General features: G+C 32.8%; 194 protein-coding genes, 6 tRNA genes and 1 pseudogene (1 of these 201 running past the window's edge). 112 read left to right on the top strand and 89 right to left on the bottom strand.

The features are described 5' to 3' along the window. Positions 1-2,545 carry the 5' portion of a translocation and assembly module lipoprotein TamL gene (gene tamL, locus PBN93_RS03250; RefSeq protein WP_271081418.1) on the bottom strand. 32 nt of this gene lie to the left of the window's left edge, so the window shows 2,545 of its 2,577 coding nt (coding positions 1-2,545); it begins with the start codon at positions 2,543-2,545; its stop codon lies beyond the left edge, outside the window. A 24-nt stretch (positions 2,546-2,569) separates the two neighbouring features. On the opposite strand from tamL, the gene PBN93_RS03245 reads away from it, so the two are divergent. Next, positions 2,570-3,295, top strand: a complete 726-nt coding sequence (locus tag PBN93_RS03245; protein ID WP_077403531.1) for a TrmH family RNA methyltransferase — start codon at positions 2,570-2,572, stop codon at positions 3,293-3,295. A gap of 3 nt (positions 3,296-3,298) precedes the next feature. Here PBN93_RS03245 and porT read toward each other — a convergent pair whose 3' ends face one another. Together porT and ubiE are read right to left on the bottom strand one after the other, a co-directional pair. Next, positions 3,299-3,994 carry a type IX secretion/gliding motility protein PorT/SprT gene (gene porT / locus PBN93_RS03240; protein WP_077403534.1) on the bottom strand — a complete coding sequence of 232 codons (696 nt, stop codon included), beginning with the start codon at positions 3,992-3,994 and terminating at the stop codon, positions 3,299-3,301. Between the two features lie 14 nt (positions 3,995-4,008). Continuing rightward, on the bottom strand, positions 4,009-4,737 hold the full coding sequence (gene ubiE, locus PBN93_RS03235) for a bifunctional demethylmenaquinone methyltransferase/2-methoxy-6-polyprenyl-1,4-benzoquinol methylase UbiE (RefSeq protein ID WP_077403759.1): 729 nt from the start codon (positions 4,735-4,737) through the stop codon (positions 4,009-4,011). Between the two features lie 287 nt (positions 4,738-5,024). Between ubiE and trkA the strand changes: the two genes are divergently transcribed. Both trkA and PBN93_RS03225 read left to right on the top strand, forming a co-directional pair. Next, positions 5,025-6,374, top strand: a complete 1,350-nt coding sequence (trkA, locus tag PBN93_RS03230; protein WP_075694409.1) for a Trk system potassium transporter TrkA — start codon at positions 5,025-5,027, stop codon at positions 6,372-6,374. Between the two features lies 1 nt (position 6,375). After that, on the top strand, positions 6,376-7,866 hold the full coding sequence (locus PBN93_RS03225; RefSeq protein ID WP_271081417.1) for a TrkH family potassium uptake protein: 1,491 nt from the start codon (positions 6,376-6,378) through the stop codon (positions 7,864-7,866). Here the strand turns inward: PBN93_RS03225 and PBN93_RS03220 are convergent. The 6 genes from PBN93_RS03220 to PBN93_RS03195 all read right to left on the bottom strand — a co-directional run bounded on the left by PBN93_RS03220 (position 7,832) and on the right by PBN93_RS03195 (position 13,658). Continuing rightward, entirely contained in the window at positions 7,832-8,317 is a 486-nt protein-coding gene (locus tag PBN93_RS03220) for a nuclear transport factor 2 family protein (protein WP_077403540.1), read from the bottom strand. The genes PBN93_RS03225 and PBN93_RS03220 overlap by 35 nt on opposite strands. Before the next feature lie 11 nt (positions 8,318-8,328). Continuing rightward, positions 8,329-9,177 carry a ChaN family lipoprotein gene (locus PBN93_RS03215; RefSeq protein ID WP_271081416.1) on the bottom strand — a complete coding sequence of 283 codons (849 nt, stop codon included), beginning with the start codon at positions 9,175-9,177 and terminating at the stop codon, positions 8,329-8,331. A 101-nt stretch (positions 9,178-9,278) separates the two neighbouring features. After that, complete coding sequence (locus tag PBN93_RS03210; RefSeq protein ID WP_077403543.1) at positions 9,279-10,352, bottom strand: DUF3667 domain-containing protein; 1,074 nt, start codon at positions 10,350-10,352, stop codon at positions 9,279-9,281. Positions 10,353-10,386: 34 nt separating this feature from the next. Beyond that, the gene (locus PBN93_RS03205) at positions 10,387-10,995 is read right to left on the bottom strand and encodes an RluA family pseudouridine synthase (protein WP_333780849.1); all 609 of its coding nucleotides are present in this window, start codon (positions 10,993-10,995) and stop codon (positions 10,387-10,389) included. A 362-nt stretch (positions 10,996-11,357) separates the two neighbouring features. After that, entirely contained in the window at positions 11,358-12,542 is a 1,185-nt protein-coding gene (locus tag PBN93_RS03200) for a pyridoxal phosphate-dependent aminotransferase (RefSeq protein ID WP_077403549.1), read from the bottom strand. Positions 12,543-12,557: 15 nt separating this feature from the next. After that, a complete protein-coding gene (locus tag PBN93_RS03195) occupies positions 12,558-13,658 on the bottom strand; it encodes a fatty acid desaturase family protein (RefSeq protein WP_077403552.1) in 1,101 nt (366 codons plus the stop codon). Between the two features lie 233 nt (positions 13,659-13,891). Here PBN93_RS03195 and rsmG point away from each other — a divergent pair, with 233 nt between their 5' ends. Next, positions 13,892-14,527 carry a 16S rRNA (guanine(527)-N(7))-methyltransferase RsmG gene (gene rsmG / locus PBN93_RS03190; RefSeq protein ID WP_077403764.1) on the top strand — a complete coding sequence of 212 codons (636 nt, stop codon included), beginning with the start codon at positions 13,892-13,894 and terminating at the stop codon, positions 14,525-14,527. A 319-nt stretch (positions 14,528-14,846) separates the two neighbouring features. On the opposite strand, the gene pruA is transcribed toward rsmG, so the two are convergent. From pruA to PBN93_RS03175, 3 genes are all read right to left on the bottom strand, one after another. After that, positions 14,847-16,475, bottom strand: coding sequence for an L-glutamate gamma-semialdehyde dehydrogenase (gene pruA / locus PBN93_RS03185; RefSeq protein WP_077403555.1), 1,629 nt, complete (start codon positions 16,473-16,475; stop codon positions 14,847-14,849). 92 nt (positions 16,476-16,567) lie between these two features. After that, entirely contained in the window at positions 16,568-16,954 is a 387-nt protein-coding gene (gene apaG, locus PBN93_RS03180) for a Co2+/Mg2+ efflux protein ApaG (RefSeq protein WP_077403558.1), read from the bottom strand. Between the two features lie 254 nt (positions 16,955-17,208). Beyond that, the gene (locus PBN93_RS03175) at positions 17,209-18,453 is read right to left on the bottom strand and encodes a type IX secretion system plug protein (RefSeq protein WP_271081415.1); all 1,245 of its coding nucleotides are present in this window, start codon (positions 18,451-18,453) and stop codon (positions 17,209-17,211) included. 183 nt (positions 18,454-18,636) lie between these two features. Here PBN93_RS03175 and PBN93_RS03170 point away from each other — a divergent pair, with 183 nt between their 5' ends. From PBN93_RS03170 to PBN93_RS03125, 10 genes are all read left to right on the top strand, one after another. Further along, on the top strand, positions 18,637-19,986 hold the full coding sequence (locus PBN93_RS03170) for a Na(+)-translocating NADH-quinone reductase subunit A (protein WP_271081414.1): 1,350 nt from the start codon (positions 18,637-18,639) through the stop codon (positions 19,984-19,986). Between the two features lie 3 nt (positions 19,987-19,989). Beyond that, positions 19,990-21,192 (top strand): NADH:ubiquinone reductase (Na(+)-transporting) subunit B, encoded by a 1,203-nt coding sequence (locus tag PBN93_RS03165; RefSeq protein ID WP_077403566.1) that lies wholly within the window; start codon positions 19,990-19,992, stop codon positions 21,190-21,192. A 20-nt stretch (positions 21,193-21,212) separates the two neighbouring features. Further along, positions 21,213-21,962, top strand: a complete 750-nt coding sequence (locus PBN93_RS03160; protein ID WP_077403569.1) for a Na(+)-translocating NADH-quinone reductase subunit C — start codon at positions 21,213-21,215, stop codon at positions 21,960-21,962. Between the two features lie 3 nt (positions 21,963-21,965). Next, complete coding sequence (locus PBN93_RS03155) at positions 21,966-22,613, top strand: NADH:ubiquinone reductase (Na(+)-transporting) subunit D (protein WP_013620212.1); 648 nt, start codon at positions 21,966-21,968, stop codon at positions 22,611-22,613. 27 nt (positions 22,614-22,640) lie between these two features. Then, positions 22,641-23,375: an NADH:ubiquinone reductase (Na(+)-transporting) subunit E gene (gene nqrE / locus PBN93_RS03150; RefSeq protein ID WP_077403576.1), complete on the top strand. Its 735-nt coding sequence runs from the start codon at positions 22,641-22,643 to the stop codon at positions 23,373-23,375. Positions 23,376-23,377: 2 nt separating this feature from the next. After that, complete coding sequence (gene nqrF / locus PBN93_RS03145) at positions 23,378-24,685, top strand: NADH:ubiquinone reductase (Na(+)-transporting) subunit F (protein WP_077403579.1); 1,308 nt, start codon at positions 23,378-23,380, stop codon at positions 24,683-24,685. A gap of 221 nt (positions 24,686-24,906) precedes the next feature. Then, positions 24,907-25,290, top strand: a complete 384-nt coding sequence (locus PBN93_RS03140) for an ankyrin repeat domain-containing protein (protein WP_271081413.1) — start codon at positions 24,907-24,909, stop codon at positions 25,288-25,290. Between the two features lie 190 nt (positions 25,291-25,480). Beyond that, positions 25,481-25,879 carry an ankyrin repeat domain-containing protein gene (locus PBN93_RS03135; protein WP_077403585.1) on the top strand — a complete coding sequence of 133 codons (399 nt, stop codon included), beginning with the start codon at positions 25,481-25,483 and terminating at the stop codon, positions 25,877-25,879. Positions 25,880-25,966: 87 nt separating this feature from the next. Continuing rightward, complete coding sequence (locus PBN93_RS03130) at positions 25,967-26,326, top strand: Na(+)-translocating NADH-quinone reductase subunit F (protein ID WP_077403588.1); 360 nt, start codon at positions 25,967-25,969, stop codon at positions 26,324-26,326. After that, the gene (locus PBN93_RS03125; RefSeq protein ID WP_077403591.1) at positions 26,304-27,338 is read left to right on the top strand and encodes an FAD:protein FMN transferase; all 1,035 of its coding nucleotides are present in this window, start codon (positions 26,304-26,306) and stop codon (positions 27,336-27,338) included. Before PBN93_RS03130 ends, PBN93_RS03125 begins: the two co-directional genes overlap by 23 nt. Before the next feature lie 2 nt (positions 27,339-27,340). Here the strand turns inward: PBN93_RS03125 and PBN93_RS03120 are convergent, their stop codons facing one another. The 4 genes from PBN93_RS03120 to gpmI all read right to left on the bottom strand — a co-directional run bounded on the left by PBN93_RS03120 (position 27,341) and on the right by gpmI (position 31,377). Then, positions 27,341-28,105, bottom strand: coding sequence for a class I SAM-dependent methyltransferase (locus PBN93_RS03120; RefSeq protein ID WP_271081412.1), 765 nt, complete (start codon positions 28,103-28,105; stop codon positions 27,341-27,343). A 79-nt stretch (positions 28,106-28,184) separates the two neighbouring features. Further along, on the bottom strand, positions 28,185-28,976 hold the full coding sequence (locus PBN93_RS03115; RefSeq protein WP_271081411.1) for a DUF3667 domain-containing protein: 792 nt from the start codon (positions 28,974-28,976) through the stop codon (positions 28,185-28,187). A 23-nt stretch (positions 28,977-28,999) separates the two neighbouring features. After that, a complete protein-coding gene (gene map / locus PBN93_RS03110; protein ID WP_271081410.1) occupies positions 29,000-29,806 on the bottom strand; it encodes a type I methionyl aminopeptidase in 807 nt (268 codons plus the stop codon). A gap of 53 nt (positions 29,807-29,859) precedes the next feature. Continuing rightward, positions 29,860-31,377 carry a 2,3-bisphosphoglycerate-independent phosphoglycerate mutase gene (gene gpmI / locus PBN93_RS03105; protein WP_271081409.1) on the bottom strand — a complete coding sequence of 506 codons (1,518 nt, stop codon included), beginning with the start codon at positions 31,375-31,377 and terminating at the stop codon, positions 29,860-29,862. 238 nt (positions 31,378-31,615) lie between these two features. Here gpmI and PBN93_RS03100 point away from each other — a divergent pair, with 238 nt between their 5' ends. After that, the gene (locus PBN93_RS03100; RefSeq protein WP_077403606.1) at positions 31,616-32,044 is read left to right on the top strand and encodes an ankyrin repeat domain-containing protein; all 429 of its coding nucleotides are present in this window, start codon (positions 31,616-31,618) and stop codon (positions 32,042-32,044) included. Positions 32,045-32,145: 101 nt separating this feature from the next. Here the strand turns inward: PBN93_RS03100 and PBN93_RS03095 are convergent, their stop codons facing one another. The 10 genes from PBN93_RS03095 to pepE form a co-directional block, all read right to left on the bottom strand. Further along, the gene (locus PBN93_RS03095) at positions 32,146-32,313 is read right to left on the bottom strand and encodes a DUF6747 family protein (protein ID WP_271081408.1); all 168 of its coding nucleotides are present in this window, start codon (positions 32,311-32,313) and stop codon (positions 32,146-32,148) included. 120 nt (positions 32,314-32,433) lie between these two features. Next, a complete protein-coding gene (locus tag PBN93_RS03090) occupies positions 32,434-33,201 on the bottom strand; it encodes a M48 family metalloprotease (RefSeq protein ID WP_077403609.1) in 768 nt (255 codons plus the stop codon). Between the two features lie 46 nt (positions 33,202-33,247). Then, entirely contained in the window at positions 33,248-33,994 is a 747-nt protein-coding gene (locus PBN93_RS03085) for a M15 family metallopeptidase (protein WP_271081407.1), read from the bottom strand. Between the two features lie 5 nt (positions 33,995-33,999). Beyond that, positions 34,000-34,455 carry a GNAT family N-acetyltransferase gene (locus PBN93_RS03080; RefSeq protein ID WP_271081406.1) on the bottom strand — a complete coding sequence of 152 codons (456 nt, stop codon included), beginning with the start codon at positions 34,453-34,455 and terminating at the stop codon, positions 34,000-34,002. 34 nt (positions 34,456-34,489) lie between these two features. Beyond that, positions 34,490-35,638 carry a gliding motility-associated C-terminal domain-containing protein gene (locus PBN93_RS03075; protein ID WP_271081405.1) on the bottom strand — a complete coding sequence of 383 codons (1,149 nt, stop codon included), beginning with the start codon at positions 35,636-35,638 and terminating at the stop codon, positions 34,490-34,492. Positions 35,639-35,640: 2 nt separating this feature from the next. Continuing rightward, positions 35,641-36,561 carry a hypothetical protein gene (locus PBN93_RS03070; RefSeq protein ID WP_271081404.1) on the bottom strand — a complete coding sequence of 307 codons (921 nt, stop codon included), beginning with the start codon at positions 36,559-36,561 and terminating at the stop codon, positions 35,641-35,643. A gap of 204 nt (positions 36,562-36,765) precedes the next feature. Further along, positions 36,766-43,047, bottom strand: coding sequence for a beta strand repeat-containing protein (locus PBN93_RS03065; RefSeq protein WP_271081403.1), 6,282 nt, complete (start codon positions 43,045-43,047; stop codon positions 36,766-36,768). 367 nt (positions 43,048-43,414) lie between these two features. Further along, positions 43,415-44,572, bottom strand: coding sequence for a gliding motility-associated C-terminal domain-containing protein (locus PBN93_RS03060; RefSeq protein ID WP_271081402.1), 1,158 nt, complete (start codon positions 44,570-44,572; stop codon positions 43,415-43,417). 1 nt (position 44,573) lies between these two features. Then, the gene (locus PBN93_RS03055; RefSeq protein ID WP_271081401.1) at positions 44,574-47,492 is read right to left on the bottom strand and encodes a beta strand repeat-containing protein; all 2,919 of its coding nucleotides are present in this window, start codon (positions 47,490-47,492) and stop codon (positions 44,574-44,576) included. Positions 47,493-47,621: 129 nt separating this feature from the next. Further along, positions 47,622-48,314: a dipeptidase PepE gene (gene pepE, locus PBN93_RS03050; RefSeq protein ID WP_077403633.1), complete on the bottom strand. Its 693-nt coding sequence runs from the start codon at positions 48,312-48,314 to the stop codon at positions 47,622-47,624. 149 nt (positions 48,315-48,463) lie between these two features. Between pepE and PBN93_RS03045 the strand changes: the two genes are divergently transcribed. The 9 genes from PBN93_RS03045 to PBN93_RS03005 all read left to right on the top strand — a co-directional run bounded on the left by PBN93_RS03045 (position 48,464) and on the right by PBN93_RS03005 (position 56,109). After that, entirely contained in the window at positions 48,464-49,201 is a 738-nt protein-coding gene (locus tag PBN93_RS03045) for a hypothetical protein (RefSeq protein ID WP_077403636.1), read from the top strand. Between the two features lie 39 nt (positions 49,202-49,240). Beyond that, the gene (locus tag PBN93_RS03040; protein ID WP_245799619.1) at positions 49,241-49,972 is read left to right on the top strand and encodes a carboxypeptidase-like regulatory domain-containing protein; all 732 of its coding nucleotides are present in this window, start codon (positions 49,241-49,243) and stop codon (positions 49,970-49,972) included. Positions 49,973-49,988: 16 nt separating this feature from the next. After that, on the top strand, positions 49,989-50,708 hold the full coding sequence (locus PBN93_RS03035; protein ID WP_077403641.1) for a carboxypeptidase-like regulatory domain-containing protein: 720 nt from the start codon (positions 49,989-49,991) through the stop codon (positions 50,706-50,708). Between the two features lie 7 nt (positions 50,709-50,715). Beyond that, complete coding sequence (locus PBN93_RS03030; RefSeq protein ID WP_077403643.1) at positions 50,716-51,456, top strand: peptidase associated/transthyretin-like domain-containing protein; 741 nt, start codon at positions 50,716-50,718, stop codon at positions 51,454-51,456. Beyond that, the gene (locus PBN93_RS03025; RefSeq protein ID WP_077403646.1) at positions 51,453-52,211 is read left to right on the top strand and encodes a carboxypeptidase-like regulatory domain-containing protein; all 759 of its coding nucleotides are present in this window, start codon (positions 51,453-51,455) and stop codon (positions 52,209-52,211) included. The genes PBN93_RS03030 and PBN93_RS03025 overlap by 4 nt, the downstream gene beginning before the upstream one ends. A gap of 83 nt (positions 52,212-52,294) precedes the next feature. Continuing rightward, positions 52,295-52,795 carry a DUF6702 family protein gene (locus PBN93_RS03020; protein WP_245799620.1) on the top strand — a complete coding sequence of 167 codons (501 nt, stop codon included), beginning with the start codon at positions 52,295-52,297 and terminating at the stop codon, positions 52,793-52,795. 59 nt (positions 52,796-52,854) lie between these two features. Further along, on the top strand, positions 52,855-55,164 hold the full coding sequence (locus tag PBN93_RS03015) for a M1 family metallopeptidase (protein WP_077403653.1): 2,310 nt from the start codon (positions 52,855-52,857) through the stop codon (positions 55,162-55,164). Between the two features lie 99 nt (positions 55,165-55,263). Beyond that, the gene (locus PBN93_RS03010; protein WP_034646275.1) at positions 55,264-55,545 is read left to right on the top strand and encodes a Sec-independent protein translocase subunit TatA/TatB; all 282 of its coding nucleotides are present in this window, start codon (positions 55,264-55,266) and stop codon (positions 55,543-55,545) included. Between the two features lie 3 nt (positions 55,546-55,548). Beyond that, positions 55,549-56,109: a phosphatase PAP2 family protein gene (locus PBN93_RS03005; RefSeq protein WP_077403656.1), complete on the top strand. Its 561-nt coding sequence runs from the start codon at positions 55,549-55,551 to the stop codon at positions 56,107-56,109. Here PBN93_RS03005 and PBN93_RS03000 read toward each other — a convergent pair. Further along, complete coding sequence (locus PBN93_RS03000) at positions 56,087-56,728, bottom strand: O-methyltransferase (RefSeq protein WP_077403659.1); 642 nt, start codon at positions 56,726-56,728, stop codon at positions 56,087-56,089. The genes PBN93_RS03005 and PBN93_RS03000 overlap by 23 nt on opposite strands. Before the next feature lie 60 nt (positions 56,729-56,788). Here PBN93_RS03000 and kynU point away from each other — a divergent pair, with 60 nt between their 5' ends. After that, entirely contained in the window at positions 56,789-58,063 is a 1,275-nt protein-coding gene (gene kynU, locus PBN93_RS02995) for a kynureninase (RefSeq protein ID WP_271081400.1), read from the top strand. On the opposite strand, the gene PBN93_RS02990 is transcribed toward kynU, so the two are convergent. After that, positions 58,064-58,762 (bottom strand): hypothetical protein, encoded by a 699-nt coding sequence (locus PBN93_RS02990; RefSeq protein ID WP_271081399.1) that lies wholly within the window; start codon positions 58,760-58,762, stop codon positions 58,064-58,066. A gap of 119 nt (positions 58,763-58,881) precedes the next feature. On the opposite strand from PBN93_RS02990, the gene PBN93_RS02985 reads away from it, so the two are divergent. Together PBN93_RS02985 and PBN93_RS02980 are read left to right on the top strand one after the other, a co-directional pair. After that, positions 58,882-59,442 (top strand): ClpP family protease, encoded by a 561-nt coding sequence (locus PBN93_RS02985; protein WP_271081398.1) that lies wholly within the window; start codon positions 58,882-58,884, stop codon positions 59,440-59,442. 163 nt (positions 59,443-59,605) lie between these two features. Beyond that, positions 59,606-60,948: pseudogene (locus PBN93_RS02980) on the top strand (FAD-dependent oxidoreductase). A gap of 50 nt (positions 60,949-60,998) precedes the next feature. On the opposite strand, the gene PBN93_RS02975 reads toward PBN93_RS02980, so the two are convergent. Both PBN93_RS02975 and PBN93_RS02970 read right to left on the bottom strand, forming a co-directional pair. After that, entirely contained in the window at positions 60,999-61,778 is a 780-nt protein-coding gene (locus tag PBN93_RS02975) for a zinc ribbon domain-containing protein (RefSeq protein ID WP_013620176.1), read from the bottom strand. 4 nt (positions 61,779-61,782) lie between these two features. Beyond that, a complete protein-coding gene (locus tag PBN93_RS02970; RefSeq protein ID WP_077403673.1) occupies positions 61,783-62,877 on the bottom strand; it encodes a Nif3-like dinuclear metal center hexameric protein in 1,095 nt (364 codons plus the stop codon). 50 nt (positions 62,878-62,927) lie between these two features. Here PBN93_RS02970 and lpxK point away from each other — a divergent pair, with 50 nt between their 5' ends. After that, entirely contained in the window at positions 62,928-63,926 is a 999-nt protein-coding gene (gene lpxK, locus PBN93_RS02965) for a tetraacyldisaccharide 4'-kinase (RefSeq protein WP_077403676.1), read from the top strand. Here the strand turns inward: lpxK and PBN93_RS02960 are convergent. From PBN93_RS02960 to PBN93_RS02920, 9 genes are all read right to left on the bottom strand, one after another. After that, the gene (locus PBN93_RS02960) at positions 63,919-66,126 is read right to left on the bottom strand and encodes a response regulator (protein WP_077403679.1); all 2,208 of its coding nucleotides are present in this window, start codon (positions 66,124-66,126) and stop codon (positions 63,919-63,921) included. The two genes, lpxK and PBN93_RS02960, sit on opposite strands and share 8 nt — an antisense overlap. After that, entirely contained in the window at positions 66,123-67,133 is a 1,011-nt protein-coding gene (gene gap / locus PBN93_RS02955; protein ID WP_271081397.1) for a type I glyceraldehyde-3-phosphate dehydrogenase, read from the bottom strand. The genes PBN93_RS02960 and gap overlap by 4 nt, the downstream gene beginning before the upstream one ends. Positions 67,134-67,196: 63 nt before the next feature. Next, on the bottom strand, positions 67,197-68,072 hold the full coding sequence (gene lipA, locus PBN93_RS02950; RefSeq protein ID WP_077403685.1) for a lipoyl synthase: 876 nt from the start codon (positions 68,070-68,072) through the stop codon (positions 67,197-67,199). 57 nt (positions 68,073-68,129) lie between these two features. Further along, on the bottom strand, positions 68,130-68,699 hold the full coding sequence (locus PBN93_RS02945) for an RNA polymerase sigma factor (RefSeq protein ID WP_077403688.1): 570 nt from the start codon (positions 68,697-68,699) through the stop codon (positions 68,130-68,132). Between the two features lie 24 nt (positions 68,700-68,723). Next, complete coding sequence (locus PBN93_RS02940; RefSeq protein WP_013620169.1) at positions 68,724-68,933, bottom strand: hypothetical protein; 210 nt, start codon at positions 68,931-68,933, stop codon at positions 68,724-68,726. 56 nt (positions 68,934-68,989) lie between these two features. Then, positions 68,990-69,754 (bottom strand): anti-sigma factor, encoded by a 765-nt coding sequence (locus tag PBN93_RS02935; RefSeq protein WP_077403691.1) that lies wholly within the window; start codon positions 69,752-69,754, stop codon positions 68,990-68,992. Then, a complete protein-coding gene (locus tag PBN93_RS02930; RefSeq protein ID WP_077403694.1) occupies positions 69,751-70,314 on the bottom strand; it encodes an RNA polymerase sigma factor in 564 nt (187 codons plus the stop codon). Before PBN93_RS02930 ends, PBN93_RS02935 begins: the two co-directional genes overlap by 4 nt. Before the next feature lie 206 nt (positions 70,315-70,520). Next, positions 70,521-71,537, bottom strand: coding sequence for a UDP-N-acetylmuramate dehydrogenase (gene murB, locus PBN93_RS02925; protein ID WP_271081396.1), 1,017 nt, complete (start codon positions 71,535-71,537; stop codon positions 70,521-70,523). Continuing rightward, a complete protein-coding gene (locus PBN93_RS02920) occupies positions 71,537-72,727 on the bottom strand; it encodes a pyridoxal phosphate-dependent aminotransferase (protein ID WP_271081395.1) in 1,191 nt (396 codons plus the stop codon). Before PBN93_RS02920 ends, murB begins: the two co-directional genes overlap by 1 nt. Before the next feature lie 146 nt (positions 72,728-72,873). On the opposite strand from PBN93_RS02920, the gene PBN93_RS02915 reads away from it, so the two are divergent. Beyond that, a complete protein-coding gene (locus PBN93_RS02915; protein ID WP_271081394.1) occupies positions 72,874-74,202 on the top strand; it encodes an aspartyl protease family protein in 1,329 nt (442 codons plus the stop codon). Positions 74,203-74,251: 49 nt separating this feature from the next. On the opposite strand, the gene PBN93_RS02910 is transcribed toward PBN93_RS02915, so the two are convergent. Further along, positions 74,252-74,650 carry a DUF1573 domain-containing protein gene (locus PBN93_RS02910; RefSeq protein WP_013620163.1) on the bottom strand — a complete coding sequence of 133 codons (399 nt, stop codon included), beginning with the start codon at positions 74,648-74,650 and terminating at the stop codon, positions 74,252-74,254. A 194-nt stretch (positions 74,651-74,844) separates the two neighbouring features. On the opposite strand from PBN93_RS02910, the gene PBN93_RS02905 reads away from it, so the two are divergent. Both PBN93_RS02905 and PBN93_RS02900 read left to right on the top strand, forming a co-directional pair. Beyond that, positions 74,845-77,478 carry a valine--tRNA ligase gene (locus PBN93_RS02905; RefSeq protein WP_271081393.1) on the top strand — a complete coding sequence of 878 codons (2,634 nt, stop codon included), beginning with the start codon at positions 74,845-74,847 and terminating at the stop codon, positions 77,476-77,478. A 116-nt stretch (positions 77,479-77,594) separates the two neighbouring features. Then, positions 77,595-78,863 (top strand): sterol desaturase family protein, encoded by a 1,269-nt coding sequence (locus PBN93_RS02900; protein WP_271081392.1) that lies wholly within the window; start codon positions 77,595-77,597, stop codon positions 78,861-78,863. On the opposite strand, the gene PBN93_RS02895 is transcribed toward PBN93_RS02900, so the two are convergent. From PBN93_RS02895 to rsfS, 6 genes are read right to left on the bottom strand one after another with little or no spacing between them, the layout of a single operon-like run. Then, complete coding sequence (locus PBN93_RS02895; protein WP_077403711.1) at positions 78,864-79,130, bottom strand: acyl-CoA-binding protein; 267 nt, start codon at positions 79,128-79,130, stop codon at positions 78,864-78,866. Further along, entirely contained in the window at positions 79,123-79,788 is a 666-nt protein-coding gene (locus tag PBN93_RS02890) for a phosphatidylserine decarboxylase family protein (protein ID WP_077403714.1), read from the bottom strand. The genes PBN93_RS02895 and PBN93_RS02890 overlap by 8 nt, the downstream gene beginning before the upstream one ends. Beyond that, positions 79,778-80,581: a phosphatidate cytidylyltransferase gene (locus tag PBN93_RS02885; protein ID WP_271081391.1), complete on the bottom strand. Its 804-nt coding sequence runs from the start codon at positions 80,579-80,581 to the stop codon at positions 79,778-79,780. Before PBN93_RS02885 ends, PBN93_RS02890 begins: the two co-directional genes overlap by 11 nt. A 2-nt stretch (positions 80,582-80,583) precedes the next feature. Then, positions 80,584-81,195 (bottom strand): LUD domain-containing protein, encoded by a 612-nt coding sequence (locus PBN93_RS02880; RefSeq protein ID WP_271081390.1) that lies wholly within the window; start codon positions 81,193-81,195, stop codon positions 80,584-80,586. A gap of 31 nt (positions 81,196-81,226) precedes the next feature. Then, the gene (gene ftsH, locus PBN93_RS02875; protein WP_077403723.1) at positions 81,227-83,209 is read right to left on the bottom strand and encodes an ATP-dependent zinc metalloprotease FtsH; all 1,983 of its coding nucleotides are present in this window, start codon (positions 83,207-83,209) and stop codon (positions 81,227-81,229) included. 9 nt (positions 83,210-83,218) lie between these two features. Then, positions 83,219-83,596, bottom strand: a complete 378-nt coding sequence (rsfS, locus tag PBN93_RS02870) for a ribosome silencing factor (protein WP_077403726.1) — start codon at positions 83,594-83,596, stop codon at positions 83,219-83,221. A 93-nt stretch (positions 83,597-83,689) separates the two neighbouring features. On the opposite strand from rsfS, the gene PBN93_RS02865 reads away from it, so the two are divergent. Beyond that, the gene (locus PBN93_RS02865; RefSeq protein WP_271081389.1) at positions 83,690-84,421 is read left to right on the top strand and encodes a biotin--[acetyl-CoA-carboxylase] ligase; all 732 of its coding nucleotides are present in this window, start codon (positions 83,690-83,692) and stop codon (positions 84,419-84,421) included. Here the strand turns inward: PBN93_RS02865 and PBN93_RS02860 are convergent. Beyond that, positions 84,418-84,810, bottom strand: a complete 393-nt coding sequence (locus PBN93_RS02860; RefSeq protein WP_077403732.1) for an orotate phosphoribosyltransferase — start codon at positions 84,808-84,810, stop codon at positions 84,418-84,420. The genes PBN93_RS02865 and PBN93_RS02860 overlap by 4 nt on opposite strands. A 4-nt stretch (positions 84,811-84,814) precedes the next feature. Further along, on the bottom strand, positions 84,815-85,456 hold the full coding sequence (gene pyrE / locus PBN93_RS02855; protein ID WP_271081388.1) for an orotate phosphoribosyltransferase: 642 nt from the start codon (positions 85,454-85,456) through the stop codon (positions 84,815-84,817). A gap of 7 nt (positions 85,457-85,463) precedes the next feature. Between pyrE and PBN93_RS02850 the strand changes: the two genes are divergently transcribed. Then, positions 85,464-86,051, top strand: a complete 588-nt coding sequence (locus PBN93_RS02850) for an NUDIX hydrolase (RefSeq protein WP_077403767.1) — start codon at positions 85,464-85,466, stop codon at positions 86,049-86,051. Between the two features lies 1 nt (position 86,052). Here PBN93_RS02850 and PBN93_RS02845 read toward each other — a convergent pair whose 3' ends face one another. The 3 genes from PBN93_RS02845 to PBN93_RS02835 all read right to left on the bottom strand — a co-directional run bounded on the left by PBN93_RS02845 (position 86,053) and on the right by PBN93_RS02835 (position 89,339). Further along, complete coding sequence (locus PBN93_RS02845) at positions 86,053-87,798, bottom strand: M14 family metallopeptidase (RefSeq protein ID WP_077403738.1); 1,746 nt, start codon at positions 87,796-87,798, stop codon at positions 86,053-86,055. A gap of 37 nt (positions 87,799-87,835) precedes the next feature. Further along, positions 87,836-88,291: a pantetheine-phosphate adenylyltransferase gene (gene coaD / locus PBN93_RS02840; RefSeq protein ID WP_077403741.1), complete on the bottom strand. Its 456-nt coding sequence runs from the start codon at positions 88,289-88,291 to the stop codon at positions 87,836-87,838. Positions 88,292-88,364: 73 nt separating this feature from the next. After that, on the bottom strand, positions 88,365-89,339 hold the full coding sequence (locus tag PBN93_RS02835; protein ID WP_077403744.1) for a D-alanine--D-alanine ligase: 975 nt from the start codon (positions 89,337-89,339) through the stop codon (positions 88,365-88,367). 102 nt (positions 89,340-89,441) lie between these two features. Between PBN93_RS02835 and PBN93_RS02830 the strand changes: the two genes are divergently transcribed. The 4 genes from PBN93_RS02830 (at position 89,442) to PBN93_RS02815 (ending at position 92,340) form a co-directional block, all read left to right on the top strand. Continuing rightward, entirely contained in the window at positions 89,442-89,996 is a 555-nt protein-coding gene (locus PBN93_RS02830) for a PASTA domain-containing protein (RefSeq protein ID WP_077403770.1), read from the top strand. Between the two features lie 27 nt (positions 89,997-90,023). Beyond that, the gene (locus PBN93_RS02825) at positions 90,024-91,058 is read left to right on the top strand and encodes an RluA family pseudouridine synthase (protein ID WP_271081387.1); all 1,035 of its coding nucleotides are present in this window, start codon (positions 90,024-90,026) and stop codon (positions 91,056-91,058) included. Between the two features lie 90 nt (positions 91,059-91,148). Continuing rightward, on the top strand, positions 91,149-91,910 hold the full coding sequence (gene yaaA, locus PBN93_RS02820; RefSeq protein ID WP_077403750.1) for a peroxide stress protein YaaA: 762 nt from the start codon (positions 91,149-91,151) through the stop codon (positions 91,908-91,910). Between the two features lie 52 nt (positions 91,911-91,962). Further along, the gene (locus PBN93_RS02815) at positions 91,963-92,340 is read left to right on the top strand and encodes a hypothetical protein (protein WP_139344231.1); all 378 of its coding nucleotides are present in this window, start codon (positions 91,963-91,965) and stop codon (positions 92,338-92,340) included. Position 92,341: 1 nt separating this feature from the next. Here the strand turns inward: PBN93_RS02815 and PBN93_RS02810 are convergent, their stop codons facing one another. Both PBN93_RS02810 and PBN93_RS02805 read right to left on the bottom strand, forming a co-directional pair. After that, positions 92,342-92,890: a hypothetical protein gene (locus tag PBN93_RS02810; protein WP_271081386.1), complete on the bottom strand. Its 549-nt coding sequence runs from the start codon at positions 92,888-92,890 to the stop codon at positions 92,342-92,344. 164 nt (positions 92,891-93,054) lie between these two features. Then, positions 93,055-93,183 carry a 30S ribosomal protein THX gene (locus tag PBN93_RS02805; RefSeq protein WP_075695785.1) on the bottom strand — a complete coding sequence of 43 codons (129 nt, stop codon included), beginning with the start codon at positions 93,181-93,183 and terminating at the stop codon, positions 93,055-93,057. A gap of 317 nt (positions 93,184-93,500) precedes the next feature. Between PBN93_RS02805 and PBN93_RS02800 the strand changes: the two genes are divergently transcribed. After that, complete coding sequence (locus PBN93_RS02800) at positions 93,501-96,953, top strand: pyruvate carboxylase (RefSeq protein ID WP_077400495.1); 3,453 nt, start codon at positions 93,501-93,503, stop codon at positions 96,951-96,953. Between the two features lie 77 nt (positions 96,954-97,030). Here PBN93_RS02800 and PBN93_RS02795 read toward each other — a convergent pair whose 3' ends face one another. Both PBN93_RS02795 and PBN93_RS02790 read right to left on the bottom strand, forming a co-directional pair. Continuing rightward, on the bottom strand, positions 97,031-97,822 hold the full coding sequence (locus PBN93_RS02795; RefSeq protein ID WP_271081385.1) for a DUF3575 domain-containing protein: 792 nt from the start codon (positions 97,820-97,822) through the stop codon (positions 97,031-97,033). Between the two features lie 173 nt (positions 97,823-97,995). Next, positions 97,996-98,136: a hypothetical protein gene (locus PBN93_RS02790; protein ID WP_171974465.1), complete on the bottom strand. Its 141-nt coding sequence runs from the start codon at positions 98,134-98,136 to the stop codon at positions 97,996-97,998. A 180-nt stretch (positions 98,137-98,316) separates the two neighbouring features. Between PBN93_RS02790 and PBN93_RS02785 the strand changes: the two genes are divergently transcribed. The 4 genes from PBN93_RS02785 (at position 98,317) to PBN93_RS02770 (ending at position 104,661) form a co-directional block, all read left to right on the top strand. Further along, positions 98,317-99,954, top strand: coding sequence for an ABC-F family ATP-binding cassette domain-containing protein (locus PBN93_RS02785; RefSeq protein ID WP_271081384.1), 1,638 nt, complete (start codon positions 98,317-98,319; stop codon positions 99,952-99,954). Positions 99,955-100,249: 295 nt separating this feature from the next. Next, positions 100,250-102,751, top strand: a complete 2,502-nt coding sequence (locus PBN93_RS02780; protein ID WP_271081383.1) for a TonB-dependent receptor — start codon at positions 100,250-100,252, stop codon at positions 102,749-102,751. Positions 102,752-102,775: 24 nt separating this feature from the next. Continuing rightward, positions 102,776-103,729: an alpha/beta hydrolase gene (locus tag PBN93_RS02775; protein ID WP_077400507.1), complete on the top strand. Its 954-nt coding sequence runs from the start codon at positions 102,776-102,778 to the stop codon at positions 103,727-103,729. After that, positions 103,726-104,661, top strand: a complete 936-nt coding sequence (locus tag PBN93_RS02770) for a glycerophosphodiester phosphodiesterase family protein (RefSeq protein WP_271081382.1) — start codon at positions 103,726-103,728, stop codon at positions 104,659-104,661. The genes PBN93_RS02775 and PBN93_RS02770 overlap by 4 nt, the downstream gene beginning before the upstream one ends. A 77-nt stretch (positions 104,662-104,738) precedes the next feature. On the opposite strand, the gene trpA is transcribed toward PBN93_RS02770, so the two are convergent. From trpA to PBN93_RS02725, 9 genes are all read right to left on the bottom strand, one after another. Next, positions 104,739-105,500 carry a tryptophan synthase subunit alpha gene (gene trpA / locus PBN93_RS02765; RefSeq protein ID WP_271081381.1) on the bottom strand — a complete coding sequence of 254 codons (762 nt, stop codon included), beginning with the start codon at positions 105,498-105,500 and terminating at the stop codon, positions 104,739-104,741. Positions 105,501-105,509: 9 nt separating this feature from the next. Further along, positions 105,510-106,691 carry a tryptophan synthase subunit beta gene (trpB, locus tag PBN93_RS02760; RefSeq protein ID WP_271081380.1) on the bottom strand — a complete coding sequence of 394 codons (1,182 nt, stop codon included), beginning with the start codon at positions 106,689-106,691 and terminating at the stop codon, positions 105,510-105,512. A gap of 31 nt (positions 106,692-106,722) precedes the next feature. Next, positions 106,723-107,364, bottom strand: a complete 642-nt coding sequence (locus PBN93_RS02755; RefSeq protein ID WP_077400519.1) for a phosphoribosylanthranilate isomerase — start codon at positions 107,362-107,364, stop codon at positions 106,723-106,725. Next, positions 107,364-108,146, bottom strand: a complete 783-nt coding sequence (gene trpC, locus PBN93_RS02750) for an indole-3-glycerol phosphate synthase TrpC (RefSeq protein ID WP_271081379.1) — start codon at positions 108,144-108,146, stop codon at positions 107,364-107,366. Before trpC ends, PBN93_RS02755 begins: the two co-directional genes overlap by 1 nt. Beyond that, a complete protein-coding gene (trpD, locus tag PBN93_RS02745) occupies positions 108,147-109,139 on the bottom strand; it encodes an anthranilate phosphoribosyltransferase (protein WP_271081378.1) in 993 nt (330 codons plus the stop codon). A 46-nt stretch (positions 109,140-109,185) separates the two neighbouring features. After that, a complete protein-coding gene (locus PBN93_RS02740; protein ID WP_077400528.1) occupies positions 109,186-109,749 on the bottom strand; it encodes an anthranilate synthase component II in 564 nt (187 codons plus the stop codon). A 4-nt stretch (positions 109,750-109,753) separates the two neighbouring features. Beyond that, positions 109,754-111,151: an anthranilate synthase component I family protein gene (locus PBN93_RS02735; RefSeq protein WP_077400531.1), complete on the bottom strand. Its 1,398-nt coding sequence runs from the start codon at positions 111,149-111,151 to the stop codon at positions 109,754-109,756. A gap of 241 nt (positions 111,152-111,392) precedes the next feature. Beyond that, positions 111,393-111,953, bottom strand: coding sequence for a YceI family protein (locus PBN93_RS02730; RefSeq protein ID WP_077400534.1), 561 nt, complete (start codon positions 111,951-111,953; stop codon positions 111,393-111,395). Between the two features lie 20 nt (positions 111,954-111,973). Then, positions 111,974-112,432 carry a MarR family winged helix-turn-helix transcriptional regulator gene (locus tag PBN93_RS02725; RefSeq protein WP_077400537.1) on the bottom strand — a complete coding sequence of 153 codons (459 nt, stop codon included), beginning with the start codon at positions 112,430-112,432 and terminating at the stop codon, positions 111,974-111,976. A gap of 71 nt (positions 112,433-112,503) precedes the next feature. Between PBN93_RS02725 and PBN93_RS02720 the strand changes: the two genes are divergently transcribed. The 25 genes from PBN93_RS02720 to PBN93_RS02600 all read left to right on the top strand — a co-directional run bounded on the left by PBN93_RS02720 (position 112,504) and on the right by PBN93_RS02600 (position 135,181). Then, positions 112,504-112,815, top strand: a complete 312-nt coding sequence (locus tag PBN93_RS02720; RefSeq protein WP_077400540.1) for a rhodanese-like domain-containing protein — start codon at positions 112,504-112,506, stop codon at positions 112,813-112,815. Between the two features lie 53 nt (positions 112,816-112,868). Beyond that, positions 112,869-114,152 carry a DUF2851 family protein gene (locus tag PBN93_RS02715; RefSeq protein WP_271081377.1) on the top strand — a complete coding sequence of 428 codons (1,284 nt, stop codon included), beginning with the start codon at positions 112,869-112,871 and terminating at the stop codon, positions 114,150-114,152. A 9-nt stretch (positions 114,153-114,161) separates the two neighbouring features. Then, the gene (locus PBN93_RS02710) at positions 114,162-114,389 is read left to right on the top strand and encodes a PspC domain-containing protein (protein WP_077400546.1); all 228 of its coding nucleotides are present in this window, start codon (positions 114,162-114,164) and stop codon (positions 114,387-114,389) included. A 68-nt stretch (positions 114,390-114,457) separates the two neighbouring features. After that, positions 114,458-115,471 carry a potassium channel family protein gene (locus tag PBN93_RS02705; RefSeq protein ID WP_077400550.1) on the top strand — a complete coding sequence of 338 codons (1,014 nt, stop codon included), beginning with the start codon at positions 114,458-114,460 and terminating at the stop codon, positions 115,469-115,471. Between the two features lie 81 nt (positions 115,472-115,552). Beyond that, positions 115,553-117,625, top strand: a complete 2,073-nt coding sequence (locus PBN93_RS02700; RefSeq protein WP_077400553.1) for an amino acid carrier protein — start codon at positions 115,553-115,555, stop codon at positions 117,623-117,625. Between the two features lie 10 nt (positions 117,626-117,635). Then, positions 117,636-118,508, top strand: a complete 873-nt coding sequence (locus PBN93_RS02695) for a ComEA family DNA-binding protein (RefSeq protein ID WP_077400555.1) — start codon at positions 117,636-117,638, stop codon at positions 118,506-118,508. 12 nt (positions 118,509-118,520) lie between these two features. Then, a complete protein-coding gene (locus PBN93_RS02690) occupies positions 118,521-119,690 on the top strand; it encodes an acyl-CoA dehydrogenase family protein (protein WP_077400558.1) in 1,170 nt (389 codons plus the stop codon). A 178-nt stretch (positions 119,691-119,868) separates the two neighbouring features. Further along, entirely contained in the window at positions 119,869-120,063 is a 195-nt protein-coding gene (gene rpsU, locus PBN93_RS02685) for a 30S ribosomal protein S21 (protein WP_013620117.1), read from the top strand. Positions 120,064-120,176: 113 nt separating this feature from the next. After that, complete coding sequence (locus PBN93_RS02680) at positions 120,177-121,067, top strand: tyrosine-type recombinase/integrase (protein ID WP_271081376.1); 891 nt, start codon at positions 120,177-120,179, stop codon at positions 121,065-121,067. Between the two features lie 49 nt (positions 121,068-121,116). Beyond that, positions 121,117-121,413 carry a ribosome hibernation-promoting factor, HPF/YfiA family gene (hpf, locus tag PBN93_RS02675; protein ID WP_077400564.1) on the top strand — a complete coding sequence of 99 codons (297 nt, stop codon included), beginning with the start codon at positions 121,117-121,119 and terminating at the stop codon, positions 121,411-121,413. 110 nt (positions 121,414-121,523) lie between these two features. After that, a tRNA-Thr gene (locus tag PBN93_RS02670) sits at positions 121,524-121,597 on the top strand. Positions 121,598-121,680: 83 nt separating this feature from the next. Beyond that, a tRNA-Tyr gene (locus PBN93_RS02665) sits at positions 121,681-121,762 on the top strand. Between the two features lie 99 nt (positions 121,763-121,861). Next, positions 121,862-121,934 (top strand) — tRNA-Gly (locus PBN93_RS02660). Between the two features lie 176 nt (positions 121,935-122,110). Continuing rightward, positions 122,111-122,182 (top strand) — tRNA-Thr (locus PBN93_RS02655). A 53-nt stretch (positions 122,183-122,235) separates the two neighbouring features. Further along, positions 122,236-123,423, top strand: coding sequence for an elongation factor Tu (gene tuf, locus PBN93_RS02650; RefSeq protein ID WP_077400567.1), 1,188 nt, complete (start codon positions 122,236-122,238; stop codon positions 123,421-123,423). A gap of 67 nt (positions 123,424-123,490) precedes the next feature. Beyond that, positions 123,491-123,563, top strand: a tRNA-Trp gene (locus PBN93_RS02645). A 56-nt stretch (positions 123,564-123,619) separates the two neighbouring features. Next, complete coding sequence (secE, locus tag PBN93_RS02640; protein WP_013620113.1) at positions 123,620-123,808, top strand: preprotein translocase subunit SecE; 189 nt, start codon at positions 123,620-123,622, stop codon at positions 123,806-123,808. Between the two features lie 13 nt (positions 123,809-123,821). After that, positions 123,822-124,373 carry a transcription termination/antitermination protein NusG gene (gene nusG / locus PBN93_RS02635; protein WP_013620112.1) on the top strand — a complete coding sequence of 184 codons (552 nt, stop codon included), beginning with the start codon at positions 123,822-123,824 and terminating at the stop codon, positions 124,371-124,373. A gap of 73 nt (positions 124,374-124,446) precedes the next feature. Further along, a complete protein-coding gene (rplK, locus tag PBN93_RS02630) occupies positions 124,447-124,884 on the top strand; it encodes a 50S ribosomal protein L11 (protein WP_013620111.1) in 438 nt (145 codons plus the stop codon). Positions 124,885-124,904: 20 nt separating this feature from the next. Beyond that, on the top strand, positions 124,905-125,597 hold the full coding sequence (gene rplA / locus PBN93_RS02625; RefSeq protein ID WP_077400570.1) for a 50S ribosomal protein L1: 693 nt from the start codon (positions 124,905-124,907) through the stop codon (positions 125,595-125,597). A gap of 22 nt (positions 125,598-125,619) precedes the next feature. Further along, positions 125,620-126,135, top strand: coding sequence for a 50S ribosomal protein L10 (gene rplJ, locus PBN93_RS02620; protein WP_013620109.1), 516 nt, complete (start codon positions 125,620-125,622; stop codon positions 126,133-126,135). Between the two features lie 49 nt (positions 126,136-126,184). Then, positions 126,185-126,562: a 50S ribosomal protein L7/L12 gene (gene rplL / locus PBN93_RS02615; RefSeq protein ID WP_077400573.1), complete on the top strand. Its 378-nt coding sequence runs from the start codon at positions 126,185-126,187 to the stop codon at positions 126,560-126,562. A 132-nt stretch (positions 126,563-126,694) separates the two neighbouring features. Then, a complete protein-coding gene (gene rpoB / locus PBN93_RS02610; RefSeq protein ID WP_077400576.1) occupies positions 126,695-130,504 on the top strand; it encodes a DNA-directed RNA polymerase subunit beta in 3,810 nt (1,269 codons plus the stop codon). A 61-nt stretch (positions 130,505-130,565) separates the two neighbouring features. Continuing rightward, entirely contained in the window at positions 130,566-134,864 is a 4,299-nt protein-coding gene (gene rpoC / locus PBN93_RS02605) for a DNA-directed RNA polymerase subunit beta' (protein ID WP_077400579.1), read from the top strand. 5 nt (positions 134,865-134,869) lie between these two features. Next, the gene (locus PBN93_RS02600; RefSeq protein ID WP_034646236.1) at positions 134,870-135,181 is read left to right on the top strand and encodes a DUF3467 domain-containing protein; all 312 of its coding nucleotides are present in this window, start codon (positions 134,870-134,872) and stop codon (positions 135,179-135,181) included. Positions 135,182-135,288: 107 nt separating this feature from the next. Here PBN93_RS02600 and PBN93_RS02595 read toward each other — a convergent pair whose 3' ends face one another. Beyond that, positions 135,289-136,878: a peptide chain release factor 3 gene (locus tag PBN93_RS02595; RefSeq protein ID WP_271081375.1), complete on the bottom strand. Its 1,590-nt coding sequence runs from the start codon at positions 136,876-136,878 to the stop codon at positions 135,289-135,291. Between the two features lie 378 nt (positions 136,879-137,256). Between PBN93_RS02595 and PBN93_RS02590 the strand changes: the two genes are divergently transcribed. From PBN93_RS02590 to PBN93_RS02540, 11 genes are all read left to right on the top strand, one after another. Continuing rightward, positions 137,257-141,852, top strand: coding sequence for a T9SS type B sorting domain-containing protein (locus PBN93_RS02590; protein ID WP_271081374.1), 4,596 nt, complete (start codon positions 137,257-137,259; stop codon positions 141,850-141,852). A 16-nt stretch (positions 141,853-141,868) separates the two neighbouring features. Then, complete coding sequence (locus tag PBN93_RS02585; RefSeq protein ID WP_271081373.1) at positions 141,869-142,819, top strand: PorP/SprF family type IX secretion system membrane protein; 951 nt, start codon at positions 141,869-141,871, stop codon at positions 142,817-142,819. A gap of 18 nt (positions 142,820-142,837) precedes the next feature. Beyond that, positions 142,838-144,775 carry an OmpA family protein gene (locus PBN93_RS02580; RefSeq protein ID WP_271081372.1) on the top strand — a complete coding sequence of 646 codons (1,938 nt, stop codon included), beginning with the start codon at positions 142,838-142,840 and terminating at the stop codon, positions 144,773-144,775. A 214-nt stretch (positions 144,776-144,989) separates the two neighbouring features. Next, positions 144,990-149,465, top strand: a complete 4,476-nt coding sequence (locus PBN93_RS02575; RefSeq protein ID WP_271081371.1) for a beta strand repeat-containing protein — start codon at positions 144,990-144,992, stop codon at positions 149,463-149,465. A gap of 352 nt (positions 149,466-149,817) precedes the next feature. Further along, positions 149,818-157,794, top strand: coding sequence for a hypothetical protein (locus PBN93_RS02570; RefSeq protein ID WP_271081370.1), 7,977 nt, complete (start codon positions 149,818-149,820; stop codon positions 157,792-157,794). Between the two features lie 31 nt (positions 157,795-157,825). Continuing rightward, positions 157,826-159,844, top strand: a complete 2,019-nt coding sequence (locus tag PBN93_RS02565; RefSeq protein ID WP_077406603.1) for a T9SS type B sorting domain-containing protein — start codon at positions 157,826-157,828, stop codon at positions 159,842-159,844. Positions 159,845-159,854: 10 nt separating this feature from the next. Continuing rightward, a complete protein-coding gene (locus PBN93_RS02560) occupies positions 159,855-160,808 on the top strand; it encodes a PorP/SprF family type IX secretion system membrane protein (RefSeq protein WP_271081369.1) in 954 nt (317 codons plus the stop codon). Positions 160,809-160,916: 108 nt separating this feature from the next. Next, the gene (gene idi, locus PBN93_RS02555; RefSeq protein ID WP_077406597.1) at positions 160,917-161,444 is read left to right on the top strand and encodes an isopentenyl-diphosphate Delta-isomerase; all 528 of its coding nucleotides are present in this window, start codon (positions 160,917-160,919) and stop codon (positions 161,442-161,444) included. Position 161,445: 1 nt separating this feature from the next. Continuing rightward, complete coding sequence (locus PBN93_RS02550) at positions 161,446-161,853, top strand: 6-pyruvoyl trahydropterin synthase family protein (RefSeq protein ID WP_077406594.1); 408 nt, start codon at positions 161,446-161,448, stop codon at positions 161,851-161,853. Between the two features lie 30 nt (positions 161,854-161,883). Then, the gene (locus tag PBN93_RS02545) at positions 161,884-162,846 is read left to right on the top strand and encodes a type I phosphomannose isomerase catalytic subunit (protein ID WP_077406591.1); all 963 of its coding nucleotides are present in this window, start codon (positions 161,884-161,886) and stop codon (positions 162,844-162,846) included. A gap of 86 nt (positions 162,847-162,932) precedes the next feature. After that, the gene (locus tag PBN93_RS02540; RefSeq protein WP_077406588.1) at positions 162,933-163,202 is read left to right on the top strand and encodes a hypothetical protein; all 270 of its coding nucleotides are present in this window, start codon (positions 162,933-162,935) and stop codon (positions 163,200-163,202) included. 56 nt (positions 163,203-163,258) lie between these two features. On the opposite strand, the gene PBN93_RS02535 is transcribed toward PBN93_RS02540, so the two are convergent. From PBN93_RS02535 to PBN93_RS02510, 6 genes are all read right to left on the bottom strand, one after another. Next, entirely contained in the window at positions 163,259-163,969 is a 711-nt protein-coding gene (locus PBN93_RS02535; protein ID WP_077406585.1) for a DUF4369 domain-containing protein, read from the bottom strand. Positions 163,970-164,053: 84 nt separating this feature from the next. Continuing rightward, on the bottom strand, positions 164,054-165,355 hold the full coding sequence (locus tag PBN93_RS02530; protein ID WP_077406582.1) for a DUF819 family protein: 1,302 nt from the start codon (positions 165,353-165,355) through the stop codon (positions 164,054-164,056). A 40-nt stretch (positions 165,356-165,395) separates the two neighbouring features. Further along, entirely contained in the window at positions 165,396-166,196 is an 801-nt protein-coding gene (locus PBN93_RS02525) for a Cof-type HAD-IIB family hydrolase (RefSeq protein WP_271081368.1), read from the bottom strand. A gap of 20 nt (positions 166,197-166,216) precedes the next feature. Continuing rightward, entirely contained in the window at positions 166,217-167,155 is a 939-nt protein-coding gene (locus tag PBN93_RS02520) for an alpha/beta hydrolase (RefSeq protein WP_271081367.1), read from the bottom strand. Between the two features lie 2 nt (positions 167,156-167,157). Then, positions 167,158-167,328, bottom strand: a complete 171-nt coding sequence (locus tag PBN93_RS02515) for a DUF4177 domain-containing protein (RefSeq protein WP_271081366.1) — start codon at positions 167,326-167,328, stop codon at positions 167,158-167,160. Between the two features lie 48 nt (positions 167,329-167,376). Continuing rightward, positions 167,377-169,623, bottom strand: a complete 2,247-nt coding sequence (locus tag PBN93_RS02510) for a transglycosylase domain-containing protein (RefSeq protein ID WP_271081365.1) — start codon at positions 169,621-169,623, stop codon at positions 167,377-167,379. 106 nt (positions 169,624-169,729) lie between these two features. Between PBN93_RS02510 and PBN93_RS02505 the strand changes: the two genes are divergently transcribed. Next, the gene (locus PBN93_RS02505) at positions 169,730-170,503 is read left to right on the top strand and encodes a S1/P1 nuclease (RefSeq protein ID WP_077406566.1); all 774 of its coding nucleotides are present in this window, start codon (positions 169,730-169,732) and stop codon (positions 170,501-170,503) included. Between the two features lie 230 nt (positions 170,504-170,733). Here PBN93_RS02505 and PBN93_RS02500 read toward each other — a convergent pair whose 3' ends face one another. Continuing rightward, on the bottom strand, positions 170,734-171,606 hold the full coding sequence (locus tag PBN93_RS02500) for an AraC family transcriptional regulator (protein WP_271081364.1): 873 nt from the start codon (positions 171,604-171,606) through the stop codon (positions 170,734-170,736). Positions 171,607-171,846: 240 nt separating this feature from the next. Between PBN93_RS02500 and PBN93_RS02495 the strand changes: the two genes are divergently transcribed. Beyond that, on the top strand, positions 171,847-172,437 hold the full coding sequence (locus tag PBN93_RS02495; protein WP_077406560.1) for a hypothetical protein: 591 nt from the start codon (positions 171,847-171,849) through the stop codon (positions 172,435-172,437). A gap of 62 nt (positions 172,438-172,499) precedes the next feature. Here PBN93_RS02495 and PBN93_RS02490 read toward each other — a convergent pair whose 3' ends face one another. From PBN93_RS02490 to htpG, 3 genes are all read right to left on the bottom strand, one after another. After that, positions 172,500-172,859 carry a DoxX family protein gene (locus tag PBN93_RS02490; protein ID WP_271081363.1) on the bottom strand — a complete coding sequence of 120 codons (360 nt, stop codon included), beginning with the start codon at positions 172,857-172,859 and terminating at the stop codon, positions 172,500-172,502. A 4-nt stretch (positions 172,860-172,863) separates the two neighbouring features. Next, on the bottom strand, positions 172,864-173,496 hold the full coding sequence (locus PBN93_RS02485; RefSeq protein ID WP_271081362.1) for an MOSC domain-containing protein: 633 nt from the start codon (positions 173,494-173,496) through the stop codon (positions 172,864-172,866). Between the two features lie 405 nt (positions 173,497-173,901). After that, positions 173,902-175,791 carry a molecular chaperone HtpG gene (gene htpG, locus PBN93_RS02480; protein ID WP_271081361.1) on the bottom strand — a complete coding sequence of 630 codons (1,890 nt, stop codon included), beginning with the start codon at positions 175,789-175,791 and terminating at the stop codon, positions 173,902-173,904. A gap of 237 nt (positions 175,792-176,028) precedes the next feature. Here htpG and PBN93_RS02475 point away from each other — a divergent pair, with 237 nt between their 5' ends. Next, complete coding sequence (locus PBN93_RS02475) at positions 176,029-177,039, top strand: 3-oxoacyl-ACP synthase III family protein (RefSeq protein WP_077406540.1); 1,011 nt, start codon at positions 176,029-176,031, stop codon at positions 177,037-177,039. Positions 177,040-177,263: 224 nt separating this feature from the next. Continuing rightward, positions 177,264-177,623, top strand: coding sequence for a CoA-binding protein (locus tag PBN93_RS02470; RefSeq protein ID WP_077406537.1), 360 nt, complete (start codon positions 177,264-177,266; stop codon positions 177,621-177,623). An 83-nt stretch (positions 177,624-177,706) separates the two neighbouring features. Here PBN93_RS02470 and PBN93_RS02465 read toward each other — a convergent pair whose 3' ends face one another. Further along, positions 177,707-179,170, bottom strand: coding sequence for a sodium:solute symporter (locus tag PBN93_RS02465; protein WP_271081360.1), 1,464 nt, complete (start codon positions 179,168-179,170; stop codon positions 177,707-177,709). A 108-nt stretch (positions 179,171-179,278) separates the two neighbouring features. Here PBN93_RS02465 and recR point away from each other — a divergent pair, with 108 nt between their 5' ends. The 12 genes from recR (at position 179,279) to PBN93_RS02405 (ending at position 188,893) form a co-directional block, all read left to right on the top strand. Next, complete coding sequence (gene recR / locus PBN93_RS02460) at positions 179,279-179,899, top strand: recombination mediator RecR (RefSeq protein ID WP_271081359.1); 621 nt, start codon at positions 179,279-179,281, stop codon at positions 179,897-179,899. Between the two features lie 95 nt (positions 179,900-179,994). Beyond that, entirely contained in the window at positions 179,995-181,338 is a 1,344-nt protein-coding gene (locus PBN93_RS02455) for a dihydrolipoamide acetyltransferase family protein (protein ID WP_271081358.1), read from the top strand. 119 nt (positions 181,339-181,457) lie between these two features. Continuing rightward, positions 181,458-182,234 (top strand): 3'-5' exonuclease, encoded by a 777-nt coding sequence (locus tag PBN93_RS02450; protein ID WP_271081357.1) that lies wholly within the window; start codon positions 181,458-181,460, stop codon positions 182,232-182,234. Between the two features lie 3 nt (positions 182,235-182,237). Continuing rightward, on the top strand, positions 182,238-183,152 hold the full coding sequence (locus tag PBN93_RS02445; RefSeq protein ID WP_271081356.1) for a carboxypeptidase-like regulatory domain-containing protein: 915 nt from the start codon (positions 182,238-182,240) through the stop codon (positions 183,150-183,152). A gap of 16 nt (positions 183,153-183,168) precedes the next feature. Further along, the gene (locus PBN93_RS02440; RefSeq protein WP_077400136.1) at positions 183,169-183,780 is read left to right on the top strand and encodes a fumarylacetoacetate hydrolase family protein; all 612 of its coding nucleotides are present in this window, start codon (positions 183,169-183,171) and stop codon (positions 183,778-183,780) included. Next, positions 183,781-184,119 carry an Hpt domain-containing protein gene (locus PBN93_RS02435; RefSeq protein WP_271081355.1) on the top strand — a complete coding sequence of 113 codons (339 nt, stop codon included), beginning with the start codon at positions 183,781-183,783 and terminating at the stop codon, positions 184,117-184,119. Further along, positions 184,119-185,366: a competence/damage-inducible protein A gene (locus PBN93_RS02430; protein ID WP_077400142.1), complete on the top strand. Its 1,248-nt coding sequence runs from the start codon at positions 184,119-184,121 to the stop codon at positions 185,364-185,366. The genes PBN93_RS02435 and PBN93_RS02430 overlap by 1 nt, the downstream gene beginning before the upstream one ends. Before the next feature lie 118 nt (positions 185,367-185,484). Beyond that, the gene (gene rpmB, locus PBN93_RS02425; RefSeq protein WP_077400145.1) at positions 185,485-185,721 is read left to right on the top strand and encodes a 50S ribosomal protein L28; all 237 of its coding nucleotides are present in this window, start codon (positions 185,485-185,487) and stop codon (positions 185,719-185,721) included. A 21-nt stretch (positions 185,722-185,742) separates the two neighbouring features. Next, positions 185,743-185,925, top strand: coding sequence for a 50S ribosomal protein L33 (rpmG, locus tag PBN93_RS02420; RefSeq protein ID WP_024481505.1), 183 nt, complete (start codon positions 185,743-185,745; stop codon positions 185,923-185,925). A 42-nt stretch (positions 185,926-185,967) separates the two neighbouring features. Beyond that, the gene (locus PBN93_RS02415; protein ID WP_077400148.1) at positions 185,968-186,120 is read left to right on the top strand and encodes a DUF4295 domain-containing protein; all 153 of its coding nucleotides are present in this window, start codon (positions 185,968-185,970) and stop codon (positions 186,118-186,120) included. Positions 186,121-186,210: 90 nt separating this feature from the next. Continuing rightward, on the top strand, positions 186,211-187,173 hold the full coding sequence (gene ftsY, locus PBN93_RS02410; protein WP_077400151.1) for a signal recognition particle-docking protein FtsY: 963 nt from the start codon (positions 186,211-186,213) through the stop codon (positions 187,171-187,173). Between the two features lie 49 nt (positions 187,174-187,222). Next, positions 187,223-188,893, top strand: coding sequence for an amidase family protein (locus PBN93_RS02405; RefSeq protein ID WP_077400154.1), 1,671 nt, complete (start codon positions 187,223-187,225; stop codon positions 188,891-188,893). Here the strand turns inward: PBN93_RS02405 and PBN93_RS02400 are convergent. Beyond that, positions 188,890-189,978: a serine hydrolase domain-containing protein gene (locus tag PBN93_RS02400; RefSeq protein ID WP_077400468.1), complete on the bottom strand. Its 1,089-nt coding sequence runs from the start codon at positions 189,976-189,978 to the stop codon at positions 188,890-188,892. The two genes, PBN93_RS02405 and PBN93_RS02400, sit on opposite strands and share 4 nt — an antisense overlap. A 124-nt stretch (positions 189,979-190,102) precedes the next feature. On the opposite strand from PBN93_RS02400, the gene rimO reads away from it, so the two are divergent. Beyond that, on the top strand, positions 190,103-191,404 hold the full coding sequence (gene rimO, locus PBN93_RS02395) for a 30S ribosomal protein S12 methylthiotransferase RimO (RefSeq protein ID WP_077400157.1): 1,302 nt from the start codon (positions 190,103-190,105) through the stop codon (positions 191,402-191,404). 49 nt (positions 191,405-191,453) lie between these two features. Here the strand turns inward: rimO and PBN93_RS02390 are convergent, their stop codons facing one another. The 4 genes from PBN93_RS02390 to PBN93_RS02375 form a co-directional block, all read right to left on the bottom strand. Continuing rightward, positions 191,454-192,701 (bottom strand): DUF3999 family protein, encoded by a 1,248-nt coding sequence (locus PBN93_RS02390; RefSeq protein ID WP_077400160.1) that lies wholly within the window; start codon positions 192,699-192,701, stop codon positions 191,454-191,456. Continuing rightward, on the bottom strand, positions 192,682-195,060 hold the full coding sequence (locus tag PBN93_RS02385) for a DUF2339 domain-containing protein (protein WP_077400163.1): 2,379 nt from the start codon (positions 195,058-195,060) through the stop codon (positions 192,682-192,684). The genes PBN93_RS02390 and PBN93_RS02385 overlap by 20 nt, the downstream gene beginning before the upstream one ends. Before the next feature lie 162 nt (positions 195,061-195,222). Then, positions 195,223-196,341 (bottom strand): serine hydrolase, encoded by a 1,119-nt coding sequence (locus tag PBN93_RS02380; RefSeq protein WP_077400166.1) that lies wholly within the window; start codon positions 196,339-196,341, stop codon positions 195,223-195,225. Then, positions 196,338-196,580, bottom strand: a complete 243-nt coding sequence (locus PBN93_RS02375; RefSeq protein ID WP_077400471.1) for a hypothetical protein — start codon at positions 196,578-196,580, stop codon at positions 196,338-196,340. The genes PBN93_RS02380 and PBN93_RS02375 overlap by 4 nt, the downstream gene beginning before the upstream one ends. 224 nt (positions 196,581-196,804) lie before the next feature. Here PBN93_RS02375 and PBN93_RS02370 point away from each other — a divergent pair, with 224 nt between their 5' ends. From PBN93_RS02370 to PBN93_RS02345, 6 genes are all read left to right on the top strand, one after another. Further along, entirely contained in the window at positions 196,805-197,686 is an 882-nt protein-coding gene (locus PBN93_RS02370) for a peptidyl-prolyl cis-trans isomerase (protein ID WP_245799582.1), read from the top strand. Further along, the gene (locus PBN93_RS02365; protein WP_077400173.1) at positions 197,670-199,097 is read left to right on the top strand and encodes a peptidylprolyl isomerase; all 1,428 of its coding nucleotides are present in this window, start codon (positions 197,670-197,672) and stop codon (positions 199,095-199,097) included. The genes PBN93_RS02370 and PBN93_RS02365 overlap by 17 nt, the downstream gene beginning before the upstream one ends. A gap of 9 nt (positions 199,098-199,106) precedes the next feature. Beyond that, entirely contained in the window at positions 199,107-200,060 is a 954-nt protein-coding gene (locus PBN93_RS02360) for an AAA family ATPase (protein WP_077400176.1), read from the top strand. Positions 200,061-200,260: 200 nt separating this feature from the next. Beyond that, entirely contained in the window at positions 200,261-202,528 is a 2,268-nt protein-coding gene (locus PBN93_RS02355) for an aconitate hydratase (RefSeq protein ID WP_077400179.1), read from the top strand. A 102-nt stretch (positions 202,529-202,630) separates the two neighbouring features. Then, on the top strand, positions 202,631-203,185 hold the full coding sequence (locus PBN93_RS02350; protein WP_245799583.1) for a TlpA family protein disulfide reductase: 555 nt from the start codon (positions 202,631-202,633) through the stop codon (positions 203,183-203,185). Between the two features lies 1 nt (position 203,186). Further along, positions 203,187-203,747, top strand: a complete 561-nt coding sequence (locus PBN93_RS02345; protein ID WP_271081354.1) for a TlpA family protein disulfide reductase — start codon at positions 203,187-203,189, stop codon at positions 203,745-203,747. 50 nt (positions 203,748-203,797) lie between these two features. On the opposite strand, the gene PBN93_RS02340 is transcribed toward PBN93_RS02345, so the two are convergent. Continuing rightward, positions 203,798-203,881 (bottom strand) — tRNA-Leu (locus tag PBN93_RS02340). 160 nt (positions 203,882-204,041) lie between these two features. Between PBN93_RS02340 and PBN93_RS02335 the strand changes: the two genes are divergently transcribed. Continuing rightward, positions 204,042-205,331 carry a cryptochrome/photolyase family protein gene (locus PBN93_RS02335; RefSeq protein ID WP_271081353.1) on the top strand — a complete coding sequence of 430 codons (1,290 nt, stop codon included), beginning with the start codon at positions 204,042-204,044 and terminating at the stop codon, positions 205,329-205,331. Here the strand turns inward: PBN93_RS02335 and PBN93_RS02330 are convergent, their stop codons facing one another. The 6 genes from PBN93_RS02330 to PBN93_RS02305 form a co-directional block, all read right to left on the bottom strand. Beyond that, positions 205,332-206,015, bottom strand: coding sequence for a lycopene cyclase domain-containing protein (locus tag PBN93_RS02330; RefSeq protein ID WP_271081352.1), 684 nt, complete (start codon positions 206,013-206,015; stop codon positions 205,332-205,334). It abuts the gene before it with no gap. Then, positions 206,015-206,473, bottom strand: a complete 459-nt coding sequence (locus PBN93_RS02325) for a sterol desaturase family protein (RefSeq protein WP_271081351.1) — start codon at positions 206,471-206,473, stop codon at positions 206,015-206,017. The genes PBN93_RS02330 and PBN93_RS02325 overlap by 1 nt, the downstream gene beginning before the upstream one ends. Next, the gene (locus PBN93_RS02320) at positions 206,473-206,931 is read right to left on the bottom strand and encodes a hypothetical protein (RefSeq protein WP_077400192.1); all 459 of its coding nucleotides are present in this window, start codon (positions 206,929-206,931) and stop codon (positions 206,473-206,475) included. The genes PBN93_RS02325 and PBN93_RS02320 overlap by 1 nt, the downstream gene beginning before the upstream one ends. Positions 206,932-206,984: 53 nt before the next feature. Next, the gene (locus tag PBN93_RS02315; protein WP_077400195.1) at positions 206,985-207,821 is read right to left on the bottom strand and encodes a phytoene/squalene synthase family protein; all 837 of its coding nucleotides are present in this window, start codon (positions 207,819-207,821) and stop codon (positions 206,985-206,987) included. After that, on the bottom strand, positions 207,821-209,281 hold the full coding sequence (locus PBN93_RS02310; RefSeq protein WP_271081350.1) for a phytoene desaturase family protein: 1,461 nt from the start codon (positions 209,279-209,281) through the stop codon (positions 207,821-207,823). Before PBN93_RS02310 ends, PBN93_RS02315 begins: the two co-directional genes overlap by 1 nt. A 126-nt stretch (positions 209,282-209,407) precedes the next feature. Beyond that, entirely contained in the window at positions 209,408-211,369 is a 1,962-nt protein-coding gene (locus tag PBN93_RS02305) for a fasciclin domain-containing protein (RefSeq protein ID WP_271081349.1), read from the bottom strand. A 141-nt stretch (positions 211,370-211,510) separates the two neighbouring features. Between PBN93_RS02305 and PBN93_RS02300 the strand changes: the two genes are divergently transcribed. Both PBN93_RS02300 and PBN93_RS02295 read left to right on the top strand, forming a co-directional pair. Beyond that, the gene (locus PBN93_RS02300) at positions 211,511-212,383 is read left to right on the top strand and encodes a MerR family transcriptional regulator (RefSeq protein ID WP_271081348.1); all 873 of its coding nucleotides are present in this window, start codon (positions 211,511-211,513) and stop codon (positions 212,381-212,383) included. Between the two features lie 197 nt (positions 212,384-212,580). Further along, positions 212,581-213,903 (top strand): Gfo/Idh/MocA family protein, encoded by a 1,323-nt coding sequence (locus PBN93_RS02295; RefSeq protein ID WP_271081347.1) that lies wholly within the window; start codon positions 212,581-212,583, stop codon positions 213,901-213,903. A 21-nt stretch (positions 213,904-213,924) separates the two neighbouring features. On the opposite strand, the gene PBN93_RS02290 is transcribed toward PBN93_RS02295, so the two are convergent. Then, the gene (locus tag PBN93_RS02290; RefSeq protein WP_271081346.1) at positions 213,925-214,794 is read right to left on the bottom strand and encodes an AraC family transcriptional regulator; all 870 of its coding nucleotides are present in this window, start codon (positions 214,792-214,794) and stop codon (positions 213,925-213,927) included. Between the two features lie 223 nt (positions 214,795-215,017). On the opposite strand from PBN93_RS02290, the gene PBN93_RS02285 reads away from it, so the two are divergent. The 8 genes from PBN93_RS02285 to PBN93_RS02250 all read left to right on the top strand — a co-directional run bounded on the left by PBN93_RS02285 (position 215,018) and on the right by PBN93_RS02250 (position 230,664). After that, positions 215,018-218,272 carry a DUF1553 domain-containing protein gene (locus PBN93_RS02285; RefSeq protein WP_271081345.1) on the top strand — a complete coding sequence of 1,085 codons (3,255 nt, stop codon included), beginning with the start codon at positions 215,018-215,020 and terminating at the stop codon, positions 218,270-218,272. Between the two features lie 25 nt (positions 218,273-218,297). Next, complete coding sequence (locus PBN93_RS02280) at positions 218,298-219,812, top strand: DUF1501 domain-containing protein (RefSeq protein ID WP_077400216.1); 1,515 nt, start codon at positions 218,298-218,300, stop codon at positions 219,810-219,812. Positions 219,813-219,824: 12 nt separating this feature from the next. Then, a complete protein-coding gene (locus PBN93_RS02275) occupies positions 219,825-220,931 on the top strand; it encodes a twin-arginine translocation signal domain-containing protein (RefSeq protein ID WP_271081344.1) in 1,107 nt (368 codons plus the stop codon). A gap of 15 nt (positions 220,932-220,946) precedes the next feature. Next, positions 220,947-222,332: a DUF2231 domain-containing protein gene (locus PBN93_RS02270; protein WP_271081343.1), complete on the top strand. Its 1,386-nt coding sequence runs from the start codon at positions 220,947-220,949 to the stop codon at positions 222,330-222,332. A gap of 22 nt (positions 222,333-222,354) precedes the next feature. Then, entirely contained in the window at positions 222,355-223,842 is a 1,488-nt protein-coding gene (locus PBN93_RS02265; RefSeq protein WP_077400225.1) for an alpha-L-fucosidase, read from the top strand. Between the two features lie 299 nt (positions 223,843-224,141). After that, the gene (locus PBN93_RS02260) at positions 224,142-227,276 is read left to right on the top strand and encodes a SusC/RagA family TonB-linked outer membrane protein (protein WP_245799584.1); all 3,135 of its coding nucleotides are present in this window, start codon (positions 224,142-224,144) and stop codon (positions 227,274-227,276) included. Positions 227,277-227,293: 17 nt separating this feature from the next. Then, the gene (locus PBN93_RS02255; protein ID WP_271081342.1) at positions 227,294-229,096 is read left to right on the top strand and encodes a RagB/SusD family nutrient uptake outer membrane protein; all 1,803 of its coding nucleotides are present in this window, start codon (positions 227,294-227,296) and stop codon (positions 229,094-229,096) included. A gap of 11 nt (positions 229,097-229,107) precedes the next feature. Then, positions 229,108-230,664, top strand: coding sequence for a hypothetical protein (locus PBN93_RS02250; protein WP_271081341.1), 1,557 nt, complete (start codon positions 229,108-229,110; stop codon positions 230,662-230,664). Positions 230,665-230,686 lie beyond the last annotated feature (22 nt).

Genomic DNA, 230,686 nt, shown 5'->3' with positions numbered 1-230,686 from the left:
TTGCGTTCCTAAAATTGTAGTCATTAAACCATCTTTTTGACGCTTCTAACTCTGGATTGTAGGTTTTAAAACCTGTGTCTAAACGAAGTACAAAGTAAGAGAAATCATACCTTAAACCAAAACCTGTACCTAATGCAATTTCTTCTAAAGAGTTAAAGTCTTTAAAGATGGCATCTTCGTTTTCTTCATTGTCAAAAACGTTCCAAATATTACCTGCATCTGCAAATATTGCCCCTTTTATACTGCCAGCAATTGGAAATCTAAATTCTAAGTTTGCTGCAATTTTTAAGTTTGCTTCATTAAAGTCGTTAAGAGATTGTGTGCTACCTGGACCTAATGAATAGGCGTTCCAGGCACGGTTGTCGTTAGAGCCACCAGCAAAGTAGCTTTTTGCAAATGGTATGCTATTACTGTTTCCGTAAGGTACTGCTATGCCTAAAAATCCTCTAAACGCTAAAACATTTTGAGACGGAAAACTCCAGTGCTTAATATAGTCAAAATCTGTTTTTATATATTGAGAAAAAGGAACGCCAAAAATTTCTTTATGCCCATCTTCATTTTCCTTAAAATCTGTAACTCCGGATAGTAAGGATAGTAAGTTACCTGCACTTTCTACCTTTATTTTGAATTGATGAAAATCATTGTCGTTAACACCTTTTCTGCTGTCTTTTGTATATGAGAAGCTTGTAGAGAAAATAAGGTTATTTTCTGTTAATCTTTTTTCTCTTTCATCTATACTTCTAACCTCTTTGTAATTGTCTGATGAAGTAGGAATTAAACCTTGGTTTAAAACTTGGTCTATAAATCCACTTGTGCCAGCAGGAATTATTAGTTTTGGGTCAGAATCGTTCTCAGATGTTTCAAAAAGCTCACTTAATGCGGGATCATCTTGGTAATCATCAGCAACATCATCTAACCTTTTGTAAGTACTTTGGTATACATTGTAAAACCTATTTGGGTTAAGGTTTCTAATAAATTGTATATTAATTAACTCTAAAGAGTTCTTTTTAAATTGTGTAGGAGACCAGTTATAGCCTAAAATAGTATTAAAGTTTTGTTTGTCTAGGCCAATGTTTTTCTGAAAATTTGTACCAATTACCATCCTAGTTTGCGGTAACATATATGGCGGTATAATTTTTTTTGTTTTAAATGGCATCCAAATTCTTGGTACTGTTAAATTAACGTCTGCGCCAATTTCAGATACCGAATTCTCTGTAGGGTTGTTAACTTCACTTAAAACGCCTACAGAACCACGTGCAGATATGCTAAGTGTTTCTGCTCCGCCAAAAACGTTTTTTATGTTTAAAGATGTACTTAATGCAGCGCCTAACCTTTGTATGTTAGAGTGGGTACCTTCTATATTAGTTTCTAAAGTATATTTTTTTAAAGGAGATAAATAAATATTAGTATTAAGTCTATTACTTAAAGTGTCAAAAGTAATGTTAGGGTACTTAAAAGTATTTAAGTTATTTATTTGCTTATAAGTTCTAGACTTGTTTATTTCTTTATAAACACTATCTTTTTTTATAAAAATTGCATTTGTAATAGCTTTAGGTTTGTACTTTAGTTTGTCTTTATAAAAAAGAGTGTAGTTGTCATAGGTAATAGATTTCATTTTGGAAACATCATCTCCAAAAAAATAATCAGTGTAAATATTTATGGTATCAAACTTGTAAATTTTGTATTCAGTTAGTTTATTTTGTCCTCTTTGTTTTAGGTTGCTAATTTGTAGTTCAACCTCCATTTTTTTAGAAATAGGTTTTTTAGTACTATCACTTGGAATAAAATATTCTATAGAGCTTTCTTGAAAATTAAATATGCCAGAGTTTCTAAATAAATTAGTTAATCGTTCTCGTTCTTTATAAAAATTAGAAGAATTGTATTGCTCTTTTTCTTTTAAAAATGAATTTTCTGCGTTTAACTTGTAAATAGAGTCTAATGTTTTTGATGTAATGTTTTTTGTGATACTATCTATAATGTAAGGGTCTCCAAGCTCTAATTTATAGTTTATTTGTGCACGTTGTTTGCGGTTGCTAGAATCTATTTGATAAAATGATTTTGTATCAAAATACCCCTTGCTGTCGTAATAAGATTTTAAAAGCTTGGCAGATTTAGATGTTTTAGTTGTGTCTATAATTGCTGGTGATTCTCCAATATTTTTTAGCCATTGGCTAGCTCCTTTTACAATAAAAGATTCTCCTAAACCGTTTACCTGTTTTTTAGAGAGTAATTTATTTAAGCGCTCTAAACGCTTTGGCTTTTTATGGAGCCAAACTTGGTATAATGAATCTGGATTATCTTTAGCTAAATTATAAAGGTTTAAGCGTAAAGGATACCCTAATAAGTTGCTATTTGGTTTTTGAGAAATTAAGGTGTAGGCTTCTTCGTTTTTCACTTTTTTACCATCTGCCGTAATGGTATTTTTAGTAAGTAAAAGTTCATCTTCTTCTACTTTTTTTAACGCATTACAAGATGTTATTGCTATAACTAGCAATAATAAACTTATTTTAGCAAAATGTTTTGTGTTACGTAAGCACATTTTCATAGAGTTCAAAAATACATTATTTGTATGGTTAGTAAAAGCCAAATAAAATTTATAAAAAATCTACAGCAAAAAAAATACCGAGCAGAACATAAACTGTTTGTAGTAGAAGGTATAAAAACTGTAAAAGAGTTGGTAAATGCTAACGTAAAACCATATGCAATTTACACAACAAGTAAAACTATTTTAGAAAATAACACCTTTAAAAGTGAGTTAATTTCTGAAGCGGATTTAAAAAAAATTAGCGCCTTAAAAACGCCTAATAATATTTTAGCTGTTTTTTACAAGCCTTTAGCCAAAAAGGTAAAAACAAATAATTGGATTGTTGCCTTAGATGATGTGCGTGATCCAGGTAATTTAGGTACAATAATAAGGTTGTGTGATTGGTTTGGCATTACAGACCTTTTTTGTTCTGGCCAAACTGTAGATTGTTATAATCCTAAAACAATACAGGCTACAATGGGATCATTGGCAAGGGTTAATATAGTTTATGGTGATTTAGAAACGTTTTTAAAATTAACAAAAATGCCAGTTTATGGTGCTTTTATGGATGGTAAAAATGTCTATAAAGAGAACTTTGTAGAAGAAAACGGCATATTGGTAATGGGTAATGAAGCCAACGGTGTATCTAAAACAGTAGAAAAATTAATTACTAAAAAAATAAGTATTCCTCAATTTGGTAATAAAACAACAGAAAGTTTAAATGTAGCTACAGCAACTGCAATTTTGCTAAATGAAATAAGAAGAGGATAAAAACTATTCAAACGTAAAGTTTATAAAAATTCCTCTTGTTTTCATAGAATTAATATTACCTGTCCAAGGGCTATTAGGGTCCGCATCTGGTACTAACTCGTTATTAATAGCGAAAACACCTCTTATAGACGGTGAAAATTTAAAATACTCTAAATAAAAATCTATACCAAACCCCATTTCATAGTAATAGGTATTTTTTTTCATTCTAAATGTAGCACTGCTATTATCTTCTACACTATCTTCATTACTACTTAGGTTCATAGATGTAGATGCGCCTCCAATAATATAAGGTTTCCAGTTTCCAATTCTTCTTGTGCTTACTTTAAGTAAAAGCGGAAAATTAATGTAGGTACTTTTTATTTCTCTAATTGCATCATTAGCATCTGTAAACCCCCTAAACCCTAATGTTCTTTTTGTGTAGTGCAGTCCAGGTTCAAAACGTAAATCTAAAAATTCGTTTAAGCGTAGTTCACCAATTAAACCTACATTAAACCCAAGAGATTTGTCAACTAAAACATCACCTAAGTCATCTTTGTAATCAAATTTAAAATCATATTGGTTAAAACCTAAAAAATATCCCCAGTTTAAAGGACGTAAATCTTCCGACTCTAAATTTATAATAGGATCTTCATTAAACTGAGCATTTGCAGTGTTGCCAGCAATAAAAAGGCACAAAAAAAGAAACAGAATTTTTTTCATTAGATTTTCATATCTTATTTAGATGCAACGTAAATGGATGCAACTCCAAAAGTTTGCGGCTTATTCTCTATAGATATAAACCCATTTTTTTGTAAAATATTGTTGAACTCTTCTCCGTGAGGAAAAATAGATGCAGATTCAGACAAATAAGAGTATGCAGTACGGTCTTTAGAAAATAGTTTACCTATAGTAGGTAGTATATATTTGGTGTAAAATTTATAGCCTTGTTTAAAAGGAGTTTTTGTAGGTACAGATGTTTCTAAAACTACAAAAGTTCCTTTGGGTTTTAATACTCGTAAAATTTCTGTTAACCCTTTGTCTAAGTTTTCAAAATTACGCACACCAAAAGCAACAGTAATAGCATCAAAAGTGTTGTCATTAAAAGGTAAGTTTTCACTATCACCAATAATCATATCTATAGTGTTACTTAAATTTTTTGCAGCTACTTTTTGTTTGCCTACTTCTAACATTCCAGGAGAAATGTCTAAGCCAGTAATTTTTGTAGCACCTGTTTTTGTTAAGTTAATAGCAAGGTCACCTGTACCAGTAGCAATATCTAAAATGGTTTCTGGCTTTTTGCTTTTTATAAGATTTACAACTCTTTTACGCCATTTAACATCTATGCCAAAAGAAATTACTCTGTTTAAGCCATCATAATTCTTAGAAATGGTATCAAACATTTGTGTAACCTGTTCTTTTTTTCCAAGTTTAGAATCTTTATAGGGAGTAACTTTTTCTGCCATTATTATTTTTTTTGCAAAGATAGTATAAAGGTTACATTTTATGCATTTTAGATACTTAAAAGAGCTAAAACCTGCCATTATGTAATATATGTAGGTATTATACGTTTTAAAATTTAATGATTATAAGCTAAAAGTTAACTGGTTAGCAGCTAAATATATATGGAGCAAAGTATTTGATGTAAGATGTTTTCTGTTTTTACTACTATATACCAGTCAATTGCATAAAATTGAGTAATTTTGCCCTCCAAAGTTTACTAAGGTAGGTTTTGGCTTAGTTAAAAATATTTATGAAAATAATAATAGCAGGAGCAGGAGAGGTTGGTTTTCATTTGGCAAAATTATTGTCTTTTGAGTCGCAAGACATTACCTTAATAGACACCTACAAAGAAAGTTTAGCCTACGCAGATAGTCATCTAGACATTCGTGTTTTAAAAGGCGATGCTACATCTATTGCAGTTTTAAAAGATGCACAGGTTGAAAAATCTGATCTTGTAATTGGTGTTACTTCATCAGAAACAACCAACTTAACGCTTTGTATTATGGCAAAGCAATTGGGTTGTAAGCGTACAATTGCCCGTATTTCTAATACAGAATTTATAAGAAATAAGGAAGCACTTAATTTTGAAAAATTAGGTGTAGATGAATTAATTTCTCCAGAAGAGTTAGCTGCCACCGAAATTCAATTACTACTTAACCAGTCTGCTTTTAATGAAAGTTATGAGTTTGAAGATGGAGCGCTAATTATGATTGGTGTTTGCTTACCTAAATCTGCACCTTTTGTGGGTAAAATGGTAAAAGAAGCAGCTCGTATTTTTCCTGAACTAAATTTTATGCCAATAGCAATACAGCGTGTAGGTACGCAGTATACTATTATTCCTAGAGGTGATACTGAGTTTATGAAAGGAGATCAGGTATATTTTATTACTTCTAAAGAAGGGTTAGATGATCTTTTAAAACTTACCGGTAAAGAAAAAAGGCAAATTAAAAATGTAATGATTCACGGAGGTAGCAAATTGGGTTACAAAACTGCTCGTGATTTATGTGGAAAAAGGTTTAATGTTAAACTTATAGAAAAAGATAAAGATAGAGCAATGCAACTTGCAGATGATTTGCCAAATGCTTTGGTAATTAATGCAGATGGTAGAATTGTTGAGGTTTTAGAAGAAGAAAATCTAGATGCTATGGATGCATTTATTTCTGTAACTTCTAACTCAGAAACAAACATTATGTCTTGTTTAGTTGCTAAGTCTAGAAACATAAAGAAAACCATTGCATTAGTAGAAAATATGGATTATTTTCAGCTATCGCATACAATTGGTATAGATACTTTAATTAATAAAAAATTATTAGCAGCCAATAATATTTTTAAACATATTAGGCGTGGAGAAGTTGTTGCAATGACACGTTTAAATAACCTTAACGCAGAAATTTTAGAGTTTGTTGTAAAAGATTGTTCTGCTGTTAATGGAAAAATTATTAAAGAGTTAGATTTTCCTAGGTCTGCAACCATTGGTGGTGTAGTTAGGGACGGAGAAGGAATTATAGCTCTTGGTGATTTTAAAATTTTAGAAGGAGATAGAGTAGTGGTATGCTGTTTACCTAGGTCTATTCCTAAAATAGAAAAGCTTTTCTTGTAAAATGACGCTTAATTATAAAATTATTGTTCACATAATGGGCTTATTGCTTCTTTGCAATGGCGGTTTTATGGGTTTGTCTGCTGGTATTAGTGCCATTTATAAAGATGGTGCCACTTTAGAAATAGGTATGGCAGCATTAGTAACATTAGCAGCTGGTGCTATGGCAATGTTAAGTACAAAAGGGCACAAAAAAGAAGTAAAGAGAAAAGAGGGGTATTTAATTGTAACATTTGGATGGATTGTTATGTCTATCTCTGGTGTGTTACCGTATTTATTTACAGATTCTATACCTAGTTTTACTAATGCCTTTTTTGAAACTGTTTCTGGTTACACAACAACAGGGGCAACCATTTTAAATGATATTGAAATTTTACCAGAAGGCGTTCTTTTTTGGAGAAGTTTAACGCATTGGATTGGTGGTATGGGTATTATTGTTTTGGCTATTGCAATTTTGCCAATTTTAGGTATTGGTGGTATGCAGTTATTTTCTGCCGAATCTCCTGGCCCAAGTGCAGATAAATTACACCCACGTATTACAGATACAGCAAAAAGATTATGGTATATTTATGTAGGTTATACTGTAGCAGAAACAATATTGTTACAACTGGCAGGAATGTCTTTCTTTGATGCTATAAACCATTCTTTGGCTACATTATCAACAGGTGGGTTTTCTACTAAAAATGCAAGTTTAGCATATTGGAATAATGATCCATTAATACAGTATATTGTTATTTTATTTATGTTTTTGGCCGGTAGTAACTTTGTATTAAGCTACTTTGCTTTTAAAGGTAAAATACAAAAGATGCTAAGGGATGAGGAATTTAAGTTTTATACTGGCTTTGTTGTATTTTTTACATTAATTGCTGCTGTTACAGTTTATTTAAAGGCTAATGTACCTGTTTCAGATTATCACCCAATGGTTTTAGGTGAGGCAGAAAGTGCTTTTAGGCACACGTTATTTCAAATTATATCGGTAATTACCACAACTGGCTTTGTTACGGCAGATTTTACAAGTTGGACTCCATTTTTAACTGTCTTTTTCTTTGGCTTAATGTTTTTAGGTGGTTGTGCAGGTTCTACATCTGGTGGTATAAAGGTTATGCGCCATTTATTAATTATAAAAAACGGCTTGTTAGAGTTTAAACGTACACTCCACGTAAATGCAATTATACCTGTTCGTTATAATAATAAAATGGTGCCAGAAAAAATTGTATACAACATTATTGCTTTTTTAGTTTTGTATATGTTACTCTTTATTATTGGAGCTTTAGTACTTAGTTTTTTAGGCTTAGATTTTATTACAGCTATTGGTGGTGCAGCAACTTCATTGGGTAATGTTGGTCCAGGTTTAGGTAGTTTAAATCCGTTAGCTAATTTTGATGGCTTACCTGCTTTAGGAAAATGGTGGACAGCCTTTTTAATGTTAGCTGGTAGGTTAGAGTTGTTTACGGTGCTTATTATTTTAACTCCGTATTTCTGGAAGAAGATATAAATTTATCTAATAAATTGTTTGTTTTGGCCTGTATTTTAGACTTAAAAAAAGGAGACCATCCTAATAAATAGCCACTTGTACCTAACGCTTGTTTAGACCAGTTCCATAAGTTAAAAGAGTCTGTGTGTTTTATTATTTTTCCATCTAAAAAAGTAAAACTTGCAGTTACGTTGTTAACAACATTTCTTTTTTTTGGTCCATAAGTGTACACCGCTTTCCAATTTACACTTCCTTTGTTTTCATTAGTTGTAATGGAACTAAATGTTATTTGTGTTCCTCCGTTACTTCTACTTAATAGCATTTGCCACATTGCTTTTGCTCTGTCTCCTTTTAAAGTGCCAAAGGCAGGGTCTGTAAACACAATGTTGTCGTGGTAACAACTAAGCATACCATTTACATCCGCATTAGAGAAAGAGGTGTAAAATTTTTCAATTAATTCATAGTTGCTCATAGTTGTTTGTTTTAGTAGGTAGTTGTCATGTCAGTATCAACACAAATAATATAATCTGCAATATTTAAATATTCTTCTTTTAGCTTAGACAGGTTTTCTTGGTTTACGGTGCTAATTGTTGCATACTTTAAATTACTGTTTTTGTTTTTTAAATACCATAAAATACCTTCGTAGTTGTTAGAGTGGTACGCACCATTGTAGTGTATAAAAGTGGTATTTAATTTGTAGTTTTTTAATATAAAATGTGCCATAGTAGCATCTTTTATTGCTTGTGCCATAACAAGTTCTGGTGTGCCATGATCTCCCATCATTTTTAAAATGTTTTTATAAGTAGGCAACTCGCTATCAAAAATAATAGGCAAAGGAGCTATCCAACTTTTTTCTAAGCTAGATAAAGAATCTAATCCTGTAAACCCTTTTTTATAAACTAAGCTAGCATATCTTCTTGGTATATTAGTAGCAATAAATGGTAGTTTGTTTTCTTTTGCATAGTTTACCAAAGGGGCATAGTCTGTTTTGTAATTAGGCCATAATCTAGCAACTGTATCTAGCGTTTTTGCATCTATAAGGCCATTTAAATAATTGTTAACTTGTGTTTGGTTGTCTGCCTCTAACATTTCTGCACCTAATATAATTTTTTTGTTTTTGTTTAGGTCTTTGGTAACCTCAAGTTCTAACCAGTGAGCAACGGCATTATTGTGTAATTCTCCAAAAAGAACAATGTTTTTTTTGCTTAGGTCTTTTAGCATTTTCTTGTATCCTACTTTTTTACCTTTAGCATTGTAAATAACATATGCTGGTTTTTGACTATAAATTGATAAGGAAAAAAGTAAGGCTATAGCAATTTGAAATATTTTCACAGTTGTATTTTTTTTGAATTTTACTAAAGTTAACATTATTAGTAGAGAATTGTAGTATTTATAAACGCTATGTTTTTTTTAAAGTAACTATGTGCTACTATTTAATACATTAAAAATGCAAAAGCACTTAGTATTGTAATTGTTATGGGTATTACAATTACAAAATAAATAAAAGTAGCTAAAGAGCCTTTAAAAAAACTTAAAAGCCAACCTTGTCTATAAAATTTTTGTAGAGCAATACACAAATATATAAAGGTTGAGAGTATAATTAAAAATTGAATATAACCAGGGAAACTAGGCCACACAAAACTAATTAGTAATAAAATTATAAATGTGCTAAATAGATATGAAAAATAGTAAAAAGCAAACACCAAGTGGTATGCAAATGGCCCTTTGTTGTAAAAAAGTAATTTTAGAATAAATGCGAATATTGGTAACAGAAAAAATAAAGCAATTGGGATAGTGTCATAAAACGAGTGTAGTATGCTTGCTAAACTACCATTATCTTTATAAAGTTTTAAAACTTGAGTGTATGCTTTTTTAGTAAAATAACCAGCATCTTCTTTTCTGCCCATTTCTTTAGTTATTAAAGAGTCTGGAGCGTTAATAGCTATTAAAGAGTCTACTTTAGATTCGTTAAAACCAAAAGCTATAAAGTCATCACCTTTATAATTTTGTCCTTTAATAATAGAATCTAATTTGGCTAATTCCTCATCTTTTAGACCTGTTTTATCTTGGTTCTGCTTTAGTTTCTCTATAACAGTGGCAGCGGCTAAAGAATCATTTGTGTTGTACTTTTTTATAGAATCTATAGTTTGTTTAAGTGTCTTTTCTGATTTTACAGTTTCCCTAATTTCTTGTTCTTGCTTACTCACCTTAAATGAGAAGAAAAAGAAAAATACAATAGATGAAAATAAGTATAATTGAGCAGGGTGAAGATATAATAAACGTTTGCCCTCTATAAACTTGGTTGGTAAATACCCTGGTTTTAAAAGTAAAGGAAAAAAACTTTTAAAAAACCTAGCATCTACAGAAAAGTAATTTTTAATTGTGTTACTAAATAATACACCAACTGTAAGCTTGTCGTTTACTTTTTGTCCGCAATGTGGGCAAAATTCATAAGTTGCATCAAATTTGTTTTCGCAGTTTTTACAAGTAGTATTTTGGTGGGACATTTATATGGTTTTGTAGCTAAGATAATTATTTTATTTAAAGCTGAAAATCGGAATAAATATGTGATGGAAATAGCTTGTTGAATTTTTTATGAGGCTCTATTTTAAAGCTCATTTTTTCATTTGTAAATGGATGAATAAAACTTATGGAATAGGCGTGTAGATATAAACCTTTTCCTTTTAAAATTTTTTCGGGAATACCATATTCATGGTCGCCTAAAATTGGATTTCCTATGGAGGATAAATGTACTCTTAGTTGATGCTTTCTTCCAGTTTCTGGATTTAATTTTACAAGGTTTAAATGGGCATACTTTGTAGAGGTAATACTTTTTATTACGGTGTATTTAGAAAGAGCCTTTTTGTTGTCCACCATAGTATTTATAATTCCTTTTACAGGCATTTTGCCAATGGTAACAGCTAAATACGTCTTGGTTATTTCTTTATTTTCAAAAAGCTTATTAAGAGCCAATATGCTGGTAGATGTTTTTCCTATAATTAGCAAGCCTGTTGTAGGGTAATCTAACCTGTGTACTGGTCTAGACTTAGTTGCGTCTGGCAAGTTACTTTTTTTAATATTTTGTTCTAGTGCGTTATCTATCGTTTTAAAGGAATTTCCACTAACTAATATTCCTGCGGGTTTGTTAATAATTGCTAAAAAGTTATCTTGGTATACTACGTCTAGTTTTAATTCTAACTTTTTTTTATTTCTATTTTCTTCAGGCTTATAATAGGTAATTTTTTCTGCTCCTTTTATAAATGTGGCGGTAGATGCTTTTTTTTCATCAATATAAATTAACCCCTTTTTTATGGCTTTTTTTAAAGCAGATTTTGTGGCTATGCCAACAAAAATACCAGCTCCATAGTCTTGAAACCTAATAGGCTCTTTTTGTATAGTTGCTATGTGTGTTTCTGTAGAAATAATAAAGTTTTTAAGAAAAGTAAATGTATAAAAAAAGGTCTTACTGCAAATGCTAATAAGACCTTTTGTATGGTTTTAAGATGCTTAAATTATAAAACAGCTTTAATTCTGCTTATAGCTTCTCTTAATTCTTTTTCTGATGCCGCATAAGAAATACGTATGCAATTAGGGTTGCCAAAAGCTTCTCCGGTTACTGTAGCAACGTTTGCATTTTCTAATAAGTACATAGATAAGTCTGACGCGTTGTTAATAGTAGTACCGTTTAAAGTTTTACCAAAAAATGCAGAGATGTCTGGAAAAACATAAAAAGCACCTTCAGGTACATTTAATTTAAACCCTTCAATTTCTCCTAACAGCTCTAAAACAAGATCTCTTCTTTTGTGAAACTCATCAATCATAAATTGTATTTTACTTACAGGAGCTTCCAAAGCAGCGATAGTTGCACGTTGTGCAATAGCATTAGCACCGCTTGTGTTTTGCCCTTGAAACTTAGTGCAAGCCTTAGCAATAAATTCTGGTGCGCCAATAAAACCAATACGCCAACCGGTCATAGCAAAAGCTTTAGATACACCGTTTACTGTTATAGTACGGTCATACATACCATCTATACCAGCAATACTAACGTGTCCGCCTCTAAAGTTTATGTGTTCATAAATTTCATCAGAAACCACATAAATATTAGGGTGCTTTTTTAATACTTCTGCTAAGCCTTCTAACTCTTCTTTGCTGTATACAGATCCGCTAGGGTTACAAGGAGAGCTAAACCACATCATTTTAGTATTAGGGGTAATAGCTGCTTCTAGTTGTGCAGGAGTCATTTTAAAATCTGTATCTATACTAGTAGCTACTTCTACAGGAGTTCCTTCTGCAAGTTTAACAATATCGCTATAACTAACCCAGTAAGGAGCAGGTAAAATTACTTCGTCTCCTTTATTAAGCATACACATTGCTATGTTAGCTAAAGATTGTTTAGCACCGGTACTAACCACAATTTGGTTTAGTCCGTACGTTAAGTTATTATCTCTTTTAAACTTATTAGCAATAGCTTGTTTTAAATCTGCATAACCGTCTACAGGAGAGTAACTGCTGTAGTTATCATCTATAGCTTGTTTGGCTGCATCTTTAATAAAATCTGGAATGTTAAAATCTGGTTCTCCTAAACTTAAACCAATAATGTCTTTACCAGCGTTGCGTAATTCTCTTGCTTTTGCTGCCATTGCTAAAGTGGCAGAGGTAGACATGTTTGTAATTCTGTTAGATAAGTGATTGCTCATACTTTTTTGTTTTTACTAGTACTGTAAAGCAGGTTTTTTCCCCAGCTCCTTTAAATGTTTAAAGTGCGAAATTATAGCTTTTCTAGTAGTTTTGTATTCATTATATGGCAAATTAAACTCATTTGCCGTTTGTTTCACAATTTTAGAGATATTTGTGTAATGAATATGACTAATATTCGGAAAAATATGATGTTCAACCTGATGATTTAATCCGCCAGTAAACCAATTTACAATCTTGTTTTTAGTGCCAAAATTTACAGTTGTAAATAATTGGTGTATAGCCCAAGTGTTTTTCATTGTGCCTGTTTCATCTGGTAAAGGTGTTTCTGCATCATGTACAACATGTGCTAATTGAAATACGACACTCAAAATTACACCAGCGACATAATGCATAATAAAGAAACCTAGGAGAACTTGCCACCAAGCTACATTAGCAAAAAGTAATGGTAAAACAATCCAAATAGTAATGTATAATAATTTTGTAATTACTAAAGTACTCCAGTTGCCAATTTTACTTGGTTTCTTACCGTACGATAAATTGCGTTTCATGTAACGGTACATTTGCTGGAAATCTGTAGTAATAGCCCAGTTAAACGTTAGTAAACCGTATAAAAAAACTGAGTAAAAATGCTGAAATTTGTGATGCTTGCGCCATTCTGCATGCTTAGAAAAACGTAAAATTCTACCGGCTTCTAAATCTTCGTCATGTTCATGAATGTTTGTGTATGTATGGTGTAAAACATTGTGTTGTACTTGCCAGTTGTAAACATTACCAGCTAGTATGTAAATACTACCACCCATTATTTTATTTACCCATTTGTTGTTAGAGTATGCACCGTGGTTACCGTCATGCATAACATTCATACCAACACCAGCCATACCAACACCCATAACAATTGTAAGTAGTAAATTAGCCCAAATTGGTAAGCCAAGGGTTAGTATTAAAAAGTAAGGCGCTAAAAATAGTGTAAACATAATAACTGTTTTAACGTGTAGTTTCCAGTTACCAGTTTTTTTAATATCGTTTTCTTTAAAATAAGTATTTACACGTTTGTTCAATGTTTTAAAAAATTGAGCAGAGTCTTTACGTGAAAACCTAATTGATTTATTTTCCATATTTTTCTAAATTCTTAATTCTGATTTCCTCTATAGTTACTTTTTTGAGGATTGTATTTTATATGTAGATGTTTTATTTTATTTTGATAATTATGATCTATAAGTTTTTAATAGTCACAAAAACTAAGTAAAGATAATGCAAAAGTACTTTTTATAATATGATAATTATCTTAAAATAAGAAATTTTTATGATTATGGAAATGCTTACTTTTGCCAAAACTTTGATAAAATTTATGAAGGCAGATATTATTTTTAAGTATTTTCCAGACTTAACAGAAGAGCAAAAGCAGTATTTTATAAAGCTTGAAGCTTTGTATGCAGATTGGAACCAAAAAATTAATGTGGTATCTAGGAAAGATATAGATGAAATATATCTGCGCCACGTACTGCATTCAACTGGTATTGCAAAATTTCAGCAGTTTTTACCAGGAACAACTGTTTTAGATGTTGGTACTGGTGGTGGTTTTCCAGGCATACCTTTGGCAATTCTTTTTCCTGAAACCCAATTTACTTTAGTTGATGCAATTGGTAAAAAAATAAAAGTAGTGCAACACGTTGTAGACGGTTTAGGATTAACTAATGTTACCGCTAAACATATGAGGGTAGAGGACTTAGATACTAAGTTTGATTTTATAGTTAGTAGAGCGGTAGCCGCTATGCCCACATTTGTTCGTTGGATAAAAGGACGTATTAAAAAGGAATCTGTTCATGAACGCCGCAATGGTATTTTGTACCTTAAAGGTGGTGATTTGTCTGAGGAGTTAAAAGATTATAAAACTACGGAAATATACAACCTGGCAGACCATTTTACGGAAGACTTTTTTGAAACCAAAAAAGTGGTTTATTTACCTTTAAAGTACAAAGGGTAAATTAAATACTAAGCATTCTGTTAAAAGAATACTTGCAATTTTTAGCATAACTCTTCATATAGCTGTATATGTTGGTTATGCTAATTTTTTTTCTCTTTTTTTCTGTGTGTGTAACGCTCTCTTTCATAGTCTTTCTGTTTAATTATACAAATTTACAATAAGTAAACTATATGTTTACATTAGCTTAACGTTAAATTTACATTAAAATTGTTTACAAAGCAATTTAATAGCGCAATAGCTTAATTTTTATGCATAAAAAAGCCAAAACAAGCAGCTAATTATCTGCTGTTTTGGCTTTAGATATATATTTAAAAAAGGTTTATCCTAAAAATGGATATCTGTAATCTGTTGGAGTAACAAATGTTTCCTTAATTAATCTTGGAGAAACCCAACGTAGTAAGTTTTGTGCTGAGCCAGCTTTATCATTTGTGCCAGATGCTCTTGCACCACCAAATGGTTGTTGGCCAACTACAGCACCTGTTGGTTTATCATTAATGTAAAAGTTGCCAGCACAGTTTTGTAGTGCTTTTGTAGCTTCTTCTATAGCGTAACGGTCTGTAGATAATACAGCACCTGTTAATGCATACTCAGATGTACCATCAACTAGCTTAAGTGTTTCTTTCCAATCTTTATCATCATACACGTAAATAGTTACAACAGGACCAAAAAGTTCAGTTTCCATTGTAGTATATTTAGGGTCTGTAGTTACAATTACAGTAGGTTCTATAAAGTAACCTTTAGATTTATCATAAGTACCACCAGCTACAATTTCTGCATTATCATCAGCCTTAGCACCATCTATGTATTTAGCAAGTTTATCAAAAGAACCTTCATGAATAACAGCAGTAACAAAGTTGCTCATATCTTCCGGAGAACCTGGTTTGTTAATAGAGTCTAGGTCTCTTTTTACCAAATCTAATACTTCATTTGCAGTAGATTTAGGTAGGTAAACTCTAGATGCAGCACTACATTTTTGCCCTTGAAATTCAAAAGCGCCACGTACAATTGCAGTAGCTACTTGTGCAGGATTAGCAGTTTTGTGAGCTAAAATAAAATCTTTACCTCCTGTTTCGCCAACTATTCTAGGGTAGGTTTTGTAATTGTGTATGTTATTGCCAATTTGCTTCCAAAGTTCTTTAAAAACATAAGTAGATCCTGTAAAATGTAAACCAGCAAAATCTGGACTAGCTAAAGCAGTTTCTGTAACCATTACTGGGTCTCCGTAAACAACATTAATAACGCCATCTGGTACACCAGCCTCTTTAAATATGTCTACAATTACTTTTGCAGAAAAAATTTGACTATCACTTGGCTTCCATAAAACCACATTCCCCATCATAGCTGCACTTGCAGGTAAATTACCAGCAATAGCAGTAAAGTTAAATGGTGTAATAGCGTAAACAAACCCTTCTAGCGGACGGTATTCTACGCGGTTCCAAATACCTTCAGCAGAATCTGGTTGCTCTGCGTATATTTGAGACATATATTCCACATTAAAACGTAAAAAGTCTATTAGTTCACAGGCAGCATCAATCTCTGCTTGGTGTATTGTTTTAGATTGTGCCATCATTGTGGCAGCGTTTATTTTTGCTCTGTAAGGACCAGCAATTAACTCTGCTGCCTTTAAAAAGATAGCTGCACGTTGTTCCCAAGCAAGGTTTGCCCAGGCTTCTCTAGATTCTAAAGCATTTTCTATAGCTTTAGTTACGTGTTCTTTTTCTGCTAAATGGTACTGGCCTACAATATGTTTATGATCATGCGGAGGAGACATTGGCTTAGTATTGCCTGTTTTTATCTCTTCTGCTCCAATATATAAAGGAACATCTACATTACCGTTGTAATAAGCCTTGTATTGCTCTAATACAGCTTGGCGCTCTGGTGTGCCCGGAGCATAGCTTTTTATTGGTTCGTTAAAAGCGGTTGGAACTTCAAAAAATCCTTTACCCATTGTGCTACGTTTTATAAATTAAATAATTGTAACAAATGTAGTAAAATCCTATTCGTTATTAAAACAATTAGAAAGTTAGAAATTTAGATATTTTAATTTAAAGCAAAAGGAGCGCTAAATTTAAAACTAGGTATGTAAACTCTAAATTTTTTGCCGTCTGTAAAGCTTATCATATTATAGTGTCCGCGCATAGCTCCAATAGGAGATGTAAGTAAACAGCCAGAGTTGTAGGTATGAGATTGCCCTGGATTTAAAACTGGTTTTTTGCCAACTACGCCTTCGCCATCCATAATTTCTAAGTCGTTTAAAGAGTCGTAAATTTCCCAGTGTCTAGATGTTAATTGTACAGATTCTTTACTTAGATTTTCTATGGTTACTGTATAGCCAAATGCGTAATGCATTTTGTAGTTCTTAAAAAATGTACCTTCAAAATTGGTGCTAACCGATATTTTTATGCCTTTAGTAACTTGTGTAGTCATACGTTTTAACTTTAAAATATAATACTCAATTTGTGTATTATGTTTAAAAAAAAGAATGTTTTATTACTGTGTAATACGCCCTTTTATTTTAAAGTAGAAATGTGTAAGTTGTTATAAACGTGACACATTCGCTACATACAAATATAAAAAGGAAAATTTAAAGTAGCTTGTTCGGCTTTCATATATTCGCTGAACGAACTTTTTTTCGGTAAACAAACAATTACACCTGTTCAATGAACCGTAATTGTTTTTTTTTAGTTGGTTATATTTCTGGAGTTTCCACTTCCAATACCAATAACACTATCATACTGGTCTCCAAAATTTCTGTAGTAAACCAATACTAAATAATTATTTTCTGTAAAATGAAAATTGCCGCCAATTGCATTATGTTTTAATTCTCCTTTATCTGTTTTTATTACATATTTGTAATTGTAGAAGCCTTGTTTAAGTGTTAGGCAGGCTTCTAAATAACCTGTTTTTTCATTATAAACCATTTTATTTTCATCTGTAATTGCGTAATTATTAAACTTTCCAAATACGTAAACGTCATTTAGTCCAATAATATCAGAATAAGGTAATTTAAAATGTACCTTAGTGTATTCAGATTCTCTAGAGGCGTCTTCTCCTTGCTGGGTGGTAATAACAAAATCTCCGTTAATATCTGGGTAATAGGTATAAGGCTCGTTGGCTCTAATTAGATCTGCGTACATATAATGGTTGTACAATTCTTTCATCTCTACACGTGCAATTGCAGTGCTAGTTGCGCGTAAATCTTTTGTAGTAAAATTTAAAAACTCATTACCGCCAAAAAAACTACTTTCTTTGTCGTATTTGTATAGTAACTCCTTGCCAATAGTATATTGTGGTTTTAAGTTGGTAATTGCAGTAGGCCAATAGTAGTTTTTTAGAATTGTAACTTTAACCTCTTTTTTTGGGTTGATAAGTTGAAAATTTCCAGAATTTATGGCAATTTGTATGGCTTGTTTTTCATTTAAAAACTCAAAGTCTCTTGTTCTTTTAGTTGTTACACCTACGGAAACAGCATCTTTGTAAACAATAAAGCGTCTAGAGAACTGAAGCTCGTCATAGCTGTTGTAAATTTCTAACATATAATTACCGCTAATTTTTAAGCTAATACTGTTGTTAGGTATTTGTAAACGGTAGTTAGAGTAGGCTTGCAATGTATTGTAGCTATTTTCGTAATTTGTAATTCTAAGATTGTCAAAACCACTTAAATACTGAGATTTAGAGAGTGTTGATTGAGACCAATCATAATTATAGTATGATATTTTATAATAATAATCTTCCTCAGAAGCAGTTAAATCATCAAACTCTAAATAAATATTATCTCCTAATTGTACAACAGGAAATTGATCTTCTGTAGGACCTTTAAATACAATAGATTTTATATGGTTAGGAGCATCTTTTTCTACAGCGTTTTGTGCGTAAGCAGAAAAACCAACTAAAATTATAAAAAGTAAAAAAGAGTAATGTTTCATTTATTTAAAAATTGTATCACAAAGATAAGCAAAAGTTGTGCCTAAAATTTAAGTGAATAAAAAGTGTTAAAATTTTATTTAGAATTAATATAAATAAAAACATCTTAGTTGATTTAACAAGGAAGTTTGCGCTTAAAACTTTAAATTTGCACGAAATTTTGTTAACCTAAGGTCTGCAATAATATGTCTAAAGACATTCGAATAAAAAAAGGCTTAAATATAAACCTAGTCGGTGCCGCTGAGCAAACTACTTCTAAAGCGGTTTTAAGCAATGTTTATGCAATAAATCTTAACGATTTTCACGGTATAATGCCAAAAATGTTGGTAAAAGAGGGGGCTACTGTAAAAGCAGGTGAGCCTATTTTTTACAACAAAGATGTAGAAGAAATGAAGTTTGTTTCTCCTGTGTCTGGTGAGCTTGTGGAAATTGTAAGAGGAGCAAGGAGAAGAATATTAACGCTGAAAATACGCGCTAATAAAAGTGGTGAAGTAGTAGAACACAGTACGCTAAACTTGGCAAGCGCATCTGCAGAAGACGTTAAGTCGCAGTTGCTTATGTCTGGTTGTTGGCCTTTTGTAAAACAAAGACCGTATGATGTTGTTGCAAATCCTAACGTGGCTCCAAAGGCTATATTTGTTTCAGGATACACTACAGCTCCATTAGCAGCCAATTTAGATTATGTGTTACAAGGCAAAGAAAAAGAATTGCAAGCAGCTATAACAGCGCTAGCAACTTTAACATCTGGCCAAGTACACGTTTCTGTGGGTAGTAGCAACTCTCCATTGTCTGGTTTGTCTGGTGTAACAGAACATAAAGTTGCTGGTCCGCATCCAGCAGGTTTAGTGGGTACACAAATAAATAAGATAGATCCTGTAAATAAAGGAGAAGTAGTTTGGACTGTTAATGCGCAAGACTTAGTAATTATAGGAGAGTTGTTGTTAACAGGTAAATTTAACCCTCAAAGAACTATTGCATTAGCTGGTTCTGCAGTTAAATCTCCAAAATACTATACCACTACTATTGGGTCAGAAATTTCTACATTTTTATATGGTAGCGGAGTTTCTATAGAAAACTTTAGAGTAATTAACGGTGATGTTCTTACAGGTTCTAAAACTAGTCCAGAGGGTTATTTAGGATTTTATAACAATACTGTAACTGTTATTCCTGAAGGAGATGATTATGAATTTTTTGGTTGGAATAAGCCAATTTTTAATAAAATATCTTCAACAAGAGCAATGACGTTCTCTTGGTTAAATCCTAAGAAAAAATACGATTTAAACACCAATACAAATGGTGAACATAGAGCATTTGTAGTAACAGGAGCTTATGAAAAAGTATTTCCGTTAGATATTTATCCAATGCAATTGCTAAAGGCTTGTATGATAAAAGATTTAGATGAAATGGAACAATTAGGCTTGTATGAAGTTGCTCCAGAGGACTTTGCTTTAACAGAGTTTATTTGTATATCTAAACAGCCACACCAGCAAATAATTAGAGAAGGGTTGGACTTATTACAAAAAGAAATAGGATAAAAGATGGGTCTTAAAAATACATTACACAATTTAAAGGAAAAGTATAAAGGCAAAAAAATGGCACCTGCATTTAATGCAATCCATACGTTTTTGTACTTGCCTAATGAAACTACGCACTCTGGGTCTCACGTAAGAGCAGCAGACGATTTAAAGCGTACAATGAATACGGTAATAATGGCGTTAATTCCGGTTTTAATTTTCGGGATGTTTAATGCTGGTTACCAACATTATTCTGCAATTAATGGTTTTCCTGCAGATTTTTCGTTACTAAATGATTTTTTAACGTGGGATAACTTTTTAGTAGGTTTAACAACAGTATTACCACTGGTAATAGTATCTTATGTTATTGGTTTAGCAGTAGAATTTATTTTTGCTGTTATTAAAGGTCATGAGGTAGAAGAAGGTTACTTGGTTACTGGAATGTTAGTGCCTCTTATTGTACCAATAGATACACCATTATGGATGCTAGCTATAGCTGTTATTTTTGGTGTTGTAATAGGGAAAGAAGTTTTTGGTGGTACAGGTATGAATATCTTAAACCCAGCATTAACAATTAGAGCATTTTTATTTTTTGCTTACCCTACTTGGATGAGTGGTGACAAAGTTTGGGTGCATGAGGCTGTAGAAAGAGCAGGTACTGCAGACGCTATTTCTGGTGAAACTATCTTAGGACAGTTAGCACAAAATACAGATGCGTCATACTCAATTTCAGATATGTTCTTTGGTTTTATACCAGGTTCTGTAGGTGAAACGTCTACGTTCTTAATTCTTTTAGGAGGTTTGTTTTTGATTTTTACAAAAATAGCAAGCTGGAGAATTATGTTAAGTGCTGTAATAGGAGCTTTAACAATGGGGTTAATTTTTAACGGGGTTGTTAGTGCGGACTGGATTAGTGAAGGAAGTAAGTTTTACGGATTAATGAGCTTTGAGTTTTGGCAGCATTTACTTGTTGGTGGTTTAGCTTTTGGTATTGTATACATGGCTACAGATCCTGTAACTGGTTCACAAACAAATAAAGGAAAATGGTATTACGGTTTCTTTATTGGGTTTATCTCTGTTTTAATTAGAGTGTTTAACCCTGCTTATCCAGAAGGCGTATTCTTAGCAATATTATTAATGAACGTTTTTGCTCCAACTATAGATCATTATGTAGTACAAAGCAATGTTAAAAAACGTTTAAAAAGATCAAATAAAGCTACAGCTTAATTAGCGTTAAAAGAATAGATATGGCAATTAATACAGATAAAAATAGTTACACCGTCATTTTTGCAGCCGTAATGGTTGTAGTTGTGGGTTCTATCTTAGCATTTACTGCATCTAGTTTAAGTGGTAAAATTAAGATGAATGAAAAGTTTGAGAAGCAACAAAACATCCTTTATGCAATGGGTGTTAATGATAATGTAGACGAAGGAAGTATAAATTTTATACCTACAGATAAAGTAGAAGCTGAGTTTAAAAAATATATTAAAGAGCAACTAGTTATTGAAAATGGTAAAATTACGCCAAATGACGAAGCTTATTTAATAGATTTAAAAAAGCAAGAAACAGCTGCTAAAAATGGAGAAACTAGAAAGTTGCCTTTATTTATTGGTGAAAAAGACGGAGTAAAGTCTTACATTATACCAATGAGAGGTAAAGGTCTTTGGGATGCTATTTGGGGCTTTGTTGCAGTAGGCGAAGACTTAAAAGTACAAGGTGTGTTTTTTGATCACAAAGGAGAAACGCCTGGTCTAGGAGCAAACATAAAGCAACGTTATTTTATGGATGATTTTAAAGGAGAGTCTATATTAAATAATGGCGCGTTTGTTGGAATTAGTGTTGCTAAAGGTAACAATGATCCAATTAACGAAAGAAAAGACGATAACAAAGTTGATGCTTTAGCAGGTGCAACCATTACAGGTAATGGTGTAACGGCTATGATTAAAGAAAGCGTTAAACTTTATCAAGATTATTTAGAAACTATAGCTAAAAAATAAGAAATGGGATTACTTTCTAAAAAAGATGCAAATCTAATATTAGATCCATTAGCAGACAACAACCCAATTACTATACAGGTATTAGGTATATGTTCTGCATTGGCAATTACAGCAGAGTTAAAGGCGTCAATAGTAATGGCGGTTTCGGTAATGTTTGTATTAGGAATTGGTAACGTTGTTATCTCTTTAATGAGAAATATTATACCTTCTAAAATTAGAATTATTGTACAATTGGTAGTAGTAGCTGCCTTGGTAATTATTGTAGATCAAGTGCTAAAAGCATTTGCGTATGAACTTAGTAAAACCCTTTCTGTATTTGTTGGGTTAATTATTACAAACTGTATCATTATGGGACGTTTTGAGGCTTTTGCTTTGGCAAACGGCCCTTGGAGATCTTTCTTAGATGGTATTGGAAACTCTTTTGGTTACGGTTTAATCTTAATTATTGTTGGTTTCTTTAGAGAGCTTTTGGGTTCTGGTACTTTATTAGGATTTAAAGTATTAGGAGATCCTATTGAGAAAACGGGATTGTATGCTATAGGATATGAAAACAACGGATTTATGTTACTGTCTCCAATGGCACTAATAGTAGTTGGTATCATTATCTGGGTACAACGTTCAAGAAATAAGGCATTAATAGAAGAAAACTAGAATTAGTTATATAAAAAATACAATGTTATGTTAGAACATGTAGAATTATTTTTTAAATCCATATTTATAGATAATATGGTATTTGCTACCTTTTTAGGAATGTGTTCCTATTTGGCAGTATCTAAAAAAGTATCCACAGCCGTTGGTCTTGGTGCTGCAGTAATATTTGTACTTGCAGTAACTGTACCTATGAACTGGTTGTTAGATCAGTACTTATTAAGAGATGGAGCTTTAGCTTGGTTAGGGCCAGAGTATGCAGATTATAACTTAAGCTTTTTATCATTTATATTATTTATTGCAACTATTGCAACAATGGTACAATTGGTAGAGATAGTAGTAGAAAAGTTTTCGCCATCATTATATAACTCTTTGGGTATATTTTTACCTTTAATTGCTGTAAACTGTGCCATTTTAGGTGGTTCATTATTTATGCAATCTAGAGATATACAAACCTTAGGTTTAGCTTTTAATTACGGAATAAGTTCTGGTATTGGTTGGTTTTTAGCAATTTTAGCAATTGCTGCCATTCGCGAAAAAATTAGATACTCTAACGTTCCTGCTCCTTTAAGAGGTTTAGGTATTACGTTTATAATTACAGGTCTTATGGCTATTGGTTTTATGAGCTTTGGGGGTATGTTAACTGGTGGTGATGATGCTCCTAAAAAAGAAGCAACAGAAACTGCACAGAAAGTACAAGACAAGGAAGTTAAAAATGAAATTGATGAAAATTCAGTTTCTTACAATAACGCTTTAAATAAATAAGAATGATTTTAGCTACAAGCACAATAGGTACAATTGTAATTACAGTAATTGCTTTTATGGCGTTATTGTTATTATTAGTTGCTCTTTTACTTTTTACAAAAGAAAAATTATCTCCTTCTGGTCCTGTTACTATAACCATTAACGGAGAAAAGAAAGTTGAAGTAGGTTCAGGAAGTTCTTTGCTTACAACATTAGGTAATCAAAAAATATTTTTACCATCTGCATGTGGTGGTGGTGGTACTTGTATACAGTGCGAGTGTCACGTATTATCTGGAGGTGGAGATGCTTTACCTACAGAAACTCCTCACTTCTCTAAAAAGGAATTAAACCACGGTGCGCGTTTAGCTTGCCAGGTTAAAGTTAAGCAGGATATGGAAATTACCATTCCTGAAGAAGTATTTGGTATTAAAAAATGGGATGCTACAGTTGTACGTAACTACAATGTTGCATCATTTATAAAAGAATTTGTAGTTGAAATTCCAGAGGATATGGGCTACAAAGCTGGAGGTTATATTCAGATAGAAATTCCTGAATGTGAAATTAAGTATTCTGATATAGATATCACAGCTCACCCTGAAGAACATGAAACTCCAGATAAGTTTCAGGCAGAATGGGACAAATTTAATTTGTGGCCTCTAGTAATGAAAAACGAAGAAACTGTAGAGAGAGCTTACTCTATGGCTTCTTTCCCTGCAGAAGGTCGTGAAATTATGTTAAACGTACGTATTGCTACTCCGCCTTGGGATAGAGCTAAAAACGGATGGATGGATGTTAACCCAGGTGTAGCATCATCATACATATTTGCGCAAAAACCAGGAGATAAAGTTGTTATTTCTGGACCTTACGGTGAGTTCTTTATAAATGAATCTGAATCTGAAATGCTTTACGTGGGTGGTGGAGCTGGTATGGCGCCAATGCGTTCTCACTTATACCACTTATTTAAAACATTAAAAACAGGAAGAAAAGTTACTTACTGGTATGGTGGCCGTTCTAAGAGAGAGTTATTCTACTTGGATCATTTCTACGAGTTAGAAAAAGAATTCCCTAACTTTAAGTTTTACTTAGCACTTTCTGAGCCTTTACCTGAAGATAACTGGAAAGTAAAAGAAAATATAGATGCACCAGGGGATGGTTTTGTAGGCTTTATTCACAATTGTGTTATAGATAACTACTTAAATCACCATGAATCACCAGAAGATATTGAATTGTATTTCTGTGGACCTCCTTTAATGAACAAAGCTGTTCAGAAAATGGGTGAAGATTTTGGTATTCCAGATGAGCACATCAGATTTGATGACTTTGGAGGATAGTCCAATTATAAAAACTATATATTAAAAGCCGATACATAAAGTATCGGCTTTTTTTGTATAAAAAAGTTGGTGCTCTTTTGTGTTTTGTTTTCAAAATTTTCTTGCCTGTAACCGTTCGCTTCTTGGTTATTACCGCTCATCATAAAACTATTTATTACACTACAAAGCTGTTATACTTTTACAGTGTAATCAAAAAATAATAATCATTTAAATCATCAATCATGAAAAAATCAATCATCGTATGTAGTCTTTTATTAAGTGTTGTAGCACCTTCTGTAGCATCAGAAAAAAAGCCATTACCGCTTAAAAAAATGAATGTTACTACCATTAAAAATGTGTCTCCTTTAAGTATTGCTGTTGCAAAAGGAGATTATAAAACAACTGCAAGTTTTTTAGAATACGGTGCAGATAGTAATCAAAAATCTGTTATTTCTGGTATGACGCCATTAATGTACGCGGCGAGGTATAACAATGTAAAATTGTTAAAATTGTTAATTAGTAATGGAGCAGATGTAACATTAAAATCTAAAATAGGATACACGGCGTTGGGGTATGCAAAATTATCTAATGCACCAGAAGCCGTTGCGTTTTTACAATCTATTTAGGTAATGCTAACAACTTGTTTTTAGAACGTTAACAAGCTTTTAACTAACTCCTAATCAGTGTTAAATAAAAGTTATAATGAAAAATTTCTGAAACAAAATTAATTATTCGTCGTCTATATAAGTGTAGTACAAAAACAACAAACATTAAACGAAAACAAAAAAACAATCATCACATCAAAAAGCAATTATCATGAAAAAATCAGTTATCGCATTCGGAATCGTATTTAGTTTAGTAGCAACAAGTTTATCTGCAAGTAATGGTCCAGATAGGCCAATACTTAAAAAAGATTTAAAAATTGTAAAAACAACTATTAAGGATTTAACACCTTTAAGCATAGCTGTTGTAAAGGGGAATTTTGACACAACTAAAAAATTCTTAGAATTTGGTTCAGATATTAATCAGAAATCTGGAGTAATGGGAATGACACCATTAATGTATGCAGCAAGGTATAACAACGTGGAATTAATGAAACTATTGGTTTCTAACGGTGCAGACGTTAAAGCAAAATCTAAAATAGGTGCTACAGCATTAAAATATGCTAAAGCTGCTAATGCACACGCTGCAGTAAAATATTTAAAAAGCTTATAAGCTTTAAAAGGTTTCTTATTTAATTTAGTTAGAAAGAGATTGCTTCTTTAGTGGGGCAGTCTCTTTTTTTTATTTTAATTTTGCACTATGGGAAAACCTTTAACAGAACAAGAACTTCATAACTTGGCAATGAATATTGTTGGCAAGCATTTAGAAGCAAATGGCTATGAGTTTATGGGGGTTAATAGCAAACCCAAACGCAACCCACAGTTTGTATGTTTAAAAGATAAAGTATTACATTTTATTGTTGTTAGAGCTATTGCTTATCCTAATAATCCTAATGCGTATGACATTGCTTTTATGGGAAAAATGAAAGAGCATGCAGAAAAAATGGATGCCACGGCTTATTATGCAGGTGTAAGGTTAACAAATGCTTCTGATCCTAACTTGCCAGTTTATTTAAATGAAGAATATATAGTAGATTATGATGGACTTATTAAAGTATAAATTACAACTTATTACGATAATTACAGTTGTTTTGACATTTAGTTCTTGTAAAAATGATGCTCAACCTAAAATTGTTGAAAACCGTAATAATGGTTCTGCCTTGGGTACATCATACAGTATTATTTACTTTTCTAACAAAAAGGTTAACTACCAAAAAGAAATAGACTCTGTTTTTAAAGTGATAAACAAATCTATGTCTACGTATATGCCGTCGTCTGATATTTCTAAAATTAATGAAGGAGACTCAACACTACAGGTAGATCATATGTTTAAAGAGGTTTTTAATTTATCAAAGGACATTAATAACAAAACAAATGGCTATTTTGATCCTACTGTTGGGACCTTGGTAAATGCTTGGGGTTTTGGCCCTGGTGAGCAAATAAAATTAGATAGTTCTAAAGTTGATAGCTTACTAGAATATGTTGGTTTTAATAAGGTACAATTAACTAATAAGGGCACTATTAAAAAAGCTAGTTCTAATATTTTGTTTGATTTTAATGCTATTGCAAAAGGGTATTCTATAGATAGGCTAGCAGTAATGCTAGAGAAAAAAGGTATTACAAATTTTTTAATTGAAGTTGGAGGTGAAATTTTTGCTAAAGGTGAAAATTTAAAGAAACAAAAAAAGTGGGTTGTGGGCATAAATGATCCTGAGGTAGAAGATAGAAATAATTACAAGGCAGCAGTAAAACTTAAAAATGTTGCTATGGCATCATCTGGTAATTATAGGCATTTTAGAGTGGACCCAATTACTAAAGAAAAATATGTACATACGTTAGACCCTAAAACCGGGTATACTAAAAATGCAAAAGTTTTAGGAGCTACCATTATTACTGGAAATTGTGCTAAAGCAGATGGTTATGCAACATCTTTTATGGCAATGGATTTAGAAGATTCTAAAAAAATAATTGAAAAAGATACTACTTTACAGGCTTATATTATTTATTTAGATAATGCAGGCAATGTTAAAGAATATATAACTAAGGGATTTAAGGATTTAATAGTAGAGTAGTGTTATTTTTTTACAACAGGTAGTATTTCTCCTTTTGCTAAGCAATATTTTGCTACATCTTGAGGAGATATTTTTTTTGTATAATCTACCTCTTCAACCATAAAACCAATTTTTCTTAATTTGGTAAAGTAATCTTTGCCGTAAATACGTACGTGGTCATACTGTCCAAAAATACGGGCGCGCTCTTTTCGGTCGGTTATACTATCATCTTCAAAAGTATTTTCTCTGCTCAAATCTTGTGGTATTTGAAAAACACCCCATCCGCCAGGTTTTAAAACTCTGTACATTTCTTGCATAGCTTTTGTGTCATCTGGTATATGTTCTAAAACATGGTTGCATAGTATAACATCATAAGTATTGTCTTTAAAAGGTAAGTTGCAAATATCTGCTTTTACATCTGCTAAAGGAGATTCTAAATCTGTAGTAGTGTATTCTAAATTCTTCATTTTTCTAAAACGCTTATAAAACGCTTGTTCAGGCGCAAAATGTAGCACCTTAAGATCTGCCGTAAAAAAGTCTGTTTCACTCTGTAAATAAAGCCAAAGCAATCTGTGGCGCTCTAATGATAGTGTAGAAGGAGATAATACATTGTCTCGTTGCTTTTCATACCCGTACGGTAAAAACTTTTTAAAGCCTTTACCATCTATTGGGTCTACATAGGTTTTACCACGCATAAAAAAAGTTAGTACAGGACGCAATACATAACTTAGTTTTATTAATAAGGGCCTAGGTATTGTGTTTAAAATGGTTTTAAAAAGCTTTTTCATAAATGTATTCAGGTACTAAATGTTTGCTGCATTTTTGGGTAGCAATTATTAAAACGTAAATATACTTTAAAAGTATGTTTTAGCTAGTTTTTATTGTCATTGCATACAAAATACCAATACCAATACTTAAAATTATAAAAATAATAAAGGCTAGTATAATAAAGCCCATATATTTAAAAAAGGCATATAGTGTTTGTTTAAATGTAAGTTTATACAATTTTATAAAAACATATATTGCATAAATAGTAGATATAACAAGAAATGCACTTGAAACTATTCCTTTTGAAAGCCCTATAAGGTTATAAAAGATAAGTTGTGAAGCAATAAGTATATAGCCTAAATTGGCTTGTAAATATGCATTAAAAACTAAATGCTCTGAATAGTTGTGGTCTCTTTTTTTAAAAGTTAAATATGTTAGTAAGCTATACGCAGGAATGCTAGATATTATAATTAGATTATAATAATTAGAGTAAAATTGATATATTATATTTAGGCTTTCTAATGCCTCTTTTGGAGCTTTGGGGTTAGCATCCCCTATACCGTATTTAATACCGTTAGTAAAATCTGCTACTTCTGTACTAGGGAAAATTTTATTAATAATTAAGGCAATAGTTGCGTAAACTACCAAATATGAAAATGGCTGAAAATATTTTTTGCGAGCACCATCAATATAAGCCTCTAAAACCTCTTTAGGTTTTGTAAATAAGTTAAAAAAGGTTTTCCAGAAGTTATTGTCCCAACTAAAAAAAGGCCCAATGAACTCTTGCCATGCGCCTTTTAATGATATCCTGTCTAATACTATTTTTGCTCCACAATTAGAGCAATATTTATGTGTGTCTGCAATGCCTGTATTGCACGTTTTGCAATTCATAAATTAAAGATATGGTTAGGTTGTTATTTTACCCTAAACTCATCCTCTTCATTACTCTCTATTCCTAGGGCTTCATAAATATAGTCAAAAGTAGATAATAATTGTGGTTTGCCATTTACAATTGCCACATCGTGCTCAAAATGTGCACTTGGTTTGTTGTCTAATGTTGTAATTGTCCAACCATCTTTATGTTGTACAATTTTTCTTGTGCCTTGGTTAATCATTGGCTCTATTGCAACAACCATACCTTCTACAAACTTTTTACCTCTACCACGCTTACCGTAGTTTGGCATTTCTGGTCCTTCGTGCATTTTTTTACCTAAGCCATGGCCAACCAGTTCACGAACTACTCCATAACCTTCTGCTTCACAGAATTGCTGAATAGCAAAACCAACATCACCAACTCTATTACCTGCTTTAAATTCTTTTATGCCTACATATAATGATTGCTTGGTAATATCAAGCAATTTTTTAGTTTCCGGATCTACTTCTCCAATTTCAAAAGTGTATGCGTGATCTCCGTAATAACCGTTTTTTAAAACGCCGCAATCTACAGATATAATTTCACCATTTTCTAATGGCTTATTGTTTGGGATGCCGTGTACTACTTGTTCATTAGGGCTCATACATAGCGTATTAGGAAAATCATATAATCCTAAAAAACCGGGTATACCTCCATTATCTCTTATAAACTCTTCTGCAATTTTATCTAATTGCAATGTGGTAACACCAGGCTTAATTTCTTTAGCAATTATGCCTAGTGTTTTAGAAACCATTAATGCACTTTCGCGCATTATTTCTATTTCTTCAGGTGTTTTAATTTTTACCATAGTGTGCAAAGGTAAAACAATCTTATAAAATCCGTATTATAAGACTACAAATCTTAAACTAAAGATTTTTGAGTCATTAATTTTGGTTGCTCTACACCAATTAATTTTAAAATTGTAGGTGCTATATCTCCTAAAACACCGTCATTAATTTGTTTTAATTCTTTGTCTACCAAAATTAGTGGTACAGGATTGGTTGTATGTGCAGTGTTGGGGCTGCCATCTGGGTTTATCATAGTCTCGCAATTACCGTGATCTGCAATCACAATAGTGGTGTAATCATTTTTTAAACCAGTTGTAATAACTGATTCCGCGCAACTATCTACAGTTTCGCAGGCTTTTATTGCAGCTTGCATATCTCCTGTATGGCCTACCATATCTGGATTAGCAAAGTTTAAGCAAACAAAATCTGCTTCTCCTTTTTCTAACTCGGGTATTATGGCATCTCTAATATCAAAAGCACTCATTTCTGGTTGTAAATCATACGTTGCAACTTTTGGAGACGGACATAAAATGCGTTGTTCTCCATCAAAAGGAACCTCTCTACCTCCGTTGAAGAAAAAAGTAACGTGAGGATATTTTTCTGTTTCTGCAATACGAATTTGCTTTTTTCCTGCTTTAGATAAAACTTCACCTAAAGTTTCATCAATATTTGCTTTATCGTAAATAACGTGCACATTTTTATAGGCTTCGTTGTAATTTGTCATTGTAACATAATACAATTTTAAAGGATGTGTATTGTATTCATGAAACATATCTTGGCTTAACATTTCTGTAAGTTCTCTACCACGGTCTGTTCTAAAATTAAAGAAAATAACAACGTCATCTTCTTGTATTTTGGCTGTAGGAGTACCATTTTCATCTGTTACAACAATTGGCTTAACAAACTCATCTGTAATATCGTTATCATAGCTATCTTGTATAGCTTGCTCTATATTGTTGGTTTTTGTACCGGCATTATTAACTAATAAGTCATATGCCAATTTAACACGCTCCCAACGTTTATCTCTGTCCATAGCGTAGTAACGACCAATAACACTTGCTAATTTGGTGTTTTTATCTTTGCAAAAGGTAATAATATCATTTACGTAGCTTTTACCACTTTTAGGATCAACATCTCTTCCGTCTGTAAAAGCATGTATAAAAGATTTTTCTATACCATAACTTTGTGCCGCGCTAATTAGTCCTTTTAAATGTGATGTGTGTGAGTGCACACCACCATTACTTAAAAGTCCTAAAAAATGTACAGCTTTATTATTTTCTTTGGCGTATTTAAAGGCATTTTTAACTACTTCTTCATCCTTAAGAGTATTTTCTTTAACAGCTAAATTAATTTTAGCTAAATCTTGATAAACAATGCGGCCAGCACCAAGGTTCATGTGTCCAACTTCACTGTTACCCATTTGTCCTTCTGGTAAACCAACATTCATTCCATCGGTTAATAAATTAGCATTTGCATATTTGCTATACAAACTATCTATAAAAGGAGTATTTGCGTTTTCTATGGCCGAGATTTTAGGGTCTGGAGATTTACCCCATCCATCTAAAATCATTAAAATAACTTTTTTGTTCATCTTCTTATTTTTTTGCTACTCAAAAATAGCACCAATTATTAAGTTTTACAGCTAACTGGCTTGTCTTTTTTTTATTTTTTAGAAAGTGTTAACGTATTGGTTTAACTAAAACGATATCGTATCTGTAAACGCTTGTTAAAATTATGTTATAATCATTTTTTACTGAAACATAAGCTATTAAAGGTCGTCTTTACTTGTGTATATAATTCATCAAATAAATCAGAAAACAACAATCATCATGAAAACAACAATTTTAGTTTTTGCAGCAGTTTTAGTTGCAGCAACAACAGTAGTAAAAGCAAATGTTATTAATAGTATACAACCAAACTACAGGGTAGAGGAGGTTAAAATTGAGGTAGTAAGTCCTTTTTGTTTAGCTATTTTAAAGGGCGATGTAGAAACAGTGCGTAAGTTAATAGAGTTTGGAGTAGATGTAAATGAAAAGTCTAACGGAATGACACCTGCTATATTTGCTGCGCGTTACAATAAAGTAGAAATTTTAGAAATACTTGTAGCCAATGGTGCAGATTTAAGAATTAAGTGTGATAAAGGGCGTACAATAATGAAGCACGCAGAATTATCTAACGCAAAAGAAACTATAGCTTTTTTAGGGCAAGTAGCTAAAGAAAAAAAGTTGGCAAGAAAAAATAAAAGAAAAAGAAAGTAGAGTTCATCCAACAATCATCAACCAAAAAATCCCTTTAATTAAAATTAAAGGGATTTTTTAATGCTGATACTTTATAAATGTTCTCGTAAAAAGTATTTTTCCTAAAATCTAAACCCTGTAAATGCTCTGTATAAAAAAGCATAAACAGTAATAGATATTAATGCAAAGCAAAAAAATGAATATGCTTTTAATAAAACAACAGCAAATATTGGTCTGCAATTGTCAAATGCACTTAAATAAAGTCTTTTGTATTCTAGTAGCCTTCCCATATAGTCTCTTTTTTAGAATTAATATTCTCAAAGCTATAATGGTTAAAAACAATGAGTTAGGCTTGGGGTGCTACAAAATTAAATAAAAATAACGAGATTAAAATGCATTTCATCGAATAGTTATTTTTTGTTTTTATATTTTTTTATTGCCTCCTTTATTTTCTCTATTCTATTTTCTGGATCTGGGTGTGTGCTTTGAAATTCTGGCTGTCTGTTTGGCCCTGCAGCTGCTTTTAAAATTTTCATTACAGTTATCATTTCTTCAGGGTTGTAACCAGACTGTATCATAAATAATACGCCAAGTTCATCACTCTCTAATTCATCACCACGACCATTTGTAAGTAGTGTTTTTTGACCAATTCCATTAACTAAGCCTCCCATATCTGCACCAACAGATGCCCCTGTAGATAATGTTTGCCAAAAATTGCTATCTGCTATACGCTCTGCAGAGTGTCTGCCAATTACGTGTCCTATTTCATGGCCTAATACTCCAGCTAATTGTGCTTCGTTAAGCTTAGAGAATAGGGCATAGGTAATAAATATTTGTCCGCCTGGGAGGGCAAATGCATTTATTGTATTTTCATCTGCCAGTAAATGAAATTCATACCTGTAGGGTGTATCTTTTGCAATACTATTTTGTACTAACTTATTACCCACAGCATCTACAAAACTTTGTAGTTTTTGATCTGGATACAAACCACCGTGCTGTTGTGCCATTTGCGGAGCACTTTGCAAACCAATAGCAATTTCTTGATTTGCATCCATATTAATATTTTGTACCCTACCTGTGTATGGATTTTCTTCCTTGTTACTGCAACGTTGAATGTAAGCAAAAGCAACAATAGCAAGCCCTATAAGTATTCTAATTTTCCAATTTCCTCTTCTCATTATAGTTTAATCTTGGTTAGTTTTAAAAACCAAGATACAAAAAGAGTTATAAAAGCTCTGGATTAATATCTAAAATATTGTTTACAATGTATGATTTTAGAAAGCCAGCTGTAAAGTGCTCACCACCCAAAAGACCTTGGTCTTTTACCAGTCTCATAATGTTTTTACCTCTAAACTGTTCTAGCATAGGTTTAGAAATTGGTGCATAGCTGTAGTGCCAAGGCTCGTACTTAAAACCTCTTCTTTTTTTATCATTTGTATACACCAAATAAAAGCCAAAATCATTAGCATTTTGGTCCATCCACTTTTTTAAATCTTCAAAAGGTCCACCTTCTTCAAATTTTTTAGGAACTAAAACGTCTCCACTTGTTTTTTGATATCCATCTATAATATCAATGTCAGTGCCCCAATGGTGTCTGCTTGTGCCAGGTATTGTAGAGTATTCAATAATTTTGTCAATTGCATTAAGTGGTTTCATTTTTTGATCGTCTGTATATTTTAAATACTTACGTTCCCAAATACCCTCCTGCCTGTAGTAATCTCTGTAGCTAGATACTATTTTTAAATCTATACCAGCACTGTAAGCAGCAACTTTCATTTTTTTAAATGCATCATGAGCTTCCTTTCTAAGGTTAATTCCTTTGCCATACAAATCAATATCTGCTTTACCCATTAACTCTTCAATAGAATAGGTAACTTCATCTTCTTGCTCTTTGGCAAAAATAAGATGTGGAGCCGTTAATGCGGCAGCACCTAAAATTCCGGTTTTAAGAATAAATGATCTTCTTTGCATAACTTTTAATTTAATTTTTTAAACATAACCATATGAGGTCCTACATTTTGTATGTCAAAAATGTTGCCACTTTTTTTATAACCGCATTTTTGGTAAAAAGGAATAGCGCTTTCTCTGGCATTCATCCATAATAATAAAACGCCTTTTTCTTTTAAAATTGTTTCTGCGTAGTGAATAATTTTTTTGCCAAGTCCTTTACCTTGGTACTTGTTAGCAATGGCCATACCTCTAAGTTGGTAAGCAAAAACATCTAAAATAGTTGTGTTGTTTGCTTTTAGTAGACTTGCTACGCCAACTAAAGTGTTGTTTGTGTAAACTCCAATATGATAAGTTGTATCTCTATTATCTCCATTAAACTCACAGGATGATAAAGGCTTTCCATTCCTTAAAACAGGGTGCCTTACAGCATATGTTTCTTTTGCAGTAATTAATTTAAAAACAAGTTGGTTGTGGTTCATCATACAATCTAAAAAAGGTGTATGGCAAAAGTACGTATTATTGATTTCCTAAATAGATGTATCCTTGGTGTATAATATTAACATCTTGTAAATTTAATATATAAAAGTATACGCCGTCTGGTAAAGCACTGCCAGCTTTTACAACCCCACGCACATTAGAGGTGCCTCCAAAAGTATTATCATAACTATCTCTATCATAAACAATTCTTCCCCATCTACTATAAATTTTTAGATTGTTATTTTTTGGAGATAAGGAAACCTCTTTAAAGTGTAAAAAATCATTTACACCATCATTATTTGGAGATACAAAATAGTTTTCAAAATTAGTAGAAATAGCACTTAAACTACTCCCAAAGGTAACTATATCATAATTATTTGGCACAAAAGTATCTGATGTTATAGAACCAGAACTAAAGTTTCCGCTTATTTCTGTATTGCCTAGATTTTCCCAAATATTTAATGTTTTGTTCCATCCTACAATACGTAAATCTTCAATAGTATCAGTAAAACTGTTTATATTACTATCAATATCCCAAGTTAATGTAATTTTAGAGTTGGTATCTGCTTCTAGGTGCCAAAATTCATAGGTGCTCACAGCGGTTAAAATATCAGCAAAATTGTTGGTATTAAAGCTTTTTGTAAATGTAGAAGGAGCGTTGGGATCTTCGTAAAAGTAAGCACTTTTTGCAGTGTTGTTGCTTGTTTCAGAATCTATATAAAGAGGTCTAATTTTATTTTGATATCCAATTGGGAAACTAAAATTATGCTTTTCTGTAATTGCAGCATATCCATCAACCTTTGTAAGGTTAGCATCGCCATTATAAAATGCGTAATTTATAAAATCTAAATTAATATCGGTTGTATTTCTAGGGGTAACAATGTCTCCTAAAATAAAGTTACTATTGTTTGTAATGCCTACAGCTACATTTAAAAATAAATCGTTTGTTACAACAATTTCCATATCTTTAAAAACAGGTTTAAAAGCTCCAGAAATGGTTCTGGTATTGTCACTATAAAAACCAGCTAAACCTTCGTTTTGGTCAAAATTTCCATCGTTTGCCAAATCAATATGAAAACCAATTTGCCCATCATTAAAAATTTTTAAGTTTCCTGTATTATGTACTATGTTTTGTGATGATAGTAAGCAGGAAAAACTTAAACAGATATAGAAAAGTATTTGTTTCATTATTATTGTATTTGTTGCCAATCTGTGCCATCGCTCTGTAGCCAAATTGTTTTTAAACTTAATATAACGCTTATGTTAGCACCTACTAAATCTTTGTAAGTACTAATTGTAGCTGTTAATGTTAGAGTGTTTGGGTTTTTAATTACATAAATTCTTCCTTTGCACGTAGAAGCATCCGGTAATGTTATGTTATGTGCCCCGCCTAAAATTATAGTATGGTGAGTTTCGTTTAAAGTTAAATCTCCAGTGGTAACATCTATAGCTGTAGAAACAGAACCTTTAACTTCTAAAGTTGAATGGACATTATCGCCTGAATATGCTAAATCTTCTGGTAAGTTAAAACCAATACCCAAACGGTCACTAATTAAAACCTGGGAGTTGGTAGAGCTGTATTTGTCTATACGAATAGCCTCCTTGTTGCCAACACTAAAGTTAAGTTCGTTGGTAGCAGTTCTGTACATACCTGTATCGGTATCTCCATTAAATCTAAATGATGGTTCACCTTGGTTTCCATCACTGTTTAATAAGCCTGCGCTTCGTATTGCGCCACTAACTTGTAATTTGTTTGTAGGGGTGTTAGTTCCAATTCCTAGCCTGTTATTGGTATTGTTCCAATAAATTTGATTGTTATCCTCTTCAGGTTCTCCAGATGAATTGGTGTATAAAATTGAACCGGGGGTATAGGTTGCGGGTAGTAAATCTGTGATATCTGGAATTTTTTGCCATACAGTGGCGTTGTATAAATAGATGCGTTTTTCATCTGTATTATACAAAATTGAACCTTCTAAAGAGCCTGTTATTCCGCTTATTTCTGCAGAAGTTGCACTAGTAAGTCCTAATAATAAATTAGGGTCTATTTGGCCGTAACACATTACTATTGGTGATAGCAACATTAGTTTGAATATTATTTTTTTCATCATCATTAAATTATTGGTTTTGTCTATTTCTTAAAGCATACTAGTCTGCTATTGGTTGTTGATTTGTAACTAGTATTAAGAAGTAGAAGTTTGTTTAATTTGATGAATTACTTGGGGAACTAAAAGTAACTCGGTTTTTTGATTATAGATTTAAATTTTAAGGGTTAAACTTTATTTTGATTGTCTTTATATTTTACCTTTTAGTTATTTTTATAAGTCTAGAATTACAAACATAAATTCGGAGTCAAACCTTGCTCTGTCTGATCCTCCGTTATCATTATCTCCAACAATAACATCAAATCCAGCAGTTGTTTGGTTGCTATAAGAAATTCCTGGGTCATCGTTGCCAGCACCAGCTCTTCCAGGCTGACTTAATTGGATAATGTAGTTAGCATCAGAAACAGTTCCTGCTGGTAAATTAACTCTATAATGTCCAGCTCCAACTTGTTTAACAACAGTAACACCTGTTGTACCTTTTAGTATTACACCAAGAGCATTTACTTTTCCTATTGCTTTTACCATACTATTGTAAAATGCACCACCATCAGTTCCTGGAGTAATATCATTATTGGTGTCAGCAGAAATAACTTCTGCAGTTTGTGTTATTGCAGATTCGTTTACATAACTAATAACACCAGAAGTATCATCTTGACTTAAATTTGTGACACTTCCGCCTATTATACCACTAATTTGAGTGTCTACATAAGTTTTAACTGCATTTTGGGTAGGATATAAAGTTGAAGATGGCGATGTGTCTCCTAAATCTGTAGCATCAGATTTGTTTGTTAAATCTTCTTTTAAAGCGATAGCAGTGTTTGCAGCGGCTTCGTTATTATCAACATCTGTTTGTACCGCATTAATAGCATTTGTAGTTGCAGTATTGTTAGCTGTTAATTCAGTTTCTGTAACAAAAGTACCGTCTAAGTCTTGAGACAAAGTACCATCTGCATCTGTAATTTCCAAAGCAGTACCGTTTAAAGTAAATCCTGTGTTTACCTCGTTGGTAGCATCCGTATCACCATCAGCAGAATTAGAAGCTGTAATTTGTGCATCTACATAAGTTTTAACTGCTAGTTCGGTTGGAAATTTTGTATTTGTTGCATCCGCTAAATTTACATCGTCCGATTTATTAGCAGCGTCTTCTTTATCATTTTGTAAATTTGTGATTGCTGTGTTTGCAGCCGCTTCATTATTATCCACATCCGTTTGTACCGCATTAATAGCGTTTGTAGTTGCAGTATTGTTAGCTGTTAATTCAGTTTCTGTAACAAATGTGCCGTCTAAATCTTGAGACAAAGTACCATCTGCATCTGTAATTTCTAAAGCTGTTCCGTTTAAAGTAAATCCTGTGTTTACCTCGTTGGTAGCATCCGTATCGCCATCAGCAGAATTAGAAGCAGCAACTTGTGCATCTACATAAGTTTTAACAGCATTTTGAGTAGGAAAAGCATCATCTGAAGTTCCTAAAGCTACGTTGGTAGATTTATTAGCAGCATCTTCTTTATCATTCTGTAAATTTGTGATTGCTGTGTTTGCAGCAGTTATAGCAGCATCAGCATCAGCCTCGTTATTATTGACATCCGTTTGTACCGCATTAATAGCGTTTGTAGTTGCGGTATTGTTAGCTGTTAATTCAGTTTCTGTAACAAAAGTTCCGTCTAAGTCTTGAGACAAAGTACCGTCTGCATCTGTAATTTCTAAAGCTGTGCCGTTTAAAGTAAATCCTGTGTTTACCTCGTTGGTAGCATCAGTATCACCATCAGCAGAATTAGAAGCTGTAATTTGTGCATCCACATAAGTTTTAACAGCATTTTGAGTAGGGAAAGCATCATCTGAAGTTCCTAAAGCTATGTTGGTAGACTTGTTAGCAGCATCTTCTTTTAAAGCGATAGCTGTATTTGCAGCCGCTTCATTATTGTCTACATCCGTTTGTACAGCATTAATAGCGTTTGTAGTTGCGGTATTGTTAGCTGTTAATTCAGTTTCTGTAACAAAAGTTCCGTCTAAGTCTTGAGACAAAGTACCGTCTGCATCTGTAATTTCTAAAGCTGTGCCGTTTAAAGTAAATCCTGTGTTTACCTCGTTGGTAGCATCCGTATCACCATCAGCAGAATTAGAAGCTGTAATTTGTGCATCCACATAAGTTTTAACAGCATTTTGAGTAGGGAAAGCATCATCTGAAGTTCCTAAAGCTATGTTGGTAGACTTGTTAGCAGCATCTTCTTTTAAAGCGATAGCTGTATTTGCAGCCGCTTCATTATTATCTACATCAGTTTGCACGGCAGCAATAGCATTAGTTGCCGCTGTTTCGTTAGCGTCAATATCAGCCTGAATAGCATTTTCTGCATTTGTAGCTCTTGTGGTTTCTGTAGTTATTGCGGTAGCGTTATTAGAAATATTAGTTTGTAAAGTAGCATCGTCATAAAAAGCGCCGCCATCAGCCCCAGCTGTAATATTATTGTTGGCATCTGTACTTATAATAACTTGGTTAGAAGCAGCAACTTGTGCATCTACATAAGTTTTAACAGCATTTTGAGTAGGGAAAGCATCGTCAGAAGTTCCTAAAGCCACGTTGGTAGACTTGTTAGCTGCATCTTCTTTAAGGTTTATAGCATTGGTGGCAGCAATTTCATTAGCATCAACATCAGCCTGAATAGCATTTTCTGCATTTGTAGCTCTTGTGGTTTCTGTAGTTATTGCGGTAGCGTTATTAGAAATATTAGTTTGTAAAGTAGCATCATCATAAAAAGCACCACCATCAGCCCCAGTGGTAATATCATTGTTGGCATCTGTACTTACAATAACTTGAGTAGAAGCAATTATTTGAGCATCTACATAACTTTTAGAGGTAGCATCTTGTGGGTTTACAGGATTTGCTATTGAGGTTACAGCATTACCGCCCATTGTTAAAGGACCTGTCATAGCATCACCAATAATATTAACATAACGAGCATCATTAGTAGATAAGTCTGTGGCTACCTCTTGCCATCCTGTTGGATCATCATATATAAAAGCAACACCATTTCTATCTGTATTAGGGGCTACTTCACCAGATACAATGTAAATGTCAGAGTCCACTCCAGTTGCAGGTCTATCAGATTCAAGTCCAGTTGAAACACTAGATAGTACAACAGCAACATTTCCGTTTGCAGTAGGATTTACACCATTTACACTTCTTACAATATTAGGTATTGTTGTTACTCCATTAATTTCATCTGTAAAAACTAAGCTGTTTTCAGAGCCAGCTGGACTCTCTAATTTGGATACCGTTTCGTTATCTAATATCCAATTAGTTCCGTTCCATCTCATTATTTGACCATTGCTAGTTCCGTTAGCTAACTTATCTAAAGTAACATTATCATTAGCAATTTTACTTGCTATTATGGCATTATCTGCAATACTAAGGCTTACATTTTCAAATGCAGCATTAGTACCACCTGTAACATCAATATCTGTTGAGGTTATATTGCCATCAGCTTGTGCATCTACATATGTTTTAACTGCATTTTGAGTAGGGAATAAAGTAGAAGAAGGGGAAGTGTTGCCTAAATCAGTTGCATCAGATTTATTGGCAGTATCTTCTTTAAGGTCGATAGCGTCATTAGCTGCAGTTTCATTAGCGTCAACATCTGCTTGTACCGCAGCAATTGCGTTAGTTGTCGCAGTTTCGTTGGCATCAACATCAGCCTGAATAGCATTTTCTGCATTTGTAGCTCTTGTGGTTTCTGTAGTGATTGCAGTAGCATTATTGGCAATATTAGTTTGCAAAGAAGCATCGTCATAAAAAGCACCACCATCAACCCCAGCTGTAATATTATTGTTGGCATCTGTACTTACAATAACTTGGTTAGAAGCAGCAACTTGTGCATCTACATAAGTTTTAACAGCATTTTGAGTAGGAAAAGCATCATCAGAAGTTCCTAAAGCTACGTTGGTAGATTTGTTAGCAGCATCTTCTTTTAAAGCGATAGCAGTGTTTGCAGCGGCTTCGTTATTATCAACATCCGTTTGTACCGCATTAATAGCATTTGTAGTTGCAGTATTGTTAGCTGTTAATTCAGTTTCTGTAACAAAAGTACCGTCTAAGTCTTGAGACAAAGTACCATCTGCATCTGTAATTTCCAAAGCAGTACCGTTTAAAGTAAATCCTGTGTTTACCTCGTTGGTAGCATCCGTATCACCATCAGCAGAATTAGAAGCTGTAATTTGTGCATCTACATAAGTTTTAACTGCTAGTTCGGTTGGAAATTTTGTATTTGTTGCATCCGCTAAATTTACATCGTCCGATTTATTAGCAGCGTCTTCTTTATCATTTTGTAAATTTGTGATTGCTGTGTTTGCAGCCGCTTCATTATTATCCACATCCGTTTGTACCGCATTAATAGCGTTTGTAGTTGCAGTATTGTTAGCTGTTAATTCAGTTTCTGTAACAAATGTGCCGTCTAAATCTTGAGACAAAGTACCATCTGCATCTGTAATTTCTAAAGCTGTTCCGTTTAAAGTAAATCCTGTGTTTACCTCGTTTGTAGCATCCGTATCGCCATCAGCAGAATTAGAAGCAGCAACTTGTGCATCTACATAAGTTTTAACAGCATTTTGAGTAGGAAAAGCATCATCTGAAGTTCCTAAAGCTACGTTGGTAGATTTATTAGCAGCATCTTCTTTATCATTCTGTAAATTTGTGATTGCTGTGTTTGCAGCAGTTATAGCAGCATCAGCATCAGCCTCGTTATTATTGACATCCGTTTGTACCGCATTAATAGCGTTTGTAGTTGCGGTATTGTTAGCTGTTAATTCAGTTTCTGTAACAAAAGTTCCGTCTAAGTCTTGAGACAAAGTACCGTCTGCATCTGTAATTTCTAAAGCTGTGCCGTTTAAAGTAAATCCTGTGTTTACCTCGTTGGTAGCATCAGTATCACCATCAGCAGAATTAGAAGCTGTAATTTGTGCATCCACATAAGTTTTAACAGCATTTTGAGTAGGGAAAGCATCATCTGAAGTTCCTAAAGCTACGTTGGTAGACTTGTTAGCAGCATCTTCTTTTAAAGCGATAGCTGTATTTGAGGCCGCCTCATTATTGTCTACATCTGCTTGTACCGCATTAATAGCATTTGTAGTTGCTGTATTATTCGCTGTTAATTCGGTTTCTGTAACAAAAGTTCCGTCTAAGTCTTGAGACAATGTACCATCTGCATCTGTAATTTCTAAAGCTGTGCCGTTTAAAGTAAATCCTGTGTTTACCTCGTTTGTAGCATCCGTATCGCCATCAGCAGAATTAGAAGCAGCAACTTGTGCATCTACATAAGTTTTAACAGCATTTTGAGTAGGAAAAGCATCATCTGAAGTTCCTAAAGCTACGTTGGTAGATTTATTAGCAGCATCTTCTTTGTCATTCTGTAAATTTGTGATTGCTGTATTTGCAGCCGCTTCATTATTATCAACATCCGTTTGTACCGTATTAATAGCGTTTGTAGTTGCTGTATTGTTAGCTGTTAATTCAGTTTCTGTAACAAATGTACCGTCTAAGTCTTGAGACAATGTACCATCTGCATCTGTAATTTCTAAAGCTGTACCGTTTAAAGTAAATCCTGTGTTTACCTCGTTGGTAGCATCAGTATCACCATCAGCAGAATTAGAAGCTGTAATTTGTGCATCCACATAAGTTTTAACAGCATTTTGAGTAGGGAAAGCATCATCTGAAGTTCCTAAAGCTACGTTGGTAGACTTGTTAGCAGCATCTTCTTTTAAAGCGATAGCTGTATTTGAGGCCGCCTCATTATTGTCTACATCTGCTTGTACCGTATTAATAGCATTTGTAGTTGCTGTATTATTCGCTGTTAATTCGGTTTCTGTAACAAAAGTTCCGTCTAAGTCTTGAGACAATGTACCATCTGCATCTGTAATTTCTAAAGCTGTGCCGTTTAAAGTAAATCCTGTGTTTACTTCGTTGGTGGCATCCGCATCCGCATCATCAACATTTAAAACTACAGAGCCACCATTTTCTAAAGTTAGGTTTCCAGCTGTTCCATCTGTACTTATAGCTTGGTTGTCAGTTCCTGTAAAATTTACTGGAGTTCCATTGCCATTAGTGTAGCTAAAAGTTCCGTCTCCGTTAGCTGTTAATTGTGATTTTGTGATGGTTACCGTAACGTTATTTTCGTTTGTGTAGGAAAACGTACCGTCGTTATTATCAAAAATAACTGTCTTTGTTTCATTAAAAGAACTTGTGTTGCACAAAGATTGCCATAGCATACCGTTGTACTGAAACATACAATTTTCATCTGTATTATACACCATAGCGCCAGTTAGGGGAGTAATGGCTAGCATTTGTGCATTGGTAACTCTGGTTAATATTAATACTTTGTCCGTACTTTCTAACTCTAAAATAGAGGAAGGATGTATCGTATTTATATCATTACCTATTTTTACCTGCCCATAAGAGTAATGAGCAAAAGCAAAAAAACTGATTAATAATAATTTGTTGATTTTCATAAATATGTGTAATGGTTAACAATTGTAAATTAAAAAAATAACAGTTTGGTTAATAAAGTTTGTTGTAAAACAACCTTTATTGTATGCGTGATAGTTATTTGTTGATATAACTTTACTATATCAACTACTATATACAGACCTGGTTTTTAGTAGAGTTTGGCTAGTTGTTATCATAAAAATACAATAAAAAGAGCTGTTTTTATGTATTTAATTTGACTTATTTTCTTACTATTTTCTATTACTTATGACTGGTGTTTTTTGTAACCTGTTGATTATCTTAAGGTAAGCTGTGTTTATAAACAAAAAAACAGACCCGCTTGGTCTGTTTTTTCTTATAAATGATAATGATTTATTAACTTAATTTTTTTTAATTGCCTGTGTCTGTGAGATATAAAAAGCCTTGGTATTCTAATTGAAGATCGTCTAGAAAAACCAAATAAAAATAGATGCCACTTGGTAAGCCTTCATTTCTTTGGTATACGTTATTGCTAGTGTTAGAGTAGCCGTTAAACTCATTTGTATAATTGTCTTTTTCAAAAACTTTAAGTCCGTTTCTATCAAAAATACGAAGACGATTGTTAGGGGATTCTTCTAGCTCAGGTATTATAAGATTGTCATTTATACCATCACCATTTGGGCTAACATAATAATTATCTAGGTCTAATAGCTCTGTTGCAATTGCCATTTTAGCTAATGTAATAACTTCGTAGTCGTTTGGAACAAAGGTTTCTGAAGTTACTGCACCCTGGTTTAGATCTCCAATAGGGTCTACACTACCTAAACTAACCCATCTTCTTTGTATTCTGTGCCAGCCCGCAATACCTACTTGGTAATACTCATCTACAAGGCTCCCAATATTACTACGTTGGTTCCACGAGATACTAACGGTAGATGGTAGGCTACTATCTATATCCCAAAACTCTGTAGTGCTCACAGCTCTAACTTCTTTTTCTTTACTATTGGTATTAAAACTTGTGCTAAATGTTGATGGCAGGTTGGGATCCTCAAAAAAATAAGCACATTTGGCTGATACATTTTCGCTTTGCGACTGTAATGTTAATGGTCTAATGTAGCCAGAATCGCCAACGGTAAAAAAGAAATTTTGTTTTTGTTCTACTAGCATATACCCATCTACTTTAGACAGGTTAGACTCGCCAACCGTAAAAGCATTTTGTGTAAGTTTTAAGTTTTCTAATGGGTTATTGCGGTAGGTAACAAAGTCGCCATCTACTAAATTTAAAGCATTAGTAGCAGTAATAGAAGTCTCTAAAATAGTTGCACTAAAAGGCTTGTACATTTCTACATCATAAAAAACAGGAATAAACGCGCCAGTAACACTAGTTGTTACTTGACCATAAAAACCAAGTGTACCTAAATTATTCTCAAAAGGAGCATTGTTAATTAGGTTGGTGTGCAGCCCAAGAGTACCCGTATCGTGTATGCGTATGCTACCGTTGTTGTACATAGCATTTTGTGCTACGGCAACAGAACTACAACATAAAAATATGTAAAGTAAGTTTTTCATACTAGTTTATTTGTTGCCAGTTTCCACCGTCATATTGCAATTGAGTAACACCTACAGGTAGTGTTGTTGTTGGAGTTGGACTAGTAGAAGGAACGTAAGAGCCTGTTGCATTAATAGCAATGTTCCCACCAGTTAAGTTTTTCAGGATTAATACTTGACCTAAACTAGCAGATGCAGGAAAAGTAACACTCGTTACAGTTCCAGATAAAATAACTGTGTGTTCATCAACCTCAAGAACAGCTGTTGTTCCTGTATTAATACTTTTAATTCGTGTTGAAAAAGCACCGTTTACAGTAACGTTTGTATCACCTGAGTCTTCTTCAATTTTAAGAGCTTGGGTGCCTCCAACAGAAAAACCAATTTCATCGGCAGCTGGTCTGTACATTCCTGTATCGCTATCTGTTCCTGTATAAAAACTATATGCTGGTTGGCCAACTGTACCTTGAGAAGAAGCAAAGCTTTCAGACCTAGTCTCTCCTGATATTTGTAATTTACTGGAAGGTGTACTAGTACCAATACCCACATTTCCACTTCCTACAAAGGCAAAATCATTTCCATTTAAATTATAAGTTCTTGTTGAAGCTGTTTGAGTCAAATCTGTTGTTGCTAAATTTCCTAATGCAGCAACTTCAGTGTCAACATAGGTTTTAACGGCATTTTGTGTAGGATATAATGTTGATGAGGGTGAAGTGGCTCCTAAATCAGTTGCATCAGACTTATTAGTTAAATCTTCTTTTGCAGCTAAAGCAGTTGCTGCAGCTGTTCCTGCGGTAGCAATTGCATCATCTACATATACTTTAGTAGCAGCATCTTGTGCATCAGTAGGGTCTAAAACGTTAATTAGTTTTTGTGATCCCATAGATAAGTCGCCCGTTGGAAGAGCAAAACCAGACAGAGAAATATTTGCTTTGTCTAATTTATTGTCATCAATTGCTGCGTTTGCAATTTTGTCTCTAGTAATATTTGTGTCAGCTATTTTTACTGTTGTTACGGCATTGTCAGCCAGCTCTGCTGTATTAATTCCGCCTGCACTAACATCTAGAGTTAATGGGTCTGCAACAGTTCCTGCACCAGAAACAGCAAGTGTGCCATCTGTTGGGCCAGTAACTTCGTTACCAATTATACCATCTGCTTCTGCAGTAGTTAAGGTAGCAGCATCAACTAAAACCCAATTTGTGCCATCCCATTGCATTAATTGTCCAACGGCTGTACCATCCGCTAATTTTGTTAGTGTAATATTTTTATCGGCAATATCATTACTTTCTATAGATGCGTCTAAAATTTTATCACCTGTTACTGCGTCATTAGCTAACTTAGTATTGTCAATAGAACCAGCAATAATTTGCAAGCCGTTTGTAGCGTCAACTTCAATAGTTGTATTATCTACATTTACTTCTAAATCCATTGTAGCTAAAGCTGCATTTGCAGTAACACCAGAAATAGAACCATTACTAGAAATTACATCTTCGCCTAGACTAGCTGCAACTTCACTAGCATTTTGCCACTCTGGATCTCCAGCAGCGGAGGTTCCAAGAATTTTGTTAGCATCTACAGCACCTGCGCTTCCAATTTTATCTATAGTAATAGCATCATCAGCAATATCTAGTGTTGTTATTGTACCATCTAAAATATTTTCAGTTTGTACAGCATCATCCGCTAGTTTAGTATTTTCAATGGCATCATCTGCAATCTTAACAGTAGTAACATTAGCATCTACTATTTTGGTAGTTGTTACTGCACCATCAGCAAGTTCGTTTGCACCAACAGCACTTGGGTTAATCTCTAAAGTAACGTCATTTAAAGCTGCATTTGCACCGCCAGTTATATTTAAGTCTGTAGAGGTAATGTTACCATCACCTGTTAAAGCAGCAACATCTACATCTAAGGCACCAGTAGTTGCATTTTTTGTTAATCCAGAACCGGCAACATCTGCATTCATTTTTATAGCGGTTATAGCATCATCAGCAATATCTAGTGTTGTTATTGTACCATCTAAAATATTTTCAGTTTGTACAGCATCATCTGCTACTTTGGTATTATCTATTGCATCGTCTACAATCTTAACAGTAGTAACATTTGCATCTACTATTTTAGCTGTAGTAACTGCGTCTGGAGCTAATTTAGCATCGGTAATTCCGCCATCAGCAACAGAAATGCCAACAGTTTCTAATAAAGAACCAGTGGGAGTTCCTGTAAAAGTAATTGAAGCATCGTCTGTAGTTAAATCTTGCCCTGCAATGTTAGTAGCGTCTAACGTTCCCCATTCTACATTAGTGCCAGTACTGTTTGTCTTTAAAACTTGGTTTGGTGTTGCACTTGGTTCTATTTTTACAGGTGTAACCGACTCGTCTATAAGATTATTTGTATTTACACTTGTATCTCCTAACTCATCTACACCAATAGCATCATTTGCAATTTTGGATCTATCAATAGTTTTGTTTAGTATAGAGTTTCCGTGTATTTGGTCTACTTCTATGTTCACCGTATTTCCATCATCAGTTATTTTTATTCCGCTAGAGAAAGTAGCTCCAAAACTGCCTGTATGGTTGCTTGTAAAAGCAGGGGTTTCAAATGTAATATCGTCGCCAGCTGCGTTTGTAAAGGTGTACGTATCATCACCGTTATCTACCAAGTTAATATTTCCAGCATTTTCTGCTTCACATAAATTTACCCACTCACTATCATTGTAATAGTGCAAACATCTGGTATCTGTATTGTATATCACGGCACCGTTAAGTGGTGTAATAGCATTCATTTGTAGGGTAGACATTCTAGTAATTACTAAAGCTTTACTTGTGCTCTCTAGCTCTAAAACCGAGTTAAAATGAAGGTTTTCAGGATTTTCGCCAATTTTTACTTGTGCTTGTATGCTAGTAAATAGGCAGGTACTTAAAAATAATCCAAAAATTAATTTTTTCATATAGTAGAGGTGTTTTAAAATGCAATTATGCATTGCAAACAAAAATATAGTAAAGATGTGTTACCACCTAAAACAGTGGTTAAAAGACATTTTTTGTCCTATAAAAGACATCTATGTAATACTTAAAGTTTAAAATTGAATTGTTTTGCTCTCGTAGGCAGCTTTTTGTGGTTCAAAAATACGCGCGGTAAAATTTCCTTTTAGGTTAATAGTGTTATTGTTAACTAATAAAAAACTACCTTCTCTTAGTCCAACCACAGGCGTAGTGTTATACGTATGAAACTCTTTTATGCGTGTTTCTCTAGTTTCACCGTTGTGTTTGCTATTAGGGTCCGGATCTAAATAATGTGCATTTATGTTAAAAGGAACCAGTTGCATAGTTTCAAAACTAGGAGGGTAAACAATAGGCATATCATTAGTAGTATGCATACTAACACCTGCAATGTTGCTGCCGGCGCTTGTTCCCATATAAGGTTTTCCGTTGGTAATATGCTCTTGTAAGTGCAGCATAGCATTTTGGTTGTACAATTGTTGTACTAGTAAAAAAGTGTTGCCGCCACCACAGAAAAAAGCTTGTGCTTGGTTAATACCTTCTTGTGCAGTTGTGTAAGTATGTAGGCCAACTATTTTTTTATCAATTTTTGCAAATGCTTTGGCAGCAATAGCAGTGTAATTGTCATGGCTAATACCACCAGGCCTAGCATAAGGTATAAATGTTATTGTATCTACATCTTTAAAAAATAAAGCAACATCATCTAACAGGTACTCCAAGTAATTCTCTCCAAATAAGGTAGATGTGCTTGCTAATAATAGATTTTTCATACAGTATACGCTTTTCAATTTTTTTAGTTAACAGGATACAAATTAACAAAAGTTTAATGGTACTCTATTTTTTTTGAATGTAAATTGCATTTTCATTATATTTAAAAGAAACTTAGAAAACAATTTTCTGGGGCCTAAAACTAACCTTTATGAAAAATAATTTACTAGCACTTTTTTTATTACTTACCACGGTGTCTTTATTTGCCCAAGAAAATGATAGAACACTTTTACGCGGAACCGTAATTTATAGAGATATAAATGTACCTAACTTAGATGTTATTAATGTAACTGCAGAAGATGCTACTGAAACAGATGAAGATGGAGATTTTGCTATAGATGTAAAAATAGGTGACCAATTGGTGTTTACATCTTTTAATTACCAAATAAAAATTGTTTTTATTACTAAAGATATTTTAAAGAAAAACAGATTAGTAGTAGATGTAAATGAAAAAGTTACAGAGTTAGATGAGGTTGTGGTTAGTCCTGAAGATCAAGAAAAGTTTGTAGAGCTTAAAAACGAAGAATTTAAAGAGGTAGAATACGAAATAGACCGTACAACAACTGTTACTAACATAGCACAGTCTCAAATAGAACGTGGTATGGAAAACGGTATTAATTTTGTAAATATTTTTAAAGCATTAACCAAGTCTAAAAAGAAAAAAGATCCTAATGCTAAGGTGCCAGAAATTAAGCTCAGTAGAGTATTAAGACAGGTTTATGAAGATGATTTTTTTGTTAAAGATTTAGGAATACCACAAGATAAAATAGATAACTTTTTGCAGTATTGTGATGATAAAATACCATCACAAACATTGCTTAAAAAGTCTAATGAATTTCAGCTTATAGATTTTTTAGTTACCCATAGCAAAGAATATAAAAAGCTATAAAGTTTGAGGAGATATATACTTTTTTTAAGCTTTTTAAGTGTGTGTTTTTTTACAAATGCACAGCAAGTTTATTACAAGTCTGTAAAAGGTGCAGTGGTAAGTAATACGCAAGAAGTAAACGGTGTATATGTAATTAATACTACTAGTGGCCAAGCAACTATAACAAATGCTAATGGGTATTTTGTAATGCCTGCCAAAGAAAAAGATACTTTAATTTTTTCTGCAGTGCAGTTTAAAAAGAAACAATTAATAGTTACCCAAGAGATTTTAGAAAAAAAGACCAATCTTATTTATCTAGAAGAAACTTTAGAGGAGTTAAATGAAGTTGTTTTAGATAACAGAACCTTTATAAATGCCAAAAGTTTAGGCCTGCCAAATGCAGATGCAGTGGTTTTGCCACAAAGTGAGCGTTTGTTACATGATGCAGATCACGGACCAATGTTTGGAGGATTAAGTGTAAATGTAAATAAGTTGCTAAATGCAATTAGCGGACGCACTAAAATGCTAAAAAAACGTGTGGCAAGAGATAGGAAATATTTAGAAAGTCAGCAAATGCGAAACTCTTACGCAGATTCTGTTTTTGTAAAAGACCTTAATATTCCTGAAAACCGTATAGAAGAGTTTATGCTGTATTGTGAGTATGACAGTGAGTTTAACTCTATTGCAAAAGAAAAAAATAGTTTTATTATTTGGGACTTTTTAACCCGTAAAAGCATTACTTTTTTAAAAGAAGATAAAGAGCTTAAAATAGCTAAAGAAGATAATAAATAACTTACCCTATATTTTTATGAAATACATATGCACTTTATTGCTTTTAGTTGTGGCGGCGCAAAACACAAGCGCACAAGCAAAAATAGAAACATTAAAAGGGCGTATTGTTAGTAAAACACAAGATGTGGTTGGGGTTTATGTGCTAAACAAAACAACCAATAAGGGAACAATTACATCAAAAACCGGAAATTTTTCTATTCCGGTTAGTTTAAAAGATACTATAGTGTTTTCTGCCGTTCAGTTTAAAAATAAAAAGATTGTTGTTACTCAAAAAATACTAGATTATAAATCCTTTTTGGTAAACTTAGATGAAACCTTAGAGGAGCTAAATGAAGTTGTTTTAGATAATAGAACTTTAATAACAGCTAAAAGTTTGGGCTTGCCTAATGCAGATGTAGAAGTTTTACCATTAACAAAAAGAGAATTGTTTGCGGCTAATAACGGAGATAATTACTTAAGTCTAGATCCGCTAATAAACTTTTTAAGCGGACGTACAAAAATGTTAAAAGATCGTATTAAAAGAGATGATTTGTATGCGCGTAGTAAAGAGCTTAGGACTAGGTTTGTAGACTCTATTTTTTCTGAAAATTTAAAAATACCAGCAAGCAGAATAGAGGAGTTTATGTTGTATTGCGAGTACGACCCAAGATTTAAAGGAATAACGCAGAATAAAAATGAGCTTGTTGTTTGGGATTTTTTAAGGCAAAAAAGCGAATTGTTTTTAAAATTTAAATAAGGTAGATATGACACGTTTTCAACTATTATTGTTTTTTATTATGCTAAGTCAAATAAACATAGCACAAAACAAAAAAGTTGAAACATTAAAAGGTCGTGTAGTAAGCAGTAAACAAGAAGTTGTTGGTGTGTATGTGTTAAACAGGTCTAAAAAAAAGGCTACTATTACCAATCCAAACGGAGATTTTTCTGTGCCAGTTAGTTTACATGATACATTGTTTATTTCTGCAGTACAGTTTAAAAACAGAGAAATTATCATCACAAAAAAAATATTAGACTACAATACCTTCATCATTAATTTAGATGAAACCTTAGAAGAGTTAGATGAGGTTGTTTTAGATAATAGAACATTAATTACAGCTAAAAAATTAGGGTTGCCAGGAGCAGATGTAAAACTTTTAGATATTGATGAAAGGGCTTATGATACAGCAACAAATTGGTCTCCAAGTGATACTGTTTTTAGTATAGATCCTATTTTAAACTATTTGTTAGGCAATACAGCTAAGTACAAAGCAAGAGCATTGCGTAACAAACGCTATAAAGCAGGTCAATTTCTATATAAAAACTACTTAGATTCTACTTTTGTTAAAGAACTAAAAATACCAGAGCATAGAGTACAAGAGTTTGTGTTATATTGTGAGCAAGATGAAGATTTTGATGCCTTTTCTAAGCAAACTAATGAAATAATTATAAAGGCTTTTTTTAAAATGAAAAGTAAAACTTTTTTAGTGCTAAATGATAAGCAATGAGTAAATTATTACTTTTCAGTATTTTAGTTATTATTACTTTTACTACTGTGGCACAGCAAAAACAGGTAGACTTAAAAGGCACTGTAACTAGTACAACAGAAGAAGTTGTTGGTGTGTATGTGTTAAACAGAACTACAGAAAAAGGAACAATAACCAATTTAAATGGTTACTTTTCTATTACTGTTCGTGTAAAAGATACCTTAGAGTTTTCTGCAATACAGTTTACAAATAAAGTTGTAGTTGTAACAGAAACTATGTTAAAAACTAGCAATTATATAGTGCCTTTAGATGAGTCTGTAACAACCTTAAATGAAGTTGTAGTAAAGCCCTTTAATTTGTCTGGAGACTTATCTACAGATTTAAATAATTTACCTTTAAAACCAGTGGTAGACGGTAGGTCATTGGGGCTGCCTAATCAAAATGTTAAAATACTATCTTCAGATGAACGTGCACTGTATTCATCAATGTCTGGTGGGCCAATCTTATCATTAATAAATGCATTAAACGGAGAAACTAAACGGTTACAAAAAATAGTAAAGCGTAATAATAGATACCAGAAAACTATGCGCGTTAAAAGATATTATGCAGACTCTTTATTTGTAAATGAATTAAAGATAGAAAAGGATAAGATAGACTTGTTTATGTGGTACTGTGAGTTTAAAGACGATTTTCAGGTTGTAATAAATACCAAAGACCAGTTAAAAATTTGGGCTTACTTACGTAAAATGAGTGTAGAATTTAGATCAAAAAAATAAAAACATAACCCTATAAAATAAATAACTACACTATATATTTGGCACGCCAATTGCTTACTTTTGGTAATTGTAAATTACATATCATGCTTAAAAAAAGATTTTTATTATTGTTGTTACCCCTTTTTGCTTTTGTTGCCATACATAAATATTATGTGAGTGTAACTAGTGTAAAATATTCTGATAAAGAGCATACTTTACAAATTACGTCTAGAGTGTTTATAGATGATTTTGATGAGCTTTTAAAACAACGTTATGGTATAAAATCTAACTTGGCAACTAAAAACGAGAATCCCTTAGCAGAAGATTACATTAAAAAATATGTAAAACAAAAGTTTCATATTTACGTAAACGAAAAGGAAGTAGAAATTACATATTTGGGTAAGGAGTATGACACAGACAATATGATACTTTATTTAGAGGTGCAAAATATTAATAATAAGGATTTAAAAACAGTAGAGGTAGAAAGCACAGTACTTACAGATATTTACGAAGAACAAAAGAATATTATACATTTTAAATTCTTAAAAAATAAAAAAAGTGTAGTCTTAACCCGCGCAAATAATAAAGGAATGTTAAAGTTTTAGAGCTGCTTTAACAAATCGCTAAAAAAGTGTTAATTTTCGCCTACTTAAAACAATAGAAAATGAACAAAATTAACTACTATTTAGCTGCTGTTCTATTTTTGTTTGCTACTGTAATGGTGCAAGCACAAGAACAAACAGAAAGACAAGCTGGCCACACCAACCAGAGTAAATTTAGACAAATGTACCAGGAGTTTTCTACTCCAAACACCTACAGATCTGCTTCTGGAGCACCTGGACCAGATTATTACCAACAACAAGCCAACTACAAAATGGATATTGAGTTGGACGATAAAAACGCAAAAATATACGGAGAAGAAACTATTACTTACGTAAACAATTCTCCAGATGATTTAGAATTTTTATGGGTACAGTTAGACCAAAACGTACGCGAAAAAGGAAATAAATCTGCTTTAAGAAACAGTTCTACATTACAAGGAGCTATGCCAGTTGGTCAATTTGCTGGTTCTCATATGAAAGGTGCTGAGTTTGATGGTGGATTTAAAATTCAGCATGTAAAGGATGCAAACGGTAAAGATTTACCATATACAATTAACCAAACTATGATGCGTGTAGATTTACCTACACCGTTAAAAAGTAAAAGTGAGGTTTCTTTTTCTATTAAATGGTGGTACAATGTACCAGACCATACAGTAAGCAGAGCAAGATCTGGTTATGAGTTTTTTGAAAAAGACGGAAACAGAGCATATGTTATAGCACAGTTCTTCCCAAGAATGGCTGTTTATAATGATGTAGAAGGATGGCAAAACCACCAATTTTGGGGTAGTGGAGAATTTGCACTTCCTTTTGGTGATTATGAAGTAAATATTACCGTACCTGCAGATCATGTTTTAGATGCTACAGGAGAGTTACAAAACAGAAAAGAGGTTTTCTCTAAAGAAATGATGAAGCGTTATGAAAAGGCTAAAAAGTCTTTTGATAAGCCAGTAATTATTGTTTCGCAAAAAGAAGCGGAAGCTGCCGAAAAAGGTTTTTCTAAAGATAAAAAAACATGGAAGTTTGTAGCTAAAAACGTTAGAGATTACGGTTTTGCAACATCTCGTAAATTTATTTGGGATATGCAAAATGTTAAATTGCCAAGTGGTAAAACAGCAATGGCAGTTTCTTTATATCCTAAAGAGGGTAACCCATTATGGGAAGAGTACTCTACTAAAGCAGTAGCGCATACTTTACGTTCTTACTCTAACCATACTTTTGATTATCCTTATCCTAAGGCAATATCTGTACATGCAAAACAACAAGGTATGGAGTACCCAATGATTTGCTGGAACTACGGAAGACCAAATGAAAAAGGAGAGTACTCAGACAGAACTAAGTACGGAATGATTAGTGTAATTATACACGAGGTTGGTCACAACTTCTTCCCAATGATTGTAAACTCAGATGAGCGTCAATGGGGTTGGATGGATGAAGGTTTAGATACTTTTATGCAGTACATGGCAGAGCAAGAGTTTGGAGAAGCATATCCAGAGGCTATTGCACCAAATGCTAAATACCCATCTAGAAGAGGAGAGCCTTCTAAAATAGTACCTTATATGGCAGGAGACCAAAACTTTATGGCTCCAATTATGTCTAACCCAGAAAACGTTTACCAATTAGGAGCTAACGCCTACGGTAAACCAGCTACAGCTTTAAATATTTTAAGAGAAACTGTAATGGGTAGAGAATTGTTTGATCATGCTTTTAAAACCTACTCTCACCGATGGATGTTTAAGCACCCAACACCAGAAGATTTCTTCCGTACAATGGAAGATGCGTCTGCTGTAGATCTAGATTACTTCTGGAGAGGTTGGTTCTATACTACAGATTATGTAGATATGGGAGTTAAAGAGGTTAAAAAATACCAAGTATCTAATAAGCCGCCAAAACAAATTAGAGACATTATGGAGCAAAGAAACTTAAAAATGAGTGACTTACCTCCAATGGTTTTCTTGGCAGATTTAGAGAGTGATGATTTTGATGCTAGTTTAAAAGGTAAAAACCCATCAGAAGTTTCTTCTACATTAAAAGAGTATATGATGGATAATTTAACAGCAGCAGAAAGAGCAGCAGTTAAAGAGCCAAAATTCTTTTATGAGGTTACTTTTAATAAGCCAGGTGGTATACCAATGCCATTAATTGTAGAATATACTTATGCAGATGGTTCTAAAGAAAATGTTACTTACCCAGCAGAAGTTTGGAGAATGAGTGATAAAGAAATTAAAAAAGTAATTTCTTCTCAAAAAGAACTAGTAGGTATAGTTGTAGATCCTAAAGCAGAAACTGCAGATATAGATACAACAAATAATACTTGGCCAGCTAAAGAAACTAAGTCTGGTTTTGATAAATTTAAAGGAAATATGAAGCAATAGTTTCCATTCTAAAATAATAGAAAGTCCCACACTTGTTAATTATTCAAGATGTGGGACTTTTTTTATGGTGCAAATAAAACTTCTCATTATATTTGTAGTATGTATTCAACGTTTATCTTATTTATTAGCGGAGGCGAAATTTTCTTCATTATGTTTATTGTAGTGATGGTCTTTGGCGCAGATAAAGTTCCTGACATTGCAAAGGGCTTGGGCAAAGGTATGCGTCAGCTTAAAGATGCTACCGAAGATATTAAACAAGAAATTACTAAAAGCGCAGAAAAGCAAGGTATAGATACAAGTTTTACTAAAGACATTAAAGATGGTGTTACAAAGGTAAAAGATGATGTAGAAGATATTGCTGGTGTTATTAAGAGAAAGTAATTTATGTTAGATAAACTATTGCAATGGGATAGGGATATCTTTATTTACTTAAACAATCTTGGTATAGAGGAGTATGATTCTTTTTGGTCTTTTGTAACCAATATTAATAGCTGGATTCCACTTTATTTACTATTCTTTATTTTAATTTTTTACAAACGACCAAAAAAACAAGCTTTGGTAGATTTTGTTACCGTTGTTTTAGTTTTTTTGTTTGTATTATTGCTCACCAATTTAACTAAAGATTTTGTAGGTAGGTTAAGGCCAAGTAGTGATACTACATTAAGCAATTTAATACGTGTTGTAACCAAAGCCCATGGCTTTAGTTTTTTCTCTGGTCACGCTTCATCTTCATTTTCACTAACAACAATTGTAGTTTTAGTATTAAGAAACAACTATAAATGGATTTATTTGGCTTATATATGGCCTTTGTTGTTTTGTATGAGCAGAATATATGTTGGTGTACATTATCCTTTAGATATTGCTGTAGGTGCGTTAGTAGGTACAGTTTCTGCTTATTTGCTTTATAAATTAAGTAAAAAGGTTACAAAACCCTACTTAACGTAAGTCCGTCTCTAATAGGCAATAAAACAGTCTCTACTCTAGGGTCTGCTTTTAAACTTTGGTTATAATCTAATAATATTTTTGTAGTTACATCTTTTGGATTTAGTGGTTCTACTACCTTACCAGACCACAATACATTGTCAGACAAAATAATACCACCAGGTCTTGTTTTGGCTAGTGCAGCTTCAAAATACTTAGGATAGCTTTTTTTTTCAGCATCAATAAAAACCAAATCAAAAGTAACGTCTAACGTTGGAATAATATCTAAGGCATCGCCAACGTGTGCATCAATCTTACCTGAAAAACCACTTTTTTCAAAATACTTTTGTTGTATATGGCTTAGTTCCTCATTAATATCTATAGTGTGTAATTTTCCATTTTTACGCAAGCCCTCCGCTAAACAAATGGCAGAATATCCTGTGTAAGTGCCAATTTCTAAAATATTTTCTGGAGAAATTATTTTAGATAGCATACTAAGCACTCGTCCCTGGAAATGTCCAGTTAACATTCTTGGCTGTATAACTTTTAAATGAGTTTCTCTAGTAAGCTCTGTTAAAATTGTAGGTTCATTTTCAGAGTTGTTAGCAATGTAGTTTTCTAATAATGATGATAAAAAATGCATAAAAAAGTTTTTGCAAAAATAGTTATTTTGATTTCTTATTTTTGAATAAAAATTAAATAGATGCAGTTTAAAAATACTTTAGAGTTTGCCAAAGAATTAGATGCTAATGACGCTTTAAAAGAATATAGAGATCAATTTTATTTCCCTAAAATTAATGGTAAAGATGCTATATATTTTACAGGAAATTCTCTTGGGTTACAGCCAAAAACAGCACAAAAATTTGTTGATGATGTAATGCAAGATTGGGCACAACTTGGAGTAGAAGGGCATTTTTATGCAGAAAAATCATGGTGGGATTATCATGAGCGTTTAGCAGCGCCAATGGCTACATTGTTAGGAGCAAAAACTAAAGAAGTTTGTGTAATGAATACATTAACTGTAAATCTTCATTTTTTAATGGCTTCTTTTTACAGACCTAACGCTAAGAGATTTAAAATTATTTGTGAAGAAAAAGCATTTCCGTCAGACCAATATATGTTAACTAGTCAGGTTAAATTTCACGGTTATAACCCAACAGATGCAATTGTTGAGGTTAAAAAACGAGAAGGAGAACATTTTTGGCGTACAGAAGACGTAATTGCAAAAATTAACGAAGTAGGAGATGAGCTTGCACTTGTATTAATTGGTGGTGTAAACTATTACAACGGACAAGTTTTTGATATGAAAACGATAACAAAAGCAGGGCAAGATGTTGGTGCTTTTGTAGGTTGGGACTTAGCACACGCAGCAGGTAATATAGAACTTAAATTAAATAAGTGGAATGCAGATTTTGCATCATGGTGTAGTTACAAATATATAAATAGTGGTCCGGGTAATGCATCTGGTATTTATGTTAATGAAAAACATTTGGCAGATGATACAATTCCTAGGCTAGAAGGTTGGTGGGGATCTAAAAAAGAAACGCGATTTTTAATGAAACCAGAATTTGAGTCTAGCCACACGGCAGACTCTTGGCAGGTTAGTAACCCACCTGTTTTAGCAATGGCACCTTATTTAGCATCTTTAGAAATGTTTGAAGAAGTAGGTATGCCAGCTTTAATTAAAAAAAGAGATGTAATAGTAAGCTATTTAGAGTTTGTTTTGCAAGAAATAGATAAAGAGGTAGATGAAGCTACTTTTGAGATTATAACACCAAAAGAAAGAGGAACACAATTGTCTGTGTTGTTACACGGGCAAGGAAAAGAGTTGTTTAATTATTTGATGAAAAACGGAGTAATAACAGATTGGAGAGAGCCAAACGTAATACGCTTAGCTCCGGCTCCTTTTTATTGTTCTTTTGAAGATATGTACCGTTTTGGACAAATTTTAAAAGAAGGTATTTTACAAGGTAAATAATTACTTGCTAATACTTTTTACATCTGTAAAATATAATTTAAAATTGCCTTCGGCATTCTTATGGTCTAAGGCAATTTTTAATCCGTTTTGTTCTGTGTAATTTTCCCAAGTTGTACTCATAGATGGCTCTGCTGCGTTTGCTTTTCTGTACACCCATTCTTTAATTAAATAATCTTCTTCAAAATAAAAATCATAAGCATCACCAGGTGTATAACCACCTTCATTGCCATAAACAATAGTTAGTTTTTTCATTGGTTTTTTACTAATAGGCGCTTCTGTGTTTTTAGCTGTACTATATGTAATATTGTTTTTATCCCAAACAAGGTTAAAAGGGGCCAATAGCCAAAATTTATCATTAATAAAACCTGCATTAGTTTTTTTTGCTATAGAATCCATAGAGGCTCTATTGTAAGCAATAGTATCAGTAGCAGACATTGCTAAAATGTCATTAGTTTTTGTTCGCCAGTTCCAGGTTCTATCAAAATGATTTTCTCCACGGTCTACATTAAAAGTAAACTGTATTTGTACAATATTTCTCCAATTTTTAAATCCGTGTGCATTAGCAACAGAATCTAAAATCGTAAGCTCTTTTTTTACAGGTTCTAAAGTTTCTTTAGGTGTAATAACAGTATCTTTTTTTGTTTCCTTACAAGAAATAAAAAGAGTTGTGGCTAGTATAAAAGTGAATATTTTACGCATAAGATTTATTTTTTTAACAAAGATACTATGTTTTGTACTATGTTTTTTAGATTGATGAAAGCTGGCAACGTACTTTATAAATAAATTGATTATTTTTGATGTAAATAAGAAATTAGGCAATGAGTTCAAAAAAAGGTAAAGTTCAAGAAGCAATTGATGAAAAATTGTTGAATGAAAGAAAAGTGTTTTTGTGGGGAATGGTTAATGATGACTCTGCAAAACACGTTATAGATCGTTTATTGTATTTAGATTTACAGGGTAATGAAGAAATACAGTTGGTTATAAATAGCCCAGGAGGTTATGTAACATCTGGTTTTGCTATTTATGACACAATTAAGTCTTTAAAAAGTCCTGTTTCTACTGTTTGTACTGGTTTAGCAGCATCTATGGGATCTATATTATTATCTGTTGGTGCTAAAGGAAGACGTTTTATTCAGCCACACGCACAGGTAATGATTCACCAACCTAGCGGTGGAGCAGGTGGCCAAGCTTCTAACATAGAAATACAAGCAAAAGAAATTATTAAAACAAGAGAGTTAAGTGCAAAAATCTTAGCAGATAATTGTGGTCAAGACTTTGATAAGGTTATGAAAGATTTTGACAGAGATTACTGGATGAATGCAGAAGAATCTGTAGCTTACGGAATTGTAGACGGAATTGTAGACGGAATTATAGAATAAAGTTCACTAAAGTAAAAAGTCCTTCATAAAAATATAATTGTGAAGGACTTTTTTATATGTAGACGCTTAAAGCGGATGTGTTAGATATACGTACAAGCTAAGTTGTTTAGATGCTTGTTTGCATAATTTTAACATTCGTTATCATCTCTTTATAACAAAAAATATGTCACAATCTCCAAAAGACATTGCCATAGTTGGCTCCGGATTAGTTGGTTCTTTATTAGCTATTTATTTAAGAAAAGAAGGACATAAGGTTACTGTTTTTGACAGAAGGCCAGATATACGTACGGTAGAATTTTCAGGAAGATCTATTAATCTTGCAATGAGCAATAGAGGTTGGAATGCCTTACAGCAAGTAGGTTTGCAAGAAGAAATAAAAAAAATTGCCATACCACTTTATCAACGTGCAATGCATGTGCATAATGTACCTTTGTATTACCAGAAATATGGCAAGGAGGATGAAGCTATTTGGTCTACATCTAGAGGACTTTTAAACCGAAAAATGATAGATTTGGCAGAAGCCGAAGGGACAGAGTTTCGTTTTTCTGAAAAAGTTTGGGATGTAGATTTGCCTGAAGCAAAAATTTATACAGGAGAAACAGAAAAAGGAGTTTGGGAAGAGTATAAGTTTGATTGTGTTTTTGGTTGTGATGGTGCTTTTTCTCGTGTGAGACATAAAATGCAAAGACGTAGTAGGTTTGATTATTCTCAGGAATTTATAAAAGTAGGATACAAAGAACTGTCTATTTTGCCTAATGAAGATGGTACGCACAAACTAGACAAACACTCTTTTCATATATGGCCGCGTGGTAAATTTATGCTTATTGCAATGCCTAATATAGATGGGAGCTTTACCTGTACACTTTTTATGCCTTTTGAGGGTGATATATCTTTTGAAAGTATAACCAATAAGGAAGAGGCTAAAAACTTCTTTTCTGAGCATTTTCCTAATGTTATGCCAGATTTAGATAACCTTATTGGAGATTTTTTTAAAAACCCAACAAGTGCTATGGTAACAATGAAATGTTTTCCTTGGACCTATTGGGATAAAGCAGCACTTGTTGGCGACTCTGCCCACGCAATAGTACCTTTTTACGGACAAGGAATGAATGCTGGTTTTGAAGATATATTTGTACTTGTTAATATGCTTAAAAATATCCAGATAATTGGACACTTGCTTTTGAGGAGTATGAAAAAGAACGCAAACCAAATGCAGATGCAATTGCAGAACTTAGTTACAGAAACTTTGTAGAAATGAGCAGTAAAACTGCTGATCCAATGTTTTTACTACAAAAAAAGATTGAGAAAAAATTTGCTGCAGAACACCCAGAGAAATGGTTGCCTGTGTATTCTAGAGTTACGTTTAGTAATAGGCCTTACGCAGAAGCTTTGGCATTGGGAGATGCACAAGAAGCTATAATGAAAAAAATTATGCAACTACCTAATATAGAAGAAAAATGGGATAGTGATGAAGTTACCAATAAAATAATAGAATTGCTTAAATAAAAAAAAGACCGCTAATTAGCGGTCTTTTTTATAATCATAAAATGTTATTTCTATAATTTAGAAAACATTTTTTGCATTCTTTCATTTTCTTCTTCTGCTAATACAGGGTCTACTAAAATTCTACCACTGTGCTCATCAGTAATAATTTTTTTACGCGCAGCAATCTCTACTTGTACCTGTGGCGGTATTGTAAAGAAAGAACCACCAGAAGCACCTCTTTCAATAGGTACAACAGCTAAACCATTTTTAACATTGGTTCTAATTCTTGTGTACGCCTTTACCAAACGCTCTTCAATCTGATTTTGAAAATCTTCAGATTTTTTAAGTAACGCTTTTTCTTCCTTTTCAGTTTCCGCTAGAATTTCGCTTAATTCACCTTTTTTATGTTTTAAGTGAGACTCTTTTGCAGCTAAACGCTCTTTAGTATCAGCAATAACTTGCTTCTTTTGCTCTATTTGCGCCTTAAATTCTTTAATGTTTTTTTCAGCCAATTGAATTTCTAATTCTTGAAACTCAACTTCTTTAGATAAAGAGTTAAACTCACGACTGTTTCTTACATTCTTTTGTTGCTCAGCATATTTTTTAATTAAGCCTTTAGATTCCTCAATTAAATTTTTCTTAGCTGTTATTTCATAATTAACTGTTTCTACATCAGTTTTTAGTTTGTCCAATCTAGTTTTAAGTCCTAAAACTTCATCTTCCAAATCTTCTACTTCTAACGGGAGTTCACCCCTAACGTTTCTTATCTCATCGACTCTAGAATCAATTAATTGCAAGTCATATAATGCTCTCAATTTTTCTTCTACCGTTGCTTCTTTCTTTTTTGCCATATTTTTAAAAATACTTGATAGGATTTGTAATACTCTCCGATAAAGAGATTGCAAAATTAGGAATTTTTTTTGTAAGTATCTCTACTAAAAGATTTTTTGTAAACTGCTCTGTTTCAAAGTGTCCTATATCTGCTAGTAATATTTTGTTTTCTGCCTCATAAAATTGATGGTATTTTAGGTCAGCAGTAATAAAAATATCAGCATTTACAGCCTTTGCGGCAGCTATTGCAAAAGAACCACTTCCGCCTAATACAGCTACCTTTTTTATTTTTTTATTTAATAAATTAGAGTGTCTAATACAGGCTACATTCATCTTATTTTTAAGATCTTTTAGAAAATCTACTTCATTTAAAGCATTTTCTAGCTCGCCAACCATTCCCATACCTATATTTTGGTTTGTGTTTTCTAGAGTGGTTATTTCATAAGCAACCTCTTCATAAGAGTGGTTTTTTAGTAAAGCTTGTAAAATTTGTTTTTGTTTAGCTTTCTCAAAAGTTACATTAATTTGAACCTCTTCAGTAGTTTCTGTTTTGCCAATTTGGCCAATTGTTGGGTTGGCATTTTGGTTGGGTTTAAAACTGCCTATACCTATGGTGGTAAAACTACAGTTGCTATAATTGCCAATATTGCCTGCTCCGGCAATAAATAACGCTTCTTTTATTTTGTTAACTTCGTTTTTAGGAGCGTAAGTTGTTAACTTTTTTATAGTTCCTTTTTGTGGTATTAATATCTTGGTATTGGTAAGTCCTAGTACTTCACAAATTTTTGCATTTACACCTCTGTTACTATTGTCTAAGGCCGTGTGCATACTATAAATTGCAATATCATTTTTTATTGCTTTTAAAACCACACGCTCTACGTAATTAGCACCCGTAATTTTTTTTAAACCTGAAAAAATAATAGGATGAAAACTTACTATTAAATTACAATTTTTAGCAATTGCCTCATCCACAACATTTTCTAAGGTATCTAAAGTAACCAATACGCCAGTAACTTTTGTACTGGTATTGCCAATTAATAGGCCTACATTATCAAAATCTTCTGCGTAATTTAGCGGCGCAAAATCTTCAATAATGTTTGTAATATCTTTTACAGTCATTTTTGATTGCTTTTATAAATTTCAAAGATAAAATATTTACTTTCGTTCTTATGCAACTACTCAGAAAATTAGCGTTTCCTTTTTCCTTACTCTATGCTTTAGTGGTTTATTTGCGTAACTACCTGTTTAACGTTGGATTTTTTTCATCTAAAACGTTTAAAACACCAACTATTTGTGTTGGTAATTTAAGTGCTGGTGGTACCGGAAAAACACCTATGATAGAATTTTTATTACGCAATTTGCAAAACCAATACAAACTAGCTGTTTTAAGTAGGGGATATGGGCGCAAATCTAAAGGTTTGTTAGTCGCAAATTCTTCAACTACCGTAGAGGATTTGGGTGATGAGCCTTATCAGATATATAAAAAATATCCAGTAGCAACAATGGTTGTGGATGGTGACCGTAGAAATGGTATTGCTACCTTAGAGAAAGATATAAAACCAGATCTTATTTTGCTAGATGATGCCTACCAGCATAGAAAGGTAAAGCCAACATTTTCTATACTACTCACTGCATACGGTAGTTTGTATGCTGATGATTGGTATTTGCCAACAGGTAATTTGCGAGATGCTAAAACTGAGGCCAAACGTGCAAATATTATTATAGTAACAAAATGTCCAAATACTATTACTATAAACGAACAGGAAGAGATAGCGCTAAAATTGCAACCCAAAAAACACCAGCAATTGTTGTTTGCTAGCTTAAGTTATTCGACTATACTTAAGGGCAACAAAAAGCAATTGACTTTAGATAATTTTAAAGGAAAAAAAATAACCTTAGTAACTGGTATTGCAAATCCAATACCTTTAGTAGATTTTTTAAATTCACAAGGGGTAGATTTTGAGCACCTTGCTTACAATGATCATCATTTTTTTACAGATGCAGAAATAGAAAATTTTGCAAGTAAATATTTTGTGTTAACTACAGAAAAGGATTTTGTTAGGTTACAAGGTAAGTTAAGTAATTTATGTTATATAGAAGTGCAACATAAATTATTGCAAGACGGCAAAGCAACTTTATTGAGAAGTATAAAAAATACTATTATGTAATTTTTTTATTAAAAATATTTTCCCCAATTTTTTGGTAAAAATAGTCTGGTTTAAAAGGTTTTGTAACAATGTCATCACAACCCGCAGCATAAAAATTCTCTACACTATCATCTAAAGAAATTGCAGTAAGTGCAATTATAGGAATTTCACTATCAAACTTTCTTATCTCAATAGTAGCCTCTACACCACTTATACCTGGCATATGAATATCCATTAAAATAGCATCATAAGTATTGTTCTGTGCAAGCTCTATGGCTTCGGTACCGTTATTAGCAATATCACTAGACATACCTTTTTTAGAAAGCATTTTTTTAGTTATTACTTGGTTTATTTTGTTGTCTTCTACAATAAGTAGTTTAAGTCCTTCAAAAATAAATTCTTGTGGTATATATTCTTCTTCAGTACTATTTACACCCTTGTCTTTACAAACAAGCTCTATTTCAAAACTAAATATAGATCCAATTCCTTTTGTACTTTCTAAATGTATTGTGCTTCCAAATAAGCTTAGTAGGTTTTTTACAATGGTTAATCCAAGACCTGTACCGCCGTATTCTCTATTAATTTGTATAGATCCTTGCTCAAAACTATCAAAAATATTTTCTTGTAATTCATTAGATATTCCTATTCCTGTATCCTTTACTTCAAAATAAATAGTACAAATATCTTCAACTTTTTTAAGCTCATTAATGGTAACGGTAACCTCTCCGTTTTTGGTAAATTTAATTGCGTTACCAATTAAATTTATTAGTATTTGTGATATTTTTATTGGGTCTCCTAAATGGGCTCTAGATATTTTTTTATCTATAACTAAATTAAGTTTTGTGTTGTTAGATTTTGCACTTTGCTGTAGAGAATCTATAACATCTTTTATAGTTTTTCTTAGGCTAAACTCAATTTGTAAAGTTTCTAATTTTTGAGCATCAATTTTGTTAACCTGTAGTATATCATTTATAAAATTTAAAAGGTAGTCTCCAGAAAATTTTAATGATTTTAAATGTTCTTTTTGGCTTTCTGTAGGGTTTTCTTCTAGGAGTAAATTTGTTAAACCCGTAACTGCATATAATGGTGTACGTAACTCATGACTAACAGTTGATAAAAAATTAGTTTTAGCTTCCATAGCTTTAACCGCTTCATCTTTAGCAATTTCTAACTCTTTATTTGTTTGCTGTAATAAGTTATTTGTTTTAATTTTAATTTGATTGTTTCTGTATAGAGAAATGGCTAATAAAGAAATGATAGCTAAAATGGCAAAAGCAACAATATTTGTGCTCTCAGACCTGTTTATAGATGCTTCTTGTTCTAGATTTTTTTCTAGTAAGGTTTTTACGTCTTGTTCTAAACCTTCAATATGTATATCATTAGCAGTTCTTTCATGAGCTTTACTTGTGGTTAAACTGTAAAGAGAATCTTTTAAATGAATTAAATTTTTATTAAAAATTAAAGCTGTGTTGTAGTCTTTAATATCTTCATAAGCTTTGCCAACTAGAGTGTTAATTTCTAGCATTTCATTTATAAAACCATTCTTTTTGGCGATTGGTAATGCTTCTAAACCAAATTTTATGCAATCTTCAGGGTTGTCAAAAGAATTAATTTTTGCTAATCCTAAATATCCTTGTATTGTAAAATAATCTTTTTCGTAAATATCAGAATTTACAACAAGTGCATTATAAAATCTAGATGCTTTTAAAAAGTTTGTTTTTTGAAAGTTGATGTTAGCTTGCGTTAAAACCATACGGTTAAGTAAATTACGATCATTACTTAGTTGCTTTGCTTCCGATAATTTTTCTTCTGCCTGAAAATTATTTTTATCTAAGTATAAGTAAATAGCCTCTAGATATTTGCTTTCACTAGAGCCGTATGGGTATGCAATGTTTTTTAATAAAACTCTAGTTCTGTCCCAATAAAACTTAGATCTTGGTACATTATCAAGTTCTAGATATAGAAAAGCATATTTATGAAAACAATCTATAAGCCCTTTTTCATCTTCTTTTTTTTCTGCATAATCTGCAGCTTTTTGTATGGCCTCTAATGCAGCTTTAATGTTGTTTTGATTTTTATTTTTTCGGGCAACAGAAAAGTAATAATCTAAATCTTTAAACGCAGTTGGAGATTCTTGAGCAATTGCACAAGAAAACAGTAAGCAACTAAAAATAGCAGTAAGTACTGTTTTAAAAATTAGATTATGTTTTATTCTTTTCAAATATATTTTTTTTGAACCAACAAATTTATGAGGTCAATAATTCTACTACTGTATCCAGACTCATTATCATACCAACCAATAACCTTTACCATTTTACCAATAACAGAAGTCATCTGAGAATCAAACGTACAAGAATAAGAACTATTGTTTACATCAATAGAAACAATAGGATCTTCGGTATAATGCAGTATTTTTTTTAAGTTGTTGTCTGCGTGGCACTTAAATGCATTATTTATTTCTTGTATTGAGGTTTCTTTTTTTACATTAAAGGTAATATCTGTTAATGAGCCATTTGGCACCGGTACTCTAATACCACAACCACCTATTACTTCTGCTAACTCTGGAAATATTTTAGTTAAAGCTCTGGCAGCACCAGTTGTAGTTGGTATTATAGATTGCCCTGCAGCTCTTGCTCTACGTAAATCTCTATGAGGTTGGTCATGCAGGCTCTGGTCTGTGGTGTAAGAGTGTATGGTTGTAATATACGCTTGCTCTATACCACAAAGGTCATTAATAACCTTTACCATAGGAGCCGCATTATTTGTTGTGCATGATGCATTAGAGATAATGTGGTCTTCTGCAGTTATGTCTGTATGATTTATGCCGTAAACTATCATTTTTATAGCATTATCTGTTGGTGGAACAGATAAAATTACTTTTTTGGCTCCGTTTTTTAAATGATAACTTAAATCCTCTTTGGTTTTAAATTTACCTGAAGACTCTATTACCAAGTCTACATTGCTGTTGTGCCAAGGAATATCTTTAGGCGTGCTAGCATTTGTTAAATTTATAGTGTTACCGTTTACTACAATAGTATTTTCTGTATTAGATATATTTTCATTAAAAATACCGTGTACACTATCATACTTTAACAAGTGAGCTAATGTTTTAGCGTCTGCCAAATCATTAATAGCTACAACATTTAAATTTGGGTATTGGTTTAATAACCTATATAAGGTACGGCCAATTCTGCCGAAACCGTTAATACCAATGTTTATTTTTTTCATTTTAAATACGAAAAAATAATGCTTAATAAAAAGCAGTTTTAGCCAATTGTATGTAGGCTAAAATTAATTAATATGTTTGTGTGCTTTGTATGATGAGCGAACCAGTGCGCCACTTTCTACGTGTCTAAAACCCATTTCTAGTCCTAGTTCTTCATACTTTTTAAACTGCTCTGGTAAAATAAATTCTTTTACAGGAAGGTGCTTTTTAGAAGGTTGTAGGTATTGGCCAATGGTTACAACATCTACGTTTGCAGCTCTAAGGTCTTCCATAACCTTAATAACTTCGTCTTCTTGTTCTCCTAATCCTAGCATAATACCAGACTTAGTTCTTCTGGCACCATTATCTTTTAGGTAACGTAAAACATCTAAACTTCTCTCGTATTTAGCTTGTATACGTACTTCCCTTGTTAATCTTTTAACGGTTTCCATATTGTGAGAAACTACTTCTGGACTAACTTCTATAATACGATCTAGGTGAGTACCCATTCCTTGAAAATCTGGAATAAGAGTTTCTAGAGTTGTTTCTGGGTTCATTCTGCGTATGGCCTTAACGGTTTCTGCCCATATAATAGAGCCCATATCTTTTAAATCGTCCCTATCTACAGATGTAATAACAGCATGTTTAATACTCATTATTTTAATAGAACGTGCTACTTTTTCTGGTTCTTCCCAATCTACATCTTCCGGTCTTCCTGTTTTTACACCGCAAAAACCACATGATCTTGTACATACGTTACCAAGAATCATAAATGTAGCTGTACCTTCTCCCCAACATTCTCCCATATTAGGACAACTACCTGATGTACATATAGTGTTAAGGCTGTATTTGTCTACTAAACCTCTTAACTGTGTGTACTTTTTACCAGTAGGTAGTTTTACTCGTAACCATTTTGGTTTTCCCTTAGGCGGTTTTACGTTATCTACAGTGTTAATACTCATAAAAATATTTTGTACAAATATACAAACAAAATAGCGTTAGTTATAATAGAGTAGAGGTCAAGATTTTGGTTTTGCTGTTATAATTTGAGCAAGTAGTTTTTTTGCGCGTAGTAATTTTACTTTTACACTATTTATAGGTTCATTAAGCTCTGTGGCAATATCTGAGTAGCTAAGTTCATTAAAGTAGCGTAAATTTATAATTCTTTGGTAAGCAGGTTTTAGCTTTTTTATGTCTTGTAGTAAATTGGCTAAATTTTGTTCTATTATTAATTGGTCTTCTATGGTAGGTGCGTCATCTAATACTTTTATAACATCGTCATTGCCATAATTCATATTTTCAAGTACGCTACGCTTTCTTTTTCTAAATAAATCTACGTGTAAATTTTTACCAATAGTAATTAACCAAGTTTTAAACTTGTAGTTACCATCATAGGTATTTATTTTATCAAAAGCTTTAGAGAAAGTTTGTATTGTTAGGTCTTCTGCGTCGTTTTCGTTTTCAGTTCTTACAAGTAAAAATCCATAAACATCATTCCAAAAGGTGTCTAAAAGGTTGCTAAAAGCAATTTGGTTACCTGCTTTAGCTTTAGTTAAATTTGCGTTAAGTTCTTCTTCAGATAATTTCATAAAAAAAGGCAAATTTTCATTTGCCTATTGTATTTCTGTTGATGCCTCCATTTTGCAATCTTGCTCCGCAGGTAGTTTGCCGCACATACCGCAAGCTTGTCCGTCTTTATTTAAAAAAGGACTTTGGCTAGCACACGTCCCTGCAAATTTGCCATCTTTCTTTGCCCAAATTTTAATTGCAATTCCTGCAAAACCAAGACTTAAAAGGCCTATGGTTAATAAAACTAGTTTCATAATTAAATTTTAGGCAAAGATACTAATTATAGCTTTTATATGTATACACTTTAACGTTAGTTTGCGTATGATATATTAGCTACAATATTTTCTACTGTTGGTGTTTTGTTACCACCTTTAGGTTCTATTGTAATATAACCCATTGCATTTTCTCCGTAAGGTAATGCTAGTAATTTATCTTTATCAGTAATGTCTTTTATTACACCAATGTTAATCATTTTGCCATCTACCTCTGCCCACATTTGTAAACATTGGTCTTCTGGTAAATTGGGTATATTTTTTACATTTATGTATGATAATTTTTTAACAGGGTTAATGTAAGCAACAGCTTTTAATTCTTTAGCTTTTGTATTACCTTTTACATTGTACCTTTTTGTTTTAGGGTTATTAAGTACAATAAATTGGTTTCTAACATCCTCTAATTGTTGCTTCATATTGTTTTCAATAGTCTTCATTTTATTGTTAACAATAGTGTTTTCTTCTTGTAAGGATTTGTTTTGGTTCCAGAAGAAGAAAGAAGCAGCTGCAAAAACAAAAGCTAAAGAACAAGCAATAGCAATGTATCTGTAAAATTTACTGTGTGATTTTTTCTCTGCTTTTACACGGTCTAAAATTTTATTTTTTAAACCATCTGGTGCATCAATAGCATGAAGTTTTGCAAAAATTTCTAAATTTTCTTGCAACTCATTGTACGTTTTGCTTACCTCTGGGTACATAGCTATGTAGCGCTCTACCCTAAGCGTTTCTTCTGTAGTAGTAGCATCTAAAAGATACTTTTCTAGAAGATCTGATTCTAAGAATTTTTTTATTTTATCTGTCATAACAAAAATGATATAAAAATTGTTAAAGCGGTAGAACCGTATATTTTCTTTAATTCTCTTAGTCCAATTTTTAGTCTGGACTTTATAGTTCCTAAAGGAATATCTAATTCTTCACTAGCCTCTTGTTGGGTCATCCCTTCAAAAAATAAGGCTTCCAGTACTATTTTATATTTGGGTTCTAACTTATGTAAGTTATCCTTAACATCCATTAGTTCTGGTCTAGTGCTCTCTGTACCTAAATTATATACGTCTGAAACGTCTATTTGGATTTCCTTATCTGATTTTGTATTTACACTTCTAAGTTTGTCTATAGCTGTATTACGGGTAATTCTAAATAACCACGTAAATAGTTTAGCCTTAGAAGAGTCATAAGAGTCTGCTTTTTTCCAAATTTTCACAAAACTTTCTTGTAGTACGTCTTGTGCTAAATCTTCATCTCTAACAACTTTGTTGGCTACACCAAATAAAGTATCACCATAATGGTCGTACAATAAAGATATTGCTTTTTCATCTCTATCTTGTAGTAATTCTACAATATGTTTTTCAAGTAGTGTACTCATTCTAGTTGTGTTACGCTATTTCTGTAAATTTTTTTTACACTGCGGCATCCAAATATACATTTGCTAACGTATATAGTTAAACGCAAGATTACAAAAATGATTGCGATAATTAAAATATTTACAACTTAAGTAGGCAGCTGGTTACTGCCACTTATTTTTGGTTAGTTTGGTTTGGTATAACCCCTGTTCCTTTTTGGTTTCAGGGGTTATTTTATGATGTTAACTTCTGCTTCTATGTGGATGTTAAACTTCTTAAAAACAGTGTCTTGTATTTTTTTTGACAGTTCAAGAATTTCATTTCCAGTGGCATTGCCATAGTTTACTAAAACTAAAGCTTGGTTTTTGTGCACACCAGCATCGCCATATCTTTTTCCTTTAAATCCGCATTGTTCTATAAGCCAGCCAGCTGGTATTTTATACGTATTATTTGGCAAGGCATAAAACGGTGCTTCAGGATTATTTTGGCTAAAGTTATCAAAAAATAATTTGTCTACTATTGGGTTCTTAAAAAAGCTGCCGCTGTTACCTAATTCAGCAGGATTAGGTAGCTTACTTTGTCTAATTGCAATAACTGCATTAGATACATCTTTTATAGTAGGTTTTTTAATGTTATTTTTTTGTAGCTCAGTTTCTATTGCACCATAAGATATTTTTAAATTATGGTCTTTTTTGGTTAGTTTTAGAACTACAGATGTAATAATGTATTCTCCCTTTCCTTCATTTTTAAAGAAAGAATCTCGGTAGCCAAATTTACATTCTTCTTTAGTAAAGCTATGTATATCTCCAGTTTTTATGTGTAATGCATTACAGCTTACAAAGGAGTCTTTTAGTTCTACGCCATATGCGCCAATGTTTTGTATAGGAGCAGTACCTGTGTTACCTGGTATGAGAGACATATTTTCTAGTCCGCCATAATTATGGTCTAGAGACCAAAGTACAAGATTATGCCAATTTTCACCGGCCATAACAGTTAACCAAACATTATTGTTGTCTTCTTTTAAGATACTTATACCTTTTATTGCAATGTGTATTACCAAAGCATTAATATTAGTGGTGATAAGCATATTGCTACCACCACTAATAATAAATTTGTTAGGGTAATTTGGTAATGCTACAGCTTTTTTTAGTTCTTCTACAGTTGTTACTTTGCAGAAGTATGATGCTTTAGCGTCTATACCAAAAGTGTTGTATTCCTTTAATGATATGTTTTCTTTAATAGTCATTAATCTTGGTATACAGCTAAGGCTTCTTTAATAATATGTACAGCTCTTTTTAGGCTTTCTTTATCTAAAACGTATGCTATTCTAATTTGATTTTTACCTAAGCCTTTTGTTGCGTAAAAGCCAGCTGCAGGAGCAACCATTACAGTTTCGTTATCTATATTAAAATCTTCTAGTAGCCATTGTGCAAATTTATCTGCGTCTTTAATAGGTAATTCTGCTATACAATAAAATGCTCCTTGTGGTTTAGCTACGCGTACACCATTTACTTGCTCTAGCTCTGTTATTAGTATGTTTCTGCGTTCTACATATTCTTCAATAACATCTGTAAAATAGCTATTAGGTGTGTCTAAAGCCGCTTCACTAGCAATTTGTGCATATGTTGGCGGAGATAGCCTTGCCTGGGCAAATTTAAGTGCTGTTTTTACAAGTTCTTTGTTTTTAGAAACAAGGCACCCAATGCGAGCTCCACACATACTATATCTTTTAGAAACAGAATCTACTATAATGGCATTTTCTTCTAAACCTTCTTCCTGTAAAATAGAGTAGTGCTCTTTACCGTCGTATGTAAACTCTCTGTAAACTTCATCTGCAATTAAAAACAAATTGTGTTTTTTTACGATTGCAGCTAGTTTTTTTATTTCTTCTTTACTGTATAAATAACCGGTAGGATTGCCAGGGTTACAAATTAAAATTGCTTTAGTTTTAGAAGTTATTAATTTTTCAAATTCTTCTATAGGAGGTAAAGCAAAGTTATTTTCTATTTTAGATACTACAGGAACAACATGTACACCAGCTGCAGTTGCAAAACCGTTATAGTTTGCATAAAAAGGTTCTGGTATTATAATTTCATCATCAGCATCAGCAATGCTACCCATTACAAAGGCTAAAGCTTCAGAGCCTCCAGTTGTCACAATTATTTCTTGTGCTGTAACATTTATATTTTGTTTTTTATAATAAGCAGCTATTTTTTCTCTATATGTTTCAGACCCCTCTGTTCTGCTATAGGCAATAACATCTAATGTATTATTTTTTACTGCATCTAAAGCTACTTGGGGAGTTTTAATATCTGGCTGACCAATATTTAAGTGAATAACATTTATTCCTCTTTTCTTAGCATTTTCTGCATAAGGTACCAATTTACGAATTGGTGATTCTGGCATTGCTAGCCCTTTTGTTGAAATTGATGGCATAAAAAAATATTTTAGGCAAAAATGAGAAATACAAGCATAGAAAACAACACCATAATGTTTAATTTTTATCTATTTAAGATCATAAAATAAGTAGGTTAACATTTTTTTTTGTATTTTATATGGGTATATGCTGAAAATCAGTACCAATGAAACTAAAAGCTTTAATTTTTTGTCTGCTTTTTCCTTTTTTATCAGGAGCTCAAAATTTTGAGTTACCAGAAGGTAAAAAGTATGAAAAAATTAAGTTTAAATTAATTAACAACCTCATTGTTTTACCAGCAAAGATCAATGGTGCTCAATTTACTTTTATATTAGACACTGGTGTAAGTAAACCTATACTTTTTAATTTTTCTAATCAAGATTCAGTAGATATTAAAAACGTATCAGAAATTACTATTAAAGGTCTTGGTGGAGGTGAGCCAATAAGAGCTCTAAAATCTAAAGGAAACTTATTAGAGTTAAATTCGTTTAAAAACACTAATCAGTTAGTTTATATTGTTTTGGAAAAAGATTTAAATTTTTCTCCAAAATTAGGTGTTCCTATACACGGTATTTTAGGGTACGACTTTTTTAAAAATCATATTGTAGAGATTAATTACACAAATACCTTTATTAAAGTTTACAACCCCAATACTTACAAGCAATCTAAAAATAAAAAAATAGAATATTTACCGCTAAGTTTAGAGCGTAAAAAAGCCTATTTAGAAGCGGCTGCGTTATTAAAACAAAATACTGTACCTGTAAAATTGTTAATAGACACGGGTAGTAGTGACGCTGTTTGGCTTTTTGAAAATAAAGTAAAAGGTATTGCTGTGCAACATAAGTATTTTGAAGACTTTTTAGGAAAAGGTTTAAGTGGAGATATATATGGTAAAAGGACCAAAATAGATCAGTTTAAGTTAGGAAGTTATACTATAAATAATACCAAAACAGCTTTTCCAGATAGCATATCTGTAAAGTATTTAGCTAAAAAAGGAGAACGTAATGGTAGTCTTGGAGGAGAAGTTTTAAAACGATTTAATTGGGTTTTTGACTATCCTAACCAACAAGTTTCTTTCAAAAAAAATTCTAACTATAAAAAGCCTTTTTGGTTTAGAACTAGTGGTATGGCTTTACAACACGGAGGGATGCGCTATATTAAACAAAGTAAGCTAAAGCAGCAAAAAGGTTTTAGCGGAGTAAGTAAAAATGGTTCTGCGTCTAAAGTAACTGTTAGTTATGATAATGAAGTGGTTATAAGTTTGGTACCGCAAATAGTTGTCTCTGATCTTAGAGAGGGTAGTCCGGCAAAAGATGCAGGTTTAAAAGTAGGAGATGTTATTTTGCAGGTAAATAAAAAAGAAGCTCATAAATATAAGTTACAAGAATTAACACATATGGTAGATGATGTGCCAGGCAAAAAGGTTATGGTTTTAGTAGAGCGTCGGGGAGAAAAATTACTTTTTAATTTGCGTATTAAAAACTTGTTTAAATAAAAAAAGCACCCTAAAAAGGATGCTTTTATTTTTTTGTGGTGTGTTGTAATTATTGTGCTACAGATTTAGCTTCTACAAGTTCACCTTTTATTTTTAAAACCTTAGTTGGCGTTTCTGCATTAGATATAACAGTAATTGCTTTTCTAATAGGGCCAGCTGGTCTTTTAGTGTCATATTTTACTTCAATTACACCAGTTTTACCAGGCATAATAGGCTCTTTTGGTTTTTTAGGAATAGTACATCCACAGCTAGAGTTTACCTTGCTAATAATTAAAGGAGCATCTCCAGTATTTGTAAATTCAAAAACTCTAACACCGTTGCCACCACGTTCAACTTTTCCGTAGTCTACAGTTTCAGTTTTAAATTCAATTTTAGCCTTTTTGTCTTGTGCACTTAGGTTAAATGCTAGTAGGCCAACAAATAATACTAATACTATCTTTTTCATCATTTTGGGTTTAAATTAAGATCAAATATACTATTTACTATTTAACCTTTAAAAATTCTTTTGTTATGTAATAACGTTACTTATTTTTGTTTCGTATTTAAACACAGTAAAAATCCTTAATTTTTCTTTAAATTTGCAGGCTTTATTGTTAAAATTAAATACTCACGCTAAGAGTAATACAAAAACTATACCAAAGAATGGAACTTGCATCAAAATACAACTCTCAAAAATCTGAAAACCAGTGGTATGACTATTGGTTAAAACATAAATATTTTCATTCTACTCCAGATGACAGAGAGCCATATACCATTGTAATACCACCGCCAAATGTTACAGGTGTGTTACATATGGGGCATATGTTAAATAATACAATACAAGATGTTTTAATACGTAGAGCGCGTTTGCAAGGTAAAAATGCGTGTTGGGTTCCAGGTACAGACCACGCTTCTATAGCTACAGAAGCTAAAGTTGTTGCTAAGCTAAAAGAACAAGGAATTAATAAAGCAGATTTAAGTAGAGAGGAGTTTTTAAAACACGCTTGGGATTGGACACATGAGTATGGTGGTGTTATTTTAGATCAACTTAAAAAATTAGGTTGCTCTTGTGACTGGGATCGTACTTCCTTTACAATGGATGACCATATGTCTGAATCTGTAATAAAAGTTTTTGTAGACCTTTATAATAAAGGGAAAATTTACCGTGGTTACCGTATGGTAAACTGGGATCCAGAAGCACAAACTACCTTGTCTGATGAAGAAGTTATTCATATAGAAAAACAAGGAAACCTATATTATATCAATTATAAAATTGAAGGATCTGATGATACGTTAACTATAGCCACTACACGCCCTGAAACTATTTTTGGAGATACTGCAATATGTATAAACCCAAATGATGAACGTTTTACTCATTTAAAAGGTAAAAAAGCAATAGTGCCTATTGTAAATAGAGTTATACCTATTATAGAGGATGAATATGTAGATCTTGAGTTTGGTACAGGTTGTTTAAAAGTGACACCTGCACATGATGTAAATGATAAAAACTTAGGAGATAAGCATAATTTAGAAGTAATAGATATTTTTAATGCAGATGCAACTTTAAATAGTTTTGGCTTGCATTATGAGGGTAAAGACAGGTTTGTTGTACGTAAAGAGATTGTTAAAGAGTTAGAAGAAAAAGGTTTTTTAATAAAAACAGAACAACATTTAAATAAAGTTGGTACATCAGAACGTACAAAAGCTGTTATAGAACCAAGATTGTCAGATCAGTGGTTTTTAAAAATGGAAGAATTGGCTAAGCCAGCTATAGAGGCTGTACTTGGTGGTAATGCTGAGGTTAAATTATTTCCTAAAAAGTTTGAAAACACTTATCGTCACTGGATGGAAAATATTCGCGACTGGAATATTTCTCGTCAATTGTGGTGGGGGCAACAAATACCTGCGTATTATTTTGGAGATGGCGCAGATGATTTTGTTGTAGCAGAAAATAAAGAAGAAGCGCTGAAATTAGCTCAACAAAAATCTGGTAATGCTACATTAAAAGCAGATGATCTTCGCCAAGATGAGGATGCATTGGATACTTGGTTTTCTTCTTGGTTGTGGCCAATGAGCGTTTTTAATGGTATTTTAGAACCAGAAAACGAAGAAATTAAATACTACTACCCAACAAACGATTTAGTTACTGGCCCAGATATTTTATTCTTTTGGGTAGCTCGTATGATAGTTGCTGGGTATGAGTATAAAGATCAAAAACCTTTTGAAAACGTTTATCTGACTGGTTTGGTTAGGGATAAACAAAGACGTAAAATGTCTAAATCATTAGGGAATTCTCCTGATGCTTTAAAGTTAATTGAAGAATATGGCGCAGATGGAGTAAGAGTTGGGCTTTTATTAAGTTCTGCTGCAGGTAATGATTTAATGTTTGATGAAGCTCTTTGTCAACAAGGTAAAAACTTTGCAAATAAAATTTGGAATGGATTTAGGCTAATAAAAGGTTGGGAAGTGGCAGATATAGCACAACCTGAAGCTTCTAAAATAGGATTAGAGTGGTATAATGCTAAGTTTAATAAAACGCTTTTAGATATTGAAGATCACTTTAGTAAATATCGTATTTCTGATGCGCTAATGGCCATTTATAAATTAGTTTGGGATGATTATAGTTCTTGGTTATTAGAAATTGTAAAACCTGCCTACCAAAAGCCAATAGATAAAACTACGTACAATGCTTTAATTTCAGTTTTTGAGCAAAACTTAAAATTATTGCATCCGTTTATGCCTTTCTTAACGGAAGAAGTTTGGCAACATATAGAGGATCGTACACCAGAACAGGCATTAGTTGTGGCACAATGGCCAAAACAGCAAAAGGTTGATGAAGCTGTAATTTTAAATTTTGATTTTGCTGCCGAAGTAGTGTCTGGGGTAAGAACCATAAGAAAAGAGAAAAACATACCGATGAAAGAAGCCTTAGAATTGTCTGTATTAAATGCAGAAAATGTATCTAAAGAGTTGGATGTGGTAATTGCTAAACTTACCAATGTATCTTCAATTTCTTATACAGATATAGCTGTAGATGGGGCACTATCTTTTAGAGTAAAGTCTAATGAGTATTTTATACCAATGGTTGGTGCAATAGATATTGAAGCAGAAATAAAAAAGATTGAAGAAGAGCTTAAATACACTAAAGGCTTTTTAATTTCTGTACAAAAGAAACTAAGTAATGAGCGTTTTGTAAGCAATGCGCCAGAAAAGGTTATTGAAATAGAGCGTAAAAAACAAGCAGACGCAGAAGCAAAAATAGAAACGTTAGAAAAGAGTTTAAAAGGCTTACAATAGTTTTTTTATGTTGATAAATATGAAAAAGCTACTCTTGTTAGAGTAGCTTTTTTTGTAAAAAATTATGTTGTAATGAGTTTGCTTTTTTTTACTATATTTGAGTAAACCAGACATTTATGATTAGCTATACTACTGCTCTTTTGTACGCTATTCCTTTTTTTATGCTTTTAATGGCTCTAGAAATAGCTTACGGATATTTCGTAAAAAAACAAATGTATACAGTATTAGATACTGTTTCTAGTATAAGTTCTGGGTTTACAAATATTATAAAAGATTCTCTAGGAATAGGACTATTAATTGTGTCTTATCCTTTTTTAGTTAAACACTTAGCATTATTTAATATTGGTAACTCTTGGGGTGTTTGGCTCATTGGCTTTTTATTTATAGACTTTGCAGGCTATTGGAACCATAGACTGAGTCATAAAATTAATATTTTTTGGAACCAACATGTAATTCATCACAGTAGTGAAGAATTTAATTTATCTTGTGCATTACGTCAATCAATTTCTAATTTAATTGGTTATGTACCTTTATTGTTGCTTCCTGCAGCTCTTTTGGGAGTTCCAGAACAAGTAATTGCTGTTTTAGCACCCTTGCATTTGTTTGCTCAATTTTGGTATCATACAAGGCATATAGGTAAGTTGGGTTGGTTAGAGTATGTAATTGTTACGCCATCTCAGCATAGAGTACATCATGCAATTAATCCGGAATATATAGATAAAAATTTAGGTCAGATTTTTAGTTTCTGGGATCGTTTGTTTGGTACTTTTCAAGAAGAGTTAGATGATGTTCCACCGCAATACGGGGTTTTAAAACCTGCAGCTACTTGGAATCCTGTTCATATAAACTTTCAACACTTTTGGAGATTAGTACAGGATGCTTGGTATACTAAAAGCATATGGGATAAAATTAGAATTTGGTTTATGCCAACAGGGTGGAGGCCTGCAGATGTGAAAGAAAAATATCCAATAGCAATTATTGAAGATGTGTATGCTTTTAAGCGTTATACTACAGAAGCTTCTAAATTATTTAAAGGATATATTCTTTTTCAGATGTTTGCTACATTAGGACTTATGCTTTTTTTGTTTTACAATTTTGAAAACATAGGGTTTGGGGCGGCTCTTTTATACGGCGTATTTATTTTTATTGGTATTTATGGTTACACCACTCTAATGGATAGAAAAAAATATGCGTTAACCATAGAAGTTGTACGAAGTATATTGGGTATAGCTTATTTAATAATACAAAACGGTTGGTTTGGTATGCAAACCTATTTTACAGGTGCTACAAGCGTAATTTTAAGTTATTTTTTAATAACAATAACTGCTACAGTTTATTTTTCGTTATTAGAAAAAGAGTTTTTTAACTCTAAAATTGTTGCCTAGCTACTTTTTAAGTATAATTTCTTTATGTACTAAACTAATGTAGTTTTTCATAGCTTGTTTTGGTGATAAATTTTTGGCTTGTATTAATGCATTGGCTTTAAAAGCATTTATTAAAGGTGTTCTACTACCAGGGTTATCAAAGTTTTTATGTGCTATACGGTAGTATGCATACAGTTTTAATAATAAATCTGCAGGCAGAGGTTCTGTATAGTTATTAACGTGCTCTACAGACTCTAAAAACTCTTTATGTAGTTTGTCATTAGTCATCTTGGCTCGGTAACGTAGCAATGCATGTTTTTGCTCCAACCACCTTTTGGTTTAATTTTACGGTAACAACAGTATCTAAAGGTAAGTAAACATCTACTCTAGATCCAAATTTTATAAATCCAGCATCTTCTCCTTGGTGTACGCTATCACCAACTTTAGCGTAGTTAACAATTCTTTTAGCTAATGCACCAGCAATTTGTCTGTATAAAATATCTCCAAACTTTGGCGTGTTTATTACAACAGTAGTACGTTCATTTTCGGTGCTTGCTTTTGGGTGCCATGCAACTAAATATTTTCCAGGGTGGTATTTAGAGTACTTAATAGAACCAGATGCAGCGTACCTTGTAACATGTACGTTAACAGGAGACATAAATATAGATATTTGCTTACGCTTACCTTTAAAATATTCTGGTTCTTCTACGTCTTCAATAACAACTACTTTTCCATCTACGGGAGCTAAAATGTCATCAAAGGTTCTTTTTACTTTTCTTTTAGGATTTCTAAAGAATTGTAATATCAAAATTAAAAAAAATAGAGCTGTAACTTGTAACCCTATTTTTAACCAGTTTAATGTAACAAAATACTCTGCAGATACTATTGCTGCAACTACTAAAATAAAGGTGATGATAATAATTTTAAGCCCCTCCTTATGAAACATGTGAAAATATAATTAATGTTAAAAATGCAAATGGTGCAGCAAAGACTAAACTGTCTAAGCGATCCCAAATTCCTCCGTGTCCTGGTAATATTGCTCCGCTATCTTTTACTTTAGCTTTTCTTTTAAATTTAGACTCTATTAAATCTCCTAAATTGCCTGTTACAACAATTACGGTTGCTAATATAAGCCATTGTATAATACTTAAATTATTTTCAAAGATAGAAATAATATATGCAGCAATTAAAGCAAATACTAATCCGCCTATTGCGCCTTCAATAGTTTTTTTTGGAGATACAGAAGGGAAAAGCTTGGTGCGTCCTAGTTTACGGCCAACTAAATACGCAAAACTGTCATTTACCCAGATTAATATAAAAATACCCATAATCAATATTTTTTCAAAACCACCACCTCTATAAGGTATCATTGTTAAAAAAATACAGCCACCACCTAAAAATAATAAGCCACAAAGAAATTTTTCAATAGGAGTAAACACTTTCTCTTTTTTAGAAAGCAAAAAGTACAGCAATAGAATGTCTGTAACTAAAGTTGCTACAAGTAATATATTAATTATCCATTCTTTTTGTATTAAATAAATGTATGCCCACCAAAGAGCTAGGTATGCTACAAAAACGTAGTATCCTTTTAGTTTAACTATGCGTTTATACTCAAATAAACAAGCCAAACCAAAAGCCATAAATAAAAAATCGAATGCATCTGAATTTAAGAATACAGCTGATAATAAAAGTACTACATATATAATACCTGTTATTGCTCTTTTGTAAATTTCTTTCATACTTATAAATCTTCCATTAAGATAAGATATAAGTTTTTAGCTGTACTTCCGTAAGACAAAAAATCATCTTCTTCTTTTATATTAGACTGAAAATGTTTTATAGTGGTTATATTGGCAGGTATGCTACCTTGGTATTTCTTTTTTATGCTTTTTAAACCATCTCCTAAGCTAGCGGTAAGCTGGCTTGTGGTAGCGTAAACAATAAAGTTTTCTGGAAGTTCATTCATTTTTCTTTCTTTTAATTGGTTAGAAGAAATTAAAATGGAACCGTTTTGAGCAATTAAATGCTCGCAAGTTGTAAAAAATACAGTGCTTTTTTTAGCAGATTTTGAAAATGAAATATGTTCGTTAGCAAACTTTTTTTCTAGCCTATCATCTAATGAAAAGAACGAATTATCTCGCCAATCATTTTCTTCTACAATATTTTGTAAAGCAGATGAAACCTCGTCATCTGAATCACAATAAATAAATTTGCCACCATTTTTTTTGAAGTAAATGGTAAACTTTTCGTCTATAGGCAAATCTAGTTCTGGCATATGCACTCCGCGGTTTTCTGCGGGTGCATCAGAACTCTTTTTTTTACTAATGCCAAAAAGTTTACCAAATATGCTCATTAAAATTCTTAAAATTTATGGTGTGTACGTACTATTCTTCTTCAGAAGAATTAGTAGTAGCGTCTTTTTTTGCTTCTTCTTCAGCATTTTCTTTAACATCTTTAGCAAAAGGTCTTTTTCCAAAAATCTTTTCTAAATCATCTTTAAAGATAACTTCTTTTTCTAACAAACGCTCTGCTAGTTCTGTAAGCTTGTCTTTGTTTTTATCTAAAAGATCTATGGCTCTTAGGTATTGCTCTTCTATTAATTTAGAAATTTCTTCATCTATAATACGAGCAGTTTCTTCACTGTAAGGTTTAGAAAATCCGTAAGAGTCTTGACCAGAAGAGTCATAATAAGTTAGGTTTCCAATTTTGTCATTTAAGCCATAAACAGTAACCATACCTCTTGCTTGTTTAGTAACTTTTTCTAAATCACTTAAAGCACCTGTAGAAATCTTATCAAAAATTACTTTTTCAGCAGCACGTCCGCCAAGAGTTGCACACATTTCATCTAGCATTTGTTCAGAACGAACAATTAAACGTTCTTCTGGTAAATACCAAGCAGCTCCTAAAGATTGTCCTCTTGGTACAATGGTAACTTTAACTAATGGCGCAGCATGTTCTAGCATCCAACTAACTGTTGCGTGCCCTGCTTCATGGTAAGCAATAGTTTTCTTTTCTCCAGGAGTAATTATTTTGTTTTTCTTTTCTAAACCACCAACTATACGGTCTACTGCGTCTAAAAAGTCTTGCTTGTTTACGGCTTTTTTCTCTTTACGTGCAGCAATTAATGCAGCTTCATTACAAACGTTTGCTATATCTGCTCCAGAAAAACCTGGCGTTTGCTTAGCTAAGAAATCTAAATCTAAAGTTTCAGCTGTTTTAATAGGCTTAACGTGTACTTCAAAAATTTCTTTACGTTCTCTAATGTCTGGTAAGTCTACATAAATTTGTCTGTCAAAACGGCCAGCTCTCATTAATGCTTTATCTAAAACATCTGCACGGTTTGTTGCAGCTAATACAATAACATTTGTATTGGTGCCAAAACCATCCATTTCTGTTAGTAATTGGTTTAATGTGTTTTCTCTTTCATCATTAGAACCTGTAACGTTGTTTTTACCACGTGCTCTACCAATAGCATCAATCTCATCAATAAAAATAATTGCAGGAGATTTGTCTTTGGCTTGCTTAAATAAATCACGTACTCTAGATGCACCTACACCTACAAACATCTCTACAAAATCTGAACCAGATAGTGAAAAGAAAGGTACTTTAGCTTCGCCAGCAACAGCTTTAGCTAATAATGTTTTACCAGTACCAGGAGGGCCTACTAATAAAGCTCCTTTTGGTATTTTACCACCTAGAGAGGTATATTTTTCAGGGTTTTTTAAGAACTCAACAATTTCTTCAACTTCTTCTTTAGCACCTTCTAAACCAGCAACATCTTTAAAAGAAGTACGTGTGTCTGTTTTTTCGTCAAACAGTTTTGCTTTGGACTTGCCAATATTAAATATTTGGCCGCCAGCACCACCGCCACTACCGCCAGACATTCTACGCATCATAAATATCCAAATACCTATAATAAGTACAAATGGTAATAGTGTAAATAGTAAGTTTTCAAACGTGTTAGATTCTTTTTCGCTATCTATAATAGTATCTACATTGTTTAATGCTTTTGCATCTTTAACTTCTTTCTCAAAAATTTCTAGAGAAGCGTAGTTTACAACATAGCTAGGAGATTCTGTAGGGTTTAAAGAAAAACTAGGTTTAGATACAGGTTTGTGCGAATCTTTTTCTAAAGCCTCTTCAGTTAAATATACCTTTGCGTAGCCTGCATTAGATATAATCATTACTTTTTTTACATCGCCATTTTTAATGTACTCCAATAAATCTGATGTAGTTTTTTTTCTGGTAGAAGATAAGCCGTCACTGCTTAAAAACTGAAATCCTATGATTAATGCTACTAAAATACCATAAATCCACCATGAGTTAAATTTAGGTTTGTTAGGTTTTGTATTATTGTCTTTTGCCATTCTATTTATTTACTGGTTATAACTACTTTCTATTGCGGTAACTTTTGCGTCTCCCCAAAGTCCTTCTATGTCATAAAAGTCTCTTGTTTGTTTTTGGAAAACGTGTACCACAACATTAACGTAGTCTAATAAAACCCATTCAGAATTGTCTGACCCTTCTACGTGCCAAGGTTTATCCTGTATAGCTTTACTAACGGTTTTTTGTATTGAGCTTACTATTGCATTAACGTGCGTGTTAGAGGTACCGTTACAAACTACAAAGTAGTCGCATACCGTATTTTCTATTTCTCTAAGGTCTAGTAAATTTATATCGTGCCCTTTTACATCTTCAATTCCTTGTAAAATTAAAGTTATAAGTTCGTCTGCACTAGCTGTCTTTTTTTGCATTCAAAAATTTTAGATTATACAAAGTTATTGTTTTTTTGTTTTTTTAACTATTGTTTTTAACATAAGATTGCAGAATATTATTATAATCTACATATGCAGATAATCAAACTTAATGCCACCAACTCTACAAATCAGTATTTAAAAGAGTTAATTATGTCTACAAAAGTGGATGATTTTACGGTAGTTACAACTAAAAATCAAGAGCAGGGGCGTGGCCAAATGGGCACAAAATGGCTGGCAGAACCTGGTAAAAACCTGACTTTTAGCGTGTTAAAAAAAGGCGAAGCTTTGGAGGTTGCAGATCAGTTTTTGTTAAATATGTGTGTGTCTTTGGCTATGTATGAGGCTTTAAAAGAGCTTAATATACCAAATTTAACTGTAAAGTGGCCAAACGACATTCTGTCAGCTAATTCTAAAATATGTGGAATTTTAATTGAAAATATACTGACTGGCAGTAAAATACAGTCTTCTATTATTGGTATAGGCTTAAATGTAAACCAGTTATCATTTAATAATTTGCCCAATGTATCTTCTTTAAAATTGTTAAAAGGAGAAACTTTTAATTTAGATGAAGTTTTGCAGTTAATTATAGTAAAGTTAAAAAAGTATCTTACGTCAAATTATTTAAATAGTCCGGATGTTTTAAGAGCTTTATATCAAGAAATTATGTTTAGAATACATAAGCCATCAACCTTTAAAGATAAAGAAGGGAAGATGTTTATGGGGTTTATAAAAGGAGTATCCTCTAGCGGAAAATTAATTGTTCTGCTAGAGGATAATATTTTTAAGGAATATAACTTAAAAGAAATACAATTACTGTATTAAATAACAATTAAGTTGTTTGATAAAGTATCTATAAACTTAGTGATGGGGCCTTTAATCATCATAGCCATCATAGCGTTAAATTCGCCTTCAAAACTAAGAGTAACTTCTGTTTCTGTTGCTGCAATGCTATTAATATCTGCAGTTAAAGTAAACGGAAGCTTATCACTAGCTGCTCCTAATATTATTTTATTGTTAGGATGTTGCTCTTTTAGTTTTAAAACAATTTCTGGCATTCCTTTTAAGGCAAAAAGAAATTTATCTTCACTTAATACCTCAAACTTACTAATGTTTTCTGGCATTAATTTTTCAAAGTTTTTAATATCAATTAAAAAATCAAAAACTTCTTTGTCGCTTTTTAATACTGTTTTTTTAGGTGCTTCTATATGCATATTGTTATGGTTTCCAAACTGCAGGATTACTTTTCCATTGCAGTAGTGTGTTTAATTGTTGTTCTTTAATGTAGTTGGTGTCCGATGCCTGTTGTATTAGGTTGGGGTAATCACTAAGTGTGTGTAATTCAATGTTTTCTGTTTTAAAGTTTTTATCGGCAACATCAAATCCATAAGTAAAAATAGCAATCATACCCTTAACATTAGCGCCAGCTTCTTTTAATGCTTTAACAGCATTTAAGCTACTTTTTCCGGTGCTAATTAAATCTTCTATTACTACTACATTTTGGTTGGCAGATAATTGACCTTCAATTTGGTTTTGTCTTCCGTGAGATTTTGGTTCAGGCCTAACATATACAAACGGAAGTCCTAAATACTCGGCAACAAGCATACCAATGCCAATAGCGCCAGTGGCTACACCAGCAATAACATCTGGTTTGCCGTATAGTTCTTCTACTTGCTTAGCCATTTCTTCTCGTATGTAGTTACGAATTATAGGATAAGATAGAATTATTCTATTATCACAATAAATTGGAGATTGCCATCCAGAAGCCCACGTAAAAGGATTTTCTGGTTTCAACTTAATTGCATTAATTTGCAATAAAAGTTCGGCTGTTTTTTTTGCAGTGTCTTTATTTAAAACCATAGCGCAAATGTATAAAGTTTTTGTGAATGAATTGCCCTTGATTTTGACAAATAAACTGTCAGACATAGCGGATAATAAATATTTTTTATTAAATGAGGAGGCAATTAATGAGGCAATTAAGGCCTTATCTAAGAATAAGTTGCCAAGGGCTTATATTTACCACCCAAATAAAGAGGAGATTTTAAAAAAATTCTCTAAAAAAATACCTATTGTGGTTGCAGGTGGTGGTGTTGTTACTAATAAAGAGGGTAAAGTGCTGTTTATTTACAGAAATGATAAATGGGATTTACCTAAAGGAAAGTTAGATAAAGGCGAAACCATAGAGCAATGTGCCATTAGAGAGGTAGAGGAAGAAACAGGTGTACAGGGTTTAAAAATTGAAAACCTTTTAAAAATTACCTACCATATTTTTAAACGTAATGGTAAATATAAATTGAAAGAAGTGCATTGGTTTGCAATGAAAACATCTTTTAAAGGTGAACTTACAGGGCAATTAGAGGAAGGTATAGAAAAGGTAAAATGGAAAGGCCCAAGCAAAATTGCTAAGGCCTTAGAGAATTCTTATGCTAATATTAAAATATTGTTTGAAGAGTAATTTAATTACTCTTCATCAATTTATATATTGGATATTGTAAGTGGGCTTTTTCATAATGAGCAGATTTTTTATGTAACCAATCTAATTGTGCATACCAACTTTTGCTAAAGTTTTCATCTGTAGCCTTTACGGTGTCAAACTCAGCTTTTAATTTAGGGTTGTTTTTTAATAATTTTGCAGCCACGTCTTCAAAAACATAAGGAGAAAAACCTTCTTTTTGCTGTAAAATAGTATCAAAAAAATTCCAGTTAAAAAATGAGTCAACTGCTTCTGGTTCTAAAGTTTCTAAAAGGTAGCGTAAACCTCTTTGGCTTGTTGGAATATAGTAATCTCCTTTAAAAAACTGCACGCTTTGTGTACTGGTAGTAACAGTTGTATTGCTATGTGGATAGTGTCCCTCATAGGCAGATTTGCGAGTATCATAATCTTTTATCTTGTAAGATTCTACCGTTATTAGTGTATCCTTTTCAAATTGAGTGTAACTTATTTTATTAGCCTCAAGATGAGGTATTACTTTTTTCCATGCTTTTGGAATAATATATGCCTCTGGAATAGTCACAAAACTTGTAGGAGCCATATAGTTATTATAATTAACCTCTTTTGTAAATGGTTTAGATCTGTCATATTTTAATCTGGTTAAACCTGTAACTTCACTTTCTATATATTCTGCCTCATATCCTTTAAATTTTAATGTAGATGCCTTAGTAGTATCTATTGTAAATTTAACAGGATAGGTGATTTTTTCTTGATCAGCAGCAAATGCATTTGCTCTTAATTCTTTTATTTTTTTGCCATCTTTTTCAGATATGTCTATCATCTTTTGCATAAGGTAATAGGTGCCCATAACTCGTTTTTTATATGGTTTAAGCATATGTGTTTCTACCATTAGTCCCAAGGTGTTCCAAAGTGTGGTATAGCCTGTAGAGTATCTTGGGTAATCCATAAACTGAGAAAAACCTTGCTCAGGAACACTGTTAAATACATTGACATAAGGTGTTATAGGCCAATTAATGTTTTCTAAAGAGTTTTCCAAAGTAGGCATCATTTCTGTATGAAGATAATTGCCTAAATCACCACCTAATTTATTATGTTGCGTAAATAAGTGCGTTAATGTGTATTGGTAATCTGCACCATTACTAACGTGGTTGTCTATAAAAATATCGGGTTTTGTTAAATGAAAAATCTCGGCAAAAGTTTTTGCATTCTTGGTGTCGTTTTTTATAAAATCTCTGTTAAGGTCATAATTTTGAGCATTACCTCTAAACCCATATTCTTTAGGTCCGTTTTGGTTGGTTCTAGAGGTAGAATTACGGTTTAATGCACCGCCAATGTTGTAAATAGGAATGGTAGTGAGTACAGTATTTCTTGGAGCTCCAATTTTGTTTACTACTAAATCTCTAAATAAAAGCATAGTGGCATCTATACCATCACTTTCGCCTGGGTGAATGCCGTTATTTATTAAAATTACGGTTTTGTCTTCTAATTTATTAAAGTTAAACTCTCCGTCCGGATTGTAGGTTACTAAGTGTAAAGGCAAACCACTATCTGTTTCGCCAATAGTAAGTACGTTTATTTGCGGAAACTCTTTAGCAAGTTTAATATAAAAGTCAATTACCTGTGTATATGTAGGTGTCTCTAACCCGTTGGTAGTTTCAAAAAAAGTCTGAAAATCTTTTTCCTTGTCTTCGGGTTTTTCGCTACAAGCAATTACGCACAGTAAGCTAAAAAGACCTATAATTTTTTTCATTCTCTAAATATTTTGGGGATTAAAAAGGTTGTGTGGCTCATATAACTCTAACCGTGTCTGGTACTAGGCTCGTGTAATCTCCATTGTTTCTAATTACATCTCTAACTATAGAAGAGCTTATATATGATTTTCCAGATGATGTTAGTAAAAATACAGTTTCAATTTCAGATAATTTTCTGTTTGTATGCGCTATTGCTTTTTCAAACTCAAAATCTGCAGGGTTACGTAGGCCACGTAAAATAAAATGGGCATCTACTTTTTTGCAAAATTCAACCGTAAGACCTTCGTAAGTCATTACTTTTATTTTTGGTTCTTCTTTAAAAGCTTCACTAATAAATTGCATACGTTGTTCTAACGTAAACATATATTTTTTGTCGGCATTAATACCAATAGCAATAATTACTTCATCAAAAAGAGTAATACCTCTGTTAATAATATCTGTGTGGCCTAAAGTTAAAGGGTCAAAAGACCCAGGGAAAATGGCACGTTTCATATAGTTTTGGTTTTAATTCTTGTAAAAATGTTAGTTTGTATAACAAATTTTACAAGCGTTAAAGTTACTTAATTTATCTTAAAGCCTCAGTTATAGCACTTTCAAACAACTGAGGTAAAGATATACCAGCTACTGCAGCTTGTTGTGGTAAAATACTTTCTTCTGTAAGTCCGGGTGTTGTGTTCATTTCTAACATATATGGCTCGTTACCTACAAAGATAAACTCGCTTCTAGAGTAGCCTTTCATTTTTAAAATTTTGTACACGCGTAGTGCTATACTGCTAACCTTTTCTTCTTGTTCTTTAGTAATACGAGCAGGAGTAATTTCTTGAGATTTACCTTCGTACTTTGCCTCATAATCAAAAAAGTCATTTTCTGTGGTAATTTCGGTTATGGGTAAAACCATAGGTTTTCCATTGTAAGTTATAACCCCTACAGAGACTTCTGTACCGTCTAAAAAAGCCTCAATAATAATTTCGTCATCAGCTAGGTATGCATTATCTATAGCTTTTGCTAAATCTTGTTTTTTATGTACTTTAGATATGCCAAAGCTACTACCAGCTTTATTGGCTTTAACAAAGCAAGGTAAGCCTACAGCATTTATAATTTCGTCTTCATTTATAGCGTCTCCTTTATTTAAATAATAAGAGGTTGCAGATTTAATTCCGTAAGGCTTTAATGTGCTTAGTAAATCTCTTTTATTAAAAGTTAATGCAGCTTGGTAAAATCCACAGGCAGTTTGTGGTATTCCTATTAAGTTAAAATATGCTTGTAAATACCCATCTTCCCCGGGTGTGCCATGAATAGCGTTAAAAACACAATCAAAAGTAATTTTTTCTTCGTTTACAGTAATGCTAAAATCACTCTTATTAATTACGGTTTCTTCATTATTGCTATTTACATAAACCCATTTATCTTTTAAAATATGAATTCTGTATAGGTTAAACTTGTTGGAGTCTAGGTGTTTGTATGCTACGTTTCCGCTTTTTAAGGATATTTTATACTCATTAGAGTAGCCTCCCATAATTATGGCAATATTTTTTTTCATGATAAATTAATAAGGGTCATAAATGCAAATAACAAATATCATTTTTTTAAATTAAAGAAAAAAGCATTGGGTTTTATATATTTGTGCGATAATATTATAGTTATGCGAAATTTTTTCAACTTCTTAAAGAGTAAAACATTAATAATACAATTAGGTATAGCTCTTGGTGTAATAGTAGTTTTGGTGTTTGTTGTTTTACAATGGCTTAAGTCTACTACCAACCACGGAGAGTTTGTAGAGGTGCCAGATTTTTCTAGAATGACGGTTTCACAAATGAAGCATGAAATAGATAAAGCTGGGTTGCGTTCTCAGATTTTAGATTCTGCTAACTATAACCCTAATTATCCTAGATTTTCTATTATAGAGCAAAATCCGCCAGCGGGCAATAAAGTAAAAGAAAACAGAAAAATTTATTTTACTGTTAATCCATCTGGTTACAAAAAGGTATCTGTACCGCAAGTAATACAAAAAACAAAGCGTAATGCAACATCTATGTTGCGTGCAGTAGGTTTAGATGTCCTAAAGGTAACTTATGTAGATGATATAGGGCAAGATATGGTACTAAAAATTAAGTACAAAGGCAAAGTAATTAAAGCCGGAGAAAAATTGCCTAAAACCTCTAAGGTAGAGTTGGTGTGTGGTAATGGTAACCACTAAAAAAAATAATAGTTTAGCTACATATTTATGAGTGAAGAATTTGGACCAGAAGCCAATGATGATGAACTTTATGAACACCATAAAGTAGTTGCTGCTAAAGGGCAAGAGCCCCTGCGTATTGATAAATTTTTAATGAATTTTATAGAAAACGCAACGCGTAGCCAAATACAAAAAGCCGCAAAAGATGGTCATATTTGGGTAAATAATGTTGTTGTTAAACAAAACTATAAAGTTAAAGCCGGTGATGATATCCGTGTCATGTTTAGCCATCCTCCGTATGAATTTTTACTGCAACCAGAAGATATTCCTTTAGATGTTGTTTATGAAGACGATGTTCTCTTGGTAGTAAACAAGCCCGCAGGTATGGTAGTTCATCCGGGTCATGGAAACTATTCTGGTACATTAATAAATGCACTGTTACACCATTGCAAGGTAGATTTGCCAAACAACAGTAGTGATAGGCCAGGTTTGGTACACCGTATAGATAAAGATACCTCTGGACTTTTAGTAGTTGCAAAAACAGAAGCTGCAATGACATTTTTATCTAAACAGTTTTTTGATAAAACGTCGGAAAGAGAATACGTAGCTATTGTATGGGGAAATGTAGAGGCAGATGAAGGTACTATAGAAGGACATTTAGGTAGGCACCCAAAAAATAGGTTGCAAATGCACGTTTTTCCTGAAGGAGACCAAGGAAAAGAAGCTATTACGCATTACAAAGTTTTAGAACGTTTAGGCTATGTTACCGTAATTTCTTGTAAGTTAGAAACGGGAAGAACGCACCAAATTAGAGTGCATATGAAGCATATTGGTCATACTTTGTTTAATGATGAACGCTATGGAGGCGAGCGTATTTTAAAAGGTACAACCTTTACAAAATACAAACAGTTTGTAGAAAATGCATTTAAAATACTACCAAGGCAAGCCCTGCATGCTAAAACTCTTGGCTTTGTGCATCCGGTTACTAAGGAGTTAATGCAGTTTAATACAGAAATTCCTGAAGATATGGCTAGCGTTATAGAAAAATGGAGGCATTATGCCAAACATTCTGCCGAGAATTAGTTTTTACAATAGTGGTATTAAAAATCTCTTTTGTGTTTTGTGAAAAACATAAAAAATGATTCTTAATTTTAGCATTAAATAAAAAATAAGATGAAGATTGTTATTTCACCAGCTAAGTCGTTAGATTTTGAATCTAAACTGCCAACAGATACATACACAGAACCTAAATTTTTAGAGCAAGCAACAAAGTTGAATGATGTTTTAAAAAAGAAGTCTCCTAAGGATATATCTGAGCTTATGAGTATTTCTGATAATTTGGCACAACTAAATTGGCAACGCAATCAGGACTTTACAACGCCTTTTACAACTAAAAATGCCAGACCAGCAGTATTTGCATTTAATGGCGATGTTTACCAAGGGTTAGATGTTTATTCTTTACAAGAGGATAAACTAGAGGTTTTACAAGATAAATTAAGAATATTATCTGGTCTATATGGTATTCTTAAACCGTTAGATTTAATAATGCCTTATCGCCTAGAAATGGGAACTAAAATGGCAGTGGGTAGTAATAAAAATTTACACGAATTTTGGAAGAAAGATGTAACAGCGTACTTAAATGAAGAGTTACAGGAAAATGAAATTTTTGTAAACCTTGCAAGTAACGAGTATTTTAGTGCAGTAGATAAAAAAGGTATAAAGTCTACCATAATTACACCTGTTTTTAAAGATTGGAAAAATGATAAGCTAAAGGTAATTAGCTTTTACGCTAAAAAGGCTAGAGGATCTATGGTACGTTATATTGTAGATACTAATGCAGAAACCTTAAACGATATTAAAAATTTTACCACAGACGGCTATGCTTTTAGTGAAGAGCATACAGAAAAAGAAAATATGCCAGTTTTTATTAGATAATAATATCTTTAAATTACCGTTTTTTATAGTAGACAAATAATATATGTTTCCTATGAAAAATAAAACTCTATTTTTTTCTATTATAGTTATACTGTTCACATTATTAAGTTGTGATGACAGGGATGATAACCTTGAAGCGGTAAATATTAGAATAAAAAATGTTAGTGCGGTAGCTTATGATGTAGTACAAATAAATGGTGATACAGAAAATGTGCATATCGACGTAGCTTCTGGGGAAGTATCTGAGTATTTTGAATATGAAACGGCATATGCATATGCGGCTGTAGTAATAGAGGCAGATGGACAAACCTATACCTTACAACCAATAGATTACGTTGGGGAAACACCATTACCATTAGGTTTTTATACCTATGAGCTAAATATCACTGAAGAAGGTAATGGAGTAGTGTTAAATTTAGTGGTAGACTAATTTAATTTTGTCTTTGCATTTGTATATTTTCAGCAATTTTTATTGCTAAAGCTCTTTTTTTAGATAATAATCTTTCAATTTCAGCTTCTAAAGCAACACGTTGTTTTTCTAATTCCGCAGCTTCTAGTAATAAGGCATTGTCTTTAAGCTCTAATTCAGATGATACTGTATTAATACCGTTTTGAGTAAATATGTCTAATGCTGTTATCGTGTTTTCAACATTTAATAAAGCTAATTTTGCGTAATGTCTACCTAAATCCCAATCTTTTGGAGCAGTAGCTTTATCAATATTTTCTAATCCTTTTAGAACCGAATTTTTTGCATCTGCACAATTACAATCTTTCATTAACCTATTTGTTTTCTCTAAAGCAATGTAAGCCTTGTTAGCATAAAACTTTTGATGATCAAAATTATCTGCCTTTAAAGATTTTTTGGCATAATTTAGGGCGTAAGAGCTTGCAGAGTAAGCATTATCACAGTTAGATACTGGAGTTCTTGTAAAACCTGTTGTTATTACAAGAGAAATAAATACAAATGCACTTTTAAACATAATCTTGGGGGTTGGTTTTGTTTGTAATTATGAATTACAAAGTTGGTTTATTTTTGGCTTTTATTAAAAGTTATGTGGTAAACATAAGCAAAGTTGTGGTGAAAAACGCTTTTTATATCGGTTAAACTGTAAGTTTTTATAGATAAAAAGCATAAGTTGTTGACTTACTTCTTTTTATCTGGGCTAATTTTTTCTTGTAAAGTTGGCTGTTTTTTAATTTTTCTTTTTCTTCTGGCTCCATATGTGCCATTTATAATTTTTCCTCGTTTAGATTTTTTATCGCCTTTTCCCATAGTGTTCTATAAATTCCCTTAAAAGGTACTAATTTTTAAGTAGAATGTCAAGTTAATTTTAAAAAGCATTTAAAAGAAGATATGCATTAAAATATCTTAGTTGCTTGTTAAATAATTGTAATATATATAAAATAGTGATAATATGATACGAAATACCTCCGTTTTGTAAAATTTTAATATTGTTAAAAACGCTTAAATGAAGTACCTTTGAAAACAGCCAATCAGGTAATAATTATGTTAAATTATTTTGGTTATCTATAATTAATTTAATAAAATTATTAGAACTCGTAAGTAAACACTAATAAATACATTAATAAATGAAGATTAACAAGGTTTTAGTAGCTAATAGGGGAGAAATTGCTATCCGTATATTTAGAGCTTGTGTAGAAATAGGCATTAAAACGGTAGGTGTATACACCTATGAAGATCGGTATTCGTTACACAGGTATAAAGCAGATGAATGTTACCAGATTGGTGAAGATCATGAACCTTTAAAACCATATTTAAATATTGATGCTATAATACAGGTAGCAAAGGATAATGGAGTAGATGCCATACACCCTGGTTACGGATTTTTATCTGAGAATGCTGAGTTTGCACAAAAGTGTGCAGATAATGACATAATTTTTGTTGGGCCTAAAGTTTCTGTTCTTAAATCTTTAGGAGATAAAATAACAGCAAAAGAAGTTGCTGTGGCTAATAATGTACCTGTAATACAAAGTAGTGATAAAGATTTAACTGAGGTTGGTATAGCTATAGAGGAGGCAAACCGTATTGGCTACCCAGTTATGCTAAAAGCTGCATCGGGTGGTGGTGGCCGCGGTATGCGTGTTATACGTACACAAGAAGAGTTAGAAAAAGCTTTTCCTGAAGCACGTAGAGAGTCTTTAAATGCTTTTGGTGATGATACTGTTTTTCTTGAGAAATTTGTAGAAAACCCAAAACATATAGAGGTACAAATAGTAGCAGATACACACGGCAATATGGTACACTTGTATGAGCGAGATTGTTCTGTGCAAAGACGTTACCAAAAAGTAATAGAGTTTGCTCCGTCTATTGGTTTGCCACAAGAAACCAGAGATAGTTTGTATAAGTACGCTATTGATATATGTAAAGCGGTAAATTATAATAACATAGGTACCGTAGAGTTCTTGGTAGATGAAGATGGTAGTATATACTTTATAGAAGTAAACCCAAGAATACAAGTAGAGCATACAGTAACCGAAATGATTACCAATATAGATTTGGTAAAGGCTCAGCTATTTATTGCAGGTGGTTACAAATTATCAGACCAGCAAATAAAAATACAAGATCAAGAATCTGTAAAAATTAATGGTTACGCACTGCAGTGTAGAATTACTACAGAAGACCCTGCAAACGACTTTAAGCCAGACTATGGTGTGGTTACTACGTACAGAAGTGCTTCTGGTTTTGGTATTAGATTAGATGCTGGTAGTATTTACCAAGGCGTACGTATTTCTCCGTTTTTTGACTCTATGCTTGTAAAAGTTTCTGCAATTAGTAGAACCTTAGATGGATCTTGCCGTAAAATGCGTAGGGCATTAGCGGAGTTCCGTATTAGAGGTGTAGAAAGCAATATGGCGTTTTTAGATAATATTTTAAAGCACCAAACCTTTAGAGATGGTAAGGTTACGGTTAATTTTATTAAAAATGAGCCTTCGTTATTTGAGTTTGTAGAACCAAGAAACCGAGCTAACAAACTTATAGAATACCTAGGGGAAACCATTGTTAACGGAAATCCTGATGTTAAAAAGAAAGATCCTAACCACGTTTTTTCTAAGCCCAAAGTACCATCTTTTGAAAAAATGAGTTCTTACCCAAAAGGAACTAAAGATTTGTTAACAGAACTAGGGCCTGAAGGTTTTGCTACCTGGTTAAAAAATGAGAAAAAAGTTCATTTTACAGATACCACAATGCGTGATGGTCACCAAAGTTTATTGGCAACCCGTATGCGTACTATAGATATGTTAAAAGTTGCAGAAGGCTACGCTAAAAACTTTCCAGAGATATTTAGTATGGAAGTTTGGGGTGGTGCTACATTTGATGTTTGTTTACGTTTTTTACAAGAAAACCCTTGGGAGCGTCTGGCGTTATTACGTAAATCTATGCCAAATGTATTATTACAAATGCTTTTACGTGGTTCTAATGGTGTAGGATATACAGCTTATCCAGATAATTTAATTGAAAAATTTGTTGAACAATCTTGGGAAACTGGGGTAGATGTGTTCCGTATTTTTGACTCTCTTAACTGGATGAAATCTATTGCACCAACTATAGAACATGTACGTAATAGAACCGGTGGTTTAGCAGAAGGATCGCTTTGTTACACAGGAGACATTTTAGATCCTAAAAAAACAAAGTATAATCTTAAATATTATATTCAATTAGCAAAGGATATAGAAAATGCTGGTGCGCATATTTTAGGAGTTAAGGATATGGCAGGCTTATTAAAACCAAATGCTGCATTTGAGTTAATATCAGCCTTAAAATCTGAAATTAATATACCAATACACTTACATACTCATGATACATCTTCTATACAGGCGGCAATGTATTTAAAAGCAATAGAAGCAGGTGTAGATGTTGTAGATGTAGCACTAGGCGGATTGTCTGGTTTAACATCACAGCCAAATTTTAACTCTCTTGTAGAGATGTTGCGTTTTCATGAACGAGAAAATAAGTTAGATACAGATAAGCTTGCAGAATACTCTAACTACTGGGAAACGGTTCGTAATTACTACTACACGTTTGAATCTGGATTAAAATCTGGAACAGGTGAAGTTTACAAACATGAAATACCAGGAGGGCAATATTCTAACTTAAAGGGTCAGGCTATAGCTTTAGGTTTAGAAGATAAGTTCCCAGAAGTTACAAAAATGTACGGAGAGGTAAACCAATTATTTGGAGATATAGTTAAAGTAACACCGAGTTCTAAAGTAGTGGGTGATATGGCTCAGTACATGATAAGTAATAATTTAACTGTAAAAGATGTGCTTGAAAGAGGAGATTCTATTTCTTTTCCGCAGTCTGTTATTAGTTTCTTTAAAGGAGATTTAGGTCAGCCCGTAGGTGGATTCCCAAAAGAACTACAAAAAATTATTTTAAAAGATCAAGAAGCCTATACAGAAAGACCAAATGCACATTTAGACCCTATAGATTTTGATAAAGAGTTTAAATCTTTTAAACGCAAGTTTAGAAAAGGTATGGGAAGGGATTTAGAAATTACAGATTTCTTATCCTATAAATTATATCCAAAGGTATTTACAGATGCTTACAATAACCACGTTAAATATGGTAATGTTATGAACATACCAACTAAAAATTTCTTTTATGGTATGGAAGTAGGAGAAGAAATTTTGGTAGAATTAGATCGTGGTAAAAACGTGTTAGTATCTTTAATGTTAAAAGGAGAGCCAGATGAAAACGGTTACGTTAGTATTTTCTTTAAAATTAATGGGCAATTACGTAATGTAATGGTTAAAGATAAAGCCGTAAAAGTAATTAAGGCTCAAAACGTAAAAATTGATAAAGATAATCCTAAAGAAATAGGAGCTCCTTTACAAGGGTTGCTGTCTAACGTTTTAGTTAAAAAAGGACAGGAGATTAAAAAGAACCAGCCTTTGTTTGTAATTGAGGCTATGAAAATGGAAACAACTGTAACTGCTACAGCCGAAGGCATTGTAGATAAAATACAATTAACAGGTGGTGCACTTGTAAATTCTGATGACTTAGTTCTTGTGCTTAAATAGTCGCAATTTAATAATCAATAAAAAAGAGCTATTCTTCTATAATAAAGAATAGCTCTTTTATTTTATGCACTTACAGCTTAAAATCTATATCCAATACTTAAACCAGCACGTACACCAGCCCAAGGACCATCTAAGTCTATTTCTGCGCCATTAGCGTCTACTTTATACTTAGTATCTACTAAAGGAATATCTGTGTCTTGTAAAGTTTCTAGTAAAGCATCTTGTTCGTTTTGAGATAAGACTCTAGAAGATACACCTTTTAAGTTTCCATTACTAGACCCAATATGCGGACCAGCAATCCACCAATCTAAAACAAGGTTGCTTCCTTGGTTAAACTGAGATCCAAATAACAAACAAAAAGTATTACCTTTAATAGTACCGCTAGTAGTTAAAGTTTCTGTACCTCCACCATCTGCATCAAAGCTAAAATTTACATTTTTAAAAGTGTATTTAGACGCTCTAAAAAACGGAGCTAAATAAAATCCTTTTCCGTATCCTTTTTTTCCTGTGTAAATACGTACTTCTGGTGTAAAACTAGAGTAGCTCATTTTACCGTCATTTACAATATTAGATAAATCATCATCTTCGTCTTCATCAACAAAAGAACTCCCAAACGGAATGCCGCCTTCTGGTATTGTTCCATAAGATAACGCCACAGAAAAAGTTTTGTTTAAAACTCTTTCATATTGAAATTGAAAGTTTCTAAAAACTAAACTTGTTAAACTCAGTTTTGCAATGTTTTTTTTGTCTTGATACTCTAAAATAGACTGTTCTTCATTGTTGGTTTGGTCAGTAGGTTCTAGTTCTTGTGCGTACGTAAAACACGTTACAGATAAAAACGTAGTTAGTAATAAGATTTGTTTTTTCATTGTTTGTTTTTAAATTGATTAAATAAAACTATTTATGTAGGAAATTACTACGGTTATATAACTTTATTTTTAAAAATTTTACTTTAAATTACTACTAATGTATTTTTTTATAAAAAAATAAAAGCCCTAGAATCATTATGACTCTAGGGCTTTTGCATATAAAGCTTGTAAGGTTATTTCTTATTTTGTTGATCCTTAATGGTTTCAGAATCAATATCAAACTTATTTGTGTCTATATCCGTATTACCTGTTGGGTTTGTAGGATTTGTTTGTTTTACTTTTCTTTTTAATCTCTTATCATCTATAATTCCCATATCATTTGTTTTTTATGTTCATCTACAATGTACAATTAATAATCAAAAAAAGTAGTTAATAGACTTGTAAGTCTTTGTTAATGAATGTTAAACGGGGGCTTTATTGCTTTTATATAAACTATGTAAACTATCTATTAAATTCTTTACTTTTTGTTAGTTTTGCAATCTTAAATTATAAAAATGATTACAGTAGATAATATTGCAGTAGAATTTAGCGGATCAACTTTATTTAGTGGTGTAAATTTTGTTATTAATGAAAATGATAAAATTGCATTAATGGGTAAAAACGGAGCTGGAAAATCTACAATGATGAAAATTGTTGCAGGCAAGCAAAAGGCAACAAAGGGTAAAGTTAGTTGCCCTAAAGATACTGTAATTGCTTATTTGCCACAGCATTTATTAACAGAAGATAACAGTACGGTAGTAGAAGAGGCTTCTAAGGCTTTTAGTCACGTTTTTGAAATGAGAGACCGTATGGCTTATTTAAATAAAGAGCTAGAGACAAGAACAGATTATGAGAGTGATGCCTATATGAAAATTATAGAAGAGGTGTCTGAACTTGGTGAGCAATATTATGCCTTAGAAGATGTAAATTATGATGCTGAGGTAGAAAAAGCATTAAAAGGATTAGGGTTTAAACCCGAAGACTTTACAAGACAAACAAGTGAGTTTAGTGGTGGTTGGCGTATGCGTATAGAACTGGCAAAAATACTACTGCAAAAGCCAGATTTAATTTTGTTAGATGAGCCAACAAACCACATAGATATAGAATCTGTAATTTGGTTAGAAGACTTTTTGATAAACAAAGCAAAAGCTGTAATGGTAATATCACATGACAGAGCTTTTATAGACAATATTACCAATAGAACTATAGAGGTTACTATGGGTAAAATTTACGATTACAAAGCAAATTATACTCATTACTTGCAATTAAGAGAAGACCGTAGAGCGCATCAAATAAAAGCATATGAAGAACAGCAAAAGTTTATAGAAGACAATATGCGTTTTATAGAGCGTTTTAAAGGAACATACTCTAAAACAAACCAAGTTTCATCAAGAGAACGTATGTTAGAAAAATTGGAGATTATAGAGATTGATGAAGTAGATAACTCTGCTTTAAAATTATCTTTTCCGTCTGCACAGCGTTCAGGAGATTACCCAGTTACTGTAGAAGACTTAACAAAAACATACGGAGATCATACAGTGTTTAAAAACGCTAATATGTCTATCTCTAGAGGAGAAAAAGTATCTTTTGTTGGTAGAAACGGGGAAGGTAAATCTACAATGATAAAATCTATTTTAGGCGAAATAGAGTATGAGGGCAAATGTAGTTTAGGGCATAATGTACAAGTAGGTTATTTTGCTCAAAACCAAGCGTCATTACTAGATCCAGATTTAACTGTTTTTCAAACTGTAGATGAGGTTGCTAAAGGAGATGTGCGTACTCAAATAAAAAATATTTTGGGTAGGTTTATGTTTAAAGGAGATGATGTAGATAAAAAAGTAAGTGTACTATCTGGAGGTGAAAAAACAAGGTTAGCAATGGTAAAATTATTGCTAGAACCGGTAAACCTCTTAATATTAGATGAACCTACAAATCACTTAGATTTAAAATCTAAAGATGTTTTAAAAGAAGCATTGTTAGATTTTGATGGTACATTAATACTTGTGTCTCACGATCGTGATTTTCTACAAGGCCTTGCAGAAAAAGTATTTGAATTTAAAGACCAACGTGTAATAGAACACTTTGAAACTATTGATGCTTTTTTAGAGCGAAATAAGATTAAAAACATAAAAGACATCGATTTAAAAAAGTAGCGATTGTATTTTATTTTTGATATAAGCCCAAACATTATATTTAATTATATTGTTTAGGGCTTTTTTTTATTGTATAAATTGAACAGTTGAACAATTTATAAGTTGAATAGTGTTTTTAGTTTTAAACAACTTGTTTGTAGTTGGTTATGTGTTTTGTTTAAACTTTCCTTAACAATGGCAGCTCTTTATTAATACTGACTTAATGCGTATTAATGTTTGTGTAACATTAATATAAAGTAGCCTCACTTTTAGCTTAACAGTAGCTATATAGTTTTGGGCAACTTAAAAACACACAATGAAAAAGAATTACTATTTAATTTTACTATTACTTACCGCATTTACGGTAACAGCACAAAACAAAGGAGGTATAACTGGTCAGGTTTTAGATGAAACAGGAACTCCTGTAATTGGAGCTAACGTGGTTATACAAAGTATATCAATAGGAGCAGTTACAGATGAAAACGGGACATACAAATTAGATGATTTGTCTTATAATACTTATACCATTACAGTATCTTACTTAGGGTACAAAAGCATAAAAAAATCAATAAATATTGCAGCTCCAAAAACAACTTTAAATTTTAATTTAAAAGAACCATCTTTTCAGTTAGATGGTTTAGTGGTTACAGCACAAAAAAGAGAGCAATTAAATAAAGATGTACCAATTGCAATAACTTCTTATGGGAGTGACTTTATAAATAACCAAGGTACGTTTGAGTATGATACTTTTTCAGATTATGTACCAGGTTTACAAATACAAATACAAAGTGTAAACAATCCTGGTATAGTTGTTAGGGGAATTACTAGTGATAGCGGAGACTCTAGAGTAGAGCCAAGAGTATCTGTTTTTCAAGACGGGGTTTCTATTAGTAAATCTCGCGGTTCTGTAGTAGAGTTGTTTGACATAGAGCGAGTAGAAGTTTTAAAAGGCCCACAAGGGACTCTTTTTGGTAGAGGAGCGCAGATTGGAGCAATGCATATTATTCAAAATAAAGCTAAAAATGAGACTTCTGCTTCTTTAAAAACAGGTATTGGTAATTACAATCAGTTTTTAGTAAACGGTTATGTAAACACACCTTTAGTAAAAGACAAGTTGTTTGCTCGTGTAGCTGCAATTTACAATAGAAGAGATGGTTATATAGAAAACCTTTCTGGAGGAGACCTAAATGGTAAAGAAACTTTGGCGCTTAGAGGCTCTTTAAAATATATAATTAGTGATAACACTACGTTTGATTTTATTGCAAATTGGCAACAAGATACACCTCCAGGAACTTCTTTTAAAAGTGGAACTTTTGCTCCTTTAGGAGGCGACTTAAACCCTAACTCTTTTGCGGATTTAGAGCGTGGTAAGGAACTAGGCTTAGACCGTACAGTATATGGTTTTACAGGAATTTTAAAGTCGTCGTTAAATGATAATTGGGATATAACTTCTACTACTGCTTATAGAAAATTTAATTCAGATGAGGCTTTTGATGCAGATGGTACTGCAGCACCAGTTTTATTTTTTAGAGAGGTTGCAGAAGGAGAACAATTTAGTCAAGAAGTACGTTTTAATTTTGATAATGATGATAAATTATCTGGTTTCTTTGGAGCTAATTTCTTTTATGAAAACGGGTCACAAGCAGTACCTTTTGAGGTTAATGAACAAAGTTACCTAGCACTTTTAGTAGCAACAGATGCTTTGGTTGTAAACGGTGTGCCAACTTTATTTCCTAATATTCCTAACGATCCAGGTAGTTTTGGGCCATTAGCAGGTGCTCCGTTATTACCTTTTAATAGTGAAAACTCTATTAATTATGGAGAAAATTATTCTGGTGATATTTTTGCAGATGCTTCTTATGATGTTACAGATAAACTAACATTTACATTAGGATTAAGAGCAACTTTAGAAAATAGTAATGCTGGTTTAGAGGTTATAAATGCAGAAAATCCAGGATTGTTAGGTAACTTTTTAGGAGCTTTCCCTAACAACTTATTTACGCCAACAAATGGTAGGGTTTCGGCAAGTGAAACTTTTACATCTGCAGTAGGTAGGTTTGCTGTTAATTATGATTTAAGTGATGCGGTAACTTTTTTTGGTAATGTTGCGCGCGGTAGAAGACCAAACGTAATTAATGTAACAGCAACTGATGTAAATGTATTGTCAGACGAAACGGTATGGTCTTACGAGCTAGGATTAAAATCATTAATGTTAGATAATAAACTACAGTTTGATGTAAATGGGTATTATTATGACTATAGTAATTTTCAAACTACAATTGCACGTTTAGATGAAACAGATGGGTTAGTAATACTTCCTAACGATAGTGGTAGTGCTACTGCTTTAGGTTTTGAGGCGGCTATGCAGTACCAATTTGCAAAAAGCAGTTCTTTTTTTGCTAATTATGGGTATATAGATGCATCTTTTGATGATGAAGATTCAGACGGTAACCCACAGCAATTGGCAGGAAATACGTTTAGGTTAACACCAGAACACTCTTTCTCAGCAGGATTTAATATCAACCCTACTTTAAGTGAAAAAGTAGCTGTATTTTTAAGACCAACATATACTTATAAGTCTAAAGTTTTCTTTGAGGAAACTAATTTACCAAACATATCTCAGGATGGTTATGGTTTATTAAACATTAGAACAGGTATAACCATACAAGATAAGTATGAAATTAGTTTATACGCAACCAATGTTTTAGACGAGGAGTTTATTATAGATGCTGGTAATACAGGTGGTGCTTTTGGTATTCCAACATTTATTGCAGGTCCTCCAGCATTTTACGGACTTCAATTGTCAGTAAATTTTTAAACTAAATAATTTAAAAACAATATAATGAAAAATAAAAACACATATATTCTTTCTTTATTTCTAGTATTTGCGTTTTTTGCGACCGCACAAAAAGGCGCAAAAATGCAAGAACTAAAAGAGTTAGAGAAAAATATACAAATAGAGGAGAGTAATGTAGTAGGTATAAAGGCAGATAATGAAGCACATATTATATGGTCAGACGATTATAAGTATAAAAAATCTCCTATTGCGTTTGTGTATTTACACGGCTTTGGTGCTAGTTCTGCAGAAGGTGAACCAGTAATGTCTCAGTTATCTGCTCACTTTAAAGCAAATACCTATATGGCCCGTTTAGAAGAACACGGAATTTACAGAGATAATACTTTTGAAAACTTAACACCAGAAAATTATATTGCTTCTGCAAAACAAGCAATTGCTTATGGCAAACTTATAGGAGATGAGGTTATAGTAATTAGTACATCTACAGGTGGTACATTAAGTTTGGCAATAGCAGCAGAAGATAAAGATATAAAAGCGTTGGTTTTGTATTCTCCGTTTATAGATTTGCTTAACCCAGCAATGAAAGCAGTAATACAACCAGGAGGTAAAGAGCAATTTATTAAGGCTTTAGGAGGTACAATGCAAGTGCAAGAACGTCCAGAATTAGAAGCAAAATATTGGTCTACCAACTACCACATAAATGGCTATATTTCATTAATTACTATGCTTACAAATACAATGACAACAGAAACTTTTTCAAAAGTCACTTGTCCTGTATTTTTAGGATACTATTATAAAAATGAAGAAGAGCAAGATAAAGTTGTTTCTGTGCCAGCAATGCAAGTAATGTTTAATGCTCTAGGAACACCAGAAGAAGATAAAACTAAAATGGCTTTTCCAAGAAGTGGAAATCACGTTATAGCAAGTGATATTAGATCCAAAGATTGGGAAGGTGTGTATTTAAATACAGTTGACTTTTTAAATAAAATTATAAAATGAAACTAAAAATAGCTATTTGTGGCCTTATTGGCCTTGGTTTTATGGCTTGTAAGCAGAGCGATAAAAAGAAAGAAAAAAAAGAAGATGCAGCTCCGGTTGAAGAAACAGTGGTAACTTATAATTTTGATTTAGAAGGTCACCGTGGTGCTAGAGGTTTAATGCCAGAGAATAGCATACCAGCTTTTACAAAAGCAATAGAATTGGGTGTAAATACTATTGAGCTAGATTTGGCTGTAACTAAGGATAAACAAGTTTTGGTTTCTCATGAGCCTTATTTTAACCCGCTTTTTTGTTTAGATTCTCTTGGGAAAACGATTGCTAAAAAAGATTCTATTGCATTAAATATTTATGAGCATACATATAAGCAAACTCAAAAATACGATTGTGGTAGTATGGGTAATGTTAAGTTTCCAGAGCAAGAAAAACAGTTTGTAACTAAACCTTTATTGTTAGATGTTATAGCTCTTGCAGATTCATTAACAGCAGGCAATGCTACGCCAATAAAATATAATATCGAAATTAAGAGTTTACCAGAGGGAGATGGTATTTATCATCCTAACCCAAAAGATTTTTCTGATTTAGTCATAGCGACTATTAAAGATAAAATTGCTGTTGAAAATGTGGTGCTACAAAGTTTTGATTTTAGAGTGTTGCAATATTTACATCAAAATTATCCAGAGTATACATTGGCTGCTTTAGTATATAAAAATGATGTAAAAACTAATTTAGATACATTAGGGTTTGTGCCACAAATTTATAGTCCGCTACATAGTATGTTATCTAAAGAGGTTATAGCAGAACTACACTCTAAAAATATGAAAGTTATTCCTTGGACAGTTAATAATGAAACTGATATGGAAAATTTACTTGCAATGGGAGTAGATGGTTTAATTACAGATTACCCTAACAAGGCTCTACAATACAGAAAATAATAACGCAAACAACCACAACCAAAAAAAGCTGTTTCACAATTGAAACAGCTTTTTTTATACTTATTAGAAATAAGTTTTTATCTTATTTTTTGTACAAACTCTTTAATGTTATCTACACCATTTTCTGTAAGATGTTTTATAAATGCGGAGCCAATAATAGCACCTTTTGCATCTTCTGTAGCTTGTGTAAACGTTTCGTTATTATTAATACCAAAACCAACAATTTGTGGGTTTTTAAGTTGCATACTAGCTATGCGTTTAAAATAAGCAGTTTGCTCATCTCCAAAGCCAGATTTAGAACCTGTTACACTAGCAGAACTTACCATATAAATAAAGGCATCAGAGGCTTCATCAATTTGTTTAATACGCTCGTTGCTAGTTTGTGGTGTAATTAAAAAGATGTTTTTTAAGTTGTACTTTTTAAAAATAGCTTCGTATTCATCCTGGTAAACAGCCAAAGGTAAATCTGGCATAATTAAACCGTCTATACCAATTTCTGAGCATTTTTTACAAAAGTCTTCTACACCGTATTGTAACATTGGGTTAAAATATCCCATAACAATTAAAGGAATAGAAACAGTTTTACGTATATCTTTTAACTGCTCAAAAAGTAAGTTGGTGGTCATACCATTTTTAAGCGCAATTGTAGAGCTATTTTGTATGGTTGGACCGTCTGCTAGTGGATCACTAAAAGGCAATCCAATTTCTATCATATCAAGACCATTAGCTTCTAAATCTTCAATAATTTTAACTGTATTGTTAAGCTCTGGGTAACCTGCTGTAAAGTACAATGAAAGAAGTTTTTTGTCTTCTTGCATTTTTTGATTAATTCTATTCATTATACAATTTTATAAGTTAAAATATTTAATGTAATTATCTAAATCTTTATCACCACGACCAGATAAACTTAGAACAACTACATCGTCTGGTTTAAAAGTTTTATGTTTAAAAATTGCTAAAGCGTGGCTACTTTCTATAGCAGGTATAATACCTTCTAATTTGGTTAGTTCTAAACCAGATTGCATAGCTTCGTCATCTGTAGCAGAGTAAAACTCACCTCTACCAGATTTGTAAAGGTGTGCGTGTAATGGTCCAACTCCAGGATAATCTAAGCCAGCAGAAATAGAGTAGGGCTCTGTAATTTGTCCGTCATTGGTTTGCATTAATAGTGTTTTACAACCGTGTATAACACCTTCTTTACCAAGCGCAGATGTAGCAGCGCTTTCGCCAGAATTTATTCCTTTACCTGCAGCTTCTACAGCAATAATACCAACTTCTTCTTCGTGCAAAAAGTGATAATATGTGCCAGCAGCATTACTACCACCACCAATACAAGCTACTACATAATCAGGATTTTCTCGTCCTTCTTTTTCTTTTAGTTGCCATTTTATTTCTTCAGATATTACAGATTGGAATCTGGTAACCATATCTGGGTAGGGATGTGGCCCAATTGCAGAACCAATAATATAATGTGTGTCTACAGGGTTGTTAATCCAGTCACGAATAGCTTCATTAGTAGCATCTTTTAATGTTTTACTGCCAGACAGTGCAGGTCTTACCTCTGCACCTAACATTTTCATACGTGCTACGTTTGGTGCTTGGCGGGCAATATCAATCTCACCCATATACACTACACAGTCCATACCCATTAATGCACAAACAGTAGCCGTAGCAACACCGTGTTGGCCAGCGCCGGTCTCAGCAATAATTCGTTTTTTACCTAGTTTTTTTGCCATTAAAATTTGGCCAATAGTATTGTTAACTTTATGAGCGCCAGTATGGTTTAGGTCTTCTCTTTTTAAATAGACTTTTGTATTGTACTTCTCAGACAATCTTTTTGCAAAGTACAAGGGAGACGGCCTACCTACGTAATCTTTTAAAAGCTGATCAAACTCCGCCTTAAAGTCGGGCTCTGCCATCACTTTAAGGTAATTTTGGCGTAGATTTTCTACGTTAGGATATAACATTTCTGGAATATAGGCACCGCCAAATGTTCCGTAATATCCTTTTTCTGTTACATTATAATTCATCTGAATTAGTATTAAGTTTTAAGTACTTTATTTAGATACTCAATGCTGTTTTAAATTCGTTTAATTTTTCAATATTCTTTACTCCTGGTTCTATTTCAAAACTACTATTTACATCTAAAGCAATGCAATATTTTGCAGCCGTAGTTTTTAAAAATTCTTTAATTTTATGTACATCATCTACACCAATGCCGCCACTTAAAAAGTAAGGCTTAGTAGACGGATAGTTTTCTAAAACAGACCAATTAAAAGTGTAGCCGTTACCGCCAGGTAGTTTGCCTTTGGTATCAAATAAAAAATAGTCGCATACTTTTTCAAAAGGAGTAATAACGCTAAAGTTAAAACTGTCTTTAATAGAAAAAACTTTTATTATTTGTGGTTGTTTACCTTTTAATCCTAAATTAGAATTTCGTAACCCTTTACAAAACTCGGGAGATTCTTTGCCGTGTAGTTGTACAACATCTAGACTGTATTGGTTAATTTTTTCTACCACATAATCTAAATCTGCATCAACAAAAACGCCAACTTTTTTAATGTTTTTTGAAATATTACCCATTTTTCCATTAAAAAACCGAGAAGAAGGTTCCCAAAAGATAAAACCTAGATAATCTGGTTGCAATGCTGCAACAGCCTCCATATTTTCTAGGTACTTCATACCACAAACTTTTAGTTTCATTAGGCTAAAGATTTAATAAAATTGGTGGCACTATCGCCAGGGTTATCAGTCTTCATAAAATTTTCACCTATTAAAAAACCCTTGTAGCCGTACGGTTGCAATTCTTTAATAGCCTCTATATTGCTAATACCACTTTCAGATACTTTTACAAAATCATTAGGTATTAAGTCAGATAAAGATTTACTTGTGTCTAAACTTACCGTAAAAGTTTTTAAATTACGGTTGTTTACGCCTAGCATATCTAAACTAGGCATAATAGATTTGTGTAATTCTTCATCATTATGAACTTCTAATAAAACATCTAAGTTTAAACTTTTAGCAAACTCAGAAAATCGTTTTATTTCTTCTCTAGTAAGTATAGCTGCTATTAACAAAATAACATCTGCTCCATAAGCTTTAGCTTCTAGTATTTGGTATTCATCTATAATAAACTCTTTACGTAATAGCGGCATTTGCACGGTTGCTCTAGTGGTTAACAAATCGTCTAAAGAACCACCAAAATATTTGCCATCTGTTAAAACAGACATACCGCATACACCAGCATTTTGGTAACCAGTAGCAACATCTTGCACAGATAAGCTATTGTTTATTACTGCTTTTGATGGCGATCTTCTTTTGTGTTCTGCAATAATACCAGAATTACTATTTTTTAATGCAACAGCTAAAGAGTTACAAGGTCTATTAAATAAAACTGAAGCCTCTAATTGAGATACAGGAATAAGAGTTTTTCTTAAAGCAACTTCTTTACGTTTGTCTAGTACTATTTTTTCTAATATATCCATTTATGCACTTAGCTTTTGTAATTTTTTTAATGCTTCTAAACCTTTACCACTGCGCAAAGATTCTTGCGCCATTAAAAAGCCTTCTTTAGGGGTGATATTTTGTACTGTAGCAATTGCAATACCTGCATTGGCACAAACAACATTGTTCTGCGGATCTGTACCTTTACCACTTAAAATATCTACAAATGTTTTTGCAGAAGCCTCTACGGTATCACCACCAACAATGTCTGACTGTTTAATTTGCTGTACTCCAAAATCCTCTGGTTTAAGCATATTTTCTGATAAGCGTGATATAGTTTTTGTATTACCAGTTAAACTAATTTCATCATAACCATCTAATGCGTGTAAAACAGTAAAGTTTTTATCTGTGTTTTGATAAAGATAACCGTACATTCTTGCCAGTTCTAAATTAAAAACACCTACCATTTGGTTTTTTGGAAAAGCAGGGTTTACCATTGGGCCTAACATATTAAAGAATGTTTTTACTGCCAACTCTTTACGTATTGGTGCAACATTTTTCATAGCAGGGTGAAAAAGTGGTGCGTGTAATACGCATATACCAGCCTCATCAATAGTTTTTTCTAAAAAACCAACATCATTGCTAAATTTTATACCTAAAGACTCCATAACATTACTACTTCCGCATTTGCTAGATACACCGTAATTACCGTGTTTTGTTACTTTAATACCAGCACCAGCGGTAACAAAAGAGGCAAGCGTAGAAATATTAAATGTATCTTTGCCGTCACCACCCGTGCCACATAAATCTATTGGATTGTAGGCAGATAAATCTACAGCTAAACAAAGGTCTAGTAATGCATCTCTAAAACCTTCTAACTCTTCAATAGTAACGCTACGCATCATATAAACGGTTAAAAATGCTGCAATTTGACTTGTGTTATAATCACCTTTTGCAATATTAACCAAAACATTTTTTGCGTCTTCTTTAGAAAGAATTTCGTGATTAATTAATCTATTTAATATTGTTTTCATTTTTATATTTTTAGTTGAATAAGTAAATTTTTACAAATAGTTTGTTTTACTTATTTACCCAATTTTTCAGCATTTGTTTTCCTTTTGGTGTTAGTACAGACTCTGGATGAAATTGTACAGCGTTAACATCATACACCTTATGGCGTAAAGACATTATTTGTCCGTTTTCATCTACAGAAGTAGCTTCTAAAACATCTGGTAGGTCTGAGTTTACAACCCACGAGTGGTATCGGCCAACTTTTAGCTCGTTACCTAAGCCTGCAAATAAAACATCTTCTTTAATAACTGTAATAGTGGTAGCAATACCGTGGTAAACTTGCTCTAGGTTAACTAATGAACCTCCAAAAACCTCGCCAATAGCTTGCTGACCTAAACAAACTCCTAAAATTGTTTTGGTAGGAGCGTATGTAGCAATAATTTGTTTTAGTAAACCAGCTTCATCTGGAATACCAGGACCTGGAGAAAGTACTATTTTTTCAAAAGCATCTACTTCTTCAAGTGTAAGTTGGTCGTTTCTTTTTACAGTAACATCACAATCTAAATCTTCTAGGTAGTGCACTAAATTGTATGTAAAACTGTCGTAATTATCTATAACTAATATCTTTTTCATCTTCTTAAATATTCTCAGCTATTTCTAAAGCTTTGGTTAGTGCTCCTAATTTATTGTATGTTTCTTGTAGTTCGTCTTTTGGGTTAGATGCGGCAACTAAACCAGCGCCAGCTTGGTAATGTAATTGGTGATTTTTACTTAAAAAAGTTCTAATCATTATAGCGTGATTAAAATTCCCGTTAAAATCCATAAAGCCAATTGCACCACCATAGTAACCACGACTAGTTTTTTCGTATTTTTCTATAAGTTGCATAGCCATATGCTTAGGCGCACCGCTTAAAGTACCAGCAGGAAAAGTGTCTGCAACAACCTTCATTGTAGGTATGTTGTCTTTTTTAATGCCTGTAACTTTAGAGACCAAATGTATTACGTGAGAGAAAAACTGTACCTCTCTATAATTTTCTACGGTAACTGTGTTTCCGTTTCTACTTAAATCATTTCTGGCCAAATCTACCAGCATAACGTGTTCGCTATTTTCCTTATCGTCTTCTGTTAATTCTTTGGCAATAATAGCATCTTTTTCATCATTACCGGTACGTTTAAAAGTACCTGCAATTGGGTGAATTTCTGCTTTACCATCTTTTACAATAATTTGTGCCTCTGGCGAGCTACCAAATATTTTAAAATCGCCATAATCAAAATAAAAAAGGTAAGGAGATGGGTTTACAGAACGTAAAGCTCGGTAAACGTTAAATTCATCACCTTTAAATTCTTGAGAAAATCTTCTAGATAAAACTAGTTGAAAAACATCTCCGCGCTGACAGTGTTTTTTTGCTAAATCTACGTGCTCTAAAAAATCTTCATCTGTTAAGTTAGAAGTTGCTTCTCCTTTTTTAGAGAAATTATAGGTAGCAAAGTTTCTTACGTTTAATAGTTGTTCTATTTCTGAGATATTACTTTCTGTGTTAAAGGTATGTGCAAATATGTAGGCTTCATTTTTAAAATGATTAATAGCAATTACATTTTTGTAAACTGCATAATACATATCTGGTATGGTAACCGAGTTATCTTTTTTAGCAATATTTACATCTTCAAAATAACGAACAGAGTCATAAGCCATATAGCCAAAAAGGCCGTTATTTATAAATTTAAAGTTATTATTGTTAGAGCTAAACTTTGTGCTAAAATTGTGTAAAACAGTAGCTACGTCTACAGTGTTGTCTATAGTTGTAGTATTGCTAGTCCCATCTGGATAGTTTTCAAAAATGGTTTCGTTTTCTATTTTTATAGATGCTATTGGGTTACAGCAGATATAAGAAAAACTATTATTATTTGCGTGGTAATCGCTACTTTCTAATAAAATACTATTAGGAAACCTGTCTCTAATTTTTAAGTACATACTAACAGGAGTAATGGTGTCTGCCAGTATTTTTTTGTAGTGCGATGTTAGATTGTATTTCATTTTAACTTTAAATTTTTAAATAAAAAAAAGGCTTGTCGTGATAGACAAGCCTTTTATGTATATTGTTACAATGGTGCTTTGCTCACGACGTTTGACGTAAGTTGTTCCACCACCATATGTTAGTTGTTATTTTCATTAGGTCAAATATATAAAGGAATTTTATAATACCCAACAAGAGTTGCATAAAAAATAAAAAACCTCACAAAAGTGAGGTTTAAAACATTTATTGGTTTTGTAAGTTTTAGAACTGCAAATCTACAACAAGGTCAAAATCGTCATAAATAGCCTTGTCTCCTAAGTTTTCTATAAAGCTACCAGACTTGTATTTAATGTCAAAATCGGTTCTGTCTATTTTTAAACTAGCAGTTGCTTTACTACCATAAACAGATATTGTAAAGTCTACCGGTTTAGTAATACCTTTAATAGTTAGTTTTCCTTTGGCAGTATAAGCATTTTTACCTGTTGCTTTATTTACTGTAAAAACCAATTTAGAAGTTGTATTTTTTTCAGTGCTAAAGAAATCATCAGACTTTAAGTGACCTTCTAATTTTTCTTTCATACCAGCTTCTAAGTCAGTAACAGTTAGTGTTGTCATATCTACAACAAATTCACCAGCAGAAAGTTTATCGTTTTTAAATACTAATGAACCGTCTTTAAATTGTAATGTACCTTCGTGAGAACCAGTTACTTTATATCCTTTCCAGGTAATATTACTAGCCTCAGTGTTAATCTTTTTTTCTTGAGCAGTTATTGATGCTACAGAAAATACTAATGCTAAAATGCTAATTGATAATTTTTTCATAATTGTTGTTTTTATTTGTGTTAATTGTCTGTGTTAAATTTATCTAATACTTTGTTTAAAGTTTGTAAATCTTCATCGTTTATGTTTTTTAGAAGGCTTTTTTCCATACTAAGCATTGCATTACTCATTTTAATGAGTTCTTCTTCGCCTTTTTTAGTAATGTAAATTTCTATTTTTCTTCTATTTTCTTTGCAAACAGTACGTTTTACAAAATCTTTTAAAATTAATTTGTCTACTAACCTCGTGGTGTTACTCATTTTAGACACCATTCTGTCATTTAAAGTACTAAGGTTTGCAGGTTTGCCATTTTGTCCTTTTAATATGCGCAATACATTAAATTGTTGTGCAGATACATCAAAAGGTTTTAGGGCTTCAGCTGTTTTTTCAGTTATACTTTGGTGTATTAACAATAGATGAATAATAGTCCTACCTTTTAAAGGTATAGGCTTATTTGTTTTTAAAATTCTTTCTACATCCATGTTGTTACAACAATTGTATATACAAATGTATGTAATTTTATTTTAATTACTTTTGAAAAAAAATATTTAAGATGGATTTAACACAGGAAGAATGGAGCGCAAAATTAGCTGAGGATGCTAACGCTTTTATATTAGATGTAAGAACAGAAGATGAAGTAGCTGAAGGTATAATACCAAATGCTGTAAATGTAGATATTTATAAGGGACAAGGTTTTATAGATGAACTAGAAAAATTAGACAAATCTAAGACGTATTACGTGTATTGTAGATCTGGTAACCGTAGTGGCCAAGCTTGTGCAATTATGAATAGCCTTGGTTTTGAAAACGCTTACAATTTAGAAGGTGGCTTTATGAACTGGGAAGGAGAAGTAACTGATAAATAAGTGTATGTATTTTCTTTTGTTTACATTAGTAAACAAAAACCTTAGTTATAGTTATGCGAGAAGACCTTTTACATTTTATATGGAAATATAAAAAATTACAACTAAAAGGTTTACAAACCACAAAAGGAGACGCAATTAATGTAGTCTCTGTTGGTACGCATAACTATAATGAGGGCCCAGATTTTTTTAATGCACAGTTAAAAATAGGAAACCAACTTTGGGCAGGTAATGTAGAAATTCACATAAATGCATCGGACTGGTATGCACATAACCACGAAAAAGATAAAAATTACGAAAATGTAATTTTACATATTGTTTGGCAAGATGACGCAACGGTTTTTAGGCCAGACAATTCTGAAATTCCAACACTAGTTTTAAAAGATTTTATTTCTAGCGCAGTATTAAAAAACTACCAGAAGTTGTTTTCTAGTGAGAGTAAAAAGTTTATAAACTGTGAAAAAGATATTGCGTTTGTGGATTCTTTTTTGTTTCATAATTGGTTAGATAGACTCTATTTTGAAAGATTAGAGCAAAAATCTGTAATTATAACCCAGCTTTTAAAAGAATCTAACAACAATTGGGAACATGTGCTTTTTGTGTTGCTTATGAAGAGTTTTGGGTCTACTATAAATGGAGATTTTTTTTTTCAAATAGCTAAGAATATTGATTTTAGTATTTTTAAAAAGGTATGTGTAAAGCCAATACAAGCCGAAAGTCTTTTATTTGGTATGGCTGGGTTGCTTAATATAGATGATGTTTTAGATACTTATTATAGACAGTTAAAAAAAGAATACGCTTTTTTACAAAATAAATATAGCTTTACAACCAATGATGAGGTTTCAGTAGCTTTCTTTAAATTAAGACCAAATAATTTTCCTACTATAAGATTGGCTCAACTATGTGCATTGTATGCAAAACACCAAGCTCTGTTTTCTAAATTAGTCCTGGCTAAAAGCGTAGAAGAAATATACAATTTATGTGAAATAGTGGCTAGCGATTATTGGGATAACCACTATAACTTTGGTAAGGAATCTAAACAAAGCAAAAAAAGGCTTACCAAACCATTTATAAATTTATTAATAATAAATACAATTTTACCTCTTAAATTTTCCTATTCTAAATACATAGGAAAAGATAATAACGAAATTATTTTAGAAATCATAACCAACTTATCTTATGAAAAAAATACCATTGTAGATAAGTTTAAGTCCCAAAAAGTAAGTATTAAAAATGCAAAAGATAGTCAGTCTATATTGCAATTATACAAACATTATTGTGTAAAAAATAAATGTTTACAATGTGCAGTTGGTAATAATTTATTAAGCAGAAATAGTTAATTTTATAGTATGAATTTTTTTTATAACATATTGTATTATTTCCAAAAGCGAGGTTTTGAAGTTTGTAGACGTATTGCAGAGCGTTTTGGTATACGTGCAAGAATTGTGCGTACATCTTTTATATACTTAACATTTGCAACTTTGGGTTTTGGTTTTGCTTTGTATTTATTTTTGGCTTTTTGGTTAAAAATAAAAGATTTAGTGTACACTAAAAGATCTTCTGTTTTTGATTTATAGTAAACAACGATACCAAAAACAAGTATACAGTTTATACTGTTTATTTTTTTAATAAATACATTACATAAGTGAAGCTTTTAAAACTATTTAGGTCTAAAATATACATAGCTCAGCTATTAATAGTATCTATACTAGTTGTTGGGGTTTTAGGGTACAGGTATATCTCTAATTATAGTTGGATGGAAGCCGTTTATATGACTGTTATTACTATGGCAACAGTTGGCTTTTCTGAAGTTAAACCATTAGATACACCATCTAAAATATTTACTATATTTTTAATAATATCTAGCGTGTTTATAGTAGCTTACGCAATATCTGTAGTTACAGAATACGTATTAGGTAAAAATTCTGTGCAATTATTAAAAAAGAAACGTGTGAAAAATAAAATAAAAGATTTTTCTGGTCATATTATTATTTGTGGTTACGGCAGAAATGGTGCTCAAGCTGCAGAGCGTTTAAGCAGTTATAATAGGCCATTTGTTGTTATTGAAAAAAATAAAGAAGTTATAGAAAAGTATGAAGATGATGTTTTATTTATTGAAGGAGATGCCACAGATGATGAATCTTTAGTAGAAGCAGGAGTTTCTAAAGCTAAATATTTAATAACGGCAATGCCAGATGATGCATCAAACTTATTTGTTGTTTTATCTAGTAGGCAATTAAACAGGGAGTTATTTATAATTAGTAGGGCATCTTTAATAAATTCTCAACGAAAATTAATACTTGCTGGTGCAGATAAAGTTATTATGCCCGATAAAATTGGTGGGGACCATATGGCATCATTAGTAGTAATGCCAGATTTAATTAGTTTTATGGATAAACTCTCTACAGAGGGTAAACATACTACTACTTTAGAGGAAATTGCAATAGAAGATCTTACAGATAATATTACAGGAAATTCTTTAAGAGATTTAGATTTAAGAAAAAGAACCGGTTGCACTATAATAGGATATATTGCTCCAGATGGAGAATATATTATAAATCCTGAAGCAGATTTACAATTAGAATCTAAAAGTAAGGTTATTGTTTTAGGTAGACCAGAGCAAATTATGAAATTAAATGAAATCTTCCAGATTGGCTGATAATTTAGTTGAAAATTCTTGATTGAGTTGATTATTTTTTGGATATTGCCATCCTAACTAACTCAAAAAATTCAATCAACGATGAAGAAATACCTATATTTTCTTTCTTTTATTATGTCTATGTCTGTTTTTGCTCAAGACTTTAGCGTAGAAGGAAAAGTTTTTAATCCCTCAAAATCTATTAATGATGGGGTGATTAAGTTAGAGGTAAATGGAGGTGAAGCCCCTTATACCTATAAGTGGAGTAATGAAAATACTCCTTTAACCTCAAACAAAGCAACAGGTTTAGTAGAAGGTATACCATATACCTGTGTAGTTACAGATTCTAACGGTAAAAGTGTTACAAAAGTTTTTACTGTAGAATCAGAAGCAATTGCCGAAATTTTTAATGGTACAATGACTCCAGCCGTAAGCGCTTTGGGGTCTGTTTTGTTTTGGGACCCTTTTGCTGCTATAGGTATTTATGATCCTGTTGTGTATGCAGACTCTAAAAGAGTTGGTATTCCTAATTGGTCTCCAGAGTTAGAAGATAAGTTTACGCTAAAAAAATGGCTAAAATCTAACGGAGAAAAAGTAAAGCAAGGAGAGGCTATAGCAGTTTTGTCTAATGCTGCAGGAGACGATATAAATATCAATTCATTAGCAAACGGAACATTAAATCATTTAACAGCTGCAGGTAAGGTTGTATATAACTCAGATAATAAAGAGCATATAATAGAACAAGGAGCTCATTATTTTGCAGAAATTAAGTATGATGAGCCAGTTGTTTTAACACACCCTAATGGAGATCCTTTAACTAAACCAATTTCATTTATTGTAATTTGGTTGGTTTTAGGAGCAACATTCTTTACAATTAGAATGGGCTTTATAAATATTAGAGGCTTTGGTCATGCGTTAGAGCTAGCAAAAGGTAAATATGATGACCCTGATGCTCCAGGGCAGGTTACTCACTTTCAAGCATTAGCTACTGCGGTATCTGGTACTGTAGGTTTGGGTAATATTGCAGGTGTAGCAGTGGCAGTATCTTTAGGTGGTGCGGGAGCAACTTTTTGGATGATTGTTTGTGGTTTACTTGGTATGTCTTCAAAATTTGTAGAATGTACTTTGGGAGTAAAATACAGAGATATTTTACCAGATGGTAGAGTATTTGGAGGTCCAATGAACTATTTACGTTACGGATTGGAGAAAAGAAATATGAAAGGATTAGGTAAAGTGCTTGCTGGGTTATTTGCAGTATTAGCCGTGGGTGCATCTTTTGGAGGTGGTAACATGTTTCAGGCAAACCAATCTTTTGAGCAATTAGCAGGTCAGTTTCCAGCTCTAGCTGGTAATGGGTTCTGGTTTGGTGTGGTAACAGCAATTTTAGTTGGTGTTGTTATTATTGGTGGTATTAATAGTATTGCTAAAGTAACTGGTAAAATTGTGCCTGTTATGGCATCTATTTATGTTGTAGCTGCTTTAGCTGTAATTATAATGAACATACAAAATATTGGGCCAGCTTTTTCAGCAATTGTAGAGGGTGCTTTTAGTCCGTCTGCATTAAAGGGTGGTATAATTGGTGTCTTGGTTGTAGGTTTCCAAAGGGCAGCTTTCTCAAATGAGGCTGGTGTGGGTTCCGCTGCAATTGCGCATAGTACGGCAAAAACAAATAATCCTCCATCAGAAGGTTTTGTGGCGCTTTTAGAGCCATTTATAGATACAGTTGTTGTTTGTACTTTAACTGCATTAGTTTTAATTTTTACTGGTATGCATGAGGTAGAAGGTATGGCTGGTGCGCAATTAACGTCAGATGCTTTTGGTAGTCAAATTTCTTGGTTCCCATATGTATTAGCTTTAGCGGTATTTTTATTTGCCTTTTCTACAATGATATCTTGGTCTTACTACGGTATGCGTGCTTGGACTTACTTATTTGGAAAAAGTAAAAGAACAGAATTTATCTATAAAATGTTTTTCTTAGTATTTGTTGTAATAGGTGCTTCAGTTAGTTTAGGAGCGGTGTTAGATTTTTCAGATATGATGATTTTGGCAATGTCATTTCCTAATATAATTGGATTGTATATTATGTCTGGAGAGGTTAAAAAAGACTTATCAGAATACTTTAGAAAATTAAAGTCTAACCAGTTGTTTAAAAAGCAAATGGTAGAAAAAGAATAAAAAGTTTATAATGAAGAATTTTAAATCCCACTTTCAGTTTGATAAAGAACAGAAAAGTGGGATTTTCTTTTTATTGTTACTTATTGTTATTTTTCAGGTAGTTTATTTTTTAGTTTCTAACGGTAAATTTTCATCGTCAGGTAATAATTTATCGCATAATGAAGAGCTTCAGGCTTTAGTGGATTCATTAAAAAATCAATCTGTAAAAAACAATACTTTTAAAACTTATCCTTTTAATCCTAATTATTTAACCGACCACAAGGGGTATTTGTTAGGGATGTCTGTGGCAGAAATAGATAGGTTACATACTTTTAGAAAAACCGGCAAATATGTTAATTCTGCAACGGAGTTTCAAAATGTTACAGGTGTTTCAGATTCTTTGTTAAGTGCTATATCGCCTTATTTTAAATTTCCAAAGTGGAATACAAATAATAATAAGCAACAGTCTGTAGTACTTAAAAATTATAGTAAATCCGTTTATGTTGCAAAAGATATTAATACGGCTACAGCGTTAGAATTGCAGAAAGTAAATGGTATAGGAAAAATATTATCTGCTAGAATAATTAAGTTTAGGGATAAACTTGGTGGGTTTTTAATTAATGACCAGTTGCAAGATGTTTACGGATTAGAAAAAGAGGTGTTGGAGCGTTTGTTAAAACAATTTAAAGTGATTACTAAACCTAATGTTACTAAAATTAATATTAACAAGGCAAGTTCCTATGAAATAGCAAAGTTGGTTTACATAAAATATGATGTTGCTAAGGCTATTGTAACTTACAGAGAAGAAAACGGAAGTTTCACTTCTTTTAACGATTTAGTAAATATTGAGGGTTTTACTGTGAATAAGATTGATAGAATTAAGTTATATTTGAGCATTGATTAAAAAACAACAGGTATGGCAGGTATGTACTTCACAGAAGAGCATCAATTATTTAGAGATAGTTTAAAAGAATTTTTAAAAAAAGAAGTTGTTCCTAACATAGATAAGTGGGAAGAAGCTGGTGCAATAGACCGTTCTATTTGGAAAAAGTTTGGAGATATGGGCTATTTTGGATTGGCTACTCCCGAAGAATATGGCGGATTGGACTTAGATCTTTTTTACACAATTATTTTTCTAGAGGAATTGCAGAAAATTAATTCTGGTGGATTTGCTGCTGCAATGTGGGCGCATGCATACTTGGCAATGACTCATGTAAATAAAGAAGGGGATAAGAGTATTAAAGAAAATTATTTGACTCCTAGTGTAGCTGGTGAAAAAATTGGTTGCCTTTGCGTTACTGAGCCTTTTGGAGGTAGTGACGTGGCGGGTATGAGAACTACCGCAGAAAAAAAAGGAGATACATATGTCTTAAATGGTTCTAAAACATTTATTACTAACGGAGTTTACGCAGACTATATGGTTGTGGCGGCTAAGACAAGTCCTGAATTAGGAAATAAAGGTATTAGTATTTTTATGGTAGATAAAGAGACGGCAGGGGTGTCTGCTTCTAAGTTAAATAAACTTGGTTGGAGGGCATCAGACACTGCAGAAATTGCTTTTGATAATGTAACTATACCTGCAGCTAATTTAATGGGAGATGAAGGGAAAGGATTCTCTTACATTATGCAACACTTTGCTTTAGAAAGATTAATTATGGGGGTAAATGCGCACGCTAGGGCAGAGTTTGCTTTAGATTATGCGCGACAATATATGTCTGAGCGTACTACATTTGGACAAACAATAGATAAGTACCAGGCCTTACGTCATACTTATTCAGATTTGTATGCTGATATGGAAATTTGTAGAGAGTATAATTATTCTGTTGCATATAGGTTGAATAAAGGAGAGTATGTTGTAAAAGAAGCTACAATATCTAAACTTAAATCTACTAAAATGGCAGATGAGGTAATCTATGGTTGTTTACAATTTTTAGGAGGTTATGGGTATATGGAAGATTATCCTATGGCTAGAATGTTAAGAGATAGTAGACTTGGACCAATTGGTGGTGGCACTAGTGAAATCTTGAGAGAGATTATTGCCAAAATGGTAATAGATAAAAAAGAATATAAGCCAGCCACTAAGTAAGGTTGTCATTTTGGTAAAAATAATTTCCAAGAGATTATTGCTAAAAGGAACTGTACGTCTAATTTTTAGCTGTAGACTTTAAAGAAAATAGAGAATAAAAAAATAAGTAGTTGTTAATTGAAAATTAGTTTATATATTTGCAATCTTAAAAATCACAAAAGAGAGGAGGTTATTGCCCATGTTAATTATACCAGTAAAAGAAGGAGAAAATATAGATAGAGCACTTAAGCGTTTTAAGCGTAAGTTTGATAGAACAGGTGGAATGCGTCAGTTAAGAAAGCGTCAACAGTTTTCAAAGCCATCGGTTGTTCGTAGAGCTCAAATTCAAAAAGCACAATACGTACAAGGATTAAGAGATCAAGAAGAAGTATAGTTCTTTTAAGATTTAATTCTTAGTATTTTCGTATAAATCCTATTTAGGTTGATGTCTTTCAATCTAAATAGGATTTTTTCTGTTTAATAACATAAATTGTATCTTTAGTTGTTATGTCGTTAGAAGCTTTTGTATCATACCTGTCATTAGAAAAAAAATACTCAACACATACAGTGACTGCTTATAAGAAAGATATAAGTGAGTTTACGGAGTTTTGTGGGGTAAATTACCAATTGTCATCTATAGATGATGTTCCGTATGCTTTTGTGCGTAATTGGATAGTGGTTTTGGTTTCAAAAGGAATTTTAAATAGATCTATAAATAGAAAAATAGCATCATTAAAAGCGTATTACAAATTTTTGCAAAAGATAGGGCGTGTAGCGGTTAATCCTTTAGCAAAACATAAAGCTTTAAAAATATCCAAGAAAATAGAAATCCCATTTTCTTTTGAAGAGGTAGAGGCAGCTTTAAATGAGGTAGATTTTGAAGCGGGGTTTGAAGGAGAGAGAGATAGGCTAATTATAGGGCTTTTGTATGCTACTGGTATTAGAAGAATAGAGTTGGTTAATTTAAAACTTAAGGATGTAGATGTAAAAGCTAAAACAATAAAAGTCTTGGGTAAAAGAAATAAAGAGCGTGTTGTGCCTTTGGCTCCGTTTGTGTGTCCTTGGGTGTTAATGTATTTAAAAAGTAGAGATGCTTTGAAGGTGGTTAATGATGAGGAGTACTTTTTTCTGATAAAGTCTGGGGATAAAGTGTATGAAAGTCTTGTGTATAGAATTATAAATCGCTATTTTAGTAAGGTCTCTTCTAAACAAAAAAATAGTCCGCATATAATAAGACATACGTTTGCGACACATTTGTTAAATGAAGGGGCAGATCTAAATTCAGTAAAAGAATTGTTAGGGCATTCAAGCTTAGCGTCTACTCAAGTCTATACGCACAATAGTATAGCAGAACTTAAAAAAGTACATTTAGCAGCTCATCCTAGAAATAAAAAGTGACAATTTTTTGTTTTACTGATATTGTTTAATTTAAAAAAAACCTTCTCTTATGAAAGTAAACACGCAATCAGTTAATTTTAATGCAAACGGAGATTTAATGTCTTTTGTGCAAACCAGATTAGATAAGTTAGAAACCTTTTATGATAAGGTCATAAGTTCTGATGTTTATCTAAAAGTAGAGAATACAAGTTTAAAGGAAAATAAGATTGTTGAGATCAAAATTAGGGTGCCTAAAGAAAATATTATGGTAAAAAAACAATGTAAGTCTTTTGAGGAGGCTATTGACTCTGCGTGTAATTCTATTGAAAGACAGCTTGTTAAACGAAAAGAGAAATTGAGGGTGTAATTTTTTTTAAATTTTTTTTAAAAAAAGTTTTGAATAACTGAAAACTAGTTATACATTTGCAGTCCGTTAGAAATAGCGAGCTTTTTTAAAGCAGAAAAGCAAGGTTAAAAGCCGATGTAGCTCAGCTGGCTAGAGCAGCTGATTTGTAATCAGCAGGTCGTGGGTTCGAGTCCCTCCATCGGCTCTAAATTTTGAAAATTAAGTCTTGGTTTTAAGTTTAAAATCAAGTATTTTTGAAAGTTCATTTTGTACTGAAAAAAAAGTTTTGGGGAGATACTCAAGCGGCCAACGAGGGCAGACTGTAAATCTGCTGACTACGTCTTCGCAGGTTCGAATCCTGCTCTCCCCACAAATTAGTTAAAGCAAAATAAAATTAGGTTGTTTTGTTTGAAATAATGAAAGTTGTGAGTTTTTAAATTTTTTTAGAAATTTGCACAAATAAAAGAATGCGAGAGTAGCTCAGTTGGTAGAGCGTCAGCCTTCCAAGCTGAATGTCGCCGGTTCGAACCCGGTCTCTCGCTCTAAGTTTTTTTTAGATTAAAGTATCTAAAAAAGAGTTGTGTGAAAACATATTTTGAAGTTGATTTTTTTGGGAAGAGAAAATATGTTTTTATAGACAGCGATGTCGTTCCTGATTATAGGCATTGGTTTTTAAGTTATTTTTAAATAATAACGATTAAATTAAACAACGTTTTACGCCGGTGTAGCTCAGGGGTAGAGCGTTTCCTTGGTAAGGAAGAGGTCACGAGTTCAAATCTCGTCATTGGCTCAAGAAATATAATTTGTACACTAATATATAACTAAGATTAAAACTCATTAAACATGGCAAAGGAAACTTTTGATCGTTCCAAACCGCACTTAAATATAGGTACTATTGGACACGTAGATCACGGTAAAACTACTTTAACTGCTGCTATTACTACAGTATTGGCAAATGCAGGTCTTTCTGAATTAAGAAGTTTCGATTCTATCGATAACGCTCCAGAAGAAAAAGAAAGAGGTATAACAATTAATACTTCTCACGTAGAGTATTCAACTGCAAACCGTCACTATGCACACGTGGATTGTCCAGGTCACGCAGATTACGTAAAGAATATGGTAACTGGTGCTGCTCAGATGGATGGTGCTATTTTAGTAGTTGCTGCAACTGATGGTCCAATGCCTCAAACTCGTGAGCATATCTTATTAGGTCGTCAGGTAGGTATACCAAGAATCGTTGTTTTCTTAAACAAGGTTGATATGGTTGATGATGAGGAGCTTTTAGAGCTTGTTGAGATGGAAGTTAGAGAATTGCTTTCTTTCTATGAGTATGATGGTGATAATGGTCCTGTTGTTTCTGGTTCTGCTTTAGGTGCGCTTAATGGTGAGCAAAAATGGGTAGATACAGTAATGGAATTAATGGAGGCTGTTGATAACTGGATTGAATTACCAAAGCGTGATGTAGATAAGGATTTCTTAATGCCTGTTGAAGATGTATTTACAATTACAGGTCGTGGAACTGTTGCAACTGGTCGTATTGAGACTGGTGTTGCTAATACAGGTGATGCTGTTGATATCATTGGTATGGGAGCTGAAAAATTAGCTTCTACTATTACTGGTGTTGAGATGTTCCGTAAGATATTAGATAGAGGTGAAGCTGGAGATAACGTAGGTATTTTGTTGAGAGGTATTGAAAAGTCTCAAATTAGTAGAGGTATGGTAATTTGTAAGCCAGGTTCTGTTAAGCCACACTCTAAGTTTGAAGCTGAGGTTTATATCTTGAAAAAAGAAGAAGGTGGTCGTCATACACCATTCCATAATAACTATCGTCCACAGTTTTACGTAAGAACAACGGATGTTACAGGAACAATCAATCTTCCTTCGGGAGTTGAGATGGTTATGCCAGGTGATAACTTAACTATTACAGTAGAATTATTATCTCCTATTGCACTTAGTGAAGGTTTACGTTTTGCTATCCGTGAGGGTGGTAGAACAGTAGGTGCTGGTCAGGTAACTAAGATCATAGAATAGATCTAAAATAATTACATTACATTGAGGGTGTCCTGCCAAGGTGGGATACCTTTCGATGTAAATATAGACGGGCGTAGCTCAGTTGGTAGAGCACTGGTCTCCAAAACCAGGTGTCGGGAGTTCGAGTCTCTCCGCCCGTGCAATAGAAAGGAAATGCGTTTCCTTTTATTTATAAATAATAAAGTAAAACATTCGCATGCTAACATATATTAAAGAATCAGTAGAAGAACTTAGAAATAATGTTACATGGCCAACAAGAGCAGAAGCATCTAACCTTATGGTTGTTGTTGCTGTTTTTACTATTTTGTTTGCCTTGGCAACTTGGGGTGTAGATGAGCTTTTTAGTAAAGCTGTTAAGTTTTATTTTGATAAAGTTATAAACTAATAAGCCTTGTACTATGTCAGAAGTATTAGAGAAAAAATGGTATGTAGTTAGGGCAGTAAGTGGTCAGGAAAATAAGATAAAAGGTTACATTGAAAGTGAAGTAGCTAGGCTTGGTTTTTCGGATTATTTAGAGGATGTTTTAGTTCCTACAGAAAAAGTAGTTCAGGTTCGTAATGGGAAAAAAATAAACAAAGAGAAGGTTTATTTTCCTGGGTACATAATGGTTAAAGCTAATTTAGGTGGTGAAATGGTTCATATCATTAGATCTATAACTAATGTAATTGGCTTTTTAGGAGAGGTTAAAGGTGGTGATCCTGTCCCTTTAAGAAAATCAGAAGTAAATCGTATGTTAGGAAAAGTAGACGAACTAGCTGTTACTACAGATAGTGTTGCTATTCCTTTTGTATTAGGAGAAACAATAAAAGTTGTTGATGGTCCTTTTAATGGTTTTAATGGAACTGTTGAGAAAATCAATGAAGAAAAGCGTAAACTTGAGGTAATGGTTAAGATTTTTGGAAGAAAAACACCATTGGAGTTAAGTTATATGCAGGTTGAAAAAGTATAATTAAGAACTGTTACATAGTAAAAATGTGTGTTGCTTCCGAATGATGCATATTTTTCGAATTTAATTTTATACAATGGCAAAAGAAGTAAGTAAAGTAGTTAAGCTACAAGTTAGGGGAGGTGCAGCGAATCCATCGCCACCGGTTGGACCCGCTTTAGGTGCTGCCGGAGTTAACATCATGGAGTTCTGTAAGCAATTTAATGCGCGTACACAGGACAAACAAGGTAAGGTTTTACCAGTTGTTATCACGGTATTTAAAGATAAGTCTTTTGACTTTATCGTAAAGACACCGCCAGCGGCAGTTCAGCTTTTAGAGGCAGCTAAGATAAAGAAAGGATCTGGCGAACCTAACAGAAACAAAGTGGCAAGTGTATCTTGGGACCAAGTTAAGCAAATTGCAGAAGACAAAATGGTAGATTTAAACGCATTTACTGTAGAGTCGGCAATGAGTATGATAGCAGGTACTGCAAGATCTATGGGTTTAAAAGTTTCAGGTACTAGACCTTTTTAAAATCTTAAAAGCAATTTAAAATGGCGAAATTAACAAAAAAGCAAAAGGACGCTCACGCAAAGATAGATAAGAATAAACTTTATTCTTTGGAGGAAGCATCTGCTTTAATAAAAGAAATAACGAATACAAAATTTGATGCATCTGTAGATGTTGCTGTTCGTTTAGGTGTAGATCCTAGAAAAGCAAATCAAATGGTGCGTGGGGTAGTAACATTGCCACACGGTACTGGTAAAGATGTTAAAGTTTTGGCTTTAGTAACTCCAGATAAAGAAGCAGAGGCTAAAGAAGCTGGTGCGGATTATGTTGGATTAGATGAATATTTGGATAAAATAAAAAGCGGTTGGACAGATGTTGATGTAATTATCACTATGCCAAGTGTAATGGGTAAATTAGGGCCTTTAGGTAGGGTTTTAGGACCAAGAGGTTTAATGCCTAATCCAAAAACAGGAACAGTTACTATGGATATAGCTAAAGCTGTATCTGAAGTAAAAGCTGGTAAAATTGATTTTAAAGTTGATAAAACAGGTATTGTACATGCTGCTATAGGGAAAGTTTCTTTCTCGGAAGATAAAATTGCAGATAACGCAAAAGAATTGTTTGATACACTTATGAAATTAAAGCCTACTGCTGCAAAAGGTGTTTATGTAAAAAGTATTTACCTGTCTAGTACAATGAGCCCAAGTGTTCAATTAGATCCAAAAGTAGTAGCATAACTGTTGCTTTAAAGTTTATATTATGACAAAAGAAGAAAAATTAAACGTAATAGAAGATTTAACTTCACAGTTGGCTGAAAATGCAACCATTTATTTGGCGGATATTTCAGGTTTAGATGCTGTAGCTACTTCAGATTTAAGAAGAGCTTGCTTTAAAGCGGGTGTTAAACTTTCAGTTATTAAGAATACATTGCTTGCAAAGGCAATGGAGGCTTCAGATAAAGAGTTTGGGGAACTTCCAGGAGTGTTAAAAGGAAATACTTCTTTAATGTTTTCTGAAACAAGTAATGCGCCAGCAAAATTAATAAAGAACTTCAGAAAAAAATCTGACAAACCTTTATTAAAAGGGGCTTTTATTGAAGAAGAAGTATATATAGGAGATGATCAATTAGATGCTTTAGTTAGCATTAAGTCTAAAGAAGAAGTTATTGGCGATATTATTGGATTGTTACAATCACCAGCTAAAAACGTTATTTCTGGACTTAAATCTGGTGGTGGAAAAATCGCTGGTATTCTAAAAACATTATCAGAAAAATAGTACGCACTAAAAACAATTATATTTTAAAAATTTATTAAACGATAGAAAAATGGCAGATTTAAAAGATTTCGCAGAACAATTAGTTAACTTAACTGTAAAAGAAGTAAACGAGTTAGCAAATATATTAAAAGATGAGTACGGTATAGAGCCTGCTGCTGCTGCAGTAGCTGTTGCTGCTGGTGGTGCTGCTGCTGGTGGTGAAGCTGCAGATGAGCAAACTGAATTTGATGTTGTATTAAAATCAGCTGGTGCTTCTAAATTAGCAGTTGTAAAATTAGTTAAGGAATTAACTGGTTTAGGTTTAAAAGATGCTAAAGATATCGTAGATAGCGCACCAAAAGCTGTTAAAGAAGGTGTTTCTAAAGACGAAGCTGAAGGTATTAAAAAATCTTTAGAAGAAGCAGGAGCGGAAGTTGAGCTTAAATAATAGCAACAACCATAACGTTTTTGGGATAGGTCTTTACGCTATATGCGTATAGACCTAATCCCATTTTTATATATATTGTATATGAAGTAATATACTACGAGAATACTATTCATAACATAATTTTGTCCATTGATGTTCACAAAACAGACTCAAAGAATAAATTTTGCATCAGCTAAGAATATTCCAGATTACCCGGATTTCTTGGACATTCAGATTAAATCATTTCAGGATTTCTTCCAACTTGAAACTAAATCTGATGAAAGAGGCGACGAAGGTTTGTATAATACCTTCTTGGAAAACTTTCCAATTACTGACACAAGAAATCAATTCGTATTAGAGTTTCTTGATTACTTTATTGATCCACCTAGATATTCTATTCAAGAATGTATAGAAAGAGGATTAACCTATAGTGTTCCGCTAAAGGCAAGGCTAAAACTTTATTGTACGGACCCAGAACATGAAGATTTTGAAACTATAGTACAAGATGTGTACTTAGGAACAATTCCTTATATGACACCAAGTGGTACATTTGTTATTAATGGTGCTGAGCGTGTTGTTGTATCTCAATTACACCGTTCTCCAGGGGTTTTCTTCGGACAGTCTTTCCATGCTAACGGTACTAAATTGTATTCTGCAAGAGTAATTCCTTTTAAAGGTTCTTGGATTGAATTTGCAACAGATATCAATGGCGTTATGTACGCATATATTGATAGAAAGAAAAAATTACCAGTAACAACCTTGTTTAGAGCTATTGGCTTTGAACGTGATAAGGATATTTTGGAAATCTTTGATTTATCTGAAGAAATTAAAGTTTCAAATGCTGGACTTAAAAAAGTATTAGGACGTAAACTTGCTGCTAGAGTATTAAATACATGGCATGAAGATTTCGTAGATGAGGATACAGGTGAGGTTGTTTCTATTGAAAGAAACGAAATTGTATTAGATAGAGATACTGTTCTTGAAAAAGAACACATTGCCGAAATTATGGAGGCAGATGTAAAAACTATTCTATTACATAAAGAAAATAATGCACAGTCTGACTATGCAATTATTCATAATACATTACAAAAGGATCCAACAAACTCAGAAAAAGAGGCTGTTGAGCATATTTATAGACAATTGCGTAATGCTGAACCGCCAGATGAGGAAACAGCACGTGGTATTATAGATAAATTATTCTTCTCTGATCAACGTTACAACTTAGGTGAAGTAGGTCGTTATAGAATGAATAAAAAGTTACAGTTAGATATTGGAATGGACAAGCAAGTCTTGACTAAAGAAGATATCATTACTATAATTAAGTATTTAATAGAGCTTATAAACTCTAAGGCAGAGATTGATGATATTGATCACTTATCTAACCGTCGTGTACGTACAGTTGGTGAACAATTATCTCAACAGTTTGGTGTAGGTCTTGCTCGTATGGCTAGAACTATTCGTGAACGTATGAATGTTAGAGATAATGAGGTGTTTACACCTATAGATTTGATTAATGCAAAGACATTGTCTTCTGTTATTAATTCTTTCTTTGGTACTAACCAGCTATCTCAGTTTATGGATCAAACTAATCCATTAGCAGAAATAACACACAAGCGTAGATTATCTGCACTTGGGCCAGGAGGTTTATCTAGAGAGAGAGCAGGTTTTGAGGTGCGTGATGTTCACTATACACACTACGGAAGACTTTGCCCTATTGAAACTCCTGAAGGACCAAATATTGGACTTATATCATCTCTTGCAGTTTATGCAAAAGTTAATCCAATGGGCTTCTTAGAAACTCCTTACCGTAAAGTAACTAATGGTGTTGTAGATACTGAAGAGTATGCATACCTAAGTGCTGAGGAAGAAGAGGGAATGAAAATATCTCAAGCCAACATTCCTTTAAAAGAAGATGGTGAAATTGATGTTGACAAGGTTATTGCTCGTGAAGAAGGTGATTTCCCAGTTGTAGATCCTGCAGAAATTAATTATACAGATGTTGCTCCAAATCAAATTGCATCAATATCTGCATCTTTAATTCCTTTCTTAGAACATGATGATGCCAACCGTGCATTGATGGGATCTAACATGATGCGTCAGGCAGTTCCATTATTAAGACCAGAATCTCCAATTGTTGGTACTGGTTTAGAACGTCAGGTAGCATCAGACTCTAGAGTTTTAATTAATGCAGAAGGAGATGGTGTTGTTGAGTATGTAGATTCTCAAAAAGTCACTATTAAGTATGATAGAACAGAAGAAGAACGTTTAGTTAGTTTTGAGGAAGATTCTAAAACATATAACTTGGTTAAGTTTAGAAAAACTAACCAAGGTACAAGTATTAACCTTAAGCCTATTGTAGAAAAAGGAGATAAGGTTAAAAAAGGTCAAGTATTATGTGAAGGTTATGCTACACAATTGGGTGAATTAGCCTTAGGTAGAAATATGAAAGTAGCCTTTATGCCTTGGAAAGGGTATAACTTTGAGGATGCAATTGTAATTTCAGAAAAAGTAGTACGTGAAGATATCTTTACATCTATACACATTGATGAGTACTCTTTAGAGGTTAGAGATACCAAATTAGGTGCAGAAGAACTAACACATGATATTCCAAACGTTTCTGAAGAGGCTACTAAAGACTTAGATGAAAACGGAATGATCCGTATTGGTGCAGAAGTTAAACCTGGAGATATTTTAATAGGTAAGATTACTCCAAAAGGAGAGTCAGACCCTACACCAGAAGAAAAATTACTTCGTGCAATATTTGGAGATAAAGCAGGAGACGTTAAAGATGCATCTTTAAAAGCATCACCATCATTAAGAGGTGTTGTAATAGGTAAGAAATTATTCTCTAGATCTATTAAAGATAAACGTACTCGTGTAGAAGATAAAGATGCTATTAATAAGTTAGAGCTAGAATACGAAGTTAAATTCCAACAGCTTAAAGATATATTAGTAGAAAAACTATTTACATTAGTTAATGGTAAAACATCACAAGGTGTACTTAATGATTTAGGAGAAGAAGTTCTTCCAAAAGGTAAAAAGTATTCTATGAAGATGTTAAACTCTGTTGATGATTTTGCCCACCTTGTAGGTGGTAGCTGGACAGTAGATAAGGATCTTAATGCCATGGTTGCGGATTTAATTCACAACTATAAAATTAAGCTTAACGATCTTCAAGGAAACTTAAGAAGAGATAAATTTACTATTTCTGTTGGTGATGAGTTGCCTCCAGGAATAATGAAATTAGCTAAGGTTTATGTTGCTAAAAAACGTAAACTTAAAGTAGGTGATAAAATGGCCGGTCGTCACGGTAACAAAGGTATTGTTGCTCGTATAGTACGTCATGAAGATATGCCATTCTTAGAAGACGGAACTCCAGTAGATATCGTATTAAACCCATTAGGTGTACCATCTCGTATGAACATTGGGCAAATATATGAGACTGTATTAGGTTGGGCCGGTTTAAAATTAGGCAAAAAGTATGCAACTCCTATTTTTGATGGTGCTACATTAGAACAAATTAACGGATACACAGATGAAGCAGGTATACCACGTTTTGGTCATACTTATTTATATGATGGTGGAACCGGTAAACGTTTTGATCAACCAGCAACTGTAGGTGTTATTTACATGCTTAAATTAGGGCATATGGTAGATGATAAAATGCACGCTCGTTCTATAGGACCTTACTCTTTAATTACACAACAGCCATTAGGTGGTAAAGCACAATTTGGTGGTCAGCGTTTTGGAGAAATGGAAGTATGGGCATTAGAAGCATATGGTGCGTCTGCAACACTAAGAGAAATATTAACAGTTAAATCTGATGATGTTATTGGTAGAGCTAAAACGTATGAGTCTATTGTAAAAGGCGAAACAATGCCAGAACCTGGTTTACCAGAATCTTTCAATGTATTAATGCATGAACTTAAGGGATTAGGTTTAGATATTAGATTGGAAGAATAACAAGACCTTGTCTTGAACACTATTTGTTAGATATATTTAATTTTAAGATCACCATATTGTTATGGCTAGACCAAAGGATAATAATACAATAAAAAGGTTCGATAAAATTTCAATCGGATTGGCATCACCAGAAGCTATTTTGGCAGAGTCAAGAGGAGAAGTTTTAAAACCTGAAACAATTAATTATAGAACCCACAAACCAGAAAGGGATGGTCTTTTCTGTGAGCGTATTTTTGGACCTGTAAAGGATTATGAATGTGCATGTGGAAAATACAAGCGTATCCGTTACCGTGGTATTGTTTGTGACCGTTGTGGGGTAGAGGTTACAGAAAAGAAAGTACGTAGAGATAGAGTTGGGCACATTAACTTAGTAGTTCCTGTAGCTCACATCTGGTACTTCCGTTCTTTACCAAATAAAATAGGTTACTTATTAGGATTACCTTCTAAGAAATTAGACATGATTATCTATTATGAGCGTTATGTTGTTATTCAGCCCGGTATTGCTAAAGGACCAGAAGGTGAAGAAATTCAGAAAATGGATTTCTTGACTGAAGAAGAATACTTAAACATACTAGAGTCTATACCAGTAGAAAACCAATATTTGGAAGATACAGATCCAAATAAGTTTATTGCTAAAATGGGGGCTGAATGTTTAATAGAGTTATTGTCAAGAATTAATTTAGATGAATTATCATTTGAATTAAGACATAAAGCAAATACAGAAACATCTAAACAACGTAAAACTGAAGCGTTAAAACGTTTACAGGTTGTAGAGTCATTAAGAGAGTCTCAAGAAAATAGAGAAAATAGACCTGAGTGGATGATTATGAAAGTAATCCCAGTAATTCCACCAGAACTTAGACCTTTAGTGCCATTAGATGGTGGACGTTTTGCAACATCAGATTTAAATGATTTATATAGAAGAGTAATAATTAGAAACAATCGTTTAAAAAGATTGGTAGAGATAAAGGCTCCAGAAGTAATTCTTAGAAATGAGAAACGTATGCTTCAGGAATCTGTAGATTCTCTTTTTGATAATACTCGTAAGTCATCTGCAGTAAAAACAGAATCTAACAGACCTTTAAAATCTTTATCAGATTCATTAAAAGGTAAGCAGGGTCGTTTCCGTCAAAACTTACTTGGTAAACGTGTAGATTATTCTGCTCGTTCGGTAATTGTTGTTGGACCAGAGTTAAAATTATTTGAGTGTGGTTTACCAAAAGATATGGCTGCCGAGCTTTACAAGCCTTTTGTTATACGTAAGTTAATAGAAAGAGGTATTGTAAAAACGGTTAAATCTGCAAAGAAAATTATAGATAAAAAAGAGCCAGTAGTTTGGGATATTTTGGAAAATGTTCTAAAAGGACATCCGGTATTACTAAACCGTGCTCCAACGCTTCACCGTTTAGGTATTCAGGCGTTTCAGCCAAAACTTATTGAAGGTAAAGCAATACGTTTACACCCATTAGTTTGTACGGCATTTAACGCCGATTTTGATGGGGATCAAATGGCTGTACATTTACCATTAGGTCCTGAGGCAATTTTGGAAGCTCAGTTGTTAATGCTTGCATCACACAACATATTAAATCCAGCTAATGGTTCGCCAATAACAGTACCTTCTCAGGATATGGTTTTAGGTCTTTATTATATGACTAAAGAGCGTAAATCTACTCCAGAGGTGCCAATTAAAGGTGAAGGATTAACATTCTATTCAGACGAAGAAGTTGTTATAGCTTTTAACGAGGAAAGACTTGATTTGAATGCAGGTATAAAAGTTAGAGCAAAAGACTTTAATGAAGAGGGTGAACTTGTATACCAAATAATACCTACTACAACAGGTAGAGTTTTATTTAATATGATGGTGCCAGAACAGGCAGGTTATATTAATGATGTATTAAATAAAAAATCTTTAAGAGATATTATTGGTGGTATTTTGGCTGTTACAGACGTGCCAACTACTGCAGAATTCTTAGATAAAATAAAAACTTTAGGATATGAATTTGCCTTTAAAGGTGGTTTATCTTTTAGTTTAGGAGATATTATTATCCCAAAAGAAAAACACGAAATGATTGCAGAAGCCAACGGTCAAGTAGACGGTATTATGGCTAACTACAACATGGGTCTTATTACTAACAACGAGCGTTACAACCAGGTAATTGATGTTTGGACATCTACTAATGCAATGCTTACAGAGTTAGCAATGAAGCGTATTCGTGAAGATCAGCAAGGATTTAACTCTGTGTATATGATGCTAGATTCTGGTGCAAGGGGTTCTAAAGAGCAAATTCGTCAGTTAACTGGTATGCGTGGATTAATGGCTAAGCCTAAAAAATCTACTGCAGGTGGTGGTGAAATTATTGAAAACCCTATTCTTTCTAACTTTAAGGAAGGTTTATCAATTCTTGAATACTTTATCTCTACTCACGGTGCACGTAAAGGTCTTGCAGATACGGCTTTAAAAACTGCCGATGCAGGTTATTTAACTCGTCGTTTGGTTGATGTTTCGCAAGATGTTATCATTAACACTGAAGATTGTGGTACTTTAAGAGGTATAGAAGTTTCGGCTTTAAAGAAAAACGAAGAAATAGTTGAGTCTTTAGGAGCTCGTATTCTAGGTAGAATATCATTACACGATTTATTTGATCCAGTAACAGAAGAGCAATTATTATCTGCAGGGCAGTTAATAGTAGAGTCTGATGTTAAGAAAATTGAAGCATCACCAATAGAGAGTGTGGAAGTACGTTCTGCATTAACATGTGAGGCAGAAAAAGGAATTTGTGGTAAATGTTATGGTCGTAATCTTTCAACCAATAAAATGGTACAAAGAGGTGAAGCTGTAGGTGTTGTTGCTGCACAGTCTATTGGAGAGCCAGGTACACAGTTAACATTGCGTACCTTCCACGTGGGTGGTATTGCAGGTAACATTTCTGAGGATAATAAATTAGAAGCTAAATTTGCTGGTATTGCAGAAATAGAAGACTTAAGAACTGTTAATGGTGAAGATAATGAGGGGAACAAAGTAAAAATTGTTATCTCTAGAACATCGGAAATAAAAATAGTTGATGCTAAAACAGGTATTACTTTAAGTACAAGTAATATTCCTTACGGTTCTCAGCTAGCTATAGAAAACGGTGCTAAAGTTGCTAAAGGAGATGTAATTTGTTCTTGGGATCCATATAACGGTGTAATTGTATCTGAATTTACAGGTAAAGTTTCTTATGAAAATATAGAGCAAGGTGTTACATACCAAGTAGAAATTGATGAGCAAACTGGTTTCCAGGAAAAAGTAATTTCTGAGTCTAGAAATAAAAAGTTAATACCTACATTATTAGTTAAGAATAATAATGACGAGATATTACGTTCTTACAACCTTCCAGTTGGATCTCACATTATGGTGGATGACAACGATAAGGTTACTGAGGGTATGACATTAGTTAAAATTCCTCGTAAGTCTGCTAAATCTGGTGATATTACGGGTGGTCTTCCAAGAGTTACTGAACTTTTTGAAGCACGTAACCCATCTAACCCGGCAGTTGTTTCAGAAATTGATGGTGTTGTTTCTTTTGGTAAAATTAAAAGAGGTAACCGTGAAATTATTATAGAGTCTAAATTAGGTGATGTTAAAAAATATCTAGTGAAATTGTCTAATCAAATTCTTGTACAAGAAAATGATTATGTTAGAGCTGGTATGCCATTATCTGATGGATCTATTACACCTGCAGATATCTTAGCAATTAAAGGCCCTTCTGCTGTACAACAATACTTAGTGAACGAAGTTCAGGAGGTATACCGTTTACAAGGTGTAAAAATTAATGATAAACACTTTGAGGTTGTTGTTAGACAAATGATGCGTAAAGTTCGTATACAAGATCCGGGTGATACTATTTTCTTAGAAAACCAATTGGCGCACAAAGAAGATTTTATCAAGGAAAATGATGAAATTTATGGTAAAAAAGTTGTAGAAGATGCAGGAGATTCTGATAACTTAAAAGCTGGACAAATTATTACAGCCAGAGAGTTAAGAGATGAAAACTCAATCTTGAGACGTGCTGATAAATCATTAGTATCTGCTAGAGATGCTGTTGCAGCAACGGCAACACCAATTTTACAAGGTATTACTAGAGCATCTTTACAGACTAAATCGTTCATTTCTGCGGCATCGTTCCAGGAGACAACTAAAGTATTAAACGAGGCAGCAGTAGCTGGTAAAGTTGATAACTTAGAAGGATTAAAAGAAAATGTAATTGTTGGACATAAGATACCTGCTGGTACAGGTATGAGAGATTATGATAGCATCATAGTAGGTTCTAAAGAAGAATATGATGAGATTATGGCTCGTAAAGAGGAACTTAAATTTTAAGTTGTATGAGTGATTCTAATCAAGATCAGAAACAAATAAATATAGAGTTAGATGAAAAAACTGCTGAAGGAGTTTATTCTAATTTAGCAATAATTAACCACTCTGTATCAGAATTTGTAGTAGACTTTGTTAGTTTAATGCCAGGAGCGCCAAAGGCAAAAGTGAAAAGTAGAATAATACTTACGCCACAACACGCCAAAAAGCTTTTAAAAGCATTAAATGATAATGTTCAACGTTTTGAAAAGGCTCACGGAGCAATTAAAGATTATGAGCAGCCTTCAGTACCAATTAATTTTGGTCCAACAGGAGAAGCATAATAAAAAAACCACGCAATTTGCGTGGTTTTCTTTTTAATAAACAATGGGTAATAAAAAAGCCAAACAATTTATGTTTGGCTTTTTTTATTTTCTTGTAACACTAATTGTTATTCAAACTCAGATGTAAAGTGTAGTTTTACACTTGGGTATTTTTGCTGTGTCATTTGTAAAGAGAACTGTGAGTCTGCTAAAAATACTAGTTTTCCAGACTTATCTTTTGCTAAAAACTTTTGTTTAACACGCTTAAATTCTTTAAACTCATCATTATTTTTGTCTGTAGGTTCTACCCAACAAGCTTTAAAAACAGGGAAATTCTCATAAGTACATTTGGCGCCATATTCATGTTCTAATCTGTATTGTATAACTTCAAACTGTAAAGCACCTACAGTACCAATTATTTTACGTCCATTCATTTCTAAAGTAAATAATTGTGCTACACCTTCATCCATTAACTGATCTATTCCTTTATATAAAGGTTTAGCCTTCATAGGATCTGCATTATTAATGTATCTAAAGTGTTCTGGACTAAAACTAGGTATACCTTTGTAGTGTAACTCTTCTCCTTCTGTTAACGTGTCACCTATTTTAAAATGCCCTGTATCATGTAAACCAACAATATCTCCTGGGTATGATATGTCTACTATTTCTTTTTTCTCAGCAAAAAAAGCATTTGGACTAGAGAATTTTAGTTTCTTTTTGTTTCTAACGTGTAAATAAGGCTTGTTGCGCTCAAAAGTTCCAGACACAATTTTAATAAACGCTAGTCTGTCTCTGTGCTTAGGATCCATATTAGCGTGTATTTTAAAAACAAAACCTGTAAATTCTTTTTCGTTTGCTATAACCTCTCGTTCTTCTGCTTTTTTTGGTCTTGGAGAAGGAGCAATTTCAATAAAACAATCTAATAGTTCACGTACACCAAAGTTATTTAAAGCAGAGCCAAAAAATACAGGTTGTTGTTCACTAGCTAAGTATTTTTCTTTACTAAATTCAGGGTAAACCCCGTTTACTAGCTCCAAATCATCCCTTAAAGTTTGTGCGGCTTTTTTACCAATTACATTTTCGAGCTCAGGGTTTTGAACATCATCAAAAGCAATGGTTTCTTCAATGTTTTTTTTGCTGTCACCACTAAATAAATTTATATTCTTTTCGTATATATTATAAATTCCTTTAAAGTCGTAACCCATACCAATTGGGAAACTTAATGGTGTAACAGATAAGCCTAATTTTTGCTCTACTTCGTCAAGCAAGTCAAAAGCATCTTTACCTTCTCGGTCTAATTTATTTATAAAAACAATAATTGGTATTTTTCGCATTCTACATACTTCAACCAATTTTTCAGTTTGTTCCTCAACACCTTTTGCAACGTCAATAACAACAATAACACTGTCTACAGCTGTTAAAGTTCTAAATGTATCTTCAGCAAAATCTTTGTGTCCAGGTGTATCTAAAATATTTATTTTCTTATCCTTATATATAAAGGCAAGTACCGATGTAGCCACAGAAATTCCTCTTTGTCTTTCAATTTCCATAAAGTCACTGGTGGCAGATTTCTTTATTTTATTGTTTTTTACGGCACCTGCTTCTTGTATTGCGCCACCAAAAAGTAATAACTTTTCTGTTAGTGTTGTTTTACCAGCATCGGGGTGTGATATAATACCAAAAGTCCTTCTCTTTTGTATTTCTTTTTCAAAACTCATTTAAAAAAATTTGTTGCAAAAGTACGGTAAATAATAGAATGCTAATAACTCTGTTAACAAATATTAAGAGGTCAGATTATTAGATAGTTAACTTTTTTTTACTTTCGATAAAGTACCTTTTTTTCAGATAATCTAATTTCTGTAAAATTGCTTTAAGATATTTTTTTTGTTAAATTTTTAAAGGTGAAAGTTAAAAAATTAACATTTAAACGATTAAATTTGCGCTTCAAAGAACGGATGTAACTTATAATATCAAAATTAATGTAGTATTTAAAAATAACTTTAACTTAGCATCCAGTTTAAGCAAGAAGTCCCAAAATCTTTTTAGGTAAACTTAACAAACAATGCCATGGTGATTAGTAACACTAACTATCATTTATGGAAAACTTTACTTTAGTATTAAGCAGGTCTTTTAATAAAAAAAAGGCACCTCTGTTTACGTTTTTACTTGTATTTATATTCTCTACATTAACTGTACACGCCAACTTTGGTCCTGGTGTAGATACAGATGGTGATGGCGTTTTTGATCACATCGATATTGATGATGATAATGACGGAATTATTGATACGATAGAAGGAGATGGAGATGTAGATAAGGATGGAATACCTAATAGATTAGATATTGATTCTGATAACGATGGTATTTTAGATAACATTGAAGCACAATTATCAGTTGGTTATATTGCTCCAAGTGGTATAGATTCTGACGGTAATGGTTTAGATGATGCTTACGAAGAAACACCAGGAAGCTGTGGTGGTTTAACACCTATAGATACAGATGGTGATACTAGAAAAGATTATTTAGATATAGATTCTGACAATGACGGAATTTTAGATAATGTTGAAGCTCAAACTACAAAAGAATTCACCCCGCCTTGTGGTATGGATTCTGCTCCAAAAAATGGACTAGACGACCATTATGAAGATTATTGTGGTACAGGACAAGGAATTACTCCTGTAGACACAGATGGAGATTCTCACCCAGACTTTAGAGACATAGATTCTGACGATGATGGTATTATAGATAATATTGAGGCACAAACAACAGATGGTTACATCGCTCCAAAGGGTAAAGATGCAAATTGTGATGGTTTAGATGATGCGTACCAGAGTTGCCCAGGATTGGGGTTAACTCCTGTTGATACAGACGGAGATAAGAAGCCGGATTTTAGAGATATAGATTCTGATAATGATGGAATTACAGATAATACTGAGGCTCAAGGAGGTAATGCAATAATTAGCCCTTGTTCTTGTGATACAGATGGTAATGGTTTAGATGATGCTTATGAAACTACGCCTGGATCAGGCGAAGGTATAACACCAACAAATTCAGATTCAGATTCTAATTCAGACTTTAGAGACATAGACGCAGATAACGACGGTATTCCAGACAACGTAGAAGGTCAAACAACCGACGGTTACATAGCACCAAGCGGAAACGATTCAGATATGGATGGTTTAGATGATGCTTATGAAGGATCAGGAGACGAAGGAATTACACCAAACAATCACGATGGTGAGGATACACCAGATTATATTGATTTGGATAGTGATAATGACACAGTACCAGATAACAATGAGGGTAACGACTTTAATTTTGACGGAGAACCAGACCAAACATTTACAGGAGTAGATACAGATGGAGATGGTTTAGATGATGGTTATGAAGGAACAGATGTAAACGATGGTTTTGATGTTAATGATGAAATTAACGATCCAGCAAACGATTTACCAGATACAGACGGTACTGAAGATGTAAACTACAGAGATTTAGATGACGACGGAGACGGCATAAATACACCAGATGAAGATGCAGATGGTAATGGTGACCCAACTAACGATGATACAGATGGTGATGGTACACCAGATTATTTAGATCCTACAGATGATAGAAAAGATACAGATGGAGATGGTGTTCCAGATGCTGTAGATTTAGATGATGATAATGATGGTATTTTAGATGCAGTAGAGGATCCAAACTTAGATGGCGATAATGATCCGTTAACAGATCCACTTGATACAGACGGAGACGGTATACCAAATCATTTAGATATAGATGCTGACGATGACGGTATTCCTGATAACGTAGAAGGTCAAACAACCGATGGTTACATAGCACCAAGCGGAAACGATTCAGATATGGATGGTTTAGATGATGCTTATGAAGGCTCAGGAGACGAAGGAATTACACCAAACAATCACGATGGTGAGGATACACCAGATTATATTGATTTGGATAGTGATAATGACACAGTACCAGATAACAATGAGGGTAACGACTTTAATTTTGACGGAGAACCAGACCAAACATTTACAGGAGTAGATACAGACGGAGATGGTTTAGATGATGGTTATGAAGGAACAGATGTAAACGATGGTTTTGATGTTAATGATGAAATTAACGATCCAGCAAACGATTTACCAGATACAGACGGTACTGAAGATGTAAACTACAGAGATTTAGATGATGACGGAGATGGCATAAATACACCAGATGAAGATGCAGATGGTAATGGTGATCCAACTAACGATGATACAGATGGTGACGGTACTCCAGATTATTTAGATCCTACAGATGATAGAAAAGATACAGATGGAGATGGTGTTCCAGATGCTGTAGATTTAGATGATGATAATGATGGTATTTTAGATGCAGTAGAGGATCCAAACTTAGATGGCGATAATGATCCGTTAACAGATCCACTTGATACAGACGGAGACGGTATACCAAATCATTTAGATATAGATGCAGATAACGATGGTATTCCAGATAACGTAGAAGGTCAAACAACTGATGATTACATAGCACCAAGCGGAAACGATTCAGATATGGATGGTTTAGATGATGCTTATGAAGGATCAGGAGACGAAGGAATTACACCAAACAATCACGATGGTGAGGATACACCAGATTATATTGATTTGGATAGTGATAATGACACAGTACCAGATAACAATGAGGGTAACGACTTTAATTTTGACGGAGAACCAGACCAAACATTTACAGGAGTAGATACAGATGGAGATGGTTTAGATGATGGTTATGAAGGAACAGATGTAAACGATGGTTTTGATGTTAATGATGAAATTAACGATCCAGCAAACGATTTACCAGATACAGACGGTACTGAAGATGTAAACTACAGAGATTTAGATGACGACGGAGATGGCATAAATACACCAGATGAAGATGCAGATGGTGATGGTGACCCAACTAACGATGATACAGATGGTGACGGTACTCCAGATTATTTAGATCCTACAGATGATAGAAAAGATACAGATGGCGATGGTGTTCCAGATGCTGTAGATTTAGATGATGATAATGATGGTATTTTGGATGCAGTAGAGGATCCAAACTTAGATGGCGATAATGATCCGTTAACAGATCCACTTGATACAGACGGAGACGGTATACCAAATCATTTAGATATCGATGCAGATAACGATGGTATTCCAGATAACGTAGAAGGTCAAACAACTGATGGTTATGTAGCACCAAGCGGAAACGATTCAGATATGGATGGTTTAGATGATGCTTATGAAGGATCAGGAGACGAAGGAATTACACCAAACAATCACGATGGTGAGGATACACCAGATTATATTGATTTGGATAGTGATAATGACACAGTACCAGATAACAATGAGGGTAACGACTTTAATTTTGACGGAGAACCAGACCAAACATTTACAGGAGTAGATACAGATGGAGATGGTTTAGATGATGGTTATGAAGGAACAGATGTAAACGATGGTTTTGATGTTAATGATGAAATTAACGATCCAGCAAACGATTTACCAGATACAGACGGTACTGAAGATGTAAACTACAGAGATTTAGATGACGACGGAGATGGCATAAATACACCAGATGAAGATGCAGATGGTGATGGTGACCCAACTAACGATGATACAGATGGTGATGGTACACCAGATTATTTAGATCCTACAGATAATACACCTGGTACAGATACAGATGGAGATGGTGTTCCAGATGCTGTAGATTTAGATGATGATAATGATGGTATTTTAGACACAGTAGAAGATGAAAATATCGATGAAGATAATGATCCTTTAACTAACCCTACAGATACAGACGGAGACGGTATACCAAATCATTTAGATATAGATGCTGACGATGACGGTATTCCTGATAACGTAGAAGCGCAAACAACAGCTGGTTATATTGCTGCTAATAATGATGATGCCGCGACTTACTTAGCTAATGATGGTGTAAATAGCGCATACTTAGGTGGCTTAACACCAAATAATCACGATGGTGAGGATACGCCAGATTATATTGATTTGGATAGTGATAATGACACAGTGCCAGATAATAATGAGGGTAACGATTTTGATTTTGATGGAATTCCAGATCAACAGTATACTACTATAGATACAGACGGAGATGGTTTAGATGATGGTTATGAAGGAACAGATGTAAACGATGGTTTTGATGTTAATGATGAAATTAACGATCCAGCAAACGATTTACCAGATACAGACGGTACAGAAGATGTAAACTACAGAGATTTAGATGACGATGGAGATGGCATAAACACACCAGATGAAGATGCAGATGGTGATGGTGACCCAACTAATGATGATACAGATGGTGATGGTACTCCAGATTATTTAGATAATATGGATGATAGTACACCTGATGAAAATGCTGTAGTTGTTATGCAAATGGTAACACCAAATAGTGATGGAAAAAATGATTTCCTTTGGATAGATAACGTAGACTTAGTTCCTAACAATTCCTTAAAAATTTACAACAGATGGGGTATTGCTGTTTTTGAAGCAGATGGATACAATAACATTAACAATGTTTTTGATGGTAAATCTAAAGGTAGATCTACAGTAAAGGCTGGTGAAGTTTTACCTTCGGGAGTTTATTACTATATCTTCAACTACGAGCAAAATGGGAATAACAATACAGATAGTGGTTATCTATACGTAAGTAAATAAAAATTAATATCATAAAATGATAAAAAGAAGCATTTTTGCAACAATTATATTAGTATTATTAGTTTTAGACAGTGTTAGTGCTCAACAAGATGCACAGTATACACAATATATGTTTAATACTTTAGCAGTAAACCCTGCATATGCAGGCTCAAGAGGTCAATTAAGTGTAGCTGCACTATACAGGTCACAATGGGTAGGACTAGAAGGTTCTCCAAAAACTCAGACTTTTAATTTACACTCGCCAATTAGAAATAGTAATTTAGGATACGGAATATCCATAGTTAATGATCAAATAGGTGATGGCGTTGTACAGGAAACTTATTTTGACGGTACAGTTTCTTACACTTTAAAATTAGCTCAGGATAGAAAGTTATCTTTTGGATTAAAAGTAGGAGGTAACTTACTAAACTTAGATTTTGAGAAATTACGTAAAATAGATGATGAAGTAGTAGAAACAGATAATATTGATAATAGATTCTCTCCAAATTTTGGATTAGGTTTTTATTATCATACCAATAAGTTTTACTTAGGATTATCTGCTCCAAACTTAGTAGAAACAGATCATTTTGATAATAGTAATCGAGATTCAGATGATGTACAGTTTCTATCCAAAGATAAAGTTAACCTTTATGCAATTACAGGATATGTTTTTGACCTAAATAATACCTTAAAATTTAAACCAGCAGTATTAACTAAAGTTGTTAGTGGTGCTCCTTTACAGGTAGATTTATCAGCAAACTTTATGTTTAATGAGAAGTTTACTTTTGGTGCGGCATACAGATGGGACGCAGCAGTAAGTGCTATGGCAGGTTTTCAATTGTCAGACCAATTAATGCTTGGTTTAGCATATGATAAGGAGACTACAGAGTTAGGAGGCACACAATTTAATGATGGCTCTTTTGAGGTGTTTATGAGATTTGAATTAGTTAGAGCTTTTGAAAAACTAGTTTCGCCTAGATTCTTCTAAAAATTTAAAATTAAAAAAATGGTTAAGAAAATTATAGTTTTACTTGCTATACTATTTTTTACTGTTGGTAACACAAGTGCCCAAGAGAAATTAATAGAAAAAGCAAATAACAAATACAAAAGTTACGCGTTTAGCCCGGCTATAGATATATACACAAAAGTTATAGAAAAAGGTTTCGTTTCTGCAGAATTACTAAGTAAACTTGCTAACTCATATTATTTTAATGCAGATTATAAGAAAGCTTCAGAAATATATCAAAAATTAGTATCAGAATTTGAGGCAGACGTTACTGCAGAACAATATTTTAAATATGCACAAACTTTAAGAACTTTAGGTGAGTACGACAAGTCTAATGCAATACTCGAAAAATTTTATGATGTAGCTTCTTCTGGAGAAAAAGCTCTGTTTGCGAAAGATACTGTAGCTTCTTTCAATAAAATTAAAGCTAATACAGATAAGTTTAAAATATCTAAATTTAAATATAACAGCGTACACAATGAGTTTGCACCTACGTTTTTTAAAGAAGGACTACTTTTTTCTTCGGACAGGGATACAGGAAACTTTGCAAAATACAGGCATACTTGGAACTCTAGAGACTTTTTAGATTTATATAAGGTTAATGTAGATAGCGTTTCATTTAATAAAGTTATTAAATTAGATAAAAATGTTAATACTAGATATCATGAGTCTACATCTGCAATAACTAAAGATGGCACTACAATGTACTTTACCAGAAATAATTATAAAGATGGTAAAAAAGTAAAAGATAGAGATGGAGTAGTAAGGTTAAAAATATTTAGAGCAGATTATGTAAATGGTATCTGGACAAATATTACTGAATTGCCTTTTAATAGCGATGATTATTCTGTGGCCCACCCAACTCTTAGTACAGATGAAAAAACTCTGTATTTTGCCTCTAATATGCCTGGTACACTTGGTATGTCTGATATTTTTAGTGTAAGTATAAATGATGATGATACATATGGAACTCCGCTAAATCTTGGTAATAAAATTAATACAGAAGAAAGGGAAACTTTTCCTTATGTATCTAATGAAGGTATTTTATATTTTTCTTCAGATGGCCATTTAGGACTTGGAGGTTTAGATATTTTTGCTACAAAAATAGCAAACAACAACTTTACAGGTTCTATTGTAAATGTTGGTGAGCCAGTTAATAGTAATATGGATGATTTTACTTTTATTTTTGATAGTGAAAATAGAAACGGATATTTCGCATCTAACAGAAAAGGTGGTTTAGGAGAAGATGATATATATGCAGTTGTAGAAAATGAACCTTTGGTGTTGGATTGCGTTCAGCAAATAACGGGTACAGTTAGAGATAAAATTTCTAATGAAGTTTTAGTTGGGGCGGCAATAAAAGTTATTGATGAAAATAACGAAGAAATTTCATCAACTATTATGAGTTCTAATGGTGTATACAATATTACTTTAGATTGTAACCAAGGAAATTTTGTTAGAGCCGTAGTAGAAGGTTATGTTCCTTCAGAGAAATATTTAAGTAAATCTAATGGTGAACCACAGGTTATAGACTTTTATTTAGAAAGAGACAAAGTAACAGCTGGTGCAGGGGATGATTTAGCTAAACTATTACAATTAAGTACTATCTATTTTGATTTAAATAAGTTTGATATTAGACCAGATGCAGAAATTGAAATACAAAAAGTTATCGTAGCTATGGAGAAATTTCCTAGTTTAAAAATTAAAGTAAACTCACATACAGACAGTAGAGGAAAAGATTCTTACAACTTATGGTTGTCTCAAAAAAGAGCAGAAGCAACAGTAAATTATATGGTATCTAAAGGTATTGATGCAAGTCGTTTACAAGGTGAAGGTTTTGGAGAAACAAAACTTGTAAATAAGTGTGAAAATGGTATACCATGTACTGTTAAAGAGCATCAATTAAACAGAAGATCTGAGTTTATTATTATAGAATAGATTAACTGCTAGTTAATTCCGAAGAAAGCCTTAACCTAAAAGTTAAGGCTTTTTTTTATTTTTTCTAACTTCATCTTTATAGAGCTATACATTACATTAACTTATGTTCACAACAAATATTATATACGCTACTTTAAAGGTTATAATTTAGCAGATTGATAAGATGGGTGTGTTTACTTATGACACATTCCCCAAATTAAACCCAATTCTTATTATGAAGTTGATTAATGTATATTTAGTGTTTTTTTTCTTGCTTTTTACTAGCTTGGTATTAGGTCAAGATACTTTTAGAGATAACTTTTCTTCTATTTCATATAGTAGAAATGATGGTAACCAAAACTTTTCTACTAACTGGATAGAATCTGGAGATAACAATAGTCCTTGGAGTGGTAACATCAGCATTACTGGGAATAGATTACGATTAAGAAATATAGATAACGGATTCATTTACAGATTTATTCCATTATCAGGCTACGACTCGGTTACCTTAACATTAGATTTTGATGCTCGTAATAGAGGAGGAGAATCATTAGGTGTTTATATTTATAATGGTAACACTGGAGCTTGGAACTTGGTACGTAATATAAACACGAACACTCAAGGCTCTTTATCTTATACATTAACAGCTGCCCAAATAGCATCTAATCCGGCAATTATTTTTAGATCTACTAGTGGTAATAATTGGGCAAGCAACGATCAAATTTTTATAGACAATGTACTATTTACAGCTGTTTCTAGCCCTGTGTTAGAGATTAACGATGTAACAGTTAATGAAGATGCGGGTACGGCTACTTTTACAGTAAGACAAACTGTTACAAGTGTATCAGGTTCATATAGTGTTAATTATTCTACTTTTAATGGTAGTGCAACTGCAGGAGCAGATTATACAGCTAGAACAGGAACCTTAAATTTTAATGGCAACATTAACGATACAGAAACTATAACAATACCAATTTTAGAGGATACAACTATAGAAGGAGCAGAAGATTTTACAATTAGGTTTACAAGTTCCTCTAACAATAGTATAGATATATCAGACATAGGTACAGGTACAATAATAGATAATGATGCCTTGGTGATGACAGATGGAGTTACGGTAAATAGTTGTAACGATACTTTTTTTGACCCAGGAGGTCCATCTAATTATAGGAATAATGAAGATGCTACGTATACCATTTGTCCAGATACAGCAGATACTTACATAAATGTAGATTTTACTGCTTTTGAAGTTGTAACTGGAGATATTTTATATATATACGATGGTAATTCTACTAGTGCACCATTAATTGGTCAATATGATAGTGCTAACATTCCCAGCTCCATAAATTCATCTGCTACATCTGGTTGTTTAACATTTAGGTTTACATCTAATGGTAATTCAACAGGAGCAGGTTGGGAAGCACAGGTTAATTGTTACCCAGAAGGACCAGTAATAGAAATAGAAGATGTTACAATAGATGAAGATGCCGGTGTAGCAATTTTTACCGTAACATCTACAAGAGCTGCGCACGGTAGAAATGTATTTTTATTTGGTTTTGTTGAATCACCTTTTACGGTAGATTATACAACAGTAGATGATACAGCTTTGGCAGGTAGTGATTATACAGCAGTAAGTGGTACTTTAACTTTTACAGGAGAACTGGGTAACGTGCAAACTATATCTGTACCTATAACTAATGATGGAACACCAGAATTTGCCGAAAACTTTAAAATAGAATTTACAGGAGCTTCAGCTCAGTATGCAACTGTTAATTACGCAGACACGGGAACAGGAACTATAAATTCACAAATTTTAGCAAATGATCCATTAACTTTATTTCAGGAGTTTGATGGGTATTATGATTATTCTACAACTGGTGGTACTTTAAGAACAGGTGCTAATGGAGTTTCGCCATGTGCTGTAACTACATCATCTTCTAATACATTAATATCACCTATACCTAATACAGGAACGGTAGAAAGGGCATATTTATACTGGGCTCATTCAAGTACAGTTAGAGATCCAGATATAGTTTTTGAAGGACAAAATGTATCAGCAAATTTCCTATATCAAACGTCTTTAACTAGCAGAAACTTTTTTGGTTATGTAAGTGATGTAACAGATATTGTTAAAAGCGTTGCTAATCCTAGTACAAATGTTTTTGATTTTAGTGGTTTAACAATAAATAACACGGGAGATTATTGTAATACGTCAACTGTTTTGGGAGGGTGGACTCTAATTGTTTTTTATGAAGACCCAAATTTGCCAGCAGTAAATATAAACTTATACCAAGGTTTTGATGGTTTAAGTAACGAGGGAACATCTTTTACGTTAGATTCTTTTTACGCTATTTCTGGAGCAGGAGCAAAAGCATCATTCTTATCTTGGGAAGGAGATCCAGATTTAAATGGTTCAAGTTCTGGCTCTACAAACCCTGAAGAACTATCGATAACAAATCAAGCAGGACAAAATTTCGTTTTAACAAATGACGGGGGGCAATCTGGTAATAACGCCTATAATTCTACAATTTATGATAATACAGTAAGTCCAACATACAACATATCAAATTCATATGGAGTAGATTTAGATACGTATGATATTTCTTCATTTATTTCCCCAGCAGATAGTCAAGTAACAGCTAACGTAGATGTAGGGCAAGATTTTGTTATATCTGCAGCGGTAGTAATAAAAGTACCATCTAACTTAATAGCAGGTACTGTATTTGAAGACGTGAATTACCCTGGAGGAGTTGGACGTAACCAGACAGCAGCTAATGGTGTAGGTTTGCAAGGAGCTGTAGTAGAGTTGTTTGATGATTCGGGTAATTTTATTCAAAGAAAAACAACAGATGCAGCAGGTTATTACTCTTTTGGAGGTATGGCAGATGGCGACTATTTTATTAAAGCAGTTAGTTCTACCGTAAAATCTACTAGAGGAGGTGGTTTTAGTTGTTCAGATTGTTACCCTGTACAAACATACAGGTCTTTTGGAACAGCAGGAGCTATACAAGAAGAGCCTAATGAAGTAGGTGGAAAAGATCCAACAGCAACTCAAGATGTTTCTTTAGGGGTAATTAATGGGGCACAAAGTGTTTCTAACGTATCTGTTGCAGGTAACGGTGTTGTGGGTATAGATTTTGGTTTCAATTTTAATACAATTGTTAATACAAATGAAAACGGGCAAGGGTCTTTAAATCAATTTATTAAAAACTCTAATAGCCTAGGAGAAGCAACTGTGGATATTGAAGCAAATAGTCTTTTTGATCCAGCGCCAGAAGAGGATACATCTATTTTTATGATTCCTCCAAGTTCAGACGCATTAGGTAGAACAGCAGATGCAAATTACGCTGGTGGTATTTTTGATATTCTAATATCTAATGGAAACCCTTTAGAGGTAATAACAGGAGAAAACACCATTATAGATGGGCGTACACAAACAGCATATTCTGGCAATTCTAATTTTGGAGCAGAGGGAGCAGGAGGTACATCTGTTGGTGTTTCCGCTATTGCTTTACCAGGATATGATAGACCAGAAATTCAGATTCATAAAAATAACGGAGATGTTCTAAATACTTCTGGTAATGGTACTGTAATACGTAACGTATCTGTATATGCAAATAACAATGCTGGTATAATTATTAGCGGTGGAAACGGAACAGTATCTCATTCACTTTTAGGAGTAAATGCAGTTGGTGCAAATGCAGGAAATATAGATTTTGGTGTAGAGATTACAGGAGGAGAAGCAACAATAGATTCAAACTTTATAACAACAAATTCCAATGCAGGTATACAAATAAGAGGAGGATCTTCTGTACTTGTCCAAAACAACCATATTACAGAAAATGGAACTGGTGCTTGCTTTGATAATATATTTATTGATGGAGGGAGCAACATTGTTATTAGGCAAAATTTAATAGAAAAAGCAGGTGCCTTAGGTATAGAAGTTGAAGATGTTGATGGTGTTTCTATTATAGAAAATACAATTAATACCTCTGGACAGAATGGAGGAAATTGTAGTGGTGTAGTAGAAAATGCAGGTATAAAAATTGATGGCAATAATGCCGCAATTACTAACAATATAATAACGTCTAATGGTGGAGCAGGTATAGTAATTGCGGGAGGTAATACTAGTGGAAATTTAATTTCAAGAAATTCAATTTTTGCAAACGGAACAACAAGCCCCGCTCTGGGAATAGATTTAGATGCAGGAAATGCTGTTGGTGATGGAGTTACAATAAATGATAATGGTGACGCTGATAACGGACCTAACGGTTTAGCTAACTTTGCAGTAATATCTAATGCATTTGTATCTGGTTCAAATATAATAGTAGAGGGTTGGTCTAGACCAGGAGCTACAATAGAATTATTTTTAACGGATATTAATGAAGGAACAGCTAGTACTGGAGATAATAGTTTAGGAATGGTAACAGATTATGGAGAGGGACAAATTTTTATAGGATCTATGGTAGAAGGCAGTTCGTCAGATCAGTTTCCTAATACATCTAGTTATTCAGATGATGATGGAAATAATGATACTACAAATAAATTTAGGTTTGTAATTCCAAAACCAGCATCTGTGGTAATAGGGAATTTTGTAACAACCACAGCAACAATTTCAAATTCTACATCAGAGTTTTCACCTTATGTAATTTTAAAAGCTTTTAATGCAATTACAAACAGAAATATTACGCATAGAGCAAAGGGAAATTAAAGTAATTAGCAGTTAGCGGATTAAAGTTCAAAAATAACGATAAAAGACTACTTAAATGTAGTCTTTTTGTTTTTGTAATCCGTTTAAAATGGCTTTGTTATCGATTAAAAACACCTGTTAATAATCAATTTAACAACGATATAATTTCTCTACATTGTTTTTCTAGAAGTTAACCATACAAATAGGGCTCTACACAACATTTATTTTCTAGCGGACTATCTAACGTTAATTTTGTAAGGTGAAGTTGTGTGTAGGTTATAATTAGGTGTTCTAATGCCAATCTCAAAAAAATAGAGAAAAAGCAAGCATCTTAACTAATCACAAAGAAATGAATAGAATAAAACACCCCAGCATGAAGAAGATTTTACTACCGATGATGCTTTTAATATCGGCAATTGCATTCTCACAGACCACAGTTACATTAGAAGATCAATGTAATTGTGAAGTACTTAGCGGTACAGATGTAACAATACCTGGTTCTAGTACACCTGCAGGAGCAGACCTTGGAGATTTGTATGTGAATACAGATACTGGAACAATATATTTCTGGGATGGTGATTCCTGGGAACTATCATCAGGCAGTAACCCTGAAATTCAAGATTTTACTTTTGATCAAACTACAGGAGAACTTACACTTACTATGCAGGGTGGTAGTACAAGTGTTGTAGATATTTCTTATTTGTTTGAAACAGTAACAACTTTAGTAGACAATGCAGACGGTACATTTACATATACCAATGAAGATGGTGTTACCACTACTTTTGATGCAAAGCGTTCTACCGTTTTAGATAATGGCGATGGAACATTTACATTAACAGATGATTCTGGAAATTCAGCAACCGTAGATACCAATAACACTATAACTACATTAGTAGATAATGGTGATGGTAGCTTTACATATACATCAGAAAACGGAACAGCAACTACATTTACAGAAACATTATCAACTTTAGTAGATAATGCAGATGGTACATTTACGTATACAAATGAAGATGGAGTAACTACTACTTTTGATGCAAAGCGTTCTACCGTTTTAGATAATGGCGATGGAACATTTACATTAACAGATGATTCAGGAAATTCAGCAACCGTAGATACTAATAACACTATAACTACATTAGTAGATAATGGTGATGGTAGCTTTACATATACATCAGAAAACGGAACAGCAACAACATTTACAGAAACATTATCAACTTTAGTAGATAATGCAGATGGTACATTTACGTATACCAATGAAGATGGAGTAACTACTACTTTTGATGCAAAGCGTTCTACCGTTTTAGATAATGGCGATGGAACATTTACATTAACAGATGATTCAGGAAATTCAGCAACCGTAGATACCAATAATACAATCACAACATTAGTAGATAATGGCGATGGTAGCTTTACATACACATCAGAAAATGGTACAGCAACAACATTTACAGAAACATTATCAACTTTAGTAGACAATGCAGATGGTACATTTACATATACTAATGAAGACGGAGTAACTACAACTTTTGATGCAAAACGTTCTACCGTTTTAGATAATGGCGATGGAACATTTACATTAACAGATGATTCTGGAAATTCAGCAACCGTAGATACTAATAACACTATAACTACATTAGTAGACAATGGCGATGGTAGCTTTACATATACATCAGAAAACGGAACAGCAACAACATTTACAGAAACATTATCTACATTGGTAGACAATGCAGATGGTACATTTACGTATACCAATGAAGATGGAGTAACTACTACTTTTGACGCAAAACGTTCTACCGTTTTAGATAATGGCGATGGAACATTTACATTAACAGATGATTCTGGAAATTCAGCAACCGTAGATACCAATAACACTATAACTACATTAGTAGACAATGGCGATGGTAGTTTTACGTATACATCAGAAAACGGAACAGCAACTACATTTACAGAGACTTTATCAACTTTAGTAGATAATGCAGATGGTACATTTACATACACAAATGAAGATGGTATCGCTACAACTTTTGATGCAAAACGTTCTACCGTTTTAGATAATGGCGATGGAACATTTACATTAACAGATGATTCTGGAAATTCAGCAACCGTAGATACCAATAACACTATAACTACATTAGTAGATAATGGTGATGGTAGCTTTACATATACATCAGAAAACGGAACAGCAACTACATTTACAGAGACTTTATCAACTTTAGTAGATAATGCAGATGGTACATTTACGTATACAAATGAAGATGGAGTAACTACTACTTTTGATGCAAAGCGTTCTACCGTTTTAGATAATGGTGATGGAACATTTACATTAACAGATGATTCAGGAAATTCAGCAACCGTAGATACTAATAACACTATAACTACATTAGTAGATAATGGTGATGGTAGCTTTACATATACATCAGAAAACGGAACAGCAACAACATTTACAGAAACATTATCTACATTGGTAGACAATGCAGACGGTACATTTACATATACCAATGAAGATGGTGTTACCACTACTTTTGATGTAAAGCGTTCTACCGTTTTAGATAATGGAGACGGAACATTTACATTAACAGATGATTCTGGAAATTCAGCAACTGTAGATACCAATAACACTATAACTACATTAGTAGACAATGGCGATGGTAGTTTTACGTATACATCAGAAAACGGAACAGCAACTACATTTACAGAGACTTTATCAACTTTAGTAGATAATACAGATGGTACATTTACATATACCAATGAAGACGGAGTAACCACTACTTTTGATGCAAAACGTTCTACCGTTTTAGATAATGGTGATGGAACATTTACATTAACAGATGATTCTGGAAATTCAGCAACCGTAGATACTAATAACACTATAACTACATTAGTAGATAATGGTGATGGTAGCTTTACATATACATCAGAAAACGGAACAGCAACAACATTTACAGAAACATTATCTACATTGGTAGACAATGCAGATGGTACATTTACGTATACAAATGAAGATGGAGTAACTACTACTTTTGATGCCAAGCGTTCTACCGTTTTAGATAATGGCGATGGAACATTTACATTAACAGATGATTCTGGAAATTCAGCAACCGTAGATACCAATAATACAATTACGACATTGGTAGACAATGGCGATGGTAGTTTTACGTACACATCAGAAAACGGAACAGCAACTACATTTACAGAAACATTATCTACATTGGTAGACAATGCAGACGGTACATTTACATATACCAATGAAGATGGTGTTACCACTACTTTTGATGCAAAGCGTTCTACCGTTTTAGATAATGGCGATGGAACATTTACATTAACAGATGATTCTGGAAATTCAGCAACTATTGATACAAATCAAGTTGCAGGAACTTTAGTAAACAATAATGATGGTACAATTACGTATACAGATGGCACAGGTTCTTCACAGACTATAGGCTTAGTAAGTTCAGATGCTAACAACGACATTCAAGTAGGTACAGACGGAGGTCTATATTTAAACGTAGCATCAGTTACAATTGATGAGACTGTTACATCTTTAACAGATAATGGCGATGGAACTTTTACTTATGAAAACGAGAGTGGCGCAACTACTACTTTTGATGCAAAGCGTTCTACCGTTTTAGATAATGGCGATGGAACATTTACATTAACAGATGATTCAGGAAACTCAGCAACTGTAGATACCAATAATACAATAACAACTTTAGTAGACAATGGCGATGGTAGTTTTACATACACATCAGAAAACGGAACAGCAACTACATTTACAGAAACATTATCTACATTGGTAGACAATGCAGACGGTACATTTACATATACCAATGAAGATGGTATCGCTACAACTTTTGATGCAAAGCGTTCTACCGTTTTAGATAATGGCGATGGAACATTTACATTAACAGATGATTCAGGAAACTCAGCAACTGTAGATACCAATAATACAATAACAACTTTAGTAGACAATGGCGATGGTAGTTTTACATACACATCAGAAAACGGAACAGCAACTACATTTACAGAAACATTATCAACTTTAGTAGACAATGCAGACGGTACATTTACATATACCAATGAAGATGGAGTTACCACTACTTTTGATGCAAAGCGTTCTACCGTTTTAGATAATGGCGATGGAACATTTACATTAACAGATGATTCAGGAAATTCAGCAACCGTAGATACCAATAACACTATAACTACATTAGTAGATAATGGCGATGGTAGTTTTACGTACACATCAGAAAACGGAACAGCAACAACATTTACAGAAACATTATCTACATTGGTAGACAATGCAGATGGTACATTTATATATACCAATGAAGATGGTATCGCTACAACTTTTGATGCAAAACGTTCTACCGTTTTAGATAATGGCGATGGAACATTTACATTAACAGATGATTCAGGAAACTCAGCAACTGTAGATACCAATAATACAATAACAACTTTAGTAGACAATGGCGATGGTAGTTTTACATACACATCAGAAAACGGAACAGCAACTACATTTACAGAAACATTATCAACTTTAGTAGACAATGCAGACGGTACATTTACATATACCAATGAAGATGGAGTTACCACTACTTTTGATGCAAAGCGTTCTACCGTTTTAGATAATGGAGACGGAACATTTACATTAACAGATGATTCAGGAAACTCAGCAACCGTAGATACCAATAATACAATTACGACATTAGTAGACAATGGCGATGGTAGTTTTACATACACATCAGAAAACGGAACAGCAACTACATTTACAGAAACATTATCTACATTGGTAGACAATGCAGACGGTACATTTACATATACAAATGAAGATGGTGTTACCACTACTTTTGATGCAAAGCGTTCTACAGTTTTAGATAACGGCGATGCAACATTTACAATTACAGATGATTTTGGTAATGCTGCAACTATTGATACAAATCAAGTTGCAGGAACTTTAGTAAACAATAATGATGGTACAATTACGTATACAGATGGCACAGGTTCTTCACAGACTATAGGCTTAGTAAGTTCAGATGCTAACAACGACATTCAAGTAGGTACAGACGGAGGTCTATATTTAAACGTAGCATCAGTTACAATTGATGAAACAATTACGTCTTTAACAGATAATGGCGATGGAACTTTTACTTATGAAAATGAGAGCGGCGCAACCACTACTTTTGATGCAAAGCGCTCTACTGTTTTAGATAATGGTAACGGAACATATACGATTACTGATGATTCTGGTAATTCAGCAACAATTGACACAAACAATACAGTAACAACATTAGAAAATAATGGAGATGGTACATTTACGTATACATCAGAAAACGGTACAGTAACTAATTTTGTAGGTACGGATAGTCAAGATTTATCATTAACAGGTGATAATCTAACCTTAACTAATGATCCAACAGCTACACCTATTGATTTATCAAACTACAGGGAGACAGTTGTAGGGGCAGGAGATATTAATGTCACTAATGACGGGTCTGGTAATTATACTGTTTCATACACTGACGGAGATAATGATGATGAAAATGAAATTGAATTACCTGAAGGCGGAACAAATGGACAAGTATTATCAACTGATGGATTAGGTGTATATTCTTGGGTAGATCCAGATTCAGGTCCACAGGGAGAAAAAGGAGATAAAGGCGACCAGGGTGAGCAAGGACCTCAAGGGATCCAAGGAGAAACTGGTCCTCAAGGAATCCAAGGTGAGACTGGTGCAACAGGTGCACAGGGTCCACAAGGAGAAAAAGGCGACCAGGGTGACCAAGGACCTCAAGGTATCCAAGGAGAAACTGGTCCACAAGGAATCCAAGGTGAGACTGGTGCAACAGGCGCACAAGGTCCACAGGGAGAAAAAGGAGATAAAGGTGACCAGGGTGAGCAAGGACCTCAAGGGATCCAAGGAGAAACTGGTCCTCAAGGAATCCAAGGTGAGACTGGTGCAACAGGTGCACAGGGTCCACAGGGAGAAAAAGGCGATCAGGGAGAAAAAGGAGATCAGGGAGACCAAGGACCTCAAGGTATCCAAGGAGAAACTGGTCCACAAGGAATACAAGGAATCCAAGGTGAGACTGGTGCAACAGGTGCACAGGGTCCACAGGGAGAAAAAGGAGATAAAGGCGACCAGGGCGACCAAGGAATCCAAGGAGAAAAGGGAGACCAAGGTGACCAAGGACCGCAAGGACTTCAGGGAATCCAAGGAGAAAAGGGAGACCAAGGAGATCAAGGACCACAAGGAATCCAAGGAGAAAAAGGAGACCAAGGTGACCAAGGACCACAAGGACTTCAGGGAATTCAAGGAGAAAAAGGAGAAAAAGGAGACCAAGGTGACCAAGGACCACAAGGACTTCAGGGTATTCAAGGAGAAAAGGGAGACCAAGGAGATCAAGGACCACAAGGACTTCAAGGAATTCAAGGAGAAAAGGGAGACCAAGGAGATCAAGGACCACAAGGACTTCAAGGAATCCAAGGAGAAAAAGGAGACCAAGGTGACCAAGGACCACAAGGACTTCAGGGAATTCAAGGAGAAAAAGGAGATAAAGGAGATCAAGGACCACAAGGACTTCAAGGAATCCAAGGAGAAAAAGGAGACCAAGGTGACCAAGGACCACAAGGACTTCAGGGAATTCAAGGAGAAAAAGGAGATAAAGGCGACCAGGGCGACCAAGGAATCCAAGGAGAAAAAGGAGACCAAGGACCACAAGGTATCCAAGGAGAAACTGGCCCACAAGGTATCCAAGGTGAGACTGGTGCAACAGGCGCTCAGGGTCCACAGGGAGAAAAAGGAGATCAGGGAGACCAAGGACCACAAGGTATCCAAGGAGAAACTGGCCCACAAGGTATCCAAGGTGAGACTGGTGCAACAGGTGCACAGGGTCCACAGGGAGAAAAAGGAGATCAGGGTGACCAAGGACCTCAGGGAATCCAAGGAGAAACTGGCCCACAAGGAATCCAAGGTGAGACTGGTGCAACAGGTGCACAGGGTCCACAGGGAGAAAAAGGAGATCAGGGTGACCAAGGACCTCAGGGAATCCAAGGAGAAACTGGCCCACAAGGAATCCAAGGTGCAACAGGTGCACAGGGTCCACAGGGAGAAAAAGGAGATCAAGGTGACCAAGGACTTCAGGGAATTCAAGGAGAAAAAGGAGATAAAGGCGACCAGGGCGACCAAGGAATCCAAGGAGAAAAAGGAGACCAAGGTGACCAAGGACCACAAGGACTTCAGGGTATTCAAGGAGAAAAGGGAGACCAAGGAGATCAAGGACCACAAGGACTTCAAGGAATCCAAGGAGAAAAAGGAGACCAAGGTGACCAAGGACCACAAGGACTTCAGGGAATTCAAGGAGAAAAAGGAGATAAAGGCGACCAGGGCGACCAAGGAATCCAAGGAATCCAAGGAGATCAAGGACCACAAGGACCTCAAGGGCCTCAGGGACCACAAGGTCAAGCTGGACAAGATGGGCAAAAAGGAGATAAGGGAGATAAAGGAGATAAAGGAGATCAAGGAGAAAGAGGTGCTACTGGGGCAACCGGAGCTCAAGGGCCTCAGGGACCACAAGGTCAAGCTGGACAAGATGGACAAAAAGGTGATAAGGGAGATAAAGGAGACCAAGGAGAAAGAGGTGCCACTGGAGCAACAGGTGCTCAAGGACCACAAGGTCCTGCAGGTCAAAAAGGAGATCCAGGAGATCCTGCATCCGATGATCAAACATTATCAACAAATGGTAATGCAGGTTATGTAGCTATATCAGGAGGTAACAATGTTACTATAAATGTTGATGATGCAGATTCTGTAATCGGTAACGAATACAATACTAACTTTAGAGTAGTAGGTAATAATTTAAGATTAACAGATGGTGGAGGAAACTTTAATGTTCCATTATCAGATTTAGGTTCAGATGATCAATATGATGATGAAGTAGAGTTACGTACACCTATAGATGTAGACGAAGGTGGAGAAGCATCTCCAACAGCAGAAACTAATGTACAAGAGGTAATACAAGCTATCGCTCCAATTACATCTAAAGCGGCACGTATATTTTACCCACCGTCTGTAGAAGTAGATGTAGCAACAAACGGAACTAAGACATTAGATTTATATGACGAATATATTAAGCAGTATGGAACACCAACTGTAGGTAGTGTTGGAGCACCATCAGCTTTACCAACATATACTAGAACAGAATTATATTATTATGTTACTTATGCAGATCCTACAGTGTTTAATACAGCAACAATGAATATAAATGCAAATGGTGTTTTAACATATACAGTAACTAATCAACCTACAGACTACAACACTTTAATAAACGTTGTATTTGTAGTAAAGTAAGCTAAAGCGAATAAAAACTTATCCTAGAAATTTGAAATCAATTAAAACATATAAATTTTTATTCGCTCTGCTACTAGGCTTGTTCTGCGCTAATGTAATTAGTGCTCAATTTTTATTGCAAGCACCAAATAGTACAGACGAGAATAATTATAAATGGTACAACGCAGCAGATACCAGTACCGTTTTGGGTACAGACTTCTTTTATGAAGTGAGTCAGCCAGGCGTATATTTTGCAACTTATGATGGTACCTTGTGTGGTAAAAACGCAAGTACATATTTTATACTTACAGATTGTAATACACCAAACAACGAGGTTACATTAGATATTTCTGCAAATATTTCATCAGGGGCATCTGTAAGTTGGTCACCAGCGTTAGCAGGAGATCAAACAGCTCCACAAGTTATAGCAACTAAAGATGTTGTAAAATATGTAGCAACATTGCTTAAAGCAGGTAACTCTGTTCAGCTACCTAGTTTTAAGGTAGTATGTATGAGTGAGGCAAGTGATTTAGAAAATGATATTGTTACAGTAGATGAAGACACCTCAATAATTGTAGATATTTTTGCTAATGATAATGGTTTACCTAATCCTGGTACATTAACAACTTCAGACCCCGTAAATGGTACGGTAACTATTGACGATAATGGAACACCTAATATTCCGTCTGATGATATTGTTACGTATGTTCCGGATGCAGACTATAATGGTCCAGACTCTTTTACATACACCGTGTGTAATAGTTATGGCGATTGTAGTACAGCAACAGTAGATGTTACCGTAGTACCAATTTTAGATACACAGGATGATGTAGTTGCAACAGATGAAGATGAAACAATTATAATAGATAATTGGCATTTAAATGATAACGATTTACCTACCAATGGTACATTTACAACAACAGATCCATCTAATGGTACAATTGTAGTAGACAATAACGGTACGCCAAATAATCCGGCTGATGATATCATTACATACACACCAAATCCAGGTTATATTGGTAGAGATACTTTTACTTATACCCTTTGTGATACTCTTGGTAACTGTAGTACATCTACAATTACTGTTATTGTTAATGAGTCTGAAATGACAGATTTAGATGCAGATAATGATGGTATACTTGATAGCTTTGAAGATCTTAACCTAGACGGAGACAATAATCCGGCTACAGATCCTACGGATACAGATGGTGATGGAATTCCAGATTATTTAGATATAGATGCAGATGATGATGGTATCCCAGATAACGTAGAGGCTCAAACTACAGCAGGTTACATACCTCCAAGTGGTTTAGATGAAAACGGTAATGGTTTAGATGATGCTTATGAAACTGATGGTAATTTAGGAATTTTCCCAGTAGATACGGATGGTGATAGTTTACCAGATTATTTAGATGAAGATAGTGATAACGATGGAGTGCCAGATGTAATAGAAGCTAATGATACAGACAGTAATGGTATTCCAGATGATACATTTGTAGGGTCTGATAAGGATAATGATGGTCTTGATGATGGTTTTGAAGGGTCTACTACTATTGATGATGATAAAAATGATGAAATAGATGATCCTATAAACGACTTACCAAACTCTGATGGCGATGGTGAGTTAGATTATAGAGATACTGATGATGACGGAGACGGCATACCAACTATTGATGAAGATATTAATAATGATGGTGATTTTGCAAATGATGATGCAGACGGTGATGGTATTCCAGATTATTTAGATTTTCCAGAATCAGAAGAAGATGGTATAGAAATATTTAATGTAGTTACACCAAACGGAGATGGTATACATGATGTGCTTAAAATAACAGGACTAGAGAGGTTCCCTAATAACACTATTAGAATTTATAATAGATGGGGAGTACAAGTGTTTGTTACTAAGTCTTATGACACTCAAAACAATAATTTTGACGGTACATCTCACGGTAGAGTTACAGTTAATAAAGATAAAAAATTACCAGTTGGAACATATTTTTATGTGTTAGATTATACCACACCAGCAGGTAAAACTAAACAGCTTAGCGGCTACATATATTTAAACAAATAGCATTAAGTTTATGAGCGCAACAATAAAACATTTTAAACTACTAATAGCAAATATATTGCTCTTAGTCCTTGGTACCGTATCTGGTTGGGCACAACAAGATGCGCAATACACACAATACATGTATAATACCATAAGTATAAATCCGGCCTATGCAGGTTCTCGTGGTCATATGAGTGTTGGTTTATTACACAGATCTCAATGGGTAGGTCTAGAGGGGGCGCCAAAAACGCAGACCTTTAACTTTCATACACCACTTGGTTATAGGGGAGTTGGAGTTGGTTTTTCTGTAGTTAATGATGTTATTGGACCAACTTCAGAAACCTATTTTGATGGTGATTTTTCATACACAATATATACCTCTGTAGAAGGAAGATTATCATTTGGTTTAAAAGCAAGTGCACATTTGTTAGATGTTCGTTTTTCAGAATTAAACCAAGATAATAGCAATGGTGTAGATCCAACTTTACAGCAAGACATTGATAATAGATTTTCACCAAATGTTGGAGCTGGAGTATATTATCATACAGAAAAATTTTATGCAGGTTTATCTGTTCCAAGAATATTAGAAACAAAGCATTTTGCAGAGGGTTCTAACCCAACAGTAGCAAATGAGCAAATGCATATTTATTTAATGACAGGGTATGTATTTGATTTAAATGAATCTGTAAAGTTTAAACCAACAATTTTAACTAAAGGTGTAAAAGGTGCGCCATTACAAGTAGATTTATCTGCTAATTTTATGTTTAACGATAAATTTATTTTAGGAGGAGCTTACCGTTGGAGTGCCGCATTTAGTGGTATGTTTGGTTTTCAGGTATCCGAAGATTTTATGATAGGACTAGCCTACGATAAAGAAACAACAGAACTAGGTAGTACTTCTTTTAATGATGGCTCTTTTGAGGTAATGTTGCGTTATGACTTTATAAAAACTAAGAAAAATTTAAAATCGCCTAGATTCTTTTAATTTAATAATTTAGCGATAAAATAGATGAAAAACACTTTTACTTGTAAAGGTGTTTTTTCTTTTTTATGTTGCTCATAAATAACATAAAGGTCTTATTTTTGTAATATTATGATTGAAGAACAAGTAATATTAGTTAACGAACAAGACCAGCAAATAGGTACAATGGGTAAAATGGAGGCTCATGAAAAAGCACTCCTCCATAGAGCATTTTCTGTATTTGTAATGAATGACAAAGGAGAAACAATGTTGCAGCAACGTGCATCAGAGAAATACCACTCTCCTTTGTTATGGACCAACACCTGTTGTAGTCACCAAAGAGTAGGTGAATCTAACTTAGAAGCAGGCAAGAGAAGGTTGCAAGAAGAAATGGGATTTGTAACAGAACTAAAAGAACTTTTTTCATTTATATACAAAGCTCCTTTTGATAATGGTTTAACAGAACATGAATTAGATCATGTAATGATTGGCAAGTTTAATGATGAGCCCAATATAAACAAAGAAGAAGTAGAAGATTGGAAATGGATGGCTTTAGATGATATAAAAATAGATATCCAGAAAAACCCTAAAAATTATACAGAATGGTTTAAAATAATTTTTGACCGTTTTCATAAATACACATTACAAAACCAATACTAATATGAAGGTTAAAGTAAGTAGAAAAGCACATTTTAATTCGGCTCACAGACTACACAATAAAGCCTGGGATGCAGAAAAAAATAAAGCAGTTTTTGGCTTGTGTAGTAATCCAAATTATCACGGTCACAATTATGAGCTTATAGTTAGCGTTGCAGGAGAAATAGATCCTATAACAGGCTTTGTGATGGATATGAAGGTTTTAAAAGATCTTATTAAAGAAAAAGTAGAAAAAGCCTTAGACCATAAAAATTTAAATATAGAGGTTCCAGAGTTTAAAGAGCTAAATCCAACTGCAGAAAATATTGCTGTAGTAATTTGGAACAAGCTTAGACCAGAGATTGATGCATCTAAAGACTTGGAAATTGTATTGTATGAGACGCCAAGAAATTACGTTACATATTCTGGATAATTAAATAGTAAACTTATAAACAACACATATATGTATCCGTTAAAATTTAATCCTATTTTAAAAGAAAGACTTTGGGGTGGTACCAAGTTAAGAGATGTTTTAAATAAGCCTATAGAAAATGATATAACAGGTGAAAGCTGGGAATTATCTACAGTTAAAGGAGATGTTTCTATTGTAGCTAACGGAGATTTGTTGGGAACATCTTTGCAAGAATTGATAAATACAAAAACGAATGACCTTTTAGGAAAAAGTGTTGCAGAACGTTTTGGAACAGAATTTCCTATACTAATTAAGTTTATAGACGCTAAGCAGGATCTATCGGTGCAACTGCATCCTAATGATGAATTAGCTAAAAAAAGGCATAACTCATTTGGAAAAACAGAAATGTGGTATGTAATGGATGCAGACCAGGACGCAGAGCTTATTGTAGGTTTTAATAAAGATGTGGCAAAGGAAGAGTACGCAGCAAGTATTGAAAATGATACATTGCTGGATTTATTAAATTATGAAAAAGTACAAGAAGGTGATACTTTTTTTATTAATACAGGAAAAATACACGCAATTGGTGCGGGTGTTTTATTAGCCGAAATACAGCAAACTTCTGACGTAACTTATAGAGTTTTTGATTTTAACCGTAAAGATAAAAACGGAAATTTAAGGGAGCTACATACAGAGCAAGCTTTAGATGCTATAGATTACACTAAAAAGGACGATTTTAAAGTTGCTTATAGTACAGGGAAGAATGAGGTAAACACCATGGTAGATTGCCCTTATTTTAAAACTAATTTTATAGAGTTAACAGATAATTTAAAACAAGACGTAGCCAATAGAGATTCATTTACTATTTATATGTGTGTTGGAGGTGCTGCTACTGTAAAAAATGAATACGGAGAAGCAAGTCTCGTTAAGGGGGAAACAATTTTAGTGCCTGCAATGTCTACATCTATAGAAATAGTTTCTAACGGAGCAAAATTGTTAGAAGTAACTATTTAAACTATTTATTACTTAAGCTAATATATTATACATAAGAAACTATTTGTATAAGTTAAATATGTATTTTTGCATAAAAATTAATACAAATGGCAAGCATAAGAGATTTAAAAAAAGACATAAATTTTGTTTTAGGAGATATTATTGAAGCGGTTTACTTTTGGGAAGCAACTTCAAACTCTAAAGATTCTAAAGAAGGTTCTAAAATTATAGATTCTGCAATTGCTACTTTTGATGAGTTAATCGCTAAAGTAAACAATAAAGATGTTGATAATAGAAGTAAGCATTTAACAGCAGTACGTACAGAGCTAGAAACTAAAGCTACAGAATTAGTTGCGGAGATTAACAAATTAGGTTAATTTTTACTGTTTACACAAAATAAAAACATCCGCCATTGGCGGATGTTTTTTTATGTTTATTTGTTAGCAGCTTTTACTTTGCTAATATGTTCTTTTAACTTTTTACCATACTTAGAAATCGATATACTATCTGGCAATGAATTGTATATAGAATCTAAGTACTTAACATTTACATCTGGTACTTCTGTTAAGGCTAAATAAGGTGCTACGTAAGACTCTTTATGGTTTAAGGAGTAATTTAAAGCATATAAATAACCACGTAGGTTGTTTTTAGATAGCATTTTGTTTAAAGAATCTATGGCTTGTTCATTACCTTGTATACCTGGTAATTGTGCTGTTTGTGCTAAACGTAGAGCTTCGGCGTTAAATTTAGAAGCATTTTTTCTAAACTCTTCTAGTTTTTTTTGAGAATCAGACCCTTCAATTTTAGCATTTAATGCAAAAGTATTCCAGGCTGTGTTAATTGTAATAGTACCTGGTTCTCCAAAAAATGTAATTCTATCATTAAATTCAGAGTTGTCAGATTTATCTAAATATAAATAAAATATTTCAGGGCTTTCCAATTCGGCAGATAGGCTATAATTGCCATCTCCTTTAATTTGTAAAGAGTCTACTGTAACTAAAACAGTATCATTAACTTTTTGTAAATACAGTGTTCCTTTTTTTAGGCCTTTTACATTACCAGAAACAACCATTGTGTTTTTAGTTGTAGAATTACAAGCAACAATGCTCAAACCAACTAGAAACAGAAGAAAAAATCTATTCATTTTATATTTTTTTAAGTGCAGCAAATATCACTAATTTTTCTTAAAAAATAGTTAATGCCTTTTGTTTTGTGTATAACTTTTTAATTAAAGAGAAGAGGCAACCTCCATAAGGTAGGCACAAAGTAATGCACCACCTGTACCAACTACATAACCAAAAACAGCAAGTAATACTCCCACAGAAGTTAACGATGGGTGAAACTCTGCCGCTACAATAGGAGCAGAAGCTGCACCACCAACATTGGCTTGACTACCCACAGCTAAAAAGAAGTAAGGAGCTTTTATAAGCTTAGCTACTAATATTAGTAAACCAGCGTGTATAGCAATCCATATTAGGCCAATAACAATAAGTCCTGGGTTCTCTAATACTTTACCCAAATCCATTTTCATACCAATAGTAGCAACTAAAATGTATATAAAAACACCACCTATTTTACTAGCACCAGCACCTTCTAAGTTTTTAGCTTTAGTAAAAGATAATGCAATACCAGCAATAGTTGCAAAAACAACCATCCAAAAGAAACTAGAGCCTAAAAAAGATAAAAAGCTTTTTTTATCTGCTACAGCGGCAACATTGTTTTCTAAATAAGAACTTATATTACCACCTAAAAAATGCGCTAAACCTACTGCTGTAAATGCTAAGAAAAGCAACATCATATAATCTTGCGTGGTTGGTGTTCTGGTAATTTTTTCTGTAAAGGCAGTTACTTTTATTTTTAAGGTTTCTATAGCAGAAGCATCTGCTTTTAACCATTTATCAATTTTTGTGGTTTTACCTACACCTAACAAAATTATAGCCATCCAAATGTTTGCTACAACTACATCTATAAGCACCATACCACCATATTTTTCTGGATTATACTTAAAAATTTCTAGCATAGCAGCTTGGTTAGCACCACCACCTATCCAACTACCAGCAATGGTAGATAGTCCTCTCCAAATAGCATCAAAATCATTACCGCCAACAGTATCTGGAGAAAAAACTGATACTATTAATATTGCTATTGGTCCGCCAATAATAATACCAACAGAACCTGTTAAAAACATAATTAAAGCTTTAGAGCCTAGGTTGGTAATAGCTTTTAAATCTATACTCAATGTCATTAAAACTAAAGCTGCAGGCAACAAATACCTACTAGCCATATAGTACAAACCAGACTCGTGTTCTGTTACAACGCCAGCATCATCTACTGTTTTCCAAGTTTCTGCAATAATACCTGTAGAAGTTAAAATTGCAGGGAGTAAATAACAAAGTAATATACCAGGAACAATGGTGTAAAATTTACTCCAAAATCCTGTTTTTTTAGCTGAGGTGTAAAAAACAAAACCTAAGCAAAGAGTTAATAATCCAAAAACAACTTTATCATCTGTAATAAGTGGTTCTATCATAAATAGTTTAGTTCTAAAAAGTTAGTTTTCTCAAATATACTTAAATTAAGATGTTTTGCTTTATAAAGTGCGCAACTCCGTTCTCTGTGTTTTTAAGCGTTACGTGCTTAGCAATTGCCTTAACTTCTGTTCTTCCGTTTTCTACAGCAACACCACAGCCTACGTGGGTAAGCATTTCGATATCATTATAATTATCACCAAAAGCAATTACCTCTTCTAAAGTTTCATTCTGTAATAGTAATTCTATAGCAGATAGTTTAGATATTGTTTTGGGAGCAACTTCTATTAAAGTATCATTAGATCTGTAAAAATGTAGACTTTCGCCTAGGGTAGACGTTAAAACACTAAAAATAGCATCTGTAGTCTGTTTAGTGCCCATTAGCATTATTTTATGAGCACCAACACCTCTCTTTTCCCAATTTACTAAAGTTATTTTAGTGTCTTCAAAAATAGGTTCTGCTTTGGTATGGTAAATTTCTTTTTGCACACGTTCTGAGTCTTCCGGTACGTACCATTCATCCATATAATACAAGCCCATTTTTACAGTGTGTTCTTCTGCAATTTTGTGTATGGTTTGCAATTCTTTGCAACTAATAAAAGTAGAAAATAGTTGTTTGTCATTATCTAAAACCAAAGCACCATTATAACATATAATAGGTAAATTTTCTATACCTAATCTTTCTTGTAAATAGCGCATAGATTTTGGCATTCTGGCAGAAACTAAAATTACTTTAAGGTGGTTTTTTATTCTGTTTATTTCTTTTATGGTTACGTCAGAAACATCATTTTTTGTGGTAAGTAAGGTTCCGTCTAAATCAGAACACAAAATTTTATAGGTCATTATTATTGGTTCTCAAGTTTTTATTTAGATACAAATTTATCTATAGTATTAATAAGCTCTTTAGATATTTTATAGTCTTTTGATGTATAAGCTTCTTGGTTTTCAACTATAGAATTTACAACCTTTAAAACGTGATTCATTTTAGGAATAATTTTTAAAGTAGCTTTAGGGTGTGCGTCTTTTAATAATTGTGCATCGGCTGTACTAACTTGAAGATCTGCATCACCATTTAAAATTAAAACAGGAATTTGCAATTTTTTAATTTCAGTAGCAGGATTTTCTGTAGCCCATTCTTTTATGAATTTTTGATAAACTGGTTGAAAAACACTCATTAAAAGCGGATTAACCTCTTTAATAGTATCTGTTTGTACTAATTCTTCAAATTGTTCTTTGGCTGCTTTGCCTAAGTCAGGATTTTGAGCTGTTAATTGTTCTACAATTGTTTTGTCAAAAGTTTTTCCTGGCCCAGCTAATGATATGTAAGAAGCAACAGCTTTATCATTACGTGTATTAATAGCCAACATACCCACCAAAGAGCCTTGGCTATGGCCAATTATTGTAATGCCACTAAAGCGTTTGTCGTTTTTAAAATAATCTATGGCTACGTTAGCATCATCTACAAAACCTTTAAAGCTAATATCTTTTACACTTTTTAAATTGTTTAGATTTGCAGATCTCTTGTCATAGCTATAAAATGAAATTCCTTTAGCATTTAAACTATCTCTAAGGGTTTTTATGTAGCCAATTTGCATAAGTGTACCGGCTTGGTTACCATTACGGTCTCCATTACCAGAACCTTGAATAAAAATTACAAGAGGTGTTTTCTTTTTAGATGGTGCTACTGTTAAAGTACCGGGTAAACTAATGTCTCCGTTTTTTAAATCTAGTTCTTCAGTTTTTATTTCTTGAGCAAAAATTAGAATTGGGAATACCAAACACAGTATTAGTAGTTTTTTCATGATTACCTGTTTTTATCGCGCTCTAAAATTACCTTAAATAAACTAGAGCTATTCATAACAATAGACGATTTTACTACCCAACCTTGTTTAGCTAATGTGTTTAATTCATTTTCAAAATCACTATCTGTATTGCGAAATTTGGTTCTTTGTCTAATAATTTTATATTCCTTCATTTTCTAGTTGGCGTTTTGTTAGAGTTGGCTAAATATATTAATAAGCAATTAACTACGTTTAAAATCCTTTCTTTTTTTCTTGTTAGGATTTTTAAATAAACGTTTTAAAAAACCATCTTTTTTGGTAGGATCGCAGTCTAATGACTGTAAAACGGCGTCTGTAGGTTTATTAAATTTTGCTTTAGTAATATAATTAAAATCACTGTCTTTATTCATTTTTTGCAGAAATAAAGCAAAAGCGGGTAGTGCAGCATTTGCACCTTGACCAATAGCTGTACTTTTAAACCCTATTTCATGATTGTCTAATCCAACCCAAGTAACACTTACTAATTTTGGAGTTACACCTACAAACCAAGCATCTTTATTGTTTTGTGTTGTTCCCGTTTTGCCTGCAATGTCATTAGTTAATTTGTAAGTGTTTCTAATTCTAGCTGCAGTACCTGTATTAATAGTAGCTTTCATTAGCTCTAACATAATCATATTAGTTTCATTAGAAAACGCAGTTTGCTTAGCAATTTTAGGTTCAAAGGTTTCTATAATAGAGTCTTTGTTAGTAGTAATTTGTTTAATTAAAAACGGAGTACTGTGTTTGCCATTATTTACAAAAGTGGTGTATGCTTTTGCAAGCTCGTTAATTTTAACTTCTGCAGTACCTAAAGCCAAAGAAGGCTCGTTAGGTAGCTCTGTAGAAATCCCCATTTTTTTAGCTTGTTCAATAGTATTTTTTATTCCTGCTTTTTCTAAAACTTTTACAGCAACAGTGTTTACAGAGTTGCTTAACGCTTCTTCCATAGAGTAGTTAAGAAAACTTTCATCTTTAGAGCCAGAGTTAGACGGGCTCCATTTTTTTAAATTTTTATATTCTACCTCTTGTGCAGAAAAGTAGGTGCAAGGGCCAATACCTTGCTCTAAAGCAGTGGTATATACAATTGGTTTAAAAGTAGAACCAACTTGCCTTTTACTTTGCGATATATGATCGTACTTAAAGTGTTTAAAGTTAACACCGCCAATCCAAACTTTTACTTCTCCGGTAGCAGGGTCTACAGCCAAAGAGCCAATATTTAAAAATTTACTATAATGTTTAATACTGTCTATAGTACTTGCTTGTATTGTAATGTCTTTATCCCAAGTGGCTAAAGTCATTGTCTTTTTTTTATTTAAAGAGTCTAATATTTGTTTTTCGGGTAAGTTTAGTGCTTTTAGCTTTTTATAAGGTAATGATTGTTTTACCGTTTTGTTAATAATACTTTTATTGGTTAGCCACGGTGCATTTTTACCATAACTTTTTTCAAAGTCAGACTGTAATTTTTTCATATGCTCTTGCATTGCTTCTTCAGCCAATACCTGCATTTTATAATTTAAAGTAGTGTATATTTTTAAACCAGATGTGTAAATATTTAAATTTTCACCACTTGCATTTTTATCTTTAGTCCATTTTAATAATTGTTTTCTAACTTCTTCTCTAAAATAAGGAGCAATACCATCATTATAATTAAAGTCTCTATAATCTAATTTTAAAGGTGTTTTAATAAGACTATCTTTTTGTTTTTCATTTAAATAGCTATTGTTATACATAGCTTGCATAACTAAGTTTCTACGACTAATGCTTTTTTTAGGAAAAACTCTTGGGTTGTAACCGTAGGTAGCTTTTAACATACCAATTAATGTTGCAGCCTCTGGTATAGATATATCTTTAGTGTGCTTGTTAAAAAACTTTAGAGAAGCACTTTCTATACCGTGTGTGTTGTCTCCAAAGGAAACCTGATTTAAATAATGATATAAAATTTCTTCTTTACTATAAATACTTTCTAATCTGCGAGCAACAAACATTTCTTTAAGTTTAGCAACAACTAAATTAAGCTTGCCACGTTTGGTTCTTGGGTATAAGTTTTTTACTAATTGCTGACTAATGGTGCTTCCGCCGCCAGAAGATTTATCTTGCAACAAAACACTTTTAAAAGCAACCCTAAACATACTTTTATAGTCAACTCCAGTATGGTTATAAAAACGTTCATCTTCAATTGCAACTAATGCTTCTGTTAAATGTTTTGGAAAATCAGTAAAAGGAATTGGTTGCCTGTCTTGCAAATAATATTTACCAATTAAAACACTATCAGCAGAATAAACTTCTGATGCTTGCTGGTATTTTAATGTAGTTAATTCTTTTGAGCTAGGTATTTTTCCCCACATACCTATATAAACACTAGTAATAAAAAGTATAATAATAAATATTAATACAACTACACTAGCTAGTGTGTATCTTATATATGGATTCTTAATTTTGTGTAATTTCAAAATATTTTGTTTTTGTGCATAAGGATAAGTTAAAAAAATAAAACCAACTAAAAAATTAGATTACTTTAACTTTCATTTTTCTATTTTTGCCAAAATTAAAATTATAATGAAAAAGATAAGTATACTCCTTTTTTTAGCGGTTCAAGTTTCTTTTGCCAACAATATTTTTTGGGGTAAAACAGGGCATAGGACTGTTGGTGAGGTAGCACAAAAAGAACTAAGCAGAAAAGCAAAAAAGGCGATTAAAAAATTGTTAGAGGGACAAGATTTGGCTTTTGTGTCTAATTATGCAGATGAAATAAAATCTGACCGTGATTTTAAAGCTTATTATCCTTGGCATTATGTAAATTTTCCGGCAAATAAAAAGTATACAGAAATTACGCCTCCAGAAGAAGGAGATTTAATGGTTGGGATAGAAAAGTGTGTTGCCGTGTTAAAGGATGAGAAGAGTACAAAAAAAGATAAATCTTTTCATTTAAAAATGTTGGTTCACTTAATTGGAGATATGCATCAACCTTTACACGCTGGTCATGCAGAAGATAAAGGCGGTAATGATATACAAGTACGTTGGTTTAATGAAGGTTCTAATTTACACCGTGTTTGGGATTCTGATATGATAGAGTCCTATGGTATGAGCTATTCTGAACTTGCTAATGCTTTACCTAAAATAGATAAAAAGCAAAAAGCAAAAATACAAGACGGTACTATTTATGATTGGATAGAGGAATCTCAGAATTTGGCTGAAGAAGTATACAAATCTGCAGAAATAGGTGAAAAACTAAGTTACAGGTACAGTTACTTGCATATGGGTACACTACGTAAACAGTTGTTAAAAGGAGGTTTACGTTTGGCTAAGGTGCTAAATCAAATTTATAAATAGTTTTAACGATTATTTAGTAAATACAACTGTGTTTTTTTAAATTTTGGCATAACTGTTGCATTTTGTAAATTGTAGTTGTGTATGAGGACATTAGTAAGGCCATCCAAACTTAGTAAAGGCAGTATGTAACTAACATTATTTAGGATAACAGATAAAAAAATCGGTTTTAGATATATTTAAAACCGATTTTTTTATGTCTATATATAAGGAATAAGTTTTTATTTAAAAACTTAAGCAACTATAGTTTTAAGTTCATTTCTATATTCAGATGGATTTTGACCTGTAAATTTTTTAAAAGATTTATTAAAGTGAGAAAAATTGTTAAATCCGCACTCAAAACAAACCTCTGTAATACTCATTTTTTGTTCTGCTAATAATTTAGAAGCGTGTACCAACCTATATTCATTGGTAAACTGAATAAAAGTTTTGTTTGTAATTTTTTTAAAATACCTACAAAATGATGGTACCGTCATATTCACCAAAGAGGCAATGCTGTCCAATGTAATTTCTTCTCTAAAGTTTGTTTTAACGTAATTAAAAATAACATTAATACGGTCGTTATCTTTTACCTCTGTTTTCATAGCAAAACCTTCAGCATTTAATAAGGTATACTCGTTAGATTTTCCTAATTCATTTAAAATATTTAGTATAGATATTAAGCGCTGAAAATCTGTTTGGTATTCTAGTACCTCTATTTTATCTCCAATTTTAAGTTTAGTATTGCCATGAAAAGCAATACCACCCTTGCAAGTATCTAATAAAGATTTAATGTTTCTAAGCTCCGGTAGGTTAAAAAAGTTATCTCCTAAAAAGGTAGGCAACATTTGTACCACTGTTTCACTCTTATTTTTTGTAAGCACATCTGTAAGTCCGCAATGTGGTAAATTACCATCAATTAAAATTAAATCTCCATCTGTGTAATAAGATATATGACTTCCAATTTGTCTTTTACCAGAACCTCCATTTACATAAACCAATTCTATCTCTGGATGATAATGCCAAGTATTGTTTTTATTGTTGGTGGCTTCATCAAACTTTTGGTAAGTAAATGAGTGTCCAAAATCTGGAGCTATCGACTCAAAAATAGGTTTCTGATTTATCATTTGTAAAAAGTTATACTACAAAAATAGAATATATATGTATTTAAAAATACCTTTTTAAAAATATTTAGGGTGTTTTGTATGTTAAATTAACGTCAATACAGTGTTTAGACACTATTATGGTTAATATAGCATATATATTGGAAAAGATAGAGGTGAAATAAACAGAATATGCCACATATATTTGCAGTGTAATTAATTACCAATTCATAACAAAAAGAATAACCCTAAAAAAGTAAACCTATGAAAACAATTTTTAAAATTTCCGCGTTAGTTCTGTTTCTATTTGTATCAACTGCTGGTTTTGCAATGGAAGAATCATCATTAGAATTGGTGACAAAAAAGAATTCAAAAGATTTAATCTTCAAATTTGAAGCTAGAAATCTACAAACAGTTGTAAAATTTGTAGATCAAAATTCTTCTGTATTTTATTCAGAAGAGATTCACGATAAATCGGTTTACAGTAAAAAGTTTAATGTAGAGAGTTTAGAAGACGGAAACTACTACTTAAACGTAGAAAATATGTTAAAAAAAGTTTCTTATGCTATACACATTAACAATGGAGAAGTTATAGTAGATGAGAAAAAAGAAGTTACTAAGCCTATTTTTCAGAAAAGAGGAGATTTAGTAGTAATGAGTTTTTTAAATAAAAATAAAGGTAAAGTAGTTGTTTCTGTATACGATTTAGAAGGAAACGAAGTTTACTCAGAAAATTTTGATAATAAATTAAGAGTAGAAAAAGCATTTAGATTTTCTAATTTTGCTGAAGAAGAATTTAGATTTGTTGTTGAAGTTAACAAAGATAGATACAGTAAATTAGTTAGTTTAAACTAATTAAGTTAAGTATTGTTGTGAGAGTTTAAGGAGGCTATTTTTATGGCCTCCTTTTTTTATGCTTAAAATTGTAAGTAGTAATAAGCCCAATACATTAAAACAAATTGCAATGGTATGCGTAAAATTAAAATATACATTGGTATGCCTGCTGCTGCTTTTTTACTAGATAGCATATAAAAATGTACAAGTAAAAAAACTGCTAACATTGCTATTAATGCATAAATAGCTAGGTTTTTAGTGTAAGTATAAACCAATCCTGTACCAATTACAACCTCTAAAATACCACTTATATAAACCAATAGTAAATGCTTTGGTAGGTACATTGGCATAATACGAGTATACATTTTTGTTTTAATAAAATGCATAATACCCGCAATTATATACAGTAATGCCATAAGGTATAGGTGCCATGGATATATCATAATTTTAAAGGTATTTGGCTAAACGTAATCTCTTTTTTTCTGGTAAGGCCATATTGTTTACGGCTAATTTAACTGTGTCTGTATTTTTTTCCTTAGTAAAAAGTAATTTGTAAAAATCTTGTACCGTAAGTTTGTTTTTAGATTGTTCTACCAACGTAAAAATATCACCTGTATTAACTGTTCCTTCTTGTAAAATACGAACATAAGTTCCAGGACGGTTATGGTCTATAAATTGTTTTAGTATTTGTTGGTTTCCAAAACGTATACCTAGCTTATAACAAGGTTCTCTTGGTTGTGAAACTTGCACAATTGCAGTTCCTACTTTGTAAATATCGCCAATTCTAATTATTGCTTCATTTAGGCCTTTAACGGTAAGGTTTTCTCCAAACATTCCCCAATTCCAATCTAAATTAGGGTATAGTTTTTTCCAATAATCATAAACGTCTGCAGAAAATAAATAACAAGCTTTGTGAGTGCCTCCGTGGTGTTTACAATCTATAACAGCATCATTAACAACATCTGTGTTCATTAATTGTATTGGTTCAGTTGTTGGGTATTTATAAATTCCAGTTACTTCTTCTTTACCGTTCCACTGTATTTTGGTTGGTTTACCAAGGTTGGTTGCTACTACTTTCATCCTATAAAGATAAAAAACCATTGCATATAAATACAATGGTTTTTGTTAAGTAGTTGTAGTTAGTGTAAAATTGAAGCTTATAAAAATTATTACAAAAATAAATTTCGGGTATAAATACTTTAAAACTTACTTATTTTTAAACCATCACTAAAATTTAGTGATGTTTTTTTGTTAAAAATGAAACCCTTTAAAAAAGCAATCGTTTTTAAGATAGAATACTTACAAACATTTATGCAACAAACCACAAACCAATTAATTGCCGGCTGTAAAAAAGGAGATAAAAAATCTCAGGTACAGTTGTATACAAATTATTGTGACGCAATGTTTGTTATTGCTTGTAGGTATAAAAAAATCCGCATTAAGTAGTTAATGCGGATTTTATATTTTTAAGTCTATGAGTAAATGTTACTTTACCATCTCGTAACTTCTTTTAATAAAGTTTGTAAGCTCTTCACCTTTTAATAAGCCTTTAGATAAACGTGCTAAGTCTAAAGATTGGTTTATTAAACGTGTTTTTGTTTCTGGTGTATCTGCATTTAGAATTTCAGAAACTAGATCGTGGTTTGTGTTTACAATAAGGTTGTACATTTCTGGCATATTACCCATACCAAACATACCACCACCGCCACCGGTTTGTTGCATTTCTTTCATTCTACGCATAAACTCTGGCTCTGTAATTGTAAAAGGAGCAGCGTTACTATCCATAGCTTCTAACTGTACAGTAAAGCTTTTATTGGTAATAGTTTCTTCTAACTCTTTTTTAAGCGTTTCTTTTTCTTCTTCAGATAGTTTAGAGATCTGCTCTTCATCTTTCTTAATAAGATTGTCTATGTGGTCTGCATCTACTCTTGCAAAAGAAATATTCTCTTTAGAAGTTTCTAATTTTTGCATTAAGTGGCTAATGATAGGTGAGTCTAATAATAAAACTTCGTATCCTTTAGTTTTTGCAGCTTCAATATAACTGTGTTGTGCTTCTTTATTAGATGCATATAAAAGAACAAGTTTATTGTCTTTATCAGTTTGTGTAGCTTTTATTTTCTCTTGTAACTCTTCAAACGTGTAAAAAGCGCCATCTACTGTTGGGTACAATGCAAATTTGTCAGCCTTGTCAAAGAATTTATCATCAGAAAGCATTCCGTATTCAATAACAATTTTAATGTCATTCCATTTAGCTTCAAAATCTTCTCTATTATTTTTAAATAAAGACGATAGTTTATCTGCTACTTTTCTAGAAATGTATGATGATATTTTTTTAACAGCACCATCTGCCTGTAAGTATGATCTAGAAACATTTAACGGTATGTCTGGTGAGTCTATAACACCACGTAACATAGTTAAAAATTCTGGTACTATACCTTCTACATTGTCTGTAACAAAAACTTGGTTTTGGTATAGTTGTATACGGTCTTTTTGTATGTTTAAGTCGTTTGTTAATTTAGGGAAATATAAAATACCTGTTAAGTTAAACGGGTAATCTACATTAAGGTGTATATGAAACAAAGGCTCCTCAAACTGCATTGGGTAAAGCTCTCTGTAAAACCCTTTATAATCCTCTTCTTGTAAATCTGCCGGAGCTTTTGTCCAAGCTGGGTTTGGGTTGTTTATAATATTGTCTACCTCTTGCGTTGGTGCAGGATCCTCTTCCTTAGCATCTTCTGGCTTAGGTAAAGTTTCTGTACGCATACCAAACTTAATTGGTACCGGCATAAATTTATTGTACTTGGTTAAAAGTTCATTAATCTTACTGTCTTCTAAAAACTCTGTAGAGTCATCTGCAACGTGTAAAATAATTTCTGTACCACGTTCTGTTTTATCTGCAGCTTCTAAAGTAAAGTTAGGAGAACCATCACAAGTCCAATGTGCAGCTGGCTCATCTTTAAAGCTTTTGGTAATAATTTCTACTTTATCTGCAACCATAAAGGCAGAGTAAAATCCAAGTCCAAAATGACCAATAATACCAGAGTCTTTAGCAGAGTCTTTGTATTTGTCTAAAAATTCTTCAGCACCAGAAAAAGCAACTTGGTTAATGTACTTTTCAACCTCGTCTGCTGTCATACCAAGACCTTGGTCTATAATATGTATTTTTTTACCTTCCTTATCAACCTTAATTTCTATAACAGGGTTGCCATATTCTACTTTAGCTTCACCTATAGAAGTTAAATGTTTAAGTTTTAAAGTTGCATCTGTAGCATTAGATATTAACTCACGTAAAAATATCTCGTGGTCGCTATATAAGAACTTTTTAATAAGCGGAAAAATATTCTCAACGGATACATTAATTTTACCTGTCGCCATAATTAAATTGTATTTTTTATCCCTTTTAGGAAAACTGATTATTAATTTTTTTATTCTGTTATGGGTATGGCAAATAAAATACCAATTAAGCTATATATGACAAACTGACATTCTATTAAAAAATATCAGATTTTTTGGTTATCTTCAATTATTGCAATTAAAAATTATCATTATTTATATATTGCAGCTTTAAATTGGGTGTAGCCCAAACCAAACTAAGATATTAAAGTAAAAGTTATGTACAATTCAAAAATAATTGGCTTAGGTCATTATGTGCCAGAAAATGTAGTTACCAATGATGATTTATCTAAGGTAATGGATACTAATGATGCTTGGATACAAGAGCGTACTGGAATAAAAGAAAGAAGACATGTAGTTAAAGGAGATGGAGACACTACAACAACAATGGGTGTTAAGGCAGCTAAAATAGCAATAGAACGCGCAGGTATAGATAAAGATGATATAGATTTTATAGTTTTTGCCACACTAAGTCCAGATTATTATTTTCCTGGGCCGGGAGTTTTAGTGCAAAGAGATTTAGGTATTAAAACAGTTGGGGCATTAGATGTTAGGAACCAATGTTCTGGTTTTGTCTACGGTATATCTGTAGCAGACCAATATATTAAAAGCGGAATGTATAAAAATGTGCTTGTTATTGGTTCTGAATTACATTCTCACGGTTTAGATATGACAACACGTGGTAGAAGTGTTTCTGTAATTTTTGGTGATGGGGCAGGTGCAGCAGTATTAAGTAGAGCAGAAGACAATGAAACCGGAATTTTATCTACACATTTACATTCTGAAGGACAACATGCAGAAGAGTTATCTTTAATTGCCCCAGGGATGGGTAAACGTTGGGTAACCGATATTATTGAAGAGGCAGATCCCAATGATGAATCATATTTTCCGTATATGAACGGCCAGTTTGTATTTAAAAATGCAGTGGTTCGTTTTAGTGAGGTAATAATGGAAGGTTTACAGGCAAATAATTTAGAAGTGTCTGATATTGATATGTTGGTACCGCACCAGGCAAACCTTAGAATATCACAGTTTATACAAAAGAAGTTTAAACTAAATGATGACCAAGTGTTTAATAATATAATGAACTATGGTAACACAACAGCAGCATCTATACCAATTGCATTAACGGAAGCTTGGGAACAAGGTAAAGTTAAAAAAGGAGATTTGGTTATTTTAGCAGCATTTGGTAGTGGCTTTACCTGGGGTAGTGTTGTTATTAAATGGTAATTAATACGTTAAGTATATAAAAACATAAAGCCCAGAGCAGAACTCTGGGCTTCTTTGTCATCGATAGGCTATACTAAACACTAACCATTAACTATAAAAATACAGCGTTATCAATGACCTTATCTTAAAATGTCTATATTTAAATAACTATGTATAGTTATAAGACGTAAATTTTACAATAAAGTTACAATCGTTAACAATATTTAACATTAAATTTTCAAAAAATGTCTAAAACCCTTGTTTTTGGTGCTTCGTTGAATCCGAATCGGTATAGTTATCTTGCAATTAAGAAACTTAAAGAAAAGAACATAACAACTGTGGCATTTGGTAAAAATTTAGGGACTGTTTTACGTGTTCAAATTAAAGATAATTTAACCGAATTTCAAAATATAAATACAGTTACTTTGTATTTAAATCCATCTAAGCAGGTAGAATATTACAAAGATATAGTAAAATTACAACCAAAACGGGTAATATTTAACCCCGGAACAGAAAACCTAGATTTTTATAAAATACTGAAAAAGAATAATATAGAGGTAGTTGTTGGTTGTACTTTGGTAATGTTGGCTACAAACCAGTACTAAAAATATTATTTGTAATTTTTTTCAAAATAAATTACAAATAATATAAAAAAGTTACTTTTCTCTAGTGCTATATTTTTAAATTCTTATTTTTTTCTAATTAGCCAAAGGCCAAAAAAGGTAAGTAAGCCATTAATTGGAAGCATTTCATAACCAATAACATAGCCTCCAAGTTTGTCTGCAGGAATGTTAGATACTACTAAAATTATAATTACTGGTACAGTAGCTACCAACCAAGCCCATTTGTCTTTTATTTTATGTTTAGTAAAGATACCAAAAGCAAAAAGTCCTAGTAATGGTCCATAAGTATATGTGGCAACAGTTAGTAGACTATCTATTACATTACGGTTTAGTATATTTTTAAATATAATTATAACTATTATGAGTAAAACACTCATAGCTATATGTGTAATTTTTCTTATTTTTTTTTGTTGTGCCTGGGGTTTTTTATCAATGCCTAAAAAGTCTACACAAAAAGATGTTGTTAAAGATGTTAGAGCGCTATCTGCACTACTATAAGCAGCGGCAATTAAGCCTAGCATAAATGTAATGGCAATGGTAATACCTAGTCCGCTATTTAATGCAATTTCAGGAAAAAGTAAATCTGTTTTTGGTGCTCCTACACCACCAAGAGAAGGAGTTGTTATATTAAATTTATCTGCGTAAATAAATAAAAGAGCTCCTAATAGTAAAAAAATAAAGTTTACAACCACCAATACCAGGCTAAAAGAAATCATATTTTTTTGTGCGTCTTTTAATGTTTTGCAACTCAGGTTTTTTTGCATCATATCTTGGTCTAAGCCTGTCATACAAATAGCAATAAACATACCCCCAAAAAACGATTTTATAAAGTGGTTTTTTGCTAAAAAACTATCTGTGTAAAAAATTTTATTGTATTGTTTTAGTTCTTCAGAGGCTAATAAATTTCCTAAACTCATATCTAGCTTATCAGTAATAAAATAGATAGATAAACCAACAGATATTAGCATAAAAAGTGTTTGTAAGGTATCTGTCCATACAATGGTTTTTATTCCGCCTTTAAAAGTGTAAATCCATATAAGAAGTATGGAGAGTATTACCGTAATTTCAAACGGAATGTTTAAATCATCAAAAACAAACTGCTGTAATACTAATGCCACTAAAAATAACCTAAAAGAGGCTCCTAATACCCTAGATATAAAGAAAAAGAAAGCGCCAGTTTTGTAACTAACTAAACCAAAACGCTCTTTTAAATATTCGTATATAGAAGTAACATTTAATTTATAATAAATTGGCATTAAAAGATAGGCAATAACAAAGTAGCCTATAAGGTAACCAAACACAACCTGCATATAACTAAATTGTGAGCCTTGTACCCATCCCGGAACAGATATAAAAGTTACACCAGATAAAGATGCGCCAACCATACCAAAAGCAACTACATACCAAGGAGATTGTTTGCCAGCTTTAAAAAAATCTTCATTAGAGTCGTTTTTGCCGGTTAAGTAAGATATTAATAGTAAAACTAAAAAGTAACAACCTATTAGTAGTAATATATGCGTAGATGTCATGAGTAGTAATTTGTGATTGCAAAGTACAAAAAGAAAAAATATCATCATAGGATTAATAGTCGCCAAAAAACAAGAATAAATTGTAAATTTGTATAGAAAATTAATAGTATGGATTTCTCTTCTAAATTGTTAGAAAATGCAGTGTATGAAATATCTCAATTACCTGGTATTGGTAAGCGTACAGCTTTGCGTTTGGCATTACATTTATTAAAACAGCCAAAGGATCAAACTAGCGCATTATCTAATAGTTTACTAAAATTAAGAGAAGAAATTAAGTTTTGTACTAACTGTCATAATATATCAGACGTTGCTTTGTGTGAAATTTGTGCTAATCCAAAAAGAGATGAGTCTATAGTTTGTGTTGTAGAAGATATTAGAGATGTAATGGCTATAGAAAATACAGGGCAATACAGAGGTCTGTATCACGTTTTAGGAGGGAGAATTTCTCCAATGGAGGGAGTGGGTCCGCAAAATTTAACAATAAATTCTTTGGTAAATAAATCTAAAGAAGGTATAATTAAAGAGTTAATTTTTGCTTTAAGTTCTACTATGGAAGGTGATACTACCAACTTTTATATTTATAAACAAATAGAAGGTATGGGCTTAAAAACATCTACAATTGCACGTGGTATTGCCGTTGGTGATGAGTTAGAATATGCAGATGAGGTAACCCTTGGTAGAAGTATATTAAATAGGGTTCCTTTTGAGAATTCTTTAAAATTAGGATAGTTTAAATTAAAATAAATGCACTAAATTTAATTAAATGACGTTTTAATTAGTATTTTTGCAAAATTAAGTATATAAATTGCTTTTAAAATAGTAATATGTCAAAATTTGAATTAAAATTACCTCAGATGGGAGAAAGTGTTGCAGAGGCAACATTAACTACTTGGTTAAAAGAAGTAGGAGATACCATTGAGATGGATGAGGCTGTTTTTGAAATTGCCACTGATAAGGTAGATTCTGAAGTGCCTTCTGAAGTAGAAGGTGTCTTAGTTGAAAAACTTTTTAACGTTGATGATATAGTACAAGTAGGACAAACTGTTGCCATTATAGAAATTTCTGGAGAAGCAGAAACCTCTAATGAAACAGAAAGTAATACGCCAGCGGTAGAAGAAAAAGCAGAAGAAACACCAGAAGTTGCTGCCATAGAAAGTTCTATTGCTGTGGCAAAAGAAACGGTAGCTACATCGCAAGATTTTAGTGATTCAGACAAATTTTACTCTCCTTTAGTTAAAAATATAGCTAAAGAAGAAGGTATTACTATAGCAGAGTTAGATGCTATAAAAGGTACTGGTAAAGAAGGCAGAGTTACTAAAACAGATATATTAAATTACGTAGAAAACAGAACAGTACCTAGTACTAATGGTAGTGCAGAAGCGCCAAAAAGTGCACCAGCACCGCAGACTCAACCTGTAAAAACACCAGCTCCTAAAGCAGCACCTGTAGTAGCATCTGCTGGAGATGAGGTTGTTCCTTTGTCTCGTATGGGTAAATTAATAGCGCAGCATATGACTGCTAGTGTGGCTACATCTGCTCACGTACAAAGTTTTATAGAGGTAGATGTTACTAACCTTGTAAACTGGAGAAACAAAAACAAAAATGCCTTTTTAAAGAGAGAAGGAGAAAAACTTACGTTTACACCAATATTTATGGAGGCAGTTGCTTTTGCAATTAAAAAGTTTCCTTTAATAAATATTTCTTTTGACGGAGAGTCTGTAATTAAAAAGAAAAATATAAACCTAGGTATGGCAGCAGCATTACCAGACGGAAATTTAATTGTACCTGTAATTAAAAATGCAGATCAGTTAAACTTAGTTGGTATGGCTAAAGTTGTAAATGATTTAGCAGACAGAGCAAGAAACAATGCTTTAAAGCCAGATGATATCCAAGGTGGTACATATACCGTAACCAATGTAGGTACATTTGGTAGTGTATTTGGTACACCAATTATTAACCAGCCGCAAGTAGCAATTTTAGCCTTAGGAGCCATACGTAAAGTGCCATCTGTTATAGAAACACCAGAAGGTGATTTTATAGGTATACGTTCTAAAATGTTTTTATCTCATAGTTATGATCACCGTGTTGTAAATGGTGCTTTAGGAGGTATGTTTATAAAAGCAGTGGCAGAATACTTAGAAGCTTGGGATGTAAACAGAGAAATATAAAACAATACCAACATAATAACACAATAAAATGCCCTGTTTTTTAATAGGGCATTTTTTATACCCATTTTATTTTTTCTAAAAGTTGCTATTCATTTATCTTTGTGTTAAAACACAGTAAAATGGATTTAAAATTAACACGCCCAATTTGTTTTTTTGATTTAGAAACAACTGGTATAAACGTGGCTAAAGATAGAGTGGTAGAGATTTCCATTTTAAAAGTATACCCTAACGGAAATAAAGAAAGTAAGACGTGGCTGGTAAATCCAGAAATGCATATTCCAGATGAGGTAGTTGCAGTACATGGTATTAGCAATGAGAAAGTTGCAAATGAACCTACTTTTGCACAATTATCTAAAGAAATTTACGCAATGATTAAAGATTGTGACTTAGGTGGTTACAATTCAGATAGGTTTGATATTCCTCTTTTAGCAGAAGAAATGCTTCGGGCTGGAGTAGATTTTGATATGAAAAATACAGTTTCTGTAGATGTGCAAACCATCTTTTTTAAGATGGAGAAAAGAACATTAGAAGCTGCTTATAAATTTTATTGTAATAAAGAGCTCACCAATGCACACAGTGCAGCGGCAGATACTAATGCCACTTTTGAGGTCTTAAAATCGCAATTAGATCGGTACCCAGAGTTAGATAATGATATTAAAAAATTATCAGAATTTACCACTCGTAAGAAGTTTGCAGACTTTGCAGGTTTTATAATTATAGACCAAGATGGTGACCCTGCTTTTTCTTTTGGTAAGCATAAAGGTAAAAAGGTAGATGATGTTTTAGAGAAAGAACCAGGCTACTTTGGGTGGATTTTAAATGCAGATTTTCCGTTGTACACAAAAAAAGTACTTACTCAAATAAAACTTAGTAAGTTAAACAATAAGTTAAGCTAAATAATGAGATTTTTCTTTTTGCTTTTTTTTAGTGTTGTTAGTTTGTCTGCACAAGAAATTTTAATAGACGGCACCATATACAACGCAAAAACACAAGAGCCAATACCATATGTAAATGTTAGTTTTTTAAACACCTTAAAGGGTGCTTCTACAGATGAAAAAGGATATTTTTTTGTAGATGTACCTTCCTCTTTTTTAGAAAAACAAGTGCACTTATCTTCTTTAGGTTTTAAAGACACAATTGTAGCTGTAAAAAAACTAGTAGAAGAAAAAAAGTTTGGTATGCTAGAAGAGTCTTTTGAGTTAGATGAGGTTGTTGTGGCTAAGTCTTTAGGAGACTCATTTGTATTAAACCCTATTGCTAGTTATGATTTAAAAAGCGGATTTTCGTCTTCTTCTACACCTTGGGTTTTGGCAACTTATTATCCTAATATAGGAGCTCAAAAAAAATATGTAAATAAGGTAACTGTATTTTTTCAAAAAAATGAAGGGTTTAAAAGAAGAGCATCTAAATTTAGAATTCGTGTGTACGACGTAGATCCGGAAACTAAAAAACCAGCTAAGGATTTGTTACGCAAAAGTATAATTTTAGAGACCTTTGCAGAAAATGATTTTGTATCTATAGATTTATCGGCCTTTAATATAAAAATGCCTAGACAAGGCTTATATATTGGATTAGAGTGGCTGTTTGTGCCTTACAATTGGTATGCAATAAAAGGTAAAGATCCTTTAACTAATGAGCTTACAATTGAAGATAGGTTTGCCCCAACATTTGGTGGTGTTTACAATAAAAACCAAAATTTTAAAGTTATGGTTTATGGTATGGGAGAATGGACAGATTTTAAGGTGAAATCTAAAGATAATACCAAGCACTTAATACCAGCAGTGAGTTTAAAACTGTCTAAAGAAATGCAGTAAACTAATAAAGCATATTATGAAAATTATTTGTATTGGTCGTAATTATACAGATCATATTAAAGAATTGGCCAATGAAAAGCCTACAGATCCTGTTGTTTTTATTAAGCCAGATTCTGCTGTGTTGCCTAAAGAACAAGATTTTTACATACCAGAATTCTCTGATAATATCCATTATGAAGTAGAGGTATTAGTTAAAATTAAAAAAGTAGGAAAACATATAGAACAAAAATTTGCTGCCAATTATTATGATGAAATTGGGTTAGGAATAGACTTTACAGCACGTGATTTACAATCTAAGCTAAAAGAAAAAGGTTTACCTTGGGAAAAAGCAAAAGGTTTTGATGGTGCGGCAGTAATAGGTAAATGGTTGCCAAAAAGTAAATTTTCTTCTGTAGATAATATAAATTTTTCATTGTTTAAAAATGAAGAAATAGTACAAAAGGGAAATACAAATTTAATGTTGTGGAAAATAGACGAGCTTATATCGTATGTTTCTCAATACTTTATGTTAAAAAAAGGAGATGTTATATTTACAGGTACACCAGCAGGTGTAGGACGGGTAGATGCTAATGATTATCTTTGTGGCACCTTAGAAGGTGAAGAAATGTTTACATTAAATATAAAATAAATGATTTATAGTCTTGATAAATTAAATGAAATGGCAGATGGTGATAATGATTTTATCAATTCTGTAGTATCTGTATTTTTAGAAGAAGTACCAGAAGATTTAGGTCTTCTAGAAAAAGCAATTGAAAGTAGAGATTATGAGCCAACTTACCAATTAGCTCATAAAATTAAACCTAATGTAGATTTGTTGGGTATGGAGCAAACTAGGGCTGCGGCTTATGAAATAGAGTCTCTGGGTAAGCAACAAGGAGATTTTAATAAAATTGATGAAATTTTTAAAACCTTAAAGGTTGATATAGAGCAGGTGGTGTCTGAATTAAAAAATGATTTTAGTCTGTAATGCTTGCAGAGATAATTACCATAGGTGATGAGTTACTCATTGGTCAGGTAATAGACACCAATTCAGCTTTTATAGGTAAGGAGTTAAATAAGATTGGAGTTGCTGTTTATCAGATTACATCTGTACAAGACAATAAACAACAAATTCTTTCGGCTTTAAATGATGCGTCTAAAAGAGTAGACATAGTTTTAATAACTGGCGGTTTAGGTCCTACTAAAGACGATATTACCAAGCATACATTGTGTGAGTTTTTTAATGATGTCCTGGTTCAGGACAATAAAGTTTTAGCTCATGTAGAGGAGTTGTTTAAAAAGTTTTCAGATAAACCTATACTAGACGTAAACCGTCAGCAAGCCAAAGTATTATCTAAGGCTACCGTATTACATAATGTTAAAGGTACTGCTCCAGGGATGTGGATTAAAGATGCAGATACTGTATTTGTGTCAATGCCAGGAGTGCCTTTTGAAATGCGTTATTTAATAACAGAAGAGGTTATACCTCGTATTACAAAAGAGTTTAAAAGGCCGCATATTATACACAAAACATTTATAACATACGGAGTTGGTGAAAGTACTTTAGCAGAGCAAATAAGTAGCTGGGAAAATCAATTACCACCTTTTATAAAACTAGCATATTTACCAAGTTTAGGATCTGTACGTTTGCGTTTATCTGGAACAAGTGTAGATAAAGATAGTTTAGAAAAAATTATAAAGGAAGAAAGCTTAAAGTTAAAAACTCTAATAGGGGATATAATTTATGGCGATGAAGGTGAGGATGAGTTAGAGGTTGTAGTAGCTAAATTGTTTACAGAAAAAAGAAAAACTTTAGCTACAGCAGAAAGTTTTACTGGAGGTAAAATTTCAGAAATTATTACATCAATTCCAGGGGCTTCAGCATATTTTAAAGGAGGTATTGTAAGCTATGCTACAGAGGTTAAATCCGCTTTGTTAGGTGTTTCAGAAGATCTTATTAAACAACACTCTGTAGTTAGTGAAGAGGTTGCTATGGCAATGGCAAAAAATGTAAAAAAAATGCTTAATACAGATTTTGCAATAGCCACTACAGGTAATGCTGGGCCAACAAAAGGAGATTCTGATGCCGAAGTGGGAACTGTTTATATTGGTGTGGCAACACCAACAAAAATTTTTGCCGTATACCATCAATTAGGAGGGCAAAGAGAAAGAGTGGTAAATAAAGCTGTAAGCAAGGCTTTAGAACTATTGTATAAAGGAATATTAGGTTGCTAAATAGCAACAATTTAGAGGTAGATAAAATAATTTTAAAAATTTGATGAAAAGAATTTTGTCTACCCAAAAAAAAGCTATAAATTTGCAGCCTGTTTAAAATAACACAAAATCTAGCATAATGTCAAAAGTTTGTGAAATCACTGGAAAGAAAGCAATGTTTGGAAATAACGTGTCTTTCTCTATTAATAAGACAAGAAGAAGGTTTGATGTAAATCTTTCCAAAAAACGTTTTTACATTCCAGAGGAAGATCGTTGGATAACTTTAAAAGTATCTACAAGAGCTCTTAAGAGTATCAACAAAAAAGGAATCTCTGAAGTATTAAAAGAGGCTAAAGCACAGGGGGTTATTAAATAATCTCTTTAAAAAATAATAAAGATGGCAAAGAAAGGTAACAGAATACAAGTTATTTTAGAGTGTACAGAGCATAAAGAATCTGGGCAACCAGGTACTTCTAGGTACATTACCACTAAAAACAAAAAGAACACTCCAGACAGAATTGAGTTAAAGAAATTTAACCCAATCCTTAAGAAAATGACTGTTCATAAAGAAATAAAATAATTTAAATTTCCTTTAGTAAGGAAATTGTTAAACTATAAAGTTATGGCAAAGAAAACAGTAGCAAGTTTACAGACCAGCTCAAAGAGATTAACTAAAGCCATTAAAATGGTAAAGTCTCCTAAAACAGGAGCTTACACGTTTGTGGAATCAGTTATGGCTCCAGAATTAGTAAACGAGTGGTTAGCTAAAAAATAATATCAATATACAGTATTGATAATAAAGCTACTTTCATTAGAAAGTGGCTTTTTTTATTTTTATATCTTTGGTAAAATTACAGGATAAAAAATGAGTCTATTTAAAAATATATTTTCTTCAAAAAAGAAGGAAAGCCTTGATAAAGGTTTAGAGAAAAGTAAAAGTAGCTTTTTTTCTAAGTTGAGTAAAGCTGTTGCTGGTAAAGCTAAGGTAGATGATGATGTGTTAGATAACTTGGAAGAAATTTTAGTTACTTCTGACGTTGGTGTAGATACTACCTTAAAAATTATAGATCGTATAGAAGCACGTGTTTCTAAAGATAAATATTTAGGGACAGATGAGTTAAATGTAATTTTACGAGAAGAAATTGCGGCTTTATTATCTGAGACAAATACTGGTAATGAAACCGAGTTTACTGTACCTAAAGATGTAAAGCCTTATGTAATTATGGTTGTTGGTGTTAATGGTGTTGGTAAAACTACTACCATTGGAAAAATGGCTTATCAATTTAAAAAACAAGGTTTAAAAGTTGTTTTAGGTGCTGCAGATACTTTTAGGGCTGCGGCAATAGATCAACTACAGGTTTGGGCAGATCGCGTAGATATTCCAATTGTAAAACAAAAAATGGGTAGTGATCCTGCTTCTGTTGCTTTTGATACCTTAAGTTCTGCTGTAACACAAAATGCAGATGTGGTAATTATAGATACTGCTGGCCGTTTGCATAATAAGGTAAATTTAATGAATGAGCTTACTAAGGTAAAACGAGTAATGCATAAGGTTGTAGATAATACGCCGCATGATGTAATGCTTGTTTTAGATGGTTCTACTGGTCAAAATGCTTTTGAGCAGGCCAAACAATTTACTAAAGCTACAGAGGTAACTTCATTAGCAGTTACTAAATTAGACGGTACTGCAAAAGGTGGTGTTGTAATAGGGATCTCAGATCAGTTTCAAATTCCGGTTAAATATATTGGGGTAGGAGAAGGTATAGAGGACTTACAGGTTTTTAATAAGTATGAGTTTGTAGACTCATTCTTTAACCTAAAAAAATAATTTTATAAAGCCTCCTTGCGGAGGTTTTTTTGTTTAAAACTATCTGGTTATGAAAAAAATATTAGTAGTTGTATTGGTTTTACTTACTTATGCTTGTAAAAACAAAAAAGAAACGTCTAATGAAGAAGTTGTATTGTGGGCTCCATATAACGACTCTTTAGAGTTGGAAAAAAATAAAACGCATAAAAACTCTAGAATGCGTTATAAACTTTTACAATCTAAAGTAATTGATAAAAATGCAATTTTTCTTCCCTTATATCCAGAGGTTCAAAAATTATCAGAAGAAGAATATACGGCATTAAAGCCACTTATTTTGGAGCAGAATATATATGATTTGCGTAAACAAATAGACGAAGGGAAATTAACTTATGAAAAGCTGGTACTTTTTTATTTATACAGAATTTATAAATATGAATTGGATAATGCTACAACCTTAAATACGGTAATTGCTTTAAATAGTGAAGTAGTTAAGCAGGCTCGTAAGTTAGACGAGCTTAAAAAAACAGATAATGAGCCAAGTAATAAGCACCCCATATACGGTATGCCTATATTGTTAAAAGACAATATTAATACTAAGAATATGGTAACTACAGCTGGTGCAATAGCATTAAAAAATAACAGTACAGATGATGCTTTTATAGTAAAGCGACTAAAGAAAAATGGTGCTCTAATTTTAGGAAAAGTTAATTTAAGTGAATGGGCTTACTTTTTGTGCTCTGGTTGCCCTGTTGGTTATAGTGCTGTAGGCGGGCAAACATTAAATCCGTATGGTAGAGCAGTTTTTGAGACTGGAGGTTCTAGTGCTGGCAGTGGTACTGCTGTAGCGGCTAATTATGCAGTAGCAGCCGTAGGTACAGAAACATCTGGTTCCATTTTGTCTCCATCTAGTCAAAATTCTGTTGTTGGTTTAAAACCAACTATTGGTTTTTTAAGTAGAACAGGTATAGTGCCAATTTCTAGTACTTTAGATACACCTGGGCCAATGGCAAAGAATACTATTGATGCTGCAATATTATTAGATGCTATGAAAGGCAAAGATGAGTTAGATGGTAAATCTATTGCTGTAGAAACTGGAGTGCTATCAGCTACTTTATCTAGTAATAGTTTAAAGGGTAAACGTTTTGGAGCTATAAAAAGTTTATTAGAAACAGATTCTATTTATAAAATAACAATAGATAAATTAAGAGAACAAGGCAGTGTAATTATAGAAATTACTCCTCCAGAGGTATCAATGGATGGTTTTTTAAGTATTTTAAATATTGATATGAAATACGATTTGCCAACCTATATAAACAGTCAAACTAAAAATAAATTACCAATAAAAGATATAAAATCTGCCGTAGCATTTAATGAAAAAGACTCTGTTGTAAGAATACCTTATGGGCAAGCCTTATTTAGAGGAATTTTAGCGGATACCACTACAGTTGAACAACTAGCTGTTATTGTTAGTGATTTAGAGCAAAGCGGAAGACGTTATTTTAATGAAGCTATGAATGCTTATAATTTAAATGCAATTTTATCTATAAATAATTATCATGCTGGTTATGCAGCAGTAGCTAAATATCCTGCAATTACAGTACCAATGGGATATAAAAAAACAGGGGAGCCAATTAGTTTAACTTTTATAGCAAAACAATTTAACGAGGCAGACTTGTTGCGTTATGCAGCAGGTTTTGAGTCTGTTTTTAATGTGAGAAAAATGCCAAAAGATTACAACTAGTTAATTAGGTTGTTTATTTTTTCCCAAAGTAAATTGTCAAAACTAGACGGACCAAGTAGTTCATCATTAGCAGCATCACCTAAACGTACAACAACTAAGTTTTTACTAGGTGAAATGTATAGTTTTTGGTCATCCTTGCCTAAGGCGGCTATTAAATCGTTGGGTGCATTAGGTATTAATTTACCTGCGTAATCTAGTTCTGAAGCAGGTAATTTATATGATGCTTTTCCGTTTAGCCACCAAAAATAACCGTATGCATCATTTAAGTTCTGAGACGTGCTTGTCATTTCGTTAAAATATGTTTCTGATTCTAACACCGGAATTCCGTCCCAATTTCCTTTATTTAGATTTAAAATTCCATACCTGGCCATACTTCTGGCGTTACTGTAATACAATTTAAAATAACCAACTGGCAACCAACTACCTTGCATGCCAATTACATTTTTAAGTTTATTATTAAAATAAGTGTTAAAATTTTGCTGTGCGGCTCCTTCTACAATATTGTGTGTAATAGTGTATGCTCCATTATGATAGTACCAAAATGTGCCTGGTAAATTTTTAAAAGTGAAACACTCTGGGTCTGTGCAGTTGTTGTTAGTTACAGTGTAGTCTAAACCAGTAGTCATTGTTAAATGGTTTTTAACTGTAATGTTTTGTTCTTGGGCAGAGGTTAAAGAAGACCAGCCTGTACCCAAGTAATTGCTAGATGGTTTGTTAATGTCTAGTAAGCCTTCATCAATAGCAATTCCTGCGGTAAAAGATACTAATGTTTTTGCTGCAGAATTCCAAGCTAAATTTGTAGTTGCATTAGCACCGTTTCCATACCATTCAACTATAATTTTCCCGTTATTAAGTATTAAAAAAGCTTTTGTTTTGTTGGCTTCAACAAAACTTAAAAGCGGTTGTAAAGCATCTTCATCCCAGCCTAAATTTTCGACTGTATTAGTTTTCCACTCGTCAGAGTTAATAGGCGGAAAATACATTTCATTAGAATCTGTATCGTCTATACTATTTTCTTTATCTGTAGAACAACTACAAATTGTGCAAAGCAATACTATTAAAAAAAAATATTTGTGACTAGTCATTGTATTTATTTTTATGTTAGATAACATTAAAGACTAATGGTTTAACGTAAAAATCATAAAATTAGTTCTATATAGCTGTCATTCCTTAAGCAAGTTGTATTTTTGCAGCCAATTTTAATAGATTATGCGCACAAAATCACTAAAAACAAACAAAATTAATGTAGTTACTTTGGGTTGCTCTAAAAATGTGTACGATTCTGAAGTACTAATGGGGCAATTAAAAGCAAACGGTAAAGAAGTGGCTCATGAAGAAGAGGGTAATATTGTTGTAATAAATACGTGTGGCTTTATTGATAATGCAAAAGAAGAAAGTGTAAATACTATTTTAGATTTTGTACAGAAGAAAGAAGCTGGTGAGGTAGATAAGGTTTTTGTTACTGGGTGTTTAAGTGAGCGTTATAAGCCGGATTTAATTAAGGAAATTCCAAATGTAGATGAGTATTTTGGTACTAGTCAACTACCTAGTTTATTAAAAGCTTTAGAGGCAGATTATAAGCATGAATTAATAGGAGAGCGTGTAACAACAACTCCTAAAAACTATGCTTACTTAAAAATAGCTGAAGGTTGTGATAGGCCTTGTTCTTTTTGTGCAATACCATTAATGCGTGGTAAGCATAAAAGTACACCTATTGAAGATTTGGTTACTGAAGCTAAAAAATTAGCAGCCAAAGGTGTTAAAGAGTTAATATTAATTGCCCAAGATTTAACATACTATGGTTTAGATTTATATAAAAAACGAAATTTAGCAGAACTGTTAGAGGCATTAGTGAAAGTGGATGGTATAGAATGGATACGTTTGCACTATGCGTTTCCTACTGGTTTTCCTATGGATGTTTTAGATTTGATGAATAAGGAGCCAAAAATTTGTAATTATTTAGATATTCCTTTACAACATATATCAGATGCTATTTTAAAGAGTATGCGCCGTGGAACTACACAGGCAAAAACCACTAAGTTGTTGCAAGATTTTAGAGCTACGGTGCCAAATATGACAATTAGAACAACATTAATTGTTGGTTACCCTGGAGAAACAGAAGAAGATTTTGAAACTTTAAAACAATGGGTAACAGATATGCGTTTTGAACGCTTAGGTTGTTTTACATATAGTCATGAAGAAAACACCCACGCCTATAACTTGGAAGATAACGTGCCAGAAGAGGTAAAGCAAGATAGGGCCAACCAAATTATGGAGATTCAATCACAGATTTCTTGGGAATTAAATCAAGAAAAAATTGGGGAAACTTTTAAGTGTATTATTGATAGAAAAGAAGGTAATTATTTTGTGGGAAGAACAGAGTTTGATTCTCCTGATGTAGATAATGAAGTTTTAATTGATGCTACCAAGCATTACCTAAAACAAGGAGAATATGCTAATATAAAAATTACAGAAGCTGCAGACTTTGATTTGTACGGAGAACCAGTATAACTAAAAATAAATAAAAAAAAGCCCTAGAACTTAAATTCTAGGGCTTTTTTTATTTATTTTCTTCGGGCTTATTGCTTAGCATTTTATAAGAAAACCATCCAATAATAGTCATAATTAAAACCATTATAACCCACAGCCATAATTTGTTATTAAAAAGTGGCTCTTGGGTTTGTTTTTCTTTTTTAGCTATAAAAACAGGTTCACCTAGGGAGAGTTTTTTTATGTTTTTAGGCATTTTTATGTTTAACTGTGCAATATCGTAACTAGGACCATAGGCATCTTTGTTACCATATGTTAAATAGTATGTAGCTGGCTCAGTAAACCTAGCAGTAAGTAAATACTTGTATCCTTTAGCAGATATGTTTTTTATTTTTAAAGGTTGATTGTCAAAATTTAAAATAGTTATGCGTATCTTTTTTGAGAAGGTATTGTCAAAAGTAAATGTATTATTTTCTATTGAGGATAATGTTCCTACACTTAAAGTGTTGTAGTCGTATAAATAACCTTTATCAGTTTTAACACTGTCCAAAAGTTCCTCAATTTTTATAGGTCTATAATAGTCAATATCATCACTAACATTTATTGTTACTTGGTGAGTGGGAGCCTTTTTTGTAAGGTTAACATTAATAATGGTTTTTTTGTTTTTTTTGTCTTCGTTAATGTTGTAAGACTTTAATTTTCTGTCTGTAATATTGGCAGTTGTTTTTTGTTTAAGCTCTAAAGTTGCTCTTTTTAATATAGGTTCTTCATCACTTTTAATTCCTATTCTAAAATAGGTGTATTCCGCTGCACTAAAATTAATGTCTGTAAAACTATAATTTGTTAGGTTATTTTTAATGGCAACAATTCTATAATCATCATATATTTTAAACCATTTTTTTTGATGATGACTAGCTTCAACCGAAACTTTCCAATCAAAATTAGTATTCTCAAAATCTAATTTTATATGGTTTATAGGATCTTTGGAAGGTACTTTTAATGTAAAGTAGTATATACCATCTTTAGTACTTGCATTTAATAATTTATATTCTACCGTTTTAGTTTTTAATTCTGGTGATGTGTAATTAAAAAGGTATGGAGCTTCAATAGTATCATTTTTTGGAGTTATACCATAAATACGAATATCACTTAAATGATCTTGGGTATTAGCAAATACAGTATCTGGTAAAACAATATTATGCCAAGTATCTGTAATGTTTTTAAGCTCAATTTTGGCATCATACTTTTGCATTTGTGCATAAAATACAGTAGTAACTAGTAAAAAAAATAATACGGCTTTATTCTGTTTTTGATTCATCAAAAATTTTGTTTTTGTACTTGTTGTATAAAAATGAAACTCCTAAAATTAATAGTCCTAAAATAACTAAAACAATAGTTTTAGATATGGTATTTAAAGAGGCTAAATCTAAAAAGAAAAGTTTAATAATAGTAACGCCAAAAAGGATTATGCCGCCAATACGTATGTATTTTATTTTTTTCCATATTCCTTTTGCTACTAAAAAGAATGAATATACACCCCACAAAATACTTAATTCTAGCCCGTATGTTTGTTCTGCACCAGACAAGTCTATCCAATTAATAAGTTCGCTACTTAAAACCCAAAGTACTGTTATATTAAGTAATATAGAAAACGCAATTTTAAAGTTTATGCGCATAAAACTTTGTTTAGTGTAACTATAAGTACAGTAAACTATTAGTGCTGTAAATGCATAAAGTATATACCTTACTGCAAGGTGCATACTTCCAGAGTTGTAATATTCAGACGGATTTAAATAACTATCTCTTAAGTCACTTAAAATAAGTAGACCAATTGTTAAAGAAATAAATAAAACAAGACTGTTAATGCTAATGTTTGCAATACCTAATGCTCTGTTTTTTATCTTTTTAATATTTATAATACTTAGTATAGAAAAGAATAACAAGGTGTAGCATACAAGTGTTAGTATGCTAAAGCTATTAATGTCATAATTAATAGGGTTGCTATAAATGTCTGTTTTGTCTATTATAATTTTAGACTTATCTAGAGCTAAATTAAAGTAGTGTATTATTTCTACAAAGAAACTATTAAATGTTACTAATATTAATAGTATTGGGGTAATGTAAGATAAAACGTTGTTTTTGGTATTGTGTTTTTTATTGGTTGTATAAATGAAATGCAAAGAGGTAATGCTAAGTAAAGATCCTAATAAATTTACGTTTAATAGTGGAGTAACATTACCTGCGTAATCACTATAATAACTATGATCTAAGTAGTATGTTCCCCAATCTTGAAACAAGCTTAGCAGAGATAATATTATTAACGGATAAGAGATTTGCTTTAATATAGGAGCGCCTTTTGATGAGCCAATATAGAAAAGTAAAGCGGCAATAGTAATCCATAAAATAGTAACGTAATTACCGTCTAGTTGTACAGGTACAGCAATGGTGATAAAAACAAAGACCATACCTAATATAAAATATAAAAGCTTGCTATCTGCTAGTTTTTGTTTGTATAAAATAGTACCAGCAATAAAATGCAACAACGCATTTGCAACCGTAAATAAGCCTAAATAACCTTTGTAATCTTGATTATAACTTAGTAGGTAAAAACCATAACCAAAAAAGATAAAAGAGTTTACTAAAAGTATTAAAATAGAGCTAGGATTAAAAGCGTGGTTCTTTTTTATTTTATTAACTATAAATGTTGTGTAAAATATCAGAAAAAATATAAACAAGAATAAAAAGGCTTTTGTAAAGTAGTCATAATTATAGCTAAATAAAAACCACGAACCGTATATAAACCAAGTAAATATAAAAGCAGAGTAGAATAAGCCCTTCCAATCTTTTTTAAATGACAATGTTAAAATGCCTATATTAATTATAGACATATACGTAAATAAAATACCAACTTCACCAGAGCCGCTACTTAATAAAAAAGGAACTGCATAAGCGCCAACCAGCCCAATATGTGCAATGGTTTGTTTGTTGTAGTTGGTAGCAGCAATAATGGTAAACACAGTAAGTATTACCATTATTGCAAAAGCGGGTATTTGCGGTAGAATATTATAAAAGCTATAAGCGGCAAACGTTATAAAATACATTATAGCTATAGATCCGCTTACTAAAACAGCACTGTAATTTGTATATTTTTGTTTTAGTTTAATGCCCAGACCAAGTAAACCTAGACCAGTTAAGTAACCTAAAATTATTCTGGTTAGCGGACTAATTAAATTATTTTCTATAGAGTATTTTGCGCCAATTGCAACACCAATTATTAGAATAAGAACACCTATTTTACTTAGTAAGTTTTCACCAATAAACTTTTCAATATTAGATTTGGCTTTAGGTTTAGATATTTTTGTTTTTATATTTTGTTTAGGTTGTGTAGTTGCATTTTTCGGGACAGTAATAGGGTCTTTATAAACATCTTTTGTCACTTCTATAACAGGTTCTTCTACTGTAGGCTTTTCTGCTGTAGGTTCTGTAATAGGAGTAACTTCTGGTGTTGTAATAGTTGCAGTCTTTTCACTACTTTTTTGTTTAGGAATACCCTCTTTTTTGAGTCGCTCTATTTCTTTGTGAAGAACCATAAGTTCCTTTGCAAAATGCTCTTGCTTGCTTAAAAGAATTTCAAACTGTTTGGTTAGGTTATTTAAATATTCTTGGTCGTTTGCCATAAGCTGGTTCCTAAAAATTACTAGTTATTATAGTAGTGTGCAATGTAGCTATTACTATAAGTAGGTTTGTACCCTGTAAACCGTGAAAATATAACAGTTTACATATTAAATTGGTTATATACTATAACAAGTTTAAGCGTTAAATAGTATAATAGGTTATTTTTAGTTCTGCTTTTTTTGTAGGTTGTAATTGTAAAATTCTCTACCTAACTCTGCTAAAAATGGAATTCCCACAGTTTCATACTCGTAGTTATTGTCATTAAAAACCTCATTTTTATTTACCAGTATTGTTGCTGTAAGCATATAACTAATATCGTTTTCTGTGTCTTCAATAAAAGCACAGTCTGTTAAAGTGCCATAGTTGTAACCAATATTATTGTATATTTTTATGTTATTTGGTATTGGCTTTTTTGTATCGTCATACATAAAAAACTTAGCATAACTTGCTTCTTTAGGGATGCTGCTCATTACTTTTGTCAAAAACGATAAATCATCTTCATATAAATTAAATTGCTGCTCTTTTTTAAATGACTCAGGAAAAATTATGCGCTGTAACACCTGTTGTTGAGCATCAATACTATAATAGTTTTTTAGGCTAAAATCTAGAGGTTCTTTTTGTAGAATTTCGTCGTTATCAATATAAGCGGTACCCTTTTTTACCTTATCAAGTTGTAAAGGAGTAATAGGGCTGTTAATTATAGCCTTAGTATTTATGGTTGTACTGTCATTTAAATAAATAACTAAAGGTTTTGTAGTAACATTATCAGCATCTTCTGTAGCTAATCTATGAGCTATTCTAACATTTTCTACACCTTTTTCTTTAAGTTTTTGGTTAATATAATCCTGACCCAAAAACTCAAATAATCTATTGTAAGCATCATTGTTATTTAAGGTAAATAATTTAATAATTTCCTTAGCAAATGTTGTTTTTAAAGTATCACCTTCAATAAAAAACTCGGTATCCTTAGTGTAGCCTTCGCTTTCAAATATTTTTTCTAACGTTAAAACAGCAATAGGTAATTTTACAGAGCTAGCTGGATAAAAGTAATTATTTGAATTGGTGTTAAAATCAAAATTATTAACCACAAAAACACCATTGGTCTTTTTTATTTCGGTATATCTAAATTGTACTTCATGATTAGTAATGCTATCTAACACCTTTTTTATATTATCACTTTTAGATGCAATAATATAATTAATAGGATGGTTTATTTTTTGCTGTTTTTCCTTACAAGAAAATAGTAATGCAAATAATAAAAAGCTTAGTGTGTATGGTTTCATTTTGTAGTATATAATTCTCCTCTATGAGGTTTTAATGCGTCTCTCACAGCAATCATTTCTTTTTCATTAACAACTAAGTATGCTATACTATGCATATCTGTTATAACTGTGTATCCGGTTATATTAAGGTCTAGTTTTTCGGCACTAATAAATTCTTTTAAATGTATTTCATGATGTTCTGCCGTTTTTTCTGCAGCTGGGCCTCTAAAATCCCATATAAGTTTTATTTGTTTAGCCATGTAATTTAAGTTGATATAAATAATATTTAGAGGTAAAACTACTATTTCTTTATGTAAATTAGAGGTAACAGGTAACAATTAAAATACTCCTGTTAATCTAAATGCTTGTTTTTTGCAGTAAAATTTACTTTTTTTTAGTATTTAGTGCCAAAAAGTGTTAATCATTTTACAATAAATCTTGTATCGCAACATCTAATTGTTATTTTTGCGTGATGCACCAATTTATGCAACATATAAATAAGTTAGTTTTCTTGTTAGGAATACTTTATGGCACGTTAACACTTAGCTCATGCCAAGGTGTTTTTGTTAGTGATAAAGACAAGGTTGCCATAGCAAGGGTAGGAGAAAACTTTTTGTATAAAGAAGATATACAAGATTTAATACCAAAAAACACCTCAAAAGAAGATAGCACCACTTTGGTAACCAATTACATTAATAATTGGGCTTCTAAGCAGTTATTAATGTCAAAATCTAAAGTAAACCTGTCTGAAGAGCAATTGGCGGAGTTTGATAGGCTTGTGGCAAATTACAAAACAGATTTATACACTGGAGCTTACAAAGAAGCTCTGGTGCAAAAAGAACAAGACACCGTTATAAGCAAAGAGGAGTTAAATACTTTTTATGAAAAAGAAAAAGAAAATTTTAAGCTTAACGAGAAAATTGTAAGAGTGCGTTATGTAGAGTTACCACCACAATTTTTAAATAAATCTGCAGTAATAGAAAAATTAAAAGGGTTTACAGATAAAGACCGTATGTATTTAGACTCTATTAGTGTACAATTTAGAAAAGTTAATTTTAACGATTCGGTTTGGGTAGAAGCCTCTAGGTTAAAGAGTGAAATACCTCCTTTAACATCAGAAAATGAAGACCAATACTTAAAAAAAGCACAATTTTTTGAGATGCAAGATTCATTAGGGGTATATTTGACCAAGGTTGTAGATATGTTAAATAAAAACGAACCTGCACCTTTACAGTATATTACGCCAACAATTAAACGTGTTTTATTAAACCGTAGAAGACTAGAATACTTAAGGAAACTAGAAGTAGATATTATAGATGAAGCTATTAAAAATAAGGAATTTGAGATATATGAAAAACAAGAATAACAACATTACTTTTTTACTTGCAATGTTATTAACTGTTACGTTTACAGCTAATGCAATGCAAGAACAAGAGCAAGCAGATGATGTTGTGCAAATTGCACAAGACACTATAAAATCTAACTTTAAAAGAGTAAAATTAGATGGTGTTTCTGCCGTTGTGGGTGATTATGTAATATTAGATTCTGATATAGAAAAAACACTTATAGATTTACGTAGTCAAGGTGTTTCTGAAGATGATGTAACTAAATGTGGTTTGTTAGGTAAATTAATGGAAGACCGTTTGTACGCACACCAAGCAGTACAAGATAGTTTGTTGGTTTCTGATGATGAAGTTAATGCAACAAGTGAAAGACAAATACAAGGTTTAGTAGGGCAAATTGGTTCTATGGACAAATTACTTAAGTATTATAAAAAAGACTCTCAAGAAGCATTAAGAGAAGATCTTTTTAAAATTAATAAGCTAAGAATGTTGTCTGAAAGAATGCAGCAAAAAATTGTAGAAGAAATAGAGATTACTCCAGAAGAAGTAAGACAGTTTTACAAAAAGATACCAAAAGAAGAAAGACCAGTTTTTGGTGCACAGTTAGAGATTGCACAAATTGTAAAGCAACCAGAAGCTAGTGATGAGGAAAAACAAAAAGTAATAGATAAGCTTAATAAAATAAGAGAAGATGTTTTAGAAGGTGGTTCTAGTTTTAAAATTAAAGCAATTATTTCATCTGAAGATGAAGGTTCTAGATCTAATGGTGGTTTTTATAAACTTACTAAAGAAACTAATTTTGTTAAAGAATTTAAAGATGTAGCTTTTGGTCTAAAAGAGGGAGAAGTTTCTGAGCCTTTTGAAACTAAGTTTGGATTTCATATTATTTACCTAGAAAAAATTAGAGGTCAGGAAAGAGATGTAAGACATATTCTTATGGCTCCTAAAGTATCTGATGAAAGACTAGAAGAAGCTAGGATAGAGTTAGAGAAGATTAGACAGAGAATTTTAGATGGAGAATTAACATTTGCAGAAGCTGCTTTAAATTTTTCTGATCAGAAAGAAACAAAATACGAAGGGGGGCAATTAAGAAACCCACAAGATTTTGGAACTAAGTTTGAGCTTACTAAAATGCAGCCTGAGTTGTATAACCAAGTTAGAGATATTAAAGATAATGAAATCTCTATGCCAATTTTAGAGGTAGAGCAGCAGGGTGGTGCAAAAAAGTATAAGATAATGAAAATTACCAATAGGTATGATGAGCACGTAGCAGATTTTGCACAAGATTATACTAAAATTCAGGAGTTAGCGTTAACGCAAAAAAGAGTAGACGCTATACAAAAATGGATGGTAGAACATATTAATGATACTTATGTAAGTATTAATAAAGACAATAAAGATTGCGAGTTTAAAAACAACTGGTTTAAAAAATAGTAAAACTTTATGTCAGACGTAACTGCTGTTAAAAATCTAGTTGAAAAACACCAAGCACTAAAGCAAGAAATTGCTAAAGTTATAGTTGGGCAAGATGTAGTAATAGATCAAATTTTATTATCTATTTATACAGGTGGCCATTCTTTATTGGTTGGCGTGCCCGGTTTAGCAAAAACCTTAATGGTAAATACAATAGCCCAAACCTTAGGGTTAGATTTTAAACGCATACAGTTTACGCCAGATTTAATGCCTAGTGATATTTTGGGTAGTGAAATATTAGACGAAAAAAGAAACTTTAAATTTATTAAAGGCCCTATTTTTTCTAATATTATTTTAGCAGATGAAATAAACAGAACACCGCCTAAAACGCAAGCGGCTCTTTTAGAAGCAATGCAAGAAAGGGCTGTAACAATAGCTGGTAACCATTACAAATTAGATCTTCCTTATTTTGTGCTAGCAACACAAAACCCTATAGAGCAAGAAGGTACATATCCTTTGCCAGAAGCACAGTTAGATAGGTTTATGTTTGCTATAGAATTACAATACCCATCTGTAGCAGAAGAAATAGAGGTTGTTAAACGTACAACATCAGACAATAAACCGGTAATTAATGCCCTTTTTAGTGCAGAAGAAATTGTAGCGGTACAACATTTAGTGCGCAAAATTCCAGTGCCAGACAATGTTGTAGAATATGCCGTTAAATTGGTAAATAGTACTAGACCTAATCTAGAAACAGCTACCGATTATGTTAAACAATATATAGATTGGGGAGCAGGGCCAAGAGCTTCACAAAATTTAATATTGGCAGCAAAAGCACACGCTGCTATTAATGGTAAATTTTCACCAGATATAGAGAACGTTCAATCTGTGGCAACTGGTATTCTTAGACACAGAATAATTAAAAATTACAAGGCAGAAGCAGAAAATATCTCTGAAGAACAAATTATTGCTAAATTATTCTAAATTAAAGAAAAATCAATTTCAAACGTTTTCGTAAACAATTTGATAAAATTTTAAGTAAAAAATGATGCATTCATTTTTACAGGTACTTTTTTTTGTTTTTTTAGCAAAATAACATGAATCGTTGGTTAATTTCTTCGTTTACCCTTTAGATTTTATTAATTTTGTGGAATTGCAATAAATTAAACTCAAAACTAAAAGGAATGGCATTTGACATTGATATGATAAAAGGGGTTTATGCCCGTATGGCTGAACGAGTAGATATGGCTCGTGAAATAGTAGGAAAGCCACTTACACTTTCAGAAAAAATATTGTATTCTCACTTATGGGATGGTAAACCTAATACTAAATTTACAAGAGGTAAAGATTATGTAGATTTTGCACCAGACCGTATTGCTTGTCAAGATGCCACCGCACAAATGGCATTATTACAGTTTATGCAAGCTGGTAAGCCAAAAGTTGCAGTTCCTACAACAGTACACTGTGATCACTTAATTCAAGCTAAAAGTGGTGCTGCACCAGATTTAAAAGTTGCAAACACAACAAGTGCAGAGGTATTTAACTTTTTAGAGTCTGTTTCTAATAAGTATGGTATTGGTTTCTGGAAACCAGGAGCAGGTATTATTCACCAAGTAGTTTTAGAAAATTATGCATTTCCTGGCGGAATGATGATTGGTACAGATTCTCATACAGTTAACGCTGGTGGTTTAGGTATGGTTGCTATAGGTGTTGGTGGTGCAGATGCTGTAGATGTTATGGCAGGTATGGCTTGGGAACTAAAGTTTCCAAAATTAATTGGTGTTAAATTAACTGGTAATATCTCTGGTTGGACATCAGCAAAAGACGTTATATTAAAAGTTGCAGGTATTTTAACTGTAAAAGGTGGTACAGGTGCAATTGTAGAATATTTTGGAGAAGGTGCTAAAAACCTTTCTTGTACTGGTAAAGGTACAATTTGTAATATGGGTGCAGAAGTGGGTGCAACTACATCTACATTTGGTTATGATGAGTCTATGGAACGTTATTTACGTGCAACAGACCGTAATGATGTTGCAGATGCAGCAAATGAAGTAAAAGAGCACTTAACTGCAGACCCAGAAGTTTACGCTAATCCAGAGCAATATTTTGATGAGGTTATAGAAATTAATTTAGATGAGTTAAGACCTCATTTAAACGGACCTTTTACTCCAGATTTAGCTACACCAGTTGGTGAGTTAGGAGAAAAGGCAAAAGCAAATGACTGGCCTTTAAAAGTAGATTGGGGATTAATAGGTTCATGTACTAACTCTTCTTACGAAGATTTAACAAGAGCAGCTTCTATTGCTAAGCAAGCAGTAGATAAAAAAATTAAGCCAAAATCAGATTTTGGTATCAATCCAGGTTCAGAGCAAATTCGTTTTACTGCAGAAAGAGATGGTATTTTAGAAATTTTTGAAAATTTAGGAGCAACAGTATTTACTAATGCTTGTGGTCCTTGTATTGGGCAATGGGACAGAAGTGATGCTAAAGGTGATGAGAAAAACACAATTGTGCACTCATTTAACCGTAACTTCTCTAAAAGAGCAGATGGTAACCCAAATACACACGCATTTGTTGGTTCTCCAGAAATGGTTGCTGCAATAGCAATATCTGGTCGTTTAGATTTTGATCCTATGAACGATACATTAATTAACGAAGATGGTGAAGAGGTAAAATTAGATATGCCATTAGGTATAGAGTTGCCACCACAAGGTTTTGATGTAGAAGATGCTGGTTACTTAGCTCCAGATGAAGATGGTTCTGGTGTAGAGGTTAAAGTTTCTCCAGATTCTGAAAGATTACAATTATTAGAGCCATTTACGCCTATTAAAGATGAAAGTTTAATAGGAGCTAAATTGCTTATTAAAGCTTTTGGCAAATGTACAACAGACCACATTTCTATGGCTGGTCCTTGGTTACGTTTCCGTGGGCATTTAGATAATATTTCTAACAACTGTTTAATTGGAGCTGTTAACGCTTTTGGTAAAAAAACAAACTTTGTTAAAAACCAATTAACAGGAGAGTACGGTGGTGTTCCAGATACCGCACGTGCATACAAAGCTGCAGGTGTTAGATCTGTAGTTGTGGGAGACCATAACTATGGAGAAGGATCTTCTCGTGAGCACGCAGCTATGGAGCCAAGACATTTAGGTGTTGCAGCGGTAATAGTTAAGTCTTTTGCACGTATTCATGAAACAAACCTTAAAAAACAAGGTATGTTAGGTTTAACATTTGCTAATGAAGCAGATTATGACTTAATTCAAGAAGATGATACATTTAACTTTGTAGACATAGCAGAATTTGCGCCAGACAAACAATTAACTTTAGAGTTAGTTCATGCAGATGGTAGTAAAGATGTTATTAAACTAAACCACACGTACAATCAACCTCAAATAGATTGGTACAGAGAAGGTTCTGCGTTAAATGTAATTAAAAAAGAAAACGCGGCATAAGCCAAGTTTGTTTTAATAAAAGAAAACTCCCGAAGTAATTCGGGAGTTTTTATTTTTATATGAATTTATCTTCCTATTTTAGGGGTTATTATACAATATAAAATGAAAAAGAAAACAGTTTTTACTCTTTTAATAATGCTTCTTGTAGCAGCATTTTTTTGGACTCCCTTAGGGCATATGGGAAAAATATTTTTAAACAATATGGTAGCAACTGCTCCTTCTGTTATTACTAAAGAAAATCAGAAAAAGGTAACAGATTATGACTGGGTTTTAAAAGATGAAGACCATAACTTATTTAATTTTACCAAATCTAAAGGAAATGTAATTTTCATAAACAATTGGGCTTCGTGGAAAGTGCATTGTGAAGCCGAACTACAATCCATACAAAAGTTTTATAACGACTATAAAAATAAAGTAGATTTTTATATAATTACTAATGAGGAAAAAGATGTGGTAGAAGAATTTATGCAGCTTAAAAAATTTAATTTTCCTGTTACTTATTTAATTATTGATGCTAAACACGCTGTAAATACAACAAAAGTACCATCTAGTTACGTTATAGATAAACAAGGTAATATTGTTATTTATGAGGAAGGCATATCTAACTGGGATAACAATAAAGTATACCAAACTATAGACAAACTTTTAGCCAAATAAAATGTCTATTACTAAAAAAAGAATATTAAATATTGTTTTTTATGTACTTTTAATTGCTATAGTATTTACGCCGTTAGGATTTAAAGTAAAGGTTTTTACAAGCAGAGTTTTTTCGGGAAGTGCAACTGTTCTAAATGAACAAGAACAAGTTATGGTGCAAAATTTTAATTGGAAATTTGTAGACGCCAACGGCAATAACTTCAATTTAAATAATTACCAAGGTAAAGTAATTTTTATCAATTTTTGGGCAACTTGGTGTCCGCCTTGTGTAGCAGAAATGCCAAGTTTACAAAAGTTATATACTGACTATAAAAATGATGTAGAGTTTATTTTTTTAGCAAGCGATAAGGTAAACAAAGTAAAGGCATATTTAAACGACAACAATTTTAGTTTTAATGTGTATTATTCTAATTACATGTTACCAAAAGAGCTTAAACATACAGTAATTCCAACAACATTTGTATTAAATAAATCCGGAAAAATTATAATTAAAGAAACAGGTGCAAAAAATTGGAATAGCGAAAAAACACGAAAATTATTAGATAAACTGTTGAAAGAATAAAATATAGATTGAAAAAATAAAAAAGCGCTTTGTAAAAAGCGCTTTTTTTGTGACTACGACTGGAGTCGAACCAGCACGTTCTTAAGAACACTACCCCCTCAAGGTAGCGCGTCTACCAATTCCGCCACGTAGCCATTGGTAAAATAATATATAGCACAAATATAACTATGTGCTATAGATAAATAAACTTTTTAATTTGATATTTTGTGTCTTTAATATATGCATTAGCATAGTATATAATAGCTTTTTACGTGAATAGGCCTTATTTTTGATACAAGCATAATTATAGTTTTTATGAGTGATAAAATTTCTGTTTTTTGGTTTAGGAGAGATTTAAGAATTGAAGACAATACGGCACTGTGTAATGCATTAAAATCTGGTAATTCCGTACTTCCTGTTTTTATTTTTGATAAAAATATTTTAAATGAACTAGATGAAGATGATGCAAGAGTAACGTTTATACATAAAACTTTATCGGTTATAAATTTAGCTTTAAAAGAATATAATAGTAGTGTACTATGCTTGCATACAACACCAGAACTTGCTTGGAAAAAAATAGTAAGTACATACAATGTAGAGCGTGTTTTTTTCAATAAAGACTATGAGCCATATGCAAGAGAAAGAGATCAGAAAATAACTTCATTTTTAAACGATAAATCTATAGAGGTTAAGTCTTATAAAGACAGTGTTATTTTTGAAGAGGATGATGTTTTAAAGAATGACGGTGATCCCTATACAGTTTATACTCCTTATAAAAATAAATGGCTATCTAAATTTACTCCAGACCTAATTGAAGATAAGAAATGTGATTTTAAAGGTAAATTATTAGAGTTTAATGCAGACTTTCCTTCATTAGAAAATTTAGGATTTAGCGCATCTAATATAACTGTAGAACCATACAATTTAGAGCATTTAGATGTTTATGCAGAAAAAAGAGATTTTCCGTCTGATAATATAACAACGTATTTAGGCCCACACTTGCGTTTTGGAACCGTAAGTGTACGCAAATTAATTAGAGGTTTAGATGGTTTAGAAAGTGTGTTTTTAAGTGAATTGGTTTGGAGAGAATTTTTTACTCAAATCTTATTTCATTTTCCAAAGGTTGTTACCCAAAATTTTAGATCTAAGTACGATGGTATAAAATGGCGTAACAATAAAGACGATTTTGAAAAATGGTGTTCTGGTAATACTGGTTATCCTATGGTAGATGCTGGTATGAGACAGTTAAACAAAACAGGTTATATGCACAATAGAGTGCGTATGATTACTGCTGGCTTTTTATGTAAGCATTTATTAATAGATTGGCAGTGGGGAGAGGCCTATTTTGCTAAAAAGTTGTTAGACTATGAGTTGGCCTCTAATAATGGCAATTGGCAATGGGCAGCAGGTACTGGTTGTGATGCTGCTCCGTATTTTAGAATATTTAACCCTATAACACAATTAAAAAAGTTTGATAAAGATTTTAAATATGTAAAGCATTGGATTCCTGAGTTGGATGGTTTTAATTATCCGGAGCCAATGGTAGAGCATAAAGCAGCCCGAGAGAGAGCACTAAAAGTCTATAAAGAAGGTATAGAAGATTAATTATTGATTTTGTTTGTTAAAGTAACGAAACAACTCAATATTCATAAAAATAAGTACAAGTCCGTAAAAACAATCTTCTACAGGTATAGTACCTATTCTAACACCTAAATTTTCTGCATTGTTATACCAAACAATAGGAGACTCTAAAAAACTGCCAGTTAACAAACCATTACTGGCTAAAAAAAATGGTATAATTATTAAATAAGTTAAATAATGATAGCTAAGGTTTGTTTTTTTATAGTACAAATAAACTAAAAAAAGGACGGCTAAAATACCAGTTGTACACGTGTATAACTTGTTTAAGTTAAATAAAGCGGTAATTAAACAAGCAGCAATTATTGTAAATGTAATGTGTTTTTCAATTTTTTGTAATGGATTATTTTTTATTAAATATAATAAAGCAAAGTATGTAAAAACGCATGCATATGGTATTGCAATAAAAAATAATATTTCTTCAATAGGTAATTTACCTAAAAATATACCACTAAGGTAATCTTTATTAAAGCCCCAAACACCTATGGCGGTAAACCAGTAATCCCAAATTATAAAAAACAAAGCTACCGGTATACAGGCTTTAAAAAATGCTTCCCATTTTTTGTAAAAAGCGTGTTTTGGGTAAAAGCTAGCAATAAAAGGTATACTAATACAGGCAAAATTTATAAGTAGGTAAAAAAGGGGCTTCATTAAGGTTTGTATTGTTTGTGATATTTTTTTGGGACATATAACATTCCAAAACACTCTCCGTGTTCTTTACCTAAGTGTTTGTGGTGTACTTTGTGTGCTTTACGTAAGCCTATTAAATATTTATTTTTAGTTTTTTTAAACCACTTAAAACGTTGGTGTATTAAAACATCATGTATTAAAAAGTAAGCAATGCCATAAAATAAAATGCCTAATCCAATAAAAAACATAAAGTTTAGTTCAGGTCTAATACCAAAGAAAAATAAAGCAATACTTGGTATTGCAAATATTACAAAAAACAAATCATTTTTTTCAAAAGGGTGTGGGTATTTTGGCTGATGATGGTCTTCATGTAAAATCCATAAAAAACCGTGCATTACGTATTTGTGAGTTAGCCAAGTAATAACTTCCATAACAGTAAATGTAACAACTGTAACTAGTATAAAAAGTACTATTTTCATTAATTTGGGCTTATTGTATTTATATTTTTTAAAATTACTTTTTTGTAGCTTTTAGGTAACGGGGATGCGTTTAAATTATCTAAAATAAATTTTTTATCTGCTGCAATTCTTGTGTTATACCCTAAAAAACTAGGAATGTTATTTTGCACTAAGTACCTTACATACCTAGCTTCAATATCATTAGGATATGTTTTTATATAATCTTCTAATGTTTTTTTACCTTCATTAAAATATGCTAATTTTCTAAAAGGCCACACGGTAAACTCTGCTTTTTTCATAGTGCATGAGGCTATGTAGGGTGTCACTTTATTGCAATTAATTTTTTTACTAGCTTCTATAAATTGCTTTAAATCATTATTAGTTTTTATAGTATGAAATGTATTTCTAACATTGTCTAAATTAGAACAATCTGTATATTGATTATAGATTATAGCAAACAAGAGAAAAAATAATTTCATTAACTAAGTTTAAAAGTCCGTACTAATAAACTATAAAGTTATAAGAAAATACTTTATATGATATTAAATTTAAATCTAATATATGCTTTGGTTAAAATTAAAAACTTTAGCGGGTTAGAAATGCGTATTCTACTATTCATAATACTACTGGTATCTGCCTTTTTTAATTTATTAAGTAACTTAGAGTAGTATTTATAAGCTACAAAAACTCCTAATCTACTTTCTAAAGGAAGTTGTACAATACCTTTATAAGCTTCTGCAAAATCGTTTTCTATATCTTGTAAAATACGATCTTTAGCTGTGTGAGTAAGGGTGTTAGTATTTAACTCCGGAAAATAAGATCTTCCTAACTCATTAATATCATCTTTAAAATCTCTTAAAAAATTTACTTTTTGAAAAGCAGACCCTAAGTACTGAGCAGATTCTTTTAAGTGGTTAAACCTTTCATTATCATTGTTTACAAAAACACGTAAACACATTAAGCCAACAACATCTGCAGAACCATAAATATATTCTTTATACTCTTCTCTTGTGCTGTATTCGGTTTTATTAAGATCAAAACGCATACTAGTTAAAAATGCGTCTACATACTCTTGTAGTTCATATTTTAAAACCACTTCTTGAAAAGAGTTAATTATAGGATTTAAACTTATTTTACGTACAAGAGATTTTCTGTATTCTTCTTCAAACTCATTTAAAAGTATTTCTTGATCGTAATCATGAAAAGTATCAACAATCTCATCTGCATACCTTACAAAACCATATATAGCATATATTGCTGGTCTAATAGATGGGGCAAAAAGTTTTATACCTATAGAGAATGATGTACTATACGTTGTGGTTATTAATTTGCTACAATTAACGCTAGAAGAATCAAACAGAGCTTTCATTATTTACTGTGTTTTAAAATTAGTTCACTTACTACTTTGCCAGAAATTAATGATGGTGGCACACCTGGACCTGGAACAGTTAATTGTCCGCAGAAATATAAATTGTCTATTTTTTTACTTTTTAATTTGGGTCTTAAAATATGGGTTTGCAATAATGTATTTGCTAAACCATAGGCATTACCTTTGTATGAGTTGTAATCATCTTTAAAATTATCTACACAGTAGGATTCTTTAAACAAAATATCCTCTTTTAAACTTTGGTCTGTAAGTATTTCAACTCTTTCTATAATTTGATTAAAATAATGCTCCCTTAGCTCATTTGTATCTTTAATATCTGGAGCAATTGGAACTAAAAAAATAGCAGCTTCTTTACCACTTGGTGCACTGGTAGCATCTGTTTTACTAGGAAAACTAGCATAAAACAATGGTTTGTTTGGCCATTCTTTAGTGTCATAAATAGTTTTAGCGTGCTCTTCAAAATCAGTATCAAAAAATAAAGTATGATGATTTACTGCTTCAATTTTTTTGTTGAAACCCACAAAAAATAATAGAGCAGAAGGGGCAAATATTTTTTTGTCCCAGTAGCTCTCTGTGTATTGTCTGTATTGTTTAGGAAGTAAAGTTTCTGTGTGGTGGTAGTCTGCACCACTTAAAAGAATATCACATTCTAGGTATCCACTTTTGCTCTCTACACCTTTTACTTTACCATCTTTAATGTCTATTTTTAAAACAGGGCTATCTGTAATGGTTTTTACACCTAAGCTTTGTGCTAATGTTTGCATACCTTCTACAACCTTATACATACCACCTTGTGGGTGCCAAGTACCAAGTTTTAGATCTGCATAGTTCATAAAATTGTAAAAAGATGGTGTGTTACTTGGTTTTGCTCCTAAAAATAAAACGGGAAACTCTAAAACTTTACGTAGCTTATCATTTTTTACATAACCAGATACCTGATTTTTAATTGTTAAAATAAACTCGTACAACTTAGTTATTGTTTTGCGGTTTATAATCTCAAATATATTCTCTCCTGGGTTGTAAACAAGCTTTTTTATAGCAATGTCGTAATTAATGCGTGCTTTGTTTATAAACCGCTCTAATTGTTTACCGCTACCTGGTTCTATTTTCTCAAACGTATCTCTAGTTTCGTTAAAATCTTCAGAGATAGAAATAGCATCTTTTTTACCAAAATAAATTTGGTAAGCAGGATTTAACTGGTCTAATTGATAATAATCACTTGTTTTTTTATTAAAATCAGCAAAAAACTTATCAAAAACATCCGGCATCCAATAAAAAGTTGGACCAATATCAAAAACAAAACCATTTGTTTTTAATTGTCTAGCTCTACCACCAGTTGTTGTGTTTTTTTCTAGTATAGTAACGTCATAACCTGCTTTAGCTAAGTAACAACTAGCAGATAATGAAGAGAAACCAGAGCCTATAATGATTATTTTTTTCATAGATTGTTAACAAGTATCTTCCTAAGATACTATTTGTTTTTAAATATAATATTAAAAACCGGTGATTTTTACATCACCGGTACAACAACCAAATTAACCCAACCAACAGGTTAACTTAATTTAATGTTAATGAGTATCTGGCATTAACACTTTATTTATAATATGTACAACACCATTGCTAGCTTCTACATCTGCTGTAGTAACTTCTGCATTACTATCTGTAGCATCTGTAATAAATACACCACCCGTTAAGTTAACAGTAACATCTTGTCCTAGGGCAGTAGTTACCATTTGTCCGTCTGTTAGGTCTGATGATAATACAGCAGCTCCAGATACTACATGGTATTTAAGTATGTTTGCTAAAAGTGTTTTTTCATCTTCAGTATCAAAATCTGCTAAGCTTGTATAATCTGGCCCTAAATCTTCTAACAAAGCTTCAAAAGCAGCGTTTGTAGGTGCAAATACCGTGTACGGTCCTTCCATACCTAGTAGTTCTACCAAGCCAGCATCTGCTTGTTGTAGAGCAGTTACTAATAAGGATAAATCGTCTGTTGCAATTGCAAGTTCAACGATATTAGGTTGTAAAGCATCTACAATTTCTTGTGGTAATAACACCTTATCTATAATGTGTATAACTCCATTTTTTGCTTCAATATCAGCAGTAGTTACCGCTGCGTCTGTATCTGTAGCATCTTGTATAAATACGCCACCAGTTAAATTAACTGAAACTTCTTCACCTTGTGCAGTTGCAATCATTTGCTCATTACTTAAATCTGTAGAAAATGCAGCCGTTCCTGCCACTACGTGATATTTTAAAATTGTAGCTAACATTGTTTTTTCTTCTTCAGTATCAAAATCAGCTAATTCGTTGTAATCATCTCCTAACTCTTCTAATAAAGCAGCAAATGCAGCGTTTGTAGGTGCAAAAACTGTAAATGGCCCTTCTGTACCTAATAAATCTACCAAACCAGCATCTGCTTGTTGCAAAGCACCAACCAATAATGACAAATCATTAGTAGCTATTGCTAATTCTACAATAGTTGGTTGTTGATCAGCAATAAAATCTACTGCAGACTGTGGTAGTAATACTTTATCTATAACATGAGCAACACCATTAGAGGCCATAATATCTACAGCAGAAATATTGGCATTAACATCTGATGCATCAGAAATAACAAAAGTACCTTCGTTATCTACTACTTCAATAGTATTGTCTGCCAAGGCAGTACCTACTTCACCAGCGGCTAAATCTGTAGATAATACTTTTGCAGGCACTACGTGGTATAATAAAATATCTTTTAATAATTGTATTTCTTCATCAGTATCAAAGTCATCTAAAGAAGTATAATCATCTCCTAACATATCTAAAAGAGCAATAAATGCAGTATCTGTAGGAGCAAATACAGTAAAAGGCCCATCAGAGTTTAATGTGTCTACTAAACCAGCTTTAATAACAGCAGCTTCTAAAACAGTAAGTGCATCACTGCCTACAACTACATCAACTAAGGTTCCTAAGTTAATGGCGTCTATTACGGCTTGAGGTAACAAAACTTTATTTATAACGTGTACTATACCGTTTGTGGCATCTACATCTGCCGTAACAACTTGTGCATCTGTATCTGAAGCATCACTTACAAATACGCCATTATTAAGCGTAATGCTTAAGTCATCTCCTTGTAGCGTTGTAACAGTTTGTCCGTCTGTTAAGTCGCTAGATGCAACAGCTGCACCAGCAACAACATGGTACTTTAAAATAGAAGCCAATAAAGCTTTTTCTTCTTCTGTATCAAAATCATCTAAAGAAGAATAACCATCTAAACTTGCAAATAATGCTGTAAATGCATCATTTGTAGGTGCAAAAACTGTAAAAGGACCTGTACCGCTTAAAGCAGATATTAAGTCTGAGTTTGGACTCTCGTCAGATTTTGCTAAAGCAGCAACCAAAGAGCTAAGCGCATCCGTGCCAGATGCCGTCTCTACAATGTTTAATTGAGCTTCTTTTTCTTGAGGTGTGTCATCATCATCATTACAAGATGTGAATGCAAATAAGAAAAGAACTAATGCCGAAAAATAAATTTTAATTTTCATATTGTCTAACTTTTATAAGGTTATTGTTAGACAAATGTATTAAATTATTTTAAAATGTCTAGTAAAAAGAATAAAAAATTAGACAAAATATGATTTGAGTGTATTTTTCAATTATTTTTGCAAACAGAAAATTGTAAACAAATGGGTAGTTATTCAATGTCTCAGGTAGCCACATTAACTGGTATTAATGCACACACTCTACGAAAGTGGGAGAGCAGATATTCCTTTGTACAACCAGAGCGTACCGATACTAACATTAGATATTATACAGATGAGTTGTTGCGTAAGTTATTAAACGTTAGTATTTTACATAGGAATGGTTTTAAAATATCTAAGATAGATAAGATGTCTAATGAAGAGTTGCACGCCAATGTAACAGAGGTTTTATTAAAGCCTATAGATGGTGATGTACTTACGGCTTTAATGTTGTGCTTGTTAGAAATGAATGAACGAGAATTTGTGAAAATTTTAGATGGTCATATCTTAAATAAAGGACTTTTACAAACGGTTTCAGATCTAATTTATCCTTTTTTAAACCAAATAGGAGTGCTTTGGGGTATAGACAAAGTGATGCCCGCTCAAGAGCATTTTGTTTCTAATTTAATTAGACAAAAAGTTATAGCTGCTATTGATAATTTGACCTTGCCAGAATCAGATGCATCTAAAATAGTAATGTTTTTACCAGAAAATGAACATCATGAAATAGGATTATTACTTGCGCAATATATAGCAAAAGACTTAGGCTGGAATGTTTATTATTTAGGGCAACATGTACCACTAGAAAATTTAAAATCTGTGCAACAAATTGTGAAGCCAAATTTAATGCTTACAATGTTTATTACCACAATACCCGATAGAGTAAAAGATAAAATTGAAGAGATACTTAATAATACATCTGCACATTTGCTAGTAGCCGGTAACCCCATTAATTTAAAAGAAAAATATTTTGAAGAAAGAACAACTTATGTGGCTAACCCGTCAGAACTAGTAACTATTCTTCAAGAAAAAAAATAAAAAGTTTATTACTTCATCTATAATCCGAAAACTTATGGTTTTCGGATTTTTTTTCTATTCCCTTAAAATTAACCATTTATGTTACAATTTTAAACACTACTATTACTAGACAAACCATAGTATAGCTAATTTTATGAAACTAAATAACTAAATTTAGTAACATACCTTATAACTAATAAAAATAACAACCTATAACTATGAAGGACAAAAAAAGTACTAAAAAACCAAAAACAAAATCTAACATATCTAGAAGAGGTTTTATTACAAAAACAGCTTTAGCAACAGGAGCCATTACTATTTTGCCAAGGCATATTTTTGGAAGAGGGTTTGTTGCTCCAAGCGACCGAGTTAATATTGGATTTATTGGCTTAGGAAAACAAAGTAGGGGGTTGGCTAATAATTTTGTGGGTGTTACCAACTCACAAATTGTGGCAGCGTGTGATGTTTGGTCTACTAAAAATGAATGGTTTAAAGGTACCGTAAATAAAATTTATGCAGACAAAAGAAACCAAAATAGTTACAATGGAGTTTCTACATACACAAATTACAAGGAGTTGTTAAACCGTAATGATATAGATGCTGTGGTTATTGCAACACCGGATCATTGGCATGCAATACAAGCTATAGACGCTATGAAGGCAGGTAAAGATGTTTATTGTGAAAAACCTTTAACTCATAATATTAATGAGGGTATAGATTTAGTTAAAACAGCAAAAAAAACAGGTAAAATATTGCAAACTGGTAGTATGCAACGTTCTAACAAAAATTTTAGAAGAGCCTGTGAACTTGTTAGAAATGGTTACTTGGGAGATATAAAACAGGTACTTGTAAATGTAGGAGACCCTGCAGTACCATACAATTTAAAAGCAGAAACACTACCAGGTGAGGTAAATTGGAACAATTGGTGCGGACCTGCACCTTTATTAGACTATAACCACAGGTTAGCACCTTCTCGTAACGATGTTGATTTTTGGCCAGACTGGAGACTTTATGAAGAAGTAGGTGGTGGTATACTTTGTGATTGGGGAGCTCATATGTTTGATATTGTACAATGGGCATTGGGTATGGATAGATCAGGACCAGTTAAGTATGTGCCGCCAACAGATAGAACAGCTGTTAGAGGTTTAAAAATGTATTATGATAATGGAGTAGAAATGATACACCAAGACTTTGGTAGAAAATGGGGTGTACGTTTTATAGGGTCTAAAGGGAATATGGACATAAGCCGTAACTATTTTGAGACTACACCTCAAAATTTAATAAACGCAGAGTTAACCTCGTCTGATACAAAATTGTATGACACAAAAGGGAATCACTACCAAGATTGGATTACTTCTATAAAAAATAGAACTCAACCTATTTGTGATGTAGAAACAGGTCACCGTTCTGCAACAGTATGTAATATTGCTAATATTGCGTATAATTTAGGTAGAGATTTAGATTGGGATCCTGTTAAAGAAAAGTTTTTAAATGATAGAGAAGCTAATAAAATGCGAGGTAGAAAAGAACGTAAGTTTTAATACATAATAACCTTATTACATTTATATATTCACCTGCTCCTTTCTAAAAGAAGCAGGTGTTTTTTCTGTATGCTTTTTAAAAGATCTAGAAAAGTATGATACATTTTCAAAACCAACCTTTTGTGCCACCTCTTCTATAGAGTCGTTTGTTGTTAATAGCAGTAGTTGTGCACGCTCTATTCTTTTGGTTTGTATGTATTTATTAGGTCTAATACCATAAGTTTGTAAAAATAACTTAGAAAAATAATCTGTACTGTAATGGCACTTATTAGCAAGCTCATCTATAGTAATTGGTAAATGAAGATTTTTATTAATGTAGTTTAGTATTTGGTTTAAATTAGAGTTGGTTAGGTTTATTTCTTTAGGGAGTTTATTATTTGTTATAAATTTAGATATTAATATATTTAATATTCCTTGGGTTTCTATAAACTCTTTTGTGGTTAAATTTTCATTTTGTTTAATAAAGTCTAACAGTGTAGGTCTATTATCATACGTTTTAGGATCACTATTTTTAATTTCCCTATTGGCATTTAAGTCAACCAATCTTTTAAAATAATACAAGCTTTTTTCATCTGCTTTTACTTCGTATTCAAAATTTTTAAAATTGTATATAGACAAGCCATTATTAATTTCCTCTAAAAAACTAATGTAATATTGCTCATGGTAATCCTCACAAATATACCTAGCATAAGTATAGCTAGGAATTAAGTATATGTAGCCAGGCTTTAAAATGTAAACTCCATCATTATGGTACACTTTAGCAGTGCCTTTTGTAATGTAATACATTCTGGTAAACGGACTAATAACATTGTCAAAATTCCATGATGTACCTAATTTTGCATAGCCAGTGTTAAGTAAAGTTAACCTTAAAGATTGTAGAATTTCTATCATAATTAGTACTTATTCTTCTAAAATAGCTGATTTAGTATTTTTCTAAAACTAGACACTTTTCTAAACAACTACTTAAATCTCTACTAAAATAGCAAATTTTAGTAGATTATATCACTAGATAAAAACTGAACATAACGGAAATGTATATTTTATAAGCTGATTTGGTCAATAAAATGGCTACAAGTTATTTTATTTTTGAGATGTTAAATAATCGTCAAATTTTATGTTAAAAAATAAGATACTGTTAATTATAAGTGGTGTTTTTTTGTTATTGTGTTCTTGTGGAGGTCCAGACTTACCAGAGTTGGTTGCTGTAGAATATAACAACTTACCAGAAAAAGTAGATTTTAATCAGCATGTAAAACCAATTTTGTCTGATAAATGCTATTTGTGCCATGGTCCAGATAAAGGAAACATAAAAGGTGGCTTGCAATTACATGAGGCTAGTTTTGCTTATGCAGAATTAACAGAGACTCCAGGAAAATTTGCAATTACTCCAGGTAATTTAAATAAAAGCGAGTTTTTTCATAGAATAATTACAGATGATCCTAAATTAATAATGCCAGAACCTAGTTCTCATTTAACCTTAACAGATTATGAAAAAGCTGTTTTAATTAAGTGGATTGAAGACGGAGCTGAGTATAAAGATCATTGGGCATTTATTAAACCAGAAAAGCCAGTTGTACCAAAAATTAAAGAGCCTAATTTAGCTGCAAATGCTATAGATAATTTTGTTCTTGCAAAATTAGAAGAAGTAAACCTTTTACCTTCTAAAAAAGCAAACAAGCATATGTTACTCCGTAGGGCTTCTTTAGACCTAACAGGCTTGCCACCAACACAGCAAGAAATACAAAATTTTATAAATGATACTTCTACTAATGCTTTTGAAAAACAAATAGATAGGTTATTAGCATCTCCGCACTTTGGAGAGCAAATGACATTAGATTGGATGGATGTTTCTAGATATGCAGATACTCACGGTTATAGTAATGATAGGTATAGAGATACTTCTCCGTGGAGAGATTGGGTAATAAAATCTTTTAATGAAAATATGCCTTATAATGAGTTTTTAACTTGGCAATTGGCAGGAGATTTATTTGATGACCCAACAACAGAACAAAAAATAGCAACAGCTTTTAACAGACTGCATCCGCAAAATTTAGAAGGTGGTATTATAGATGAAGAATTTAGATCTGAGTATGTTGCAGATAGGACCGCTACAGTAACACAAGGTATGTTAGGCTTGTCTTACGCTTGCGCAAAATGCCATGACCATAAGTATGACCCTATTTCGCAAAAAAACTATTATGAGATGTATAGTTTTTTTAATAATATAGATGAAACTGGCTTAATTCCTTGGGATTTAGCTACACCAGTTCCTGCAATGATGCTGCCAACTAAAGAGCAAGAAGGGGTAATTGCTTATCTAGAAAAAATTGTAAATACTACAGAAAATAAACTAGCGCAAACTGCACAAAATGAAACCACAAAAGCAAACAAGTGGTTAGCCAATAATAGTCATCAAAAAATACCATTGCAGCCAACACCAAATGGTTTGGTGGCCTCTTTTAATTTTAATACTCCAAAAATAACAAATGCTATAGGTGGTAACGGACAAAATAATATAAGAATGCGCCAGCAATTTGTAGATAATGAAAAACCTATTTACAAAAAAGGAGCTAGTGGTAACGGTTTGTTTATGAATGGAGATACTTGGTTAGATTTAGATAAAATTGGTATTTACCAAAGAAATCAGCCATTTAGTATAGGTATAAAAGTATTTATACCAAAAGATTTAAAAGAGGGAGTTATTTTTCATAAAATGAATAGCCCAGAGCTACACAGTTTTAGAGGGTATCATTTAAAAATAAAAAACAATAAACTAGAGGCTTTACTAGCTCATGTATATCCAGATAATGCTATAGTAATAGAGTCTTTAAATAATGTACCAAAGGAAAAATGGATACAACTTACTATGACCTATGATGGCTCTAGTAAAGCAGACGGGGTAGCTATTTATGTAAATGGAGAAAAACAAAAAACAAAAACTGTTTATGATAATTTATATAAAGATATTGTATTTCATGAGATAAGATTATACGGTCCAGAGAGTGAAAAACTAGAACCAGGTTTGCGTATTGGAGCAGTATGGAGAGGTAAAGGTATTGGAGGAGCCACTGTAGATGATTTGCTGGTTTACAATAAAGAATTAAGTGAAATTGAAGTGTTGCAAATTGCAGATACAGAAAAACTAAAAACACTTAAAAATAAAACCTTTGCTAATTTATCTAAAGCAGAAAAAGATAAACTATTAAAATATTACCTACATACCAACTCTGAGTCTTACACTGCTATGCTAAAAAAAATAGAAAAAGACAGACTTGTTTTAGTAGATAGTATAGACCCTGTTAAGCAGATTATGGTAATGAAAGAGCGTAAAACGCCAAGACAAACCTATATTTTAGATCGTGGTAATTATGATTCTCCTACAGATTCTGTTTTTCCTAATGTGCCAGAAGATATACTGCAATGGAATAATAGCTGGCCTAAAAATAGGTTAGGTTTAGCCAAGTGGATTACAGATAAAAACAACCCTTTAACTGCCAGAGTAACGGTAAATAGGTATTGGCAGAATTTATTTGGTAGAGGTCTTGTGTTAAGTTCAGAAGACTTTGGTAACCAAGGAAATCTGCCTACACACCCTAAATTGTTAGATTGGTTAGCAGTTAGTTTTGTAGAGTCTGGTTGGGATGTAAAAAAACTATTTAAAACTATAATGCTAACAAATACATACCAGCAGAGCTCTGTAATATCTGAAGAGTTATTGGCTGTAGATGTAGAAAATAAATGGTTGTCTCGCGGTCCGTCCTCAAGGTTATCTGGAGAAATGTTAAGAGATAATGCCTTATTAGCATCTGGTTTGTTAAACAAAAAAATTGGAGGAGAAAGCGTAAAGCCTTATCAACCTAAGGGATTATGGAAAGTAAATAGTGATGAGTATGTGCAAGACGGGGAAGAAGGTTTGTATAGAAGAAGTATGTATACCATTTGGAAACGCTCCGTGCCAAACCCAACTATTGCAACTTTTGATGCTCCTACTAGAGATTTATGCTCTTCTCGTAGACAAAAAACCAATACACCATTACAAGCTCTTGTTGTTCTTAATGATCCTACATACATAGAAGCATCTAGGGTGTTGGGTAAAAAAATGTCTGAAATAAAAGATGAAAAAGAGGCAGTTAACTTAGCCTTTTTAAGGCTTACAGGAAGAAATGCCAATCAAAATGAACTAAAACTACTAATTAATTTACAAAAATCAGAATACGAGAAATTTAGTGCCAATTTAGATAAAGCAAAAGGTTGGTTACATACAGGGGCTTTTAAATTGTCGGACACAGATAACAAAGCTCTGGTAGCAGCAAATGCTGTTGTAGCTAGTACAATAATGAATGCAGATGCAACAATTACTAAAAGATAAATAGACCATTTTTTAAAGATATATTATGTGTAATAATCATCACCAAAAAATAAAATCTGTTCATAAAGATTTACAAGAACTAGAAAAACAAGTAGACCGAAGAGATTTTTTAAAAAAGACATCTTTAGGTATAGGTGCTTTAGCTTTAGGAACATTGTTAGGAGCAGATAAAATGTTTGCGTCTATAAATAAGAATAGTTCTGCAGAAGATATATTAAATACGTATAACAAAAACAGGCTTGGTTTACCTCACCATTTACCAAAAGCAAAAAGAATTATTTACTTGTTTCAGAGTGGAGGTCCATCACAAATGGATTTGTTTGACTACAAACCTAAACTAACAGATATGTTTGGTAAAGAGTTACCAGAGTCTATTATAGGCGGACAAAGGTTAACTGGTATGAGTGGCAACCAAAGTACGTTACCTATAGCGCCATCTTCGTTTACATTTAAGCAATACGGAGAGTCTAGAGCTTGGGTTAGTAATGCAATGCCTTATTTGTCTGAGGTTGTAGATGATTTATGCTTTATAAAAGGAATGCAAACAGACCAAATAAACCATACACCAGCAGTTACTTTTATGCAAACAGGTAACCAGTTGCCAGGTAGGCCATCCATTGGATCCTGGCTTAGCTATGGTTTAGGATCAGACAATGAAAATTTGCCAACGTTTATAACTTTAGTTTCTAAAAATGGTAAAGGCCAGCCTTTAAAAGCAGCTTTGTGGGGTAATGGTTTTTTACCCACAGAACACCAAGGAGTACAGTTTAGATCTGGTAAAGATCCCGTATTGTACTTAAGTGATCCAGAAAATTATGATGGTAATGACCGTAGACATATGCTAAATTATTTAAAAGATTTAAATAGTTTACAAACTGATGCTTACGGAGACCCAGAAATACAAGCAAGAATGTCTCAGTATGAAATGGCATTTAAAATGCAAACTTCTGTGCCAGAGGTAACAGACTTGTCTGATGAGCCAGATAAAATTTTTGAAATGTATGGTAAAGACAGTAGAGATCCTGGTACTTATGCAGCAAATTGCCTAATGGCCAGAAAACTGTTAGAAAAAGGCGTAAAGTTTGTACAACTATACCATCAGGGTTGGGATCAACATAGTTACTGTCCAGGAGGCGTAAAAAGTCAATCTAAAAAAACAGACCAGCCAACTGCAGCATTAATAAAAGATCTAAAGCAACGGGGTATGTTAGATGATACCTTGGTTGTTTGGGGAGGAGAGTTTGGCCGTACAGTATACTCACAAGGTCAATTAACCAAAGAAAATTATGGTAGAGATCACCATCCAAAGGCATTTACAATGTGGATGGCAGGAGCCGGTGTTAAACCAGGTTTTACTTATGGAGAAACAGATGATTTTAGTTACAACGTAGTAAAAGATCCTGTACATGTACATGACTTTCATGCAACACTTTTACATTTATTTGGTATAGACCATGAACGCTTAACATTTAAGCACCAAGGCAGAAGATATCGTTTAACAGATGTACACGGTAATGTTGTAAAAGATTTATTAACCTAAATAACCAAATAAATGTCTTCTAGAAGAAATTTTATAAAAAATACAGCTCTAGCTAGTGCAGCTGTTACAGCTACGCCTTCTATAGGTTTTTCAATTCTTAAAAAAAGCAAGCACAACCAAACTATTTTAGGCCACGGAGATTATACGTATAAAGTACATAACGACTGGGCACAAATAAGTGCAGTGCATACTCCTTTGTTAAATTGTCATGAAATGGAAATGGACAGTAAAGGAAGGTTAATAATGATAGGTGACCATACCAAAAATAATATTATAATTTTTGATAAATCTGGTAAGGTTTTAGATGCTTGGGGAACAGCTTACCCTGGTGGTCATGGACTTAAAATATCTAATGAAGGTGGTGAGGACTTTTTGTTTATAGCAGATTCTGGTTGGTATTTAGATAAAACAGGAAAATGGGTTAAGCATAATGGAAGAATAACCAAAACAACTACAGATGGTAACGTTATTTTTGATATTGGTCATCCGCAAACAATAGGAGTTTACAAGCCTGGAGAAAATTTTTGTCCAACCGAAATTGCCATAGGTCCTAACGGAGATATTTATGTGGCAGATGGTTACGGACAAGATTACATTTTGCAATACAATTATAAAGGAGAATTTATTAGACGTTGGGGCGGACATAACAACACCAATAAAAATTACAATTTGCAAAATGCACACGGTGTTGCTATAGATTACAGAGATAAAAACAACCCTATGGTTGTGTGTACCTCAAGAAATGAGCAGTGTTTTAAATGGTTTACCTTAGAGGGTAAGTACGTTAAAACATTAAAATTACCCAATATGCAAGTGTGCAGACCAGTTTTTAATGATGCTAACATATATGCAGGTGTGTGCTGGTCTCAGCCCAAAGTTGGAAAAACAAACTGGAAAGACCATACTGGTTTTGTTACTATTTTAGATGGTGATAAGGTGGTTTCTAATCCGGGAGGCACTGCTCCAGAGTACAAAAACGGAGCTCTTCAAAAATCATATCAATTAAAAAATAAACCCATTTTACACGGTCATGATGTATGTGTAGATGAAGATAAAAATTTGTATATCTGCCAATGGAATGCTAATAAAACGGCTCCAATAAAATTAGAGCGCGTTTAAAATTATAAGTTAAGTATGGAAAATAGTGTCCCAGATATTGTATTATTTTTAGGTAGGTTTCATCCACTTGTGGTGCATTTACCAATAGGTTTTTTAGTATTTGCCTTTTTATTAGAGGTCTTTAGCAGGGTTAAAAAAAATTCTGTACTAACAACGGCTATTCCTTTAGCATTGTTTTTAGGAGGTGTAAGTGCATTGGTAGCTTGTATTTTAGGTTATATGTTATCATTAAGTGGAGATTATGATGAAAATGCGTTGGATTCTCACTTTTGGTTTGGTGTAGTAACAACAGTACTAGCCTTTGTAGCTTGGTTAATTAGAATTGAAAAAATAAAATTATCAAACTATAAAAAATTACAACCCAATATAGCCGCTCTTACTTTATTAGTCATTGTAATAAGTGTAACCGGGCATTATGGTGGTAATCTTACTCACGGTAGTGATTATCTAGTAAAGTACTTACCTTTTAACAAAGAAGAAAAAACAGAACTAGCAGCTGTTACAAATTTAAAAGAAGCTGAGGTTTACGGACATTTAGTGGCTCCAATTTTAGATAATAAATGTATTAGCTGTCATAACCAGAGCAAAAAAAAGGGAGGTTTGTCTATGGTAGACAGCGTGTCTATACATAGTGGAGGAAAAAATGGACCTATTTTAGTACCTGGTAGCGCTACCAAATCTGAACTGGTAAAAAGAGTATTACTAGATCCGCATAGCAAAAACTTTATGCCTCCGGAAGGAAAAACACCCTTAACTGATGAGGAAATTGCTATTATTACTTATTGGATAAATAACTCTAACGCTGGCTTTAAAACCAAAGTAGCTAATGTAAAAACACCAGAAAATATAACCACAATTGCTAGCACTATGTTGGGGCTTACTAATAGTAACTCTTCGGAGGCATTGCCTACTGTAACTAAGGTAAGTGAACAGTTAATAGCAAGTATAGAAAAAGAAGGTTTTAGAGTAAGAGAACTAGTGTTTGATTCTAGTTTATTTGAGGTAGTTTTAGGTGAAAATACACTACAAGAAGGAACTAAAGATCAGCTTCATGACAAATTAGAAAAGTTGTTACCTATCAAAGAAAATATCATATGGTTATCTTTAGAAAGTAAAGGGATAACAGATGAAAATGTAAAAGTGATAAGTCAATTTACAAATATTCAAAAGTTAAAGCTTGGTAAAAACCCAATATCAGATAATGCTGTAGAGTATCTTACAAACCTACAAAAAATGACATCAGTTAATTTATTTGAAACTAATATTACAGCTAAAAGTTTACGCGTGTTTTCTAAAATGAAGAACTTAAAATATGCTTATGTTTGGAAAACCAATATAAAACAAAAAGATTTGGAAGGCTATAGCAGTAACAATACTCCTAAAATAGTATTAGGCATGTAAACTCCAAGTTATTTAACCTACTATGAAAAACAGAATTTTTATAAAAGCTTGTTTGGTATTACTTTTTACAGGTTGTGCTAGTAAAAAAGTAACAACAGAAATACCTAATAAGAGCCTAAAATATACTGCAGATTGGGAGTCTTTACAGCAGTATAATGTGCCAGAATGGTATAAAGATTTAAAGTTTGGAATTTATTTTCATTGGGGGCCATATTCTGTATCAGCGCATAAAAATGAGTGGTACTCTAGATGGATGTATGTGGACGGACACCCAATAAATGAACATCATAAAAAAACGTATGGTAGTTTAGATACCTTTGGTTATAAAGATTTTATACCAATGTTTACTGCAGAAAAGTTTAATGCAGATGCTTGGGCAGATTTATTTGTAAATGCAGGAGCACAATTTGCAGGACCAATAGCAGAACACGCAGATGGTTTTGCCATGTGGGATAGTAAGTTAACCAACTGGGATGCTAAAGACAAAGGGCCTAAAATAGATGTTGTTGGTGCTATGGAAAAAGCTATAAAGGCCCGTGGTTTAAAATTTATTACTACTTACCACAGGCATTGGTTATACGCTTGGTACCCAACTTGGGATAAAAATACAGATGCTTTTAATACAGAATTTAGCGGTTTGTACGGCCCTAAAGTTCCAGAGGGCACTTTTGTTATGGCAAATAAACCCACAAAACCTTTACCAAATAAGGCGTTTAATGAAGAGTGGTTAAACAGACTTACAGAGTTAACTACTAAATATGATCCAGATATTGTTTGGTTTGATAATAAAATGGATATTATTAATGAAGAATACAGAAAACAATTTTTAGCAAACTTTTACAACCAAGGTTTAAAAAATAATAAGGAAGTTGTTGTAACCTATAAATTTAAAGATTTAGCAGTCGGCTCTGCGGTTTTAGATTTAGAACGTTCTAGAATGAGTGATAAAAAAGACTTTACTTGGTTAACAGACGACTCAATAGATTGGAATTCTTGGAGTCATATAAAAAATCCTAAATATAAATCTACAAACAGACTTGTAGATTTTTTAGTAGATGTAGTAAGTAAAAACGGAGCAGTTTTATTAAACATAACTCCAACTGCAGAGGGAGAAATTCCTGCAAAAGTTAAAGAACGTTTGCTGCAAATGGGAACTTGGTTAAAAGTAAACGGAGAAGCTATATATGGTACAAGAACTTGGGAGGTTTTTGGAGAAGGTCCCGCCAAAGTGGTAGAAGGGCATTTAAGCGAGCATAAAAATAAAGACAACACAGAAAAAGACATTAGGTTTACAACAAAAGATGGTATACTGTATGCTATAGTTTTAGATTGGCCTAAGGATAAAGTTTTTATAACATCATTAGCAAATACAAAACATCAAATTAAAAAAATAGAAATGTTGGGTACTAACCAAAAAATTGTTTGGGAACAAACAAAAAATGGTTTGGTTATACAACCTTCAAAAACAAAAATTGGTAACTATGCTTTTGTGTACAAAATAGTATTTTAAACAATTTTACATCGGCTTTTTACAACCATCAGCATTATTTTATAGGTAGTGTTGGTGGTTTTTTTGTGTGTTTATCAATTTGCATAATTAATGTGTTAATTTTTTATAAATTAACATTTTTATACTGTTTAAATTACATAAATAATACAAAACCAACATATTTACTGGTTTGAAAGCGTTTTAGTTAACACTTTTTTAAGATTTTATACATATGTTTTACTTAAAAAAACATTTGTTACTACGCTTAAAGTAAATAAAATCAACATTTGTGTAACTAAACTTAAAAAACGATTATGGAAATGAAATTTAATTTACTTGTTAAGTCTAGACATAAAGCTTTGTTAACAATTTTATTTTTTGTTATGGGCTTTGGTTTGGCTCTAGCACAAACAAAAACCGTAACAGGTAATGTTAGCGCAGACGGCGAGCCACTTTTAGGGGTAAGTGTTGTTGTAAAAGGCACTACAAACGGTGTAGTTACAGATTTTGATGGAAACTACACTATACAAGCACAGCCAAGTAGTGTTTTAATATTTAGCTATATAGGATATGTAGCGCAAGAGATTACCGTAGGTTCTAAAAGTACCATTAATGTAAGCTTGTTAGAAGATATAGAAGCATTAAAAGAAGTAGTACTTATTGGATACGGAGTACAAAAGAAAAGAGAGGTAACAGGTGCCGTTGCCCAAGTACAAGCAGAGGATATTGAAAAAATATCTACTGCAGACGTTGGTAGTGCACTGCAAGGGCAAATTGCAGGTGTAAACGTAACTTCTAGTAGTGGACAACCAGGATCAGATGCTGTAATACTTATACGTGGTATTAACTCTGTTTTTGGTAGTAATTCTCCTTTGTATGTAGTAGATGGTATACCGCAAGATGGAAATCCGCAATTAAGTATTGCAGAAATAGAAACTATAGATGTACTAAAAGATGCAGCTTCTGCAGCTATTTATGGTACTAGAGGTTCTGCTGGTGTAATTTTAATTACTACCAAATCTGGTAAAGTTGGTAAAATGGATATTGGTATAACTAGTTATATGGGTGTACAAGACATTATCTCTTCTGTACCTTTAATGAATTTTGAGGACTCTATGTACAGTCAGTTTGTAAGGTTAAATAATATTAATGGAACTTTTCCAAATAATTCATTTACAACATTAGAGCAAAATCGTTACGACTTTACTAACAATACCTCATTAATGGATATTCTTCAGGAAGATATGGCATTAATACAAAACCATAATCTTAATATTTCTGGTGGTAAAGAAGGTTTAAGGTTTAATGTATCTGTAAACTATTTTGACCAACAAGGTTCATTAATTAATTCTGGTTTAGAAAGGTTAAATGTAAGGGCAAATACAACTTATAAAAAAGGAAAATGGACCTTTACAACTGGTATTGGTTTAAGAACAGATGAGCAAGAGTATACGCCATGGCAAATATTGTTAGATGGTTACAGATACAAACCTTATCAGCAATTAATAGACCCAAGCGCACCAACTGTAGATGATAGTGCTGGTACCACAAATAACAATGATGCCAGAAACTTAAGTTTTTTAATGGCAAAGCTTAAACAATCAGACGTTAGAAAAGGTGATAATTTTGATGCTCGTATGCAAATAGATTATCAATTACTTAATAGTTTAAAGCTAACAACACGTGCATCATTAAGTAGAACAAATAACACAAGAGTAAGAATAAATCCTTTATTTACAGCATATTCTGTAGAGGGAGATTTAATACCACAACAAGTTAGATCTGGTGTTTATAACCAAAGTGATAGATCTACCAGCGCAACAATAGACGGTATTGCAACTTTTGATAAAACATATGGGGACCACCATGTAACTTTAGTTGGGGCTCTTAGTGCAGAAAAATATACATATGACTCTTTCTTTGCTCAAAAATTTGATCTCTTTAATAATGAAATTACAAATTTAAACGGTGCAACTTTAGATGCCAATGTTGGTACAGGTAACGGCTACGGACAAGACAGAACCAATACCTTAATAGGTATGTTAAGTCGTGTACAGTATGATTATAAAGGTAAATACTTAATAAGTGCAAGTTTAAGACGTGATGGTACTAGTCGTTTTTCTAAAGAAAACAGATGGATATATGCACCATCTGCATCTGCAGCTTGGATTGCATCAGACGAAAAAGGTTGGGATGATATATTTGGACAAACCTTTAATTTCTTTAAAATGAGGTTTAGTTACGGTACAACAGGTAACCAAAGCATATTAGATTACAGTACTGCACCAACTATTGGTTTAGGGCATGACTATGTTTTTGGTACAGGAACAGACCAAGTTTTGGTTTTAGGAGCAATACAAGAAGCATTTAAAAACCCTAAAGCTAAATGGGAAAAGAAAATTGAAAAGAACTTTGGTATGGAGTTCGGATTTTTTAACAATAAACTTACAGTAACTAGTGAGGTTTATGATGGGTCTAGAACAAATATGCTGTTCCCTGTTATTTTACCACCTACTGTTGGTGGTGGTAACAATTCTAATGTAATATTAAATGTTGGTGATATGCGCAACTATGGTACAGAGTGGAGTGCTAGTTATAAGCATAGGGGTAAGTTTAGTTGGAACGTTTCTGCTAATTATTCTAAAAACGAAAATAGAATTACAAGAATGAGTGATTCTAACAAGTTCTCATTCCTGGGGGGCAGTCAAGTTGCACCAGGTTTACCAGGAGAAGATTTGGTAACAGCACTTAGAGAGGGGTATGAAGCCGGTGCTTTCTTTTTAGTAGAAACAGACGGATTGGTTACTACACAAGCAGAGTTAGATGAATACAGACAAATAGATCCTACTGCAAATTTAGGAGATTTAAAGTACGTAGATCAGTTAACTGTAGATACAAATAATGATGGAATACCAGATGCTGGTGACGGAGAAATTACTTTAGATGACAGAGTTTATAAGGGTAGCGGAGCTCCAGAATATGAGTTAGGGTTAAATTTTAACGCAAACTATAAAAATGTAGATTTTTCTATGAACTGGTATGCAGCCATAGGAGGAGAAATAATTAATGGTAGTAAAGCCTACGCATACAAGCAAGGTACACACCAAGACTTAGTCCATCAATGGACACAGTCTAATCCAACATCTACAATTCCTGCAGACAGAGGAAGAGATCATTTTAATTATAGAGGATATACAGACTACTGGTTGCAAGATGGTAGTTTTGGTAGGCTTAGAAACCTAACTCTAGGATACACTTTACCTAAAAAATTAAATGAAAAGCTTAATATTAATAAATTAAGATTTTACATAGCAGCAGACAACCTATTAACCATAACTAATTATGATGGTTTTGATCCAGAAGTGGGTAATGATGGGTTAAGCACACGTGGTATAGATGCAGGTGTTTACCCAATAAGCACACAATATAGAGCTGGTATTGAATTTAAATTTTAATTAAAAAAGAACTAGAAATGAAAAAATTAATAGTTAAAAAAATAGCTGTTGCTTTACTGCTTATTATAAGCAGTACAGCGTGTTCAGACGATTATTTAGAAGAAACCAACCCTAACGAACTGTCAACAGGCAGTTTCTGGAAAAATAATGTAGATCTTAATGGAGGTTTAACGGCTGTATATAACGCTTTTAAAAATACAAGTGTTTTTAATATCGTTTCAGACAACCATAGGGCAGATATGAGTTGGCCAGGATTTGGTAGGCCAAACACACAAAATTCTTTCTACCTACAAACATTTAATGACTCAGAAAACGACATCAGAAACAAATGGTCTGCTTTATACACCGTAATTTTTAGAGCAAACCAAGTTATAGCAAACGGAGAAAGATTAATTGAAACCTATGATGACCAAGATAATATAGACTTTGCAACTCTAATTATAGCACAAGCAAAGTTTTTTAGAGGAATTGCATACACCTACTTGTATAATATGTTTAACCAAGGTAGTGTACCAATTTTTGATTTTGTTCCGGAAGCAGAAAGCGATTTTTATCAACCATTAAGTACAGCAGAAGAGGTTAAGGCTTTTTATTTATCAGATTTAGAATTTGCCTATGAAAATTTACCTCCAGTGTGGGATGGCAATGCTAATGTTGGTAGGGTTACAGCGGCAGCTGCAGCAGCAGAATTAGGAAGAAGCTATTTGTATGAAGAAGATTATACAACAGCAGCAGTTTATTTTAATGATATTATTACTAACGGAGAATACGGCAGATCTTTAGTAGATAATATAAACGATAATTTTTCTGAAGCAGGAGAATTTAACTCAGAGTCTATTTTAGAGGTTAGTTATTCTATAAATTTTAAATCTGAATTAAACCCGTATGATTCTCAAAATGTATCTAATGTTTTAAGTAGAATATTTGCACCAGCAAACTTAGGAGGTTTTAGAGCTTCATTGCCAAGTGCTTGGTTGCAAATGGCTTATAAATCAGAAGAGTTAGATATGAATGACCCAAGAAACTTTGTGCCTTGTGAAGATGGTACAGAAGGTTGTGACCCAGTAACATTAATGAGGCCAAGATCATACTCATTACGTGCATCTTATTCTGTTGCGCTAGTAGATGATAAAGATACTCCTTATTACGGCGGGTTATCTACTGCAGATGCAACTATATTTAATAACAAAGAAACAGCCTATTTTAGGAAATACACAAACTGGGCAACGGTAACATCAGAAAATGATATTGTACCAAATACTCGTTCTGGTTTAAATATACGTTTGGTTCGCTTGGCAGATATATACCTAATGTTAGCAGAGTGCTTAATTAAGGGTGGTACAGATGACGGTGGCGTAGAGCAAGCTATGGCCTTAATTAATGAAGTAAGGCATCGTTCTGCTTTAAAACTAATTGGCCCAGATGGTAGCGGTGCATACCCTAGTGCAGATCATGACAATATTACTTATGATGCTAATAGTTTAATGGAACATTTAATGTATGTAGAAAGACCATTAGAGTTGGCAGAAGAAGGGCACGCTGTACGTTTTATAGATTTAAGAAGATGGGGTATTTTAAAAGACCGCTTTCAAGATTTAAGTGAAAAAAGATATTGGGCAGATAATTACCCTTTTATAGACAAAGAAGGCAAATCTGTTACAAGGTGGGGTTCTGTATTAAAAGAAGGAGAAAGTCCTATTGCAAATGGCTTTACGTTTATAGATTATGCACAAGCTGCAGTAAATTATAACGAGAGTATACACGGGTATTACCCTATTCCAAATAGTGAAGTTACAGCCAACCCAAATTTGAATAACTAAAAAAAGATATTATGAATAATAGATTAATTTTAATAGCATTAGTTATAGCGCTTTTTACCGCATGTAACAGTGATGATTATGATGCTCCTAATTCGTTCTCAGATGTATCTTGGTATACAAGTGGTTTTAGAGATACAATTGTAAGTATTAATGTAAACGATTTTGCATCGTTTTCAGATTTATCACAAGGAGAAATATCTCATAAATGGACTATAGAAGAAGGTAGTTACTATTTAAAAGGGCCAATTAAGCGTAAAGATTCTATTTATGACGATTTTATTATTACGCCGCAGTCTCTAGAGAGTACAGACAAAACAGTACATGTTTTGTTTAAAGAAGGTGGCTTAAAAAAAGTAAACCTTTATAATGAGTTTAAAGAATATGTAGAGTTTAAAGGTGCAGATGGTTTTGTTTTTCCTTCTAAAGAGGTAGGTGGCAAATGGGTTATAGATACTACTTTTGTTGTAGATGTGTATGACACTATTGTTCCGCAAATACTAATTCGCCAAAATGGAGTAGTTGTTCCTCATGAATTAGAGAGTGATGTTATTACGGTAGAAGCAGGGTCAACATTAGAGTTTGTAGACATTACTACTATTGGTCGTCCTAATACTAGAGCATGGCAAATAGGAGATATTACCAGTACAGACTCTCTTGCTGTAATACAATTAAACCAATTGGGTTCTTTTAAAGGAGGGCTAAATATAAGTAGACAAGGAGAAAATATACCAGCAGATTATGATAGGTACAATATTGCAGCTACCATAAACGTAGTGCCATCATCATTACCTTTTGAGGTTGCCGGTGATTTGGTAGAATTAGAAAACCAAACTATACAAATACCTTATAATGGAGAATTTAAACCTTTTGCAGACCAAAAAGCTCATTTTACAGTAAACGTAAATGGTATTCCTTTTACAATTTCTACAATAGGATTAAATTCTTCTAATGCAACAATTTTAGAAATTAAATTACAAGAGCAAATATATAGGTCAGATAATATTACCGTTTCATATGATGGTAATGGTACCCTAGAGTCTACAGACACACGTATTCCAGCTGCTTTTACAGATTTGCCTGTTCAAATGTATCAGCATGAGGCAGTACGTTATGACATAGAAGATGGTGGTGCCAACTGGACTACTAAAGATGATAACTTGCCAACTACAACTGTTGCTCCTTCTACAGAGCAAGCAGCAAGTGGTATATATAGTATGAAAGTAGATGCAGCACAATCTGGTCCATGGTCTGGTTTTCATAACGTAATAGATCAATATACGTTAACAGCAGGGGTAACATACCAGTTAGAGTATAAAATTTACAAGCAAGCTGGTGCAGTTATAAATATGAACGGACCTTGGATACAAAAAGACGGAGAAACTGTATTTCAGTTTTGGAATAATATTGTTGCAACAGCAGCAGAAGATACTTGGGTTACGGTAAGTCCAGCTCAAAGGTTTACTGCAGCTACTACGGGTAGTGATTATGAAATATATTTAAGACACAATGGTATGGGTGTTATATATTTTGATGATATAAGAATTATGGAAGTAGATGAAAGACCATAAAAAATAATTTTTTTAAAAAGTG

Source organism: Cellulophaga omnivescoria, assembly GCF_027915275.1.
In the GTDB taxonomy this organism is placed as follows: domain Bacteria; phylum Bacteroidota; class Bacteroidia; order Flavobacteriales; family Flavobacteriaceae; genus Cellulophaga; species Cellulophaga omnivescoria.
This window is presented reverse-complemented; position numbering and strand designations above follow the sequence as displayed.

Excerpts from the sequence above, each read along its gene's own strand:
- nqrE (WP_077403576.1), top strand. The coding sequence starts at position 22,641 with ATGTTAGAACATGTAGAATTATTTTTTAAATCCATATTTATAGATAAT.
- PBN93_RS02915 (WP_271081394.1), top strand. The coding sequence starts at position 72,874 with ATGAAACTAAAAGCTTTAATTTTTTGTCTGCTTTTTCCTTTTTTATCA.
- trpA (WP_271081381.1), bottom strand. The coding sequence starts at position 105,500 with ATGAATAGAATTAATCAAAAAATGCAAGAAGACAAAAAACTTCTTTCA.
- yaaA (WP_077403750.1), top strand. The coding sequence starts at position 91,149 with ATGAAGATTGTTATTTCACCAGCTAAGTCGTTAGATTTTGAATCTAAA.
- trkA (WP_075694409.1), top strand. The coding sequence starts at position 5,025 with ATGAAAATAATAATAGCAGGAGCAGGAGAGGTTGGTTTTCATTTGGCA.
- hpf (WP_077400564.1), top strand. The coding sequence starts at position 121,117 with ATGAAAGTAAACACGCAATCAGTTAATTTTAATGCAAACGGAGATTTA.
- PBN93_RS02335 (WP_271081353.1), top strand. The coding sequence starts at position 204,042 with ATGAGTGATAAAATTTCTGTTTTTTGGTTTAGGAGAGATTTAAGAATT.
- PBN93_RS02845 (WP_077403738.1), bottom strand. The coding sequence starts at position 87,798 with ATGAAAAAAATTATAGGTCTTTTTAGCTTACTGTGCGTAATTGCTTGT.
- trpB (WP_271081380.1), bottom strand. The coding sequence starts at position 106,691 with ATGAATTATAATGTAACAGAAAAAGGATATTACGGAACATTTGGCGGT.
- PBN93_RS02295 (WP_271081347.1), top strand. The coding sequence starts at position 212,581 with ATGAAGGACAAAAAAAGTACTAAAAAACCAAAAACAAAATCTAACATA.
- PBN93_RS02935 (WP_077403691.1), bottom strand. The coding sequence starts at position 69,754 with ATGACAGATAAAATAAAAAAATTCTTAGAATCAGATCTTCTAGAAAAG.
- PBN93_RS02920 (WP_271081395.1), bottom strand. The coding sequence starts at position 72,727 with ATGCCATCAATTTCAACAAAAGGGCTAGCAATGCCAGAATCACCAATT.
- PBN93_RS03160 (WP_077403569.1), top strand. The coding sequence starts at position 21,213 with ATGGCAATTAATACAGATAAAAATAGTTACACCGTCATTTTTGCAGCC.
- PBN93_RS02400 (WP_077400468.1), bottom strand. The coding sequence starts at position 189,978 with ATGACTAGTCACAAATATTTTTTTTTAATAGTATTGCTTTGCACAATT.
- PBN93_RS02495 (WP_077406560.1), top strand. The coding sequence starts at position 171,847 with ATGAAAACAATTTTTAAAATTTCCGCGTTAGTTCTGTTTCTATTTGTA.
- PBN93_RS03060 (WP_271081402.1), bottom strand. The coding sequence starts at position 44,572 with ATGAAAAACTTACTTTACATATTTTTATGTTGTAGTTCTGTTGCCGTA.
- PBN93_RS02595 (WP_271081375.1), bottom strand. The coding sequence starts at position 136,878 with ATGAGTTTTGAAAAAGAAATACAAAAGAGAAGGACTTTTGGTATTATA.
- PBN93_RS02305 (WP_271081349.1), bottom strand. The coding sequence starts at position 211,369 with ATGAAAATTAAAATTTATTTTTCGGCATTAGTTCTTTTCTTATTTGCA.
- PBN93_RS03165 (WP_077403566.1), top strand. The coding sequence starts at position 19,990 with ATGGGTCTTAAAAATACATTACACAATTTAAAGGAAAAGTATAAAGGC.
- PBN93_RS02815 (WP_139344231.1), top strand. The coding sequence starts at position 91,963 with ATGAAAAATAAAACTCTATTTTTTTCTATTATAGTTATACTGTTCACA.
- PBN93_RS02580 (WP_271081372.1), top strand. The coding sequence starts at position 142,838 with ATGGTTAAGAAAATTATAGTTTTACTTGCTATACTATTTTTTACTGTT.
- PBN93_RS03125 (WP_077403591.1), top strand. The coding sequence starts at position 26,304 with ATGATGGACTTATTAAAGTATAAATTACAACTTATTACGATAATTACA.
- PBN93_RS02330 (WP_271081352.1), bottom strand. The coding sequence starts at position 206,015 with ATGAAGCCCCTTTTTTACCTACTTATAAATTTTGCCTGTATTAGTATA.
- PBN93_RS02515 (WP_271081366.1), bottom strand. The coding sequence starts at position 167,328 with ATGAAGGAATATAAAATTATTAGACAAAGAACCAAATTTCGCAATACA.
- PBN93_RS02985 (WP_271081398.1), top strand. The coding sequence starts at position 58,882 with ATGAGTTCAAAAAAAGGTAAAGTTCAAGAAGCAATTGATGAAAAATTG.
- PBN93_RS02810 (WP_271081386.1), bottom strand. The coding sequence starts at position 92,890 with ATGTTTAAAAGTGCATTTGTATTTATTTCTCTTGTAATAACAACAGGT.
- gap (WP_271081397.1), bottom strand. The coding sequence starts at position 67,133 with ATGAAAAAAATAAACATTGGTATTAACGGTTTCGGCAGAATTGGCCGT.
- PBN93_RS03115 (WP_271081411.1), bottom strand. The coding sequence starts at position 28,976 with ATGAATTGCAAAACGTGCAATACAGGCATTGCAGACACACATAAATAT.
- PBN93_RS02250 (WP_271081341.1), top strand. The coding sequence starts at position 229,108 with ATGAATAATAGATTAATTTTAATAGCATTAGTTATAGCGCTTTTTACC.
- PBN93_RS02290 (WP_271081346.1), bottom strand. The coding sequence starts at position 214,794 with ATGATAGAAATTCTACAATCTTTAAGGTTAACTTTACTTAACACTGGC.
- PBN93_RS03085 (WP_271081407.1), bottom strand. The coding sequence starts at position 33,994 with ATGCAAAGAAGATCATTTATTCTTAAAACCGGAATTTTAGGTGCTGCC.
- PBN93_RS02975 (WP_013620176.1), bottom strand. The coding sequence starts at position 61,778 with ATGGCAAAAAAGAAAGAAGCAACGGTAGAAGAAAAATTGAGAGCATTA.
- rimO (WP_077400157.1), top strand. The coding sequence starts at position 190,103 with ATGCGCACAAAATCACTAAAAACAAACAAAATTAATGTAGTTACTTTG.
- PBN93_RS02560 (WP_271081369.1), top strand. The coding sequence starts at position 159,855 with ATGAGCGCAACAATAAAACATTTTAAACTACTAATAGCAAATATATTG.
- PBN93_RS02585 (WP_271081373.1), top strand. The coding sequence starts at position 141,869 with ATGATAAAAAGAAGCATTTTTGCAACAATTATATTAGTATTATTAGTT.
- PBN93_RS03100 (WP_077403606.1), top strand. The coding sequence starts at position 31,616 with ATGAAAACAACAATTTTAGTTTTTGCAGCAGTTTTAGTTGCAGCAACA.
- rpoC (WP_077400579.1), top strand. The coding sequence starts at position 130,566 with ATGGCTAGACCAAAGGATAATAATACAATAAAAAGGTTCGATAAAATT.
- PBN93_RS02315 (WP_077400195.1), bottom strand. The coding sequence starts at position 207,821 with ATGAAAGCTCTGTTTGATTCTTCTAGCGTTAATTGTAGCAAATTAATA.
- PBN93_RS02905 (WP_271081393.1), top strand. The coding sequence starts at position 74,845 with ATGGAACTTGCATCAAAATACAACTCTCAAAAATCTGAAAACCAGTGG.
- PBN93_RS02475 (WP_077406540.1), top strand. The coding sequence starts at position 176,029 with ATGTACAATTCAAAAATAATTGGCTTAGGTCATTATGTGCCAGAAAAT.
- PBN93_RS02880 (WP_271081390.1), bottom strand. The coding sequence starts at position 81,195 with ATGAGCATATTTGGTAAACTTTTTGGCATTAGTAAAAAAAAGAGTTCT.
- rpmB (WP_077400145.1), top strand. The coding sequence starts at position 185,485 with ATGTCAAAAGTTTGTGAAATCACTGGAAAGAAAGCAATGTTTGGAAAT.
- PBN93_RS02720 (WP_077400540.1), top strand. The coding sequence starts at position 112,504 with ATGGATTTAACACAGGAAGAATGGAGCGCAAAATTAGCTGAGGATGCT.
- PBN93_RS02415 (WP_077400148.1), top strand. The coding sequence starts at position 185,968 with ATGGCAAAGAAAACAGTAGCAAGTTTACAGACCAGCTCAAAGAGATTA.
- PBN93_RS02730 (WP_077400534.1), bottom strand. The coding sequence starts at position 111,953 with ATGAAAAAATTATCAATTAGCATTTTAGCATTAGTATTTTCTGTAGCA.
- trpD (WP_271081378.1), bottom strand. The coding sequence starts at position 109,139 with ATGAAAACAATATTAAATAGATTAATTAATCACGAAATTCTTTCTAAA.
- PBN93_RS02825 (WP_271081387.1), top strand. The coding sequence starts at position 90,024 with ATGAGTGAAGAATTTGGACCAGAAGCCAATGATGATGAACTTTATGAA.
- PBN93_RS03090 (WP_077403609.1), bottom strand. The coding sequence starts at position 33,201 with ATGAGAAGAGGAAATTGGAAAATTAGAATACTTATAGGGCTTGCTATT.
- coaD (WP_077403741.1), bottom strand. The coding sequence starts at position 88,291 with ATGAAACGTGCCATTTTCCCTGGGTCTTTTGACCCTTTAACTTTAGGC.
- PBN93_RS02390 (WP_077400160.1), bottom strand. The coding sequence starts at position 192,701 with ATGAATCAAAAACAGAATAAAGCCGTATTATTTTTTTTACTAGTTACT.
- rpoB (WP_077400576.1), top strand. The coding sequence starts at position 126,695 with ATGTTCACAAAACAGACTCAAAGAATAAATTTTGCATCAGCTAAGAAT.
- PBN93_RS02835 (WP_077403744.1), bottom strand. The coding sequence starts at position 89,339 with ATGAAAAAAAATATTGCCATAATTATGGGAGGCTACTCTAATGAGTAT.
- map (WP_271081410.1), bottom strand. The coding sequence starts at position 29,806 with ATGGTAAAAATTAAAACACCTGAAGAAATAGAAATAATGCGCGAAAGT.
- PBN93_RS02360 (WP_077400176.1), top strand. The coding sequence starts at position 199,107 with ATGTCAGACGTAACTGCTGTTAAAAATCTAGTTGAAAAACACCAAGCA.
- PBN93_RS02375 (WP_077400471.1), bottom strand. The coding sequence starts at position 196,580 with ATGGCTAAACAAATAAAACTTATATGGGATTTTAGAGGCCCAGCTGCA.
- PBN93_RS02285 (WP_271081345.1), top strand. The coding sequence starts at position 215,018 with ATGTTAAAAAATAAGATACTGTTAATTATAAGTGGTGTTTTTTTGTTA.
- PBN93_RS02885 (WP_271081391.1), bottom strand. The coding sequence starts at position 80,581 with ATGAAAGAAATTTACAAAAGAGCAATAACAGGTATTATATATGTAGTA.
- PBN93_RS03210 (WP_077403543.1), bottom strand. The coding sequence starts at position 10,352 with ATGTCCCACCAAAATACTACTTGTAAAAACTGCGAAAACAAATTTGAT.
- PBN93_RS02550 (WP_077406594.1), top strand. The coding sequence starts at position 161,446 with ATGAAGGTTAAAGTAAGTAGAAAAGCACATTTTAATTCGGCTCACAGA.
- pyrE (WP_271081388.1), bottom strand. The coding sequence starts at position 85,456 with ATGGTTTTAAATAAAGACACTGCAAAAAAAACAGCCGAACTTTTATTG.
- PBN93_RS02490 (WP_271081363.1), bottom strand. The coding sequence starts at position 172,859 with ATGATATATCCATGGCACCTATACCTTATGGCATTACTGTATATAATT.
- PBN93_RS02770 (WP_271081382.1), top strand. The coding sequence starts at position 103,726 with ATGAAACTAAAAATAGCTATTTGTGGCCTTATTGGCCTTGGTTTTATG.
- PBN93_RS02505 (WP_077406566.1), top strand. The coding sequence starts at position 169,730 with ATGAAAAAGATAAGTATACTCCTTTTTTTAGCGGTTCAAGTTTCTTTT.
- PBN93_RS02260 (WP_245799584.1), top strand. The coding sequence starts at position 224,142 with ATGAAATTTAATTTACTTGTTAAGTCTAGACATAAAGCTTTGTTAACA.
- PBN93_RS02255 (WP_271081342.1), top strand. The coding sequence starts at position 227,294 with ATGAAAAAATTAATAGTTAAAAAAATAGCTGTTGCTTTACTGCTTATT.
- PBN93_RS02775 (WP_077400507.1), top strand. The coding sequence starts at position 102,776 with ATGAAAAATAAAAACACATATATTCTTTCTTTATTTCTAGTATTTGCG.
- PBN93_RS02380 (WP_077400166.1), bottom strand. The coding sequence starts at position 196,341 with ATGAAACCATACACACTAAGCTTTTTATTATTTGCATTACTATTTTCT.
- PBN93_RS03175 (WP_271081415.1), bottom strand. The coding sequence starts at position 18,453 with ATGAAACATTACTCTTTTTTACTTTTTATAATTTTAGTTGGTTTTTCT.
- PBN93_RS03135 (WP_077403585.1), top strand. The coding sequence starts at position 25,481 with ATGAAAAAATCAGTTATCGCATTCGGAATCGTATTTAGTTTAGTAGCA.
- PBN93_RS02310 (WP_271081350.1), bottom strand. The coding sequence starts at position 209,281 with ATGAAAAAAATAATCATTATAGGCTCTGGTTTCTCTTCATTATCTGCT.
- PBN93_RS02430 (WP_077400142.1), top strand. The coding sequence starts at position 184,119 with ATGCTTGCAGAGATAATTACCATAGGTGATGAGTTACTCATTGGTCAG.
- PBN93_RS03245 (WP_077403531.1), top strand. The coding sequence starts at position 2,570 with ATGGTTAGTAAAAGCCAAATAAAATTTATAAAAAATCTACAGCAAAAA.
- PBN93_RS02365 (WP_077400173.1), top strand. The coding sequence starts at position 197,670 with ATGAAAAACAAGAATAACAACATTACTTTTTTACTTGCAATGTTATTA.
- rpmG (WP_024481505.1), top strand. The coding sequence starts at position 185,743 with ATGGCAAAGAAAGGTAACAGAATACAAGTTATTTTAGAGTGTACAGAG.
- PBN93_RS02545 (WP_077406591.1), top strand. The coding sequence starts at position 161,884 with ATGTATCCGTTAAAATTTAATCCTATTTTAAAAGAAAGACTTTGGGGT.
- PBN93_RS03120 (WP_271081412.1), bottom strand. The coding sequence starts at position 28,105 with ATGAAAAAGCTTTTTAAAACCATTTTAAACACAATACCTAGGCCCTTA.
- PBN93_RS02440 (WP_077400136.1), top strand. The coding sequence starts at position 183,169 with ATGAAAATTATTTGTATTGGTCGTAATTATACAGATCATATTAAAGAA.
- PBN93_RS02785 (WP_271081384.1), top strand. The coding sequence starts at position 98,317 with ATGATTACAGTAGATAATATTGCAGTAGAATTTAGCGGATCAACTTTA.
- PBN93_RS03055 (WP_271081401.1), bottom strand. The coding sequence starts at position 47,492 with ATGAAAAAATTAATTTTTGGATTATTTTTAAGTACCTGCCTATTTACT.
- PBN93_RS03010 (WP_034646275.1), top strand. The coding sequence starts at position 55,264 with ATGTATTCAACGTTTATCTTATTTATTAGCGGAGGCGAAATTTTCTTC.
- rsmG (WP_077403764.1), top strand. The coding sequence starts at position 13,892 with ATGAAGGCAGATATTATTTTTAAGTATTTTCCAGACTTAACAGAAGAG.
- ubiE (WP_077403759.1), bottom strand. The coding sequence starts at position 4,737 with ATGGCAGAAAAAGTTACTCCCTATAAAGATTCTAAACTTGGAAAAAAA.
- rplJ (WP_013620109.1), top strand. The coding sequence starts at position 125,620 with ATGACAAAAGAAGAAAAATTAAACGTAATAGAAGATTTAACTTCACAG.
- PBN93_RS02780 (WP_271081383.1), top strand. The coding sequence starts at position 100,250 with ATGAAAAAGAATTACTATTTAATTTTACTATTACTTACCGCATTTACG.
- PBN93_RS02570 (WP_271081370.1), top strand. The coding sequence starts at position 149,818 with ATGAAGAAGATTTTACTACCGATGATGCTTTTAATATCGGCAATTGCA.
- kynU (WP_271081400.1), top strand. The coding sequence starts at position 56,789 with ATGCAGTTTAAAAATACTTTAGAGTTTGCCAAAGAATTAGATGCTAAT.
- PBN93_RS03030 (WP_077403643.1), top strand. The coding sequence starts at position 50,716 with ATGACACGTTTTCAACTATTATTGTTTTTTATTATGCTAAGTCAAATA.
- rpsU (WP_013620117.1), top strand. The coding sequence starts at position 119,869 with ATGTTAATTATACCAGTAAAAGAAGGAGAAAATATAGATAGAGCACTT.
- PBN93_RS02575 (WP_271081371.1), top strand. The coding sequence starts at position 144,990 with ATGAAGTTGATTAATGTATATTTAGTGTTTTTTTTCTTGCTTTTTACT.
- PBN93_RS02795 (WP_271081385.1), bottom strand. The coding sequence starts at position 97,822 with ATGAAAAAACAAATCTTATTACTAACTACGTTTTTATCTGTAACGTGT.
- PBN93_RS02890 (WP_077403714.1), bottom strand. The coding sequence starts at position 79,788 with ATGTTTCATAAGGAGGGGCTTAAAATTATTATCATCACCTTTATTTTA.
- PBN93_RS03070 (WP_271081404.1), bottom strand. The coding sequence starts at position 36,561 with ATGATGATGAAAAAAATAATATTCAAACTAATGTTGCTATCACCAATA.
- PBN93_RS02830 (WP_077403770.1), top strand. The coding sequence starts at position 89,442 with ATGCGAAATTTTTTCAACTTCTTAAAGAGTAAAACATTAATAATACAA.
- PBN93_RS02740 (WP_077400528.1), bottom strand. The coding sequence starts at position 109,749 with ATGAAAAAGATATTAGTTATAGATAATTACGACAGTTTTACATACAAT.
- PBN93_RS02280 (WP_077400216.1), top strand. The coding sequence starts at position 218,298 with ATGTGTAATAATCATCACCAAAAAATAAAATCTGTTCATAAAGATTTA.
- murB (WP_271081396.1), bottom strand. The coding sequence starts at position 71,537 with ATGACTATTAAAGAAAACATATCATTAAAGGAATACAACACTTTTGGT.
- rplK (WP_013620111.1), top strand. The coding sequence starts at position 124,447 with ATGGCAAAAGAAGTAAGTAAAGTAGTTAAGCTACAAGTTAGGGGAGGT.
- PBN93_RS02900 (WP_271081392.1), top strand. The coding sequence starts at position 77,595 with ATGATTAGCTATACTACTGCTCTTTTGTACGCTATTCCTTTTTTTATG.
- PBN93_RS03075 (WP_271081405.1), bottom strand. The coding sequence starts at position 35,638 with ATGAAACAAATACTTTTCTATATCTGTTTAAGTTTTTCCTGCTTACTA.
- PBN93_RS02355 (WP_077400179.1), top strand. The coding sequence starts at position 200,261 with ATGGCATTTGACATTGATATGATAAAAGGGGTTTATGCCCGTATGGCT.
- ftsY (WP_077400151.1), top strand. The coding sequence starts at position 186,211 with ATGAGTCTATTTAAAAATATATTTTCTTCAAAAAAGAAGGAAAGCCTT.
- PBN93_RS02680 (WP_271081376.1), top strand. The coding sequence starts at position 120,177 with ATGTCGTTAGAAGCTTTTGTATCATACCTGTCATTAGAAAAAAAATAC.
- trpC (WP_271081379.1), bottom strand. The coding sequence starts at position 108,146 with ATGGATATATTAGAAAAAATAGTACTAGACAAACGTAAAGAAGTTGCT.
- recR (WP_271081359.1), top strand. The coding sequence starts at position 179,279 with ATGGATTTCTCTTCTAAATTGTTAGAAAATGCAGTGTATGAAATATCT.
- PBN93_RS03020 (WP_245799620.1), top strand. The coding sequence starts at position 52,295 with ATGCTTAAAAAAAGATTTTTATTATTGTTGTTACCCCTTTTTGCTTTT.
- PBN93_RS02385 (WP_077400163.1), bottom strand. The coding sequence starts at position 195,060 with ATGGCAAACGACCAAGAATATTTAAATAACCTAACCAAACAGTTTGAA.
- tuf (WP_077400567.1), top strand. The coding sequence starts at position 122,236 with ATGGCAAAGGAAACTTTTGATCGTTCCAAACCGCACTTAAATATAGGT.
- PBN93_RS02370 (WP_245799582.1), top strand. The coding sequence starts at position 196,805 with ATGCAACATATAAATAAGTTAGTTTTCTTGTTAGGAATACTTTATGGC.
- PBN93_RS02710 (WP_077400546.1), top strand. The coding sequence starts at position 114,162 with ATGAATTTTTTTTATAACATATTGTATTATTTCCAAAAGCGAGGTTTT.
- nqrF (WP_077403579.1), top strand. The coding sequence starts at position 23,378 with ATGATTTTAGCTACAAGCACAATAGGTACAATTGTAATTACAGTAATT.
- PBN93_RS02755 (WP_077400519.1), bottom strand. The coding sequence starts at position 107,364 with ATGAAACTAAAAGTTTGTGGTATGAAGTACCTAGAAAATATGGAGGCT.
- PBN93_RS02735 (WP_077400531.1), bottom strand. The coding sequence starts at position 111,151 with ATGAAATACAATCTAACATCGCACTACAAAAAAATACTGGCAGACACC.
- PBN93_RS02940 (WP_013620169.1), bottom strand. The coding sequence starts at position 68,933 with ATGAAACTAGTTTTATTAACCATAGGCCTTTTAAGTCTTGGTTTTGCA.
- PBN93_RS02930 (WP_077403694.1), bottom strand. The coding sequence starts at position 70,314 with ATGAGTACACTACTTGAAAAACATATTGTAGAATTACTACAAGATAGA.
- PBN93_RS02725 (WP_077400537.1), bottom strand. The coding sequence starts at position 112,432 with ATGGATGTAGAAAGAATTTTAAAAACAAATAAGCCTATACCTTTAAAA.
- ftsH (WP_077403723.1), bottom strand. The coding sequence starts at position 83,209 with ATGGCAAAAGACAATAATACAAAACCTAACAAACCTAAATTTAACTCA.
- htpG (WP_271081361.1), bottom strand. The coding sequence starts at position 175,791 with ATGGCGACAGGTAAAATTAATGTATCCGTTGAGAATATTTTTCCGCTT.
- PBN93_RS02300 (WP_271081348.1), top strand. The coding sequence starts at position 211,511 with ATGGGTAGTTATTCAATGTCTCAGGTAGCCACATTAACTGGTATTAAT.
- PBN93_RS03005 (WP_077403656.1), top strand. The coding sequence starts at position 55,549 with ATGTTAGATAAACTATTGCAATGGGATAGGGATATCTTTATTTACTTA.
- PBN93_RS02865 (WP_271081389.1), top strand. The coding sequence starts at position 83,690 with ATGCAGATAATCAAACTTAATGCCACCAACTCTACAAATCAGTATTTA.
- PBN93_RS03045 (WP_077403636.1), top strand. The coding sequence starts at position 48,464 with ATGAAAAATAATTTACTAGCACTTTTTTTATTACTTACCACGGTGTCT.
- PBN93_RS02470 (WP_077406537.1), top strand. The coding sequence starts at position 177,264 with ATGTCTAAAACCCTTGTTTTTGGTGCTTCGTTGAATCCGAATCGGTAT.
- PBN93_RS03000 (WP_077403659.1), bottom strand. The coding sequence starts at position 56,728 with ATGCATTTTTTATCATCATTATTAGAAAACTACATTGCTAACAACTCT.
- PBN93_RS03140 (WP_271081413.1), top strand. The coding sequence starts at position 24,907 with ATGAAAAAATCAATCATCGTATGTAGTCTTTTATTAAGTGTTGTAGCA.
- PBN93_RS03095 (WP_271081408.1), bottom strand. The coding sequence starts at position 32,313 with ATGGGAAGGCTACTAGAATACAAAAGACTTTATTTAAGTGCATTTGAC.
- PBN93_RS02350 (WP_245799583.1), top strand. The coding sequence starts at position 202,631 with ATGAAAAAGAAAACAGTTTTTACTCTTTTAATAATGCTTCTTGTAGCA.
- secE (WP_013620113.1), top strand. The coding sequence starts at position 123,620 with ATGCTAACATATATTAAAGAATCAGTAGAAGAACTTAGAAATAATGTT.
- PBN93_RS02850 (WP_077403767.1), top strand. The coding sequence starts at position 85,464 with ATGTATAAAGTTTTTGTGAATGAATTGCCCTTGATTTTGACAAATAAA.
- gpmI (WP_271081409.1), bottom strand. The coding sequence starts at position 31,377 with ATGAACAAAAAAGTTATTTTAATGATTTTAGATGGATGGGGTAAATCT.
- PBN93_RS03065 (WP_271081403.1), bottom strand. The coding sequence starts at position 43,047 with ATGAAAATCAACAAATTATTATTAATCAGTTTTTTTGCTTTTGCTCAT.
- PBN93_RS02265 (WP_077400225.1), top strand. The coding sequence starts at position 222,355 with ATGAAAAACAGAATTTTTATAAAAGCTTGTTTGGTATTACTTTTTACA.
- PBN93_RS02485 (WP_271081362.1), bottom strand. The coding sequence starts at position 173,496 with ATGAAAGTAGTAGCAACCAACCTTGGTAAACCAACCAAAATACAGTGG.
- PBN93_RS02455 (WP_271081358.1), top strand. The coding sequence starts at position 179,995 with ATGTCAAAATTTGAATTAAAATTACCTCAGATGGGAGAAAGTGTTGCA.
- idi (WP_077406597.1), top strand. The coding sequence starts at position 160,917 with ATGATTGAAGAACAAGTAATATTAGTTAACGAACAAGACCAGCAAATA.
- PBN93_RS02535 (WP_077406585.1), bottom strand. The coding sequence starts at position 163,969 with ATGAATAGATTTTTTCTTCTGTTTCTAGTTGGTTTGAGCATTGTTGCT.
- PBN93_RS02860 (WP_077403732.1), bottom strand. The coding sequence starts at position 84,810 with ATGCATATAGAAGCACCTAAAAAAACAGTATTAAAAAGCGACAAAGAA.
- PBN93_RS02275 (WP_271081344.1), top strand. The coding sequence starts at position 219,825 with ATGTCTTCTAGAAGAAATTTTATAAAAAATACAGCTCTAGCTAGTGCA.
- lipA (WP_077403685.1), bottom strand. The coding sequence starts at position 68,072 with ATGAGTATTAACACTGTAGATAACGTAAAACCGCCTAAGGGAAAACCA.
- rplA (WP_077400570.1), top strand. The coding sequence starts at position 124,905 with ATGGCGAAATTAACAAAAAAGCAAAAGGACGCTCACGCAAAGATAGAT.
- rplL (WP_077400573.1), top strand. The coding sequence starts at position 126,185 with ATGGCAGATTTAAAAGATTTCGCAGAACAATTAGTTAACTTAACTGTA.
- PBN93_RS03080 (WP_271081406.1), bottom strand. The coding sequence starts at position 34,455 with ATGATGAACCACAACCAACTTGTTTTTAAATTAATTACTGCAAAAGAA.
- pruA (WP_077403555.1), bottom strand. The coding sequence starts at position 16,475 with ATGGGTAAAGGATTTTTTGAAGTTCCAACCGCTTTTAACGAACCAATA.
- PBN93_RS03035 (WP_077403641.1), top strand. The coding sequence starts at position 49,989 with ATGAAATACATATGCACTTTATTGCTTTTAGTTGTGGCGGCGCAAAAC.
- apaG (WP_077403558.1), bottom strand. The coding sequence starts at position 16,954 with ATGACTACACAAGTTACTAAAGGCATAAAAATATCGGTTAGCACCAAT.
- PBN93_RS02465 (WP_271081360.1), bottom strand. The coding sequence starts at position 179,170 with ATGACATCTACGCATATATTACTACTAATAGGTTGTTACTTTTTAGTT.
- PBN93_RS03225 (WP_271081417.1), top strand. The coding sequence starts at position 6,376 with ATGACGCTTAATTATAAAATTATTGTTCACATAATGGGCTTATTGCTT.
- rsfS (WP_077403726.1), bottom strand. The coding sequence starts at position 83,596 with ATGCAAAAAAAGACAGCTAGTGCAGACGAACTTATAACTTTAATTTTA.
- PBN93_RS02450 (WP_271081357.1), top strand. The coding sequence starts at position 181,458 with ATGGATTTAAAATTAACACGCCCAATTTGTTTTTTTGATTTAGAAACA.
- PBN93_RS02445 (WP_271081356.1), top strand. The coding sequence starts at position 182,238 with ATGAGATTTTTCTTTTTGCTTTTTTTTAGTGTTGTTAGTTTGTCTGCA.
- PBN93_RS02405 (WP_077400154.1), top strand. The coding sequence starts at position 187,223 with ATGAAAAAAATATTAGTAGTTGTATTGGTTTTACTTACTTATGCTTGT.
- PBN93_RS02805 (WP_075695785.1), bottom strand. The coding sequence starts at position 93,183 with ATGGGAAAAGGCGATAAAAAATCTAAACGAGGAAAAATTATAAATGGC.
- PBN93_RS02540 (WP_077406588.1), top strand. The coding sequence starts at position 162,933 with ATGGCAAGCATAAGAGATTTAAAAAAAGACATAAATTTTGTTTTAGGA.
- PBN93_RS02695 (WP_077400555.1), top strand. The coding sequence starts at position 117,636 with ATGAAGAATTTTAAATCCCACTTTCAGTTTGATAAAGAACAGAAAAGT.
- PBN93_RS03170 (WP_271081414.1), top strand. The coding sequence starts at position 18,637 with ATGTCTAAAGACATTCGAATAAAAAAAGGCTTAAATATAAACCTAGTC.
- PBN93_RS03220 (WP_077403540.1), bottom strand. The coding sequence starts at position 8,317 with ATGAGCAACTATGAATTAATTGAAAAATTTTACACCTCTTTCTCTAAT.
- PBN93_RS02990 (WP_271081399.1), bottom strand. The coding sequence starts at position 58,762 with ATGCGTAAAATATTCACTTTTATACTAGCCACAACTCTTTTTATTTCT.
- PBN93_RS02345 (WP_271081354.1), top strand. The coding sequence starts at position 203,187 with ATGTCTATTACTAAAAAAAGAATATTAAATATTGTTTTTTATGTACTT.
- PBN93_RS02790 (WP_171974465.1), bottom strand. The coding sequence starts at position 98,136 with ATGGGAATTATAGATGATAAGAGATTAAAAAGAAAAGTAAAACAAACA.
- PBN93_RS02270 (WP_271081343.1), top strand. The coding sequence starts at position 220,947 with ATGGAAAATAGTGTCCCAGATATTGTATTATTTTTAGGTAGGTTTCAT.
- lpxK (WP_077403676.1), top strand. The coding sequence starts at position 62,928 with ATGCAACTACTCAGAAAATTAGCGTTTCCTTTTTCCTTACTCTATGCT.
- PBN93_RS02700 (WP_077400553.1), top strand. The coding sequence starts at position 115,553 with ATGAAGAAATACCTATATTTTCTTTCTTTTATTATGTCTATGTCTGTT.
- PBN93_RS03015 (WP_077403653.1), top strand. The coding sequence starts at position 52,855 with ATGAACAAAATTAACTACTATTTAGCTGCTGTTCTATTTTTGTTTGCT.
- PBN93_RS02590 (WP_271081374.1), top strand. The coding sequence starts at position 137,257 with ATGGAAAACTTTACTTTAGTATTAAGCAGGTCTTTTAATAAAAAAAAG.
- PBN93_RS03195 (WP_077403552.1), bottom strand. The coding sequence starts at position 13,658 with ATGGAAAATAAATCAATTAGGTTTTCACGTAAAGACTCTGCTCAATTT.
- PBN93_RS02325 (WP_271081351.1), bottom strand. The coding sequence starts at position 206,473 with ATGAAAATAGTACTTTTTATACTAGTTACAGTTGTTACATTTACTGTT.
- PBN93_RS02895 (WP_077403711.1), bottom strand. The coding sequence starts at position 79,130 with ATGACTAATGACAAACTACATAAAGAGTTTTTAGAGTCTGTAGAGCAC.
- PBN93_RS02715 (WP_271081377.1), top strand. The coding sequence starts at position 112,869 with ATGCGAGAAGACCTTTTACATTTTATATGGAAATATAAAAAATTACAA.
- PBN93_RS02520 (WP_271081367.1), bottom strand. The coding sequence starts at position 167,155 with ATGAAAAAACTACTAATACTGTGTTTGGTATTCCCAATTCTAATTTTT.
- nusG (WP_013620112.1), top strand. The coding sequence starts at position 123,822 with ATGTCAGAAGTATTAGAGAAAAAATGGTATGTAGTTAGGGCAGTAAGT.
- PBN93_RS02970 (WP_077403673.1), bottom strand. The coding sequence starts at position 62,877 with ATGACTGTAAAAGATATTACAAACATTATTGAAGATTTTGCGCCGCTA.
- PBN93_RS03200 (WP_077403549.1), bottom strand. The coding sequence starts at position 12,542 with ATGAGCAATCACTTATCTAACAGAATTACAAACATGTCTACCTCTGCC.
- PBN93_RS02435 (WP_271081355.1), top strand. The coding sequence starts at position 183,781 with ATGATTTATAGTCTTGATAAATTAAATGAAATGGCAGATGGTGATAAT.
- PBN93_RS02525 (WP_271081368.1), bottom strand. The coding sequence starts at position 166,196 with ATGACCTATAAAATTTTGTGTTCTGATTTAGACGGAACCTTACTTACC.
- PBN93_RS03155 (WP_013620212.1), top strand. The coding sequence starts at position 21,966 with ATGGGATTACTTTCTAAAAAAGATGCAAATCTAATATTAGATCCATTA.
- PBN93_RS02320 (WP_077400192.1), bottom strand. The coding sequence starts at position 206,931 with ATGAAATTATTTTTTCTCTTGTTTGCTATAATCTATAATCAATATACA.
- porT (WP_077403534.1), bottom strand. The coding sequence starts at position 3,994 with ATGAAAAAAATTCTGTTTCTTTTTTTGTGCCTTTTTATTGCTGGCAAC.
- PBN93_RS02910 (WP_013620163.1), bottom strand. The coding sequence starts at position 74,650 with ATGATGAAAAAGATAGTATTAGTATTATTTGTTGGCCTACTAGCATTT.
- PBN93_RS02945 (WP_077403688.1), bottom strand. The coding sequence starts at position 68,699 with ATGAAATTATCTGAAGAAGAACTTAACGCAAATTTAACTAAAGCTAAA.
- PBN93_RS02600 (WP_034646236.1), top strand. The coding sequence starts at position 134,870 with ATGAGTGATTCTAATCAAGATCAGAAACAAATAAATATAGAGTTAGAT.
- PBN93_RS02530 (WP_077406582.1), bottom strand. The coding sequence starts at position 165,355 with ATGATAGAACCACTTATTACAGATGATAAAGTTGTTTTTGGATTATTA.
- pepE (WP_077403633.1), bottom strand. The coding sequence starts at position 48,314 with ATGAAAAATCTATTATTAGCAAGCACATCTACCTTATTTGGAGAGAAT.
- PBN93_RS03130 (WP_077403588.1), top strand. The coding sequence starts at position 25,967 with ATGGGAAAACCTTTAACAGAACAAGAACTTCATAACTTGGCAATGAAT.
- PBN93_RS03025 (WP_077403646.1), top strand. The coding sequence starts at position 51,453 with ATGAGTAAATTATTACTTTTCAGTATTTTAGTTATTATTACTTTTACT.
- PBN93_RS02690 (WP_077400558.1), top strand. The coding sequence starts at position 118,521 with ATGGCAGGTATGTACTTCACAGAAGAGCATCAATTATTTAGAGATAGT.
- PBN93_RS02500 (WP_271081364.1), bottom strand. The coding sequence starts at position 171,606 with ATGATAAATCAGAAACCTATTTTTGAGTCGATAGCTCCAGATTTTGGA.
- PBN93_RS02800 (WP_077400495.1), top strand. The coding sequence starts at position 93,501 with ATGAAGATTAACAAGGTTTTAGTAGCTAATAGGGGAGAAATTGCTATC.